The sequence below is a fragment of the Campylobacter concisus genome (assembly GCF_050447505.1).
Classification (GTDB): domain Bacteria; phylum Campylobacterota; class Campylobacteria; order Campylobacterales; family Campylobacteraceae; genus Campylobacter_A; species Campylobacter_A concisus_BP.
In genome coordinates this window covers 1,322,204-1,548,930 of record NZ_JALMFZ010000001.1, presented here as the reverse complement: position 1 = coordinate 1,548,930, position 226,727 = coordinate 1,322,204, and the positions used below count along the sequence as shown (strand labels likewise).

At 39.6% G+C, this 226,727-nt stretch carries 246 protein-coding genes, 2 tRNA genes and 1 CRISPR repeat array (2 of these 249 running past the window's edge); of the genes, 151 read left to right on the top strand and 97 right to left on the bottom strand.

Annotated features, from left to right (window positions below):
• Positions 1-81, bottom strand: partial view of an endopeptidase La gene (gene lon / locus MTT09_RS07890; protein ID WP_429803441.1) — the 5' end (the start) only. The gene continues 2,337 nt to the left of window position 1, outside the view; only the first 81 of its 2,418 coding nucleotides appear in the window; it begins with the start codon at positions 79-81; the stop codon falls past the left edge of the window.
• A gap of 8 nt (positions 82-89) precedes the next feature.
• On the bottom strand, positions 90-737 hold the full coding sequence (locus MTT09_RS07885; RefSeq protein ID WP_429803440.1) for an outer membrane protein assembly factor BamD: 648 nt from the start codon (positions 735-737) through the stop codon (positions 90-92).
• A 112-nt stretch (positions 738-849) separates the two neighbouring features.
• Between MTT09_RS07885 and fliW the strand changes: the two genes are divergently transcribed.
• From fliW to MTT09_RS07795, 18 genes are all read left to right on the top strand, one after another.
• Positions 850-1,233 (top strand): flagellar assembly protein FliW, encoded by a 384-nt coding sequence (gene fliW, locus MTT09_RS07880; RefSeq protein WP_103647732.1) that lies wholly within the window; start codon positions 850-852, stop codon positions 1,231-1,233.
• A gap of 59 nt (positions 1,234-1,292) precedes the next feature.
• Positions 1,293-5,633: a hypothetical protein gene (locus tag MTT09_RS07875; RefSeq protein ID WP_429803439.1), complete on the top strand. Its 4,341-nt coding sequence runs from the start codon at positions 1,293-1,295 to the stop codon at positions 5,631-5,633.
• Positions 5,634-5,756: 123 nt separating this feature from the next.
• Positions 5,757-10,094, top strand: coding sequence for a hypothetical protein (locus MTT09_RS07870; protein WP_429803438.1), 4,338 nt, complete (start codon positions 5,757-5,759; stop codon positions 10,092-10,094).
• Positions 10,088-10,741 (top strand): type II secretion system protein, encoded by a 654-nt coding sequence (locus MTT09_RS07865; RefSeq protein WP_149711857.1) that lies wholly within the window; start codon positions 10,088-10,090, stop codon positions 10,739-10,741. The genes MTT09_RS07870 and MTT09_RS07865 overlap by 7 nt, the downstream gene beginning before the upstream one ends.
• Entirely contained in the window at positions 10,738-11,664 is a 927-nt protein-coding gene (locus MTT09_RS07860; RefSeq protein WP_429803437.1) for a prepilin-type N-terminal cleavage/methylation domain-containing protein, read from the top strand. Before MTT09_RS07865 ends, MTT09_RS07860 begins: the two co-directional genes overlap by 4 nt.
• Positions 11,664-12,107: a hypothetical protein gene (locus tag MTT09_RS07855; protein WP_429803436.1), complete on the top strand. Its 444-nt coding sequence runs from the start codon at positions 11,664-11,666 to the stop codon at positions 12,105-12,107. The genes MTT09_RS07860 and MTT09_RS07855 overlap by 1 nt, the downstream gene beginning before the upstream one ends.
• Positions 12,108-12,187: 80 nt before the next feature.
• Positions 12,188-12,715 carry a ribosome hibernation-promoting factor, HPF/YfiA family gene (gene hpf, locus MTT09_RS07850; protein WP_004317788.1) on the top strand — a complete coding sequence of 176 codons (528 nt, stop codon included), beginning with the start codon at positions 12,188-12,190 and terminating at the stop codon, positions 12,713-12,715.
• 110 nt (positions 12,716-12,825) lie between these two features.
• A tRNA-Asn gene (locus tag MTT09_RS07845) sits at positions 12,826-12,900 on the top strand.
• Positions 12,901-13,170: 270 nt separating this feature from the next.
• The gene (locus MTT09_RS07840) at positions 13,171-13,656 is read left to right on the top strand and encodes a PepSY domain-containing protein (RefSeq protein WP_429803435.1); all 486 of its coding nucleotides are present in this window, start codon (positions 13,171-13,173) and stop codon (positions 13,654-13,656) included.
• 46 nt (positions 13,657-13,702) lie between these two features.
• On the top strand, positions 13,703-14,350 hold the full coding sequence (locus MTT09_RS07835; protein ID WP_429803434.1) for a hypothetical protein: 648 nt from the start codon (positions 13,703-13,705) through the stop codon (positions 14,348-14,350).
• A gap of 32 nt (positions 14,351-14,382) precedes the next feature.
• Entirely contained in the window at positions 14,383-15,042 is a 660-nt protein-coding gene (locus MTT09_RS07830; protein WP_429803433.1) for a response regulator transcription factor, read from the top strand.
• Positions 15,026-16,375, top strand: coding sequence for an ATP-binding protein (locus tag MTT09_RS07825; protein ID WP_429803432.1), 1,350 nt, complete (start codon positions 15,026-15,028; stop codon positions 16,373-16,375). Before MTT09_RS07830 ends, MTT09_RS07825 begins: the two co-directional genes overlap by 17 nt.
• A 649-nt stretch (positions 16,376-17,024) precedes the next feature.
• Positions 17,025-17,609, top strand: a complete 585-nt coding sequence (locus MTT09_RS07820; protein ID WP_429803431.1) for a restriction endonuclease subunit S — start codon at positions 17,025-17,027, stop codon at positions 17,607-17,609.
• Between the two features lies 1 nt (position 17,610).
• Complete coding sequence (locus MTT09_RS07815; RefSeq protein WP_429803430.1) at positions 17,611-19,101, top strand: type I restriction-modification system subunit M; 1,491 nt, start codon at positions 17,611-17,613, stop codon at positions 19,099-19,101.
• Positions 19,098-20,264 (top strand): restriction endonuclease subunit S, encoded by a 1,167-nt coding sequence (locus MTT09_RS07810; protein ID WP_429803429.1) that lies wholly within the window; start codon positions 19,098-19,100, stop codon positions 20,262-20,264. The genes MTT09_RS07815 and MTT09_RS07810 overlap by 4 nt, the downstream gene beginning before the upstream one ends.
• A 2-nt stretch (positions 20,265-20,266) precedes the next feature.
• Entirely contained in the window at positions 20,267-21,508 is a 1,242-nt protein-coding gene (locus MTT09_RS07805) for a haloacid dehalogenase-like hydrolase (protein ID WP_429803428.1), read from the top strand.
• A gap of 17 nt (positions 21,509-21,525) precedes the next feature.
• Positions 21,526-24,600 carry a type I restriction endonuclease subunit R gene (locus tag MTT09_RS07800; RefSeq protein ID WP_429803427.1) on the top strand — a complete coding sequence of 1,025 codons (3,075 nt, stop codon included), beginning with the start codon at positions 21,526-21,528 and terminating at the stop codon, positions 24,598-24,600.
• Positions 24,593-25,252 (top strand): M48 family metallopeptidase, encoded by a 660-nt coding sequence (locus MTT09_RS07795; protein ID WP_429803426.1) that lies wholly within the window; start codon positions 24,593-24,595, stop codon positions 25,250-25,252. The genes MTT09_RS07800 and MTT09_RS07795 overlap by 8 nt, the downstream gene beginning before the upstream one ends.
• A 107-nt stretch (positions 25,253-25,359) precedes the next feature.
• On the opposite strand, the gene MTT09_RS07790 is transcribed toward MTT09_RS07795, so the two are convergent.
• The 6 genes from MTT09_RS07790 to aspS all read right to left on the bottom strand — a co-directional run bounded on the left by MTT09_RS07790 (position 25,360) and on the right by aspS (position 29,703).
• Positions 25,360-25,436, bottom strand: a tRNA-Ile gene (locus tag MTT09_RS07790).
• Positions 25,437-25,560: 124 nt separating this feature from the next.
• The gene (gene ppa, locus MTT09_RS07785; protein ID WP_429803425.1) at positions 25,561-26,079 is read right to left on the bottom strand and encodes an inorganic diphosphatase; all 519 of its coding nucleotides are present in this window, start codon (positions 26,077-26,079) and stop codon (positions 25,561-25,563) included.
• A gap of 26 nt (positions 26,080-26,105) precedes the next feature.
• The gene (locus MTT09_RS07780; RefSeq protein ID WP_103638742.1) at positions 26,106-26,576 is read right to left on the bottom strand and encodes a DUF4410 domain-containing protein; all 471 of its coding nucleotides are present in this window, start codon (positions 26,574-26,576) and stop codon (positions 26,106-26,108) included.
• A gap of 189 nt (positions 26,577-26,765) precedes the next feature.
• On the bottom strand, positions 26,766-26,963 hold the full coding sequence (locus MTT09_RS07775; protein WP_429803424.1) for a NirD/YgiW/YdeI family stress tolerance protein: 198 nt from the start codon (positions 26,961-26,963) through the stop codon (positions 26,766-26,768).
• A gap of 158 nt (positions 26,964-27,121) precedes the next feature.
• Positions 27,122-27,691: an adenylate kinase gene (locus tag MTT09_RS07770; protein WP_004317610.1), complete on the bottom strand. Its 570-nt coding sequence runs from the start codon at positions 27,689-27,691 to the stop codon at positions 27,122-27,124.
• A gap of 254 nt (positions 27,692-27,945) precedes the next feature.
• Positions 27,946-29,703, bottom strand: a complete 1,758-nt coding sequence (aspS, locus tag MTT09_RS07765; protein ID WP_012140086.1) for an aspartate--tRNA ligase — start codon at positions 29,701-29,703, stop codon at positions 27,946-27,948.
• 92 nt (positions 29,704-29,795) lie between these two features.
• Between aspS and MTT09_RS07760 the strand changes: the two genes are divergently transcribed.
• From MTT09_RS07760 to mrdA, 13 genes are all read left to right on the top strand, one after another.
• A complete protein-coding gene (locus MTT09_RS07760) occupies positions 29,796-30,671 on the top strand; it encodes an NAD(+) kinase (RefSeq protein ID WP_429803423.1) in 876 nt (291 codons plus the stop codon).
• Positions 30,664-32,184 (top strand): AAA family ATPase, encoded by a 1,521-nt coding sequence (locus MTT09_RS07755; protein WP_429803422.1) that lies wholly within the window; start codon positions 30,664-30,666, stop codon positions 32,182-32,184. The genes MTT09_RS07760 and MTT09_RS07755 overlap by 8 nt, the downstream gene beginning before the upstream one ends.
• Positions 32,185-32,272: 88 nt before the next feature.
• Positions 32,273-33,529 carry a diguanylate cyclase gene (locus MTT09_RS07750; RefSeq protein WP_103568011.1) on the top strand — a complete coding sequence of 419 codons (1,257 nt, stop codon included), beginning with the start codon at positions 32,273-32,275 and terminating at the stop codon, positions 33,527-33,529.
• Positions 33,526-34,311, top strand: coding sequence for a TatD family hydrolase (locus MTT09_RS07745; protein WP_429803421.1), 786 nt, complete (start codon positions 33,526-33,528; stop codon positions 34,309-34,311). The genes MTT09_RS07750 and MTT09_RS07745 overlap by 4 nt, the downstream gene beginning before the upstream one ends.
• 65 nt (positions 34,312-34,376) lie before the next feature.
• A complete protein-coding gene (locus tag MTT09_RS07740; RefSeq protein ID WP_012140081.1) occupies positions 34,377-35,588 on the top strand; it encodes a lytic transglycosylase domain-containing protein in 1,212 nt (403 codons plus the stop codon).
• The gene (locus MTT09_RS07735; protein ID WP_009294185.1) at positions 35,575-36,435 is read left to right on the top strand and encodes a septal ring lytic transglycosylase RlpA family protein; all 861 of its coding nucleotides are present in this window, start codon (positions 35,575-35,577) and stop codon (positions 36,433-36,435) included. The genes MTT09_RS07740 and MTT09_RS07735 overlap by 14 nt, the downstream gene beginning before the upstream one ends.
• Before the next feature lie 15 nt (positions 36,436-36,450).
• A complete protein-coding gene (hisB, locus tag MTT09_RS07730) occupies positions 36,451-37,026 on the top strand; it encodes an imidazoleglycerol-phosphate dehydratase HisB (protein WP_429803727.1) in 576 nt (191 codons plus the stop codon).
• The gene (locus tag MTT09_RS07725; protein ID WP_429803420.1) at positions 37,023-37,511 is read left to right on the top strand and encodes a KdsC family phosphatase; all 489 of its coding nucleotides are present in this window, start codon (positions 37,023-37,025) and stop codon (positions 37,509-37,511) included. Before hisB ends, MTT09_RS07725 begins: the two co-directional genes overlap by 4 nt.
• Entirely contained in the window at positions 37,502-38,029 is a 528-nt protein-coding gene (gene lptC / locus MTT09_RS07720; RefSeq protein WP_021086384.1) for an LPS export ABC transporter periplasmic protein LptC, read from the top strand. Before MTT09_RS07725 ends, lptC begins: the two co-directional genes overlap by 10 nt.
• A complete protein-coding gene (lptA, locus tag MTT09_RS07715; protein WP_021086410.1) occupies positions 38,002-38,478 on the top strand; it encodes a lipopolysaccharide transport periplasmic protein LptA in 477 nt (158 codons plus the stop codon). Before lptC ends, lptA begins: the two co-directional genes overlap by 28 nt.
• The gene (gene yihA, locus MTT09_RS07710; RefSeq protein WP_004317590.1) at positions 38,475-39,086 is read left to right on the top strand and encodes a ribosome biogenesis GTP-binding protein YihA/YsxC; all 612 of its coding nucleotides are present in this window, start codon (positions 38,475-38,477) and stop codon (positions 39,084-39,086) included. The genes lptA and yihA overlap by 4 nt, the downstream gene beginning before the upstream one ends.
• A 1-nt stretch (position 39,087) precedes the next feature.
• Entirely contained in the window at positions 39,088-39,579 is a 492-nt protein-coding gene (locus MTT09_RS07705) for a hypothetical protein (protein ID WP_103616359.1), read from the top strand.
• Positions 39,576-41,399: a penicillin-binding protein 2 gene (gene mrdA, locus MTT09_RS07700; RefSeq protein ID WP_429803419.1), complete on the top strand. Its 1,824-nt coding sequence runs from the start codon at positions 39,576-39,578 to the stop codon at positions 41,397-41,399. The genes MTT09_RS07705 and mrdA overlap by 4 nt, the downstream gene beginning before the upstream one ends.
• A gap of 226 nt (positions 41,400-41,625) precedes the next feature.
• Here the strand turns inward: mrdA and rpsR are convergent, their stop codons facing one another.
• The 6 genes from rpsR to MTT09_RS07670 all read right to left on the bottom strand — a co-directional run bounded on the left by rpsR (position 41,626) and on the right by MTT09_RS07670 (position 46,666).
• Positions 41,626-41,886, bottom strand: coding sequence for a 30S ribosomal protein S18 (gene rpsR, locus MTT09_RS07695; RefSeq protein ID WP_087582546.1), 261 nt, complete (start codon positions 41,884-41,886; stop codon positions 41,626-41,628).
• Positions 41,887-41,902: 16 nt separating this feature from the next.
• Complete coding sequence (locus MTT09_RS07690) at positions 41,903-42,430, bottom strand: single-stranded DNA-binding protein (protein ID WP_429803418.1); 528 nt, start codon at positions 42,428-42,430, stop codon at positions 41,903-41,905.
• Between the two features lie 13 nt (positions 42,431-42,443).
• Positions 42,444-42,863, bottom strand: coding sequence for a 30S ribosomal protein S6 (gene rpsF, locus MTT09_RS07685; protein ID WP_429803417.1), 420 nt, complete (start codon positions 42,861-42,863; stop codon positions 42,444-42,446).
• A gap of 77 nt (positions 42,864-42,940) precedes the next feature.
• Positions 42,941-43,939 carry a DNA polymerase III subunit delta gene (gene holA / locus MTT09_RS07680; protein ID WP_429803416.1) on the bottom strand — a complete coding sequence of 333 codons (999 nt, stop codon included), beginning with the start codon at positions 43,937-43,939 and terminating at the stop codon, positions 42,941-42,943.
• The gene (locus MTT09_RS07675; protein WP_429803415.1) at positions 43,932-45,851 is read right to left on the bottom strand and encodes an RNB domain-containing ribonuclease; all 1,920 of its coding nucleotides are present in this window, start codon (positions 45,849-45,851) and stop codon (positions 43,932-43,934) included. Before MTT09_RS07675 ends, holA begins: the two co-directional genes overlap by 8 nt.
• Positions 45,848-46,666 carry an HDOD domain-containing protein gene (locus MTT09_RS07670; protein ID WP_012140069.1) on the bottom strand — a complete coding sequence of 273 codons (819 nt, stop codon included), beginning with the start codon at positions 46,664-46,666 and terminating at the stop codon, positions 45,848-45,850. Before MTT09_RS07670 ends, MTT09_RS07675 begins: the two co-directional genes overlap by 4 nt.
• Positions 46,667-46,813: 147 nt before the next feature.
• Between MTT09_RS07670 and ilvC the strand changes: the two genes are divergently transcribed.
• From ilvC to ruvX, 4 genes are read left to right on the top strand one after another with little or no spacing between them, the layout of a single operon-like run.
• Complete coding sequence (ilvC, locus tag MTT09_RS07665) at positions 46,814-47,836, top strand: ketol-acid reductoisomerase (protein WP_004317771.1); 1,023 nt, start codon at positions 46,814-46,816, stop codon at positions 47,834-47,836.
• Between the two features lie 3 nt (positions 47,837-47,839).
• Positions 47,840-49,324: a divergent polysaccharide deacetylase family protein gene (locus MTT09_RS07660; RefSeq protein WP_429803414.1), complete on the top strand. Its 1,485-nt coding sequence runs from the start codon at positions 47,840-47,842 to the stop codon at positions 49,322-49,324.
• Positions 49,321-50,091 carry a DNA-processing protein DprA gene (locus MTT09_RS07655; protein WP_429803413.1) on the top strand — a complete coding sequence of 257 codons (771 nt, stop codon included), beginning with the start codon at positions 49,321-49,323 and terminating at the stop codon, positions 50,089-50,091. Before MTT09_RS07660 ends, MTT09_RS07655 begins: the two co-directional genes overlap by 4 nt.
• Positions 50,088-50,471 (top strand): Holliday junction resolvase RuvX, encoded by a 384-nt coding sequence (gene ruvX, locus MTT09_RS07650; RefSeq protein WP_429803412.1) that lies wholly within the window; start codon positions 50,088-50,090, stop codon positions 50,469-50,471. Before MTT09_RS07655 ends, ruvX begins: the two co-directional genes overlap by 4 nt.
• Here the strand turns inward: ruvX and MTT09_RS07645 are convergent.
• The 5 genes from MTT09_RS07645 to hemW form a co-directional block, all read right to left on the bottom strand.
• Positions 50,466-51,260: a hypothetical protein gene (locus MTT09_RS07645; protein ID WP_429803411.1), complete on the bottom strand. Its 795-nt coding sequence runs from the start codon at positions 51,258-51,260 to the stop codon at positions 50,466-50,468. The genes ruvX and MTT09_RS07645 overlap by 6 nt on opposite strands.
• The gene (gene queA / locus MTT09_RS07640; protein ID WP_429803726.1) at positions 51,257-52,279 is read right to left on the bottom strand and encodes a tRNA preQ1(34) S-adenosylmethionine ribosyltransferase-isomerase QueA; all 1,023 of its coding nucleotides are present in this window, start codon (positions 52,277-52,279) and stop codon (positions 51,257-51,259) included. Before queA ends, MTT09_RS07645 begins: the two co-directional genes overlap by 4 nt.
• The gene (gene tatC / locus MTT09_RS07635; protein WP_103634270.1) at positions 52,272-53,027 is read right to left on the bottom strand and encodes a twin-arginine translocase subunit TatC; all 756 of its coding nucleotides are present in this window, start codon (positions 53,025-53,027) and stop codon (positions 52,272-52,274) included. The genes queA and tatC overlap by 8 nt, the downstream gene beginning before the upstream one ends.
• Complete coding sequence (tatB, locus tag MTT09_RS07630) at positions 53,027-53,425, bottom strand: Sec-independent protein translocase protein TatB (RefSeq protein WP_012140063.1); 399 nt, start codon at positions 53,423-53,425, stop codon at positions 53,027-53,029. The genes tatC and tatB overlap by 1 nt, the downstream gene beginning before the upstream one ends.
• A 67-nt stretch (positions 53,426-53,492) precedes the next feature.
• The gene (hemW, locus tag MTT09_RS07625) at positions 53,493-54,539 is read right to left on the bottom strand and encodes a radical SAM family heme chaperone HemW (protein ID WP_429803410.1); all 1,047 of its coding nucleotides are present in this window, start codon (positions 54,537-54,539) and stop codon (positions 53,493-53,495) included.
• A 130-nt stretch (positions 54,540-54,669) separates the two neighbouring features.
• On the opposite strand from hemW, the gene MTT09_RS07620 reads away from it, so the two are divergent.
• From MTT09_RS07620 to cmoA, 10 genes are read left to right on the top strand one after another with little or no spacing between them, the layout of a single operon-like run.
• The gene (locus tag MTT09_RS07620) at positions 54,670-55,134 is read left to right on the top strand and encodes an RNA pyrophosphohydrolase (RefSeq protein WP_021087786.1); all 465 of its coding nucleotides are present in this window, start codon (positions 54,670-54,672) and stop codon (positions 55,132-55,134) included.
• Positions 55,134-56,333: an aspartate kinase gene (locus tag MTT09_RS07615; protein WP_103559136.1), complete on the top strand. Its 1,200-nt coding sequence runs from the start codon at positions 55,134-55,136 to the stop codon at positions 56,331-56,333. Before MTT09_RS07620 ends, MTT09_RS07615 begins: the two co-directional genes overlap by 1 nt.
• A complete protein-coding gene (locus tag MTT09_RS07610; protein WP_021087775.1) occupies positions 56,333-56,872 on the top strand; it encodes a HobA family DNA replication regulator in 540 nt (179 codons plus the stop codon). The genes MTT09_RS07615 and MTT09_RS07610 overlap by 1 nt, the downstream gene beginning before the upstream one ends.
• The gene (locus MTT09_RS07605; protein WP_429803409.1) at positions 56,873-57,493 is read left to right on the top strand and encodes a DNA polymerase III subunit delta'; all 621 of its coding nucleotides are present in this window, start codon (positions 56,873-56,875) and stop codon (positions 57,491-57,493) included.
• Positions 57,490-58,629, top strand: coding sequence for a dihydropteroate synthase (gene folP, locus MTT09_RS07600; RefSeq protein ID WP_429803408.1), 1,140 nt, complete (start codon positions 57,490-57,492; stop codon positions 58,627-58,629). The genes MTT09_RS07605 and folP overlap by 4 nt, the downstream gene beginning before the upstream one ends.
• A gap of 24 nt (positions 58,630-58,653) precedes the next feature.
• Positions 58,654-59,514, top strand: coding sequence for an NADAR family protein (locus tag MTT09_RS07595; protein ID WP_429803407.1), 861 nt, complete (start codon positions 58,654-58,656; stop codon positions 59,512-59,514).
• Between the two features lie 41 nt (positions 59,515-59,555).
• Positions 59,556-61,499 carry an NAD-dependent DNA ligase LigA gene (gene ligA, locus MTT09_RS07590; RefSeq protein WP_429803406.1) on the top strand — a complete coding sequence of 648 codons (1,944 nt, stop codon included), beginning with the start codon at positions 59,556-59,558 and terminating at the stop codon, positions 61,497-61,499.
• Complete coding sequence (gene tlyA, locus MTT09_RS07585) at positions 61,489-62,202, top strand: 23S rRNA (cytidine-2'-O)-methyltransferase TlyA (protein WP_429803405.1); 714 nt, start codon at positions 61,489-61,491, stop codon at positions 62,200-62,202. Before ligA ends, tlyA begins: the two co-directional genes overlap by 11 nt.
• The gene (locus tag MTT09_RS07580; RefSeq protein ID WP_429803404.1) at positions 62,168-63,061 is read left to right on the top strand and encodes a bifunctional riboflavin kinase/FAD synthetase; all 894 of its coding nucleotides are present in this window, start codon (positions 62,168-62,170) and stop codon (positions 63,059-63,061) included. Before tlyA ends, MTT09_RS07580 begins: the two co-directional genes overlap by 35 nt.
• The gene (gene cmoA, locus MTT09_RS07575) at positions 63,058-63,762 is read left to right on the top strand and encodes a carboxy-S-adenosyl-L-methionine synthase CmoA (RefSeq protein ID WP_429803403.1); all 705 of its coding nucleotides are present in this window, start codon (positions 63,058-63,060) and stop codon (positions 63,760-63,762) included. The genes MTT09_RS07580 and cmoA overlap by 4 nt, the downstream gene beginning before the upstream one ends.
• Positions 63,763-63,906: 144 nt before the next feature.
• On the opposite strand, the gene fdhF is transcribed toward cmoA, so the two are convergent.
• Together fdhF and rpsO are read right to left on the bottom strand one after the other, a co-directional pair.
• A complete protein-coding gene (gene fdhF / locus MTT09_RS07570; protein ID WP_429803402.1) occupies positions 63,907-66,183 on the bottom strand; it encodes a formate dehydrogenase subunit alpha in 2,277 nt (758 codons plus the stop codon).
• Positions 66,184-66,541: 358 nt separating this feature from the next.
• Positions 66,542-66,814 (bottom strand): 30S ribosomal protein S15, encoded by a 273-nt coding sequence (gene rpsO, locus MTT09_RS07565; RefSeq protein WP_004317763.1) that lies wholly within the window; start codon positions 66,812-66,814, stop codon positions 66,542-66,544.
• A gap of 212 nt (positions 66,815-67,026) precedes the next feature.
• Between rpsO and MTT09_RS07560 the strand changes: the two genes are divergently transcribed.
• Genes MTT09_RS07560 through MTT09_RS07530 form a run of 7 tightly spaced genes read left to right on the top strand, consistent with a single transcriptional unit; the run spans position 67,027 to position 73,535 of the window.
• A complete protein-coding gene (locus MTT09_RS07560; protein WP_004317794.1) occupies positions 67,027-67,431 on the top strand; it encodes an Rrf2 family transcriptional regulator in 405 nt (134 codons plus the stop codon).
• Positions 67,432-67,433: 2 nt separating this feature from the next.
• Positions 67,434-69,629, top strand: coding sequence for a flagellar biosynthesis protein FlhA (flhA, locus tag MTT09_RS07555; RefSeq protein WP_021092283.1), 2,196 nt, complete (start codon positions 67,434-67,436; stop codon positions 69,627-69,629).
• A gap of 9 nt (positions 69,630-69,638) precedes the next feature.
• Complete coding sequence (locus MTT09_RS07550) at positions 69,639-70,664, top strand: DHH family phosphoesterase (protein WP_429803401.1); 1,026 nt, start codon at positions 69,639-69,641, stop codon at positions 70,662-70,664.
• On the top strand, positions 70,661-70,888 hold the full coding sequence (locus tag MTT09_RS07545; RefSeq protein WP_012140046.1) for a hypothetical protein: 228 nt from the start codon (positions 70,661-70,663) through the stop codon (positions 70,886-70,888). The genes MTT09_RS07550 and MTT09_RS07545 overlap by 4 nt, the downstream gene beginning before the upstream one ends.
• Positions 70,889-70,897: 9 nt before the next feature.
• Entirely contained in the window at positions 70,898-71,308 is a 411-nt protein-coding gene (locus MTT09_RS07540) for a tetratricopeptide repeat protein (RefSeq protein ID WP_103569328.1), read from the top strand.
• 17 nt (positions 71,309-71,325) lie between these two features.
• Positions 71,326-72,255, top strand: a complete 930-nt coding sequence (locus MTT09_RS07535) for an aspartate carbamoyltransferase catalytic subunit (protein ID WP_002942659.1) — start codon at positions 71,326-71,328, stop codon at positions 72,253-72,255.
• Positions 72,256-72,257: 2 nt separating this feature from the next.
• The gene (locus MTT09_RS07530; protein ID WP_103566983.1) at positions 72,258-73,535 is read left to right on the top strand and encodes a dihydroorotase; all 1,278 of its coding nucleotides are present in this window, start codon (positions 72,258-72,260) and stop codon (positions 73,533-73,535) included.
• Between the two features lie 88 nt (positions 73,536-73,623).
• Here the strand turns inward: MTT09_RS07530 and MTT09_RS07525 are convergent, their stop codons facing one another.
• From MTT09_RS07525 to MTT09_RS07510, 4 genes are read right to left on the bottom strand one after another with little or no spacing between them, the layout of a single operon-like run.
• The gene (locus tag MTT09_RS07525) at positions 73,624-74,913 is read right to left on the bottom strand and encodes a M28 family peptidase (protein WP_429803400.1); all 1,290 of its coding nucleotides are present in this window, start codon (positions 74,911-74,913) and stop codon (positions 73,624-73,626) included.
• A gap of 16 nt (positions 74,914-74,929) precedes the next feature.
• Positions 74,930-75,187 (bottom strand): heavy-metal-associated domain-containing protein, encoded by a 258-nt coding sequence (locus tag MTT09_RS07520; protein WP_012140020.1) that lies wholly within the window; start codon positions 75,185-75,187, stop codon positions 74,930-74,932.
• A complete protein-coding gene (locus tag MTT09_RS07515; protein WP_087580921.1) occupies positions 75,180-75,503 on the bottom strand; it encodes an aryl sulfotransferase in 324 nt (107 codons plus the stop codon). The genes MTT09_RS07520 and MTT09_RS07515 overlap by 8 nt, the downstream gene beginning before the upstream one ends.
• Positions 75,500-76,579, bottom strand: coding sequence for a transglutaminase domain-containing protein (locus tag MTT09_RS07510; RefSeq protein WP_429803399.1), 1,080 nt, complete (start codon positions 76,577-76,579; stop codon positions 75,500-75,502). The genes MTT09_RS07515 and MTT09_RS07510 overlap by 4 nt, the downstream gene beginning before the upstream one ends.
• A 91-nt stretch (positions 76,580-76,670) precedes the next feature.
• Here MTT09_RS07510 and MTT09_RS07505 point away from each other — a divergent pair, with 91 nt between their 5' ends.
• The 5 genes from MTT09_RS07505 (at position 76,671) to MTT09_RS07485 (ending at position 80,338) form a co-directional block, all read left to right on the top strand.
• Positions 76,671-76,838, top strand: a complete 168-nt coding sequence (locus MTT09_RS07505) for a hypothetical protein (protein ID WP_002942642.1) — start codon at positions 76,671-76,673, stop codon at positions 76,836-76,838.
• A gap of 1 nt (position 76,839) precedes the next feature.
• The gene (gene cmoB, locus MTT09_RS07500) at positions 76,840-77,709 is read left to right on the top strand and encodes a tRNA 5-methoxyuridine(34)/uridine 5-oxyacetic acid(34) synthase CmoB (RefSeq protein WP_429803725.1); all 870 of its coding nucleotides are present in this window, start codon (positions 76,840-76,842) and stop codon (positions 77,707-77,709) included.
• A gap of 8 nt (positions 77,710-77,717) precedes the next feature.
• Positions 77,718-78,257 carry a thioesterase gene (locus MTT09_RS07495; protein WP_087580924.1) on the top strand — a complete coding sequence of 180 codons (540 nt, stop codon included), beginning with the start codon at positions 77,718-77,720 and terminating at the stop codon, positions 78,255-78,257.
• Between the two features lie 196 nt (positions 78,258-78,453).
• Positions 78,454-79,791, top strand: coding sequence for a major outer membrane protein (locus tag MTT09_RS07490; protein ID WP_193798899.1), 1,338 nt, complete (start codon positions 78,454-78,456; stop codon positions 79,789-79,791).
• A gap of 115 nt (positions 79,792-79,906) precedes the next feature.
• Positions 79,907-80,338, top strand: a complete 432-nt coding sequence (locus tag MTT09_RS07485; protein WP_429803398.1) for a trehalose-6-phosphate synthase — start codon at positions 79,907-79,909, stop codon at positions 80,336-80,338.
• Between the two features lie 54 nt (positions 80,339-80,392).
• Here MTT09_RS07485 and ppk2 read toward each other — a convergent pair whose 3' ends face one another.
• Positions 80,393-81,202: a polyphosphate kinase 2 gene (gene ppk2 / locus MTT09_RS07480; protein ID WP_002942696.1), complete on the bottom strand. Its 810-nt coding sequence runs from the start codon at positions 81,200-81,202 to the stop codon at positions 80,393-80,395.
• 107 nt (positions 81,203-81,309) lie between these two features.
• On the opposite strand from ppk2, the gene dsbD reads away from it, so the two are divergent.
• Entirely contained in the window at positions 81,310-83,037 is a 1,728-nt protein-coding gene (gene dsbD / locus MTT09_RS07475; RefSeq protein WP_429803397.1) for a protein-disulfide reductase DsbD, read from the top strand.
• A gap of 649 nt (positions 83,038-83,686) precedes the next feature.
• Here the strand turns inward: dsbD and kdsB are convergent.
• The 6 genes from kdsB to MTT09_RS07445 are packed head-to-tail and all read right to left on the bottom strand — an operon-like array spanning position 83,687 to position 89,010.
• Complete coding sequence (gene kdsB / locus MTT09_RS07470; protein WP_429803396.1) at positions 83,687-84,397, bottom strand: 3-deoxy-manno-octulosonate cytidylyltransferase; 711 nt, start codon at positions 84,395-84,397, stop codon at positions 83,687-83,689.
• A complete protein-coding gene (gene thrC / locus MTT09_RS07465) occupies positions 84,394-85,857 on the bottom strand; it encodes a threonine synthase (RefSeq protein ID WP_429803395.1) in 1,464 nt (487 codons plus the stop codon). The genes kdsB and thrC overlap by 4 nt, the downstream gene beginning before the upstream one ends.
• A complete protein-coding gene (gene cutA / locus MTT09_RS07460; RefSeq protein WP_429803394.1) occupies positions 85,854-86,168 on the bottom strand; it encodes a divalent-cation tolerance protein CutA in 315 nt (104 codons plus the stop codon). Before cutA ends, thrC begins: the two co-directional genes overlap by 4 nt.
• Before the next feature lie 50 nt (positions 86,169-86,218).
• Complete coding sequence (locus MTT09_RS07455; protein ID WP_103650586.1) at positions 86,219-87,139, bottom strand: tetraacyldisaccharide 4'-kinase; 921 nt, start codon at positions 87,137-87,139, stop codon at positions 86,219-86,221.
• On the bottom strand, positions 87,132-88,262 hold the full coding sequence (locus MTT09_RS07450; RefSeq protein ID WP_103650585.1) for a DegT/DnrJ/EryC1/StrS family aminotransferase: 1,131 nt from the start codon (positions 88,260-88,262) through the stop codon (positions 87,132-87,134). The genes MTT09_RS07455 and MTT09_RS07450 overlap by 8 nt, the downstream gene beginning before the upstream one ends.
• A gap of 10 nt (positions 88,263-88,272) precedes the next feature.
• Positions 88,273-89,010, bottom strand: a complete 738-nt coding sequence (locus MTT09_RS07445) for an NAD+ synthase (RefSeq protein ID WP_009294132.1) — start codon at positions 89,008-89,010, stop codon at positions 88,273-88,275.
• A gap of 120 nt (positions 89,011-89,130) precedes the next feature.
• Here MTT09_RS07445 and MTT09_RS07440 point away from each other — a divergent pair, with 120 nt between their 5' ends.
• Complete coding sequence (locus MTT09_RS07440; RefSeq protein ID WP_103650584.1) at positions 89,131-89,733, top strand: MBL fold metallo-hydrolase; 603 nt, start codon at positions 89,131-89,133, stop codon at positions 89,731-89,733.
• A 150-nt stretch (positions 89,734-89,883) separates the two neighbouring features.
• Here MTT09_RS07440 and dnaK read toward each other — a convergent pair whose 3' ends face one another.
• From dnaK to MTT09_RS07425, 3 genes are read right to left on the bottom strand one after another with little or no spacing between them, the layout of a single operon-like run.
• The gene (dnaK, locus tag MTT09_RS07435; protein WP_002942660.1) at positions 89,884-91,758 is read right to left on the bottom strand and encodes a molecular chaperone DnaK; all 1,875 of its coding nucleotides are present in this window, start codon (positions 91,756-91,758) and stop codon (positions 89,884-89,886) included.
• A 31-nt stretch (positions 91,759-91,789) separates the two neighbouring features.
• A complete protein-coding gene (grpE, locus tag MTT09_RS07430; RefSeq protein ID WP_009294121.1) occupies positions 91,790-92,332 on the bottom strand; it encodes a nucleotide exchange factor GrpE in 543 nt (180 codons plus the stop codon).
• Positions 92,329-93,123, bottom strand: a complete 795-nt coding sequence (locus MTT09_RS07425) for an HrcA family transcriptional regulator (RefSeq protein WP_429803393.1) — start codon at positions 93,121-93,123, stop codon at positions 92,329-92,331. The genes grpE and MTT09_RS07425 overlap by 4 nt, the downstream gene beginning before the upstream one ends.
• A gap of 356 nt (positions 93,124-93,479) precedes the next feature.
• On the opposite strand from MTT09_RS07425, the gene MTT09_RS07420 reads away from it, so the two are divergent.
• The 4 genes from MTT09_RS07420 (at position 93,480) to MTT09_RS07405 (ending at position 94,898) form a co-directional block, all read left to right on the top strand.
• Entirely contained in the window at positions 93,480-93,650 is a 171-nt protein-coding gene (locus tag MTT09_RS07420) for a hypothetical protein (protein WP_429803392.1), read from the top strand.
• Between the two features lie 201 nt (positions 93,651-93,851).
• Complete coding sequence (locus MTT09_RS07415) at positions 93,852-94,097, top strand: DNA-binding protein (protein WP_009294123.1); 246 nt, start codon at positions 93,852-93,854, stop codon at positions 94,095-94,097.
• Positions 94,098-94,277: a hypothetical protein gene (locus tag MTT09_RS07410; RefSeq protein WP_429803391.1), complete on the top strand. Its 180-nt coding sequence runs from the start codon at positions 94,098-94,100 to the stop codon at positions 94,275-94,277.
• A gap of 270 nt (positions 94,278-94,547) precedes the next feature.
• Positions 94,548-94,898 carry a hypothetical protein gene (locus MTT09_RS07405; protein ID WP_429803390.1) on the top strand — a complete coding sequence of 117 codons (351 nt, stop codon included), beginning with the start codon at positions 94,548-94,550 and terminating at the stop codon, positions 94,896-94,898.
• A gap of 37 nt (positions 94,899-94,935) precedes the next feature.
• Here the strand turns inward: MTT09_RS07405 and nth are convergent, their stop codons facing one another.
• Entirely contained in the window at positions 94,936-95,568 is a 633-nt protein-coding gene (gene nth, locus MTT09_RS07400; protein ID WP_103594072.1) for an endonuclease III, read from the bottom strand.
• A gap of 94 nt (positions 95,569-95,662) precedes the next feature.
• Here nth and MTT09_RS07395 point away from each other — a divergent pair, with 94 nt between their 5' ends.
• From MTT09_RS07395 to MTT09_RS07365, 7 genes are all read left to right on the top strand, one after another.
• On the top strand, positions 95,663-96,481 hold the full coding sequence (locus MTT09_RS07395) for a peptidylprolyl isomerase (protein WP_009294116.1): 819 nt from the start codon (positions 95,663-95,665) through the stop codon (positions 96,479-96,481).
• A gap of 15 nt (positions 96,482-96,496) precedes the next feature.
• The gene (fbaA, locus tag MTT09_RS07390; protein ID WP_009294115.1) at positions 96,497-97,561 is read left to right on the top strand and encodes a class II fructose-bisphosphate aldolase; all 1,065 of its coding nucleotides are present in this window, start codon (positions 96,497-96,499) and stop codon (positions 97,559-97,561) included.
• 4 nt (positions 97,562-97,565) lie between these two features.
• Positions 97,566-98,879 (top strand): MotA/TolQ/ExbB proton channel family protein, encoded by a 1,314-nt coding sequence (locus tag MTT09_RS07385; RefSeq protein WP_429803389.1) that lies wholly within the window; start codon positions 97,566-97,568, stop codon positions 98,877-98,879.
• Complete coding sequence (locus MTT09_RS07380) at positions 98,876-99,967, top strand: OmpA family protein (RefSeq protein WP_103646839.1); 1,092 nt, start codon at positions 98,876-98,878, stop codon at positions 99,965-99,967. The genes MTT09_RS07385 and MTT09_RS07380 overlap by 4 nt, the downstream gene beginning before the upstream one ends.
• Positions 99,960-100,811 carry a pyridoxal-phosphate dependent enzyme gene (locus MTT09_RS07375; protein ID WP_429803388.1) on the top strand — a complete coding sequence of 284 codons (852 nt, stop codon included), beginning with the start codon at positions 99,960-99,962 and terminating at the stop codon, positions 100,809-100,811. The genes MTT09_RS07380 and MTT09_RS07375 overlap by 8 nt, the downstream gene beginning before the upstream one ends.
• Positions 100,808-102,100, top strand: coding sequence for a histidinol dehydrogenase (gene hisD / locus MTT09_RS07370; RefSeq protein WP_429803387.1), 1,293 nt, complete (start codon positions 100,808-100,810; stop codon positions 102,098-102,100). Before MTT09_RS07375 ends, hisD begins: the two co-directional genes overlap by 4 nt.
• A 138-nt stretch (positions 102,101-102,238) precedes the next feature.
• Entirely contained in the window at positions 102,239-102,994 is a 756-nt protein-coding gene (locus MTT09_RS07365) for a flagellin (protein ID WP_429803386.1), read from the top strand.
• 337 nt (positions 102,995-103,331) lie between these two features.
• On the opposite strand, the gene rpoD is transcribed toward MTT09_RS07365, so the two are convergent.
• Entirely contained in the window at positions 103,332-105,185 is a 1,854-nt protein-coding gene (rpoD, locus tag MTT09_RS07360) for an RNA polymerase sigma factor RpoD (RefSeq protein ID WP_087580910.1), read from the bottom strand.
• Between the two features lie 150 nt (positions 105,186-105,335).
• Here rpoD and MTT09_RS07355 point away from each other — a divergent pair, with 150 nt between their 5' ends.
• Both MTT09_RS07355 and flgG read left to right on the top strand, forming a co-directional pair.
• Complete coding sequence (locus MTT09_RS07355) at positions 105,336-106,145, top strand: flagellar hook-basal body protein (protein ID WP_429803385.1); 810 nt, start codon at positions 105,336-105,338, stop codon at positions 106,143-106,145.
• A gap of 15 nt (positions 106,146-106,160) precedes the next feature.
• Positions 106,161-106,949, top strand: coding sequence for a flagellar basal-body rod protein FlgG (flgG, locus tag MTT09_RS07350; protein WP_002942100.1), 789 nt, complete (start codon positions 106,161-106,163; stop codon positions 106,947-106,949).
• 121 nt (positions 106,950-107,070) lie between these two features.
• Here flgG and MTT09_RS07345 read toward each other — a convergent pair whose 3' ends face one another.
• From MTT09_RS07345 to MTT09_RS07335, 3 genes are all read right to left on the bottom strand, one after another.
• Positions 107,071-107,814: a tetratricopeptide repeat protein gene (locus MTT09_RS07345; RefSeq protein ID WP_429803384.1), complete on the bottom strand. Its 744-nt coding sequence runs from the start codon at positions 107,812-107,814 to the stop codon at positions 107,071-107,073.
• 68 nt (positions 107,815-107,882) lie between these two features.
• Positions 107,883-108,323, bottom strand: coding sequence for a hypothetical protein (locus tag MTT09_RS07340; RefSeq protein WP_429803383.1), 441 nt, complete (start codon positions 108,321-108,323; stop codon positions 107,883-107,885).
• A gap of 9 nt (positions 108,324-108,332) precedes the next feature.
• The gene (locus tag MTT09_RS07335; protein ID WP_429803382.1) at positions 108,333-109,292 is read right to left on the bottom strand and encodes an SEL1-like repeat protein; all 960 of its coding nucleotides are present in this window, start codon (positions 109,290-109,292) and stop codon (positions 108,333-108,335) included.
• Between the two features lie 149 nt (positions 109,293-109,441).
• Between MTT09_RS07335 and MTT09_RS07330 the strand changes: the two genes are divergently transcribed.
• The 16 genes from MTT09_RS07330 to glyS all read left to right on the top strand — a co-directional run bounded on the left by MTT09_RS07330 (position 109,442) and on the right by glyS (position 122,859).
• Complete coding sequence (locus MTT09_RS07330; RefSeq protein WP_429803381.1) at positions 109,442-110,104, top strand: AzlC family ABC transporter permease; 663 nt, start codon at positions 109,442-109,444, stop codon at positions 110,102-110,104.
• Positions 110,101-110,436, top strand: a complete 336-nt coding sequence (locus MTT09_RS07325; protein WP_103607644.1) for a branched-chain amino acid transporter permease — start codon at positions 110,101-110,103, stop codon at positions 110,434-110,436. The genes MTT09_RS07330 and MTT09_RS07325 overlap by 4 nt, the downstream gene beginning before the upstream one ends.
• 85 nt (positions 110,437-110,521) lie before the next feature.
• Positions 110,522-111,568: a type II asparaginase gene (locus MTT09_RS07320; protein ID WP_087582416.1), complete on the top strand. Its 1,047-nt coding sequence runs from the start codon at positions 110,522-110,524 to the stop codon at positions 111,566-111,568.
• An 83-nt stretch (positions 111,569-111,651) separates the two neighbouring features.
• On the top strand, positions 111,652-112,143 hold the full coding sequence (locus tag MTT09_RS07315) for a DUF1877 family protein (RefSeq protein WP_429803380.1): 492 nt from the start codon (positions 111,652-111,654) through the stop codon (positions 112,141-112,143).
• Positions 112,144-112,452: 309 nt separating this feature from the next.
• On the top strand, positions 112,453-113,052 hold the full coding sequence (locus MTT09_RS07310; RefSeq protein ID WP_429803379.1) for a LysE family translocator: 600 nt from the start codon (positions 112,453-112,455) through the stop codon (positions 113,050-113,052).
• Positions 113,053-113,220: 168 nt separating this feature from the next.
• Entirely contained in the window at positions 113,221-114,114 is an 894-nt protein-coding gene (locus MTT09_RS07305; RefSeq protein WP_429803378.1) for a DUF4299 family protein, read from the top strand.
• A 148-nt stretch (positions 114,115-114,262) separates the two neighbouring features.
• Positions 114,263-115,117 carry a hypothetical protein gene (locus MTT09_RS07300; protein WP_429803377.1) on the top strand — a complete coding sequence of 285 codons (855 nt, stop codon included), beginning with the start codon at positions 114,263-114,265 and terminating at the stop codon, positions 115,115-115,117.
• A 279-nt stretch (positions 115,118-115,396) separates the two neighbouring features.
• The gene (locus tag MTT09_RS07295) at positions 115,397-115,882 is read left to right on the top strand and encodes a 3-isopropylmalate dehydratase small subunit (protein WP_002941843.1); all 486 of its coding nucleotides are present in this window, start codon (positions 115,397-115,399) and stop codon (positions 115,880-115,882) included.
• A 9-nt stretch (positions 115,883-115,891) separates the two neighbouring features.
• Complete coding sequence (leuB, locus tag MTT09_RS07290) at positions 115,892-116,959, top strand: 3-isopropylmalate dehydrogenase (protein ID WP_429803376.1); 1,068 nt, start codon at positions 115,892-115,894, stop codon at positions 116,957-116,959.
• Positions 116,956-117,201 (top strand): hypothetical protein, encoded by a 246-nt coding sequence (locus MTT09_RS07285; protein ID WP_002941772.1) that lies wholly within the window; start codon positions 116,956-116,958, stop codon positions 117,199-117,201. The genes leuB and MTT09_RS07285 overlap by 4 nt, the downstream gene beginning before the upstream one ends.
• Positions 117,183-117,623: a CiaD-like domain-containing protein gene (locus tag MTT09_RS07280; RefSeq protein WP_429803375.1), complete on the top strand. Its 441-nt coding sequence runs from the start codon at positions 117,183-117,185 to the stop codon at positions 117,621-117,623. The genes MTT09_RS07285 and MTT09_RS07280 overlap by 19 nt, the downstream gene beginning before the upstream one ends.
• Complete coding sequence (locus MTT09_RS07275; RefSeq protein ID WP_429803374.1) at positions 117,583-118,755, top strand: CCA tRNA nucleotidyltransferase; 1,173 nt, start codon at positions 117,583-117,585, stop codon at positions 118,753-118,755. The genes MTT09_RS07280 and MTT09_RS07275 overlap by 41 nt, the downstream gene beginning before the upstream one ends.
• 74 nt (positions 118,756-118,829) lie before the next feature.
• Entirely contained in the window at positions 118,830-119,309 is a 480-nt protein-coding gene (locus MTT09_RS07270; protein ID WP_429803373.1) for a tRNA (cytidine(34)-2'-O)-methyltransferase, read from the top strand.
• On the top strand, positions 119,306-120,688 hold the full coding sequence (locus tag MTT09_RS07265) for an endonuclease/exonuclease/phosphatase family protein (RefSeq protein ID WP_429803372.1): 1,383 nt from the start codon (positions 119,306-119,308) through the stop codon (positions 120,686-120,688). Before MTT09_RS07270 ends, MTT09_RS07265 begins: the two co-directional genes overlap by 4 nt.
• A 3-nt stretch (positions 120,689-120,691) precedes the next feature.
• Positions 120,692-120,844 (top strand): hypothetical protein, encoded by a 153-nt coding sequence (locus MTT09_RS07260; RefSeq protein WP_162141601.1) that lies wholly within the window; start codon positions 120,692-120,694, stop codon positions 120,842-120,844.
• Positions 120,841-122,859, top strand: coding sequence for a glycine--tRNA ligase subunit beta (gene glyS / locus MTT09_RS07255; protein WP_429803371.1), 2,019 nt, complete (start codon positions 120,841-120,843; stop codon positions 122,857-122,859). The genes MTT09_RS07260 and glyS overlap by 4 nt, the downstream gene beginning before the upstream one ends.
• Positions 122,860-122,901: 42 nt before the next feature.
• Here glyS and MTT09_RS07250 read toward each other — a convergent pair whose 3' ends face one another.
• The 3 genes from MTT09_RS07250 to MTT09_RS07240 all read right to left on the bottom strand — a co-directional run bounded on the left by MTT09_RS07250 (position 122,902) and on the right by MTT09_RS07240 (position 124,200).
• Complete coding sequence (locus tag MTT09_RS07250; RefSeq protein WP_429803370.1) at positions 122,902-123,495, bottom strand: phosphoethanolamine transferase; 594 nt, start codon at positions 123,493-123,495, stop codon at positions 122,902-122,904.
• A 79-nt stretch (positions 123,496-123,574) separates the two neighbouring features.
• Positions 123,575-123,973 (bottom strand): sulfatase-like hydrolase/transferase, encoded by a 399-nt coding sequence (locus tag MTT09_RS07245; RefSeq protein WP_429803369.1) that lies wholly within the window; start codon positions 123,971-123,973, stop codon positions 123,575-123,577.
• Between the two features lie 77 nt (positions 123,974-124,050).
• Positions 124,051-124,200: a phosphoethanolamine transferase domain-containing protein gene (locus MTT09_RS07240; RefSeq protein WP_429803724.1), complete on the bottom strand. Its 150-nt coding sequence runs from the start codon at positions 124,198-124,200 to the stop codon at positions 124,051-124,053.
• On the opposite strand from MTT09_RS07240, the gene MTT09_RS07235 reads away from it, so the two are divergent.
• Complete coding sequence (locus tag MTT09_RS07235; RefSeq protein ID WP_429803737.1) at positions 124,157-124,327, top strand: hypothetical protein; 171 nt, start codon at positions 124,157-124,159, stop codon at positions 124,325-124,327. The two genes, MTT09_RS07240 and MTT09_RS07235, sit on opposite strands and share 44 nt — an antisense overlap.
• Before the next feature lie 153 nt (positions 124,328-124,480).
• Here MTT09_RS07235 and MTT09_RS07230 read toward each other — a convergent pair whose 3' ends face one another.
• The 5 genes from MTT09_RS07230 to alaS are packed head-to-tail and all read right to left on the bottom strand — an operon-like array spanning position 124,481 to position 130,323.
• Positions 124,481-124,795, bottom strand: coding sequence for a helix-hairpin-helix domain-containing protein (locus MTT09_RS07230; RefSeq protein ID WP_429803368.1), 315 nt, complete (start codon positions 124,793-124,795; stop codon positions 124,481-124,483).
• 8 nt (positions 124,796-124,803) lie between these two features.
• Positions 124,804-126,732 (bottom strand): transglycosylase domain-containing protein, encoded by a 1,929-nt coding sequence (locus tag MTT09_RS07225; RefSeq protein ID WP_429803367.1) that lies wholly within the window; start codon positions 126,730-126,732, stop codon positions 124,804-124,806.
• Complete coding sequence (gene maf, locus MTT09_RS07220; protein ID WP_429803366.1) at positions 126,729-127,271, bottom strand: septum formation inhibitor Maf; 543 nt, start codon at positions 127,269-127,271, stop codon at positions 126,729-126,731. The genes MTT09_RS07225 and maf overlap by 4 nt, the downstream gene beginning before the upstream one ends.
• Complete coding sequence (locus MTT09_RS07215) at positions 127,271-127,768, bottom strand: 3-isopropylmalate dehydratase (protein ID WP_103607660.1); 498 nt, start codon at positions 127,766-127,768, stop codon at positions 127,271-127,273. Before MTT09_RS07215 ends, maf begins: the two co-directional genes overlap by 1 nt.
• Entirely contained in the window at positions 127,765-130,323 is a 2,559-nt protein-coding gene (gene alaS / locus MTT09_RS07210) for an alanine--tRNA ligase (RefSeq protein WP_429803365.1), read from the bottom strand. The genes MTT09_RS07215 and alaS overlap by 4 nt, the downstream gene beginning before the upstream one ends.
• Positions 130,324-130,493: 170 nt before the next feature.
• Between alaS and MTT09_RS07205 the strand changes: the two genes are divergently transcribed.
• The 3 genes from MTT09_RS07205 to MTT09_RS07195 are packed head-to-tail and all read left to right on the top strand — an operon-like array spanning position 130,494 to position 132,825.
• Positions 130,494-131,363 (top strand): Gfo/Idh/MocA family protein, encoded by an 870-nt coding sequence (locus MTT09_RS07205; RefSeq protein ID WP_009294081.1) that lies wholly within the window; start codon positions 130,494-130,496, stop codon positions 131,361-131,363.
• On the top strand, positions 131,363-132,316 hold the full coding sequence (hemH, locus tag MTT09_RS07200) for a ferrochelatase (protein ID WP_429803364.1): 954 nt from the start codon (positions 131,363-131,365) through the stop codon (positions 132,314-132,316). The genes MTT09_RS07205 and hemH overlap by 1 nt, the downstream gene beginning before the upstream one ends.
• A 47-nt stretch (positions 132,317-132,363) precedes the next feature.
• Positions 132,364-132,825 (top strand): hypothetical protein, encoded by a 462-nt coding sequence (locus MTT09_RS07195; protein WP_429803363.1) that lies wholly within the window; start codon positions 132,364-132,366, stop codon positions 132,823-132,825.
• A gap of 88 nt (positions 132,826-132,913) precedes the next feature.
• Here MTT09_RS07195 and MTT09_RS07190 read toward each other — a convergent pair whose 3' ends face one another.
• The 13 genes from MTT09_RS07190 to sstT form a co-directional block, all read right to left on the bottom strand.
• Positions 132,914-134,746 (bottom strand): peptidoglycan D,D-transpeptidase FtsI family protein, encoded by a 1,833-nt coding sequence (locus tag MTT09_RS07190; protein WP_429803362.1) that lies wholly within the window; start codon positions 134,744-134,746, stop codon positions 132,914-132,916.
• A gap of 8 nt (positions 134,747-134,754) precedes the next feature.
• Positions 134,755-135,048 (bottom strand): flagellar hook-basal body complex protein FliE, encoded by a 294-nt coding sequence (gene fliE, locus MTT09_RS07185; protein WP_021085514.1) that lies wholly within the window; start codon positions 135,046-135,048, stop codon positions 134,755-134,757.
• The gene (gene flgC, locus MTT09_RS07180; protein ID WP_149708685.1) at positions 135,048-135,548 is read right to left on the bottom strand and encodes a flagellar basal body rod protein FlgC; all 501 of its coding nucleotides are present in this window, start codon (positions 135,546-135,548) and stop codon (positions 135,048-135,050) included. Before flgC ends, fliE begins: the two co-directional genes overlap by 1 nt.
• 8 nt (positions 135,549-135,556) lie before the next feature.
• Positions 135,557-135,991 carry a flagellar basal body rod protein FlgB gene (gene flgB, locus MTT09_RS07175; RefSeq protein WP_429803361.1) on the bottom strand — a complete coding sequence of 145 codons (435 nt, stop codon included), beginning with the start codon at positions 135,989-135,991 and terminating at the stop codon, positions 135,557-135,559.
• A gap of 62 nt (positions 135,992-136,053) precedes the next feature.
• A complete protein-coding gene (locus tag MTT09_RS07170) occupies positions 136,054-136,650 on the bottom strand; it encodes a TlpA disulfide reductase family protein (RefSeq protein ID WP_429803360.1) in 597 nt (198 codons plus the stop codon).
• A gap of 8 nt (positions 136,651-136,658) precedes the next feature.
• Positions 136,659-137,111, bottom strand: a complete 453-nt coding sequence (gene smpB / locus MTT09_RS07165) for an SsrA-binding protein SmpB (protein WP_035142320.1) — start codon at positions 137,109-137,111, stop codon at positions 136,659-136,661.
• A gap of 14 nt (positions 137,112-137,125) precedes the next feature.
• Positions 137,126-137,869 carry a 4-(cytidine 5'-diphospho)-2-C-methyl-D-erythritol kinase gene (locus MTT09_RS07160; protein WP_429803359.1) on the bottom strand — a complete coding sequence of 248 codons (744 nt, stop codon included), beginning with the start codon at positions 137,867-137,869 and terminating at the stop codon, positions 137,126-137,128.
• The gene (csrA, locus tag MTT09_RS07155; RefSeq protein ID WP_002941828.1) at positions 137,866-138,096 is read right to left on the bottom strand and encodes a carbon storage regulator CsrA; all 231 of its coding nucleotides are present in this window, start codon (positions 138,094-138,096) and stop codon (positions 137,866-137,868) included. Before csrA ends, MTT09_RS07160 begins: the two co-directional genes overlap by 4 nt.
• Positions 138,090-138,911, bottom strand: a complete 822-nt coding sequence (gene truB / locus MTT09_RS07150) for a tRNA pseudouridine(55) synthase TruB (protein WP_429803358.1) — start codon at positions 138,909-138,911, stop codon at positions 138,090-138,092. The genes csrA and truB overlap by 7 nt, the downstream gene beginning before the upstream one ends.
• A complete protein-coding gene (locus tag MTT09_RS07145; RefSeq protein ID WP_429803357.1) occupies positions 138,908-140,977 on the bottom strand; it encodes an ATP-dependent helicase in 2,070 nt (689 codons plus the stop codon). The genes truB and MTT09_RS07145 overlap by 4 nt, the downstream gene beginning before the upstream one ends.
• 51 nt (positions 140,978-141,028) lie before the next feature.
• Complete coding sequence (locus MTT09_RS07140) at positions 141,029-141,478, bottom strand: hypothetical protein (RefSeq protein WP_009294069.1); 450 nt, start codon at positions 141,476-141,478, stop codon at positions 141,029-141,031.
• A gap of 1 nt (position 141,479) precedes the next feature.
• On the bottom strand, positions 141,480-143,201 hold the full coding sequence (locus tag MTT09_RS07135) for a M3 family oligoendopeptidase (RefSeq protein WP_429803356.1): 1,722 nt from the start codon (positions 143,199-143,201) through the stop codon (positions 141,480-141,482).
• An 88-nt stretch (positions 143,202-143,289) separates the two neighbouring features.
• A complete protein-coding gene (gene sstT, locus MTT09_RS07130) occupies positions 143,290-144,657 on the bottom strand; it encodes a serine/threonine transporter SstT (RefSeq protein ID WP_429803355.1) in 1,368 nt (455 codons plus the stop codon).
• Between the two features lie 138 nt (positions 144,658-144,795).
• On the opposite strand from sstT, the gene metK reads away from it, so the two are divergent.
• Positions 144,796-146,001 carry a methionine adenosyltransferase gene (gene metK, locus MTT09_RS07125; RefSeq protein ID WP_107856261.1) on the top strand — a complete coding sequence of 402 codons (1,206 nt, stop codon included), beginning with the start codon at positions 144,796-144,798 and terminating at the stop codon, positions 145,999-146,001.
• Positions 146,002-146,043: 42 nt separating this feature from the next.
• Here metK and MTT09_RS07120 read toward each other — a convergent pair whose 3' ends face one another.
• The gene (locus MTT09_RS07120) at positions 146,044-147,336 is read right to left on the bottom strand and encodes an apolipoprotein N-acyltransferase (protein ID WP_429803352.1); all 1,293 of its coding nucleotides are present in this window, start codon (positions 147,334-147,336) and stop codon (positions 146,044-146,046) included.
• Between MTT09_RS07120 and yajC the strand changes: the two genes are divergently transcribed.
• The 14 genes from yajC to MTT09_RS07050 all read left to right on the top strand — a co-directional run bounded on the left by yajC (position 147,312) and on the right by MTT09_RS07050 (position 162,987).
• On the top strand, positions 147,312-147,584 hold the full coding sequence (yajC, locus tag MTT09_RS07115) for a preprotein translocase subunit YajC (protein ID WP_002941849.1): 273 nt from the start codon (positions 147,312-147,314) through the stop codon (positions 147,582-147,584). The two genes, MTT09_RS07120 and yajC, sit on opposite strands and share 25 nt — an antisense overlap.
• Complete coding sequence (gene secD, locus MTT09_RS07110; protein WP_103570025.1) at positions 147,584-149,164, top strand: protein translocase subunit SecD; 1,581 nt, start codon at positions 147,584-147,586, stop codon at positions 149,162-149,164. The genes yajC and secD overlap by 1 nt, the downstream gene beginning before the upstream one ends.
• Before the next feature lie 2 nt (positions 149,165-149,166).
• The gene (gene secF / locus MTT09_RS07105; protein ID WP_009294062.1) at positions 149,167-150,138 is read left to right on the top strand and encodes a protein translocase subunit SecF; all 972 of its coding nucleotides are present in this window, start codon (positions 149,167-149,169) and stop codon (positions 150,136-150,138) included.
• Positions 150,139-150,147: 9 nt separating this feature from the next.
• Entirely contained in the window at positions 150,148-150,486 is a 339-nt protein-coding gene (locus MTT09_RS07100; RefSeq protein ID WP_002942000.1) for a DUF6394 family protein, read from the top strand.
• An 8-nt stretch (positions 150,487-150,494) separates the two neighbouring features.
• On the top strand, positions 150,495-152,960 hold the full coding sequence (leuS, locus tag MTT09_RS07095; protein WP_429803349.1) for a leucine--tRNA ligase: 2,466 nt from the start codon (positions 150,495-150,497) through the stop codon (positions 152,958-152,960).
• Between the two features lie 3 nt (positions 152,961-152,963).
• Positions 152,964-153,503, top strand: a complete 540-nt coding sequence (gene lptE, locus MTT09_RS07090) for an LPS assembly lipoprotein LptE (RefSeq protein ID WP_103597131.1) — start codon at positions 152,964-152,966, stop codon at positions 153,501-153,503.
• Positions 153,484-155,058 (top strand): GGDEF domain-containing protein, encoded by a 1,575-nt coding sequence (locus MTT09_RS07085; protein WP_429803346.1) that lies wholly within the window; start codon positions 153,484-153,486, stop codon positions 155,056-155,058. The genes lptE and MTT09_RS07085 overlap by 20 nt, the downstream gene beginning before the upstream one ends.
• Positions 155,055-156,257 carry a Mur ligase family protein gene (locus tag MTT09_RS07080; RefSeq protein WP_429803344.1) on the top strand — a complete coding sequence of 401 codons (1,203 nt, stop codon included), beginning with the start codon at positions 155,055-155,057 and terminating at the stop codon, positions 156,255-156,257. The genes MTT09_RS07085 and MTT09_RS07080 overlap by 4 nt, the downstream gene beginning before the upstream one ends.
• The gene (gene mfd, locus MTT09_RS07075) at positions 156,238-159,183 is read left to right on the top strand and encodes a transcription-repair coupling factor (RefSeq protein ID WP_429803342.1); all 2,946 of its coding nucleotides are present in this window, start codon (positions 156,238-156,240) and stop codon (positions 159,181-159,183) included. The genes MTT09_RS07080 and mfd overlap by 20 nt, the downstream gene beginning before the upstream one ends.
• Complete coding sequence (locus tag MTT09_RS07070; RefSeq protein WP_002942073.1) at positions 159,180-159,944, top strand: ATP-binding protein; 765 nt, start codon at positions 159,180-159,182, stop codon at positions 159,942-159,944. Before mfd ends, MTT09_RS07070 begins: the two co-directional genes overlap by 4 nt.
• Positions 159,941-160,609 (top strand): endonuclease III domain-containing protein, encoded by a 669-nt coding sequence (locus MTT09_RS07065; RefSeq protein ID WP_429803339.1) that lies wholly within the window; start codon positions 159,941-159,943, stop codon positions 160,607-160,609. Before MTT09_RS07070 ends, MTT09_RS07065 begins: the two co-directional genes overlap by 4 nt.
• A 93-nt stretch (positions 160,610-160,702) precedes the next feature.
• Positions 160,703-161,608 (top strand): cysteine synthase A, encoded by a 906-nt coding sequence (gene cysK / locus MTT09_RS07060; protein ID WP_429803337.1) that lies wholly within the window; start codon positions 160,703-160,705, stop codon positions 161,606-161,608.
• Between the two features lie 4 nt (positions 161,609-161,612).
• On the top strand, positions 161,613-162,164 hold the full coding sequence (gene epsC, locus MTT09_RS07055) for a serine O-acetyltransferase EpsC (protein WP_002941946.1): 552 nt from the start codon (positions 161,613-161,615) through the stop codon (positions 162,162-162,164).
• Between the two features lie 31 nt (positions 162,165-162,195).
• Positions 162,196-162,987, top strand: coding sequence for a hypothetical protein (locus MTT09_RS07050; RefSeq protein WP_429803334.1), 792 nt, complete (start codon positions 162,196-162,198; stop codon positions 162,985-162,987).
• 24 nt (positions 162,988-163,011) lie between these two features.
• Here the strand turns inward: MTT09_RS07050 and MTT09_RS07045 are convergent, their stop codons facing one another.
• Positions 163,012-163,314: a c-type cytochrome gene (locus tag MTT09_RS07045; RefSeq protein WP_009294052.1), complete on the bottom strand. Its 303-nt coding sequence runs from the start codon at positions 163,312-163,314 to the stop codon at positions 163,012-163,014.
• A 92-nt stretch (positions 163,315-163,406) separates the two neighbouring features.
• Between MTT09_RS07045 and gmhB the strand changes: the two genes are divergently transcribed.
• The 5 genes from gmhB to MTT09_RS07020 are packed head-to-tail and all read left to right on the top strand — an operon-like array spanning position 163,407 to position 167,260.
• Positions 163,407-163,922, top strand: coding sequence for a D-glycero-beta-D-manno-heptose 1,7-bisphosphate 7-phosphatase (gmhB, locus tag MTT09_RS07040; RefSeq protein WP_429803332.1), 516 nt, complete (start codon positions 163,407-163,409; stop codon positions 163,920-163,922).
• On the top strand, positions 163,919-164,908 hold the full coding sequence (gene rfaD / locus MTT09_RS07035) for an ADP-glyceromanno-heptose 6-epimerase (RefSeq protein ID WP_429803330.1): 990 nt from the start codon (positions 163,919-163,921) through the stop codon (positions 164,906-164,908). Before gmhB ends, rfaD begins: the two co-directional genes overlap by 4 nt.
• Complete coding sequence (rfaE1, locus tag MTT09_RS07030) at positions 164,901-166,319, top strand: D-glycero-beta-D-manno-heptose-7-phosphate kinase (RefSeq protein ID WP_429803328.1); 1,419 nt, start codon at positions 164,901-164,903, stop codon at positions 166,317-166,319. The genes rfaD and rfaE1 overlap by 8 nt, the downstream gene beginning before the upstream one ends.
• Positions 166,294-166,863 (top strand): D-sedoheptulose 7-phosphate isomerase, encoded by a 570-nt coding sequence (gmhA, locus tag MTT09_RS07025; protein WP_429803326.1) that lies wholly within the window; start codon positions 166,294-166,296, stop codon positions 166,861-166,863. Before rfaE1 ends, gmhA begins: the two co-directional genes overlap by 26 nt.
• A 1-nt stretch (position 166,864) precedes the next feature.
• A complete protein-coding gene (locus tag MTT09_RS07020) occupies positions 166,865-167,260 on the top strand; it encodes an SseB family protein (RefSeq protein ID WP_149712308.1) in 396 nt (131 codons plus the stop codon).
• 567 nt (positions 167,261-167,827) lie between these two features.
• Here the strand turns inward: MTT09_RS07020 and tilS are convergent.
• Genes tilS through panC form a run of 3 tightly spaced genes read right to left on the bottom strand, consistent with a single transcriptional unit; the run spans position 167,828 to position 170,951 of the window.
• A complete protein-coding gene (gene tilS / locus MTT09_RS07015) occupies positions 167,828-168,820 on the bottom strand; it encodes a tRNA lysidine(34) synthetase TilS (RefSeq protein WP_149711792.1) in 993 nt (330 codons plus the stop codon).
• Complete coding sequence (rimO, locus tag MTT09_RS07010; RefSeq protein WP_149711791.1) at positions 168,817-170,127, bottom strand: 30S ribosomal protein S12 methylthiotransferase RimO; 1,311 nt, start codon at positions 170,125-170,127, stop codon at positions 168,817-168,819. The genes tilS and rimO overlap by 4 nt, the downstream gene beginning before the upstream one ends.
• A gap of 2 nt (positions 170,128-170,129) precedes the next feature.
• Positions 170,130-170,951, bottom strand: coding sequence for a pantoate--beta-alanine ligase (gene panC, locus MTT09_RS07005; RefSeq protein WP_429803323.1), 822 nt, complete (start codon positions 170,949-170,951; stop codon positions 170,130-170,132).
• Between the two features lie 120 nt (positions 170,952-171,071).
• Between panC and prfB the strand changes: the two genes are divergently transcribed.
• On the top strand, positions 171,072-172,172 hold the full coding sequence (gene prfB / locus MTT09_RS07000) for a peptide chain release factor 2 (protein ID WP_429803723.1): 1,101 nt from the start codon (positions 171,072-171,074) through the stop codon (positions 172,170-172,172).
• A 74-nt stretch (positions 172,173-172,246) separates the two neighbouring features.
• The gene (locus tag MTT09_RS06995) at positions 172,247-172,483 is read left to right on the top strand and encodes a hypothetical protein (protein ID WP_429803321.1); all 237 of its coding nucleotides are present in this window, start codon (positions 172,247-172,249) and stop codon (positions 172,481-172,483) included.
• A 97-nt stretch (positions 172,484-172,580) separates the two neighbouring features.
• On the opposite strand, the gene MTT09_RS06990 is transcribed toward MTT09_RS06995, so the two are convergent.
• Entirely contained in the window at positions 172,581-173,132 is a 552-nt protein-coding gene (locus tag MTT09_RS06990; protein ID WP_021087954.1) for a tetratricopeptide repeat protein, read from the bottom strand.
• Between the two features lie 77 nt (positions 173,133-173,209).
• Between MTT09_RS06990 and MTT09_RS06985 the strand changes: the two genes are divergently transcribed.
• From MTT09_RS06985 to MTT09_RS06960, 6 genes are read left to right on the top strand one after another with little or no spacing between them, the layout of a single operon-like run.
• Positions 173,210-173,527: a hypothetical protein gene (locus tag MTT09_RS06985; RefSeq protein ID WP_012139947.1), complete on the top strand. Its 318-nt coding sequence runs from the start codon at positions 173,210-173,212 to the stop codon at positions 173,525-173,527.
• The gene (locus tag MTT09_RS06980; RefSeq protein ID WP_429803318.1) at positions 173,524-174,864 is read left to right on the top strand and encodes a dihydrolipoyl dehydrogenase family protein; all 1,341 of its coding nucleotides are present in this window, start codon (positions 173,524-173,526) and stop codon (positions 174,862-174,864) included. Before MTT09_RS06985 ends, MTT09_RS06980 begins: the two co-directional genes overlap by 4 nt.
• Positions 174,865-174,874: 10 nt before the next feature.
• Entirely contained in the window at positions 174,875-175,534 is a 660-nt protein-coding gene (locus tag MTT09_RS06975) for a tetratricopeptide repeat protein (RefSeq protein ID WP_002941997.1), read from the top strand.
• Positions 175,535-175,546: 12 nt separating this feature from the next.
• Complete coding sequence (locus tag MTT09_RS06970; RefSeq protein ID WP_429803316.1) at positions 175,547-176,170, top strand: tetratricopeptide repeat protein; 624 nt, start codon at positions 175,547-175,549, stop codon at positions 176,168-176,170.
• A 12-nt stretch (positions 176,171-176,182) separates the two neighbouring features.
• Entirely contained in the window at positions 176,183-177,559 is a 1,377-nt protein-coding gene (locus MTT09_RS06965) for an MBOAT family O-acyltransferase (RefSeq protein WP_107830422.1), read from the top strand.
• On the top strand, positions 177,528-178,592 hold the full coding sequence (locus tag MTT09_RS06960) for a hypothetical protein (protein WP_429803736.1): 1,065 nt from the start codon (positions 177,528-177,530) through the stop codon (positions 178,590-178,592). The genes MTT09_RS06965 and MTT09_RS06960 overlap by 32 nt, the downstream gene beginning before the upstream one ends.
• A gap of 4 nt (positions 178,593-178,596) precedes the next feature.
• On the opposite strand, the gene MTT09_RS06955 is transcribed toward MTT09_RS06960, so the two are convergent.
• Genes MTT09_RS06955 through MTT09_RS06925 form a run of 7 tightly spaced genes read right to left on the bottom strand, consistent with a single transcriptional unit; the run spans position 178,597 to position 183,448 of the window.
• Positions 178,597-179,133: a hypothetical protein gene (locus MTT09_RS06955; RefSeq protein ID WP_002942078.1), complete on the bottom strand. Its 537-nt coding sequence runs from the start codon at positions 179,131-179,133 to the stop codon at positions 178,597-178,599.
• Positions 179,126-179,647 (bottom strand): membrane protein, encoded by a 522-nt coding sequence (locus MTT09_RS06950; RefSeq protein ID WP_002941847.1) that lies wholly within the window; start codon positions 179,645-179,647, stop codon positions 179,126-179,128. Before MTT09_RS06950 ends, MTT09_RS06955 begins: the two co-directional genes overlap by 8 nt.
• Positions 179,644-180,648 carry a hypothetical protein gene (locus MTT09_RS06945; RefSeq protein ID WP_429803314.1) on the bottom strand — a complete coding sequence of 335 codons (1,005 nt, stop codon included), beginning with the start codon at positions 180,646-180,648 and terminating at the stop codon, positions 179,644-179,646. The genes MTT09_RS06950 and MTT09_RS06945 overlap by 4 nt, the downstream gene beginning before the upstream one ends.
• A 60-nt stretch (positions 180,649-180,708) precedes the next feature.
• Positions 180,709-181,155 carry a hypothetical protein gene (locus tag MTT09_RS06940; RefSeq protein ID WP_429803312.1) on the bottom strand — a complete coding sequence of 149 codons (447 nt, stop codon included), beginning with the start codon at positions 181,153-181,155 and terminating at the stop codon, positions 180,709-180,711.
• Positions 181,145-181,924, bottom strand: coding sequence for a lysophospholipid acyltransferase family protein (locus tag MTT09_RS06935; protein ID WP_429803310.1), 780 nt, complete (start codon positions 181,922-181,924; stop codon positions 181,145-181,147). Before MTT09_RS06935 ends, MTT09_RS06940 begins: the two co-directional genes overlap by 11 nt.
• Complete coding sequence (gene miaB / locus MTT09_RS06930; RefSeq protein ID WP_429803308.1) at positions 181,905-183,206, bottom strand: tRNA (N6-isopentenyl adenosine(37)-C2)-methylthiotransferase MiaB; 1,302 nt, start codon at positions 183,204-183,206, stop codon at positions 181,905-181,907. Before miaB ends, MTT09_RS06935 begins: the two co-directional genes overlap by 20 nt.
• Positions 183,206-183,448, bottom strand: coding sequence for an HP0268 family nuclease (locus tag MTT09_RS06925; RefSeq protein ID WP_429803306.1), 243 nt, complete (start codon positions 183,446-183,448; stop codon positions 183,206-183,208). Before MTT09_RS06925 ends, miaB begins: the two co-directional genes overlap by 1 nt.
• 172 nt (positions 183,449-183,620) lie before the next feature.
• On the opposite strand from MTT09_RS06925, the gene nusA reads away from it, so the two are divergent.
• Together nusA and MTT09_RS06915 are read left to right on the top strand one after the other, a co-directional pair.
• The gene (gene nusA, locus MTT09_RS06920; RefSeq protein WP_103569997.1) at positions 183,621-184,724 is read left to right on the top strand and encodes a transcription termination factor NusA; all 1,104 of its coding nucleotides are present in this window, start codon (positions 183,621-183,623) and stop codon (positions 184,722-184,724) included.
• Complete coding sequence (locus MTT09_RS06915) at positions 184,724-185,203, top strand: GNAT family N-acetyltransferase (RefSeq protein WP_196089186.1); 480 nt, start codon at positions 184,724-184,726, stop codon at positions 185,201-185,203. The genes nusA and MTT09_RS06915 overlap by 1 nt, the downstream gene beginning before the upstream one ends.
• Before the next feature lie 48 nt (positions 185,204-185,251).
• Here MTT09_RS06915 and MTT09_RS06910 read toward each other — a convergent pair whose 3' ends face one another.
• Complete coding sequence (locus MTT09_RS06910) at positions 185,252-185,854, bottom strand: outer membrane beta-barrel protein (RefSeq protein WP_196089187.1); 603 nt, start codon at positions 185,852-185,854, stop codon at positions 185,252-185,254.
• Positions 185,855-186,015: 161 nt separating this feature from the next.
• On the opposite strand from MTT09_RS06910, the gene MTT09_RS06905 reads away from it, so the two are divergent.
• Positions 186,016-186,228, top strand: a complete 213-nt coding sequence (locus tag MTT09_RS06905) for a transcriptional regulator (RefSeq protein WP_002941953.1) — start codon at positions 186,016-186,018, stop codon at positions 186,226-186,228.
• A 141-nt stretch (positions 186,229-186,369) separates the two neighbouring features.
• Here the strand turns inward: MTT09_RS06905 and rho are convergent, their stop codons facing one another.
• Entirely contained in the window at positions 186,370-187,713 is a 1,344-nt protein-coding gene (gene rho, locus MTT09_RS06900; protein WP_429803302.1) for a transcription termination factor Rho, read from the bottom strand.
• Between the two features lie 244 nt (positions 187,714-187,957).
• On the opposite strand from rho, the gene MTT09_RS06895 reads away from it, so the two are divergent.
• Positions 187,958-188,365: a cation diffusion facilitator family transporter gene (locus MTT09_RS06895; protein ID WP_429803300.1), complete on the top strand. Its 408-nt coding sequence runs from the start codon at positions 187,958-187,960 to the stop codon at positions 188,363-188,365.
• Positions 188,366-188,403: 38 nt separating this feature from the next.
• Here the strand turns inward: MTT09_RS06895 and MTT09_RS06890 are convergent, their stop codons facing one another.
• Positions 188,404-188,628 carry a hypothetical protein gene (locus tag MTT09_RS06890; protein ID WP_429803298.1) on the bottom strand — a complete coding sequence of 75 codons (225 nt, stop codon included), beginning with the start codon at positions 188,626-188,628 and terminating at the stop codon, positions 188,404-188,406.
• Here MTT09_RS06890 and MTT09_RS06885 point away from each other — a divergent pair.
• From MTT09_RS06885 to MTT09_RS06875, 3 genes are read left to right on the top strand one after another with little or no spacing between them, the layout of a single operon-like run.
• The gene (locus tag MTT09_RS06885) at positions 188,605-188,961 is read left to right on the top strand and encodes a hypothetical protein (protein WP_429803296.1); all 357 of its coding nucleotides are present in this window, start codon (positions 188,605-188,607) and stop codon (positions 188,959-188,961) included. The genes MTT09_RS06890 and MTT09_RS06885 overlap by 24 nt on opposite strands.
• A 59-nt stretch (positions 188,962-189,020) precedes the next feature.
• Positions 189,021-189,536, top strand: a complete 516-nt coding sequence (locus MTT09_RS06880; protein ID WP_429803294.1) for a DUF1566 domain-containing protein — start codon at positions 189,021-189,023, stop codon at positions 189,534-189,536.
• 54 nt (positions 189,537-189,590) lie between these two features.
• A complete protein-coding gene (locus MTT09_RS06875; protein ID WP_429803292.1) occupies positions 189,591-190,019 on the top strand; it encodes a DUF1566 domain-containing protein in 429 nt (142 codons plus the stop codon).
• Positions 190,020-190,481: 462 nt separating this feature from the next.
• On the opposite strand, the gene MTT09_RS06870 is transcribed toward MTT09_RS06875, so the two are convergent.
• A complete protein-coding gene (locus MTT09_RS06870; RefSeq protein WP_429803290.1) occupies positions 190,482-191,567 on the bottom strand; it encodes a pyridoxal-phosphate dependent enzyme in 1,086 nt (361 codons plus the stop codon).
• A gap of 11 nt (positions 191,568-191,578) precedes the next feature.
• Positions 191,579-191,962 carry a RidA family protein gene (locus MTT09_RS06865; RefSeq protein ID WP_002941830.1) on the bottom strand — a complete coding sequence of 128 codons (384 nt, stop codon included), beginning with the start codon at positions 191,960-191,962 and terminating at the stop codon, positions 191,579-191,581.
• 146 nt (positions 191,963-192,108) lie between these two features.
• Here MTT09_RS06865 and MTT09_RS06860 point away from each other — a divergent pair, with 146 nt between their 5' ends.
• Genes MTT09_RS06860 through ccoS form a run of 3 tightly spaced genes read left to right on the top strand, consistent with a single transcriptional unit; the run spans position 192,109 to position 195,373 of the window.
• Positions 192,109-192,729, top strand: coding sequence for a helix-turn-helix transcriptional regulator (locus tag MTT09_RS06860; protein ID WP_429803288.1), 621 nt, complete (start codon positions 192,109-192,111; stop codon positions 192,727-192,729).
• The gene (locus MTT09_RS06855) at positions 192,726-195,104 is read left to right on the top strand and encodes a heavy metal translocating P-type ATPase (protein ID WP_429803286.1); all 2,379 of its coding nucleotides are present in this window, start codon (positions 192,726-192,728) and stop codon (positions 195,102-195,104) included. Before MTT09_RS06860 ends, MTT09_RS06855 begins: the two co-directional genes overlap by 4 nt.
• A complete protein-coding gene (gene ccoS / locus MTT09_RS06850; RefSeq protein WP_103568469.1) occupies positions 195,104-195,373 on the top strand; it encodes a cbb3-type cytochrome oxidase assembly protein CcoS in 270 nt (89 codons plus the stop codon). Before MTT09_RS06855 ends, ccoS begins: the two co-directional genes overlap by 1 nt.
• Here the strand turns inward: ccoS and MTT09_RS06845 are convergent.
• Positions 195,308-195,916, bottom strand: a complete 609-nt coding sequence (locus MTT09_RS06845) for a LysE/ArgO family amino acid transporter (RefSeq protein ID WP_429803284.1) — start codon at positions 195,914-195,916, stop codon at positions 195,308-195,310. The genes ccoS and MTT09_RS06845 overlap by 66 nt on opposite strands.
• Positions 195,917-196,033: 117 nt before the next feature.
• Between MTT09_RS06845 and MTT09_RS06840 the strand changes: the two genes are divergently transcribed.
• Positions 196,034-197,695 (top strand): DNA polymerase III subunit gamma/tau, encoded by a 1,662-nt coding sequence (locus MTT09_RS06840; protein WP_429803282.1) that lies wholly within the window; start codon positions 196,034-196,036, stop codon positions 197,693-197,695.
• 491 nt (positions 197,696-198,186) lie between these two features.
• On the opposite strand, the gene glnA is transcribed toward MTT09_RS06840, so the two are convergent.
• Together glnA and MTT09_RS06830 are read right to left on the bottom strand one after the other, a co-directional pair.
• Positions 198,187-199,617: a type I glutamate--ammonia ligase gene (gene glnA, locus MTT09_RS06835; protein ID WP_009294014.1), complete on the bottom strand. Its 1,431-nt coding sequence runs from the start codon at positions 199,615-199,617 to the stop codon at positions 198,187-198,189.
• Positions 199,618-199,704: 87 nt separating this feature from the next.
• Positions 199,705-200,484 (bottom strand): histidinol-phosphatase, encoded by a 780-nt coding sequence (locus MTT09_RS06830; protein ID WP_429803280.1) that lies wholly within the window; start codon positions 200,482-200,484, stop codon positions 199,705-199,707.
• A gap of 136 nt (positions 200,485-200,620) precedes the next feature.
• Between MTT09_RS06830 and MTT09_RS06825 the strand changes: the two genes are divergently transcribed.
• From MTT09_RS06825 to MTT09_RS06735, 19 genes are all read left to right on the top strand, one after another.
• Complete coding sequence (locus MTT09_RS06825; RefSeq protein ID WP_103568239.1) at positions 200,621-201,370, top strand: chemotaxis protein; 750 nt, start codon at positions 200,621-200,623, stop codon at positions 201,368-201,370.
• On the top strand, positions 201,370-202,629 hold the full coding sequence (locus MTT09_RS06820; RefSeq protein ID WP_429803278.1) for a peptidase U32 family protein: 1,260 nt from the start codon (positions 201,370-201,372) through the stop codon (positions 202,627-202,629). The genes MTT09_RS06825 and MTT09_RS06820 overlap by 1 nt, the downstream gene beginning before the upstream one ends.
• Entirely contained in the window at positions 202,626-203,120 is a 495-nt protein-coding gene (purE, locus tag MTT09_RS06815; RefSeq protein WP_021084425.1) for a 5-(carboxyamino)imidazole ribonucleotide mutase, read from the top strand. The genes MTT09_RS06820 and purE overlap by 4 nt, the downstream gene beginning before the upstream one ends.
• An 11-nt stretch (positions 203,121-203,131) precedes the next feature.
• On the top strand, positions 203,132-203,605 hold the full coding sequence (locus tag MTT09_RS06810; RefSeq protein ID WP_149711022.1) for a DUF3972 domain-containing protein: 474 nt from the start codon (positions 203,132-203,134) through the stop codon (positions 203,603-203,605).
• A gap of 3 nt (positions 203,606-203,608) precedes the next feature.
• The gene (locus MTT09_RS06805; RefSeq protein ID WP_429803275.1) at positions 203,609-204,025 is read left to right on the top strand and encodes a GyrI-like domain-containing protein; all 417 of its coding nucleotides are present in this window, start codon (positions 203,609-203,611) and stop codon (positions 204,023-204,025) included.
• A gap of 10 nt (positions 204,026-204,035) precedes the next feature.
• Complete coding sequence (gene glyQ / locus MTT09_RS06800) at positions 204,036-204,896, top strand: glycine--tRNA ligase subunit alpha (RefSeq protein ID WP_021084368.1); 861 nt, start codon at positions 204,036-204,038, stop codon at positions 204,894-204,896.
• A gap of 6 nt (positions 204,897-204,902) precedes the next feature.
• Positions 204,903-205,625, top strand: a complete 723-nt coding sequence (locus tag MTT09_RS06795) for a Nif3-like dinuclear metal center hexameric protein (RefSeq protein WP_429803273.1) — start codon at positions 204,903-204,905, stop codon at positions 205,623-205,625.
• Between the two features lie 16 nt (positions 205,626-205,641).
• A complete protein-coding gene (locus MTT09_RS06790; protein ID WP_002941798.1) occupies positions 205,642-206,349 on the top strand; it encodes a zinc ribbon domain-containing protein in 708 nt (235 codons plus the stop codon).
• An 8-nt stretch (positions 206,350-206,357) separates the two neighbouring features.
• A complete protein-coding gene (gene waaA, locus MTT09_RS06785) occupies positions 206,358-207,494 on the top strand; it encodes a lipid IV(A) 3-deoxy-D-manno-octulosonic acid transferase (protein WP_429803271.1) in 1,137 nt (378 codons plus the stop codon).
• A complete protein-coding gene (locus MTT09_RS06780) occupies positions 207,491-208,249 on the top strand; it encodes an RluA family pseudouridine synthase (protein WP_429803269.1) in 759 nt (252 codons plus the stop codon). The genes waaA and MTT09_RS06780 overlap by 4 nt, the downstream gene beginning before the upstream one ends.
• Positions 208,250-208,312: 63 nt before the next feature.
• On the top strand, positions 208,313-209,653 hold the full coding sequence (gene ffh, locus MTT09_RS06775) for a signal recognition particle protein (RefSeq protein ID WP_148789609.1): 1,341 nt from the start codon (positions 208,313-208,315) through the stop codon (positions 209,651-209,653).
• 71 nt (positions 209,654-209,724) lie between these two features.
• On the top strand, positions 209,725-209,952 hold the full coding sequence (rpsP, locus tag MTT09_RS06770) for a 30S ribosomal protein S16 (protein WP_009293992.1): 228 nt from the start codon (positions 209,725-209,727) through the stop codon (positions 209,950-209,952).
• On the top strand, positions 209,952-210,194 hold the full coding sequence (locus tag MTT09_RS06765; RefSeq protein ID WP_009293991.1) for a KH domain-containing protein: 243 nt from the start codon (positions 209,952-209,954) through the stop codon (positions 210,192-210,194). Before rpsP ends, MTT09_RS06765 begins: the two co-directional genes overlap by 1 nt.
• A complete protein-coding gene (rimM, locus tag MTT09_RS06760) occupies positions 210,187-210,717 on the top strand; it encodes a ribosome maturation factor RimM (protein ID WP_429803267.1) in 531 nt (176 codons plus the stop codon). Before MTT09_RS06765 ends, rimM begins: the two co-directional genes overlap by 8 nt.
• Positions 210,714-211,406, top strand: a complete 693-nt coding sequence (gene trmD, locus MTT09_RS06755; RefSeq protein WP_429803265.1) for a tRNA (guanosine(37)-N1)-methyltransferase TrmD — start codon at positions 210,714-210,716, stop codon at positions 211,404-211,406. The genes rimM and trmD overlap by 4 nt, the downstream gene beginning before the upstream one ends.
• Before the next feature lie 8 nt (positions 211,407-211,414).
• On the top strand, positions 211,415-211,771 hold the full coding sequence (rplS, locus tag MTT09_RS06750; protein ID WP_103589699.1) for a 50S ribosomal protein L19: 357 nt from the start codon (positions 211,415-211,417) through the stop codon (positions 211,769-211,771).
• A gap of 136 nt (positions 211,772-211,907) precedes the next feature.
• On the top strand, positions 211,908-212,429 hold the full coding sequence (locus MTT09_RS06745) for a ComEA family DNA-binding protein (protein WP_103645140.1): 522 nt from the start codon (positions 211,908-211,910) through the stop codon (positions 212,427-212,429).
• Positions 212,430-212,819: 390 nt separating this feature from the next.
• Positions 212,820-213,113, top strand: coding sequence for a type II toxin-antitoxin system RelE/ParE family toxin (locus tag MTT09_RS06740; protein WP_429803262.1), 294 nt, complete (start codon positions 212,820-212,822; stop codon positions 213,111-213,113).
• Positions 213,110-213,388 carry an addiction module antidote protein gene (locus MTT09_RS06735; protein ID WP_009293986.1) on the top strand — a complete coding sequence of 93 codons (279 nt, stop codon included), beginning with the start codon at positions 213,110-213,112 and terminating at the stop codon, positions 213,386-213,388. The genes MTT09_RS06740 and MTT09_RS06735 overlap by 4 nt, the downstream gene beginning before the upstream one ends.
• A 194-nt stretch (positions 213,389-213,582) precedes the next feature.
• Positions 213,583-216,241: direct repeats of the CRISPR family, unit length 30 nt; unit sequence GTTTCAAACTCCAACGGAGTAAATTCTAAT.
• Between the two features lie 153 nt (positions 216,242-216,394).
• On the opposite strand, the gene cas1 is transcribed toward MTT09_RS06735, so the two are convergent.
• The 8 genes from cas1 to MTT09_RS06695 all read right to left on the bottom strand — a co-directional run bounded on the left by cas1 (position 216,395) and on the right by MTT09_RS06695 (position 223,163).
• On the bottom strand, positions 216,395-217,393 hold the full coding sequence (cas1, locus tag MTT09_RS06730) for a CRISPR-associated endonuclease Cas1 (protein WP_429803260.1): 999 nt from the start codon (positions 217,391-217,393) through the stop codon (positions 216,395-216,397).
• A gap of 9 nt (positions 217,394-217,402) precedes the next feature.
• Positions 217,403-217,681, bottom strand: a complete 279-nt coding sequence (gene cas2 / locus MTT09_RS06725; protein WP_107715125.1) for a CRISPR-associated endonuclease Cas2 — start codon at positions 217,679-217,681, stop codon at positions 217,403-217,405.
• Between the two features lie 8 nt (positions 217,682-217,689).
• Positions 217,690-218,190 carry a CRISPR-associated protein Cas4 gene (locus MTT09_RS06720; protein WP_429803258.1) on the bottom strand — a complete coding sequence of 167 codons (501 nt, stop codon included), beginning with the start codon at positions 218,188-218,190 and terminating at the stop codon, positions 217,690-217,692.
• The gene (locus MTT09_RS06715; protein WP_429803256.1) at positions 218,190-219,203 is read right to left on the bottom strand and encodes a helicase-related protein; all 1,014 of its coding nucleotides are present in this window, start codon (positions 219,201-219,203) and stop codon (positions 218,190-218,192) included. The genes MTT09_RS06720 and MTT09_RS06715 overlap by 1 nt, the downstream gene beginning before the upstream one ends.
• Positions 219,204-219,409: 206 nt before the next feature.
• Entirely contained in the window at positions 219,410-220,381 is a 972-nt protein-coding gene (locus MTT09_RS06710; protein ID WP_107805399.1) for a phage late control D family protein, read from the bottom strand.
• Complete coding sequence (locus MTT09_RS06705) at positions 220,375-220,566, bottom strand: tail protein X (RefSeq protein WP_429802952.1); 192 nt, start codon at positions 220,564-220,566, stop codon at positions 220,375-220,377. Before MTT09_RS06705 ends, MTT09_RS06710 begins: the two co-directional genes overlap by 7 nt.
• The gene (locus MTT09_RS06700) at positions 220,559-220,933 is read right to left on the bottom strand and encodes a phage tail protein (RefSeq protein ID WP_054196736.1); all 375 of its coding nucleotides are present in this window, start codon (positions 220,931-220,933) and stop codon (positions 220,559-220,561) included. The genes MTT09_RS06705 and MTT09_RS06700 overlap by 8 nt, the downstream gene beginning before the upstream one ends.
• Before the next feature lies 1 nt (position 220,934).
• On the bottom strand, positions 220,935-223,163 hold the full coding sequence (locus MTT09_RS06695; protein ID WP_429802950.1) for a phage tail tape measure protein: 2,229 nt from the start codon (positions 223,161-223,163) through the stop codon (positions 220,935-220,937).
• 47 nt (positions 223,164-223,210) lie between these two features.
• Here MTT09_RS06695 and MTT09_RS06690 point away from each other — a divergent pair, with 47 nt between their 5' ends.
• Positions 223,211-223,378, top strand: coding sequence for a hypothetical protein (locus MTT09_RS06690; protein ID WP_159070788.1), 168 nt, complete (start codon positions 223,211-223,213; stop codon positions 223,376-223,378).
• A 117-nt stretch (positions 223,379-223,495) separates the two neighbouring features.
• On the opposite strand, the gene MTT09_RS06685 is transcribed toward MTT09_RS06690, so the two are convergent.
• The 7 genes from MTT09_RS06685 to MTT09_RS06655 all read right to left on the bottom strand — a co-directional run.
• Positions 223,496-223,720: a phage tail assembly protein gene (locus MTT09_RS06685; protein WP_081370933.1), complete on the bottom strand. Its 225-nt coding sequence runs from the start codon at positions 223,718-223,720 to the stop codon at positions 223,496-223,498.
• Between the two features lie 73 nt (positions 223,721-223,793).
• The gene (locus MTT09_RS06680; protein WP_021090342.1) at positions 223,794-224,306 is read right to left on the bottom strand and encodes a phage major tail tube protein; all 513 of its coding nucleotides are present in this window, start codon (positions 224,304-224,306) and stop codon (positions 223,794-223,796) included.
• A 12-nt stretch (positions 224,307-224,318) separates the two neighbouring features.
• Entirely contained in the window at positions 224,319-225,482 is a 1,164-nt protein-coding gene (locus MTT09_RS06675) for a phage tail sheath family protein (RefSeq protein WP_429802947.1), read from the bottom strand.
• A gap of 2 nt (positions 225,483-225,484) precedes the next feature.
• The gene (locus MTT09_RS06670; protein ID WP_429802945.1) at positions 225,485-226,120 is read right to left on the bottom strand and encodes a DUF7338 family protein; all 636 of its coding nucleotides are present in this window, start codon (positions 226,118-226,120) and stop codon (positions 225,485-225,487) included.
• A complete protein-coding gene (locus MTT09_RS06665; RefSeq protein ID WP_429802943.1) occupies positions 226,107-226,274 on the bottom strand; it encodes a hypothetical protein in 168 nt (55 codons plus the stop codon). Before MTT09_RS06665 ends, MTT09_RS06670 begins: the two co-directional genes overlap by 14 nt.
• A complete protein-coding gene (locus MTT09_RS06660; RefSeq protein WP_429802941.1) occupies positions 226,271-226,531 on the bottom strand; it encodes a hypothetical protein in 261 nt (86 codons plus the stop codon). The genes MTT09_RS06665 and MTT09_RS06660 overlap by 4 nt, the downstream gene beginning before the upstream one ends.
• Positions 226,528-226,727, bottom strand: partial view of a hypothetical protein gene (locus MTT09_RS06655; RefSeq protein WP_429802939.1) — the 3' portion only. The gene runs 91 nt beyond the window's last position; the window shows 200 of its 291 coding nt (coding positions 92-291); the start codon falls outside the window, past its right edge — the gene reads right to left on this strand; its stop codon occupies positions 226,528-226,530. The genes MTT09_RS06660 and MTT09_RS06655 overlap by 4 nt, the downstream gene beginning before the upstream one ends.

Below are 226,727 nucleotides of genomic sequence, written 5' to 3'. Positions count from 1 at the left end.
CATAAATGGATATAAAAATAGCTCGTCCTCAACGATAATAGGAATTTCGGTTGGCAAGCTTTTGTTTTCGTTTATTTGCAAAATTTCTCCTATTCAAACAGTTTTCTATACCATGCCACGTCAGGTTTGATAAGATCAGAGCTTCTAAATGGCGACTCTTCTAGCTTTTGCTCGTAAATTTTAGCCGAAACGTCACGGCCAGTTCTCTTGTAAAGATCTGCTATTTGCATATCTAGGAAGTAAAGCGCTAGTTTAAATTTGATAAGCATAGTCTCGATAAGTGGCTTATACTCGGTGTTTGGATACATATAAAGAAATTTCTCGATCTCAGTTACGCTATCTTCCATTAGCTTTTGGTTGCGGTTTGGCTGGGTAAATGAGTCAAAATTTGCTTTTATCTTTAGATACTGGGCAAATTCTGTTTTTGGGCCGTTATCGCCGTATCTTTTGATGTATTCATCAAGATAGTGATTTGCCATTAGATACTCTTCGTCATTTGCGTGAGCTTGGGCAAGGATGAGTAAAATTTGCTCCAAAAGCGGGCTTGCTACGTGCTCGCTAGCCATTGAAACGTAGTGTTTATCAGCTGACTCCAGATCGCCATCTTTTATGTCAGCGATGACCTGAGAGTACCACTCGTCTGGGCTTAGGTTGTAAAGCTCGGTGTATTTTTCAGCACAACCGCTAAAAAGCCCTAAAAGAGCCACAACTGCTAGAAATTTAGAAAATCTTTTCATGCTTTTCCTTAAAAAGTTTAAATTCACGTATTCTACATTTTTTGCCATTATTTTTGTATAAATTTTTTAAAACTATGCTAAAATAAGGCAATTTTACAAAACAGGAGTTAGTATGATTTTTAGTGTTAAAAGCCCTATTTTAGGCTTCGAGCATATCAAGACGATGGAACTGATTGAGCTCGACAAATTTTTTGTTAAGCTGGCAAGCAAAGATGACGAAACATCTTTTACTATGATAAATCCTTTTGCATTAAGAAGCTACGAATTTGACATACCAAGTTATTATGAAGAGCTTATGGAGATCAAAGAGAGCTCACAACTTAGAATTTATAACATCATCGTGGTTGCGCTTCCGCTTGAGAAATCAACCGTGAATTTCGTAGCTCCTATCGTTTGTAATATGGACAATATGACCTTGTCTCAAGTGGTTTTAGACGTTACAAAATATCCACAATACGGACAAGCTGAGATGATAGAAAATTTTATACAAAAATAATTTATAACTAAATATTTTTGAAAATCAAGGATTGATTTTTTCCTGCTAAGGAGGTAGCGTTGAAGATCGTATATCTACTTTGCTTTATAGCTATATCTAGCTGGTGTGTACCAAGAGATTGCACGCCAGCTGAGGCAGCTTCTATAAGCTGCAACGTCGGTGCTGACCAGTTTTGCTTGATAGATGCCGAAGAGTATCAGGGCGGAGCTTCAAAAAATATCCCACACTGCATAAAAACCTTTCCTAGAACTTGGACGATAGATAGTGAAGAATTTGCCTCAAATTTAGCACAAGATCACTATCATCTATATGTCACAGGAAACCCAGGAGTAGAACACGACTTATTTGTTGCATTGGATGATAAAGCACTAGGAGTAAAACAAAGAGCGATAAATGGCAATCTAAATACAAGAGTAAATGGCGATATGGTCACCATTGGCGCCACTGTGATGATCCCACAAAATGGCGGATATGATTTTAACCAAGACGCAACAAAAACATCGTCAATCACTGCTAATAAAGGATATGTAAATGATGGCGGTTTTGGCGCTAGCAACTATACGCAGTGTCAAGATGATTTTGTTTATAATCCAAACAAATTTAGCTATTGCAAAAACTCAGCCTCATCTAAATTTGATTTTAGTGATAAAGGTACTTTTGTAGATGGCAACCTTACTGGTGCAAATGTCATCTATGCTAGACTCTACTGGGGCGGCTCAGCCTATCAAAACTGGATGGTCTCAAATGGGCCAAATTTCATCCCAAGTGCTCTAAAGTACATAAAAGGATATAGCAGGATAGACTTTAAAGCACCAAATATGCCAGTAGTCACCATAGACGCCAAGCCAGAAGATATATTTTGGATTGGCTCATTTAGTGAGTACCAACCAAAGTCAATGACAGATCAAGTATTTAAATATATAAGAGGAGATGGTGATGAGAGTTATAAATACGCAGTAAAATCTAGTATAAACTACATATACTCAGCAAGTGCAGATGTGACGGATATAGTAAAAAAGAGCTTGGGTTTAGGCGATGCAAATAGGACATTCTCTGCTGGAAATATAAGATCTACTACAATGCCTATTAAAAAAGATTATTTAGATCCAAACAACGATAGAGAATTTTATAATGCAAATAGCAAGCTTTTGCACTTAGACGACAGGCAAACAATAGGTTCGCTACTTTTTGCACCTGTAGAGAATAAAAAAAATAAGCATATAGGATGCGAAGAAAAGTGTAAAGATGGCTATTGGGGGTTATTTATAGCTCCGCAGTTTGCAGCTTGGGGTTTAGTTATCGTCTATAACTATGACGATAAGACCGCTATAAAAAATAATATAGAGCCAAAGGCAGTTAGTATATATGACGGTCTTGCAAAGTTAGCTCCAGATCTATCTAAAAAAAATGACCCAAAAGGTACAACTATACTAACTAGCGTAGAAACTAATTTTGACAATCTTTACACACCAAAAGCAGGAAATATAGATGCGGCTCTTACGATGTTCTCTTTTGGTGGCAAAATAGAAGTGGGTAGCGAAGATATAAAGATAAAAAAAGATAATAAATATGAAAGCATAACAAATGAAAGAAACAAAAAAGGTGAACAGTTTAACTCCACTATGACAAAATTTGGCCAGCCCATAAATCCAGGTAGAGCCTACAATAACTTGGTTGATCTAGATATATTTGACATATCAGATAAAATTAAACCTGGGCAAAATAAAGTTGATATAAATTTTACGGTCGCAACAAAAAGAACATCGGTGGTAAGTATAGAACGTATATATTTAGCGCTTGCTGGCTTCTCTACTCGTATATATAGGCCAGAAGTTTGCTATGTAGAGGATTTGTATTATCAAGAGCCAGGTAAGGTCGAGTTTAAAAAAGCAAAAAAAACTGAGATAAAGCAGAAAGGAAAAGTGGTAAACGAGATAATAGAGGCAAAAGATATAAAAAAGGGCACTATACTAAAATTTGTCGTAAAAGTAATGAATGAGTCAAAAAATGAAGATGCTAAAAACTTTGTGTTAAAAACCATTATTGATCCAAGCCAAAAATATGAACCAAACTCAACAACTATAGTTAAGACAACGGAAGTACCTGGCTATTCTGATAGTATGCCAGGACGTGAGCACTACAACGACAACACTGGTTTGCAACGTTTTATTGGCAATAGCCTGACCTTTTTTTTAGGAAAAGATGCTATACCAAATAAAGGTGGAACAATAAAAAGAAACGGAGGCGACTATACATACGTTGTATATAAAACTAAAGTTGGGAATAAATTTAATGAAAATAGCTATAAAGCAACAGTTACAGATCCTATTACAAATTTGGAGCAATATGACACATATATCAAAAAATGCCATCCATATGACATAAACATAACAGTGAAGAAAGAAGACAAACCAAACGACTTTATACCAAGTAGCAAGCCAGATGACGGCACAGGGGCTTTTAAAAATAGACTTTTAACTCAGATAGTCTCAAAGCCATTTGATATCTATATCACAAACTACGGAGAAGATGGTAAAAAAAGAGCACCAGACTCCCCAGTGGAAGTAAAGGTTGAGTTGGTTACGTCATGCGACGCCACATCAAATTTATATGAAAAAAATATAAATTTTAGCGATAAAGAGAGTGAGGTTTTATTAAAAGATATTAAAGTAGATAGGGCTTATAGCACTCTTAAATTTAGAATTTCTCATCCTAACCCTAAGAAAAAAACAGATCCTACAGCACCAGATAAAATCACAGCATGTGAAAATTTAGATGATTTTGCCGTTAGACCAAGCCACTTTAGACTCTGGGACAATGAGGCAGGTACTATTATGAGTACTTCAACAAAGTCTTTTACTGGCGGCGAGACATATAATGACGCCATTTCGCTTGCTGCTATGAAGCCAAACGATAGCGATCTAGCAAGAGGCTATGCAAATAGTCTACTTGCAAGCCTTGTAGCTAAAAATGGTAATATCTGTAATGCCATTTTAGATAGCAAAAACAGGCTAAATGTAAAATTTACAGAGGCAAGCGGAGGACTTGGCAAGATCACACGTAGTGCAAATAGCAACGATGGCTTTTCATACTCAGATATAGGTGATACAACTTTTTATGTAGTAGATAGCAGTTATACTTCAACAGATCAGCACGCTTCCCCAAGAGGCGATGACTGTGTAAAAAAATATAGAAAACCAGTGCTTGATCCAAACAACCCAGCAGATGATCCAGATGGTATCGGTAGAGTTAGCTGTGATATCGAGCTTAAAAAAGAAGGCAATGTCACATTTCAGTTTATCCCAGAAGATATGCAAATAAGCAATTTAAAAATCATAAAAGACGACGACGTGACTTATCTTGACAATGACGGCATGCAAAAAGTAAAACTTAGTTTTGATGTGACTGCAAAACTATCTGATACATTAAAAAATCTGCATCCAGAGCTTTATGGCGACTATAGATACTCAGATGAAAAATATCTACCTGCAAAGTTTTATGTCGATGCTTGCTATGCAAATGAGGCTAATTTTGAGCTAAAACTGCATAAAGTCCCTTTAAATTTCACAGATAACAACGGCAATGTTGGCACACTTGAAAAGGCAAATGAAGAAATTTTGTTTTTTGAAGTTCTTGGATCAAATACTAAAAAATTAACTGATCCTAACGCTAAAAAAGGTATGTTTTATATTAAAAAAAGTGCTTTTGAAGAAGGCAAGGCTAGCGCTGAGGTATTTTTTAACTTCTCTAGAAAAGTAGATCACGCTAAAAACCCTTTTACGGTATCTAGCGATGATTTTAATCTTGATAATTTAGATAGGATTATAAATTCTAAGTCTTATAAATATGAATCTCCAGCCAAAAAAACATCGGCAAATTTCTACTATGGCAGGGTCTATGCGCCTTACTACGAGGGTCCTGCAGATGGATTTTTTGCCAAAATTTATTATGGTGCATATTGTGATGATTGCGACAAAGCTACATACTTAACAAGCGGTACTGGTATATGGCAAGCTTTTCCAGCGGCTACTTCATGGTATGTAAATCCTTCACATAAAGTAGGAGTGCTTAAATTTGATGATTTTAGCTTTTCTAATAATACAGTTTTAGGAAATAATGTAAGTGCTGTAAATAATGGCGAACAACTAATTTTCGTAAGCAACCAAAAGCCAGTTAAAGACATAGCAAAGATGCATGCAAATATGTGTCTAATATATAATGAATTTAATAAAGATGCTACAACAAATGATTTTACATTAAAATTTCTAGTGCCAGATGGCAACTGGGCTGGTAAGACGCTAAAAGAAGGCTCAGAAAAGGGCGATGTCGGAAATGTAGTGGGCGCTGATGGAAATTTTAAAGACCTAAGCAAGAAGACAAATAGGAGAATTTCTTGGTAGATTCTAATCATCTTTTTATAGATTTTAAATTTCAAAAAATAAGCATACATTTAGAACCAAAAAGATATACTTGCCCGCTAAGGCAAGATGCCACTATGTTAGTTACATTACGGAGATTGTAATTTGAAAATTCTTTTTTTATTCCTATTTTCTTTTATCTATGTTTTTGGCGATGTTGATCCTGATGCTCTTGTATTGCCAGCTAGTGTCGGTGAGTGCTCCACAGAGCAAGCGGCAAGCTGTAACGGAAAAGTTTGTAAGATCGACTTTGATGGTATGAAACACTGTGTTACGCCTGCTCAAGATACATGGGTGGTATATCCTAAAGATCCAACTTCAAATGATAGCCAATCAGTAACACTAGACGGATATCTTGATAATAACAATCCAGACAATACACTTAGTAAGCAAGATAAATTTACAAGAATTTTTGGTGATATGGACGTTATCGGAGCCAGTGTTATCATGCCAAGGGTACTTGGCTATAACTTTGATCCAAAGGCAAGTGCTGCTGGAGGCGATCCTTTGGTTGAAACCTCTCAGATTATAGAAAAGGCATATGTCAATGAAGAGTCGAGCCTAGCTGGTAGGAGATTTAAAAACTCATCTCGCGCGACTTTTAAATTTGAAAATAAAAGTGAATTTGAACGAAATAATATAGATGGTAAAAAGATAAAATACGCAAGACTCTACTGGGGCGGTGCCATATATGGTGAACGAACTGCAGAATACCAGCTACTAAAGAATTTATTTGAAGATATTTTTGGCTACTCAAGCGTTAAATTTAAAACACCAAAAGGAATATACACTGTAAAAGCTGATTATGATGATATCAAGTGGGAGAGTTCATTTACTTCTTATAATAAAAACTCAGTGCCAAGAGATACTTACTATCCATACTGCTATCACAAAGATCACCCAAATGATACTGCCTATGCAAATTGGTGCGGTGATCCAAGTGGCAATTACAAAGATGCAGTTCACTATAATACAGCTGACCCAAACAAAACAGCCCAAAGATCAAATTTAGGTGCAAGAAGTGGTGCATCGTACTTTGTCTATCAAGCAAGTGCTGATGTAACTAAACTAGTACAAGATAGCCTTGGTACAACTGAGGCTGGCAGGACATTTGCAGTTGGTAATATCGCATCAACCATCTTTAAATTATCTAGGAACTACAACTATAATGTAACGATAAGTAATGAAACAAGGACTTTAACCTTATCTTATGGTGCGGTTTTATATGGTGATGGAGGCTGGATATATAGCTATGTGCCATCTCAGTTTGGTGGTTGGAGCTTAGTCATAGTTTATGACTTTGGCGAGAAGGTTGGAGAGACAGAGCACATAAAACCAAGGGATGTTAATATCTATAGTGGTATGGCAAATATCTCGCCTAATGTCGAAAGAAACAAAGTATTGAAAAGTGCACAAAAAACAGAGATAAATTTAAAATTTGAAGACTTTTTTACTCCATCTGCTGGAACTATAGATTCTAGTTTGGCATTTATGGGTTTTGGTGGACGCAAAGAGATCACAGGCGAAGATATAATGATAAAAAAGAAAGATGGTCCATTCGAGAGTCTTTTTACTGCCGCATCTCCGTCAGGATTAAATTTACAACACAATCAGTTTGACTCATCTATAACGAGATTTGGCAAACTTGCCAATGTAAATAAAAAATATAATGCAATGATGGATCTAGATATATTTGATATATCAAATTTCATGTCACATAGGCAAAGTGAGGTTGATATTAAGTTTAATGTAAAGGCTGAAAAGATAGGTGACAATATCCAAGGTGATAGGATAAATCTTGGAATGGCTGGTTTTTCAACGATACTTTATGACCCTGAAGTTTGTTATGAAGAAACAATCTCTACTACTAAACAAAGTATAAATGCAGAAGGCAGAACTATATATACTGATGATATAGAAGTAAAAAAGGGAGGGGAGGGTACTACTTCGGTAAAACCTGGAACCTTGATAAAAGTTTTAACTACTATAAAAAATAAAGGCAATGAAGATGCACAAAAGGTTCAAGTAAAAGTCAATATTGATCCTAAATTTATGAGCTATGTGGATAAATCTGGTTGTACGGAAATTTTTAAACCTGGTGGATCAACCGTAGCATGCCCTATGGATGATAATGGAGCGCATTATTTTAAGAAATTAAGTGATTATAATCTAAGGTATTACGTCGGCCAAGACGCTAGTAGCTCTCAAGGTGGCAAAATAGAAAAATCATTTCGATATCCAACGGATATTAGATTTGTAGGGACTGTAAGTGCAAATTCTGAATATCGCAAGATAGAGTATGAAGCTGAATATGAAAGTATTATCGCTGGCAAGACCATAAAATATAAAGGCAAGATAAATGAATGTGTACCCAAAAACTACAACTTAACGGTAACTAATGAAGGGGAAAATAACTTCTATCCGCGAAGTAAAGCAGATGACGCAGGTCCAAATTTTAAAAATAGGCTTTTTACAAAGATAGCAAACAAGCCTTTTGATATCACGATATCAAACTATGATAAGACTAACGGGGCTTTAAAAGCACCTGACTCAAATACCGACGTGACGTTAAAGCTAGTGACTGATTGTAGTTCAAATAATTCGGTCATACATGAAGAAACTTATAATTTTACTACCGCAACGCATACCCTTACAAAAAGCGTAACAGTGCCGATACCATATCCATCTCTGCACGTAAAGCTTAGTTATCTTAATAAGCTTACAAATTTAACTGATGAAAAATGCGAAGACTTTGATACTTTTGCTGTTAGACCAGCCAAATTTGATATTTATGATTCGCCTAATGGCCCTATGATAGGCGGTAAAAGCCATACTGATTTTATAATCGGTGCTTATGATGCTAAAGGGGACCTTACAAAAGGATTTATAAGTACAGCAAGTAGTGATATAAAGGCTGGTGATGGGGCGCAACTACTACCTAAGGTATTTGCTGGCTGCACTCTACCAGCAGATCTATCAGATAAGGATAGCAGAGAAAATAAATTTGAGATAAGCTTTAACAACCCAAATAAGGCTATCGGAGTTATTACAAATATTAGCACTAACAAGGTAGGACTTTCTTTCTCAGACATCGGAGATACAAATTTTTATGCTATGGACTCAGTTTATACAAGCGTAGATCAAGATACAGATCATGGAGATGACTGCGTAAAATCGTATAGTAGAGACTCTAGGAAAAACCGAAATAATCCACTGGATTTATACAACAATGATTTATCAATAGATCCAAATAATCCAAGTCATGATCCAGATGGCATGGGTAGGATAGGTTGTAATATAGTGTTTGAAGAACAACACAATCAACTAAATTTTATCCCAGAATACCTTGATGTGAGTGATTTTGAGATCATATCAAGTGACTTTTCATATATATCAAATGAAGAAACTTTGTGGTCTCCGACATTAAAATTTAAAGTAAAAGCAATGTTGTCTAATGAAAATCCAAGAGCTTCTGGCGACAACACAGCACGTCTTTATAAAAGCGGCTGCTATGCAAGTAATGCTGTCTTTAATATAAAGGTAGGGGATATCATACCTAACTATATAGACAACAATGGGTCAAAATTAAGCAGTGGTGAAGATGGTGTTAAAAAGCTAAATAGTGAGATACTATTTTTCGGTACTACTGATCAAAATGCGATTGTTCAAAAGCTAAAAGCATCGCCTCATGATGGTGGTTATATGGTAAAAAAAGAGGCTTTTAGAAGTGATGGCACAGCTGAAATAGGTCTCAAATTTAACTTCAAGCGTGAAAAAAATGTAGCCAAAAATCCTTTTGAGGCAACAAGTGATATATTTACTTTTACAAAATTAGCCGAAGATGAAAATAGCATAAACAAAACAAAAGGTAGTCAATACTTAAAACCAACTAGGAAAACATCTGCGAAATTTTACTACGCTAGGACATACGCGCCTTACTATGAGGGACCAAACACTGGCTTTAAGGCAAAAATTTACTACGGAGTGTATTGTAATGGTTGCGATGAGAGTAAATTTATGTTGCAAAAGCCAGGATCAAGCGCTCGCTGGGAGGAGTTTGCAGGTACGCACTCATGGTATGTAAATCCTCTTCACGATGCTAGTTATGGCAATGTCGATAGTTACACCTTTTCAAATCACACTACGCGAGATACAGCAAAAGAGACGGCACTTAGTGACGGCATCAGCTACATTTACGTAAAAAATGACCGAGCTGTTACAGATATAGCCAAGATGCATACAAAAAACTGGCTTATATATAATGAATTTGACAAAGATGCAGCGACAAATGATTTCACAGTGAGATTTCTCGTGCCAAATGGCGACTGGGCTGGCAAGACGCTAAAAAGTGGCTCTGGCAAAGGTGATGTGGGAAATGTCATAGGTGGCGAAAACAACTTTAACGATCTAAGCGATAAGACAAATAGGAGAATTTCTTGGTAAAAAGAGGCTTTTCTCTTATAGAGCTTATCCTCTCGATAGTCGTTGTGGCGATCATCAGCACGTCGATACCGCTTGTACTAAAGACCACATCTGAGCTAAATCAAAAGGCGGTTACGCAAGAGAGCTTGATGAATGCTAAGACCTACATGGGGCTTATCTTAAAAGCTCCTTTTAGCGACAAGGTCATAAAGGTCTCAACAAACATTGGCGGCAGTAGCGCTGAGACAGCCTACTTTTTTCCTATCATCTTAAAGCCAGGTGATCATAGAAACGAATTTTATAAGATAAATAAAATAACAGGCGATGGGCATAGAGTTTTTGCCTATGAAAATTCACCAGATCTAGCACCTGATGCGGCAGTGAGGTCTGTGGATTACTATGGCAGAATATTGGATAAAAATTTAAACACAACAAATCAAAGCAGAGACTATATAGTTGGCTCAGACTATAATGTAATTGTGAATGAGAGCAATGGCTGGTTTAAGCCAAAATTACCATTAAAAATAAAAAGCAGTGACGTAAAAGAGATAATTGTAACTGCTACTTCATATAAAAATGACACAAAACAAGAGACGACATCGGTGTTAAGAGCCTACGCTTTTAACCTAGGTGAGGGTGGCTCGCTAAATACGAAAGCGTGGAAATGAAAAGAGCCTTTACGCTTCTTGAGCTTGTAGTCGTCATCGTCGTACTTGGTATCATCGCTATGATGAGCTTTAACGCCATAATGAACATCTACTCAAACTACTTTCAGACAAAGACAGTAAATGAGCTCGAGACGCAAACAGAGATCGCATTGGAGCAAATTTCAAAGAGGCTAGAGCACCGTATAAAGCCAAGCGTGATCGCTAGAAAAACTGATGGAGCTTTTTTGGCGCTAAATGATAGCGGGGTAAATTTAAATGCCGAGTATGAAATTTTAGAATTTATCCCCTATGCGTATGAAATTTTTAACGATGTGCCTTCTGGTAATAAAGCAGGCAGATATAGTGGCTATGCGGATCTTGCTAAGAGCTCACCAGCAACTGGTCTGATAAGTCCTGGAAGTAATTTTTCTACCGAAGTTGTTGAAACCATAAAAGATCTAACTTGCAGGGAAGATACAAATGTCACTTGTGTTGATTTTAAAGATAAAGATGGTGGCGTTGTAGCGATATTTTCTGATGTTTATTACAATGTGCAAGATTCTTTTGGGTATAAAGGTATTTCAAATTTAGACATAGCAAAAGTTGGCGTAAAAAGCACTGATGGCGATACTTTAGAAATTTCAGGTTTTGCTAACAAGCAAATTTCAGAGCAGTATCATCTAGCCTACACAGCAAATGCCATAGTGCCAGAGCAAAGCGCTGATCCAAAAGATACAGCAAACGGCGTCTTTGATCTAAATTTATACTACGACTATCGTCCATGGATGGGAGAAAAATATAAACAAAATGGCGAAAAAGCAACCCTTGCCAAAAACGTTACGAGGTTTGTTTTTACTGAAAAAAATGGCGTCATCGTGCTAAAACTTTGCATGAGGGCAAAAAACTCAGAGGTAACCATCTGCAAGTCAAAGGCGGTCTATTGATGAGGAGAGGTTTTACACTCATTGCGGCGATATTTTTTGTGGTTATCGCAAGCTCTATTTGTATGCTGGCTCTTTCGATCGCTAGCACTTCAGTTAAGCAAAATAGTGAAATTTATCTAAGAGAGCAAAGTGAGCTAGTAGCTCGCGCAGCAACTGAGTACGCCATGCTAGCTATCATAAGCAATGACTTTAGCACCACTTGCCTAGGGAAGCAAAGCAAAAATGCAAGTGAAGACAATCCGATAAGTGGTGAATTTGGCGACCTCTTTACCTTTAAAGTATATGTAAAATATTTTGGCGATATGGGCATTTGCTCTGGTGACGCAGTGGCTGCTACCGGAGTAAATCAAGGCACAATAATGCTAGATGTCTTTGTCAGCTCAAAACCGGGGAAAGCCTCAAATCCTATAAATTTTCACAAACGAACTCTTCAAAAACTTTAAAATTTTATAAAGATTTTACTTTAATTTGCTTTTAGTTTCGTCGTGTTATAATCATCTTACTTTCTATAAAGGAGATTGCGATGAACATAAGCATTGTAGGAAAACAATTTGAACTAACAGAGCCCATCAAAAACTACATCCAAGACGCTTTTGATACCCTTGGCAAGTACAACCTTGACATCATCTCAGCAAGATGCGTAGTAGGAGCAGATGAAAAGCAAGGCAAAAAGGGCTTTAATGCAGAATTTTCTCTAAATATGGCACATAAAGACACGATAGTCGTTCGCCAAAAAGATAAAGATCTTTATGCGGCGATAGATCTTGCTATCGAAAAGGCTTCAAAAGTTTTAAGAAGAGAGCACGATAAGAAATTTACCGTAAAAGGCAAGGCTGATGATAAAGAATTTCGCTCAAGAATAGGCGAAGAAAAGATCGAAGGTGTCGAGGAGATCGTGCCTATGGAGCTTGAAATTTACAAACCTCTTGAGGTAGAAGAAGCACTTGATAAACTAAAATCAAGTGATAAACAATTTTATGTATTTAACGACGTCGATGCCAAAATGCGCGTCATTTATAAAAGAACAGACGGAACTTTTGGTCTATACTAAAACTAGGGGCACTTTGCCCCTAAATTATTTTTAATATAATTTCTCTAATCTTTAGTTATTTAAGCTATTTTTAAATGATTGCTAACTATAATACGACTTCTTTTAAGTGTTCCGGATTAGCTCAGCGGTAGAGTAGGTGACTGTTAATCACTTGGTCGCTGGTTCGAACCCAGCATCCGGAGCCATTTATATTTAAAAATCCTTTTAAAATCCAGATTTTAACGATGTTTCAAAATCTTTAAGATTTCTTGTTTTTATATTTCCCCCTTTTATTTCCCCTTGGCTTTATTTGTTGTTTGAAATTATATCGTTCTGATTTGCGGTCAAAATGCTATTAGATATTCATCTTTGGCAAAGTTAAAATAATTTTTTTTCATTCATCCTAGCTTCATTTTAGGTTTTTATAATGCGCTCATCCAAACGAAAGTTGGAAATCAAAAATAAAAGGATCAAAAATGAAAAAGGTATTAAGCGCGGCAGTTTTAGCAGCAGTTTTGGGAGCGACAGGTTTGCAAGCAGCCATCACATCAAAAGATGCTTTAAATATAGCTGAGAAAAACTTCCCAGGCTCAAGCGTCAAAGATATCGAGATGAACGTCAAAAAGGGCGTGACTTTTTACAAGATAGAGTCATTTAAAGATGGTGTCAAACAAGAGATCAAGATAGATGCTAACAGCGGTCAGATCGTTAAAGTAGAGAATAAAAATAAAAAACATATCTTGCCGATCGAAGCGGTAGATTTTTCAAAATTTGCTCTTAGCATTGACGAGGCTGTGGCTAAAGCTCAAGCGCTCGAGGCTGGCTGGAGTCTTGATGAGGCAGAGCTTGATAATAAAAATGGTGCTTGGATATACAAAGTAGAGCTTAAGCGTGATAGGAGCGAGAAAAAAGTGATCATAAACGCTCAAACTGGCGAGATAATTGGTAACTTCACAAAGTGATCTAACGCCCTTTTTGGGCGTTAAATTTTTTATAAAGGTGAAAAAGATGAGTGAAAATTTAGAGCAAAATTTAAACGATAACGTTGACGAACAGGTTTTAGAGAGAAATTTGAATAAAAATTTAGACGAAAACAAGGTTGCTGATCTTAGTGAAATCGCGAGAGAAAATTTAAGTGAAAATACCAAGTCTGGCGTTTATAAAAATAGCTACAAAAATTTAGGAGCGGGCGAACAAAGCCCTGAAAATTTAGATAAAAATTCAAGCCAAGCAGCTCCGAAATACAAAGCTCAAAATTTCTTTAAAAAAACGCTTGAGCTTTCGCTTCAAGGTGCAGCGGATGCACTCATCTGCGCTGGCAAGGCTGGAGTGTGGCTATCAAACGCTTCAAACTGCCTAAAAGACGAGGCGCAAAGGGCTGAGCTATCAAAGATAAATGAAGAGCAGGCAAAATTTGAAAGAGTGGCTTGCATCTTGCCAGAAAAAGTTAAAGAGATCGTTACAGAGCGCCTAAAAGTAGAGCCAGAAGAGGTGGAGTTTTCTCCGATCTATCTAGCTAAAAAACAAAGTTTTGGCGCGTTTTGCACGGAGTATTTTTATGACGCAAGGGCTAAATTTAACGGCTTTTTATATGATTTTAAGATAGGCGCAGCAAATGGCGAAATTTTAAATCTAAAAATAAAAAGCCAAATTTGATAAAATAGCTGACAAAACTACGTGAGGCAAAGATGAAAATTTTAGTCGTCGAGGATGAAATAGACCTAAATAGCGTCATCACAAGGCACCTAAAGAAAAATGGATATAGCGTCGATAGCGCATTTAACGGCGAGGAGGCGATGGACTTTACCGCCGTCGCGCACTACGATCTTATCGTGCTTGATCTTATGATGCCAGTGATGGACGGACTTACATTTTTGCAAAGATCGCGTGCCGCAAAGCTAGCGACCCCTGTGTTGATACTAACGGCAAAGGACGATGTAGACGACGTTGTAAAGGGGCTTGACGCGGGCGCGGATGACTACTTGGTCAAGCCATTTGACTTTAAGGAGCTGCTAGCTAGGGTACGCACGCTCATTCGCCGAAACAGCGGCAACGTGGCTAGTGAAATTTGCGCAGGCAAGCTAAAGATCAACCTTTCTAAAAAGTCAGTCGAATTTAGCGGCGAGCAGGTCGAGCTAACTGGCAAAGAGTATGAAATTTTAGAGTTTTTGATGCTAAATAAGGGCAGAATTTTAACTCGCGACCAGATCAAAGAGCACGTCTGGGACTTTGACTACACAGGTGGCTCAAATGTCATCGACGTGCTTATAAAAAACATAAGAAAAAAGCTTGGCGAGTGCGAGGCGATCCAGACTAAAAGAGGGCTTGGCTATGTTGTTAAGGATTAAGCAAGCGCTTGCAAATATCCCGATAACGGCGCGCGTAACGCTTTGGTACTCGTTTTTTATCATTGTTATCGTGGTGACTCTCATTGCTGTCTCGGCGGTCGTGGCGGATGAGGTTTTTGAGGACGTTAGCCAAAAAAAGCTAGCCAAATCAGTCACCAAAATAGCCAACGATATGGATGAATTTGAGCCATATGATGATGGGATATTTTTTATAAAATATAACGCAAAAGGCGATGTGATAGGTGGTTTAGCACCAAAACACTTTCAAATTTCACTTAAAATGAATAGCGGTGCAGTGCGGCTTTTTGAAAACGGCGAAAACCGCTTTTACTACTACGATATCGCAGCTAGAGGCAAAGAAGTCTGGGTCAGAGGCGTGATAAATGCGGAGAAATTTTTCAAAAAAGAGGGACTATTTTTACTGGCTCTTGGCGTTTTTGTGCCGGTTTTGTTTTTCTTTGTGCTTTACGGCGGCTATAAAACGATAAAAAATGCGATGAAGCCAGTCGCCACGATGTCAAAAACTGCGCTTGAGATAGGCAGTAGCCGGGACTTTTCAAAGCGCATAGACCTGCCTGCTGGCAAAGACGAGCTGCACGCGCTTGCAAGCGTTTTTAACCAGATGCTCGACTCCCTTGAAAAGGTCTATCAAAGCGAAAAACAGCTCTCCTCAGACGTCTCGCACGAGCTGCGAACGCCGCTATCTGTCATCATGGCTGAGAGCGACTACGCTGCGAACTATGCGCAAAATTTGGACGAGGCCAAGGAGTCGCTGGAGGTCATCTCTAGGCAGTCAAGAAAGATAACCTCGCTGATAGATCAAATTTTGGAGCTCTCAAGGCTCGAAGCCGGCAGAAATTTGGAGCTAAAAGGTATAAATTTAAGCGCTATCTTGCAAAATTTAGCCAGCGACTATGAGAAGCTAGCAAGCGCTAGGGGGCTGAATTTTAGCTACTTGATAGCGCCAGATGTCCAAATTTTAGGCAATGAGCTGATGATATCAAGGCTGGTGGATAACTTTTTAAGTAACGCACTAAAATTTGCAGAAGCTAAGATCGAGCTAAATTTAACCCTCACAAAAACACACGCACTTTTGTCTGTAAAAGACGATGGCTTAGGCATCTCTAAAAAAGATATCGAGCTAATCTGGAATAAATTTTATCAAGTTGAAAGCTCAAGAAACAAAAGCCAAAACAGAGGCAGCGGACTGGGGCTGGCCATCGCTGCAAATATAGCTAAAATTCACGGTGCAAAGCTTGGCGTAAAAAGCGAAGCAGGAGCTGGAAGCGAATTTTGGGCTGAATTTGATCTTGTAAATTTAAAACAAATGTAAATTTAGGTGGTTTGCTAAGACAAAATTTACACAAGAGTAAAACAAATATAAGAGCGAATTTAAATTTCACACAAACAGCATCTATTTTTTAGAGCAAAGCTAAATTTATAAACTTTTGCAGAAATTTCATGGTTAGGTTGCTCTAAAAAAGCCCTGAGGGCGCACTCATATCAAAAGCACCAACAAAGACTATAAAAGCTACTAGATAGATGAAAGTTGAGCTAAAATATTAAGATTTGTGTTTAAAAGCCCATTTAAAGGGCTTTTAAAAGAATTTGTAAAAGATGTTTTGTAAAGTAATGTAAAAGAAATTTTTTGTACGCAAAACTTGTGAAATTTAACTTTTGAAATTTGCAAAAATGGTAGTTGAAGGTAAATTTATGCAAATGTAAATTGCGACCGCAATCTAAATTTGAGTGATTATAGCCAAATGCTAGCTTAAAAATCGAGATAAATTTAAAAATGCAGGGGTAAATTTGCTAAAGTAAATTTATAGTTTAAAAAATAATTAAGATTTTAGTCGTCAATTTAATGTATTATTTTAGAAATAATATAAAAATGTATTGTCAGTTTTTATCTTTTTTGATATACTTCGCTCATAAAAGTATTAGTATTATTTTTAAAATAATACAGAAAGGGACATCTTGAAATGATAAAAATAAGCGACATATCTGAGATAAAAACTGGTCTAGTTTTAATCCGCAAAAAGGCAGATAAAAACGTAGATGAGAAATTTAGCTATAAAGTAGTCTCGCTAAAGTCCTTTAATGAAAATGCGCTTTTTGATGACTCATTTGCAGACGAATTTATATCAAACGAGCAAATAAGCGATGAGTATAAAGTGAGCTGTGGCGATGTTTTGTTGCGCCTTAGAGAGCCAAATTTCGCCGTTTATATAGATAAGGAGTATGACGATCTTATCTACTCATCTTTGATGGTTCGCATAAGGGTTAAAAGCGATAAATTTGATCCGCGTTTTGTGGCGTATTATCTAAACAGTAGCGCCGTTAGAAGAGCCCTTGCTCCAGATGTTTCAGGCACTACAATAGCGATGATAGGCGTTGCAAGCTTAAATAACATAAAAATACCAGCCATAAATTTGCAAACTCAAAACAAGATAGTAAAATACCTAAATTTAGCTCGCCAAGAGAGCGAAATTTTACAAAATTTAGCAGCCCAAAAGAAAAAATACCACAAAAGCATATTTGAAAATTTAATAAAAGAGGAGAACTAAGATGCAAAAGACCACACAAGATACCATAAATAACGTAGTTTGGAAGGCTTGCGACACATTTCGCGGCACGATGGACGGAAGCGATTACAAAGACTATGTTTTAACGATGCTTTTTGTTAAGTATCTATCTGATTTTTATAAAGAAAAGCTCGAATTGCTTAAAGCCGAATACGGCGACAAGAGCGAGAGGATCGAAGCAAAGCTAAAGAAAGAGAAATTTAAGCTTGATGAGAGTTGCACATTTGAGTATCTTTTAGCGTACAAAGAGGCTGCAAATTTAGGCGAGATAATGAACAAAACGCTAGAAAAGATCGAAGAAGACAACAAAGACAAGCTTGAGGGCATCTTTAGAAGCATCGACTTTAACAACAAAAACAAGCTTGGCGATACAAAAGAGAGAAACGCCATCTTGAAAAATTTGCTTGAAGACTTTAGCGACGCTAGGCTAGATCTTCGCCCATCTATGCTTGAGGGCAACGACATAATAGGCGACGCATACGAGTATCTTATAGCTCACTTTGCAAGCGACGCGGGCAAAAAAGGCGGAGAGTTTTACACGCCAAGCGAGGTTTCGACGCTTCTTGCAAAGCTGGTTGAGCCAAAAGAGGGCGATATGATCTATGATCCTACTTGCGGCTCTGGCTCGCTTCTTATCAAGGCTTCAAAAGAGGTCGGCAGTAAAAATTTCCGCCTTTACGGACAAGAGAAAAATGGACAAACTCACGCGCTTTGCAAGATGAATATGTTTTTGCACGAGATAAACGACGCCGTGATCGAGTGGGGCGACACGATCAGAAACCCGCTTCATCTACAAGACAATTTTATAAAGACATTTGATATAGTCGTGGCAAATCCACCATTTAGCCTCGACAAATGGGGTGCTGACTTTGCCGTGAACGATCCTTTTATGAGATTTGCTAGCTATGCTTTGCCGCCAAAGAGTAAGGGCGACTACGCATTTGTAGTGCACATGATAAAAAGTCTAAACAACAACGGCAAAATGGGCGTCGTGCTTCCGCATGGAGTGCTATTTCGCGGGGCAAATGAGGGCAAGATCCGCCAAAAGCTGATCGAAGAAAATTTACTCGACGCCGTCATCGGACTACCGGCAAATTTATTTTACGGCACGACCATCCCTGCTTGCATACTCGTTTTTAAGAAAAACCGCGCAAACGAAGACGTGCTATTTATCGACGCTAGCAAAGAATTTGAAAAAGGCAAAAACCAAAACTCACTAACCGAGCAAAATATCAAAAAGATAGTTGCTACCTACAAAAACAGAAGCGAGATAGAAAAATACTCCCATGTAGCAAGCCTTAGCGAGATAAAAGAAAACGACTACAACCTAAACATCCCTCGCTACGTCGATACTTTTGAAGAAGAAGAGGCTGTAGATATCGAGACGACCAAGAAAGAAATTTCACGCCTAGAAGCCGAGCTAAAAAGCGTTCAAAGCAAGATGAGCGAGTATCTTGCGGAGCTTGGGCTATGAGCGAATTTAAAAATTTACCAAGCGGTTGGAAGGTCGTGAGGCTTGGGGATATTGCAGAAAAATCTATTCTTAAAAATAGAAACAATTTAATTAAATTGGTTTTGTCAAATTCAGCTATTGATGGTTTGGTTGCACAGAATGAATATTTTGATAAAGATATAGCAAATAAAGAAAATATACAAGATTATTACATTGTTGATTTGGGGGATTTTGTTTATAATCCAAGAATTTCACAGAGTGCCCCTACTGGACCGATTAATAGAAATATGTTATCTAAAGGCATAGTATCTCCATTGTATACGGTTTTTACTGTTCAAGACGAGATATTGGCAAAATTTTTAGCATATTTTTTTAAGACTATTGTGTGGCAAAATCAAGTCAAAAGTGTAGCAAACTATGGCGCTAGGTATGATAGGATAAATATAACAGATAATGCCTTTTTTTCTTTGAAAATTTTGCTTCCGCCGTTAGACGAGCAAGAAAAGATAGCGGAAATTTTATCTACTTGGGATGAGGCTATAAATTTGACTATAAATTTGATAGAAAGCAAAAAGCAGTTTAAAAAAGCTCTTATGCAAAATTTACTCACAGCCAAGATCTGTTTTCCCCAGTTCAAAGATGAGTGGAAAGAAACAAAGCTTGGTGAAATTTGTGAAATACAAACTGGAAAGTTAAATGCAAATGCTATGATACAAGGCGGAAGGTATAAATTTTTTACTTGCGCAAAAGAGGTTTTTGAAATAGATGATTACGCATTTGATACAGAGGCTATTCTTATTTCAGGCAATGGAGAAAATGTAGGGTATATACATTATTTTAATGGTAAATTTAATGCGTATCAAAGAACGTATGTGTTGGATAAATTTACAGAGAATATTTTATTTATAAAACATTTTTTAGAATTTGCTCTTAAAAGAAAAATAGAAATAGAGAAAAAGGATGGAAATACGCCATATATAGTCTTATCAACGATATTTGATTTTATTGTAAAGCTTCCAAATTTAAAAGAGCAACAAAAAATCGCAGAGGTTTTAACGGCTTGCGATGATGAGATAAATTTACTAAATTTAAAGCTTGAAAATTTGAAAAAACAAAAACAAGGCTTGATGCAAAAACTACTAAAAGGAGAAATGAGAACATGTTATGTGAAAAAAGCAATGTAATAATGGCAATCGCATATGATTTTGACGGAACACTAGCAAGAGGCAATATACAAGAAAATTCTTTTATACCAACAACACTATGTATAAAAAAAGAAGATTTTTGGAACAACGTAAAGGAACTATCTGAAGAAAACAATATGGATGAGATATTGTCATACATGTATTTGATTGTGAAGAAAGCAGATGGTGCTGGTGCAAAAATTACAAGAGAGGAGCTTAGCAAACACGGTAAAACTGTTAAATACTTTAACGGTGTGGAAGAGTTTTTTGAAAGGATTAATGATTATGCTGCACAAAAGGGGATATCGATTGAGCATTATATAGTATCATCAGGCACCAAAGAAATGATCGATGGAACGACTATAGCGAATAAATTTAAAAATATTTATGCGTCATCATTTATGTATGATGAATACGGTAAACCGACTTGGCCAGCTTTGGCAATTAACTATACGACAAAAACTCAATATTTATACAGGATAAGCAAAGGAATTCTTAACGCTTGGGACAATAAACTAATTAATAAATATATACCAGAGAATGAAAGACGTATTTTATTTGAGAATATGATATACATAGGTGATGGAGAAACCGATGTTCCAGCTATGAAGTTACTAAAAACTAATGGTGGAACTTCAATTGCTGTTTATGATGAAAATAAAGAGACTGCCAAAACTCTTTTGGAGCAAAATAGAGTTAATTATATTGCTAAAGCTGACTATACTGACGGATCGGAGATAGATGCTATTATAAAATCTACGATAGATAGAATTAGTTTAAATTTAACAAATGGAAAATTGCAAATATATAATAAGCAAAATACTGCAGAAATAAACATACAAAAATCCAATAATCAAGTAAGAGATAAACAATATTATTTAGGTGTTCTTAAAACGGAAGGATTTAAATTAGAAGATACTAACAAGGCGAATAAAATATATTTAAAAAAATATTCATGGGATGACCACGGATATCAAACCTCGTTTTATATATGGAATAATGGAAATTATATTGGGACAGCTAAGATAGCGAAACTAAGTCAAAATAAAAAAGAGCATACTGCAGATTTACTGGAGAAGAATTTTGATAAGTTAGATGATGATTTTTTCTCTGTTATACGCTTTAAAAAAGATGAGATAGATGAAGAGACTAAAGAGGCATTGAGGTTTTTATTGAATGATATTAGTAATACTAATAAATACGATAATAATGAAATTGTAAAAAAATCTTTAAAGAGAAGTTAGCCAAATAAGGATACCAAATGACCCCAGATACTTCAGAAAATAAGATCCAGCAAAATAGCATAAATTTACTTCAAAGCTTGGGCTATAAATTTATAAGCAGGGAGGAAAATTTAAGGCTTCGTGGCGTTAAATCAAGCGAGGTTTTGTTTAGGGAAATTTTAACCAAAAAGCTTGGCGAGATAAACGGCTATGAGTATAAGGGCAAGAGGTATAAATTTAGTCAAAGTAATGTCTTAAAAGCGGTCGATGAGCTAGCTGGGGTATCTTTAAACGAAGGGCTAATGTTCGCAAACGAAAGGATCACGAATTTACTCTTGCTTGGCACCAGTTTAGAAGAAAATTTAGAAGATGGGACGAGGAGGAGCTTCTCTTTTAAATTTATAGACTTTGAAAATTTGCAAAATAACGACTTTTACGTGACTGAAGAATTTGAAGTAAGCAGAGTAAGCCAGAGCGACGCACAAAAGCACAGAAGGCCTGATCTTGTGCTTTTTATAAACGGCATACCAATAGTCGTGATCGAGCTTAAAAAATCAAGCGTGAGCTTTGAAAACGGCATAAAGCAGCTAGAAAAAGAGCAGGGCAAAGATGAGATAGCGCACCTTTTTAAATACATCCAGCTAACTATCGCAGCAAATGGCAGTGGGGCAAGATATGGCACTACTGGAACGCCGTTTAAATTTTATAGTGTGTGGAAAGAGCAGGACGAAGCCAAGGCAAAAGAAAGCTTAAAGAGTTTGATAAATGGTAGAGAGGTGAGTGCGCTTGATATGACGCTCTTCGCGCTACTATCTAAAGATAGACTGCTAAGGCTAGTTAGGCACTATATAGTCTTTGATAAGAAAATGAAAAAGGTTTGCCGCTATCAGCAGTTTTTCGCTATCGAAGAGACGCTAAAGAGGGTATCGGCGAAAAAAGACGGCGCAAGAGCGGGCGGACTCATCTGGCACACGCAAGGAAGCGGTAAATCGCTAACGATGGTAATGCTAACAAAGCTTTTAAAGCAAATTTATATAAATTCAAAGATCATCGTAGTAACCGATAGGATAGATCTAGACGGGCAGATACACGAGACCTTTGAAAACACGGATGTAAAAGCAGGGCGAGCAAGCAGCGGAAGCGATCTGATAGAAAAGCTGCAAAGCGGCGTTAGCGTGATAACTACACTCGTGCATAAATTTGAAAAGGTGAAGAACCAAAAGGTGGCGATAAGAGATGGCGATATATTTGTGCTAGTGGATGAGAGTCACCGCACGCAAGGAGGCGATCTGCATAAGGCTATGAAAAAGGCGTTGCCGCTTGCTTGTTATATAGGATTTACAGGCACGCCGCTTTTAAAGCGCGAGAAAAACAGCTTTGCTAAATTTGGCGGAGAAATTCATAGATACACGATAGATGACGCGGTAAAAGACGGAGCCGTGTTGCCGCTACTTTACGAGGGGCGATACGTGGGTCAAGAGGTGCTTGACGCTGAGGGGCTAACTAGGAAATTTGATCTCATATCAAGAGAGCTTGGCGATGAGGCTAAAAGGGACTTGCAAAAAAAGTGGGCGAGGTTTGAGCGTGTGGCATCGAGCGAGCAAAGGCTGGAGCTAATAGCTGTGGATATAAATGAGCACATTAAAAAGACTTTGAAAAAAAGTGGCTTTAAAGCGATGCTGGCAACGCAAAGAAAATACGACGCCATAAAATATCATGAGATATTTGAAGAATTTGGAGAGATAAAAACCGCCTATGCGATATCAAGCAACGAGCACGAGGAGCTTGAGGGTGGGCATAAAGAGTATGTCGCAAAGGCGTGGCAAGAGACGATAAAAGACTACGGCAGCGAGGAGGCGTATCTAAAGTATGTAAAAGACGAATTTATTTACGGCGACGAGATAGATCTGCTTATCGTCGTGGATAAGCTTTTGACGGGATTTGACGCGCCAAGAGCAAGCACGCTTTATATAGATAAGCAGCTAAAAGAGCATAATCTGCTTCAAGCAATAGCTAGAGTAAATAGGCTTTATGACGGAAAAGATTATGGCTACATTATTGATTATAGAGGGCTTTTAGGCGAGCTTGATGAGGCGCTTACTAGCTATGCTTCGCTAAGCGGCTTTGACCCAGAGGATATAACTGGAGCCGTGATAGACGCAAGAAGCGAGATAGTAAAGGCAAAGACCTACTATACTCATTTAGACGATCTTTTTAGTGGCGTCAAATTTAAAGACGATTTGGAGAGTTACGTGGCGGTTTTAGAGGACATGCAAAAAAGAGACGACTTTAAAGAGTGGCTATCACAGTTTGCTAGGGCGTTTAAACTAGCGCTTTCTAGCGAGAAAATTTATGACATATTAAGCGAAGAGGAGATCAAAACTTATAAGCAAAGGGTTAAATTCTATAACGAGCTAAGAAAGGCGCTGCAACTAAGGTATCACGAGGCTTGCGACTTTGGCAAATACGAAGCGCAGATGCAAAAGCTGCTCGATACTTACGTAAATGCACAAGGGGTCAATGAGCTTACGAAGCTTGTAAATATCTTTGAGACGGAATTTGACGATGAGGTGCAAAGGGTTGAAGGCAAAAACGCAAAGGCTGATACTATCATCAGTGCCGTAAGCGCAGTGGTAAAAGAGAAAATGGACTCAAACCCAGCGTTTTATAAATCAATAGCCAAACAGATACAAGATATCATCGACGAATACAAGGCAAAAAGGCTAAGCGAAGAGGAAAAACTTGCCAAAGCAAAACTACTAAAAGGCCTAATAACTGGTGCTTTAAAGCCAAATGAAGACAGGTATCCAAAAGAATTTAATGGTAAGAAAATTTTGTTTGCCATTTATGATAATTTGCTTGATATTTTGGGCGATGTGGAGCTTATAGATGTTGAGACGGTCGCTAAAAATTTGAGCTTGAAATTTTATGAAATTTACGAAAAAGCCTCAAAAAAACCGGAATGGCACAAAAATAAAGACGTAGAAAACGAGATAACAAGCCAGATGGAGGATGCTCTTTGGGAGATAGAGGACGAATACGGCGTTTCTATCAATGAAAATGAGAAAATTTACCAAACTATCCGAGGCATAGGGATAAGTTTTTATGCTTGAAGGCGTAAAAATCGTCCGAAAAGACGTAAAAAATATCACTTTAAAAGTTAGACCAAACGGCGAAGCGATCCTAACCGCACCAAAAGCCGCAAGCGATGAGCATATAAAATTTATCATAGAAAAAAGAGCCAAGTGGATAGCGCAAAAGCGCGCGTTTTTTACCTCGTTTAAGACGCCCGAAAAAGAGTACGTAAGTGGCGAGGACTTTAAGCATCTTGGGCGAAGCTACCGGCTTAAAGTCGTGCAGTCTAAAGAGGAGTGCGTAAAGCTACAAAGGGGTTATCTTGAGCTCTTTGTAAAAGACAAAAGCGACCTAGAGCGAAAAAGAAATTTGGTCTATGAGTGGTATCACGAAAAGGCGATGCTGTATTTTTTTAATATCTTGCAAGAGTTTAACAATATAGTAAAACAAGATATCAAAAGTGTAAAAATAAGACAGATGAAGACGAGATGGGGAAGCTGCAATCCTTATAAATCATATATAAATTTAAACATAGAGCTTATCAAAAAGCCAAAAGCGTGTATCGAGTATGTTGTATTCCACGAGCTAGTGCATCTTCTCTATCCTGACCACTCAAAGAAATTTTATGACTATCTAACGCTTTATATGCCTGACTGGCAAAAACGAAAGGAAATTTTAGAGAGAACTTAGAAATTTTGGGATATTTAAATTTATCTATTTTTAAATTTTAAAAATATTTTAAAATTTAAATAAAAAAAGATGAAAATTTTTTGATCTTGTAATGTTAGTGAAATAGGTGGTGGGTTCACCAGGACTCGAACCTGGGACCATCCGGTTATGAGCCGGATGCTCTAACCAACTGAGCTATGAACCCACAGTTGAAAGAAAATCGTATTATACAAGAAAAAGCTTATCTAAATATAAAAATAGCCTTTTTAATATGGCGTATAAAAACGAATAAATTTAAAAAGAAAAAGCCCTAAAATAGGGCTTTTAAATTATTTATAATTTTTTATCGCAGCGTCTAAAATCTCTTTTGCAGCGTTTGCATCTTTAAATTCTTTCACCTTTACCCATTTGTTTGGCTCGAGAATTTTATAAGTTTCAAAGAAATTTTTGATCTTATTTAGTGTCGCAGTTGGCAAATCTTCGTAGCTTTTTATCGCCTCATATCTTGGATCGATTTTTGTAACTGGCACAGCCAAAAGCTTCTCATCCATGCCTGCTTCATCCTCCATCACCAAAACGCCTATCAAACGGCAAGGGATGACGCTACCAGCTTGGAGCGGATACTCGTTTAGAACCAAAATGTCAGCTGGGTCGCCGTCGGCTGCAAGTGTGTTTGGCACAAAGCCGTAGTTTGCTGGGTAGAACATCGCTGAGTAAAGCACGCGATCAACTACGACCGCACCGCTATCTTTGTCGATCTCATATTTGATATTTGAGCCATAAGGTATTTCGATTACGGCATTGATTTTGTCTGGGTTTGAGCCAAATTTGATCTTTAAAACATCCATATATTCGTCCTTTATGTTAAAAATTTTTATTTAAGAAAATTATCTTTTACTTGTTTAAAGATGGTTTCACCAGTTTCATTAAGCATGCCTTGTGAATCTCCACCAAATGCACCCATTGTCAAACCTCCTTCAACTTTAAAGTCGGCTACTTGTTGTTTTGTATTTGTGTCTACTAGTTTTACTAATGTCATACTTTTACCACGACCTGCTCCAAAACCTACAAAGTATCTCAAAGCACGATTGCCTTCCACGTACTCTGTAACCTCACAATAAATTTCAAGATCGTTGCCTTTTTTCATATTTTTTTCAAGCAACGCATTTATCTTGGCTTCTATTGTTTTATCATTTTGACCATTTTTACACAAAGCATACGCATTATCGTATTTTACACCACTTGTGTTGTGTAAAGGTGTATTTAGCCCAGCTCTAGCACAACCGCTAAAACATAGCACAGCAAGTCCTCCAATCAGTAAAGATAAATATGCTGTTTTTGCCATTTAAGCCTCCTTGTCTAAGCAAATTTATGATGTGATTTTAATTCTTTTTCTATTAAACACGGATAAAACTTGGATGCAAAAAATGACATAACTTACTTTATAACCTCTACGCTATCTACGTCGATCTTCGTTTTGTAAGGTCTTTATCTACCTCGCCTCTTATTCTTAAAAGCGTGTCTTCGTTAGCTGTTACATTGCCCCATTTTTGTCGCCTATCTCAATAACGATAGTGTCGCCATTTTTATCAACAAATTCATATTTGTCTGATTTGATGTGTGACTTTATCTTGCCCTCAAGTACGACCTTTGTGTCGTCATTTAGTTTTAAAGCCTCTTTTACACTTATAGCATTTTCGCTTGAGTGTTTTGAGACAAAGCCTCCAGCCATTGCGATGCTAGCAGCCAGTGAAGCGATAATGATTTTTTCATTTTTATCCTTTTAAGATGGGTTGTGAAATTTCAAAAGGATATTACATTTTTGATGTTAATGAAAGGTAATTTCGTAAGACTTAAAGACCTTGCACCTTTTGATGCAAGGTCTGTGAGTTATATAAGTTTAGCTAGTAAATTTTTGATGTCAGCTACGATCTCGTCGATGCCGCGTTCGCCATTTACTACGTGAAGTAGCTCTTTTTCGCTGTAAAACTTGCGGATAGGCTTGATCGGATCAAGATAGACTTTCATGCGGTTGTTAAATACTTCGTTGTTATCATCAGCGCCTCTTGCACGGCCAAGCACTCTAGCTCTTGCGACATCTTCGCTAACATCCACTTCGATGACGCCTTTTAGAGAAATTTCATCTTGTTCGCTTAATACCTTGTCAAGCTCAGTCATTTGCTCAACGCTTCTTGGGTAGCCGTCGATTATGATATTTGATTTATTTGAGCTTTTGATGGCTGATACGATCGCATTTACGACAACGTCAAGTGGGACTAAATTTCCTTTTGAGATAAAGCCGTCTATCAGTTTGCCAAGCTCGCTACCACTTGCGACTTCAGCTCTTAAAAGATCGCCAGTTGAAAAGTGTGCAAATTTCTCATCATGCTGTGCGATGATCGATGCGTCTGTTGTTTTGCCGCTACCTGGAGCGCCTATGATTAAAAATAAATTCTTCATTTTTTCCCTTTTATTGCCTTTGTCTTTTGAGTGCTTTTTGCGGAGCTAGTAAAATTTAGCTTGATGAACTAAGTGTTCTATCTGCGCAAAATTTTACGTCGCAACCACAAAAATCATATCAAACTACTTAGGCAAGTTTTGATTTAATTAGCCGCCAAGTCGGAGGCATCTTTTTATAAATTTAAATTTAGGATGGAATTTTGTCTAATAAAAATATCTAAAGACAAAATTCCATCTCTTTTTAAAGGCAAATTTTAAGCCTTTTGCTCTTTTTCTCTTATCCTTAGTCCTAGCTCTCTAAGCTGTTCGTTGCTAGCGTAGCTTGGTGCCTTTGTGAGTGGGCACTGAGCGCGCTGTGTTTTAGGGAAGGCTATGACGTCGCGGATCGAGCTTGCTTTATTTACAAGCATATTTAGCCTATCAAAGCCGATCGCGATACCACCATGTGGAGGCGCACCAAATGTCAAGGCATCAAGCAAGAAGCCAAATTTCTCACGCTGCTCGGCTTCATCTATGCCAAGAAGCTTAAAGACCTTTTGTTGGATGTCGTTTTTGTGAATTCTTATGCTTCCGCCGCCAAGCTCAAAGCCGTTTAGCACGACGTCGTGAGCGATAGAGAGGATATCTTCAAGATCAGGCTCGTCTATATTTTTTGGCATTGTAAATGGGTGGTGCATCGCAGAGTAGCTGCCGTCGTCATTTTGCTCAAACATTGGGAAGTCAAGCACCCATAAAAACTCAAGTCTGTCTTGATCGATGATACCCATTTGCTCAGCTAGGAAAATTCTAAATCTTCCCATATAATCAAGCACGATCTTTTTCTTGCCAGCGCCAAAGAATACGACATCGCCAACTTTTAGCTCACATCTTGAGACGATCTCGTCAAGATCGCTTTGCTCGAAAAATTTGCAAAGCGGGCCTTTTAAGCCATCTTCTTTCATCTGGAAGTATCCAAGGCCTTGTGCACCAAATTTACGTACAAATTCCTCAAATCTATTCATCTCGCGCTTACTAAAGATGTTGTCGCCATTTGGCACTTTTAGCGCTTTTATGCGGTTTTTCTTCTTATCTTTTGCGATAGAGCTAAAAATTTCATTGCTTGAGCGCTCGAAAATATCGATCACATCGATCATTTTTAGATCATATCTAAGATCAGGCTTGTCTGAGCCGTAAGTCTCGGTCGCCTCTTTGTAGCTCATGCGTCTAAATGGCGTTTTGATGTCGTGTCCGCAGGCTTTAAAGATATCTTTTAGCATCGTTTCAGCCATATTTATGATATCTTCTTGCTCGACAAAGCTCATTTCGATATCTATTTGAGTAAATTCTGGTTGGCGATCAGCCCTTAAGTCCTCGTCGCGGAAGCATTTTGCTATCTGAAAATACTTATCAAAGCCAGAACACATTAAAAGTTGTTTAAATAGCTGTGGACTTTGTGGGAGCGCGTAAAATTGGCCTGGATACACGCGGCTTGGCACTAGATAGTCTCTTGCGCCTTCTGGAGTTGCGCGTGTTAAAACTGGAGTTTCAAACTCGATAAAGCCCATTTTATCTAGGCTGTTTCTAGCTGCGATCGCTGCGCGAGAACGCATTTTAAATATATTTTGCAAGCGCTCGCTTCTAAGGTCTAAAAAGCGGTATTTTAGCCTGATGTCCTCATTTACGCTCTCATCGCCTATCATAAATGGTAGTGGCTCGCTTGGATTTTCGATGATTAGCTCGCTTACTATCACCTCTATCTCGCCAGTTTTTAGCTTTGGATTGGTTAGTCCTTCGCCTCTAGCTCTTACTTTTCCTTTTGCTTTTAAGACATATTCATCTCTTACTTTTGCAGCCACGTCGTGTGCTTCTTTGCTGTCAGCAGGGTCACAAACTAATTGTATAAGCCCGCTAACGTCTCTTAAGTCGATGAAAACAACGCCACCGTGGTCTCTATATGTGTTTGCCCAGCCACAAAGTATTACTTCTTTGCCGATGTCAGCTTTGCTAAGATCGGTGCAATAATGACTTCGCATAAAATGCTCCTTTGCAATGTTTTTTAGGCAATTATAATCGCTTTTTTCTTTTGAAAAGCTTTGTTAAAATAAAATATGTTACAATCATTTCTATGAAAAATGAACAAAAATTTAATACCACAAACGCCAAAAAAGTGGGACTTGTCGCGAAAGATTACCCATTATTTAAGCAGGATTTAGCAAAGCTAGAAAAAATTTTAAAAAAGTATAACGCAGAAATTTTGCTTGAAAAAAGCTGTGCAAAACAGGTAGAAAAAAGTGGCTTTGAGCTAATAAAACTAGCTAAAGAGTGCGAATTTCTTATCACTCTTGGCGGAGATGGCACGATCATTTCAACTTGCAGAAAACTAGCTCACATCTCGCCACTAATCCTAGGCATACACGCTGGCAGGCTAGGCTTTTTGACAGATATCACGATAAATGAGAGTGAGAAGTTTTTTAAAGACTTTTTTGATGATAAATTTGAGGTAGAAACGCCTTTTATGCTTGATGTGACACTTCATAAAAATGATGGCAAATGTGATCAAAAGATAGCATTTAACGACGCGGTCATCGTTAGTAAAAATGGCGGCTCGATGACGCATATCGAGGCACTTTTAAATGAAAAGTATTTTAATTCATATTTTGGAGACGGCGTCATAGTGGCAACTCCAGCTGGAACCACGGCATATAACATGAGTGCAAATGGCCCTATCATATATCCGTTGAGCGAAGTTTTTACAGTAACTCCCATTTGCTCGCACTCGCTCACGCAGCGTCCAGTCGTGCTTACCAAAAATCACACGGTTAAATTTAGAACAAATAGCGATGCCATTTTGGTTCTAGACGGCCAAGACCGCTTTGATATGAGTAAAATTTCAGCCGTTAGCATGAGTCTAAGCGACAAAAAAGCGAGGCTGATACGCCATATTGGTAGGGATTATTTTCAAATTTTAAAAGAGAAACTTCACTGGGGTTATAATGATTGATCGAATTTTGATTAAGGATTATCTAAATTTTAAAAATGTTGAGCTAAATTTCAAAGAGGGTCTTAGCGTATTTACGGGCGTTAGTGGCGCTGGTAAGTCGGTGCTGATGAGCGCTATAATGGCTGTTTTTGGGCTAAAAGATAGCGAGGCAAGGCTCATAGAAGCTGATGTGGAGCATAAATTTGAGCTTGACGAGTTTGGCATAGAAAACGAAGAGGTCAATATTTTCAAGCTTTTAAAAGATAAGAGCACGAGGTATTTTATAAATCAACAAGCCATTTCAAAGAAAAATTTAGCCCAAGTGGCGCGCGAGCACATCAAATATCTCTCGGCAAAAGAGGCAAACGAGTTTGAAAATGAGAAATTTCTAAATTTGCTTGACAGGCTTGAAATTTCAAAAAATGAGAAATTTAAAGAGATAAAGCAGGAATTTGAAGAGGCGTTTTTGGAATTTTCTAAAATTTCAAAAGAGCTAGCCACTATAAAAGAAGAAGAGAAAAAGGTCGAGGAGCTAAAGGAGCTTGCTAGCTTTGAGATCGAGAAGATAAGAAGTGTCGGGCCTAAAAAAGGCGAGTTTGAAGAGCTTATGGAGACTAAAAAAAGGCTTAGTAAAAAAGATAAGATAAATGAGGCGTGGGCTAGGGCTGAGCGGATATTTGAGCTAGAGCACAGCGTAAATGAGGCGCTAAGCATAAGCGACCTTGACAACGGCTTTTTTGAAGATGCGATGAACGAGCTAAGGGTCGCAAGAGATAGCCTAAATATGGAGGAGCTTGACGATATCGACGTGGAGAGCGTGCTTGATAGGATAGAAGCTCTTAATGCCATCATCAGGCGCTATGGCAGCGAGGAGGAGGCGCTAGAAGCGCTTGCTAAAAAGGAAAAAGAGCTTGCTAGATATGAAAATTTAAGCTTTGAAAAGAGCGAGCTTGAGAAGAAATTTGAAATTTTAAGCAAAAAGGCAAATGAGCTAGCAAGCACTTTAAGCAAGGCAAGGGGCGTGAATTTAAAAGAGCTTGAGGCTATGATAAATTTATACCTAAAAGAGCTTTATATGCCAGATATTACGCTGAGTATTGAGGCTAAAAAGCTTGATATCTTGGGTGTTGATGAAATATGTTTAAATTTAAACGAGACCTCGCTTAAAAATTTAAGCTCAGGCGAGCTAAACCGCTTAAGGCTGGCCTTCATAGCTGCCTCTAGTGAGATCACAAAAACTGGCGGAGATGTCATCATTTTAGATGAAATAGATGCAAATTTAAGCGGAAAAGAGGCGATGAGTATCGCAAATGTCTTGCTTAAGCTTGCAAATTTTTATCAAATTTTTGCCATTTCGCACCAGCCGCAGCTTAGTTCAAAGGCAAATTCGCACTTTTTAGTAGAGCGTCACGGCGAGAGCTCAGTCGTAAGAGAGCTTGACAAAGAGGAGCGTGTAAATGAGCTTGCGCGTATGATAAGCGGCGAGCACATCAGCGAAGAGGCGATAAATTTCGCCAAAGGACTTTTAAAATAGCTTGAAATTTAAGTTTTAAATTTAAGCTTTGTGATTAGGTTTATTTGTTAAAATCCGAGCTAGTTTAATAAAAAATCACAGGAATAATATGGAAAGAATTCTAGTAGTTGATGATAATAAGGCACTTGCGAAGCTAATCGTCATGCAGATGGAAAAGAGCATTGAGGATATGGCGATCGACGTTGCGTACGATTTTGCCGAAGCCCAGATGCTAATTAGCGAGCACGGCAAAGATTATTTTATGACTATCTTGGATCTAAATTTACCTGACGCACCAAATGGTGAGATCGTTGATTATGTCCTTGCTCAAGGGCTCTGTGCTATCGTTTTAACTGGTAGCATCGATGATAAGACGAAAGAATTTTTTATAAACAAAGACATAGTTGATTACGTTTATAAGGGCAACATGGATGATATCAACTACATCTTTCAAATGATAAACAGACTAAGCAAAAATAGACAATACAAAGTTCTAGTCGTCGAGGACTCACTGCCTTTTAGAAATATGATAAAAAAAATCTTAACTAGCCTTCAGTTCAAGGTTTTAGCAGCGGCTCACGGCGAAGAGGCGATGAGCTATTTTGCCGATAATCCTGATATAAATTTAATCATAACTGACTATAGAATGCCTGTCAAAGATGGTTTAGAAGTCTTAAAAGAGGTGAGAAAAGAGAAAGATAAAAACCACCTTGGCGTGATCGTGATGACCTCGCCTAGCGAAAAGACTGATGCTTCGATATTTTTAAAAAATGGAGCTAGCGACTTTATAGCAAAGCCATTTTCAAAAGAAGAGCTCATTTGCCGTGTAAATAACACCATTGAGGCTATGGAGAATATAAATAAGATAGCAAATTTTGCTAACCGTGACTTTTTAACTGGCGCTTACAATAGAAGATTTTTCTATCAAGATATAGAAGAGTATGTCCAAGCAGCTGAAGAGCTTGATGAGCCTTATGCGTTTGCTATGCTTGATATAGATCACTTTAAAAAGATAAATGACACATACGGACATGATGGTGGCGACAAGATACTAAAATCACTCGCAAAGATACTAACTGACAACACAAAAGGAAGAGATGTGGTTGCTAGGTTTGGTGGCGAGGAGTTTTGTGTTGTTCTTAAAAAGATAGCAAAAGAGGAGGCGATTAAATTTTTTGTAAATTTAAGAGCAAAAGTGGCTGAAAATGAGGTAATCATAAAAGATAAGATCGTAAGAGTGACCGTCTCTATCGGCATATCTTTTGGAAAAGGTCACTGCGAGATAGATGATATGCTCGAAGCTTGCGACTCAGCGCTTTATGTCGCAAAAGAAAATGGTAGAAATAGGGTAGAAATAGCTTTATGATTATAGATACGCATTGCCATTTGGATAGTAAAGTTTATGATTTTGACCTAGAGCAAATTTTATCTGAAGCCAGAAATTTAGGGCTAAAAGGCTTTATTATCCCTGGAGCTGATATTAATGATTTACCAAAAGCGGCTAAAATAGCGCACGAAAAAAATGATATTTTCTTTGCCGTTGGAGTTCATCCATATGATAAAGAAAATTTTGATATTGAAACTTTAAGAGAATTTGCCAAAGACAAAAAGTGCGTGGCTATCGGCGAATGTGGGCTTGACTACTACCGCTTGCCAAAAGATGAAGAAGAAAAGATAAGAGAAAAAGAGGATCAAAAACGTGTTTTTCTAGCTCAACTTGATTTGGCAGCTGAGTTAAAAAAACCCGTTATCCTCCACATCAGAGAGGCTAATGAGGACTCTTTTAACATCTTAAAAGAGTATGCGCCAAAGCTTGAAGCTGGAGCGGTTTTGCATTGTTATAATGCCTCGCCACTTCTTTTGGAGCTTTGCAAATTTGGGAATTTTTACTTTGGCATAGGTGGCGTTTTGACATTTAAAAACGCTAAGAATTTAGTTGAAATTCTGCCAAAAATTCCTTTTGATAGGGTATTGATAGAGACTGACGCCCCTTATCTCACGCCAGAACCAAATCGTGGTAAGAGAAATGAGCCGGCGTTTACGACATTTGTTGCTAAAAAGATAGCTGAAATTTTAAACCTTGAATTTGAATTAGTTTGTAAAAAGACTTCAGATAATGCCAAAAGGTTATTTAAGTGCTTTGCCTAAATTTTGGGCATTGTACTTGCTTAAGATGCTAGCATCATTAAGCTTTGACACGAAAAAGGATAGAAATGAAAGCAATGCTTAAGATATTTTTATTATTTGCATGTAGCACCTTGCTACTAGCAAACGCCCCTGAGAAGAGCTCTTACGACACTCAGGTTAAAATTTTAAAGGAGCTAGACATCGATGCTAGCTTTATGAAAACTTCTCACTATGCAAAGATGAGACAAGGCATACAAAACTCACAGGTAAGAACATTTACAGATGCCTTGAAAAACGGCTATATGTATATACCAATGATAAAAGAGCAGATCAAAAAATCAGGCGTGCCTGAGTCGTTTTTCTATCTAGCTATGATAGAGTCAGGCTTTTCTAATCACACTGTCTCAAACGCTAAAGCTACTGGTATGTGGCAGTTTATGGAGCAAACGGCAAAAATTCATGGCCTAAAAGTAGGGCAATACACTGACGAGAGAAAAGATCCAGTTGAATCAACTGTCGCAGCTACAAACTATCTAAGATCACTTAAAAATCAATTTGGCAAGTGGTACTTGGCGGCAATGGCATATAACTGCGGCGATGGTGCATTAAAAAAAGCTATACAAAAAGCTGGCACAGACGATCTTGTAACACTTCTTGATGCTGAGAAAAAATATCTCCCAGCTGAGACTAGAAATTTCATCATTAAAATTTTAAGAGCGGCATATATAGCAAAAGATGCGGACTTTTTGATATCTAAAGAGTCATCTTTGCTAAACATAAATGGCGGATTAAGACTTACGAAAGTAAAAGTGCCAGGCGGTACAAATTTAGCCCAGATAGGCGACAGCATCGGTCTTAGCACAAAAAAGATGAAAAGCAATAACCCGCATTTAAAATTTGTATTTACTCCTCCAACTTTGAAAGATTATTACGTTTATATCCCTGAAAATAAAAAGCAACTTTTCTCAGATAATTTCAAACCATTTAATGGCAAAAATAACTTCTACGCATACACTGTAAAAAAAGGCGAGACCTTGCTCTCTATCTCTAAAAAGACAGGCGTTAGCCACAGAGCGATCAAGGACTACAACGAGCTTAGCACAAACGCAGTAAGTTATAATCAAAAACTAATAATCCCTTTTTCTACTCAAAACAAATCTCACAACTACGTAGTTCAAACAGGCGATACGATCGCATCTTTATCAAAGAAATTTAATGTAAGCGAAAAAGATATAAAAGATGCAAATTCTTTGGCTAGTTCAAATTTAAATGTCGGAGCAAATATTGTCATACCGTAAGAGCCTAAATTTCTACTTAGGACTAAGTTTTACACTTCTAATCACTGGCTGTTCTTGGAGCGGGGCTCCATTTACTCCAAGTGGCCCAACTAATGTAAGAGGCAACAACTCCGCCTCAGTTCAAAAAGCAACAATGAGACCATACACAATAAATGGCAAAACATACTATCCGACCGTCGTAAGTGTCGGCGATAAAGCCAGCGGAACGGCAAGTTGGTATGGTCCAAATTTTCACGGCAAAACAACCTCAAATGGCGAAGTTTATAATATGTACAATATGACTGCGGCGCATAAGACTTTGCCGATGAATACAATACTTAAAGTAACAAATTTAAGAAATCAAAAAAGTGTCATCGTGCGTGTAAATGACAGAGGACCTTTTGTGGCTGACAGGGTGCTTGACCTTTCAAAAGCAGCTGCGATGAAGCTTGATGTCATCGGCACTGGTACAGCTCCAGTTAGTATGGAGGTTATCGGCTTTAATGAAGACATTAACGCTGTTACAACCGCTAGCGCGCAACCAACAAAACCAACAAGTACTGGCATAAAAGTGCCAAATCCAGTCTCTCCAACGGCTCCAGTTGGCGGCATCGTGATCTCATCAGAGCAACGCGTTGTGGGTGGAGATTTTATGGTACAAATTGGCTCATTTAAGAACCTTGAAGGCGCAAACAGATACCAAAGAGAGCATAAAAGCATAGATGGCTATAGATCAGTCGTTAAGACATTTACGATAGATGGCTCAACTATTTATAGGGTATTTTTAAATGGCTTTAGAAGCGAGGACGAGGCTAGGGATTACGCAAGAAGCGGCAAATTCCAAGGCGCATTTATAGTAAGAGGTTAGGGCGTGAGAGAGGAAATTTTAGAACTAACTAGAAACACAAAAGAGACGCAAATCTCAATGAAGCTCAAAATTTATGGCTCTGGGGTTGCAAAGATAAACACAGGCATTGGCTTTTTTGACCATATGCTTGAGGCTTTTGCAAAGCACTCTTTGCTCGATCTTGAAATTTCATGCAAGGGCGACACGCATGTGGATTTTCATCACAGCGTCGAGGATGTAGGCATAGTTTTAGGACAGCTTTTAAAAGAGGCTTTATATCCATTAAGTGGTGTTGAGAGGTTTGGCGAGGCGAGCGTTGTTATGGATGAGGCGGCTGTTTTTTGCGCGCTAGATCTTAGCAACAGAGCTTACCTTGTATATGAAAATTTTAATGAAAATGCCAAAGTTGGCGAGTTTGACACTGAGCTTGTGGAGGAGTTTTTTAGAGCAGTTGCCATAAATTCAGCCATAACTCTTCATCTAAATCAAATTCGTGGCAAAAACACTCATCACATCATCGAAGCAACATTTAAATCATTTGCCGTAGCACTGCGCAGAGCGCTTGCCAAAAACGCAAGGATCGGCACTCCAAGCACAAAAGGCGTTTTATGATAGAGATTATATTTTTAGACGTTGATGGGTGCCTCACTGATGGCAAGATCATCTACAATCCAAACGGCGAAGAGCTTAAATTTTTTGATGTAAAAGATGGCTACGCGATAGAGAGCTGGCTAAAGCTTGGCAAGAAAGTGGCTATCATCACTGGTAGAAAGTCGGCTATTGTTGAGCGAAGGGCTGAGGATCTAAAGATAAACCACGTCTATCAAGGCGTTGGCGATAAATTTGAAGTAGCAAGCGAGATATTAAAATTTGAAGGGCTTAGCTTTAAAAATGCAGCGGCTATCGGCGATGACTACAACGACTATAAAATTTTAGACGCAGTTGCATGGAGCTTTAAGCCAAAAGATGCCATTAAAGAGCTTGATGTAAAGACAAAGCTAAAGCACAAAGGTGGCAATGGCGCTGTTAGAGAGATGATCGAGATGATCATAAAATCAGAAAATTTATATGACGAGTGGTCTAAGCGTTGGTTGTAAAAATTTTCTACTTCGTCGTGGCCATTTTTAGTGCTGTGATGATATTTTTAGCGGCTCAAGACCCATACTTAGCAAACGTGCTAAAGGTTGATACAAAGATATCAAATATGCAGGTAAATGATGTGGTTGATTATGAGATAAACTCGACCAAGATAAGCGGAGTTTATGAGAGCGACGAGCTAAACAGATATAGCGACAGGGATGAATTTTTAGACTTTAAAGCAAGAATTTTAAGGGGAAATTTAAGACATTTTCTAAGCTCAGACAAGGCTATCTCGCAAAACGATGAGATAATCTTTCAAAAAAATGCAAACTACGAAAATAATGATAGCTTGAAATTTAAAAGCGATGAAGTTATATATAACACAAAGACAAAAATAGTAAGATCAGAAGCAAATTTCACCATCACTAGAAATGGCGATAAAGCACTAGGCGATAGTGGCAGCTACGATCTTGGTAAAAAACAAACGCAGATAAAAGGGTTAAGGGCATGGGTAGAAGAAAAGCAGCGATTTTAGCGATGATTTTGGGCTTTACATTTTTAAATGCAGAGCAAGTTGAGATCACATCAAATGATTTTTTTGCTGATGAAAACAAGCAGATCAGTGAATTTGTAGGCAATGTAAATATCAAAAAAGGCTCATACGATGAACTAAAGGCAAACAAAGTCGTTGTGCATTTTGATAAAAAGCGCCAGCCAGTAAAATATGTAGCCACAGGCAACGCTAGAGCTAAAATTTTCATGAAAGATAAGCACTATGACGGCAAGGGCGATACGCTCACATACGAGCCAGCAAAGCAAACATACACAGTAACTGGCAACGGCTACTTGCACGAGGTAGAGACCGATAAAAATGTCTATGGCGAAAAGATCGTGGTCAATCAAAAAGATGGCACATATAGCGTAAATAGCGACGAGAAAAAGCCGGTTAAATTTATCTTTCAGATCGAGGACAAAACCAAGTGATAAGAGCCTTGAGCGCTAAATTTATCACTTCAAGCCCAAGCATAAAGGAGGCTCCAAGCTTTGTGACAAGCGAGGTGGTCTTTTTGGGCAGGTCAAATGTTGGTAAAAGCAGCCTCATAAATGCACTTGTAAATCAAAAAAATTTAGCCAAAAGCTCATCAACTCCTGGTAAAACGCAGCTTATAAATTTCTTTGAGGCTGAGTTTTGTGAGGAAAAAGAAGAGAGTGAAAAAGAGAAATTTAAACTCATCTTGGTTGATCTACCAGGCTTTGGCTACGCAAAAGTTGCAAAGTCAAAACACGATGAGTGGCGTAAAAATTTAGATGAGTTTTTGAAATTTAGAAGCGACATCAGACTTTTTATACATCTAATTGACGCTAGACATTTTGACCTAGACATCGACGTAAACGTGGATTCTTACCTAAAAAGCTTTTTAAGAGCTGATCAGAAAATCTTAAATTTATACACAAAAAGCGACAAGCTAAATCAAAGCCAAAAGAGTGCGATAATGAAATTTGACCCAAGTGGTATTTTGGTCTCGACACTCAGCAAAAGTGGCATCGACAAGGCACGGGAAGCTATCATAAACCACGCTCTTGGTAGGTAAAATGCAAACCATAAGCAGCTTAGATATTAAAATTTTTAAAGGTTTTTGGTGGGTCATTTTTTTGCTCTCTTATGAGATCGCAACTACGCAGTTTGGCTTCTTGCCGCCACTTATTGGCATCTTTTTTACATATATGATTTTGGAGTATTCAAGAAAGCAAAAGCAGTATGATGAGTTTAAGCCCTCGTGGTATTTTTCGCTCGTTTTCTTAGTCTTTGCCGAGCAAATTCATGGCTTTTATCTCTTTTCAACGATCATTGCATTTTTGCTATTTTACAACTTCGTGCTAGACTGGCTCTATACGACGATGAAGTGGCGAAACTGCCTGCTTGTCATCTTTGTCGCCTCTGGCTATGTGCTAACCTTTCTTGTAAATAACCTTTTTGCCTACGTCTTAAACGAGCCAAATTTGACTTTTAGCGCAGAGTATCTATTTTTCATAGCGCTTGAAAGTGTGCTTGCTATCGTGCTTTTTAGGGACAAAGTGCTATGAGGATGCGTATCGTTTTTGGCGTGATCGCTCTTTTTTGGATCATGCTTTTGGGGCGAATTTACCACCTAAGTGTAAATTCAAACACCTACTACAACGAGATCGCCGAGCAAAATGCGATAAAAACTATCTACATCCCGCCAGTTAGAGGCATCATCTTTGATGCGCATGACAAGCCTATGGCGGTCAATCGCTTAGGTTTTTCTATCTATGTAAAGCCACATCTAAGTGCTAGCAAAAAGGTAAAAATTTTAGATGATGAGCTAGCCTATATCGGCTCGCTATTTGGCGATCTAAACGTTACCAAGCTTAAAAACGAATATATCAAAAACGACTCAGCCTACAACCAAGACTTTATCAACGTGGTCGAATTTGTTGATTATGATAAATTTTTGCCATTTTTTGCACCCCTTTCTCTGCGTGAAAATTTAGAGATAAGACCCGCATCAAAACGCCACTATCCATACAATGACCTAGCTTCTCACATCATCGGCTATGTCGGCAGGGCAAACCAAAAAGATATGGAAAATGACCCCTTGACAAAGCTTACAAACTATATTGGCAGAAGCGGAGTAGAGCGCTTTTATAACCCGATCTTGCAAGGAATTCAAGGCTTTAAAAAGATCAAGGTAAATGCGCTAAATGAGGAGATCGAGCAGGTGAGCTATCAAGCGCCACAAAGTCAAAACATAAAGCTTGCTGTTGATCTTGAGCTGCAGCAGTTCGTCGCTGATGTCTTTGGCAAAGATGCAGGAAGCGTCATAGTTATGAGCTTAAAAGATGGCGCTATAATCGCAGCAGGAAGCTTTCCTGAGTATGATCTAAATCCTTTTGTGCTTGGAATTTCTCAGGCTGAGTGGGAAGAACTTGTAAAAAACGTCGATCACCCATTTACAAATAAGCTGATAAATGGCCTCTATCCGCCAGGATCCGTCGTAAAAATGGGTATGGCTCTTGCCTTTTTGGATAATGGCATGAGCAAATATGATAGCTTTTTTTGTAGTGGCTCGTATGAGCTTGGAGGGCGTAAATTTCGCTGCTGGAACTCGCATGGTCATGGCACGGTTAATATGAACACAGCCATTAGAGAGAGCTGCGATGACTATTTTTACAAGGGTAGTCAAAAGATCGGCATAGACGCCATTGTGCCGATACTTGAGCGCATGGGCTTTGGTAGAAAAACAGAGGTTGATTTGCCAAATGAATTTGTGGGGACCTTGCCAAGCAGGGAGTGGAAGATGAGGAAGTATGGCAAGGCGTGGTTTCAAGGCGAGACGCTCATCACCTCTATCGGACAGGGAAATTTTCTAGTCACGCCTATGCAGGTGGCTAAATACACAGCAGGCCTTGCAACTGGGCTAAATGTGACGCCGCATTTTTTAAAGAGCATCGATGGTAAGGATGTTGATTTTACGCCAACAGATGATGCTTTTACGCCGTTTGAGAAGTCGCAGCTACCTGCTATTAGGCATGCGATGTATGAGGTGGCAAATCACCCAAGAGGCACGGCAAATAGGCACTTTGTGGGGAGTCTTGTAAAGGTTGCGGCAAAGACTGGAACAGCTCAGGTTGTTGGCATCTCTCAAACTGAAAAGAAACGTATGAAAGAAGAAGATATGGCGTATCTGCAAAGATCTCACGCATGGATGACGACCTATGCGCCATATGAAGACCCGCAATATGTCATAACGATGGTTGTCGAACACGGCGGTCACGGCGGTAGCGCTGCTGGACCAAAAATCTCTCAAATTTATAACAAGCTAGTTGAAATGGGATATATGAAGCTAGATAAAGTTCAGACTGAGAAAGAGAAAAAACAATAAATTCTATCTCTAAAAAAAATTACTAAATATGTCTGTATGTATTTGTTTGCTCGCAAAACGTAAAATAGTTCTTGAAATATAAAAAATATAATTAATGATTAGCTACCTTATGAGTGACATGTATTCTTAATTTTGATATTAATTAAAATGAATATTTAAATTTGTAATGAAGTGATTAAAAATAGTTTTTGAAATTTTAGCCCAAGAAAGGGCTAAAATTTATGGATTATAGACCTTCAAAAGGATTTGAAGCTACGTCTTTGCGATCAACTATGTAAGGTATGATAGCTGCGTGGCGAGCTCTCTTGATCGCTTTTTCTACCATCTCTTGGTATCTTTTTGATGTGCCAGTTAGGCGTCTTGGCATGATTTTAAATCTCTCTGACAAGCAATACTTCAAAAGTGAAGTGTCTTTGTAGTCTATAAAATCAATCTTTGCTTCTGTAAATTTGCAATATTTGCGTGAATATTTTCTTTTTTCTGCCATTTTTTATCCTTTAAAATTAAAACGGTATTTCTTCATTGTTGAAACTATCAGCATCAACGTCTATATCAGGAACTTCTGAATAACTCTCTTGCTTTCTTTGTGGCGCAGCTTGTGGTCTAGACTCTTGCTGGCGGCTATATTGGTTATTTTGATATCCGCCTTGTTGTCCGTAGCCACCGCTGTTTTGGCTATTCATAGAGTATCCGCCTTGTTGCGTTTGGTTATTTGAGCCAAGCATTTCCATGCTCTCAACGGCGATAGAGTGTTTTGAGCGATTTTGTCCGTTATTGTCGGTCCACTGATCAAATTTAAGTCTTCCTTCGATAAGCAGCTTCGATCCCTTGTTGAGATATTGGTTTGCTATCTCTGCACTCTTGCCAAAAAATGATATATCAATAAAGCAAGTCTCATCTCTTCTTTCCCCATTTGAGGTGATTTTGCGTGTCACAGCTATACTAGAATTTCCTATGGCAACGCCGCTAGTAGTATATCTAAGCTCTATATCTCTGGTTAAATTTCCAACTAATACTACTTTATTGAACATTTTTTATCCTTGATTATTCTTCTGTAAATGTTTGCTCGTCTACTTTTTCAGCTCTTGGTTCGCGTGATGCTCTTGGCTCGCGAGGTTCTTTTTTTATAGTTTGCTTGATACCTTTGCAAAGTCTTTCCCAAGCTGCGATTTCGCGTTTGTTTTCATATTTAACGCTTAAAAATCTTATGATATCTTCTGTGATCCTTACGTTTCTTGTAAGCTCTGCAAGAAGTGCTGGTGGAGCTTTGTAGTAGATAACAAAATATGTTCCACGCTCATATTTTTTGATGGTATAAGCTAGCTTTCTAGTTCCCATCTCAACGACAGTAGCGATCTCGCCGCCGTTTTTTGTTATGACTTCTTTTACGAAATCAACCTTGGCTTTAACTTCCTCTTCCGTCAATGTCGGCTTAAGAATAAATAAAAGCTCGTAATGTTTCATTTTTTCTCCTTATGGATATTTAGCTCACTTTGTGAGCAAGGATTTTGCATTAAGCAAGGGTGGATTTTAGCTTAAATTTACTTAATATTTGCTGTTGATATGAGGTGTTGCAGATTTAAAATGGTCGATAAAACGAAAATTTCTTTATCCATTTTTGTATTTGTTTTTAGCTCTAGCTCGGCTAAATTTAGCGTTTTAAATATCTCTAAATAGGCATTTAAACTTAGCTTTAAGCTATTTGCTTTTAGTAAATTTGTCACATTTACAGGCGGCTGATAGCCGATCGCTTCGTCTAAATTTAAGCGGCCATTTATCTTTATGTAAGAGTAAATTTTAAATAGCCTAAAAAATGCTTTATAAAGTGAGTTTAGAAGTAAAATTTCATTAAAATTTGGATCTTCTAAATAGGTAAAAAAGTCGTTTTTTATATCTTTTAGAGCCATAAATTTATTGAAAAAGTCATCAAAATTTATCCCTCCAAGTCCAAAAACCAGCCTTTTTACATCGTCTTGTTCGATGTGGGTGTTTAGGCTCTTTAGTTTTGTTAGCTCGCTTGCTGCAAGGTATAAGTTTTCATTATGCGTAAAATAAAGCTCATAAAGTGCATTTTTGGTTATGTTTAGGCCTATTTTAGCTGAGCTTTTAGCTAGTAAATTTATCGCTTCATCTGGGTTTGAGGGCTTGAAAAATCTCGCAAAATTTGCCCCAAAAGCCTTTTGCGTATCAAAAACTAGCTTCATATCGGCCTCATAAAGCTCAAATAAAAAGTAGTTGTCCTGGCTCTTTGAACAAAGCGAAATGAGCTCTTTTAGCTCTTTTGCTGGGATCTTTTTGTCGCTTTTTACATAGAGGATATTTTTGCCGCCAAAAAGCGACTGCTCGCTTAGGTGAGAGCTTGCCTGAGTGTAGTTGTATTCGTCAAAATAAAGGCTTAATAAATTTGCATCTTCGCTTGAATAAAAGCTTAAAATTTCCTTGCCAAAAAGCTCTATCTGAAACTCATCCGCCCCAAAAAGCAAGAAGTAGTTGCTTAAATTTGCATTTGCTAAATTTAGCTCCAAATCTTTTCTATACATCGATCTTTCTCACCACTTTTGCAAAAATTTTAGCGCTCGCGATATCAGCCTCTGTGATCTTTACGACAAGCTTTTGAAGTAAATTTGCGCTGTATCCAGTGATGAAAATCCTAGCTCCAACAAAGTAATCATCAAGCTTAGCGACCAAGACATTTTGGTTTTCGCTCACGTAGCAGCGCACCTCTTTGCCGATGTTTGCAGCTGCCCAGCGTGCAAATTTCCTATCCATAAAGTCGTAGGCCACCTTGTCGGCCTCTCTTTCAAGCTCGCTTAAGGTTGCGCAGGTGCTTTGGATGTTTAAAAGCAAGAAGTTGTAAAGCTTATCATCTTTTGAAATTTTAGCCTTTAAAAGTCTGTGTAAGATAAGGTCAGAATAGCGTCTAATAGGGCTTGTAAAGTGCGTGTATCTATCAAATCCAAGCCCAAAGTGGCCTAAATTTTCACTTGAGTACTCAGCCTTTTTTTGAGACTTGATGATGAGCTTATCTATCTCTTCGCGGTTGCCTAGTTCATCGGCCTTTGCTTGGATCTTTCTTATCAAATTTGCAAGGTCGCTCTCGTAGGTAAAGTCAAGCCCCAAAAGCTGCAAGTCCTCAAGTAAGGTATCTATCTTTTTAAAATCAGGCGAAGCGTGGTTTCTAAAAACGCCCTTTGTGATGAGCTTTGCAGCAGCCTTGTTTGCTAAAAGCATGCAGTCCTCAACAAGTCTGTGCGAGTCAGAGTCGCTTTCAAACCTAGTTTGCGAAATTTGACCCTCTTCATCAAGGCTCATTCTAAGCTCTTTTGTCCTGAAATCAAACGCGTGCAAAAGCCTTTTTTTGCGAAGCTTTGTGGTGAGTTTAAAAAGTGGCTTGATCCATGAAATTTCACACTCTCTTTTGCCTTCTAAAATTTCATCGATCTCATCGTAGTTAAAGCGCCTTTTTGAAAGGATTATCGCCTCAAAAAGCTCCTCTTTTTTTACCTCGTTGTTTACATCGAGTGAAATTTTAAAACAAAATGCAAGGCGCGGCACGTCTGGCTTTAGCGAGCAGATATTTTCACTAAGTGCGCGCGGCAACATCGGCACTGAGATGTGTGGAAAGTAGATAGAAAATCCTCTTTTTTTAGCCTCGCTATCAATGGCACTATACGCGGTCACATACTCGCTTACATCGGCGATTGCGACGTAAATTTCGCGCTTTTTCTCATCAAAATATATGGCATCGTCAAAGTCTTTAGCATCGACTGGATCGATCGTGCAAAACTCTAAATTTCTTAGATCGACCCTGTTTGGATACATGCTAGCATCGACTTCATCGCCAAATGCCTTTGCTTCAAGCTCGCAAGCCTCGCTAAATTTATCATTTTTATTATAAATAGCAAGCGAAATTTTCTCATCGCTTAGCGGGTCTTCTAAATTTCCTAAAACCTCGACTATTTCGTTGTTTAGATTGTTTATCTTTAGTAGCGTCCCAAGCGGGAGCATCTTTAGACTTTTTTGAGTTGCTTTTAGGGTTGTGCTTAGCCCAGTTTTTAAATTTACCCCTAAAATGGCCGCTCCAAAGCGTTTTGTATAGACCACGCTTGTCTCATTTGCAAGCTTTAGGCTCATCACTATCTTAGCACTTTGGCGTTTTTTCTTAAGTGGCAAAAGCTTTGCTAGCACGATATCGCCAAGGTGAGAGTTGTTTAAATTTTTATTTTCGACGATAATGTCTTGCTTGAAGCGCTTGTCAAATGGCATGATAAAGCCAGTTGCGTTTTGGCTGATGTCTAGCTTGCCGCAGATATAGCCGTTGTTTAGGTAAAATTTATCTTTATGTAAGCTTACGGCACCAAGGTTTATGAGATTACGTAAGACCTCTTTATCTTCGTTTGATATCTCTTTTTCTTTGATGCCAACGAGAAGTGATGTTAAAAATTCTTTCACAAATTATCTTTGACTTTGCTAACAGCCATTAAAAATGTATCTCTCTCAAAGCCATATTCGTTTATAAGAAGTGTTGCGTTATTTACGCTCACATCATCAAGCTGGTTAAAGATATTAACCGCTGTTTTTACTACTTTTAACGCTCTTGCGTACTCTTTTATATGATCAGGTGCCTCTTCTGGAGTGTTTGAGTAGAGGATAGAATTTCCAAGCTCGATCTCTAAATTCCACTGCTCAAAAATTTTAGCCGTGACCTCTTCGTTTGTGATGTCTAAAATTTCAGACTCTAAAAGCGCAAGATCATAGGTAGATGAAATTTGTTTTAACTTTGTTTTAAACTCAGCAACTTGGTTATTTTCTGTGAGCTCATGTGCTAAAACGATCTTGCCAACTTCAAGCATAAATGAAGCAGGAGAGAGAATTTCTAGATTTTTAGGTTTTATCTTTGAGTACCAGTGATACATCAAAGCATTTTGCATGATTGAGATATTTAAAAAATCTTGTGCGGTAATGTCATATGGCTCTAAATTTATAGAAAAGGTCTTTTTAATGGCACTTGATAGCGCAAAACCGCGGATAGTAGCCATGCCAAAAAGCGAAATGGCTCTTGCGATAGTTGTGATCTCTTGAGAAAATCCGTAAAGTGGTGAGTTTGCTGAACGCAAGATATTTGCTGTTAGCATAGGGTCTTTTTCGACCACTTTTGTGAGGTCATTTATCGAGCTATTTTCGTCAGCATGTAGGCGCTGGATCTGTATGACAGTGTCGTCTAGTGGCGGAAGCGCTTTGATTTTTTTAAAAATTGATTCATTCATGTAAAGTGACTCTTTAGGTTAAAAATTTTGTCACATTATAGCAAAAAGCTGCAGCATAAAACTTAAAGATACTTTTTTGCTCTTTTTCAGCAACGTTTTTGTTGCTAAAATGTATAATTTCGCCAAATTTTAACAATAGGAGAAACAATGGCTATAAATGTTTATTATGATAAAGACTGCGATTTAAGCCTTATTCAGAGTAGAAAAGTAGCAATCATTGGCTTTGGCTCACAAGGTCACGCACACGCTGAAAATTTAAGAGACAATGGCGTAAGTGTCGTAATCGGTCTTGCAAAAGGTGGCAAAAGCTGGGCAAAAGCTGAAGCAAAAGGCTTTGAAGTAAAAACTGTAAGCGAAGCTACAAAAGGTGCTGATGTAGTTATGATCCTAACACCAGATGAGCTTCAAGCTGAAATTTATAAAAATGAGATCGAGCCAAATTTAAAAGATCATGCTGCTATCGCATTTGGACATGGTTTTAATGTTCATTTTGGACAGATCAAAGCTCCAGCAAACATAGACGTCATCATGATCGCTCCAAAAGCTCCAGGACACACAGTTAGAAGCGAATTTTTAAGAGGTGGTGGCATACCTGATCTTATCGCTGTTGAGCAAAATGCAAGTGGAAAGGCGAAAGAGATCGCTCTAAGCTATGCTTGCGGTATAGGTGGCGGTAGAACTGGCATCATTGAGACAACATTTAAAGATGAAACTGAAACAGATTTATTTGGCGAGCAAGCTGTGCTTTGTGGTGGTCTTTGCGCACTTGTAAATGCTGGATTTGATACGCTTGTAGAGGCTGGATATGAGCCTGAGATGGCGTATTTTGAGTGCTTGCACGAGCTAAAACTAATCGTTGATCTAATGTATCAAGGCGGCATGGCTGATATGCGCTACTCTATCTCAAACACAGCTGAATATGGCGATTATGTAAGCGGCGTAAGAGTAGTTGGCGAAGAGAGCAGAAAAGCTATGAAAGAAGTTTTAAGAGAAATTCAAAATGGTAAATTTGCAAAAGACTTCATCCTAGAGAGAAAAGCAGGATATGTTAGAATGAACGCTGAGCGCGGCATAGCTGAGAGAAGCTTGCTAAATAAAACTGGCAAAAAACTTCGCGCAATGATGCCTTGGATAACTAACGGCAAACTTATAGATCAAAGTAAAAACTAAGCCTTGAGCGAAAAAAAGACTACAAAGAAGCGTCCTGCAAAAAAGAGTGCAGGTCGCTCTCATAATAAAATTTTCCTTGGTATCGGCGTTATTGCTGCTATTTTGATAGTGGCACTTATCGCAGCTCTTAGCATCAAAAATAAAGATGTTGAGCAGATAAGTAAAGCAAATGAGCCAAAGAGCGAGAAGCAAATTTCAAAAAAAGCTGAGCAAAAAGTTGCTAGCAAAGATAAAAAACAAGAGTATGAGAAGAGAAAATACCCTCTAAAATTTGATGAAGATGAAAATTTAAGTAAAATTTTTACCGATCCTAAACACAAAAGCGAGCTTGCTCTAAAGCCAAAAACTGAGCCAAAAGAGCAAAAAAAGATAACTCCTGAAGTAAAACCTGAAGTAAAAGTAGAAACTAAAAAAGAAGAGCCAAAAAAAGAGCAAAACGATACGAAAAATCTACTTGCAAATTTATATAAAAATATGCAAAGTAGCGTAGATGTAAGCCATGAAGCAAAGAGCGAAGAAAAGCCTGAGCAAAAGCCTGAGCAAAAGCCTGAGCAAAAGGTCGAGCAAAAGGTTGAGCAGGTTATCGAGCCATTTTATGCAGGCAAAAATGAGACAAATACAGAGACAAAAATAGAGCAAAACAAAAGCGCTGAAGCAAATTTAAGCATAAAAGAAAATTTAAAGCATAGTGAAATTTTAAAACCTGAGCCTACTAAAAAAAGTGAGGTTGAGCCTAGCAATAAAGCCAAGAAGCAAATTTACAGCGAAAAACCGCAAAAAGAGAGCACGAAAAAAGATGACTTTGCGGTTGTGCCATTTACTCCAAATAGCAGCGTAAAAGGGCGTGCTAAGCTGGTGCTAATAATCGATGATGTGGCGACATTTGAGCACGCTAGCATGGTAAAATCAATCGGCCTAAAGATAACGCCGTCCATTTTTCCAGCGACAAAAACCCATCCAGATACGCCAAATATCGCTAGAACGTTTGAGTTTTATATGATACATCTACCGATGCAAGCAAAGCACTTTGATAGCCCAGAGATAGGCACTCTAACGATAAATGAGAGCTTTGAGAGTATGCATGAAAAGATAAAAAAGATACGAAGAGACTTCCCGCGTGCAAAATATACAAACAACCACACGGGATCACGATTTACTAGTGATTATGACGCGATGGACAAGGCATATAGAGCGCTGATAGAGCAGGGCTTTATCTTTGTTGATAGTAAGACGATCGCTCAAACAGCCGTGGCAAGGGCTGCTAAAAAGTATAATCAGCCTTACATTTCAAGAGATATATTTTTAGATGATGATCCATCGGCTAGTGCGGTTAGGCGAGAGCTTGTAGCTGCTGTAAATTTAGCCAAAAAAAGGGGCTACGCGATCGCCATCGGACATCCAAAGAAAAACACGATCGCAGTGATAAAAGCTAGCAAAAACAACATCTTAAAAGATGTAGAAGTTGTTTATCTAAAAGATATTTTATGAAGCTTAAAATCATCCCAGAGGCGCTAAATAGGCTAAAAAATCCCCCAAAAGAGCTAAATTTCATAGGTGATACCTCGCTTCTTAGCATGCCAAAAGTCGCAGTCGTCGGCTCAAGAAAGGCAAGTGTCTATACAAAAGAGTGTGTCACGGCACTTTGCGCAGCGCTAAAAAGTGCAAATGTCTGCGTGGTTAGCGGTGGAGCTATCGGTGTGGATATCACGGCGCACAAGGCTGCCATGCCACGAACTATCGGTGTTTTTGCAAATGGACTTGATATCATCTATCCAGCTCAAAATAAGGCGTCGATAAAAGAAATTTACGCCAAAGGTCTTGCCTTGAGCGAGTATGACGAGGGCGAGCCGCCGATCGCATATAGGTTTTTAGAGCGAAACCGCATAGTTGTGGGGCTTGCGCAAGCTCTTGTAGTCGCTCAGGCTGATCTAAGAAGTGGCTCGATGCAAAGCGCAAGGCTTGCAAATGAGCTTAAAATCCCTCTCTTTGTCTTGCCACAGCGCATAAATGAGAGCAATGGGACAAATGCCTTGCTAGCTAGCAAAAGGGCCGAGCTTATCGATGATTACGTTAAATTTGCCTCACTTTTTGGCGAGGTAAAAGAGCAAGAAAAAACAAGCGATGAGATCTTGAAATTTTGCAAAAACGGCGTGAGTCTTGATGAGGCATTGGCTAAATTTGGCGAGATCATCTACGAGTACGAGCTTGATGGGCTAGTTGAAATTTCAAATTTAAGAGTAAAAAGCGCGCTATGAGAGAGAAATTTATGGCGATCGATGTTGGACTAAAGCGCATAGGGCTTGCTTTTGGCTTTGGCGAGGTCGTGACGCCCCTTGAGCCAGTTCTTAGAAAAAATAGAAACCAAGCCGCAAGAGATGTGAGCCAAAAAGTAAATGAATACGCTCCAAGCACGCTAGTGGTGGGCGTTCCGATCGGTGGTAGCAGCGAAGATGAGATGAGAAGACGCATAGAGCATTTTGTCTCGCTTCTTGACGTGCAGGCTAATATCGTCTATCAAGATGAGGCATTTAGCAGCAGTGAGGCAAGTGAAATTTATACAAACACAAAGCGAGATGGCAGGCTTGATAGCGTCTCAGCCACTATCATCTTAAAGAGATACCTAAAAATTTTATAAATTTCTAGCCACCACCCCTAAAGTCTCGTGCAAGCTATCGCTAGTAAATGGCTGTCTAAGTGTAGTCATCTTCTCGCTTTTGATGCTTTTGGCTTCATCCTTGCTGATGATGACGATGTAGAAATTCTTAAGCTTTTGATAAGTTAGCATCTCATCAAGCCTTGCTTTGTCGCTTAGATACTCCTTTTGCACGAAGATGATGTCTGGCTTAAAAATGGCATCTTTTATGTGTAAATTTAAACTCTCGAAGCTCTTTTGTTTGCTAAGCTTTAGCCCTGTAAAGCTTAGCTCATGACTTAGCGTTAAAAATAAATTTTCATCATCACAAGCTATTATCGCATTTTTGCCTAAGAGGCTTGCTATCTCTACGCTTTGCCTTTTAAATGTCCCACTTTTTGGCAGTGGCACGCTGATGCTTATGCTAAAGCCGTCCTCTGTTTTACTCATCTTGGCATTTAGCTCTTTTAGTAGCTCGCCAGCTTCTTTAACTAGCCTCTCATTTGGCTTTTGCGGGCATGAAGTGCATCTTATATGTATGTCAAAATGCACTAAACTTAGGCTATAGCTTACTAGAGTAAAGGATATGAGCAATTTTGAGTTGCTAACGCTATTTAGGTAAAATTTGCTTAAATTTTTGATCGCGCCTATTAGCTTATGCGCTTCAAAGCTTAGATAGCGTGGGTAGTTTGGGTTGTAGTTAAAGACGATGGCGTTGTTTCTAGCTGTTGCATCCTTAAAGAGTGCCTCTAAAAAAAGCTCCATTTGTGCGACAAAATCGACGTTTTTCATATCACAAGCATCCCATCGCCATATGAGTAAAATCTATACTTTTCGCTAACTGCCGTTTCGTAAATCCTCATCGTCTCTTCAAGCCCTATGAAGCTAGTAACTAGCATGATCAGCGTTGATTTTGGCAGATGAAAATTTGTTAAAAGGTAGTTTTGCCTGATCGGTCTATTATTTAAATTTAAAAAGAGCTTGCAAAAGCCGCTTGGCTGCTTGCTTCTAGCAAACTCTTCAACGCATCTAGTAACCGTCGTGCCAACGCCAAGGATAGGTTTATTTGAGTTTATGATCTCTTGAGCTTTTTGGCTTAGCTCATAAAACTCAGAGTGCATTTTGTGGTCATTTATGTTTTGGCACTCCACGCCCTTAAATGTCCCAGCACCCACGTGAAGCGTGATGTAGGCGACCTCGTGTTTTGCCTTTATCTGCTCTAGCATCTGCTCACTAAAGTGCAGGCTAGCCGTCGGAGCTGCGACAGCGCCACTATTTTTGGCAAATATGCTTTGATACCAGCTCTCGTCGTCCTTTGTATCAGCCCTTTTGATATATGGCGGGAGTGGGACGTGGCCGATCTTTTCAAGCTCGCTAAAAAGTCGCACCGTATCTAAAATAACGCCATCTTTGGTGAAATTTACCACCCTTGAGCCATCATCATTTAGCTCAAGCACATTTACCTTTATGCTATCAGCAAAATTTAAAACGCTACCGACACTTACTTTGCCCCTTATATAGACGCTAAATTTATTATCATTAAGCGGTTGATTTAGCATAACTTCGCAAGCTCCGCCACTTTGCTTATGCCCTAAAATGCGGGCTTTTATAACCTTTGTATTATTAAAAATGACCACCGCGTCATCTGGGATGAGACTGGCTAGATCTTTAAATTTATAGTGTTTTATCTCTTTTGTTTTTTTAAAATAAACAAGCAGTCTTGCCTCTTCTTTGGGCAAAACTGGCTCTTTTGCGATGAGCTCGTTAGGCAGAAAATAATCGTAGCTTGAGATATCGTTTATATCACTCATCGCCCGCGTCGCTGTTTGTGTCGCTATCTTGTTCATCGTCGTCGCTTTTACCAGCTCTTTTGGCTACGATGATAGAAATTCCATAAAGTCCGATGAGTGGTAGTGCCATTAAAATTTGACTTATAACATCTGGTGGTGTGACGATAGCTGCAAAGATGAAAATGACGACTACTGCGTATCTGAAATAATCTTTTAACATCTTGTCATCGACAAGGCCTATCTTTGCTAAGAAAAATGTAATGACTGGCAGCTCAAATGAAATTCCAAAGCCGATCAGCAGTTTTGTAAAAAAGCCAACGTATTCGCCGATGCTTGGCAGTGCCGTAAAGAGCTGGCCGCCAAAATTTACCAAAAATGTAAAGCCAAGTGGGATGACCACGTAGTAGCAAAACGCCGCCCCACACGCAAACATAAATGAGGCTGAAAGCACAAATGGGATCACATATTTTTTTTCATTATCATAAAGTCCAGGTGCGACAAATAGCCAAAACTGCCAAAAAATGATAGGCAAAGCAAGCACCAAGCCAGCAAAAAAGGCGACTTTCATCGCAGTGAAAAATGGCTCTTGAATTTGCGTAAAGATGATGTTTGAGCCAGCTGGCAAGACCTGTTTTAGTGGCTCACTCATCCATGCGAGCAGTGGATTCCAAAATGTAAAACAGATGCCAAAACAGACAAAAACGCTTACTATGCTTATAAAAAGCCTCTTTCTAAGTTCGATCAAATGGGGTCTTAGCTCTTCAAACATCACGCCTCTTTTTTATCGTTTAAGATCGCATCTTTAACTAAATTTGTTGGATTTTGTATATTTTCTACCGTTTTTTTGGTGTCGCTTACGACGTTTTGTATGCTCTCAGTGACGTCGCTTGCGCTTTTTTTGATCTCGTCAAGCTCTTCAAAAGTAAGCTTTTTACGCACGCTTTGCGCACTTTGAGTTATGCTCTCTTTGTATTTTTGAGCGTCTTCCTTGAGCTCGGCTATCTTCATCTCTTGATCAAAAGTTGATTTTGCGTCGTTTATACCTTTTTTAAACATCTTTAGAAATTTAGCGATCTGCACCATAGCGCTTGGCAGCTTGTCAGGGCCCAAAACTAGCACAGCGATCACGGCGATGACCAAGATCTCAGAAAAACTCATTCCAAACATTTTTGCCTCTGTTAAATTTTATTTAAGCTTTGTATTTTATCTTGACTTTGCTCAAATTTTTATAAATTTAGCCCTCGATAAAGAGTGCGATCTCGTCGCTTAGTAAGAAATTTGGGTTGTAAAATTTGCCATTTTTAAAGAGCAGTTTTTCATTTTCTACAAGTAAATTTGCCCTTTTTTTCTGAGCTTCGTTTAAGCGCCCAGCCTCCACACCCACGATGCTTCTAAGCCCTAAAAATATATGCTCTCTTGCTAGCTCGCTTTGGCTTAAAATTTCTCTTTCTCTATGCGTTGGCTGAGCGATGTAGGCGTCTATGCTACTTTTGGCGTAGTATCTAGTGCCACCCACAAAGCCCACGCTAAAAGCCCCCACGCTAAGGTAGTTTTTGCCCTGCCAGTAGCCAAGATTGTGCTTGCAAATTTCTCCGAAATTTGAAATTTCATACTGCTTAAAGCCAGTCCTCTGGATCTGCTCTATCATAAATTTAGCCAAAGTGTAGCTATCCTTTTTATAGCTTTTTTTGCCAGCAAATGGGGTGTTTTCTTCAAGCGTGAGCGAGTAGGCGCTTAGATGCGTGATAGCAAGGCTTTTTAGATTTTCAACCTCAGCCAAAAGGCGCTTTTTGGTATCAAATTTAGTGTCATAGATAAGGTCTAAATTTATGCTCTTAAAGCCAGCTGCATGGGCATTTTCAACTGCTTTAAAAATTTGCTCCCTGCTGTGAATGCGCCCTAGAAATTTAAGCTTATCTTCAAAAAAGCTTTGAGCGCCAAAGCTGATGCGGTTTGCTCCTAAATTTTTTACATGCTTTAGCCAGGATAAATTTGCTGAATTTGGATTTGCTTCAAGTGTGATCTCAGTTTTGGGCGTGCAAAGTGGAGCTAAAATGCTAAAAATTTTATCATAAAGCCTAGCATTTACCGCACTTGGTGTGCCGCCACCAAAAAAAATGGTTGAAATTTCTTTTACATTTTGGCTTTTTAGCTGGAAATTTAGATCAAAGCAAAGCGCTTTAAAATAGGCGCCAACCTTGCTAAATTCGTCATCGCTTGAGCCAAAGGCGCAGTAAGGACACTTGCTCTCGCAAAATGGCACGTGGATATAAACTTGCAAATTTCTCTCTTTTTTAAATTTTGGCGATTATAAGAAATTTGGCATTTAGAGCAGTTTAAAACTAACTCTTATTTATCTATCTCTTAACTCTTTTTCGTTATCATCTCAAATAAATTTTTTTGGAAAAAACATGCAAAAAAAATATAGACCAAATGTAGCAGCTGTCATTTTGTCTAGCTCTTACCCTTTTAAATGCGAAATTTTAGTCGCAAAAAGGGTTGATATGGACGATATCTGGCAGTTTCCTCAAGGTGGCATAGATGAAGGCGAAAGTCCAAAACAAGCGCTAAAAAGGGAGCTTAAAGAGGAGATCGGAACTGATAAATTTGACTTCTTAGAAGAGTATCCTGATTGGCTTAGCTACGACTTTCCGGCAAATGCGTCAAAGAGATTTTATCCATTTGATGGGCAGACGCAAAAGTACTTTTTGGTTAGGCTTAAAAATGGTGCGAGCATAAATTTAAAGACTGAGCATCCAGAGTTTAGCGAGTATAAATTTGTAGATATCAACAAGGCTTTAGAGGGGATAAATCACTTCAAAAAGCCTATTTATGACAAAGTTTTGAGTTATTTTAAAGAGAAAGGATATTTTTGATGTTAATCGTTCAAAAATTTGGCGGAACTAGCGTAGGCACGCTTGAGCGCATCGAAGCTGTGGCAAACAGGGTCATAGAGACTAAAAACAGCGGCGCTGACGTGGTTGTGGTAGTTTCTGCGATGAGTGGAGTTACAAATCAATTGGTTGAATATAGTGAGTATTTCTCAAAGCACCCAGACGGCGTTGCTACTGATATGCTTTTAAGCTCTGGGGAGCAAGTAACCACCGCGCTTTTGACGATTGCACTTAATGCAAAAGGCTATGCGTGCGTAGGACTAACTGGCGCAATGGCTGGGATAATGACTGATGATGTGCATACAAAAGCTAGGATAGAAACGATAGACACCACTAGGCTAAAAGCTGAGCTAAAAGCTGGCAGGATCGTCGTCGTAGCAGGCTTTCAAGGCATAGACGACAAAGGCGATATCACCACTCTTGGCAGAGGTGGAAGCGACCTTAGCGCGGTTGCATTAGCTGGTGCGCTTGAAGCTGATCTGTGTGAAATTTTTACCGACGTTGATGGCGTTTATACGACTGATCCAAGGATAGAAAAAAAGGCAAAAAAGTTAGAAAAGATAAGCTATGACGAGATGCTTGAGCTTGCCTCTGCTGGGGCAAAAGTGCTTCAAAATCGCTCAGTCGAGCTAGCAAAAAAACTAAATGTCAAACTAATCACAAGAAGCAGTTTTAACCACAACGAAGGTACATTAATAGCAAAGGAAGATAATATGGAAGCGGTTTTAGTAAGCGGTATAGCACTAGATAAAAATCAAGCAAGAGTAACTTTAAGAGGCGTAGTCGATAAGCCTGGCATCGCAGCTGAAATTTTCACAGCTCTAGCTCATCAAAATATAAATGTAGATATGATCATCCAAAACGTAGGACACGACGGCACGACAAATTTAGGCTTTACAGTGCCACAAAACGAGCTTGACCTAGCAAAAGAGACTATGCAAAAGCTCTCAGCTGCAAAACATGTCGAGTATGACGATGCGATCGTGAAAGTCTCGGTTATCGGCGTAGGCATGAAGAGCCACAGCGGCGTAGCATGTCTAGCATTTGAGACGCTTGCAAAAGAGGGGATAAATATCCAGATGATCTCAACAAGTGAGATAAAAATTTCAATGATCGTCGATCAAAAATATGGCGAGCTCGCAGTTCGCGTACTTCACGATGCGTATAAGTTAGATAAATAATGCAAGATTTTATCCAATGGACGCTTGAGACTATAAGAAGCGAAAGATATATGAGCTGGATGGAGGAGAAGCGCGTCGAATGGACGCCTTTGCTTGCATCTAGGCTTAAATTTTTGCTTGATAGCAAGGCTTTTATAGTCATCTGCGACGATGAGCGAGAGTGGTTTGAAAACTATCTTTTAAGAAATATCAACCGCACAAAAAGCGAGCGTCCATTTTTGCCATTTTTTAGCCTAAGATCGCTCTATCCAGCCTTTGACAGCGTCGAGACAAACGAGCAAAAGCAGCTTTTAAAAGATATGCTAAGCCTTGCCTTTCCAAATGGCTACATCTTTTTTTACATCGGCAAGAGCATAGACAAGCGTGCAAATTTAGCCAAGACTGATGAAAATAGCTATATGTGGCTCTTTGACGAGCAGGCGCAAAATAGCTTCACGCTAAGCTCGAGCGATGAAAACTTAGACATCAAACTTCTAAATTTATACAAACTTTTTGACAAAAGCATAGACGCCGTGCTATTTGCAAAGGTGATACTCTAAATGCTAAATAAAATCGTCATAACAAGCGATTTTGAAAATTTAAAAGCCAAGCTTGAAGCCGAGTTTGGAGTAAATAACTTAAGATTTTTTATAAGCGATGATTTTTTACTAGAAAATGCAAAAGAGGTCATCGCCGAAGCCTATATCGCCGAAAAAGATGAGAAAATTTTAGTCATAGAGGCAAAGTCTTTTCGCACCGAGGCTCAAAACGCACTTTTAAAGATCATCGAAGAGCCCCCAAGAAACATCAAATTTATAATAGTAACGCAGAGTAAAAATTTACTTCTACCAACGATAAGATCGAGGATGCTCATAGAAAACAAGCTCACCAAAAAGCCAAAAATGAGTGTGGAGCTAAATTTAAAATCGCTTGGCCTAAAAGAGCTAACAAGCTTTATCGATCAAAAGATAGCAGAGGAGCAGGCGCAAAAATTTGGCAAAAACGAGCTAAAAGAGCTTGTCGGAGCCATCGTGACAAAGGCGGTTGATAGTGGGTATAAATTTAGCGGCGATGAGATGGAGTATTTTTTCTCACTCATCAAGCTTGCTGATCTAAACGCGAAGTCTCACGCCGTTTTGACGCCACTTTTGCTTACTATCTTTGAGAAAGGACGACGTTGAAATTTTATAAGATAAATAACAAAAGCGACTTTGATCAAATTTGTAAGGCCGTCTCGCCAAGTCCGGCTGGTGCGAAGCTTATGTATGAAAAGAGCGAGATAAATTTTATCTTTATCGACGAGATAAAGACCCCAGCGGCAAATATCCTAAAGCAAGACGCCCTAAGTGTCGGCGCCGAGCTGGTGACGCATAATGATACGATTTTAGGTCGCGAGAGCCTAAACAAAGCCTTGCTAATGGCGACAAACGCGCAGCTAAGGCAGTTAGCTAAAAAAGAGAAGCTACAAGACTTTGGGCTTAAAAAGCTTGCAGTTTTTTTGGAAACTAAATTTACAAAACCTGCAAAGCCCATTATAATGGGTGTTGCAAATATCAACACAGACAGCTTTAACGAGCAAAGCCGTATAAATACTCTAAATGGCATAACTAAAATCGAAGCCATGATAGAAGCAGGAGCCCACTACATCGACCTTGGCGGCGTTAGCTCAAGACCAGGGAGCGAGTATTGCGGACGTGAGGAGGAATTTAGTCGTATAAAAGATATCGTGGAGGAAATTTACAAGCTAAATTTACACGAAAAGGCGAAATTTAGCCTTGATAGCTTTGATCCTTATTGCTTAGAATTTGCGTTAAACCACGGCTTTAAGATGATAAACGACATCACGGCAAATGCCTCTCTTGCCACGCTTGCTGCAAGATATGACGTTCAGTTTTGCATGATGCACATGCAAGGCGATCCAGCCACCATGCAGATCGCGCCAAAGTATAACGATCTAATCGGCGAAATTTCGGATTTTTTCGAGCAAAAGATAGCCCTTGCAAGGGAGCTTGGCGCTAAAAAGATAGTGCTTGACGTTGGCATTGGCTTTGGCAAGACGGCTGAGCAAAATTTGCTGCTTATTAAGCATTTGGAGCATTTTTTGAAATTTGACTGCCCGCTACTTGTTGGTGCTAGTCGCAAATCAGTCATAAATCACTACTATCAAAGCGAGGTCAAGGACCGCTTGCCAGGCTCGCTTTATTTACATCTAAAAGCCTTCGAAAACGGCGCGCAGATCATAAGAACGCACGATGTGGCCGAGCACAAGCAGCTTTTTGATATGCACGAGGCGATGAGCCAAGCCACGCTTTGGTAGGGCGCTTGGCTAAAAAGAGGCTAGATGAGAAATTTATTGCCGCCACCTTGGATCAATTGTCCTCATATTAGCCCATTTTCTATCGGCTGGAGGATGGGTTACGGCGAGGATTATAAGTTTAAATTTAAAGAGTGGCTTAAAACGCTAAGCCAAGATGAACAGCATCAATACAAACAACTCTTTGCCGAGCCTGCGATGTGGCGTGGATACTGGGATGAGAGGCTAGGCTTTGATGAAAGCACACTTTTTATAAATGGTGACTTTGTTACCGACCTTTGGGAGCGTGAGCCTAGATATGATCTAAAGTGGCTTAAAAAGCGCTACAACGCTGGCAAGTCGGATAAATTTCTCTTATTTTGGGGTCATCAAAAGAGTGCAAATTTAAGTGCAAGCTGCCTTAGTCAGTGGTATGCCGCTAGCTTTTGGCAAGATGAAACTAGATACATTTGCGCTGAGCAATATATGATGGCTAAAAAGGCTCAGTGTTTTGGCGATGAAGATGCCTTGGGGCAAATTTTATCCGCCAAAGATCCAGCGCAGATGAAGGCGCTTGGCAGGCAGGTGCGAGGCTTTGATGCTAAGATCTGGGACGAGGTCAAATTTGGCGTCGTGCTAAATGCGAGCTATCTAAAATTTAGCCAAAATGCCCCTTTGCGTGACTTTTTACTCCAAACTGGGAGTAAAATTTTAGTCGAGGCAAGCCCAGTTGATAAAATTTGGGGCATAGGTTTAGCCGCAAGCGATGAAAATGCGCAAAATCCTATGAAGTGGCGAGGGCAAAATTTGCTTGGCTTTGCGCTGATGAGGGCGAGGGACGAGATAGCAAAGGTCTATAAAAATGTCCATTTATGTGACGCCAGAGAGCTAAATTTGGATCATCTATAAAGTATATTTAAGATAAAATGCGGTGTAAATTTGGAGCAAAAATGACAAAACAAGAGTATGAAAAAGCGGTAGATACGCTAAATGCGTGGGCTAAGGCCTACTACGACGAGGACGAGCCACTTGCAAGCGACGAGGAGTATGACGCGCTATATCACGCGGTTTTAGCCTTCGAGCAGGCAAATCCAAGTGAAATTTCGCTATTTTCGCCGACTAAGCGAGTGGGCGGAGGCGTAAAAGAGGGCTTTAGCAAGGCAAGCCACATAAAGCGCATGTGGAGCATGGAGGATATCTTTAGTCTTGGCGAGCTTGATGCGTGGCTAAAGCGTGGCGATAAAGAGAATTTGACCTTTGTTGCTGAGCCAAAATTTGACGGAGCGAGCCTAAATTTACTCTATGAAAATGGTGTTTTAGTTAGGGCAATAACCAGAGGCGACGGCGTTACAGGCGAGGACGTGACGCAAAATGCAAGGACCATTAGCTCGGTGCCAAAGAGCATTAGCTACAAAGGGCTTATTGAAATCAGGGGCGAAGTCGTCATAAAAAAAGATGACTTTGAACTATTAAACGCAGAGCGCGCAAAAAATGGTGAGGCGCCACTTTCAAACCCTAGAAATGCAGCCGCAGGCAGCCTAAGACAGCTTGATAGTGCAGTAACTGCAAAAAGAAAGCTACTTTTCATACCTTGGGGCGTGGGCGAGCAGAGCCTTGGGCTAAAAGATCACAGCGAGGTGATGAAATTTGTGCGAGATCTTGGCTTTGAGAGGGATGAATTTTTTAAAATTTTAAAAAAAGATGAGCTTGAGGCTGCGTATAACGAGCTACTAGCCAGCCGTGAGGCAAAGAGCGTGATGATGGATGGCATGGTGATACGAGTAAATGACCTTGCGCGCTGTGAGCAGCTAGGATATACGGTCAAATTTCCAAAATTTATGGTGGCGTTTAAATTTCCAGCCATTGAAAAGGTGACTAGACTAAGAGATGTCGCACTTCAAGTTGGCAGAAGCGGCGTAGTAACGCCTGTTGGCGTGCTTGATGAGGTAAATATAGATGGTGCTAATGTAAAATCCGCCACCCTTCATAACTTTGACGAGATCGAGCGCCTTGGCGTCATGAAAAACGACTACATCGGCATCATCCGCTCAGGAGATGTGATACCAAAGATCACAAAGGTTTTTAAAGATAGGCGAGATGGCAGTGAGCAAGCGATAGAGAGGCCTAAATTTTGCCCAGTTTGCGGCTCGCACCTGCTTGATGAAGGCGTCTTTGTAAAGTGTCAAAATTTAAGCTGTAGGGCAAGAGTGGTGGGCTCAATAATCCACTACGCATCGAAAAAATGCCTAAATATCGACGGCCTTGGCGATGCGATCGTAAATTTGCTATTTGATAAGGGGCTGATCGCTTGCATAAAAGACATTTACGGCCTTAAATTTGATGATCTTATGTCGCTTGAGGGCTTTAAAGAGAAAAAGGTAAATAACCTTTTAAATGCCATTGAGGCTAGCAAAGGTGCGGAGCTATCGCGCTTTATCACGGGCCTTGGCTGCGAGCATATCGGCGAGGTGGCGGCAAAGAAGCTAGCAAGTAGCTTTGGACTGGACTGGCTTGATGCTAGCTTTGAGGAGCTAACCGCACTTGAGGGCTTTGGCGTGGAGATGGCAAATAGTTTAATCGACTTTGCTGAGGTAAATAGGGACGAAATTTTAGCTTTAAGCCAGATCGTGCAGCCAAGCGTGACGCAGGTGCAAAGCATCTCAAATGCGCTAAGTGGCAAGACGGTCGTTATAACTGGCACGCTAAGTCGCCCAAGAGATGAGATAAAAGCCGAGCTTGAGAGTTTTGGCGCAAAGGTTTCTGGCTCAGTTTCTAAAAAAACGGACTTCGTCTTAGCTGGCGAGGAGGCTGGCAGTAAGCTAGAAAAAGCAAATGAACTAGGCGTGCTGGTGATCGATGAGAGCGAATATGAGAGGCTAAAACTTGAGGTTTGATAACTATGTCGCAAGTGTTTTAAACATAAGTAGAAATAAGGCGAGCGAGCTAATAAAATCAGGCAAGGTGCTAGCAAATGGCGAAATTTGCACCAAGGTTTCAAGCGAAGTTAGCGAGGCTAAAATTTCACTACTTGATGAAATTTACGTTGGGCGAGGCGCTTTGAAACTAAAGAGCTTTTTGGAGGCGATGAAATTTGACCTAGCTGGCAAAAACGCACTTGATATCGGCAGCTCAACTGGCGGTTTTATGCAAATTTTACTTGAGCGTGGCGTAAAGAGCGTGACTGGCGTCGATGTGGGCACTGATCAGCTAGATGCTAGTCTAAGAAGCGACGAGCGAGTGAAAATTTATGAGAAAACTGACGTCAGGGAGTTTGCTAAAACGCACAAAAATGAATTTAACCTCATAACCTGCGACGTGAGCTTTATCTCTTTGTCTGAAATTTTACCAGCCATTTGTGAGCTTGCAAGCGAGAGTTCGCTCATCATCACACTTTTTAAACCGCAGTTTGAAGTGGGCGTTGGCGTAAAACGCAACAAAAAAGGCGTTGTCACCGACGCTAAGGCTGTAAATTTAGCTATGAAGCGCTTTGAAGTGCTAGCAAGTAGCTTGAAATTTGAACTGATAGCTTGCAAAGAGTGCGAAGTCAAGGGAAAGGAAGGAAATGCCGAATTTTTCTACGCTTTTAACAAAAGATAACATCACTGCCGTTGCGATCGGGCACTTTGACGGCGTGCACAGGGGGCACAAGCAGCTTCTAAAACAGCTTGGCGAGTTTGGCGGACTTGTCGTCATCGACAAAAATAAGGCAAACATAACGCCAAAGCTAAAGCGAGCCGAGTACTCAAACTATCCTTGCTTCTTGTATGATTTTGAGAGTATAAAAGGGCTTAGTGGCGAGGAATTTATCGCACTTTTAAAGAGGGATTTTAAAAATTTAAAAAAGATCGTTGTTGGGTTTGATTTTAGATTTGGCAGAAACAGAGCGTGGGACAAGCACGATTTGAAGAGGATTTTTGATGGCGAGGTAGTCGTCGTTGATGAGGTTTGCTATGACGGCATGGGTGTGCATAGCTCCTCCATCAGAGAGCTGATACGCCAAGGCAACATCGATGAGGCAAACAGGCTAATAGGAAGGGAGTACTCTATCGAGGGCAACGTGATAAAAGGGCAGGGCATCGGCGCAAAAGAGCTGGTTGCTACGCTAAATTTAGATATAAAAAGCTATCTTTTGCCGCGCGAGGGCGTCTATGCGACAAGAACGAGAATGGGCTCATACACCTATGGCTCGGTCACTTTTATAGGCAACAGACTTAGCACGGATGGAAATTTTAGCGTTGAGACGCACATCTTAGACGAGGTCGCGCCAAAAGTGACAAAGCACGTTGCCGTTTGCTTCATAAAACGTTTGCGCGATAATAAGAAATTTAACTCTCTTAGCGAGCTAAAAGAGCAGATAAAGCGCGATATAAACGAGGCTAGGCAGTGCGTGGGCGTGTGCGATCTCTTTTTTGAGGAGACGATGAGATACTTTGACGGATATGGAGCTGGTATATGAGAGATGAAATTTTTAAGGAGCCTATAAGCAAGCAGTTTGAATTTGATGACTTTGTGGCGAGCGTTTTTGACGATATGATCTCGCGCTCGGTGCCATTTTATGACGTTAGCTCAAATTTAAATGCAAAGTTGCTTGCTAAAATTTTGCCAAAAGAGGCAAGTGTGTGCGACCTTGGCTGCTCTACGGCAAATAGCCTGCTTTTGCTAAATAACCTTAGAAACGACCTAGCGCTAAGTGGCGTGGATAACTCTGAGGCGATGCTAGCAAACGCTAAAAACAAGGCAAAGGCGTATGGCGCTAGTATAAATTTCATCCTAGCTGACATCACAGAGTACGAGCTAGAGGGCTTTGACGCGGTTTTAGCAAACTATACTTTGCAGTTTATCAGACCGCCAAAAAGAGCAAATTTGGTGCAAAAAATTTATAACGGACTAAATGAAAATGGAGTTTTTTTGTTTAGTGAAAAGATCATCTTTGATGATAAGAAGCTTACTAAAAGCGTCATAGAAATTTACGAGGACTACAAGCAGGCGCAAGGCTACTCACGCTATGAGATCGCCCAAAAAAGGGAGGCTCTTGAAAATGTGCTGGTGCCATACACAGAAGAAGAAAATAGAAGCTTAGCCCTAAATGCTGGCTTTAAACGAGTTGAAAGCACGTTTAAATGGGGAAATTTCATGAGCTTTTTGGCGTTTAAGTAAATTTAAAATATCTGCTTTTGTATTTAAATATAAAATTTAATCATAAACAGTGAATTTAAAATTTAGATTTTGCTTTGCAATGTCAGCATTTTTGAATAATGAAATTTAATAATAAAGAAATTTAGCGGGAGTTACCCGCTAAATTTACTCATTTATCGCTGCATTTCCGTGGTGGTGGAAGTCATCGTAGATGATCTTTGAAGTTTGGAATTTCTCGCGTTTTAGCTCGCGAACTCGTAAAAATTCCTCTTCATCGATCTTTTTGATCTGGATAGCTGCTTTAAATGTCGGAGTCTTGCTGATGTAGTCCCAACCGCTGCTTGTTAGCTCGTTGCAAGAGCTCTCCCAGTAGTGGAAAGTCATCTGTATGATGCCATCAGGCACGATGTCAGTCACTTCAGCTTTTACGACGATGTAGCCGTATCTACTCCAAGCTTTGATGAAGTCGCCTTGTTTTAGTCCGTATCTCTCTGCTAGCGCTGGGCTCATCTCAGCGATAGGTCCGATGCTATCTCCGCCTTCTTCGATGGCACGTGAGCGTCTTGTCATGGTGCCAACGGTGTATTGATAAACTTTTCTTGTAGTTAAAAGCTGTATCGGATACTCAGCGTCAGTCTTCTCATCGACTGAACCAGCCATGATAGGATACTCTGGTGACATATTCATCTTCTTAGCAAACTCAAGTTTTGCGCTCTCGATCTCATCAGCCTTATCCACAAATAGGCATGGCACGAAGCGGCCTTTACCATCAGGTGTAAAGAATTTCTTATCAAGATAGAGGCTTTGACCACCCATATCATCTTCAGTTGGGCATGGCCAGTGAAGTCCGTGATATTTTTTAAGTCTATAGTAGCTCATACCGCCGTAGCGTCTAGGGTCGCATTTTCTAACTTCTTCCCAAATTTCTTCTGGTGAGCTAAAGTTAAAGCCCTCAGTTGCGCCCAAACGACGTGCGATCTCGCAAACGATCCACCAGTCTTGTCTAGCATCACCTGGAGGTGTGATGACTGCTTCGTTGTGCTGGACACGGCGCTCTGCATTTGTGTAAAGACCCTCTTTTTCACTACTTGCAACGCCAGGGAGAACGACGTCAGCTTTTAGCGATGTTTCAGTTAAAAATAGGTCTTGAACCACGTAGAAATCGACATTTGCGATGCCTTTTAAGAAGTGGTTTGTATTTGGCTCAGAGATGACCGGGTTTTCACCGATAGTCCAGAAGAAATGCACTCTGCCATCAAGGATCGCATCAGGTACTTCAGTTTTATGGATACCTATCTTTGAGTTTAAAAATCCAGGCTCAAGGTGCCACATTTTCTCAAACCAAGCTCTTTGCTCTGGGTCAGTTACTGAACCAAGATTTGGGAAGATATTTGGTAAAACGCCCATGTCGCAGCAGCCTTGAACATTCTCTTGACCTCTAAGCGGCAAGTCGCCTGTGCCAAGCTCGCAGATATTGCCAGTGATCAAGAATAAATTTGATACATCGCAAACTCCGCCAACGCCGTGGTTGAAGTGAGTTACGCCCATGCCGTGAGTGATGACGGCTGGTTTTGTGGTGGCATACATTCTAGCAGCTGCTCTGATATCCTCTGGATTTAGCCTTGTGTATTTTGCTACAACCTCTGGAGCATAGTCTTTGACAGCTTCTTTGACGTACTCGATGCCTATTGTGTGGTCTCTTACAAATTCCTCATTTACAAGGCCTTCTTCGATGATAGTGTAAAGAAGTGCGTTGATAACTGGGATGTTGTGCTCAGGCTCTAGCTGCAAGTGGATGTCTGCTCTACTTGCAAACTCAGTCTTTATAGGGTCGATAACGATCAGTTTTGCACCGCGGTTTAGCGCTCTTTGGATGTGCATAGCTGCGATTGGGTGGCCATTTTCTGGGTTTGAGCCTATCATTAATATACAGTTACTATAAGTGCCAATCTCTGTAAAGCTATTTGTGGCAGCTCCGTTTCCGATTGTTTTAGCAAGTCCTGCTACTGTCGGAGCGTGTCAAATTCTAGCGCAGTGGTCGACGTTGTTTGTGCCTATGACTGCACGCATTAGCTTTTGAGCGACGTAGTTGTCCTCTAATGTACAGCGTGCTGAGAAGTTACCAGCAAGTGCATCTGGGCCGTATTTCTCTTTTGCCTCTTTCATCTTTTCTACGACAAGATCAAGTGCCTCGTCCCAGCTAGCCTCTTCAAATTCACCATCCTTTGAAAAAACGCCGTTTTTCTTTCTAATAAGCGGCTTTGTAAGTCTATCTGGACTTGCAACGTAGTCCCAGCCATAAAAGCCTTTTAAACATAAATTTCCTTGATTGACTGGATTGTCTTCGACGCCAGTAGCGGCACGAACGACGTTGTTTTCCACGTGCAAGGTTACTTGACAGCCTGTCCCGCAATAAGGACAGATGACTTTGCCTTCTTTCATCACTTTCTCCTTCTAATTATGCATTTTCTGCATATTTATTTTGAGTAATATTACTAGTGCGAAACTTAATCTTTTATGAAAAATTCTTTATTTAAAAAATAAATTTTAATTTTAAGTTATATTTTATATAAAATTTAAAAAGCCGAATATATAGGAATTTAAAAAATATGCTAAATTTGCATGAATTTCTAAAATTTATCAAATAAGAAATAAATTGTGTAAATTTGACACAAAAGCTGAAAGATGAAAAATTAAATTTAAATTTAGTTTGAGACAAGCTATTTAAACTATAAAAATAAAGAGAAATTTTGAAAGTAAAAGTGAAATTTAAAAGGAGAGCAGGTCGCTCTCCGTGGGATTATTTATCTCTTAAGCCAAGCTCAGAGATTAGTTTTGAATATGTAGTGTAGTCTTTGTTTTTAAGATACTTTAAAAGTCTTTTTCTTTGACCAACTAGTTTCAAAAGACCTAAACGTGATGAGAAGTCTTTTTTGAAAATTTTAAGGTGTTCTGTAAGTTCAGTTATTCTAGCTGTTAAAAGAGCTATTTGAACTTCTGGAGAGCCTGTATCTCCCTCTTTTCTAGCGAATTTCGCAACTATCTGAGCTTTTTTAGCCGAATCCAAAGCCATGATGACCTCCTGATTGGTGAATTTTGGAAGTTAAACAATTTTTTGCTTTTATACTTTTAGCACCATGATGACCTCCTGATTGGTGAATTTTGGAAGAGCGATTATAGCATTTAAAACATAAAGTTAGATAAAATTACGCTTTTTAAAAATTAATGAAAAATGCAGTAAAAATTTAATAAAATTAGGGCTATTTAAAGAGTTAAGGAAGATAAATGCTTTTTACAAAGGCAAGCGAATACGCTCTACTTTCGCTTATTTTAATATCTCAAAAATCATCGCCAGTTGATGTTGATACGATCTCAAATGAGCTTAAAATTTCAAAAAGTTTTCTGGCAAAAATTTTACAAAATTTGGCAAAAGATGGGGTTTTGAAGTCATTTAAAGGAGCAAATGGCGGTTTTGCACTAAACGGCGAACCTGAAAATTTAAGCATAAAAAAGATAATCGAATGCGCTGAAAAGCGCGAACTAAGCGTCTTTGAGTGCTCATCTTCAGCGCTTGGCTGCCCGTCAAACAAAGCCTCAAGCTGTCAAATTTGGTCGATGTTTAGCGGCCTTCAAGGCAAGATCGACGAGATGCTTGACGCGATCAAACTAAGTGACATTGTTAAGAAGTAAAGTTGGCAAAGCAAAAAAATAATATCTTGACTCTTGTCGCACCGTTTCTTGCGCCAATTGTCAAATTTAAAAGTCTTAGCATCGTTGGCATCATCGTTGCCATCCTTGCTATCATCATCGTGCCGCTTCCAAGTGCGGTGCTTGACTTTTTCTTAGCACTTTCGATCTCGATTTCAGTGCTTATTATTTTGATATCTATTTACGTGCCAAAGCCAACTGACCTTAGCACGTTTCCGACGCTCATTCTCATCATCACGCTTTTTCGCCTTTCGCTAAACATCGCAACTACGCGTATGATCTTAAGCGAGGGTCACAACGGCCCAGAAGCGGTAAGTGAGATCATCTCAAGCTTTGGAAATTTCGTCGTTGGTGGCAACTTTGTCATCGGCACCATCGTTTTTTGTATCTTGGTGCTCATAAATTTCATGGTCGTAACAAAGGGTTCAACCCGCGTGAGCGAGGTGCAAGCTCGTTTTACACTTGATGCGATGCCAGGTAAGCAAATGGCGATAGATGCGGATCTAAACGCAGGTCTAATAGACGAAAAAACGGCTCGTGAAAGACGTCAAGCCATCATCGGAGAGGCAAATTTCTACGGCGCGATGGATGGTTCGTCTAAATTTATAAAAGGTGACGCCGTAGCCGGTATCATCATCACTATCATAAACATCATCGGCGGCTTTGCTATCGGCTCATTTCAACACGGCCTTGATATGGCGACATCGGCTCAGTACTATACGATCCTAACTATCGGTGATGGCCTAGTTAGCCAGATCCCAGGACTTATCACTTCAACAGCGACCGCCATCATCATCACAAGGGCTAGCAAGGATGACGAGGACTTTGCAGAGGGCACGCTAAATCAGCTATTAGGAGACTATAAAACCTTGCTAATAGTAGGCTTCATACTATTTATGTTTGCCCTTGTCCCGGGACTTCCGACGCTTTCGCTTGGCTTTATAGCACTGCTATTTTTAGGGCTTGGCTACATCATCAAGCAGACCAAAGATGGTGGGCTAAATTTAAACCTTGCGCCAAAAGAAAAAGCAGCTGGTAAAAAAGCTGGCGGCGCTGCGCCAAGTGGGGCAGGGGCAGCAGCTGCGAGTGGTGGGGCTGCTAAGGCACCAAAGAAGAGCGACGAAGAGATCGCAAGAGAAGAAGAGACGAAGATAAATGACATCTTAAAGCTTGAAATTTTAGAGCTTGATCTAGGATATGGCCTACTAAAGCTAGCTGACGTGGATCTGATAGAAAGAATTCGTGCTATGAGGCGAAATATCGCTTCAAGTCTTGGCTTTTTGATGCCAAAGATAAGGATACGCGACAACCTTCAGCTACCACCAAACGAGTACCGCTTCAAGCTAAAGGGCATCATAATCGGTCAGGGTGAAATTTATGCGGATAAATTTCTAGCGATGGATAGCGGACTAGTGAGCGAGGATATCGAGGGAATTCCGACAAAAGAGCCAGCTTTTGGGCTAGACGCTCTTTGGATAGATGCTAGCGTCAAAGAGGACGCCATACTTAGTGGCTACACGATAGTTGATCCTGCAAGCGTCATCTCAACGCACATGAGTGAGCTTATCAAGCAAAACGCAGCCGAGCTTCTAACTCGCCAAGAGACGCAAAATTTACTAGACAAACTAAAGATCGACTACCCAGTCGTGGTTGAGGATACGCTAAGGATCGCACCTATAAATTTGATCCAAAAGGTCTTAAAAACGTTGCTTAAAGACAATATCCCGATCAAAGACCTACTTAGCATACTTGAAGCCATCAGTGACATCGCCGAGGTTAGTAAAAATTTAGATATGATCATCGAGCACGTGCGTGCAGCGCTTTCGCGTGTCATCACCTCGCTTTATGTAGATGAAAAGGGACAGCTAAATTTTTATATCCTAGACACCGCCGCACAGCAAAAGCTGATGGACGCGGTGCAGTATAAAGACGGAGCCTATCACCTGATGATAAATGTAGCGCAGACATCATCGATCGTGCAGGCGCTAAGGCGTGAAAAAGAGAAGCGGCCGATGAGCCAGCATGGAGAAATGGTGCTTTGCGTGGAGCCAAGCTTGCGCAAATTTATAGCAAATATCTGCGCAAATTTCGCCATCGACATAGTGGTGCTAAGCTTTGCTGAGATCTCAGCAAATACGCCATTTGAAACAGTTGGCGTCATAGAAATAGAAAATTTATAAAGGAAAACGATGAAAATTTATCACCTCTCACACACCGATCTTGACGGATACGGCGCACAATACATAACAAATTTTTACTTCAAAGATGTGAAATTTTTAAACTCAAACTACGGCAGAGAGATAGATGATAAATTTGCTCAAATTTTATCTGAGATAGATGCCTCAAATGATGATAAAAACGTCATTTTGATCACTGATTTAAATTTAAGCCTAGCTCAGTGTGAGAGCTTTGAGGAGATGATAGATGGTAAAAACATAAAGCTATTTTTGCTAGATCATCACCAAAGTGGTGCCGAGTGTGCGAGCGCTTACTCATGGTACTTTTTGGATAGCTCAAGGTGCGCTACAAAGATCACTTACGACTTTTTTGCGGGCATTTTTGGTCAAAACAAAGAGCTTGAAATTTTTAGTGACGTCGTAAATGCCGTGGATATCTGGCTAAAAGATGATAAAAATTTCGAGATGGGTAAGGTTTGCTTGGGGCTTGTGGCAAATGCTAAAGAGATAAACAAGGTGATGTTTGAAGCTGAAAACAACCTTTATATGGATCATCTCTTAAAAGAAGCTAGCAAATTTTTTAACGAGAAAAACGACTACATAGGCCTTGACATGCAGGTGCATGCTATTAAGAAGTCATTTTTCAAAGAGGATAAAGACGATACACTAAGCAACCTGATCTCAAACTACGTCGTAAAAAAACTTAGTGAAAACAAAGAGAAATTTAGCATCACCTATAAAGATCATAAAGGAATTTTAACTTACAATATCGGCAATGTTTCGGTCATCGGCAACGACTTTTTAGTGGCAAATCCTGAATTTGACTTCTTTATCGACGTGACAAATAAAAAAACGCTAAGCTTTCGTGCAAATGGCAAGCTTGACGTTAGCGCCATGGCAAAACACCTAGTTGGCGGAGGCGGACACGTCAATGCAAGCGGCGGGCTATTTGCAAATTTCAAAGATGGCTTTAGCTATGAACCGATCAAGGCGCAGATAGTTGATCTAATAACTAAAAAAACACAGGAGGAGATATGAAAGAAGAAGAGGTAAGCGTAGAGGAGCTTAGCTACGAGCTTAGCATGGTGCTTGAGGCGATGTTTTACTATGCTGGAGTGAAAAAAGAGAAGCTTGAAGAGGCGGCAAATCTCTATGTTGAGTGCATCGACGATGCGCTAGAGAACTCTGATGCTAGCGGTAGCGACGAAGTCATAGAGATAGTTGAATATATGAAAAAACACCATCCAAAGTTATTTAAATAAGGAGAAAATATGAAGAAAATTTTAGTTTTAGCGGCGGCACTTTTTGCGCTAAATGCTATGGCAAATGAAAATTTAGACAAGGCAAATGAGCTTTATGCAAAGAAAAATTTTAACGAGGCCTATCTTGCTTTTAATAAAGCTTGCGGTGAGGGCGAGAAAAAAGCCTGCACGATGAATGCAATCATGCTATTTAACGGCGATGGCGTGGCAAAAGATAGAGCTCAGGCTGAGAAAATTTTTACAAAAATGTGTGACGAAAATGAGGGCATGGCTTGCGAAAAACTAGGCGAAATGATCGCTTATGGCCTTGTAAAAGATAAAGACGCAAACGAAGCAAAGAACGAAGAAAAAGCAAAGGCTTTGTTTAAAAAAGCTTGTGATAACGGCTACAAACCAGCTTGCGACTTTGTAACAAAATAGATCAAAAAGGGCTTAAAATGGGCTACAAACATAAAGATTTGATAGGAACTAGAGAGCTTAGCAAGGAAGAAATTTTATATTTTCTAGAGGCGGCGAAAGAGTTTAAGGAGCTAAATTTAAGCCAAGTGAAAAAAAATGACTACCTTCGTGGAAAGACCACGATCAACGCATTTTATGAAAACTCGACAAGAACTAGAACATCCTTTGAGATCGCAGCAAAGAGGCTTGGGGCTGATACGATAAATTTTAGCTCGTCAAGCTCTAGTGTGACAAAGGGCGAGAGCCTAAATGACACGATGAATAACATGGCTGCTATGAGAACCGACATCATCGTGCTTCGTCACCCAAGCTCTGGAGCGGCGAAATTTGCAGCTGATAGGACAGAGGCTAGCGTCGTAAATGCAGGGGATGGCACAAATGAGCACCCAAGCCAAGCTCTGCTTGATCTTTTCACACTAAGAGAGCATGGTAAAATTTTGGATAAAAACCTAAACGTGGCGATCATCGGTGACATCGCTAGAAGCCGCGTGGCAAGGTCTGACATCTGGGCGATGAAGAAATTTGGCATAAATTTAAAGCTCTTTGCGCCAAGGATGATGATGCCAAAAGACGCTGAGGTATTTGAATCTCAAATTTGCAAAAATATGGAGGAGGCTTGCGAGGGCAGCGACGTCATCATCATGCTTCGCATCCAGCTAGAGCGTGGCGGTGCGGACGTAGCGTTTCCAAGCTCGAGGGAGTACTCGAAATTCTTTGGACTAAATAAAAATAGGATAAAGCTAGCAAAGCCTGACGCGATCGTACTGCACCCAGGACCAATAAATAGGGGCGTGGAGTTAAACTCAGACGTGGCTGATGGCACGCACTCAGTCATACTAAATCAAGTTGAAAACGGCGTTGCTATAAGAATGGCGATACTAAATACGCTTGCAAAAAATAGGGGCTAACGATGAAAATAGCAATAATTAACGGCACTATCGTAAATAGCGACGAGAAATTTAAGGCAAATATCCTAATAGAAAACGGCAAAATAGCCAAAATCGGAAGTGAGAAATTTGAGGCTGATAAGGTCATAGACGCTACAAATAAGCTCGTCATGCCAGGACTTATCGACATGCACGTGCATTTTCGCGATCCTGGTCAAGAGTACAAAGATGACATCATCTCAGGCTCGCAAGCGGCCGTAGCTGGAGGAGTGACCACCTGCCTTTGCATGGCTAACACAAACCCAGTAAATGACAACGCCTCGATCACAAGGGCGATGATAGAAAAGGCTAAAAACTGCGGACTGATAGATCTTTTACCGATCGCAGCCATTAGCAAAGGGCTTGGTGGCAATGAGATCGTTGAAATGGGCGACCTTATAGAGGCTGGAGCAGTTGCATTTAGTGATGACGGCCTACCAGTGACTAGCTCAAGCGTGATGAGAGCGGCACTTGAGTACTCAAGCATGTTTGGTAGCTTTTGCATAAGCCACTCAGAGGACTGCTCGCTTTGCAGGCAGGGTGTCATGCACGAGGGTAAGGTCTCAGCCATACTAGGGCTTCGCGGCATGGCGAGAGAAAAAGAGGAGATCGCAGTGAGCCGTGATATGCTGCTCGCAAAGCTCACCAAAGCGCACATCCACATCGCTCACGTAAGCTCAGAGTACTCGCTAAAGATCATTGAGATGGGTAAAAAAGAGGGCATAAACATCACTTGCGAGGCGACACCTCACCACTTTAGCTTTAGCGACGATGAAATTTTGAAAAATGCCTACGATACAAATTTCAAAATGTCACCGCCACTTCGCGAGATAAGCGACGTAAAAGCGGTAAGAGAGGCGCTAAAAAGCGGCCTTATAGACGTTATCGCCACCGATCACGCCCCACACCACACGGACGAAAAGATAGTGGAATTTGACAAGGCGCCATTTGGTATCATCGGACTTCAAACCCTTGTGCCGCTCACTCTTAAGCTCGTAAATGAGGGCGTTATAAGCTTAGAGCGCATGGTCGAGCTAACTTCTACAAACGCAGCTAAGATGCTAAATTTAAAAGATAAAGGCAGACTAGCTGAGGGCATGCTAGCTGATATCGCAGTGATAGACCCTGAGATTGAGTATGTTTATGATGAGAAGATAAACCGCTCAAAATCAATAAACTCTCCACTCTTTGGCAAAAAGCTAAAAGGCGCAGCGACTACCACGATAAAAAGTGGCAAGATCGTTTATGAGTTTGGAAAATAGTATAAATTTGCTCGCACTTGCGGGCAAATTTGGCTTAGATGCTTTGAAATATAAAATTTGCTAGAAATTTCTAGCAAATTTTGGTTTTTTATGAATTATATTTTTTAACGATACCGCGAACAACTTTTTCGATAAAAAGCGCAGAAGCTACTTCGCAGTGCTCTCTTGTAGAGTGAGGTGAGTAGATGTTTGGTCCAATAGAACATGCACTAAGATCTGCTTTTTTCTCTAAAAGCACACCACACTCAAGGCCCGCGTGCACAGCTGTTATCCTTGCATTTGGCTTATAAATTTTAAGCTCTTCTAAGATATCGTTTGCAAATTTATCATTAACTGGTTTCCAAGCTGGGTTTCTATCTTTTGAAATGACGCTAAAACCAACCGCTTTTGCAAGCTCTGAAATTTCAAATTCCATTCTATTTAGCCCATCTTTACTCATTGATCTTGCAAAAAACTCCACTTCAAGTGTGCCATCATCTTTGATCTTTGCAAGTGAGAGATTGACGCTATCTTGTGGGATGCCTAGCTCGCAGTTGTAGGCTCTTACGCCTTGTGAAAATGAGTTGATAAGTGCTAAAATTTTCTCGCCATTTTCTAAAATTTCATCTCCCTTGCCAAGCTTTTTCACACTTAAATTCTCACACTCGCTCTTTAGCTCCTTATCACTTAAAACCAGTGCAGTTGCGCCGCTTGGGATAGAGTTGCTTCGCTCGCCACCTTCAAATTTAACAAGCTTACAACCATTTTTAGTCACAAATGCCGCCAAAACCTTGATCGCATTTGGGATATTTTTATGTATCTCGTTGCCAGAGTGTCCACCAGGTAGGCCGCTCACTTTTACTTCGTAAAGCGTGCTCTCTTTTGTTTTTTTGCTATTAAGCGAGATAGTGGCAAATAAATTTACACCGCCAGCGCAGCCGATAGTGACGCGGTCGTCCTCTTCGCTGTCTAAATTTAAAAGTTTGTCAGCCTTTAGATTGCCACTAAAACCAGCAGCTCCGACCATGCCGACCTCTTCGTTGTTTGTAAAGAGGCACTCTATGTCGTCAAATTCGCTTATCATCTGCATCATGATAGCCACGCCTATGCCGTTATCGGCACCTAAAGATGAGTTTTTAGCCCTCATATAGCCATCATCGCCATAAACTATCTCGATCTTTGGCGCATCGCCCATACAGACCATATCGTAGTGACTTTGCAAGCAAATTTTTGGTTTGCCTTTAAATGCATGAACGTTGCCAAAACTATCGACCACGACTTCACAGCCCTTATCTTTTGCATAGCTAGCCAGAAAATCACGCATCTTATCAGTCTCGTAACTGCAGTGTGGTATCGCTGCAAGTGTCTCAAATTTCGCTAAAACTTCGCTCTTTGACATATTTGCCTCCATAAATTTATTTTATCTCGCCCTTATAGCCAGTCGCATCGACCGCCTTTAAAAGCTCTTTTTCATCGACCTTGTCATCTGCTATAACGACAGCTTTTCGCTCTTTTAGCGATACATCTGCCTTTTTTACGCCCTCAACGCTAAGTGCGGCCTTTCGAACTATCGCTGTGCAAAGCGGACAGTGCATGCTAGGCACTGAAATTTCTATAGTTTTCTCAGCGTAGCAACTAAGTGCAAGAAGGGCTAAAACTAAAATTTTACGCATAAATTTCTCCTAAAAGCTCCGGATATGTAAGGAGCAAAAGTAGTATCACTCCAAAAAGTATATATATAAGTATCCATTTTTTCTTTTTGTAGGCTAGGTTGCAGCTTTTTGGCTTGTAAAATAAAGCCACACCTGAGATCACAAAGCAAATGACCGCCACGACGCTTAAAGGGACGCGGTACTCGTATAAATTTTGTGTCCATGATAAAAATGAAAAAGATGTGCCAAAAAGCAAGAAAAGAAGTGCCGGTAAGCAGCACAAGGTAGCGCCGATAGCACTACCTATGGATGTTAGTATCAGCCAAAAGGCTCTCATTTTAGCTCTGTTGATACGTAGTCGTAGCTAAATTCTTTTGGCGAATAGTAGTTTTGCGTGTTGCCATCAACTTCAGCGTATGGATAGCCAAAGTTGTTTAGCGGAGTTTGCTCTGGAGTTGGCTTTAAGATAAAGTCACGTCCGTAGTTAAAGCCTATCCAGCACATCTCCCAGTTACCAAAGCAATAGTCCCTAACAGCTACGATTTTAGCGTCGTCGTTTGTAAGCTTTTCACCAAGTCTTACCTTTGTAACATCAGCTGGATCAACCGGTATCCAACCATAGCCTTTTAGGTAAAACTCAGCCCTGCAGTGCTGTCCGCCTGAAATTTTAGCCACGCCGTCTTTTGCACTACCCATCTGGTCTGAAAATCTAGACTGACCAACTCTAATGCCAAAAATTTCTCTTGCAGGGATGCCGACTGATCTGCAAAGTCCCACAAAAACTGAGTTTATGTCGGTGCATTTACCAACTAGCTTGCCGCTTTCTAGGATCGCTCTAACGTCGCCCGTGCCACATCCAAGGATGCTGTTATCGCGCTGCATAGTGTTTGCAACCCACGTATATATCGCTTTTGCGCGCTCCAAATCGCCCTTTAAATTTCCAACGATCTCAAGCGCTTTTGCCCTTACGACGCCATCTGTTGGGATGTGTGAAGTTGGTTTTAAAAACTCCAAAACAGCAGGATCGACCTTCTCATTTGGATCGAAATTTACCTTGCTAAAGTCGGTATTGCGCTCTGTTGTTTGGATCTTAAACTGGATATTTAAAATAGGTCTTTGCTCATTTTCTTCAAATTCGCCATACATTGTTGGTATTAGCGTGTCTGAGATATAGACGTTTTTAGCGGTTGTGTTTATGACGTAGTCTTGGGTTAGTTGCTGATAAGTGGTGCTTAGTGGGAGCGGTAGCCAAATTCTTGAGCTTTTGCCATTTTCAAGCAGCTGGTGTTTGAAATTTACGTCAAAATTTCTAACTACTGGGTTAGCTGGCTCGTCGCTAGCTAGAGTGACACTTGGAAGCAGACTTGCTGCACCTAAAAAACTACTGAATTTAAAAAAATCTCTTCTTTGCATAAAATGCCTTTTGCTTAATCTTAGCCAAACTTGGCTCTAAAACTGCCTGCTATTCTAGCATAAAATTTTTATTTATGATAAAATCCGCCACATGAAAAAGATTATATTTTTAGGCTTTATAGCGCTATTTTGCAACGGTTGTCTTTATATGAATGAGCGTGGAGTTTCGACTCAGTATTATAATGATTGTAAAGAGTATTATGACGCAACTGGCACCTACCAAAAAGAGTGTCCGCACAACATCGTCGACTGGAAATAGCGTGGATCTTAGCAAATTTAACGAGCAGCAAAAGCAAATTTTTAATAAGATAGAAAATTTAGCAAATTTTGATTGTGAATTTAGCCTCTCTGATAGCGTAAATGTCAAATTTAAAAATTTAGACCAAGCTAAAAAAGATGAAATTTACAACCTCGCCCTTAGCCTAAAGCCTTGGCGAAAAGGGCCATTTGAGCTTGATGATATATATATAGATAGCGAGTGGCAAAGTTTTATTAAATTTAACATCCTAGCCCCACATCTAAATTTAGCTGGCAAGTGCGTGGCTGACGTGGGTTGCAACAATGGATATTATATGTTTAAGATGCTTAGTTATGGCCCAAAAAGCATAACTGGCTTTGATCCTAGCGTGCATACATATTTGCAGTTTGCTTTTTTAAATAAATTTATCCGCTCAAAGATCAATTATGAGCTTCTTGGGGTAGAGAGCTTGCCTGAATACGCAGCTAAATTTGACACCATTTTTTGCCTTGGTGTCATATATCACAGAAGCGATCCTATAAAGATGCTAAAAGAGCTAAAAACCGCGCTAAATCCTGGCGGTGAGCTATTTTTAGATACGATGTATATAGATATGGATGGCGACTTTGCACTTACACCAAAGGATAGGTACTCTAAAATTCCAAATATCTACTTTGTGCCAACGCTTAGCGCGCTTTGCAACTGGTGCGAGAGGGCTAAATTTAAGGATTTTACCCTGCTTGATACAAAGGCGACTGATCTAAATGAGCAGCGCAAAACGCAGTGGATAGATGGAGAAAGTCTTGGGAATTTCTTAGACCCAGACGATAATACAAAGACCATAGAGGGCTACCCAGCTCCAAAAAGAGCCTACGTGAGAGTTAAAATTTAAGGATAAATATGGCAGATGAAAATATTTTTGAAGCAAAAGACGAATCACAAATAATCCTCCCAGAGGACGAAAACCCGCTAAGAAACGAGATAAAAACAGCACCTCTAACAAAGCTAAATTTTAGTGGAACGGCATTTTTGCTTGAGAAAAATCACGCAAAAACTAGATTTTTTACCACAGCTGATATGGTAAGCGACGCAGAAGGGCTCATACATAGCGGTTTTGTATTCATGGGGGCAAACTACGCAGCGCTTTTAGCTATAAATGAAGAATTTTGCGTTAGCATCGGTGCTAGGATAAATTTCTTTGGACCGCTCAAGCTTGGCGATGTGGTCGAATTTGACGCACAAGCAAGGTTTGAAGAGAGCAGAAAAAGAGAGGTAAAAGTGATAGGCTACGTAAAAGAGATCAAGATCTTTGAGGGTGTCTTTCAGCTAGTCACACTTGAAGAGCATATCTTTGTCACTCAGCAAAAAAATATCCAAAAAGAAGCCGCTATAAGACAAAAGAAAGAGCGCGAAGAGGCACAGGCTAAAAACAACGGCTAAATTTAACTGATGAGATATAAATTCTCATCTTTTAACTTCAAATAAACTCAAATTTTTAAAGACAAATCTTATCTTATTATCTTATTTTGGTAAACAATCGGTAATAATTTTTGAAATTTTTAACGAAATTTAAGCTATAAAATTAATTTTCTATGATAATATCCTTTCAAAACATTTTTATCAAAAGGAGATTTAGATGAAACTTACAAAAGTTAGCTTAGCTGCTTTGGTTGCTTTAGGTGCATTTTCAAGCGTTGCAAGTGCAACTCCACTTGAAGAAGCTATAAAAAACGTTGATCTTTCAGGATTTGCAAGATATCGTTATACAAATGATCATTACAAATCAAACCCTGATACAAAAGCAAAAACAAACGACACAGCATCTCATGCTTTTAGAATGGAAACAGCATTTAAGGCTGCTATCGATGATAACTTCTTTGGTGTTTTGAGACTAAGATACTCTACTTCAGATGGTTCTGGCGATAATGCAGGAGCTGGCACAGATAAAACAAATACAACTGGAACATTCGGTGTTTATGAGATGTATCTAGGCTATAAAGTGGCTAATACTACCATCACAGCTGGTAAACAACTTGTCAAAGGTTTCTTTATCGATAGTGATATAGCTGGCACTGGTCTAAAAGTAGTAAGCACTGATGTGCCTGGTCTTACTTTAACAGCTGCTGCTTATGATGCTATTGATAACGATGCTGAAGTAGACCTAAATGCTCCAGTTGCTCCAGCAGTAGTCGGTACACCAAAAAAAGATGCTTTTGGACACATAAAATATAAAGCTAAAAGCCCAGATATAGATGGCCCATTATTGTCAAGACTAGGCAGTGATGAATTTAGTGATGCTGCTGGCAATATCTATAACTTAGGTGCTATGGGTAACTATGATCCAGTATCATTTAAAGTAGCAATTACAAATATCCAAGAGGTTGCTACACTTTACGGCACTGAAGCTGGTGTAAGCTTTAATGTAACAGATGATGTAAATCTAAACTTAAAAGGCCAGTATGCTTATAGTGACTCAGATCATAAAAAAGTAGCTGATGCAACTTTCTGGGCAGTACAAGCTGGCACAAAACTATTTGGTGCTAAACTTAACGCTGGTTATTTAGACTTTGACGCTAAAAACAAAGAAAATGATGCTAAAAACAAAGATAAAATTGCATTTACATCAATTGATGGAAATGGCGAGCTAATCAACCCAACTAAAATACTAAATGGTGTAATGTCTGGTGGATCACAATACTATAACAACATCAAGGGCAACAACGATTACTGGTTTGTTAATGCAGGATATGATATAGATAAATTTGGCTTTGGTGCTGGATATACTCAAGGTAAAGGTACAAGCTATGCGCTTGGTAAAGAGAGAGCAAAAAGAAACGAATGGTCTCTTGATGCTAGCTATAAATACAGCAAAAAACTCACATTCCTTTCTTGGTATGCAGCTGCTAAAGACAAAAAAGATGGCGAAAGCTACAAACAAGATCGTATCAGATTTGAAGCAAAATATAGCTTCTAAAAACATTTATCCGAGCGAGCTTTCGCTCGGATCTTCTAGACTTCTCAATACTTAATCAAAATCAGCAAATATAACCAATAAAATCTATATAATGCCAAACAAAAAAAGGCAAAAAATGTATCTTTTCTCTCTCATTACGCATTTAGTTTGCGCCATTATCTTTATAGGTTATGTATTTTTTGATGTTTGCATATATCCATTTGCCAAAAAAGCGATAAATCCACAAACTCTTGAAGCTGTCAAAAAAGCCTATACAAAAGGCAGTGCAAAGGTTTTTGGCACAGCGTTTTTACTACTTTTGATAAGTGGGGCATATATGGCAAAGGACTATCTTGGAGGCGAGCATGGTTGGTGGCAGAGCAACTTTCAAAAGCTTTTGCTAGCAAAGATCGCAGTTTTGCTTCTGATGTGCCTTATCACTTTCATCTCTGTTTTTAATGTCACTATCTTAAAAAAAACAGATCCATTTGGTAAATTTTCACATCTTATAGCTCTTGTGCTTTGTCTAGTAATGGTCATTTTAGCAAAACTTATGTGGTGGCTTTAGCAAAACTTGGCCATAAATTTAAAGCACAAAATTTATAGCCAAGCCCAAACAAATTTAGTCTATGCTCTTTAGCTTATCTTTATTTAGCCCCTCTTCTATGCGCTTGATCTCCTCACTGCCATCTCTTACGACGCTTTTATCGTATTTTAGATATTCATCTATCTTTTTTGGATACTCGACGTGAGTTAGGATAAATTTAAAGACATTTAGCCTAGCCTCCTTTTTATTGTCGCTTGAGACGATAACCCACGGCGAGATGCTGTTGTGAGAGGCAAGTAGCATCGAGTATTTGGCGATGGAGTACTGATCCCAAAGCTCTTGTGCTTTTTGATCTACTGGAGAGATCTTAAACTGCTTTAGCGGGTCGTTTAGGCGCTCTTTGAAGCGCTTTTTTTGCTCCTCTTTTGTGATCGAGAGGTAAATTTTAAAGAAAATGATGCCTGAGTTTATGATCATCTCTTCAAATTTTGGCACCTCACGCAAGAACTCTTTATGCTCAGCCTGCGTGCAAAAGCCCATCACTGGCTCGACACCAGCTCTGTTATACCAGCTCCTATCAAAGATCACGATCTCGCCAGCGCTTGGCAGATGTGTCACATATCTTTGAAAGTACCACTGCGTCTTCTCGACGTCACTTGGCTTTGTAAGCGCCACGATACGGCAACCGCGCGGATTTAGATGCTCGGTTAGGCGCTTTATCGTGCCACCCTTGCCAGCTGCATCTCGCCCCTCCATTAGCATGAGCACCCTAAGCCCCTTGTCTTTGACATGATTTTGGAATTTTAAAAGTTCTATCTGAAGCAGCCTTAGCTCTTCTTCGTAGCCAAGTTTATCGCTCTTTTGGTGCTTTTTATCTTTTGACATCATCGCTCCTTTTAAAAATTTCACGCTTTTTCACGATTTTACTATAAAATAGAATAAATTTAAGAATTTAGACTAAAATCATCTCTTTTAATTTAGCAAGGATTAGCATGTTTTTTAAATTTATTTTTTCTCTCATTTTATTTGCAGGCTCGCTTTTTGCCGAGGTTTTAGACGTTAGTAAGGCATTTGTTTTAAGCCCCAGCATCGATGAACAAGGCGCGGAGATCAAGTTTAAATTTGGCGAAAATATCTATCTTTACAAAGATAGCTTTGAGGTTAAGCTTGGCGAAGAGAAGATAAACAGCCTCTTAAATATGCCAAAGAGCGAAAACACCGGCGAATACGAAATTTATCCAAAAGATTTTTCACTATTTATCCCACTAAATTTAGTAAAAGAGCATCTTAAAAACGGCAATGTTAGGCTAAATTTAAGCTATCAGGGTTGTGCTAAAAATGGCATCTGTTACCGCCCACAAACTAAAATTTATGACATATTTGAGAAATTTGGCAAATTTAGCATCATAGCTTTTGAAAAAGAGCAAAAAGACGAGGCAAATCCTGAATTTAGCGAGCTTTCAGAAGATCAAAGCATCGCAAACGAGCTAAGTAGTAAAAACTTTTTTATCTCGCTTGCGACATTTTTTGGCTACGGCCTCTTGCTCTCGCTCACACCTTGCGTCTTTCCGATGATACCGATCTTATCAAGCATCATCGTCTCAAAGGGTGGCAGCCTAAATGCCAAAAAAGGCTTCTTGCTCTCGCTAGTCTATGTCGTTGCGATGAGCATTGCCTACGCACTTGCTGGCGTTGGGGCAAGCCTGCTTGGCTTTGGCATCGCAGGAGCACTCCAAAACATCTATGTACTCGGCGCATTTGCGGCCATTTTTGTCATCTTAAGCTTTAGTATGTTTGGCTTTTACGACATCAAACTGCCGTCAAAATTTGAAAACTTAATCAGCAAAAAGTCACAAAACAGCTCAGGCCTCATCGGCGTTTTCATCATGGGCTTTGCCTCAGCGCTCATCGTCTCGCCTTGCGTGGCAGCACCGCTAGCAGGCGCACTTCTTTACATCGCGCAAAGCGGAGATGCCATTTATGGGGGCATCATGCTCTTTGTCATGGGGCTAGGCATGGGCGCACCGCTTCTTTTGATAGGGCTAAGCTCAGGCAAGCTCCTGCCAAGACCTGGTGGCTGGATGGATGAGGTCAAAAAACTCTTTGGCTTTTTGATGCTCATCATGTCCATTTGGATCCTCGCACGCGTGCTTGGAGCGTTTTTTGAGCTGCTTGGTTATGGCGTCATAGGCGTCTTTGCAGCCATTTATCTTGGCGCTTTTGAGGCAGCAAATAGCGGCTGGGCTAAATTTAAAAAAGCACTTTGCGTACTAGCTTTTATCTACTCTCTGATGCTGATAATCGGCGCATTTTTGGGCTCAAAAGATGCATTTTCGCCACTTTCTGGGCTAAATTTAGCCAAAAACGATAGCGAGCTAAATTTCAAAGAAGCTAGGAATTTAAACGAGCTAAATGAGATGATAAAAAGCTCAAACAAGCCAGTACTTGTGGATTTTTATGCCGACTGGTGCGCGAGCTGCAAAGAGATAGAGCATATCACTTTTAAGGACGCTGGCGTGAAAAATGCTTTGGCAAAATTTACGCTTATTCGCATCGACGTGACAAGTGGCGGGGCGCAAAATGATGAGATGTTAAGAAATTTTGGACTCATCGATCCGCCTGCACTTCTACTTTTTAAAGACGGCGAGGAGCAAAAAGCACTTAGAACGATCGGCTTTATAAATGTTAAAAATTTCATAGCAAAGCTTGAGAAAATTTAGATTACAAAGGCAAATTTGGCTGGAATTTTAAATTTATCAGCCAAATTTCTCTAGGTTTTGCAGAGCTTGCGACTAGCTAGAAGCGTAGCGAATAAGTAAATTTATATCGTGCAGCAACGTGAGTAAAATCGCAAAGTCAAAAACTATCAAAATTTTTAAAATATCTTAGTGATTTTGGTTTGACTCTAGGACGGCAAAGCAACTAAAATGCAATCAAATTTTACTCATCTCACGTCTAAACAAGACCGAAAGCCAAAGATAAAAAACCTCGCTTGAGCGGATCACCTTAAATTTACAAAAATTAAGATATGCCACTAAATAAAAATATAAACCAAATTTAGCTTAACACCAAGGCAACCAACGCAACTAAAAATTTAATCATTTTTTTGCCAAACCACGCACAAACAAGACCACGAGATCAAAAAACTTCAGTCAAGTTTGCAATTTAGAACATCTCAGCAAATAGGCAAAATTATTCAAATAAATTTAAAATATGAAGTTCGCAGTAAATTTAACCAATAACACGGCTAAATTGAGCAAGAGCACAAAATCAAAGGTAAAAAAAATCAGCCAAACCATTACCCAAATTTATAAAAATTTAGATTTTGCTCTGACTAAGCAAAAACGCCAAAGCAGAGCAAATTTAGGCTCATTTACCAAATTTAGCTAGTGCTCTTTGGTAGTCCTCTTCGCTATCGATGCCGATACTTTGACTTTCAACCTCTAGCATCGCTATCTTTTTGCCATTTTCTAAGGCGCGCAGCTGCTCGAGCTTCTCAGTATTTTCAAGGCTTGAAGGCAAGAGGCCGCAAAACTCTTTTAGGCTTTTTACGCTGTATCCATAGATGCCAAGGTGCGCCTTGTAGCTTTTGCACTCGCTTCTGTTAAATGGTATCCTCGATCTTGAAAAATAAAGCGCGTAGCCCTCAAAATCAGTCACCACTTTGACTAAATTTTTATCATCTGCAAACTCATCGTCCATCTTTTTGTAACAAGAAAACATAAAGGCTTTCTCCTTATTTTGCTCGCAAAATGCCCTAAATTTAGCGATATTTTCAGGCTCGATAAATGGCTCATCAGCCTGAACATTTATGATGATCTCACTCTCATTTAGCCCCAAAATTTGCGCCGCTTCGTTTATCCTATCAGTGCCACTTTGATGATCTTTGCTAGTTAGCACAGCTTTTATGCCGTGAGCCTTGGCGATATCAAGCACGCTTGGCTCGTCCACCGCAACCGCCACATCGTCCACGCCGCTTACTCTAAGAGTCGTCGCCACAAACATCGGCACGCCATTTATCTCTTTTAAAATTTTATTACTAAACCTTGTTGAAGCAAGGCGGGCAGGGATGATTATCATCGCTCGATCCATTCTAGGACGCACTTTTCGATCTCGTCCTCTTTTATGATATTTTTATGCAAAATTTTTGCGCTAAATAGCGAGTTTATCGAGCTTGGCACGCTGTCATTTAAGATTTTAGCGGTCTTTGCCAGCGCATCTTTTTCATCTTTTGTATCTTTGATCTGGCACGCTTTGATCATGCTTGGCGTAAATTTCACCCAGTGCGCGGTCGATGTGATGACGTTTATGCGGCTAGCATCCACCATTTTAAAGCAAGTAGCCGTATGCGGATCGATCGCGTAGCCGTCCTTTGCGAGCTTTGCGATATATGCCTCGCACTCTTTGTCGTCGCACCAGCTAGCCTCAAAGTCCTCTTTTAGCGCTTCAAGCTCTTGTTTGCTAAGCTTATAAAATTTGTTTTTTGCGAGGCTTTGCATGAGCTCATTAGTTCGCTCGCTACCAAATTTATCAAACAGCAAGCGCTCGACGTTTGAGCTTATCAAAATGTCCATGGCTGGGCTTATCGTCTTAACCAGCTTTTTGTCTCTTAGGTCATAAACGCCGGTGGTAAAAAACTGCGTCAAGATGTTGTTTGCGTTTGAGGCGATCTTGATCTTGCCGATCTTTGCGCCCATTTTTTTAGCGTAATACGCCCCAAGAGCGTTGCCAAAATTTCCACTTGGCACGATGATGTCAAAGCTCTCGTTTGCCTTAAGCGCTTTTTGTTTTAGCAAATTTGCGTAGGCGTAAGCGTGATAGATGATCTGAAAGAGGATTCTTCCAAAATTTACCGAGTTTGCCGCGCTTAGTTTAAGGCGTTTTTTCTTAAGCTCAGATTTAAATTTATCATTTGCAAGCAGCGTTTTTAGCGCTCTTTGAGCGTCATCAAAGTCGCCTTTTATGCCAAAAACCTTTAAATTTTCACCCTGCATGGTCTGCATCTGAAGCTTTTGCACCTCGCTCGTGCCGCCGTCTGGATAGAGGCAGACGACCTTTATATTTTCATCATTTGCAAAAGTCTGAAGTGTCGCAGGGCCCGTGTCACCGCTAGTTGCGCACATGATAAGGTATCTTTCGCCCCTCTCTTTTGCTAGCTGGCTAAGCAGCGAGCCAAAAGGCTGAAGCGCCATATCCTTAAATGCCCTAGTTGGGCCGTGATAGAGCTCATTTACGTATAAATTTTTATCTATTTTTTTAAAAATGACTGGGTGCTTTGGGTCATCAAAGCTTGCGTATCTCTTGAGCGCTTTTTTGAAAAACGCCTCTGGCACGTCAAATTTAAATAGCGAGATGATGTGAAGTGCGAGCTTTTCGTAGCTTAGGCTTGAGAGCTCTTGCCACTTTGCCTTTGTGATCTTTGGTAGCTTCTTTGGCGCGTAAAGTCCGCCGTGAGTGGAGCTTGGGCTAAGCATAGCTGTGCTTAAATTTACATTTTTTACCTTTTCATCTTTTACACTTCTAGTTGGTGTTAGTCTCATTTTTTGCCTTTTTTGGTTGATTTTTTTATCCAATTTTCATATTTTTTAAAAACATCTTTTGGCTTAAGTGCCAAAATTTCTGGGGTTTCGTAGCTGTGGTGCTTTCTTATAAATTTAGCTACTTTTTTAAATTTCACGTCCGTTTTTATGAGTAAAATTTGCTCTTTTTCAACGCAAAGCTTCTCTTGCCAAAGATAAATGCTCTTTGCACTAAAGCTACTCACGCAAGCTGCAAGTCCCTTTTTTACGAGCTTTTTGCTTAGTTTTTTTGCCTCTTTTTTCTTTGCGACTGAGGTGATTAAAATTCTCATTTTGATCTAAATTTTCCTTTTAAAAAGTGGCTCATTATAACAAAATGGGCTTAAATTTGCTGTGCCAAAACCTTTTTAAACTCCTCGCTTAGCGTAACTTCAAGCGTGATAAGCGATACCCTTAGCCCAAAATCCTTTACCTTTACATAGTCCTTTTGTGTCATCAAAAGCGAGGTAGCGCCGTAGGTTTGCAAAATTTCACTTAGCTCTTCTTTTGAAAAGTCGTAGTGGTCAGGGAAAAATACCTGCCCTACGCACTCGCTAAAAAATGCCTCAAGGCGGGCTGGATTTGCTATGGCGGTAACTAGCACCATTTTTTCAGTTTTATTTAAAATTTCGCTCTTTCTAAAGTGAGTTTGCCCCTCACGTGCGATGAAGTCACCAAATTTATAAAAGCTAAATGGATATCTATAAGCCCCGCTTGGTAGGCAAAGCTTTAGCTTTGGCTCTGGGTTTGGACGCACCAATATGTCAAATTTAGCTATGTCAAATTTAGAAAATCCATCGTCTAGCAAGATATACTTTGCGCCCTGAGTTTTGGAGTAGTTTATAGCTACTTTTCTATCTTCACTAACGATCACATTTGCGTTTTTAAGGCTTGTAGCATATATCATCGCCTCATCGCCACTTGCCGCCACGTCAAGTAAAATTTCGCCATCTCTTGCGACAACTTGCATGCCTTTGCTCTTTCTTTTATAGCCTCTAAGGATGATAAAAGCGCCTTCGAAATTCTTAGCGATAGCGACGCAAAGTGGGGTCTTGCCGCTTCCTCCAAGGGTTAAGTTTCCAACGCTTATTATTTTTATACCAAACTCTTTTTTTTGCGCGCTAAATTTCTTGCAAACTATGACTAGAGCGTAGATAAGACTTAGTGGCAAAAGTAAAAATGCTAGTAAGATTTGAAAGAAATTTGGGCGAAAGAAGTAGTCATTCGCCCAAGAGTGTAAAAGGATGTTAAATTTCTTAAACACGTGATTTAGAAATTTCTTTTACCGTGTTGCAGATATATTGCACCTCTTCGTCACTCAAACTATGATATATAGGTAGCGACAAGACTTGTTGATACGCTTTTAGAGCATTTGGAAAGTCATTTACTTTAAGCGAATATTTATTTTTATAATAACTTAGCAAATGTATCGGTATGTAGTGCAGCGAAGTGTGAATTCCGTGCTCCAAAAGCTCTCTAGCAAAGCTGTCGCGGTTTTTATTTATCTTGATGATGTATTGAGTGTAGATGTGCTCGCGTTTTTTGACTGGAGTTGTGATGTTGTGACACTCTTTAAGCTCTTTATCGTAAATTTCAGCGATCTTTTTTCTGCGTTTTATAAGCTCGTCTGTCTTTTCAAGCTGAGCGATAGAAAATGCCGCATTTATCGAGTTTATGTCGTATTTTAAACCGATATCAACGACGTCGTAGATGTAGCTTAAACTACCAAATTTATCTATACCATTTACAAGGGCGTAGTTACGAAGTAGTTTTGCTTTTTTATAGACCTCTTCGTCATTTGTAGTGAAAAATCCAACTGTTGATATAGGGTTTTGCACGCGTGAGTTTGTCTGAAAGCATGATAAAAACGAGTCTGAACCAACCTTTTTGCCATTGTATGTTAGTCCTATGCCTCGGTTTGCGTCATCTAAAACGACGATGCCATATTTTTCGCAGATAGCCTTTATCTCATCAAGCCTAGCGCTTTGTCCAGCGATGTGTGAGATGAAAGCACATTTTAGTTTTTTGTGATTTTGCTCTTTTAGCACCTTTTCAAGGGCTTCTGGACTGATGTTAAAGTCCTCTTCATCGATATCAACAAAGATAGGCTCGGCATCAAAATGTCTAACAGCCTGAGCCACGCTAGGGAAGGCATTTACTGAGCAGATGACCTTATCGCCACGCTTTGTATCCATCGCACTTAGCGCTAAATGGTGCGCTGCTGCGATGTTATTTGTAGTGACAACAAATTTAGCACCAAAGTACTCTTTTAGCTTTTCTTCAAATTTAGCAACCGTATCAGTAGCATTTTCAGAATGCAAAGCCTCTTCGATAAGCTCACTCTCACGCTCAGTGATAGTTGGTTTGTAAAACGGAATTTCTCTCATCTTTAATCCTTTAAATTTTCACTATCAACGGCATTTGTCGTTTAAACCTGTTTGACACAACTCTATTTTCTATATCCAAGACCGCTTTTAATCCAAACTTTTTGATGGCTTGCTCCTTGTTATTTTCTAAATTTTGTAAAATCTCGTCGATAACAGCGTAGCTGTAACCTATGTCGCCCTCGTCACTTTGCCCATCCCAAAGATCGGCCGAAGGTGCTTTTTTGATAAAATTTTCATCAACACCAAGATGTTTTGCAAATTCAAAAATTTCACTCTTATAAAGCTCTCCGATAGGATTTATCGCGCACGCCAAATCCCCAAATATCGTGCCATAACCAAGCATAAGCTCACTTTTGTTGCTTGTGCCGATGACTAGAGCGTTTATACTAGATGAATAATCATAAAGCAAGCTCATTCTAACTCTAGCTGCTAAATTCCCTTTTCTTAAATTGCTTAAATTTACATCTATCGTTTCGTAAAAGGCATTTAAAATACCCTCTATGGATAAAACCTTATATTTTATGTTTAGTTTTTCACATAAATTTAAAGCGTCGTCCATATTTTCTTTGTTTGATGATGCTGTTGGCATGATGAGTGCGTGAGTTTCATCTGGCTTTGCTCTCGCACAAAGTGTCGCAACCACAGCAGAATCAATACCGCCGCTTACACCTAATAGTAGTTTTTTACCTTTAGTTTTATCTTTTAAGCTAAAAACTAAAGTTTCTTCTATTTTTTGATACCCCTTCATTGTCCCTTTGCCTAAATTTGCTTCCTTTTGCAAAAATTATACTAATTAAATTTAAAATTTTTCTTTAAGTTTAAGTAAAAAGATGTAAATATTTAAGAAATAATAAATTTAAGGTAAGAAATGAGAGTAATGCATAAAAGTTTTGGCGATTTTGGGACAAATTGCTACATCGTTACCAAAAATGGCTCAAGTTTAGTGATAGATCCAGGCGATGGGGCAAAAGAGTGGGTTTTGCAAAATGCACAAAATTTAAAGGCGATACTTTGCACTCATGGGCATTTTGACCATATTTACGACGTGAGCGAGCTAAAAAATGAGCTAAAAATCCCAGTTTATATCAATAAATTTGATGCTTTTATGTGTGAGAGTGACATTTTTGGCTATATGAAAAACACCTTTGTGCCAGACATTTTGGCTCAAGGCGATGAGAGCTTTGTAGTGGGTGACTTTTCTTTTAAATTTCACCATTTTCCAGGGCACACGCCAGGCTGCTCGATGATAGAGATAGAAGATGTGATGTTTAGTGGAGATTTTTTATTTAAAGGTAGCATCGGACGCTGGGACTTTCCATATTCGGATAAAAATGAGATGCTAAAAAGCCTAGAAAAATGTAAAAATCTAAAGGGCGACTTCACTCTTTATCCAGGACACGGCGAAAGCAGCACGCTAAAAGCCGAGCAACAAGAGCTTGATAGGTGGGTAGAGATCGTTAAAAGGTCTTGATTTTTGGAGTGCGGCTAAATTTTTGCGTTTTAGAAATTTATACTTTTTATCTTACAAGATGATGTTGCCAGTGTGTGTTAAGAATTTTTAGAAGTTTAAATTTATAGGTTAAATTTAAAAGAGCAAGGCAAATGCCCTGCTCTAGGAGTTTTACTCGACTTCAGCGTCTATGACGTCGTCGTCTTTTTTGTTATTTCCGCCGTTTGCGCCAGCGTTTTCATCTTTTTTATACATAGCTTCTGCTAGTTTGTGGCTAGCTTTGCTTAGAGCTTCTACTTTTGCATCGATTTGCTCTTTTGAAGAGTTTTCATCTTTTAAGACCTCTTTTAGATCATTTAGCGCAGCTTCGATGTTGCTTCTATCCTCAGCTGGGACTTTCTCGCCAAGCTCGCTCATGCTCTTTTCAGTTTGATGAACTAGTGCATCGGCTTGGTTTCTAGCTTCGACTGCGTCTTTGCGCTTTTTATCCTCTTCTTTGTGAAGCTCAGCATCTTTTACCATGCTATTTATCTCATCTTCGCTAAGACCGCTTGATCCTGAGATAGTGATGTTTTGGGCTTTGCCAGTCGCTTTATCTTTTGCTGAAACGGTTAAAATTCCGTTTGCGTCGATGTCAAATTCGACTTCGATTTGAGGCACGCCTCTTGGAGCTGCTGGGATGCCCTCTAAGTTGAAGTTACCAAGTGATTTATTATCCCTTGCAAACTCACGCTCACCTTGTAAAACCATGATAGTAACGGCACTTTGGTTATCTTCAGCGGTTGAGAAGACTTGACTTTTCTTAGTTGGTATAGTTGTGCCTTTTTCGATGATCTTTGTCATCACGCCGCCAAGTGTCTCGATACCAAGGCTAAGTGGAGTAACGTCAAGAAGTAGCACGTCTTTAACGTCACCTTTTATAACCGCACCTTGGATCGCAGCACCGATAGCCACGACTTCATCTGGATTTACGCTCTTATTTAGCTCTTTGCCAAATGCCTTTTTAACCTCTTCTTGAACAAGTGGCACACGAGTTGAACCACCGACCATTACGACCTCTTTGATGTCGCTCTTGCTTAGACCTGCATCTTTGATGACTTCATTTATCTTAGTGATAGTCTCGCCCACAAGTGAGTCGATCATGCCTTCAAATTTAGCACGAGTTAGCTTTTTGACAAGGTGTTTTGGACCAGTCGCATCAGCTGTGATAAATGGTAAATTTATCTCAGTCTCTTGAGCTGAGCTTAGCTCTTTTTTAGCATTTTCAGCTGCTTCTTTTAAGCGTTGAAGCGCCATGATATCGCCTTTTAGATCGATACCGGTTTCATTTTTAAACTCACTTACTAGCCAGTCGATGATCTTGTTATCAAAGTCATCACCGCCTAAGAATGCGTTACCGCCAGTTGCCAAAACTTCAACGATGTTATCGCCAGTTTCAAGCACTGTAACGTCAAATGTACCACCACCTAGGTCATAAACTAAAATTTTCTCAGCCTCTTTTTTATCAAGACCATAAGCAAGCGCCGCAGCTGTTGGCTCATTGATGATACGAAGCACGTTTAGACCAGCGATCGTTCCAGCCTCTTTTGTAGCCTTTCTTTGGCTATCGTTAAAGTATGCAGGCACAGTGATGACCGCGTCTGTTACCTTTTCACCAAGGTATGCTTCAGCGTCTTCTTTTAGTTTGATAAGAATTTTTGCTGAAATTTCTTGCGGAGTATAGACCTTACCAGCGATCTCAACCGCGCAAGCGCCATTTCTATCTACAACATGATATGGCAAGCGAGCCTTTGCCTCTTCAGCATTTTTTTCATTGCTCATCAAACCCATGATACGTTTGATAGAATATATCGTTTTTTCAGGGTTTGTAACTGCTTGACGTTTTGCAACGTCGCCTACTAGAATTTCACCTTTGTCTGTAAAAGCAACGACAGATGGAGTTGTGTTTTTGCCCTCTTTGTTTGGGATAACCTTACTCTCGCCGCGCTCAAAAACGCTCACACAAGAGTTTGTTGTACCTAAGTCTATACCTATAACTTTTGACATATTTTTCCTTTATTAGATTTATTTTTTAAATTTAGTTTGCCACACTGACCATAGCTGGGCGCAAAACCCTACCATTTATCATATAGCCCTTTTGTAAAGCTTGCACGATCTGACCGCTCTGCTTCTCCTCGCTATCGACCCTTAAAACGGCATTATGCACATTTGGATCAAACTCGGCATCAGTTGCAATCTCGCTCACGCCATGCTTTTCAAAACATTTCTTAAACTGATTTATCGTTATCAAAATGCCCTCTTTGATCTTTTTAGCAAATTCATCATCCTCTGGGTCAAAATTTGCAGCGATCTCGAGCGCATCGATGACTGGTAGCAAGTCCCTTGCAAATTTCTCATTTGCATAGCTTGCAACGTCTGCTTTCTCTTTTTCATAACGCTTTTTGATATTTTCAAACTCAGCATTTGCTCTGTAATATTTATCAGTGATCTCGCCAAGCTCCTTTTCGAGCTTCTCCACTTTTGAGATATCACCAAGTGCATCTAAATTTACGCTATCGCTAGCTGCCTCTTGCACAGGCTCGACCTCAGGCAGATTTTGCTCTTTTACCTCTTCGCTCACGCGGCCTCCTTTATTAGATTTATAAATTTCACATAATCAGTATAAACACTGCCAGCACAGATCATCTGCGCCTCGCTACCAAGGTAGTTTGCTTTAAATTTAAGCCCCATGTAATTTTCATCAAACATAGGAGAAAATGTAAGCTTTTCGTCCATCTGCAAGCTAAAACTTGGGTCAAAAACCATCTTAAAGTGTCTATCCTTAAACATATCAAAGGCTAAAATTTCATTTTCTTGGAAGTAAATTTTAGTCCTTTTAAGCTCTCTTATCTTGTTTTTTAGTTCGCTTAAGCCAACTTGAGAACAGATAAGCTCAAGCTTGTCTAAGCTAACTCCGATAAGGTTGTTTAAAAATTTATACATCCTAGCGTCAAATTTAATGGCGATCTCATCGCCACTAAAATTTAAAACCAGATATCTATCATTTAAATTTAAAATTTCTAGCAACTCCTTATCGATCGTGCCAAAAATCATACAATAAAGCTCAAACTCATCACAGAGCATCTTTAAGCTTCTTGGGTCATTTATCTCTAAATTTATGTCGTTTTCGCCAAAAATTTCACTCCAATATCTTCTCATCGCAGCGATAGTTGGGATCCTGCCGCCACTGATGTGAAGCTTTGTGATCTCGCCCTCATCTGAAAGCTTTTTGAAATAAACACGTATCGTAGATGCCGGTATCGCCACGCTCATACGAGAGCCAAGCTCGTTTGAGCCAATAGGCGCATTGTCCTGCAAATAGGCTTCAATGATAGAATTTAGTATCAAATCGCGTTTATTTGTTTTACTCACTTTTAGCACTCTTTCTTTTTAATTGCTAAGCGGATTATACAACTTTAGTTTATCAATGTCAAGTATATAAGTTAAAAAAATTTATTTATATATATTTAGCCTATATAACTAAAGTTTTATAAGGCTTTTGATGTAGGGTTTGGCTGAGAAATTTATATTAAAATGTTTTGATGTAACGCTGGTTTTAGCTACTAGAAAGACTATGTGGCTATTTAGTTTTATGTTCTGATTTTGTAGTGAGCTTGCATTTTTAGCAAGCTGTTTCTGCGCTAGGTTATTTGTTAAATCAAGCCGTTTTATCTGTTCTTAGTTATTTTACAGCAAGCTATTTTATATAAGTTGCGACTAAATTTGAAATGAATCGCCACTACAGCAACCTATTTCAAGGCAACCTATATCTTGATACAAGTTTTTTAAATAAAGTATTTTTAAAACAAGTTACATCAAGATCAAGCTCTTTTATGCCAAAACATCTAAACAAATTTAAACAAAAACCACTTATCCCAAAAGCAAGAAATTTAAACTAGAAATTAATCTTAAGTTTAAACAACTCTTATCTCAAATTTTCGATCATTTTTCAAATTTTTAATAGATTTTTATACGTTTTAACGTATATTATAAATAATTTTTAGTATGTTTAATACTTTATATTGATATTTATATACTATTTTACATTATTTATATAATATTTTAGGTATATTTAATGAAAAAAAACGTATAATTCTTCAATGATTGAAACAAGTGATATATTTAATTTGCTTCACAATGCAGTTGAAGCAAAAAATATCGGTAAGAAAATTTCACAAGCAAAAATGGCAGAGGATCTTGGCGTGCCGATGAGGACATATCAGGACTGGAGGCTTGGCAACTCAAAGCCGCAGGCTGCTGCTGCTGTTTGCAAACTGCTATGTGAGCTTGACGATGATGAAATATTATTTGTTGTCAATAAGATGAGAAAATTGCTAGGAAAATAGATGGAAAATTTAACACAAAAAGAGAGAATCGACCTTGAGAGCGTTTTTGCAGTTATTTGCACTAAAAAAGAGTCAAAATTTTTGGTTACTTACAAGGATCTATACTCGGCTGCAGCTTCAAAATTTCATGTAGTTAAAAACAAGATCAAAAAAGCAAGAGAAAAAAGAGCCAAAATTTAATATTTTTGGCTTGAAGTTTAGTTATTTTATAAATTTAGTAGCCAAAAAGACCGTCAAATAAATTTCATCCTACCTATTTATATAGGGTTTTGCTCCGCTTATCTTAATAAGCATCTATCTTGGCTACCAAAAATCTATAAATGGTAGCTCTAGTAGCCAAACGCAAATTTATCAAATTCTATGTCGCTACCCTATTTTCTCAGCTTCTTTATTGCGTATTCTTTTTACATTTCTTATCTATAAAATTTTTGGAAGTTTTTCACAAGATCTATGAGCAAAGACGGCCTAAATAGGATGGAGTTTGAAATTTCTGAGCTTGCAAAGGCGGTTGGTTTTAATGTCATTAGCAAAGACAGAAATCCAGCTTGGAAGCCTATAAATGATAAATTTGCAAACGATATTTTAGAAGAGCTTAAAATTTATAAGCCAAATGCAAGGATAACAGCTGTGCACGCGGGCCTTGAGTGTGGTGTGCTTTTAGAGAAAAAAGCAGATCTTAGTGCATGTTCTATTGGACCAAACATCTACTCACCTCACTCTACAAGAGAGCACTGCGAAGTAGCTTCTGCGCTTTTTATAGAAAAAGTAGTTAGCGGTATCGTTAAAAAATATAACTCATAAAAAGTAAAATTTGCTAGAGATTTCTAGCAAATTTTATCTATATCACCTTGTCCTTGCTCTTGCAAAGATCGCTTAATATGCACTCAAAACAAAGCGGCTTTTTAGCCTTGCAGGTGTAGCGTCCAAAAAGCACCATCGCTTGATGAAGCTTGCCAAGATCAGTTTTAAAGGCAAGAGTTAGATCCTCTTCAGTTGCTTCTGGCGTCTTTGCGCTGCTTAAGCCAAGTCTATGTGATACCCTAAAAACATGCGTATCAACGGCCATTACGTTTGCATTTGTCGCCTCTAAAAGCACGACGTGAGCGGTCTTTTGCCCAACTCCAGCAAGGGCTTTTAGCTTCTCTTCATCAAGCGGAATTTCTCCGTTATAAAGCTCAACCACGCTGTTTGCCATCTTGATCAAATTTACGGCCTTATTATTAAAAAAGCTGCATGAGTTTATCATGAGCTTTAGACTGGCTAAATTTGCACTAGCTAGCTCAAAAACATCTTTATACGCCTCAAATAGGGCAGGTGTGATCAAATTTACCCTTTTGTCGGTGCACTGAGCTGAGAGCATGACGCAGACAAGAAGTTCATATAAATTTCTAAATTTAAGCTCGCTTTTGGCGTCTTTAAACTCTTCTAAAAGCCTCTTTTTTATCTCTAAAATATCTTTTTTTGTTCTCATTTGGCTATTTTACCTAAAATTGCAAGTTAAACGAAAAGTTACCGCATTATTTGATATAATCCTGCCCATAAAATCAATTTTTTAAAGGATTTATATGAAAAAATTTTTGTTTCCAGCAGTTTTAAGTTTAGCTGCAGCTGTCACTCTAAACGCAGCAGTAGTTGCAACAGTTGATGGCGATGCTATAAACGATAGCGATATCTCAGCACTTTTATCAGCGGCTATGCCAGGTTTTGACGCTAGCAAGCTTCAACCAAATGAGAAAAAACGTATAATCGACGATCTAATCAATAGAAAACTTCTTTTAAAAGACGCAAAAGCAACAGGCATTGAAAAAGATGTTGATTACATCAAGGCTGTAAAAGCTGCACAAGAAGGCATCGCAGTTGAGCTTTATATGAGAAAATTATTTGACGGTATAAAAGTAAGTGATAGCGATTTAAGAGATTTTTACAACAAAAACAAAGCTAGCATGAATCAACCAGCTCAAGCAAGAGCAAGACATATCTTAGTTGAAGATGAAAAAACAGCAAACGATATCATCGCTCAACTTAAAAATTTAAAAGGCGAGGCGCTAACTAAGAAATTTGCAGAATTAGCAAGCCAAAAATCAATCGATAAAGGCTCAGCAGCACACGGTGGCGAGCTTGGCTGGTTTGGTCAAAGCCAAATGGTAAAACCTTTTGCAGACGCAGCATTTTCAATGGCTAATGGCACAGTTTCAACTAAGCCAGTTAAAACTCAGTTTGGCTACCACGTTATCTTAAAAGAAGATGGCAAAGCTGCTGGCACTGTAAGCTTTGAACAAGCAAAACCAGAGATCGAGCAAGCTGTAAAAATGGAGAAATTCCAAGCTGCTGTTAGACAAAAGAGTGAAGCTCTACGCCAAAAAGCAAAGATAGAATACAAATAAAATTTGGAGGATAAAATGGGCGTTTTAGATATCGTAAAACCTGGTGTTTTAAGCGGAGATGATGTAACAAAACTTTATGCTTATGCCAAAGAGCAAGGTTTTGCAATACCTGCTGTAAATGTCGTAGGCAGCGACTCAGTAAATGCTGTTTTAGAAGCGGCAAAGGTTGCTAACTCGCCTGTTATCGTTCAGTTTAGTAATGGCGGTGCAGGTTTTTACGCTGGTAAAGCCTGCGAAAACGCAGCCGTTCTTGGTGCGATCGCTGGAGCAAAGCATGTTCATTTGCTTGCTAAGGCTTACGGCGTGCCAGTCATTTTACACACTGACCACGCTGCTAGAAAGCTTTTGCCTTGGATAGATGAGCTAGTAAAAGCAAGCCATGAGTATAAAAAAACTCACGGCGTGCCACTTTTTAGCTCTCACATGCTTGATCTTAGCGAAGAGAATATCAACGAAAATTTAAGCACGTGCGAGAAGTATCTAAAAGAGCTTAGCGAGCTTGGCATCAGCCTAGAGATCGAGCTTGGCGTCACTGGTGGCGAAGAAGATGGCGTAGATAACACAAGCGTTGATAACGCACTTCTTTACACCCAGCCAGAGGATGTCGCGCTTGCTTATGAAAGACTAAGCAAGATAAGCGATAAATTTAGCATTGCAGCTAGTTTTGGTAACGTCCATGGTGTCTATAAACCAGGCAATGTCGTGCTAAGACCAGAAATTCTTAAAAACTCACAAGCCTATGTGGCTAAGAAATTTAATACAAAAAGCGACAAGCCAGTAAATTTTGTATTTCACGGCGGTAGCGGCAGTGAGCTAAAAGATATCAAAAATGCTGTAAGCTACGGCGTTATCAAGATGAACATTGACACCGATACGCAGTGGGCTTTCTGGGACGGCGTGCGCGAGTATGAGGCCAAAAATAGAGCATACTTGCAAGGTCAGATCGGCAACCCAGAGGGCGATGATAAGCCAAATAAAAAATACTACGATCCAAGGAAATGGCTAAGAAGTGGCGAGGAGAGCATGGTTAAGCGTCTTCAGACTGCTTTTAGCGACTTAAACTGCCTAAATAGGAACTAATCCTATGCAAAATCAAAATGATTTTAGTGAGCTAAGCGTGCCAAAAGAGCGCCAAGCTCACTCTTTCTTTGTCTTTTTTAAAGTTATCTTTATCCCTTTAGCTATCTACATCTTGGCGATACTAGCGTATCTTGGCATTATAAATTTTCAGATGAAGCTTCACACCATCGTGATGATGGGAGTTATACTCTTTGTTGCTTTTATATTTTCACGCCACAGCGCTTTGGTCGCTTACTCAAATTTCTTAGCAAATGCCAAAGACTACAAGATAAGGCTAAAAGAATTTATCATCGCTCACCTTTTTGAAATTTCAAATGTCAAAAAGGCAAACGCTAAATTTGAAGATTTTTTTGAGAGCTATACAAGAAATTTTAGAAATGACAACCTAGCAAACATCGGCCAAGCAGTCTTTCCTATGCTTGGAATTTTGGGCACATTTATCAGTATCGCTATCTCTATGCCAAGCTTTAGCTCAAGCACAGCAAATGGACTTGAAAAAGAGATCGCTATACTGCTAAACGGCGTGGCTACGGCATTTTATGTATCGATATATGGCATATTTTTAGCACTTTGGTGGATGTTTTTTGAAAAGATCGGCATTAGTAAATTTGAGAGATTTTACAGCGAGCAAAAAGAGTTAAGCCGTGAGTTTTTTTGGCAGGAAAATGAGCTAAATGCAAATTTCATGAAGGCAAGTGTAGGCTACTTTAAAGATAGTCATGACGCTTTTAAAATGGTACTTGACGATAAATTTTTAAGAAATTTAAACGATCAGGTAAATGAGAAATTTAACAGCCTAAAAGAGCTTTGCGAGGTTGAAAAAAATATCATCAATCAAAGCAAGGCAGAGCTTAGTGCAAGTTTAAAAATGCTAAATGAATCTGGGCTAAAACAAGATGAATTTGTAAAAATCCACTCCGATATATTAAAGGCGGTTGGCGCGTTTTCTAATGCCTTTAAAGATATGGAGGTTAAAATTTTAACCGAGCATGCAAAGCTTGGCGAAATTTTTAGTAGAAATTTAAACGCTACAAAAGAGAGCCAGCTTAAATTTGAGCAGACTATCAAGAGTTTTGACGCCATTTTAAAAGAATTTTCTCTCTCTTTGATGAAAGAGCAAAACGAGGCATTAAAGGCATTTAGAACCTCGCTCGTGGAGAGTGCTACGATATTTAAGGCAGCGTATGAGCAAGAAGGCAGGAGCTTGGAGCGTGAAAAAGAGCGCGAGAGCCTCATCGCTGAGCTTAAGAAGAACATAGACGAGATCGATAAAGAAGCAAATTCTGTAATAGAAAAAATCGAAAATCTAGTGCAATGAAAATAGACAAAAATAACGAAGATCAATCGAGCTTTTGGGTTTCGTACGCGGACTTGATGGCGGGTCTGCTCTTTGTTTTTATGCTGCTAATCGGCGCTGTCGTCGTAAAATACGTCCTAACTCAAAACACTCTTGAAAATAAAGAGCAAGCCATCATCGCAGCACTAGCAAATTTAAAAGACGCTCAGGGCAGAAATTTTACCCTTGAAGAGCTAAATGACGCCCTAAAAAGCGAGCTTTCAAAGATAAGCGACGAAAACATAAATTTAAAAAAATCAAATGAAATTTTCGTCATCCAAATAGACGCCCTAAAAGAAAAGCTAGCCCAGCTCATAGATGAAAACAAGGACGCAAATGCGAGCATAAAAGAGCTAAATGCCAGCATTTTTGATCTAAACCAAAAGATGATCGTGCTAAATGATGAAATTTCATCAAAAGATAGAGCGCTTAGCGACGCAAATGCAAGCAGCGAGAAAAATTTAGCCAAGATCGCCTTTTTGCTCGAGCAAGTGAGCAAAAAAGAGGCAAGATATGACGAGCTCTTAAGGGATCTAAACGTCACTCGTGACAGGGTCAAAAACCTAACTGGCATAAGGGTTAAAGTGATCTCAGCCCTAAAAGATAGGCTAGGATCAAGCATCGAGATCGACCCAAACTCAGGCGCGCTAAAGCTTAGCTCATCAGTGCTTTTTGACAAGGGCAGCGCGGTCTTAAAAGAAGAGGTTAAAGAGGAACTAAAGGCCACGCTTAGTAAGTATTTTGACGTGCTTTTAAATGATAAAGAGATCGCCTCAAACATCGATCAGATCGTCATAGAGGGCTTTACGGATAGCGATGGAAGCTACATTTACAACCTAGAGCTTTCGCAAAAAAGAGCCTACGCGGTGATGGAATTTATAAATTCATTTAGTGACGACGCACGCCTTAGAAAGCTGCTTGTCGCAAGTGGCAGAAGCTACAATGAGCTAGTTTTTAAAGACGGAGCCGAGGATAAGGACGCTTCAAGGCGTATAGAGATCAAATTTTCACTCTCAAACAAAGAGGCTATCAACGAGATAGAGAAATTTTTGGAGTTTAAGGGTGATTGATAAAATTCGCTTAAGAGAGCGAGAATTTTGGCTTTTAAGAGACGATCTGCTAGGCGAGTTTAACGGCAACAAAGCAAGAAAACTGGAGTATTTTTTAAAGGCTGATCTTAGTGGCGTCAAAGCCATTGTATCTCACGGCTCAAGCCAGTCAAATGCGATGTATAGCCTAAGTCTTTTTGCCAAGCTAAAAGGGCTTAAATTTTACTACGTCGTCTCTCATCTTAGCTCAAATTTGGAGCAAGATCCAGTTGGAAATTTCAAATTTGCACTTGAAAATGGCATGGAAATTTTTGTAAAAGAGGAGCGTGAGAAATTTGCTAAAGAGCTAGCAAAGAGTAAAAATGTGCTCTTTATAAACGAGGGCGTAGCGCAGAGTGAGGCTGAACTTGGCTTTATCACGCAAGCAAATGAGATAAATGAGTGGAGCAAAAAAAGTGGCATAAGGCCTGATATCTTTTTGCCCTCAGGCACTGGCACAAGCGCATGCTACCTAGCAAAGCACACCGATCTTAGAGTCTTTACCACCCCTTGCGTAGGGGATAGCGACTATCTAAAAAAGCAAATTTACGAGCTAGATAAAGATAGCAAAGTGCAAATTTTAAATCCCCCAAAGAAGTATCATTTTGGAAATTTATACAAAGAGCTTTATGAAATTTGGCTTGAAGTGTGCAAAAGTGGCGTGGAATTTGAGCTTATTTACGACCCAGTGGGCTTTATGACGCTTTTTGCAAATTTAGACAAGCTTGGGAGCGAAATTTTATATATCCACCAGGGCGGAATTTTAGGTAACATTACACAAAAGCAAAGATATGAGAGAAAACTAAAAATAAAGGATCATAAATGAAGTTTTTACACAGCAGCGACGCTGACTTTGAGAGTAAATTTTCGCAGCTTGTTAGGCGAAGTGACAACGACATGAGTGCCGTAATGCCAGTAGTTGCAGGTATCATAGACGAGATAAGAAAAGATGGTGATAGCGCGCTTTTTGCACAGATAAGCAAATTTGATAAATTTAATGTCACAAGCAAAAATGACATAATAATCGACGTAAAAGAGATGGAAGCGGCCTACAATTCGCTAGATAACGCCCTAAGAGTGGCTCTAAATTTAGCCCACGACAGGATAAAAAGCTATCATGAGCGCACAAAACCAAGTGACTGGACCTATAAGGACGAGCACGACATCTTGCTTGGCGCAAAATACACCCCAGTTGATCGTGCTGGCCTTTATATCCCAGGCGGTAAGGCTGCATATCCTAGCTCGCTTCTCATGAATGCTATCCCAGCGATCGTGGCTGGCGTAAAAGAGATTGTTGTCTGCACTCCAGCACCAAATGGCAAGGTAAATCCTCTGCTTCTTGCTGCGATGCATCTATGTGGCATCAAAACAGCCTTTAAAATAGGCGGTGCAAGCGCGATCGCAGCGATGGCTTACGGCACAGCGACCGTGCCAAAGGTCGATGTCATCACAGGACCTGGCAATATCTACGTAGCGACTGCTAAAAAGCTAGTTTATGGCGACGTAAATATCGATATGATCGCAGGTCCAAGCGAGATAGGCGTGATAGCTGATGATAGTGCGGACCCTCGACATATAGCGATCGATCTACTCTCACAAGCCGAGCACGACGAGATCGCAAGTGCCTTTTTGATAACGCCAGTGGAGGCCTTTGCAAGGGCAGTGCAAAGACATATAGAGGACGAGCTAAAAACTCTAAAACGCGAGCCTATCGCTAGTGCTAGCATGAGAAACAAAGCTGCTATCATCGTCGCAAAAGACTTGCAAGAGTGCTTTAAACTGATGAACGAGCTTGCTGTGGAGCACCTAGAGATCGCTACAAACGATGCTTTGAGCTATATGGACGAGGTAAAACACGCTGGAGCGATATTTTTTGGACACTTCACGCCTGAAGCGATGGGCGACTACATCGCTGGACCAAACCACACCTTGCCAACTGGCGGAAGTGCGAGATTTTACTCGCCGCTTGGAGTTGAAAATTTCATGAAGCGAAGCTCTATCATCTCAGTTAGCAGAAAAGGAATCATGCACCTTGGCAAACCATGCATGCAGCTAGCCGAAGCCGAAGGACTAACAGCCCATAAAAGATCAATCGCCGTTAGGTTAGAAGATTAAAAATGAAATTTGATTTTAGAAAATTTAAAATTTTCTAAAATCTTTTTAAAAATATTTTTTGCTTTAAGAAATATTTTTGCAACTTTTTATGAAATTTATAGTAAAATCCATCACGAAACTACTAAAAAAGGAGTTGATATGAAGTTAGGAACTTATACTGCAAACCAGGCTTCAGGAAACTATTATTTAGATCAAGCTAAAAATAGCGAGAAAAAGGCGCTAAACGCCATCTCTGCAAATAGCGAGATCAAAGCATCAGGTGCAAATTTGCAAATCGCAGAGAGCTTACTTTCGCAAACAAATGTCCTAAATGAGGGCATGGCAAATGCAAACGACATGATCGGTATGCTTCAGATCGCCGACTCAACGCTTTTAAATTTAAGCGAGAGTGCGGACAAGATCGGCGAGCTATCAAGCAAGCTTTCAAACCCAGCTCTTTCAGCGAACGAGCAAAAGGGCATAAAAGGCGAGATAAATGCGCTTAAAAATGCGATGAGTGACAGCGTAAAAGAGGCTAAATTTAATGGAAAAAACGTTTTTGACGCCGAGCTTGGCTTTTTTACAGGTGAGGGCACAAAAAATATAAATTTAAGCACAAATGCTCTTTTAAATGTTAAAGAAGACGGCTCAAATTCTGGCGATATCTTGAAAAACATAAATTCACTTCGCTCAGAGATCGGCTCGACACAAAATGCTGTATTTAAGGGCATGAACGTTCTAGCTGCTAGAAGCGTAGCAAATGTTAATAGCGTAGAAAACCTTGATAGTAGCGACATTGCAAAGAGCTTGGAAGAAAATTTACAAGCAAATTTAAAGCTACATGCTGCATCTTTGGCTAAAGCTCACGACACTACGAGCTTGGCTGCAAAACTAGATAAACTTCTAGGTGAATAAATTTTTACCGGTCTTGTGCCGGTAAAACTCTCTTTTTTTTATTTCTACTTTTTTACCTTATAAAACATATTTATAAATTGGAATTTTATACTTTTTGGGCGTAGATGCTATAAATTTTTCAAAGAGAAAGTCCTTTAAATGGTATAGACGCTAATAATTTACCAAAAGAAAAGCTGTCTAAACAAGAGTATATACACCAAAATAGGGCAAAACGCTATACAAAAACATTAAATTTTACTTGTATCTTTTGGTGCTTTGGTTGCGAAAATAACTTAATTATAGACTAGAATATAAATTTAAAGAGTTTAGATGTAGATGCCCAAAAGGGCAGGGCTTGTTAGCCCTCGATGTAGTTTTTAAGTTTCCTACCAACTTTTGGGTGTTTTAGTTTCTTGATAGCTGAGCTTTCTATCTGGCGGACGCGTTCACGAGTGACGTTTAGCGCCTTGCCGATCTCTTCAAGTGTTCGGTCACTCTCATCTTCAAGCAAGCCAAATCTCATCGAAATAACCGCTTTTTCGCGCTCATTTAGCTGTGAAAGCACATCGTCGATCTGCTCTCTGAGGTCACTTTTTAAAATTTGATCTATCGGTGATAGTGAAGTTTTGTCTTCAACAAAATCTCCAAATTTACCGTCTTCTTCGTTTGCGATCGGAGCTTCAAGGCTGATAGGCTCTTTTGTGATCTTGATCACCTGTTTTACCTTATCAACACTTAGTCCGACCTCTTTTGCGATGACGCTTACGTCAGGCTCTTTTCCCTCTTCTTGGAGGTATTTGCGGTTGATTTTGTTGATACGATTGATCGTCTCTATCATGTGGATAGGTATCCTAATCGTCCTTGCCTGATCAGCGATCGCGCGCGAGATAGCCTGGCGGATCCACCATGTGGCGTAGGTTGAAAATTTATAGCCTTTTCTATATTCAAATTTATCAACCGCCTTCATAAGACCGATGTTGCCCTCTTGGATGAGATCAAGAAATGGCAAGCCCCTGTTTGTATAGCGTTTTGCGATACTTACGACTAGACGGAGATTTGACTTAGCCATTCTAGCTTTTGCTTCGTCTGAAATTTTCTTTCCGCGTTTGATCTGCTCTAAAATTTCTTTTAGTCTTGCTGGCTCAAGGTCAAAACCTTGTTTGCTCGCCTCTTTTGTCGTAAAAAGCTTTTTGATCTCGACGTAGGTTGAGACCATCGTAGCCTCTGGCACGCGGGCTGCGATCTCTTCTTTGCTAAGCTTGATGATATCTTTTAAGATGCTTTTGTGATTTTTCTTTAGTTCGTCGCTAAACATCGGCAAGCGATACTCCAAGCGCTTTAGCTCTCTATCAAATTCATCGTCGCTTTTTAGCGCTGTCTCCATTGATTTTACGATCTCGCTGATTAGCTTACTTGTTGGACCAAGATCCATCAACTTCTCTTTTAAAATTTTCTTTTTAAACGCAAGCGTCATCTTTGAAGCTGTGTCGTCGCTTTCAACCTTATCTTGTTTATTTGCTGTCTTTAGCCACTCTTTTTTAGCCTTTTCAAGGGCTTTAAAGCTCTCTATGACTTTTTCTGCACGCTTGTCATTTTTGGCTGATTTTTTAGGAGTTTCGTTCTCTTCGTTCTCCTCGTCCTCTTCGTCTATATCCTCTTCGCCATCTTCATTTTCATTTTCGCTCTCGTCTTCAAAGCTTTTAAAAAGCTCTTTTACACGGCGCTCTCTGTTGATAAGTGGTTCTTTGTAATCAAGTATGAAATCGATCAAAAATGGCACAGAGCAAAATGCGTCGATGATGATATCTTCACCAAGCTCGATCCTCTTGCTGATCTCGACCTCTTCTTCTTTTGTAAGAAGTGCGATCTGACCCATCTCTCTTAGATACATCCTTACTGGACTATCTGATCTTGACCACTCTAAAAGATCGCTTTCACCTGAAAGATCGAGGTCCTCGTCGATATCTTGGTCACTTTTTTGAGCATTTTCTTGACGTTTTTTAGCATCGGCTAAATTTCTAAGCTTTGCAGCTTCAGCAGATGTGATGAGCTGGACTTTGTTTGTTTTTGCTAGTTGTTCTATCTTTTTTACTACCGTAGCCGTCGGAGCTTTGTCTAATAATTTTACTAATTTTTCGTATGTCAAAAAGCCTTTTGCATTTTCAACAAAAAGCTCTTCTATCTGAGAAAAAGAGTCTTTTGCGGCGCTCATAAATTTCCTTTCAAATCGTGTGATTGTGATTTAAGTGTTGGTTAAAAGAAAGTGGATTATACCCAAAATTTTTTAAAAGTGTATAAAAAGAAAGTTGGAACGATGATTGCTTAGTAATTTTAAAAAATCAAATTTTGATTAGGAAAATTTATGCAAAATGGTTATTATCAAGCCACTGCTGGCATGGTAACGCAGTTTAACAGACTAAATGTCATCTCAAACAATCTTGCAAATGTAAATACGATCGGCTACAAGCGAAACGACGTAGTTATCGGCGACTTTGCGAGAATTTTTAAAGAGACGCAAGATGAGCTTCCGCTTAAAAATCACACAAAAGACGGAGCTAAATTTCTAAATAGAACGCTTGATCGTGTGCCACAAGTGAGCGAAGAATACACCGACTTTAGCGCTGGTGGCTTTAAATACAGCTCAAACACGCTTGACTTTGCGATAAAAAGAGACGATGCTTTTTTCTTAGTCGATACTCCAAATGGCGTAAAACTAAGCAAAAATGGCTCTTTTAGCCTTGACGCGGACGGCTACATCGTCACAAAAGAGGGTTACAGGGTGCTGCCAAGTGGCTATGAAGTGCAAAATCCAGGTCAAAGAGGCATCCAAGTGCCACAAGGCGAGGTTTTGACGGTTGATAAAAATGGAAATTTATACTCAAATAACAATCAATTTTCTAAATTTTACATCGCTCAGCCAAGAGAGATAAGGGATCTAAAAAAGGTCGGCGACAATCTCTTTGAGAGTAGAAATTTTGACGATATAACCGAGCTTGACGAGGCTGACAGCGTGATGCAAGGCTACGCTCAAATGTCAAATGTAAATCCAGTCTTAGAAATGGTGGGTCTAATAGAAACCCAGCGCTTAGTTGATATGTATCAAAAGGTTATGACAAGCCACATGACTGACCTTAACCAAGATGCTGTTCAAAAACTAGCCCTAAAAGCTTAATAAAAGGATAAAGCTATGATGAGATCACTTTACACTGCGGCTACTGGCATGATCGCCGAGCAGACGCAGATAGACGTAACCTCACACAACATCGCAAACGTAAATACCTATGGATATAAGAAAAATAGAGCTGAATTTGCTGACCTTATGTATCAAGTCATGGAGTACGCAGGCACGGCTACTAGCCAAACTACTACAAGCCCGACAGGCATCGAAGTAGGCCTTGGCGTGCGTCCAACAGCGATAAATAAAATTTTCTCTCAGGGCTATTTTAAAGAGACTAGCAACAACCTAGATATGGTCATAGCTGGCAACGGCTTTTTTCAAATTCAACTCCCAGATGGCACGACTGCATACACCAGAAACGGCGCATTTAAGCTTGATGCAAACGGCACGATCGTAAATAGCGACGGCTACCAGCTCATCCCGCAGATCACTGTCCCTGCAAACGCGACGCAAATTTCAATAGGCACAGATGGCACCGTCTCAGTTTTGCAGGCTGGCGAAACCGACATGGCTCAGATAGGTCAGATCGAGCTAGCAAATTTCATAAATCCAGCCGGTCTTCACTCGATGGGCGATAACAACTACCTTCAAACAAGCGCTAGCGGCGATGTGGTGGTAGGTGTAGCAGGCCTTGACGGACTTGGCACCATTAGACAAGGCTTTGTCGAGATGAGTAACGTGCAGCTAGTTGAAGAGATGACTGATCTTATCACCGGTCAGCGTGCATACGAGGCAAACTCAAAGGCGATAACTACGAGTGATTCGATGTTAGAGATAGTAAATGGACTTAAAAGGTAGGTGATATGGACGCGACTTTGGCTATTGTTGGACTTATACTCGTTGCTTTTACGCTTGATGTTTTTTACTTTTCACATAAGACCCCAAAGGGCAAGGGTCCCAAAAGTCAGGTACATTAAATTTATAGAGCATTGTAAATTTGGCAGTCTTCGTCGTTGCCTAGCTCGCAGGACTTGCCAAAGTACTTTTTGGCTAAATTTTTATCGCCTTTTGCTTCAAAATAAATAACTCCAAGGTTGTGGCAACCATCGCCAAAGTCCATTTCGCAAGCTTTTGTGAAGAGTTTGCTAGCTCTTTTTTGATCTTTTTCTACGTATTTTCCGCTATGAAGCATCATGCCAAGGCTATTGCAGCCAGCGGCATGACCCAGATCGCAGCTCTTTTCAAAGAGCTCTTTTGCCTTTTTGGCGTCTTGTGCTACGCCATTTCCGTCATAGTATAAAAGCCCAAGTCCGTAGTATCCGTCGCCATCTTTTAGCTCGCAAGCTCTTAAAAATAGCTCTTTTGACTTTTGATAGTTTTTATCTAGCGTATAGACAAAGCCAAGTCTAGCGCAGCCAAAGCCGTCGTTTAGCTCGCAGCCCTTTTGGTAAAATTTGGCTGCATTTTTGTTATTTACATCTTTTATGTAGTCCATGTCGTATAGCACGCCTACGCTACTGCAAGCGCCTGCGTGTTTTAGCTCGCAAGCTTTTTTGTAAAACTCGCCCGCTTTTTGGTAGTTTTTGCTCTCCTCAAATTTATTACCAAGCTCAAAGCAGCTTTTGGCATCTTTGTTTTCGCACCGAGACTCAAGCTCTTTATGTTCTAAATTTGCGCCCCACAAAAGCACCGCAGAGGTTAAAAATAAAACGACCTTTTTCATTGCCAGCCCTTTTAAAAAATTTAAATAAGTTTAGATAAAAACCTTTAAATTTATAGTAAATATCAAATTTAATACCCAAGCTTATCTAATAAATTTCTCATATCACAGCCCTTTTTAAAGCCTAGCCCGCATGATCTTTGAAAGTAGCTTTTAGCAGTCGTTTTGTCCTCTTTTTTGCCGTTATCTAAAAGCGCGTAGTTTAAAAATCTTGCATATCTATTTAATATGATAGTTTGATTAAGCTCGCTACTCACGTCGTTGTAACCATTTATATAGATGAGCGCAGTGCTGTAGCAACCCTCTTTCATATCATTTTCGCAAGCTAGTAAAAATATCTTTTGTAGCTTTTTAAAATCTTTATCATCGCTTGAAGAGTTATAAATTTTTACAGCGGCCTTGTAACAGTTCGTTAAATTTGCTCTTATATCGCCCTCGCTTTGGCATATCTCGTCTAAATTTTTTGCATTTAAAAGCATAATGAAGGATAAAAACAAAATCAAATTTTTCATAAATGCTCTTTAGTGAAAATCTCTAACTATCTCGCAAGCCTCTTTAAGGCCTAGTTTGCAAGCTTTTTTAAGCTCTTTTTTTGCCAACTTTTTATCCTTTTTTGTGCCTATGCCATGATAGTAAAAGTATGCAAGATGTTTGCACCCACTTGCGCTATCTAGCCTGCACGCTTTGTTGTAGTATCTAAACGCCACTTCATCGTCTTTTTCTATGCCAAGTGCGTCGTCGTAAAGGCTGGCTAGGTTATTACAAGCATCGGCAAAGTCAAGCTTGCAAGCTTTAAAATAGAGCTTGTTAGCCTTTTCATATTCTTTTTGCTCTTGATATAAGCTCGCTAGGTTGTAGCAAGAGATGCTAAAGTCGCTATCGCAAGCCTTTTTGTAAAGCTTTATCGCTTCTTTGTAGTCGCGCTTTACGCCAGGGGTGTTGTGGTATAAAACGGCTAGGTTGTAGCACCCTTCATAGAAATTTTGCTCGCAAACTTCTTTGTAAATTTTAGCAGCCTTTTTGTAGTCTCTTTTTACGCCGCCGCCGTTATTGTATAAAACTGCGATGTTAAAACAGCTTTGAACAAGCGTGAGATCGCAACCCTTTTTAAAAGCATCTAAAGCCATTTTGTATTCTTTTAACTCTTTATACTCAACGCCAAGGTTGTGACAGGCAAATTTATTGCTCTCATCGCAAGCTTTGTTAAGAATTTCTAGTGATTTTGTCGCGTCTTTTTTTACGCCAAGTCCGCTTTTGTAAAACTCAGCCAGATATATGCATGCGTCTAAATTTTTAACCTCGCACTCACTTTTGTAAATTCCAAATAGCCTTTTATACTCATCATCGCTGTATCTGCGGCTAAAATCAATGCAGTTATCCTCGATATTACAGCTATTTGCTTGAGGGATTTTTATCTTTGGATTTGTTGTTAGAGCTATTAAATTTAGTGTTAAAAATATTAGTAAAACTATCTTTTTCATAGGAATTTTCTTTATAAATTTTGTTGTTATTTTATAAAATTTAGTTTTAAAATGCGAGCAAGCAGTTAAATTTATAAAAGCAAAAACGCCTCTTTAAATTTAAATTTTTAAATTTTTGCTAATATTTTGGCTTTTTATGAAGGTAAAATTTGACATTTAACTACGTTTTTAAACTATCCATTCCTATCTTTATGGGCTTTTTTCCGCTTGGTGTCGCCTTTGGCATTTTGGCTAAAAGCATGGGCATTAGCGCATTTATCGCTGTGGCGCTTAGCATGCTTGGATATGGCGGAGCAGCGCAGTTTATGATGCTCTCGCTCTTTAGTGTTGGCACGAGCTACGTTGAGGTCTTTATCGTGAGCTATCTTGTAAATTTGCGCCACACTTTTTATGGGATTTCACTTTTAAAAGAGTATAGCGAGATCAAATTTAGGCTTTTAAACATCGCTTTGCTAACAGATGAGACCTTTGCGATATTTAAAAATTTAGGGCTAAAAGATGCAAGTGATCGAAGTTTTGTCTTTACCTGGCTAAATCTTTTATCTTGGTCATACTGGGCGGCTGGAACGCTACTTGGTGCGATACTTGGCGATTTTATAAAGACCGATACAAGGGGACTTGAGTTTAGTTTGACCTCGCTTTTTATAGTAGTCGTCATCGAGATGTTTAAAAATGATAAAAACTACCGCGTGCTCTTTGCGGCAGTCTTTTTTGGCGTGCTTGGAGTGAGCCTCTTTCCAGCTAAATTTGTGCTTGTTGGCTCGATGGCGCTTTGTTTTGTATTTTTGCTTTTGTTTAAGGATAAAATTTGATAAGTGTAAGTTCAAGCGAGATGGTGCTTTTTGTGGCGGTGCTTTTAAGCGCCTTGGCTACTTTTATAACGAGGGCAACGCCGTTTTATGCGTTAAGAAACTATAAGCCAAACCCTTATTTAGACGCCATTGAAAAGCACATGGGTATGATGATAATGGTCGTTTTGGTCTGCTACGGGCTAAAAGATACGAAATTTAGCGAGTTTCCATACGGCTTAAGCGAGATAGCGGCGGTTTTTACGGCTATTTTGGTGCATTTGAAATTTAAAAACGCCCTTCTTAGCATAGTCGTTTCGACTGGAATTTATATGCTTTTGATAAGAATTTTTTAAATAAATATAAATTTTAAAAATTAATAAATTTTTTAAATATATGACGTTATAATGCTCTAGCAAATTTTAATGCAAAGGAGCTAAAATGCGTTTAATCTTTAAGGCGGTGTTACTCATGATTTTAGGTGCTACTTTAGCGGTTGCTAAGCCAACCATCTACATCCTAGCCACTGGTGGAACGATAGCAGGAAGCGGCTCAGGTTCGCTTGATTCAAGCTATACTTCTGGAACTGTTACGGTCGATAAACTAATAGCAGCCGTGCCAGATATCAACAAGATCGCTACCATAAAAGGCGAGCAAATTTCAAATATCGGCTCACAAGATATGAACAATGAAGTTTGGCTTAAGCTTGCAAATAGAATAAATGAGCTTCTAAACAGCGGCAAAGCTGATGGTATCGTCGTTACTCACGGCACAGACACTATGGAGGAGACAGCTTACTTTCTAAATTTAGTCGTTAAAAGCGACAAGCCAGTTGTGCTTGTAGGTGCGATGAGAAATAGCGGCTCACTAAGCGCTGATGGCCCGCTAAATTTATTTAACGCTGTAAATGTAGCTATCAGCAAAGATAGCGTAGGCAAGGGCGTTGTAGTTGTTATGAATGATGAAATTCACGCGGCTCGTGAGGTGACAAAAACTAACACTACAGGCGTTGATACATTTAAATCACCAAACAGCGGCAAAATAGGCACAGTCTTTTATGGCAACGTAAAATACTATATGAACCCGATCAGAAAACACACAGCAAGCTCAGCATTTGACCTAACTGGCGTAAAAGAGCTTCCAAGGGTTGATATCATCTACTCTCACGCAAATGACAATCCTGACTTTGTAAATGTAGCTGTAAAAAACGGCGCAAAAGGTATCGTTAGCGCTGGTCTTGGCAACGGCAACCCTTACTTTAGCGTGCTGGAGGCTCTTGGCGAGGCTTCAAAAGCTGGCGTAGTGGTAGTTCGTGACTCACGCGTGGGAAGCGGCGAGACAACTATGAACGGCGAAGTCGATGACGCAAAATACGGCTTTTTAACATGCGACAACCTAAACGCTCAAAAAGCTAGAGTGCTTTTGATGCTTGCTCTTACAAAAACAAGCGACAAAGCTAAAATTCAAGAGTTTTTCTTAACTCACTAAGCTTAAATTCTCGTGGCGGAACTATTAAATTTATAGCTCCGCCCTCTCTTTTTTCAAATTCAAATTAAATTTAAGGCTCTAAAATGGGGATCAGCGCGCACTACTACGCCTACTCGCAAGATGATATAGAAAAGATCAAAAATGGCGGTGGCGGCGAGCTTTTGGACGAATACGACATGGATAATTTGTGGGACGCGATGTGTAAAATGCTAACTGGTAGAAATTTCAAGCAGAGGCTTAAGACTGGCGATATTTTTAACTCAAATGAGCCTTTTAGCTGGGCTATTTTTGGGCGTAGTGTGCTAAACGAAGAGCTAAGTGAGATGATTTCTTATGCTAACGCTTCGGATGTAAAAGAGGTGGCTGAGACGTTGAAAAATGTTGATATTAGTGCACTTTTAGCAAAGATAAATTTAAAAGAATTTGCTAGTTCAAACACTTATCCTGACATTTTTGGGCGGCAGAGCGAATTTGAAGATATAAGGGCGAGTTTAAAAGAGCACTTTACTGGGCTTTTAAATTTTTACCAAAATGCCGCTAGCAATGGGCTTGGTGTGATAATAGTAATAGGCTAAATTTATAAATGAAGCGTGAGTTATTTTGCTCTAAATTTAGCCAGTTTTTGTGGTAATTAAATTTATGGAGTGCCTTTATAGCAAAAGCAAAATTTATGTAAAAACATACTTGATAAATTTGCCATCTAGCCTACGAAACACATATAAAATCGCCCTTGTTTTAGCACTAAATTTATTAAATTTATATCCCTAGCGCCAAAAGCCAAATTTCTCACAACTAAAAGCAAGCTAAATTTGCTAATAAAGCGCTCTTTTATCATAAATTTATAGATTTTGATTTAGCATTTGACTAAAATTTCAAGGCCTCTCATGAATTTCTTGCTATTTTTTATCACCCTTGCGCCCATCTCGATGATGCCAGGTATCAACATGACTTATGCGATGAGCGTTGGCATGAGCTTTGGCTACAAACACTCGTTTTTCGTGATGGCTGGACAGCTTTTAGCGATCGCTTTTGTCTCGTTTAGCTGTATGCTTGGCGTGGGAGCGGTGCTGCATCATTTTGAGTACGCATTTAAGGCGCTAAATATCATTGCAGGCCTTTATATGCTCTATCTTGGCGTGATGCTCTTTTTTGGCAAGGGCGAGCTTAGCATCACAAACGTCTCAAATTTGCCAAGCAAAAAGCAGATGTTTATAAATGGCCTCATCGTTAGCGTCTCAAACCCAAAGGCGTGGATATTTTTCTCAGCCTTGCTACCTACATTTTTGGACAAAGACGATCCTTTTAGCCTCGCTCGCATGTGCGTTATCACCGTAACGCTTGTTTTTATCGAGTTTTTAGCGCTAAATATCTACGCACTTGGCGGAGCTATGCTAAAGAAATTTTTACAAACGCACCTAAGGCTACTTGAAATTTGCACCGCCATCATCGTCTGCACGATCGGTGTGCTTTTACTTTTTAGATAAATTTATCCCATTTTTTACCTGATTTGGCTAAAATTTGCCCAGTTTGCACTACCAAATGCGCAGTTTATCTTGCGCGAAATAGCACCAAAAAGGCAGCATGGATATCTTGTCCGAGTGGGTAAGAGAGTGCGATCAGGTGATGACATTTTAGAGCAAAAAGGAGAATTTATGAGTTTGACATTTAGTGTAAAAAATAAAAAGAAGCTACTTGGCGGATACGCAAAGGCGCTAAGCGAGCGTGAAATTTCAGCTCTTGTTGAGGGGCTTTTCTTTTTTAACAGCGAGCAAGAGGAGCCAAGCGCAAATGAGCTGGGTGCTGACGTGATGATAGCAGGTGTGTGGCAAAAGAGCGTTCGTGGCTTTGAGCTAAACTACGAAGATGGCGAGTATATCGTGCGCGTTTATACTCCAAGTGGCGTTGGCGACTGGCAGATCGCACTTGAGCTACTCTCAAAGCTCTCAGCCCAAACTGGCTCAAAAATAGAGTGCGACAACGAAAAAATTTATGATAGTGAGCAAATTTTAAAATTTGACTACGAAACTGACATTATGTGGGGGCTTGAAGCGTTAAAAGATATAAAAGAGAAAAATCAAACGCTTTATATCTCTGGCGTGGAGCGAGACGTGGCGTTTGACGCGGTTATGGTAGATGAAATCTTTGCAAGTGCCAGCCCTGCGGCTAAATTTGATGAGATGATGAGGCAGGTGCAGTATCTTGACGCATACAGCGCAAGAGAGCACCTCTATCAAGACAAAGACGGCAAAGAAATTTTTGGCACATATACGCTTAGCGAAAATTTGCCGACCATCTTGCCTTATGCTCCATCTCCGTCGTGGCAGGCGCAAGAGGCGCTTGGAGATCGCAAGGTCTCGCGCTGGGTGCTTACGCTAGTTGTGGGCGTGGATGATAGTGACGCTCACGTGCTTGATGAGTGCGAATATGGAGCTTTCATGGCAAATTTACCAAAAGAGAAATACCATTTCATCGACGCTGCAAACGTGCTTGTTGAGCCACTTAGTGAAGATGAGATGAAAGAAATTTTGCAAAAGGCAAAGGCTTAAATTTATTAAACCCTAAAAATGTAAATTCACCTCAGGCTTGCTTAAAATTTAAGCCAGTTTAAGCGCATTTTTAAGCTCATAAAAGCCAGAATTTTACTGACTATGCCGCTTTTTTGAGTATGATACGCATGGTTTAAAAAGGATAAAAATGAAAATTTTAAAGGCTATCTTAGCGGCGGCATCGGCGATTTGCTTTCTAAACTCGGCCGTTTTACCGCAAAGCGACTGGAGTAAAAAGGATCTAAAAGGCGAGGTCAAAAGCATGACGGCTACGGAGCACGAATACTCTACGGACGGCTCTGGCACGCTAGAAAACACACGCGTAAAACGAACGGAGTTTAACGAAAACGGCTATATACTGCAAGAAACCGAGCATATAAACGGTGTGCCAAACAGCTCGGTTTTGTTTGAGTACGGCAAAGACGGGCTAATACGCAAAAAATATCAAGATAGCGCCGTTTATCTCTACGAATACGAATTTGACGGCGAAAATTTAGTCGCAACAGCCAAAGAAAAGTATGTCGAGGATAGATTTTACCCCCGAACGGAGAAAACCACCTACGGCAAGGACGGCAAAATGATCGCTCGGGCTGTGTATTCGGGCAGGGAACTAGTGATAGACGATAGCTACGTCTACGACGAAAAGGGCGTTTTAACGCGGATAGAAGATAATATGGAGCCGCGGCACGGCATAGAGATAAGCTTCGAGCGCAAGCCAAACGGCGAATACGAAAAAATCACGCAAACTCCGAACTCAAAATGGGTCTATTACTACGCAGCAAACGGCGATGAAATGGAGTATATGTCGGTAAATTACTTCGGCTCCGAGGCAAAAATCTGGCAAATTTTGCAGTTTAAAGACATAATGAGGGACGAACGGGGAAATTTGACGCATAAAACTTCAGTCAAATTTAAGCCCGCGGACAAATACTACGAAAATGGCGATATAACGGAAATCGGACTATATAAAAAGCTAGAAATTAGTTATGAATACTACGAATAAAATAACCGCTCTTAAATTTACAATCCTGCTGGCGGAGGCTAGCTGGCTTGATAAAACTGAGCATCGACATTAAACAGCTAAACTAGGCGGTGCATATTTTTATTTTTGCTTTTTAGACATTTTGCCGCCAAATTTAGTAAGACTTAAATTCTTAGCTCATGCACATCGTTTAAAAGACCTTAAATTTACCCACATTAACCGATAGCTGCCGAGTTTTGATTATTTATTTAGCTTCTTTTGGTTAAAATCAGCCCAAATTTACAAAACTAAAGGTTAAAAATGAAACAAGGCAAAGTTTGGAAATTTGGCGATAATATCGACACTGACATCATCATCGCCGCAAGATATTTAAACACTTCAGACGAAAAAGAGCTAGCAAAACACATCATGGAAGACGCTGACCCTAAATTTAGCTCAAAAATAGCAAAAGGCGACATCATCGTAGCTGGCGAAAATTTTGGCTGCGGTAGCTCAAGAGAGCACGCCCCGTTAGCGCTAAAAGAGGCTGGCATAGCAGCTGTTGTGGCTAAGAGCTTTGCGAGGATTTTTTACAGAAATAGCTTTAACACAGGGCTTTTGATACTTGAGATAAAAGAGACTGATGAAATAAACGAGGGCGACACGCTAAAGATCGACGTAGATAACGGCGTCATCGTAAATGAAAGCACAAAAAAAGAGTATAAATTTAACGCTATTCCGCCATTTATGCAAGAGCTTTTAAACGCTGGCGGCCTTATTGAGTACGCAAAAGCGAAGATGAACTAAGGAGCGGCGATGAAAAAATATAAAATTTGCGTTATAAAAGGCGATGGCATCGGCCCTGAGATCATCGACGAGGCGATAAAGGTTTTAGACGTTGTAAGCGCTGAGTTTGGTATCAAATTTGAGTATGACTACAAGCTTATGGGCGGCGCAGCCTACGACGTTTTTGGCGAGCCACTGCCAGATGAGACGCTAAGCTCAGCACTTAGTAGCGACGCTGTGCTTTTTGGAGCGATCGGCGGCGAGAAATGGGACAGCCTGCCAAGACACCTAAGGCCAGAGAGCGGGCTTTTAAAGATCAGAAAAGAGTTAGAAGCTTATGCAAATTTACGCCCAGCCATCATCTTTGACGAGCTAGTGGATGCTAGCACGCTAAAGCCAGAGGTTTTAAAGGGCGTTGATTTTGTCGTGGTTCGCGAGCTAACTGGCGGGCTTTATTTTGGCCAGCCTAGAGAAAAAGGCGAAGATAGAGCGTTTAATACGATGGTTTATACTAAATTTGAGATCGAGCGCATCGCAAAGATCGCCTTTGAGACGGCTATGCTTCGCAAGAAAAAGGTCTGCATGGTCGATAAGGCAAATGTCCTTGAGACAAGCCAGCTTTGGCGCGAGGTGACTAGCGAGGTGGCAAAGGGCTATCCTGAAGTAGAGCTTAGCTTTATGTATGTAGATAACGCAGCGATGCAGCTAGTAAGGGCGCCAGCAAATTTTGACGTCATACTGACTGAAAATTTATTTGGCGACATTTTAAGCGACGAAGCGAGCATGGTTTGTGGCTCGATAGGACTTTTACCAAGTGCTAGCATGGGCGGCAAAGTGGGAATTTATGAGCCTATCCACGGCTCAGCTCCAGACATCACAGGGCAGGGCATAGCAAATCCGATCGCGACCATTTTAAGTGCGGCGATGATGCTAAGATACGCTTTTGGCGAGAGTGAGGCGGCAAATGCGATAGAAAATGCCGTAAAAACAGCGCTTGCAAAGGGATATAGAACAAAAGATATCGCCGCTTTTAACGCAGTTGAAATTTGCTCAACAAGCGAGATAGGCGACGTGATAGCAGGATTTATCAAAAAATGAAAAACACGATCACTGAAGCACTGATCTACGAGGCGCAAGGGCTAAAAGATGATGCGCTTGAAATTTACAAGAACATCTTAAAACAAGACCCATCAAACAAGGACGCCCTTAGCGCGATAAACCGTCTGAGCGGACTTCGCAAGGAGCGCGTGATAAAAAACGAGCAGATGAAAGAGTTTTTTATCAGGATGAAAAGTGACGAAGAGATAAATGAATTTAAAAGGTGGTTGATAAGATTATGAAGCTTGATGATATCGCTAGGATGGCCATTAGTGAGGTTAGCGCCGAGCTTGAGAAGATAGAGGCACTGCAAAACAAAAAGCAAGAAGAGCTTGAAAGGGAGAATTTAAAAAAAGAGCTTTTAGCGATGGAAACTGCTGATGAACAAGTGTTTGAAGAGCCAAAAGTAGAGGCAAGTGTGCTAAGCGTGTCAAGTGCGCAAATCGAGCCAGAGCCAAAGGTAACGCAAATTTTGCCAAAGAGCAGAGAGATAAGTGATGAAGAAATTTTCTTAGCAAACCTTGCTGAGCGCATCGAGGTGCTTTTTGAGGGGCTTAAACAAACTAGCGAGCAAGACCTTAGCCAAAGGCTCGAGCTAACGACTAAATTTTTAGAATTTACCCTTGCAAACATCGAAAATAGACTACAAAATCTCTCAAAATAATAAATTTGAGGCAAAAACTGGTACAAGCATTTATAAAAATAGCGAGCTAGACTTTTTTAGATCGCTATTTGCCCCTTTTAGCAAGCGCGTCTATCTAGTAGGTGGCTGCGTGAGGGACGCGCTTTTGGGGCGAGAAATTTATGACTATGACATCGAAGTTTATGATATAAAGCCAGCTAAATTTGACGAGCTAATGGCTGGTATAAGAGCTAGTGGTGTTGGCAAAAGCTACTTCATCTATAAATACAAAAACTACGATCTTGGCTTGCCTAGAAGTGAGAGCAAGACTGGAAATTCGCACAAAGACTTTGCCGTAAGCTACATAAATGATCCAAGCCTTGCAAGCCTTAGGCGTGATTTTACAGTAAATGCCATGATGATGAACATCTTTAACGGCGAAATTTTAGACTTTCATGGCGGTAAAAAGGACCTTGAGAGCAAAACGCTAAGGCACATCGATAGTGAGAAATTTAAAGAAGATCCACTAAGGGTGCTTAGGGGCGTGCAGTTTAGCGCTAGGCTTGGTTTTAGCATAGCTGACGATACGATCGCACTCATGAAAACGCTTGATCTAGCGCATCTAAGCAAGGATAGGATAAATACCGAGCTTATTAAATTTTTTCGCTCAGAGCATCTTGAAAAAGGGGCGTTTTATCTTTTTAAGCTCTCTCTTTTTGAGCAAATTTTTGGCGTGCAAATTTGTGAGAACGATGAGTTTTTGAGCGAACTTAAGAGTGCTAGGAAATTTGTAGATGATGAGCGGCTATTTTTGTATATGCTTTTTGGTAAATTTGAGCTTGACGCAAAGGATATTTTAGAAAAAATGCGCCTACCAAAGAGCTACTTTTCTATCTTAAAAGAGCCATTTTTTAAAGCTATGCCAAGTGATAGCGAGCTACTAAAAATCGCTCTAAATATGCCCATAAAATCATGGCTGGGAGCTTATAACAAAGAGCGCATAGAGCGTGCAAAAGAGCTTGGAGTTTATGAAGCTAAATTTGACGCAAAGGTCGATGTGAGCGAGATCTTATCGGCTGGCTTTAAAAATGAGATGATCGCCTTTGAGATAAAACGAAGACAAGAGCTTGAAATTTCAAGCTATCTAGCCAAGCGCAAATTTAGAAAATCTTAATCTTTAAAACTCTTAAAAGCCCATTTTGGCTAAAATGAGCCAGTTTATAACACTTTTTAAGGCAAGAAAAACTTATGTTCAACATAGTCCTAGTCCATCCTCAGATACCGCAAAACACCGGAGCTATCGGCAGAATGTGCGTCAATGCAAATTTAAAGCTGCACATCGTTAAGCCAACCGTGTTTGACTTGAGCGAAAAGGCTGTTAGACGTGCTGGGCTTGATTATTGGAAAATTTTAGATCCACAAATTTGGGAGAGTTTGGATGAATTTTTGGAGACAAATTTAAGCCACAAAGAGCGATTTTTCTTTGCTACGACTAAGACAAACAGACTTTACTATGACGCTAAATTTGAGCCAGGAGATTTTATATTTTTTGGCGGAGAGAGCACAGGGCTTCCAAGAGAATTTATGGATATAAATTTTAAAAATGCCATAACGATCCCGATGGGAAAAGAGGGCAGGAGCTTAAATTTAGCCATGAGTGCTGGCATCATCGCGTATGAGGCGATCAGGCAAAACATCTCTAAATTTGACTTTAGGAGCGAGGTTTGAGAGCGCTCTTTGCATTAGTTTTTGCCGTTTTTATGGCGTTTGCTAGCGAGATAAGCATCGCAACTTATAACGTGCAAAATTTATTTGACTGCAAGGACGATGGCAGCGAATATCCTGACTTTAAATCTAGCACTTCAAAGTGGGACTGCGAGGCGGCTAGCTCGAAACTAAAAAGAACAAGGCAGGTCATAGACGCTATAAATACCGACATCATCGCACTTGAAGAGGTTGAAAACGAGCAGGTTTTAAGGGCTTTGGTTAGTGGCAGTGAGTATAAATTTATAGCCTTTAGCAAGGCAAAAAACTCTCCAGTCGGGCTAGCTCTTGTGTCAAAGATAAAGCCAAGTGGTAGTGAAATTTTTGAAGTGCCAAATGTAAAAACTAGAAACATTTTAAAGGTCGTTTTCGAGGTGGAGGGTAAGAAATTTAGCGTTTTTGTTAATCACTTCCCAGCTTATAAAAACGGCATAAATATGCAAAAAAAGGCCGAAAGAACGCTAAGAGCAGCTCTTGGCAATGAGCAAAATGCCATAGTTTTGGGCGATTTTAACTCACCTTATGGGCAAAAATCCATCTTAAATGATATCATCGCAACTCGTGGATTTTACGATCTTTATAGCTTTTTAGCCCCAAAAGATAGATACTCTCATGCAGTCCATGGCAAAAAGCGAGCTATTGATCACGTTTTGCTCTCGCCTAGCTTTATGGCAAATGGCGACCTAAGCTACGTTGATGGCAGTTTTGAAGTCTTTAAGCCAAACTTTGTGCTTGATGAGCATGGCTTTGCAAAGAGCGATCTTTATTCAGATCATTTTGCACTTAAATTTAAAATCTCAACTAAACCAAGTCCTGCTAAATCAAATGAAAATTTAAAAAAAGAAGCTAAAAAAGTAGAAGAACAAAACTATAAAAAAGCTGATATAGAGACGCTTTTTGAGCATCCTGAGGCCATGCCAGCACTTGTGGAGCGAGCCGTTGTCATCTTAAAAGATAAGCATGGCTTTATCATCTCAAAAAATCACCGTGGAATTTACGTTTTTGATCCTAAAAATAGCGTCGGCGTGGGCGATGAGCTTGACATTTTGATTAGGCGAGTGAAATTTTACAAAGAGACGCTTGAAGTGAGCTCTTATGAGATCATAAATGAGTATGGCACAAAAGAAGTGAGCGAAAATTTACTTGATAGCTCAAAGCTAAGCATTGCAAGAAGTGGCGATGTGATCGCTAAAATTTCAGGCAAGCTAGAGGGCGGCTACTTGCATACGCCACATGGCAAGATCAGAGTTTATAGCAAAAAAAGACTAAAAGATGGCGAGTATAGCTTTGAGCGGGCGAGGGTAAAAATTTATAAAAACGAAAAAGAGATCGTTGTGGAGTAGATGGTGCAAATTTTAGATATTTTTATGATCGCAGCGTTTGTTTTGTTTGTGATATTTATGATAAGAGGCGTCATTTTGCAGGCGCAAGAGAAGGAGAGAGCAAGAGAGATGATAAGAGAAAAAAGAGAAAATTTTAATAAAAAGAGTGAGATATGAAAGAGTTGTTACTAGAGATCGGAGTCGAGGAGCTCCCAGCGATACCATTTTTAAGGGAGTTGCCAAACATCAACGCTAAATGGCAGGCTGTGCTTGAAAAATATAACATCAAAAGCGAGTTTAAATTTTACTACACGCCGCGCCGTTTGGTCTTTTTCCATGAGAAATTTCCGCAGGCTCAGCCAGATAGCGTGGCTAGCTTCGTTGGCGCGCCAAAGCAAGTAGCGCTAAAAGACGGAGCTTTTACAAAGGCTGCGCTTAGCTTTGCAAATAAATGTGGCATAAGCGAGAGTGAGCTTAAATTTAAAGAGATAGACGGCAAAGAGGTGCTTTACTACGAAAAAGAGGTAAAAGGTGAGCTGGTTGCTAAGATAATGGGCGACATGGTCGAGGAGTTTTTAAAGAGCCTTAGCTTTGGCAAGTCTATGCGCTGGGGCAACGGTGAGTTTGAATTTATCCGCCCGATAAGATCGTTTTTGTGCTTGCTTGGAGATGAGGTCATTAAATTTAACAAATTTGGTATAGAGAGCAGTAACTCTACATATCCACACAGAAGCATTAGCTACGACATGATAAAAATTTCAAATATAAAAGAGTATTTTGATGGCTCAAAGAGCCGTGGCGTAGTGCTTGAAGCGAACGAGAGAGAGAAGATAATCCTTGATGAGTTTGAAAAGATCAGCCAAAAAAGTGGGCTAAAGATCGAGATAGATAAAGATTTGCTAGCTGAAGTAGTGGCGATCACTGAGTATCCAACAGCGCTTCTTGGCTCCTTTGAAGAGGAGTTTTTGGAGGTGCCAAGCGAGGTCATCATCACATCGATGAAAGAAAATCAGCGCTACTTCCCAGTCTTTAAAGATGACAAGCTAGCAAATGGCTTCGTTGTCGTAAGCAACGCCATCACAAAAGACTACTCACTCATCATCAAAGGCAACGAAAAGGTGCTAAGAGCAAGGCTAAGTGATGCGATGTTCTTTTGGCAAAGCGACCTTAAGGCCGAATTTAGCCCAGAAAAACTAAAAAATATAACCTACCTAAAAGAGCTTGGAAGTATCTATGAAAAGGAGCTCAGAGAGCTAAAAGTGGCTAAAAAACTTGCTAGCAACTATGGTGAGCTACTTAAAAAAGAAGCTGGCGAGTACGGAGCTAAGCTGGAGCGAGCTGTGATGCTAAGTAAGGCTGATCTTACAACGCAGATGGTTTATGAATTTACCGAGCTTCAAGGCATCATGGGTGCTTACTATGCAAAGGCTAAAAATGAAGATGAAAACGTCGTTTTAGCCATAAAAGAGCAGTATCTGCCAGACGGCGAGGAGGCGCAGTGCCCAAGCAAGGTCTTTAGCTCGGTTGTGGCGCTTTCAAATAAGCTTGATACGCTAATGGGACTTTTTAGTATCGGTAAAATCCCAAGTGGCACCAAGGACCCATACGCTCTAAGACGCGCGGCAAATGGCATGATAAAGATCGTTTTGGCGCATAATCTGAAATTTAACGTAAAAGAAATTTTAGAAGACATCGCAAAAGATTATAAGAAATTTGACGTCGAAGTGCTTATAAATTTCATCCTTGATAGGCTCTACACCTTCTTTGACGTAAACGCTTCTATCGTAAAAGCGTGCATAAAAAGCGGTGAAAAGGATATCTTGGAGCTAACTAAGATGATAGAGGCGCTTGCTAAAATTTCAAGCGAGCCAAATTTTAGGGAGAATTTCTCGACATTTAAGCGCCTTGCAAACATCATAAAAGATGATAAATTTAGCAAGGTCGATGAAAGCCTCTTTGAGATAGATGCTGAAAAGGCCTTAAATGACGCATTTAAAGCCGTCGATAAGAGCCTAGCATACGAGCCAAGGCTAAAAGCACTATTTGCACTAAAACCGCAGATAGATGAGTTTTTTGATAAAGTTATGATAAACGTTGAAAACGAAAAAGTGCGAAATAACCGCATCGCGATCATCGGTCAAATTTATAGCGAGATATTAAAAGTAGCTGATATAAAAGAGATCAGCTTTTAAATTTGTGCCAGCTTCGGGCTTTGCCTAGGCTGGCTTTTAAATTTACTTCTTAAAAATATCAAATTCTGGCTCGTAAGCCTTAGTTTTTACCCCAAAATATCCAAGAACTGAGCTAAAGATAAAATCATGCGAAAGACTTTCGTCTTTTCTAGTTTTTAGTCTTTTTAAAAGCTCACTATCGCTTGAAAAGATGATAGCTGGGATATGTTTTTGCTCATCTGGAGCGATAGAGTAAGGCAGTCCGTGTAAATATATGCCATTTTCGCCTAGGCTCTCTCCGTGATCTGAGAAAAAGAACATGGCAACTTCAAATTTATCTTTTCTTGCTTCAAGGGCGCTTATCAGCTCGCTTTGTAGATAGTCCTCATATAAAATGGTGTTGTCATAGGTGTTTGCTATCTCATCTGGCGTGCATTTGTTTAGCTCGGCAGTGTCGCATGTTGGGGTAAATTCTTTAAATTTGCTTGGGTAGCCTTTGTAGTAGATAGGGCCATGTGAGCCTTGCAAATGTAGCACGATAAATGTAGTGGAATTTGCATCTTTTATGACCTTTTTTGCCTCATCAAATATCACTTCATCAAAGCCAGCTGCTCTGTGCTCTGAGGTGTGGTTTTGATCAAGATTGTCGCAAACCACTACTTCTATTTTTTTTCGCAGCCACCGCTATTGTTGCCAAAAAAGTATGTTTTTATGCCAAGTTTATTGATGATATCAACTAAATTTTCACGAGCCTTAGCCTCGCGGTTGCTAAATTTTCTCGCTTTAAGTCTGAAAATAGACAAGGCACGCTAGTCTCTGTGGCAGTTCCGCATGAGTAGAAATTTGTAAAACTTACTACATCTTTTTGCTTGGTAAATTTGTTTGTATCGTTTTTAGCGTAGCCATTTAGCGAGTAGTTTTTGCTTCTTTGTGTCTCGCCAACTATCAAAACTAAAATTTTCTTTTTATCGTTTGTGAGCGTTGCGTCATCTGCCACGTAGGTAAAAGGGAGCGGTTTTTGCGCCAAAGACTTTGCTAATCTTATGCCAGAGTAGATAGGATAGTATGGGAGTAAAACGCTTGAGGCGTTGTAGCTCTTTAAAAAATGGTATAAAAATTTTAGACATGAGCGCAAAGATTATAGCTGCACTTGCCAAAGTGCTAAGGGCTATTTTTACCCTTGATCTAAGCGCACTTTTAAAACCTCCATAGCTAATCTTTACAAGCGCTACATATACGCAAGACATTTAATAGCATGCCTTTATCTATAATGACGCCGTAAGTTTGCATAAAGTAAGCAGATATGCTGCTAATTGCGATGAGAAAGATAGCAAGAGGTTTTAGTAAAAATGGTACAAGCAAAATGCAAAAAACTCCAGCAAAGAGCAAAAGAAAAAATATGCTAAGTAGAGCAAAAAGCAGTATAGAAAAAGACAAAGTGTCGCCCGATAAAAATCCTAAAAATACGCCCTTAAATAAAAATATGTAGTTTATGAAAAACATATAAGCTACAAATAAAATTAAAAATTACAAAAAGCTTATATGTCTTATTTTGTCGATGTTTAGCATTTCTAGCCACCTTCTTTCAGGGGCGTAATGATAGAGCTAAAATGTAAATGGCTAGAAATTTATAAAAGAAGAATTATTTTTTCTTTTTCTTGCTTTTTAGTTTCTTGCTTTTTGACTTCTTTTCAGGCTCAGTCTTTTTCGCCTTTTGGCTATCTTTTACACTAAGCTTTTCTTTGACCTTTTGCATGTCGTTAAAGCCGATGCCTTGAACCTTCTCAAGCTCCTCAACACTTGTAAATTTATGAGCTTTTCTATACTTTATGACGTTTAGTGCCTGGCTTTTGTTTAGCCCAAGGCTCATTAGCTCACTCTTGCTAGCTGTGTTTAGATCAGCGCCATACGCAAGGCTTGCAAGCGCTAGGCAAAGTAAAATTTTTAATCTTTTCATCTTATCTCCTAAAATAATAATCCATCGTTTTCTTGATCTTGAATGATGTCATTTGTTGGCGTATTTTGCGGCAACGGCGAGTCGTTTGTGTAGTACTCATCAGCGCCGTTGTAGTATCCTTTATAGACGCCATCAGGCTGTTCAAACGCACGCCTTAGAGTAGGGTAGAGCTTGATATAGCCCTCCATAAATTTCTTAAAGACAGGCGCCGCTGTCCTGCTGCCACCCTCGACCTTTTTCATAGGGCTGTTATCGTCGTTTCCGTACCAGATGATGGCCTCGATATCAGGCGAATAGCCGCAAAACCAAGCATCGATGCTGTTGTTTGATGTGCCAGTTTTGCCAGCGATCTGGATGCCATTTACCTTTGCGTTGCGTCCGGTGCCGTTATTTACGACATTTTGAAGCAAGGTTGTCATCAAAAATGCCTGCTCAGGTTTTAGCACCTGCTTCTTTTGTGGCTCATAGTCCATAGACGCGCCAAAGCTATTTTCTATGTGCTTAATGAGTGTAGGCTCGACCACTTCGCCATCGTTTGGAAACATCGAGTAAAATTTTGCAAAGTCAAGTGGTGAAATTCCAAAGCTTCCAAGTGCGATTGATAAATTTTCAGGGATATCGTTAAAGCCCATATCCGTAAGCTGTTTGCGAACTGAGCTAAGACCAAGATCGTTTAGTAAATTTATGGTTGCGAGGTTGCGAGACTGGGTTAAGGCTGATTTTATCGTGATGTAGCCCTGAAAGCCGCCGCTATAGTTTTTTGGCGTCCATTCTTTGCCATTACCCATGTCAAATGTCCTAGCGATGTCAGCTACTTGAGAGACGACTGAGTAGCCACTATCAAGGGCTATTTGATAGATAAATGGCTTAATGCTTGATCCTGGCTGACGCTTACTCTGGGTGGCGCGGTTGTAGCTACTTTTTGCGTAGTCGATGCCGCCAATTAGAGCTAAAATTTGTCCGCTTTGTGGATGAGTGACGACGATAGCACCATTTAGCATCTCTGGATTTGCCTTTTTATCTCTTTTTAAAATTTCATTGTAGCCATAGACTAGAGCGTCCTGAGCGATCTTTTGCACGTTTAGATCAACTGTGCTTTGTATCTTGTAACCGCCAGTTTTTATATCATCAAATTTCTTTGAAGCCTCTTTTATGATCTCATCGACCACGTAAGGAGCTTTGTTGCGTGTGAGCGTATCGTCAAAGACTGCTGGCTCTTCAAGCACGCCCTTGCGGTACTCATCCTCATTTATCCAGCCGATGCTATACATCCTCTCAAGCACCCTGTTTGCGCGGCCAAGCGAGAGGTCAAGGTGCTTTGTGGGGTCATAGGTACTTGGCGCTTTTGGCATGCCAACTAGCATCGCTATCTCTTTTATGCTTAGCTCATTTAACTCTTTTCTAAAGTACCCCTCTGCAGCCGTTTTTATGCCGTAGTAGCCGTGCCCAAAATATACGTGATTTAGGTATCTTTCGATGATGTCCTCTTTGCTAAGCTCGCTTTCAAGCTTCATGGCAAGCACGACCTCTTTTATCTTTCTTGTAAATTTCTTCTCGCGGCTTAGGGCTAGGTTTTTTATGAGTTGCTGAGTTAGCGTAGATGCGCCTTCTACTAGCTTTCTAGCCTTGATATCCTTTATCGCCGCCCTTGCCATGGCTTCTACGTTGATACCGCCATGCTCAAAGTAGCTCGTATCCTCGATAGCCACGAGCGCTTCGATGACACGTGGAGGGATGTCGTTATACTTTACGTAAATTCTGTTTTCTTCAAAGATATTTGCGATGAGTTCGTTGTTTCTATCAAAAATTTGTGTCGCAAGCTTTGGCTTGTAGTCGATGATGGTATAAGCGTCAAATCTCACCTGCGAATAAAAGTATAAAAACGCTCCACCAAGTGCGACGGCAACTACAAAGATAAATGCCAAGATATATTTCATAAAAATGCCTTTAATATTTTTAAATTTAGCCCCATTGCCGTGCTTGTCTCGCCGTGCTGGGAGATGATGTATTTTTTATTAAAATTTTCTATCGTCATGGCTCCAGCTTTGCCTCGCCACTCGCCACTTTCTAGGTAGCTTTTTAGATCTTGCTCGCTAAATTTAGCAAATTTATATGTGGTCTTGCTCACATTTATAAGCTCAAATTCGCCTAAAAATATCATCGCCGTATAGACGCTACACTCATTGTCACTTTGTAAATTTAGCATAGCAAGTGCTTCGTTTTCATCCTTTGCCTTGCCTAAAATTTTATCCCCACAAGCCACGCAGCTATCTGCAAAGAGTAAATTTGTAAGCTTTCCATTTGCCTTTAAAAACTGCTCTTTTTTAGTTTTTACGACGTTTTGGACGTAAATTTCTGGTTTTAGGCTCTTTGCTATCATACTCTCATCAAAGCTGCAAGAAATTTGTTTAAATTCTATCCCAGCATTTTTTAATAAATTTGCCCTTGTTGGCGAGCTAGAAGCAAGAGTGATCATCAAAAGCCCCTATAGCTCACGCCAAGATAGACAGCCGCAAGCGAGGCTAGTAAATTTAGCGGCGTGAAGTAGTAGATGATGACGATTAGGCTATCGTTTAGCTCGATCATCTCGTGTGATCTTAGAGTTTTTAAAGCCTTTTTGTATCTATAAAAGATGTAGCTTAAATTTAAGAGTAAAAATAGCTCTATCGCCCATTTGGTCGCTACTATCGCACTTGCCATCGGATTTTGCATTTTGCCATCATCAAAGTAAAAGATCATTATCAGGCTAGTTAGTGCGATGCCAAGAACTAGCGCAAAGATAGCTAGTCCAAAGCGTCTTATGATGTGAAGCAAGATGTGATAGCGCTCTTTATCTTCAAATTTATTTTTTATAAAATAGCTTCCAGCAAGCACCAAACCAGCTTGTAGCCCTATAAAAAGAGCTACGAAGCTAATGTGCAAGAAGATGATTAGTTGATCAAATTTAAAAAAAGCGATCTCTTGATGAATCATTTTTCTAAAGCTTGCCTTGCATACTCAAGTGAGCTTTTTATGGCATCTTCGATGGCTAGAGCGTTTTTGCCGCCAGCTGTTGCAAAGTCGTCTTTGCCACCGCCATTGCCGCCAAGGATTTGCGCTGCAAATTTAACCCAAGCACCAGCTTTTAGTGGAGCATTTTTCACGCCAGCTGCAAGAGAAATTTTACCCTCTTCATCAACTTGAATTAGCAAGATCGCAGCCTTTTCATGCTCATTTTTAAACTCATCTATCAAAGTTTTTATGTCACCACTATCGATACTAGCTACGCAAAGCTTAGTATCATTTACGTTTAAAAAGGCTAGGGCGTGAGAGTTTTTAGCATTTTTTAGCTTATCTTTTAACGTTTTTAGCTCGCCTTTTAGCTTTTTGACGGCATTTAGTGGCTCGGCGCTCTTTAGCTCTTCTTTTAACTCTTCAAGCTCAGCTCTAAATGACCTTGCTAAATTTAGCGCAGCTCTTGAGCAAACAGCCTCTATACGCCTAACGCCAGCACTTACGCCGCTCTCTTTTGTGATGAAAAACGATCCGATCTCATTGATATTTTTCACGTGTGTTCCGCCGCAAAGCTCTTTGCTCACATCGCCAAAGCTTACAACTCTTACTTTGTCGGCATATTTTTCGTTAAATAGCGCGATCGCCCCGCTTTTTTTGGCCTCTTCAAGCTCCATAACCTGCGTTTTTGCATTTGCGCCATTTACGATCCACTCATTTACTAAATTTTCAACCTTAGAAATTTCCTCGCCGCTTAGCGCTTTTGGATGCGAGAAGTCAAATCTTAGCCTGTCTGCCTCGACGTTTGAGCCAGCTTGAGCGATATGAGTGCCCACAACTGCTCTAAGCGCTGCGTGAAGCAAGTGTGTAGCGCTGTGGTGACGTGTGATCTCCGCTCTATCGCTGCTAACTTCAAGCTCAACTTCGTCGCCAACTTTTAGTGCCGCGCTAGTTTTTACTAAAGATAAATTTAGTCCGTGGAATTTCTCAGTATCAAGCACATTTGCCTTGCCTGCTATCTTGCCGCTATCGCCGCACTGGCCGCCACTTTGAGCGTAAAACGGAGTGGTATCAAACATCACCCAGCCCTCTTTGCCAGCATCTAGACTATCAACGTTTTTAAACTCTTCATCAAGCAGGGCTAAAATTTTACCTTTTGATTTAAATGTCTCGTAGCCTACAAATTTGTTTTCGCCAAATTTCTCTAAAAGCTCTTTAAAATCGCCCTTCGCGCTCTTATCTCCACTGCCTTTCCAAGCAGCTTTTGCACGTGCTTTTTGCTCGCTCATAAGCTCATCAAACTTTGCCTCATCGACCTTTAAGCCCTTTTCTCTAAGCATATCAGCCGTTAGGTCAAGTGGGAAGCCAAATGTATCATAGAGCTTAAACGCAGCCTCTCCGCTAAAAATCTCTTTTGTATTTTTTAGCTCACTCTCAAATAGTTCAAGGCCGCTTGCGATAGTCGCTAAAAATCTCTCTTCTTCAAGCTTGATCTGCTCTTTTACAGCCGCTTTTTTCTCATTTAGATAGGTGTAGTGCTCTCCCATGAGCTCGCAGACTTTATCGACAAGTTTATACATAAATGGCTCTTTTATGCCTAGCAGGTATCCATGGCGGATCGCACGGCGTAAGATGCGACGAAGGACGTAGCCACGGCCTTCTTTGTCAAATGTCGTGCCTTGAGCTAGTAAAAATGTGACAGAGCGGATGTGGTCGCTTATGACGCGGTAGCTTGCTCCACTTTCATAGACGTATGGTTTGCCACAAAGATTTGCTACTTCGCTAATTAGCGGCATAAAAAGTGAGCTGTCGTAGTTGCTAAATTTACCCTGTAAAATAGCCGTAACACGCTCAAGCCCCATGCCAGTATCGATACTTGGCTTTGGTAGCGGGCTTAGTTTGCCATCACTACTTCTTTCATACTGCATGAAAACGAGGTTCCAAATTTCTAAAAATCTGTCGCCATCGCCGCCCATGTAGTCTTCTGGTGTGTTAAAGTGCTCAGCGCCTTGATCGTAAAAAATTTCACTGCAAGGGCCACATGGTCCAGTATCGCCCATCTGCCAGAAGTTATCATGGTCGCCAAAGCGGTAAATTCTCTCTTTTGCGATGTGAGTGCTCCAAATTTCAAACGCCTCATCATCAGTCTCATGCACTGTGACGTAGAGCTTATCTTTTGGTAGTTTTAGCACCTCTGTGACAAATTCCCAAGCGTAGGCGATCGCCTCTTTTTTGAAGTATTCGCCAAAGCTAAAATTTCCAAGCATCTCAAAAAATGTGTGGTGGCGCGCTGTATAGCCGACGTTATCAAGGTCGTTGTGCTTTCCGCCAGCTCTTATGCAGGTCTGACAGCTGGTGCGGATAGGTGGCGTTGGGCGTGGCACTTCGCCAGTAAAAATGCTCTTAAATGGTACCATGCCAGCATTTGTAAAAAGTAGTGTTGCATCGTTTGGCACGAGTGGTGCAGAAGCTACTACTTCGTGACCTTTTGATTTAAAAAAATCAAGATATGCCTTTCTTATATCTAAATTTTGCATTTTTATCCTCGTTAGTTTTAAAATTTTGCTTGATTTTAGCCAAAATTCGTTTGCGAAATTCTAAAAAGAGAAAAAATAGTGATATTTTGAAAACTATCTCTTGTTTTATCTATTTAAAAGCGATTTGTAAATAAAATAATTAAAAATTTCTAAAGTTTTAAAGGGTGAATGTGAAGCTAAAAATCGGCATTATCGGCTATTGCAGCACAGGTAAAAAACATTATTTAGAGCTTAGACGCTCAAACGAGTTTGAAATTTGTGGCATTTTTGACAAAGACAATGTTGATGAGTTTTGCAGAGCTGATTTTTATACTGATTTTAAAGAATTTATAGAGGTTGCCCAGCCTCAAGCAGTCGTGCTTTGCTCGCCAAGAGAGGAGATGGTGGAGGCATTTTGCCAGTGTGCAAAATATTGTCAAAATATCCTCATCTCACGCCCAGTTTTTAAAAGTATCGCAGATCTTAAAGAGATAAAATATGCCGCTAAAACAAACAAAACTAGGGTTTGCACGGGAATTTCTGAGCGTTTTAATCCAACTATCTTGTCACTTAAAAAAGCACTTTTAAAAGAAGAAGAAATTTATAGCATTTCTATCGCACATTTTAAGCCACTTTGCGACGGAAATATCATAAATGAGCTCTCAGTTTCTGACATCGACCTAGCAAAAAATATCATAAATTCAGAAGTTAGCGACTTTTACTACACTCAAACAAACAAGACGAATGCCAAAAGTGCCGATAACGTGGCGATAAGCTTTAAAAGTAAAAATCAAATTCTAGTGCATATCACTGACTCATTTTGTGGCTCACTGGAGCGCTTTAAGATAGAGGTAAATGCGAAAAATGGCGTCTATTTTGGCGATCTCATCGATCACAAGCTTCATCAAGTGAGTGAAAATGGACAGATGAATTTAAAGATAGATACAAATAATAGCGAGCTAAAAGCGCAATACGAGGCCTTTTACGATCTTTGCCAAAGTGGCGAAAGCAGCGAGCTTTCAAACATTGATGATGCGATAAAGATAAGAGAACTATTTTGATGAAAAAAGCTCTTTTGCTTTTAAATATGGGCGGTGCAAACAGCCTAGATGATGTCGAAATTTTTTTAACAAATATGTTTAATGACCCGTATATTTTGGGTATAAAAAATAAATTTTTAAGAAAATTTGTAGCTTTCATGATCACAAAAGGCAGGCTAAAAACTGCGAAGCACAACTACGAGCAAATAGGCGGAAAGTCGCCACTTTGCGAGCTTACAGCTAAGCTTTGTGAGAAAATTTCAAGCCTTAAAAGCGAATTTGACGCGGTTGATTTTGCGATGAACTACACTTCGCCATTTGTAAAAGATGTGCTTAAAAAGTATGAAGATTTTGATGAGATAGTTCTTTTGCCGCTCTATCCTCATCACTCACAAACTACGATAACTTCGAGCTTGGCTGATTTTAAAAAGGCAAAAGAGGAGCTTAAACTAAAAGCTAAAATTTCACTTTGCGAGCCATTTTATGATGATGACGCTTACAATAAGATCATTATCTCTCACATCCGTGAAGCGATAAATGATACCGATATAAGCGATATTAGCCTCATCTTTTCAGCTCACTCTTTGCCTCGCAAGATCATAGAAAAGGGCGATATCTACGAAAAACACATAAACGAACATGTTCAAATTTTAAGCAAAATGCTAAAAGAGCAGGGGCTAAATTTTAAAGATGTGAGCCTTGCTTATCAGTCGCGTCTTGGCCCAGTTAAATGGCTAGAGCCATCTCTAAATGAGGCTTTAGCAAAGTGCGAAAATAAAAAAGCGCTTATCTATCCGCTCTCTTTTTGTATAGACAACTCTGAGACCATTTTTGAGCTAGTTATCGAGTATGCCAAGCTTGCAAAAGAGCTAAGCTTTAGTTTTTACAAAGTGGTAGAGTGTCCAAATTTTAGTGATGAATTTGCTAGTTTTATCCTAGAAAAGTCAAAAAGTGCTAGAGAATTTAGCCTTTAGGAATAAATCTTGCTTATAAAAAGCATCTCAAATTTAAAAGGAGATGTATGAAGGTTCAAAATAACGATATTATCGATTATTTGTTGCAGTCAGGTTCAGGCAAAGCTAAAGATAAAAAAAATAGTTTTGATGAAATTTTAAGTCTAACGCTTGATAAGATCACAAGCGAGGCAAAGGTTTCAGACAAGCTTGAACAGTTTAAGAAAAGGCTTACAGAGATCGGTGCTGCTGGCTTTATGAATGAGCTAAATTCAAACAAGATAGAAGAGAAGATAGCTCAGAAAAAAGAGGAGCTAACTGAGCTTTTAAGCATAAATGATCCGACCAAAACGCAGGATCAAAAAAATGAGCTACTTAAAATCATGGATAAAATTTTAAGTGACTACCGCAAAGAGCTAAACATGGCACTTACGAGCCAAACACTACTTGAGAAGCAAAATAGCCTTGGCAAAAATACAAATAATTCTGTAAATTTAAGCTCTGTCTTAAATGAACTTGGACTTGCATAAATTTTGGATTTAGGCCACTTGCCTAGATCCAAATTTCTACTTTAAACTCTAAATTTGAAATTTAATATTTATATCTTAGAAGTTAAATTTAATCTAAAGCTGGTTTTTGCTTTGCTTTATCGTTTTTGAGCTTGTCTTTTTTAGCTTCAAACTCAGCTATGACATTAGGATCTGGGAATAAATAGCCATCTTCAACCATTAGATCAACGGCCTTTTTAAATGTCGGCAACGCACTTTGCGCACCAAAGTAGTAGTAAGGCTTTTTAGGGTCTCTTGCCAAAACGCCTATTGTGTAGCTGTTGCCTCTTGTGTCGTTTACAAAGCCAAAAAACGAGCCGTTATAGGTGTTGCTATATCCGCCTTTGCCAGAAGCGATGTGCGCGGTGCCAGTTTTACCGCCTATCTCAAGACCTGGCGTAAATGCTTTTAAGCCAGTACCTTTTTCAACTGTTTTTATCAAAATTCTCTTCATTATCTTTGCGGTCTCTTGCGAGATGACCTGTGCTGGCTCTGCTTTTGGTAGATCGTAGCGCTTACCGTTTCGCTCCAGATATGCCACCATGTGTGGCGTCACCTCGATGCCTTTGTTGTTAAAGGTGTTATAAGCTTTTAAAAGCTGCATAAATGTCGCTTGCAGGCCGTATCCGTAGCTAACAGTCGCCTTATAGGTTGATGAGTTTAGTTTAGTAACCGTTGGCATCATACCTACTTGCTCGTATGGCAGATCGATGCCAGTCTTTCTTGAAAAGCCAAAATTTAAAAGCCCTTGATAAATTTGCGGACCATTTAGGCGTTCTACTAGCTGGATCATACCGATGTTTGAGCTGTGTACGATGACGTCTTCAGCGCTCATAAATGGCTCTGGGTGAGTGTCCTTGATGATCCTTTTGCCAAGCTGATATCGGCCGTTGTATGTGTTTACGAGCTCAAAAGGATTGACCTTTTTTTCTTGAAGCAGTATGGCAAAGATAAATGGCTTAAAAACTGAGCCAACCTCATACGCGTACTCGCTCGCAGTCGAATTTAGTGCACCATAGTCTTGTTTTCTTATATTTGAAGGATCATATCTTGAGCTAGAAGCTAGGGCTAGAATTTCGCCATTTTTGCTGTTCATTATGCAGATGACAAGCTCTTTTGCGTCTAGAAATTCGCGCTTTTCATCTAAGATTTGCTCTAGTTTGGTCTGAAATTTAAGCGGTATAGAGAGCACTGCGTTGTAGCCATCGACCCTTGTTGCTAAATTTGAGTCGCTGGTTAAGATTATATTGTTGCCGATATCGCGCGGGCCAAGGATTTTGGCGTTTTGTATCGGAGCTAGATAGTCCTCGTAGTATCTCTCAAGCCCTTTTACGCCTTTACTTTTGGTAAGTGCGTCGCTCTCTGTTTTACTCACGTAACCAATGGCAGGCGTAAGAGCGTCTTTTGACATAAATTTGCGGTTTTGACCGCTTTCCATCACGCGCATGCCCTGAAAAGAGGCAAGTCCAGTTTTTGGGTCAAGATAAGAGATTAAGATGCCCTTGCGGTTTAGCTTTCTTGAAAGCTCCTGAAGATAGGTAGCGCCCTTTGCGTCGATGCTGTAAGAGAGCGTGACAAGGCCTTTTGTGCCGTTTATGATCTTTCTTACTTTGTTTGGATCGTCGCCGCTATAAAGTGAGTAGAGCTTGATAAACATCTCTTTTTTGTTTGGGTCGATATTTCTAGTATCAAGCATCACTTTGTAGAGCTTTTGGCTTGATGAGATGCTAAAGCCATCTTTTGTGACGATGTTGCCACGGATCGCGGTGTTGATATCGCTTGTTTGAAGCTTAGGAAGCTTTCTTTCGATACTCGCTCTGTAAAAGATCACGAGCACGAAGATTGAAATTCCAAAAGAGATTAATAAAAAAAGTATGGTTATTTTTGATTTTCTGGAATTCATTCAATGGCTTAAATTTGCGTTCTTGAAATTTCTTTGTATGCGCTTAGCGCTTTGTTGCGAATTTCTAGCATGAGCTTCATGCTAGTCTCTGCTTTGCCTATCGCGATAGCTGCTTGGTGCAGGTCTTTTACCTCGCCAGTTGCGAGGTCTGCGATGGCTTTATCAGCGTTTATTTGAACCTTGTTTAGCTCTTTTAAAGAGTCGTTTAATGCGTTTTCAAAGCCGCCTTCTTCGCCAGCTTTTGCTATTTTGCTTGAATTTTCGCTTTTATTTAACTTATCTAAATTTATACTATTTATCATTATGCTTGTCCTGAAATAAGTGATATCGCACTTTGTGCTATTGTTTTTGCGTTTTGAAATGACGCTACATTTGCTTGATAAGCCCTTGTCGCCTCAAGCAAGTCAGCCATCTCGATGACTGGGTTTATATTTGGAAATGCGACGTAGCCATTTGCATTTGCATCTGGGTGGCTAGGGTCGTATTTTAGTTGAAAATCCTTATCATCGCGCACCACTTTATCCACGATCACGCTAGTTAGGGCAGGGTGAGCGTTTTTAGGTGAGCTTGGATCATCGAGTGGATTTTCATACTCGAGCAGACTTTGTGAGTTTTTAAGTTGATCGTTTAAAATTTTATCAAAGTTCATCTCTTTAAAGATCACCTCTTGTCTTCTGTAAGGGCCGCCTTCAGCTGTTCTTGTGGTTTGAGCGTTTGCGATGTTTGAGCTGATGACGTTCATCCTGAAGCGTTGTGCGCTTAGTCCATATCCGCTAATATCAAAATCATTTAAATATGGCATCATCTCTCCTAGTTCTTAGCACTTGCGTCTATTACGCTTTTAAAGATATTGCCCTGAGCCTTGTATGCGCCATCAAGAGCGTTTATCATAACTGTGTTTTTGCCCATTTCTGTTGTCTCAACATCAAGATCAACCGTGTTTGCGTCATTTCTAGCCATGTGACCATCACGCAAGAAAATTTGAGCTGTATCGCTTTTTGGAAAATCAACCGCAGCCATGTGCGCTTCGTTTGTTTTAGCTAAATTTAGTTTCTTGCTCTTTGAAACGTTGTAAATTTCATTTGCTTTTTCTCTTAAAACATCTTCAAATCTTACATCTCTAGCCTTGTAAAATGGTGTATCAACATTTGCAAGGTTGCCAGAGATGAGCTTTTGGCGTAGCTCTCTGCCTGCAAGAGCGGACTCAACAAGGGGGCTAGATTTTGATTTTTCTAAAACAAACATATAAAATCCTTATAAATTTTCACATTTTTATAAGCAAATGATGTTCCAAATATAAGGCAAATTTACTTTGTTTCATAAATTTTTGCCAGATCTTCTTTCATTTTTGTGACTTTTATGCCGCCTAGATAGTATTTAACGCCGTATTTTCCGCTATCAACGTCTGTTAAAATTTGGTATTCGCCATTTTTTAGCACGACTTTAAAAGGGAGTGATATCTCATGCTTATACTCTATGTCACGCACGATCTGCTCGACTAATCTATCATTTATCTTTTGGTTATTTGTGATGAAGTAGTAAGCGTGAAATTTTTGCAGAAATTCATTTAAAACATACTCATCTGTGACATTTTCAAAATGAGTAAGACCTATAAGCGTAAATTTATCTTTGTTTTCAACTTGATATTTTGTAAGCTCAGGGGCTTCTTTTTGGCAAGGTGGGCAAAATGTACCAAAAATGTCTATCATCAATACCTTGTTTTCGTCATTTTTGATAGTAAAACCGCCATTTTTACGCACTAAAGTAAGCTCTTTGCCGCTTACATCTTTTAAAACAACTTCTTCGTTTGGACTAAATTCTTTAAATGCAGCCCTGCTGCTTTCCTCTTCCCCGCAACCAAAAAATGCAAAAAGTGCAATGATAACTACAACTAAATTTTTCATTTTATTCCTTAAACATATCTTTTTATGGCAGCTCTTGCCTCTTTGTCTGCCTCGCGCCTCTTTAAAGTTTCGCGCTTGTCGTGTAAATTTTTACCTTTTGCAAGAGCTAGCCTTGCTTTTACGATATTTTTATCGCTTAGATAGAGCGCTAAAACAACCAAAGTAAGCCCATCTTGTGAGACTTGACCGAAAATTTTATCGATCTGCTTTCTGTGCATCAAAAGTTTTCTGGCTGCTCGCTCATTTGGACGAAATGCGCTGTGTGTAGTCTCAAGATAGCTGATATGGGCATTTAGTAAAAAAAGCTCACCCTTTATGACGCGCACAAAGCTATCTTTTAAATTTGCTCTGCCAGCCCTTAGAGCCTTGACCTCGCTGCCTTTTAAAACGATGCCAGCCTCAAAGGTCTCAAGTATGCTAAAGTCATGCAAAGCTTTCTTGTTTTTTGCTAGATCTTTTATCAAAATTTTACCTTTTATTTTACGCTAAATACGCTACTGCCGCTGCCGCTTAGAAATTTATCCCTAAACTCGTTCATCTGTGGATAGAGCTTAAAGCATGGGACAAAAAGATCGTTTAGCTCCTCGTTTTTATAAATTTCAAGTAGCTCTTTGCTCTTTAAATTTTGCATCTTTTTTGCAGCATTAACGTCTATGTATTGTAAGAAATTGCTTCTAAATTCTTGATAAACCATCGGTGTGGAGCAAAAAACATTTGGCGTGAAAATATTTAAATTTGGCACTTCATCGTCAAATTCTTCTATGATCTCGCCTATGCCGCTCACATTTGCTGCCCTATATCCGCTTACAAAAAAGGCCACATCCGCGCCGATTTTAGAGGCCATTTGCATCAAATTTTCGCGTTTTATATTTAAATTTAGCTCGTCATTTACCATAAGTAAAAAGGTGGCAGCGTTTGAACTGCCTCCTCCTAGACCAGCACCTATTGGGATTTGTTTGTTGATGATGATTTTATGAGAGCTAAAAAACTCATCTAGCTCGTTTGAAAAGCCAGCTCTTTTTAGCTCGTCTATCGCTTTTTGGATGATGTTTTCTTTTATCTCTTTGTTGTCGCATTCGATAGAAAAGGAATTTGACCTCTCAAAATAAATTTCATCAAAAAGCTGCTCGCAAAGAACAAAACGTGACAAAATTTCGTGGTAGTTGCCTCTGGTGCCAACTACCTTCAAAAAGACGTTGATCTTTGCAAAGCTTTTCATTTCTCGATTTTTTTCGCAAGCTCGTGGATATCGGCTTCGCTTGCTTTTTTGGTGGCGTGGATATTTTCGTTTTTGATATCGTTTGCCAGCTCGCTTCTTAGTATCATTGTGTTGCGCGGGGCCTCGATACCAAGCTTAACGGTGCTTTTTGAGATACTTACTACGACGACTTTTATGTCGTTGCCTAGTAAAATTTCTTCGTTTTCTTTTCTTGCTAAGATTAACATTTTTCTACCTTGTTTAAAGTGTAATTTATAGTATCATCCATGATTTGGATTACGCTCATAAATTTATCATAATTTAGCAAATAAATTCCTTGTGTTTGTGTTTCAAAATCGTTAATTTTTAATTTCTTGCCGTCAAGTATGTTGTTAATATCCCCAAAATACGTGTTTTGCTCAATATTTAAAAAATTGCAAATATTTAAAAATTTTTCATTTTCATAGCGAAATTTACCCTCGCTTACCCTCTTTAATGAGCTTAAAGTTACATTATAACCAACTTTTTGCCCAAAAATTTCTGCATAAGAGCGGATGTAACTCCCCTCGCTTACACTTAAACGAATTGTTAAAAAAGGGTGCGAATAATTTAAAATTTGGCTCTCATAAATTTCCATTATCTCTGGTTTTAGCTCAAATTCTTCGCCGCTTCTAGCTAGCTTGTAGGCTCTTGTGCCATTTACATGTTTGGCGCTAAATTTAGGCGGTATGTAGCTTATCTTGCCTGTTAGCTCGGCTCTAATGGTTTCAAGTTTTTCTAAATTTAGCTCTTTTACATTTGAAATTTCAGTGATATTTTCATTATCCATGCTTGGACTGCTCGCCCCAAGCCAGATCGTCGCCTCATATACTTTTGGGCTTTTGTCTAAAAATCTAAAAAATTTCGTATACGAGCCAAAAGCGACTATCAGACAGCCACTCGCAAATGGATCAAGCGTGCCTGAAAATCCAGCCTTTTTAACGCCATATTTTCTCTTTAGTCGCCCTAAAAAGTGGTTTGAGCTCATGCCAGCAGGCTTGTTTGCTACGAAAATGGCGTTCATACGGCCTTTTCCACGAAGCTTGACATTATCTCTCTTACATTGCCACCAAAATTTATAGTCAGTTTAAACTCTTTTTTAATCTTGCTAACCGCGCTCACCCTGCCGATACCAAAAATTTTATGTTTAACAAGGTCGCCTTTTTTAAATTCATTGCTCTGTTCGATGACTAGCGAGCCATGTGTGATACCGCTCTCGCTTAAAAATCTACTCTTATTTAACCTTGTGCGCTGACCTTTGTAAAAGCGCGAATTTGCAAAGCTTAGACTAAGTGTCCTTTTGGCTCTTGTTATCGCCACATAAGCGAGCCTGCGTTCCTCTTCGATGTCGCTGCCGTCGCCAATGAGCGGGAAAAATCCCTCTTCAAGGCCGATCACAAAAAGGTGCTCAAACTCAAGCCCCTTGCTCGCATGCACGCTCATGATACTAATAGCCTCGTCACTGATGCCGTCTTGCTCGCTTGTTAGCGTGATCTCGTTTAAAAACTCCTCCAGATCAAAGCTTGGATTTTGCTTGATCTGATCTTTTAAAACAGCGTAAAACTCGTCGATGTTTGCCGCTCTTTCAGCTCCATCTGGCAGGCTCTCGTAGTATTTTTTCACGCCAAATTTAGCTTCAAATTTATCTATGAGGTCAAAAACCGAGCTGCTTTCTTGAAGCTCTTTTAGGTTGTTTGCAAACTCAAGAAGGGCTGATTTTATCTTTTTGCTAAAGGCTTCGTCATTATCAGATATATTTGAGATCGCTTCAAAAATAGAAATTTTACCCTCAAAGGCCATCTTTTCAAGCTTATCAAGGCTCACTTTGCCTAGTCCTCGCTTTGGGCGATTAATGATGCGTCTTATTGAAAAATCATCATTTGGATTGTTTATCAGTCTTAAGTAGCTTATGATATCTTTGATCTCGGCTCTTTCGTAAAATTTAACTCCGCCAACCATTTTATAGGCGATCTGCTCTTTGTTTAGCCCATCTTCGAGCGAGCGAGAGAGTGCGTTTATGCGGTATAAGATGGCGATATCTTTTGCCTGCACGCCTTTGCTTAAAAGCTCTTTTATATTTTTTGCGATCTTGCCAGCCTCGACGCTCTCATCAAAACTCTCTATCAAATTTACAGCTTCGCCTTCGCCTTTTGTGCCCACAAGCTTCTTGCCAAGGCGGTTGCGGTTATGATCTATCAGCTCGTTTGCAGCCTTTAGTATCGCCTCGCTCGAGCGGTAGTTTTTCTCAAGTCTGATGATCTTTACGTTGTTAAATTGATCTTTGAAATTTAAGATATTATCTATCTTTGCACCACGCCAGCCGTAGATACTCTGGTCATCATCGCCCACCACGCAGATGTTTTCGTGGCATAGACAGAGTTTTTTTAGGAGCTTATACTGAAGATCGTTTGTGTCTTGATACTCATCGACCATTATGTATTTGTAGCGGTTTGAAATTTCTCTAGCAAGATCTTCGTTTTCGTCTAAAATTTTATATGTAAGCCCTAGCAAATCGTCAAAATCAACAAGGTTGTTTGCCTTTAAATAGTCCTCATATTTTTCATAAATTTGCGCTGCTTGCTTATAAAAGTTATCTTTGCTTTTATCAAAAGATGAAAAATTTGCGTTTTTATAGACCTCTTCAACGCTTAAAAGCGAGTTTTTGTAGTTTGAAATTTCACTTGACAAAATCGCCGTGGCGACTGGACTTTCAAAGCTTTTGATGATGCGTTTTTTATCGTCTGTGTCGATTATGACGAAGTTGTTTTTTCTACCAAGCTTTTCTATGTAGAGCTTTAAAAACAAAAGTCCAAATTTGTGAAATGTGCAAAGAAGCGGCGAGTAGTTTTTGCCGCTTTGGCTTAGCATCGCCATGGCTCTGCTACGCATCTCGTTGGCGGCTTTGTTTGTAAATGTAAGAGTTAGTGTGTTTGCCGCGTCTATGCCGACCTCGCCGATGAGATAGGCAAGCCTAGTCGTGATAGTCTTTGTCTTGCCACTGCCAGCTCCTGCTAATATGAGCATCGCACCATCTATGTGGGTGGCTGCTTCGCGCTGGGCTTCGTTTAAATTTGATAGTAAATTTTCCATTTTTCGCTTTTTAAATTTTCTTTTGATTTTAGCCAAAAATGCTTAAAATTACTATCTTTTCTTAAATATATCTTTATTTTTTGGGTTTTGCAAAAAGACTGAGGCTGATTTTTTAGCGTGATCGACTTGCTTCTCTTTTGGCTTATAAATGGAGAAATTTACAAGGATCGGGCTATTTTCAACCAAAATTTGAACTACCGCGCCAAGTGGAAATGATACCACTGAGGCGAAATTTTCACTGCCAAAGCCAGCCTCAAAGCTAAGCTCATCTTGCGTTAGCCTAGCACTTTCAAGCGTGTAGCCACCAAGTGAGAACATAATGACTGGCATGCTAAAGCTGCCACTTATCTCATCTGGTAAGCTAGGCTCAAAGCTAACTAGCGGTAAATTTGCCATAACTGAGAAATTTAGCCCCTTTTCAAGTAAAAAATCAATGCACTCATAGACGTGCATCTTCATCAAAAGCGCAAATTTCTCATCGTCTAAAATTTCGTCTAACATCTTAATCCTTTGAAATTTCTAAAAACTCATCTACTAGTTTTTTGACCTCGTTTATGCCTATCTGCCAGAAATTTTTATCATCTATATCAAAGCCAAATTTACCAACAAGCTCCCTTGGGCTAAGGCTCCCACCAAGGCTCAAAAACTCGGTGTAAATTTCAACAAAATTTTCGCATTTGCCGCTTTTGTAAAGCCCAAAAAGTGCAAGCACAAGAAGCTGCGCGTAAGAGTAAGCGTAGCAGTAAAATGGCGTGTGGATGAAGTGCGGGATGTAGCTCCACCAAATTTTATAGTAGTCATTTAGTGTGACACTTTTGCCAAACATCTTTTTGCTCTCTCTTAGCCAAATTTTATTTAGCTCATCTAGGCTGATCTCGCCCTCATGTGCGTGCACGGCGCGCTCAAAGGTGGTGAAATTTATCTGGCGGTAAAGCGTGGCAAATATATCCTCGATCTTGCCAGCAAGCAGTGAAATTTTCTCTTTTTTGCTAAGGCCGTCTTTTACGTGGTCAAAAACTAGCATCTCGCAAAAGACTGAAGCCGTCTCAGCCGTGGTTAGCGGAGTGTCTGAGTTTAGGTAGCTTACGTTATATGAGAGCTTTTGATGAACAGCGTGGCCAAGCTCGTGGCCAAGCGTGAAAAGGTCTCTTCGCTGGTTTGTGTGATTTAGCAAAACATAAGGGTGCGTGTCGCTTGATCCAGAGTGTGAAAATGCCCCACCTCGCTTGTTTGGTGCTGGATAAACGTCGATCCAGCCGTCACTAAATGCACTTTTTGCGATCTTGCCAAATTCGCTTGAGAAATTTGAAAATGCCTTTAAAACTATCTTTTTGCATTCATCAAATTTATACTCGCCTTCGCTACTAAGAGGTGCGTATCTATCGTAGTCATAAAGCTTTTTAAGGCCTAAAATTTCTCTTTTGCGCTCGTAAAATTTAGAGACCAAGTCAAAATTTTTCTCAGTTACAGCGATGAGTGAATCGACGCTTTTTTTACTGATTTGATTTTCAAGGTGTCTTGGCTCTTCAGGAAGCTTGAAATTTCGCAGCTCGCAGCTCGTTTTTAGATCAGTTTTTATCATATTATATATATAGCCTAGCAGGTGCTTGTGTTTGCTAAGCTCATTTGAGAGGCTTTTTGCTGCTAGTTTTCGCACGCTTTGGTCGCTCTCATGAAGCTTGGCTAAAATTTCCTCTTCATTTAAAAGCTCGCCTTTAAATTTAAACCTCATCTTGCTCATGCTCTCATCAAAAAGCCTTGAAAAGCCCTCGGCTCCGGTGCTTGCCGTGCGAAGTAGCACTCTCTCTTCGGCAACGCTAAGTTGGTGCGGCTTTGCTTTGGCGAGATTGCTTAGATAGTAGCCATATTTTTTAGAGCTTTTGATGATCTCTTCTTGTTTTTTAGGGCTAAATTCATTAAATTTGATCTCAAAAAATATTAAATTTTCATTTGCTTTTGTCGCGATCTCATCGATCTTTGCGTAAAATGCGCCCTTGCTTGTATCTTTGGCAAAATTTAAAAAAGCGTAGGTCATTACCTTTGAAATTTTAGCTATCAAGCTTTCATATTCAGAAAATGCTTTTAAAAACTCGTCTGTTTTTAAATTTTCATAAATTTCAAGGTATTTATCTTTAAATTTCTCGCACTCTTTTTGTAAATTTAGTGCATTTTGCTCGCACTCTTTTTCGTTTGCAAAAAGTGCTTTTAGATCCCAAATTTGCATTATCGTCCTTTAAATTTTTGGGATATTTTACAAAAAAATGGATAAAAGTAAAATTTCAGCCAAAATTTAGCTGAAATTTTACTGAGGATTATTCTGAAGTCTCTGAGGCTACCGCTGTGAAAAGCACGTCAGATGCGCTATTTAGGGCAGTTTCAACTGAGTCTTGGATGACGCCTATAGTAAAGCCAACTGTGACAAACTGCATAGCGATGTCATTGCCGATGCCAAAAAGTCCGCACGCTAATGGCACTAGAAGTAGTGAGCCGCCAGCCACGCCTGAAGCGCCGCATGCGCCAAGGGCTGAGATGAAGCATAGAAGTAGTGCATCGCCAAATGTAACCGTGATAGATGGGATAGAATTTACCGCAGTAAGCGCTAGGATACTGATAGTAACTGCTGCACCACCCATGTTTATGGTAGCGCCTAGCGGTATAGAGATCGAGTAGAGCTCCTCTTTTAGGTTTAGTTTTTTGCAAAGCGCCATATTTACAGGGATGTTTGCAGCCGAGCTTCTTGTAAAAAACGCTGAGATCGCGCTCTCTTTTAAGCAGATCATCACAAGTGGATAAGGATTTTTCCTAGTTAGTGCAAAAACCATCGCTGGATAGACGATAAATGCCACTACAAGCATCGCTCCAACAAGAACCAAGATCAGTTTGAGATATCCTGCAAGTGTCTCAAATCCAGTGTCATGAATGCTGATAGCAACCATACCAAAGATACCAAACGGAGCAAGTCTAATGATAAATTTAACGATATGAGTTACGCCGTCGCTTATATCTTTAAATACTTTTTTGGTCTCAGGTGTAGCATATCTCATAGCGATGCCGCCACCTATAGCCCATGTGATAATGCCTATGTAGTTACCATTTGCTAGGGCGGTTATCGGATTTTCAACCATTTTATAGATAAGATCTTTTAATACGTTTGTGATGCCTTGTGGGGCAGACATATCAGCGCTTTGCAGACCTTTTAGCGGTATCTCGATAGGAAATAAAAAGCTAGCAATGACTGCCACAACAGCTGCTAAAAAAGTGCCAACGAGGTAGAGTGTGATGATCTTTTGCATGCCTTTTGTATGACCAAAATCTTTTAAAATGATAGAGGTTGCAACTAAAACAAATACAAGAATAGGTGCGATCGCTTTTAGAGCGCCTTTAAACAAATCTCCTAAAACTGAGGCTGAAGCAGCGATAGAATCAGCCGAACTAGCCTTTTCTTTAGCCTCATCAAGTTGTTTTGCTTCATCTTGGCTAAGACGAGTTTTTATGACTTCATCTACGCTTAAGCCACTCTCTTTTTGAATGGTTTGAATTTTAGCTGAGATTTGGTTGTAAGGGGCTGCCTGATAGTGTGTGTAAAAGCCAACTAGGGCACCTAGGACGATACCAACTAAAATTTGAACGATCAAATTTCCGTCAGCGTATCTTCTTGCAATGTTTTTAAACATATTCATTTGACACCTTAATAAATTAGTTTTTTGTTGATTTTAGCTAAATGATTTTTAAATATAAAGAAATTTAAAAAGATTAATTAGCTTTTTATATAGATTTGTTACAATTGCACGAAAATTTAACCAAGGAAAAGGACTAAAATGTATCTATTTACTTCTGAAGTTGTAAGTCCAGGTCACCCAGATAAATGCGCTGATATTATCGCTGATAGCATTGTTGATACTATCTTAACGCAAGATCCAAATGGACGCGTCGCAAGCGAAGTTTTCGTAGCTGGAAAAAATATAGTAATAGGTGGAGAGATAAACTCAAAGGTAAAACTCTCTTATAAAGACTACGAAAAGATCGTAAAAGACGCTCTTGCGCATATTGGATATGACGGAAAGAGCAACTTTACAAAAGAGCAGTGCTTGCACCCAGATGATATCGAGGTCAAAGTCTGCTTAAATCAACAAAGCCCAGATATAAATCAAGGCGTTGATCAAAGTGATGGCGAGATCGGAGCAGGTGATCAAGGCATCATGTTTGGCTTTGCGAGCTGCGAAGCGAAAGAATTTATGCCAGCAGCTATAACTTATGCAAGAATGCTTTGTGAAAAAGTATATAAATTTGCCAAAGCAAACCCTGATAAGCTTGGTGTTGATATAAAAACGCAAGTTACGATTGATTACGGCAGCAAAGACAACTTTGAAAACTGCAAACCTCAAAGCATCCACACTATCGTCGTCTCTGCTCCTTGCGTGGAGAGTATGAAGATAGAAGAGCTTCGTGCACTAATACAAAATTTAATAGACGAAACTGGCCTTCCAAAAGAGCTATATAATAAAGAAAAAACGATCATTTACATAAATCCAACAGGCAGATATGTAAATCATAGCTCACTTCACGATAGCGGCCTAACAGGCAGAAAACTAATCGTCGATAGCTTTGGTGGATATAGCCCAATAGGTGGCGGCGCTCAGTCAAGTAAGGACTATACAAAGGTTGATCGCAGCGGACTTTACGCAGCGCGCTGGATAGCTAAAAATATCGTTGCAGCTGGCCTTGCTAAAAAATGTATCGTCCAGATAAGCTACGCGATCGGTGTTGCAAAGCCAACTTCAGTTAGTGTTGATACTATGGGAACTCACGCAAACAGCGTAAATGACGATATGCTTTCAAATTTTGTAAGCGAGCATTTTTCTCTAACTCCTCGCTGGATAACAAATAAATTTGGTCTTGATAAACCAAGCAAAGAGACATTTTTATATGCAAAAGTAGCTGCAAAAGGTCAAGTGGGAAATGCAAAATATCCTTGGGAAAAGCTTGATGCGGTTGATACTTTCAAGGCTTTACTAAAAAAATAATCAAAAAAGTGGCTTTATTTAAAAAGCCACTTTAAATTTCTTTTATAACTCATCCCAAAATGCTTTTTTAGGCTTTATAATCTCGCTTTTTGAGGCATTTACGCTGTGATAGACCGCTTTATTATATTTTGTGGCAAGGTGTTTTATTAATAGTCTTTGAAGCACAGGTTCGCTACTTGGCACAAACCAGCCGTTGTTTGTGATGGCCACGACCACGTCAAATTCGCCCCTATAAAGCTCCTCTCTTGTTGCCTCGTAGCAGATAGCGTTTCTGATTTTAACTTCATCTATCTCATAGTCGCTAAAATTTTCAGCCTTTTTAAAGTCGCTAGCCCCACCAAAAAATAGCTTATTTACCGCATCTTGCATAAATTTTGGCAAAGGAATTTCTTCTCCAAATGGCACTAAAAATTTCTTATCCATTCGCCTAAGAGTGCCGTCTTGAAACAAAAATGCAGAGTTATAAATTTGTTTATTTTCATAGGCAAGTGCGCCAGCTACGATGGTTATCTTTTTTGAAAGCTCTTTTAGCTCATCAACAAGCAGTGGCTCATTTGTCATAAATAGTGGAAACGCACTCTCTGGAAGTACGATGAGGCGTTTTTGCTCGGCTATGGCGCTGCTTATCAAGTCTAAATTTTCATTTGTAAATTTCATGCGCAAGCTTTTATCCCAGCGCACCCTTTGAGCGACATCGGTGTTTATTAGCTCCACGTCAAATGGCAGAGTCTTTGCCTCGCTACTTTTAAACTGCAAAGCGGCGATCAGGCAGATAAAAGCTAGGATAAATTTAAAAATTTTGCCTTTTAAACTCAAAAAAATAGCTGCTAAAAAAACAAATATAAGCCCTCTAGTATTTGGCTCAAAAGCGCCTAAAACAAGCGTTGCTTCAAGGTTAAACCAGTTAAAGCCAAATGGATGCACATAACTTATTAAAAATAGTAAAACGGCTCTTAGTGCCACAAAGCTTGGGAAAGAGGCTATCCAAAATAAAAGCCCATAAACAAGGGCAACAAAGAGGATGACAAATGGGATAAGCCAGACTAATTCGTAGTAGATGAAGCTAAAGCCAATCCAGTAAAACCACAAAATCCCAGTGAAAAATCCAGCCGCAAAAAAGCCAGCTCTGCTTAAATTTATGATGACGAAAATTCCAGCTAGCGTGAGAAAAGGTGAGATGAAATTTAAAATTTGATTTTCAGCCATAGCTAAAAAAATGAAATTAGAAAGCAAAAAAGCACCGACAAAGGCTTTTATTATAATTTTAGTGCTAAAATGTCCGTTTAAAAATCTTACAAATAAGGAAATCCATGCAAAACGCTGATTTTTTAACATCATTACTACCTCTTGTTGTGCTTTTCGCCATATTTTACTTTTTGGTTATCAGACCTCAACAAAAACAACAAAAAGCCCACGCAGCAATGCTTGCAGCTCTTGACAAAGGCGATAAGATAGTAACTAATGGCGGACTTATATGCGAAGTGATTAAAGCCGAAAATGATTTTATCAAAGTTAAACTTAACGATGATGTAATCGTTCGTATAGCACGCGAGTTTGTAGCTAAAAAGATCGAAGATAAGTAATGCGTAACGCAAGAGTTACATATAGGCTGATTATATTAATATTAGCCTTGGTTTTTGGTTTTGGCTTTTCGGTGCCATCTTTTTTTCAGACTCAAAGCGGAGCTAAAATTTCGCTAGGACTTGACCTTCAAGGCGGTCTTCATATGCTTCTTGGTGTTGAAACTAACGAAGCCATCCACTCTAAGATCAAGTCAATCGCTGGAAGCATAAATTATTATGCCAAAAAAGAAGATGTGCTCATTGACAAATTTAAAATAAAAGAAGATAGTGTTGATTTTGCGCTACTTGATAGTGACGAGGCTCCAAAGGTTGATAAGGCTTTGGCTGAGATAAAAGGGCTTGATATCAAAAAAGATGGTCTAAACTATCACATCACTCTTACAGAGCAAGAGAGGCTTGATACGATCGAGTACGCTATCTCACAAGCTGTTGAGACCATTAGAAACAGACTTGATCAGTTTGGTCTAGCTGAGCCAACAGTCGCTAGACAGGGTAAAGATAATATCCTAGTCGAGCTTCCTGGCATAAAAACCGAAGAAGACGAGCAAAGAGCGAGAGATCTTATCGCAAAGGCTGCTCACTTGCAGCTTATGGCAGTTGATGATAAGAGGCAAGATCAGGCTAATACTATGAGCGAGGCCGAGGCTGAAAGCTATGGTGACGTGATCTTTAAAGATGCTAAAAATGACCGTGTAAAATATGTCGTTAAAAATATCCCTGTGCTTGATGGCTCGATGCTAACTGACGCAAAGGTTGCATTTTCTCAGCAAAACAACCTACCGATCATAAATTTCACACTAAATTCAGAAGGCGCTAGAATTTTTGGTGATTTTACTGGTGCAAATGTCGGTAAAAGGCTTGCTATCGTGCTTGATGGCAAGGTCTATTCAGCTCCAGTTATAAATGAAAGAATAGGTGGCGGCAGCGGCCAGATCAGCGGTGGCTTTACACTTGACGAGGCTCACGACGTAGCGATCGCGCTTAGAAGTGGCGCACTTTTGGCACCTGTTAAGATGCTAGAAAAAAGAAGCGTTGGCCCATCTTTAGGTCAAGAGAGCATCAATCAAAGCATGGTAGCGCTTGCTGCCGGATCTATTTTAGTCGTGCTATTTATGCTAGTTTATTATGGAATTTCTGGCGTTTTTGCAAATATCGCGCTAGTTGCAGACGTCGTTATATTAGTCGCTGTCATGGCGCTTTTTGGAGCGACGCTTACCTTACCTGGTATGGCTGGTATTGTGCTAACTATCGGTATGGCGGTTGATGCAAACGTCATCATAAATGAGCGTATACGTGAGCTTTTGCGTGAAGGCGTGGCGATAAGGACAGCCGTTCAAAAGGGCTATGAGCACGCTATGAGTGCGATCATCGACTCAAACTTAACTACTATCATCACAGTTGCTGTGCTTTATGCTTATGGTACTGGCCCAGTTAAAGGCTTTGCTGTGACAATGGCGATAGGTATCATGGCTTCGATGCTAACGGCCATTTTAGGCACACATGGCATGTTTGATGCAGTCATGGACAAGATAGAAAAAAGCGGAAATACCAGACTTTGGTTTGGTTATAAAAGGAGCTAGGGATGCAAATTTTCACTAAGGCAAAAGTTTATGATTTTATGCGGTTTAGATTTGTGTCACTCGCACTTTCTATATTTTTATTTGTTGGTTCGATCTTTTTACTTGCAACAAAGGGCCTAAACTACGGCATCGACTTCTCTGGCGGTACGCTTATCCAGTTAAAATACGACACCAAAGCGCCACTTGATAAAATTCGCGACGCTTTTGGCACAAATGAAGTGCTTAAAAACGCCTCTGTTACTGAGTTTGGAAGCGAAGATGAGGCTGTTATTAGATTTTCAGGATCAAGTTCAAATTTAACTGGTGACATCGGCACTGAGATAAAGCAAATTTTAAAAGATACTGGAAATTTTGAAGTAAGACGTGTTGATATCGTTGGTCCAAAGGTTGGTGACGAGCTTAGGCAAAAGGGCTTGATGGCTCTTGGAATTTCACTAATTGGCGTGCTTCTTTATATCACATTTAGATTTGAGTGGAGATTTGCGCTTGCTGCGATCGCAACTGAAATTCACGATATTGTTATAACTGTTGGTGCTATTTCACTATTTGATATCGATGTAAATTTAGACACTCTAGCGGCTGTATTAACGGTGCTTGGCTACTCGCTAAACGATACGATCATCATTTTTGACAGGATAAGAGAAGGCATAAAAGAGAGCAAGAGAACTGATATCGAGGGCGTTATCAACGAGTCAGTTTCAGCCACACTTTCAAGAACTATCCTAACTTCAGCCACTACGATGATGACTGTTGTTGTGTTATTTTTATTTGGTGGAGATATGATACATGGATTTTCATTTATCCTTATCGTTGGTATCGTTATAGGAACGATTAGCTCGATCTACATCTCATCACCATTTCTTATCTGGTTTAAATTTAGCATCGAGCATTTTAGAGCTAGAGAGGCTGAGAAGCAAAGGATCAAAAAAGAGCGTGATAAAGAGCGTGCTATGTTTGAAAAAGGCGTTGTGTAAGGAGGGATAATGAACTGGGGAAAAGTTATCTACATATTTTTTGCGCTGATGAGTCTTACGACTACGGCGGAGTTTTTATATGATAAAAATGAGATTGCCCTTTTTGTGGCAGCTAGTATAAATTTGGTTTCTACGCTACTTAAGATCGGTGTTAAAAATTTACTATCAGCTGAGCTTTTTGCTAGCTCACTGGTTGCTGATTTGCACCTTATACCAGCTTTTGTTATTTTGCAAGTCTCTGAAAATGCAACGCTTAGCTATTCACTAGCTATTGGAGCGGTCATTGCAAATATATTTTCACTAGCCTTGGTACTAATAGAATCAAGCAAATCACAAGAAGAATTTTAGGAGAAAAAATGGCTGAGAAGAGAAAATATGAGCCTTTAAAGATAGAAAAAAAGTGGCAAGAAATTTGGGATAAAAATGAAGAATTTGAACCAAAAGATGATCTTAGCTTGCCAAAAAAATATATCCTAAGTATGTTTCCATATCCAAGCGGACGCATACATATGGGGCATGTGAGAAACTACTCTATCGGCGATGCGCTGGCTAGATCATATAGAAAAAGCGGCTACAACGTGCTTCATCCTATCGGCTTTGATAGCTTTGGTATGCCAGCTGAAAACGCAGCCATAAAACATAAAATCCACCCTAAAATTTGGACTTACGAAAACATCGACTATATGAAAAAAGAGCTTGCAAGCCTTGGCTTTTCGTTTTCTAAAAAGAGAATTTTAGCTACATCTGATCCGCTTTATACAAAGTGGGAGCAAAGCTTTTTTATAAAGATGTTTGAAAAAGGACTTGTTTATAGAAAAAATGCCATCGTAAACTGGTGTGAATACGATCAAACTGTGCTTGCAAACGAGCAGGTTGAAGACGGTAAATGCTGGAGATGCGGTAATGATGTTGTGCAAAAAGAGCTTCCAGGATACTACTTCAACATCACAAAATACGCTAGCGAGCTACTTGAAGATCTAAAACTTCTTGAGGGCAAATGGCCAAATCAAGTCATCACAATGCAAGAAAACTGGATCGGCAGAAGCTACGGCTTGGAGTTTAAATTTAGCCTTGATGAGGCTTCAAAAGAGACTTTGGGCGGTAAATTTGACGGCTTTGAGGTATTTACGACAAGACCTGATACGATTTATGGCGTTAGTTACACAGCCCTTGCACCAGAGCATCCTATCGTAAAAGCGCTTCTTGAAAGTGATAAATTTGATGAAAGCAAGAAGGCAAAGATAAAAGCAATACTTAATCAAAGCCCAAGAGAGCGTCAGGCAAGCGATAAAGACGGAGAATTTTTAGGAATTTACGTCGTTCATCCACTTACAAATGAAAAGATCCCAGTTTGGGTTGCAAATTTCATCCTAGCTGACTACGGCAGTGGCGCTATCATGGCTGTCCCTGCGCATGATCAAAGAGACTTCGAGTTTGCAAGTAAATTTAATCTACCTATAAAACCAGTTGTAAAGCCGCTTGAGGGTGAGAGTGACGACTCTAAAGCGTACTCAGAATACGGAGTTGCTATAAATTCTGAGCTTATAAATGGCCTTAGCTCAGAGGATGCCAAAAGCTTTATAATAGAGAAATTTGAAAAAGATGGTCTTGGTAAAAGGATTACAAACTACAAACTAAGAGACTGGGGAATCTCTCGCCAAAGATACTGGGGTGCACCGATACCAGTCGTGCACTGCAAATGCTGCGGCGTAGTGCCAGAAAAAGAGGAAAATTTGCCTATAGCACTGCCTGAAGATGTTAAGATCACAGGCGAGGGCAACCCACTTGATAAACATCCAACTTGGAAATTTACAAAGTGTCCAAAATGCGGCAAAGACGCGATCAGAGAGACTGATACGATGGATACATTTGTGGAGAGTAGCTGGTATTTTGCTAGATTTGCAAGCGATGAGAAGAGTTGGGAGCAAAAAGCACTTGATGAAAAGAGTGTGAATTATTGGATGAATGTAGATCAGTACATCGGCGGTATCGAGCATGCGATCTTGCACCTTTTATACGCTAGATTTTTCCAAAAGGTCTTAAGAGATCTTGGTTATCTAAGAGATGATGAGCCGTTTGAAAATTTACTAACTCAAGGCATGGTCTTAAAAGATGGCAAAAAGATGAGCAAAAGCAAGGGCAACGTCGTAGATCCTGATGATATCATCAATAAATATGGCGCTGATACGGCAAGGCTTTTTATCCTTTTTGCTGCTCCTCCTCAAAAAGAGCTTGAGTGGAACGACAGCGCAGTTGAGGGTGCATTTAGGTTTTTAAATAGGCTTTGGGAGAAGGCGCAAACTATCAAAAAGATAGATAAGCTGCCTGAGATAGATCATGAAAGTCTAAATAAAGATGAGAAATTTGCAAGGCTTAAAATTTATGAAGCGCTTAAAAAATCAACAGAGGTTTTTGGCGATACATTTGCTTTTAACACTTTAATCGCTGCTTGTATGGAGGCGCTAAACGCTATAAATGCGCAGGATAATGACGATGTAAATGCTGAGGGCTTTTTCATCATCTTAAATTTACTAGAGCCTATCGTGCCACATATCGCAAATGAGCTTAGCGAAGAGCTTTTTGGCAGAAAAAATTTCACAAAGATAGCTGTAAAAGAAGAGGTCTTTGTAAAAGATAGTATCGCTCTTGCAGTTACAGTTAATGGCAAAAAAAGGGCTGAGTTTGAAGTAGCAGCAAGCGAGAATGAGAGTGAAATTTTAAAACAAGCTAAGCAAAACGTGGCTAAATGGCTTGAAGGAAAAGAAATTTTAAAAGAGATTTATATAAAAGGCAAATTAGTAAATTTTGTCATTAAAGGATAAATTTTGAGATATTTTTTAGCGTTTTTTATTGCTATATTTATCTGCGGATGTGGCTATAAACCAGTTTCAAAGATCTCGCAGGATTTGGTTGGAGATAGAGTTTATGTTGATGTTATCATCAGCAAAGAAGAGCCAAAAAATAGTGTCTGGATAAAAGACGCCGTAAAAGAGGGTATGGTCGCAAGGCTGCATAAATCACTATCAAGCAAAGATAGCGCTGATACTTCGATAATAGTTTCGGTAAAAAGTTTAAATTACGAGGCAATCATCTATGATGAATATGGCTATATCACATCTTACAAAGCTCTTTTAACTCTAAACTATAAAACCAAATTTAAAGATGGTCGTGTCGTAGATATACCTGCTACTGGCGAGTATGATTTTAGTGTGGCAAGACGTCAAAAGAGCGTAAGATACGCAGATAGTGTTATTAGTGATACTCAAAAGTATGAAGCTATAAAAGAGGCTTCAAAAGAGGCGTTTGATGAGTACATCGCAAATTTAGCTGTAAAAGGATATAAGAATGGCAGCAGTAACCGTTAGTCAAATAGTCAAGGAAGCCTTGAGTGAGATAAAAGATCGCCATTTGATGCTAACGCCAGAAAATTACACCGAAGTTTATAATGAAATTTCTAAAAAATATGGCTTTACTACCGAAGAGAGCAAAAAGATAGAAAAATATATCTCAAGGCTTGGTGATGACTACAAGGCGCAAGCTATAAGCCTTCATATAAAAACGGTTGATGAGTTTGTAGCTTTTATGACCGCTAGGCTCTCTCATGGTGCTAAAAATGGCACAGCACAAGTGGTTGATGATAAAAAGTTAAAGTCACTAAATGCCTTTGCAAGAAGAATCCTCCAAGCCATCTCTATGCTTCACAACAAAGATGCAAAAGCCCTAGCAGAGCAGGGCATGCAGCTACTTGCTAGAAGATATGATGAGAAAAATCTTGAAGAGATGTGCCTTAAATGGTTTGACTTTGTAAGCTCTTACGATACTGAATTTTTGGACTTTTTGAAATATTATGGCGTGAGAGACTTTGACGATCTAAGGACTATGAGCGCTGAGCTTGAGAAGTTTCTTTCTCAAAAAAATGAGGGCGGCGAAGAAAACGCTTTAGTTGAGCTTTTAAATTTTGCGCTTGAGCCTTCTATCACAAAAGAGCTTGGCGAAGAGCTTAGCACCATTAGAAGCGTTTTAAAACAAAATCCACAAAGCCTAAATAGCAAAGAATTTCAAGATAAGATAAAGGGTTTTGTCGATCGTAGGATCGAAGAAGATAGAACCGAGATCATCGAAAAGGTTGGCTCATTAAACAACATCTTACAAAGCATAGGCGAGAGGATCTCAGACATCGCTGCTAGTTCTCAAAGTAGCTCTGCTAAGGTGAAAAGCATCAAAAACGACCTTAAAAGTGTAAATTTAAATGCAAATAGCATTGATCATGTAAAGAGCATGCTTATCGAGATCGCGGGTGCGCTTGAGATCGAGAGTAAGGAGCTTGGCCTTGAGATGAACAGCAAACAAGCGACCATTTCTGAGCTTCAAAACAGGGTCACAAGTCTAGAAAAAGAGCTTGAAGCTGCTAAGCTTGAGAGTAAAGAGGACTTTTTAACAAAAGTGGCTACAAAAAGAGCTTTGATGAGTGAAATTCAGCGTATCGAAGAGGCTTATAAACGTTATGGCACGGACTATTCGATCTGCTTTGTTGATATTGATTTCTTTAAAAAGATAAATGACACTTATGGACACGAAGCTGGCGACGTGATCCTTTCTGCCGTGGCTCAGGTGCTTAAGAAAAATGCTAGAAAGGTTGATTTTGTCGGTAGATATGGCGGCGAGGAATTTGTCATTTTGCTACCAAGTACGAGCCTAAAAGATGGAGTTAGATTTGGCGAGAAGCTAAGAAGTATGATAGAAAATTTTAAATTTATCTATAAAAATGAGCGCATTAAAGTTACCATTAGCTCTGGTGTGGCGACAAGAAGTGCAAATTTAAGCGACACGATGACACTTGAGGGTGCTGATAAGATGCTCTATCTTTCAAAAGAGGGCGGCAGAAACCAAGTCATGCCAAAGATAATCGAGGAAAAATGAGCCTAGCAAAATTTCTTGACGGCAAGCCACTTTATTACAAAGAGATCGACTATGGTAGGATCATAAGGGCTTATGATACGATCAAAGGTCATTTAAAACCTTTTAAGATAATCCACATCATCGGCACAAACGGCAAAGGTAGCACGGGCCGCTTTTTAGCACAAATTTTAAGCCAAAATGGTGCAAAAGTAGGGCACTACACGAGCCCACATATATTTAAATTTAATGAGCGATTTTGGCTAAATGGCGAGGTTGCTAGCGATGAAATTTTAGAGGTAGCTCACGAGCGCTTGCAAGCTCTTTTGAGTGACGAATACAAGATAAAAACGAGCTATTTTGAGTATATGACGCTGCTTTCTGCGGTGCTTTTTGAGGGTTGCGACTACTTTGTCTGCGAGGCTGGCATGGGCGGCGTGCTGGATGCGACAAATGTCTTTGAAAAAGAGCTAAGCATCTTTACTCCGATCGGCTTTGACCACACGGCTATACTGGGAAATAGCTTAGAAGAAATTTCACGCACCAAATTTGAAGCTATGGGCAAAAGAGCTATTTTAAATGATGAGATGAACGAGATAAGTGTAGCTATCGCAAAAGAGATCGCAAGCGAAAAAGGCGCAACTCTGAGCTTTCCAAGAGAAATTTTAACTAAAGAAAATTTAGACGAGATCGCAAACTACGCAGATAGACACAATCTACCAGAGTTTTTGTGCTCAAATTTAACTCTAGCCTACGCCGCGGCTAAAATTTTAGATAGCGGCATAGATATCAAAAAGCTTGGTGCCTTATCGCTTCGTGGCAGATGTGAAAAGATCGCTTCAAATTTATACGTTGATGTCGGTCACAACGAGCTTGGCGCAAAGGCTGTGGCTAAGAAATTTAGCCAAGAAGAGTTTGGCGGCAAAAAGCTAACGCTAGTTTATAACTCGTTTTTAGATAAAGATTTCAAGGCAGTTTTAGCAGCTCTAAAGCCAGTTGTCGAGGACGTGCTGCTTTATCACTACCACTGCGAGGGTAGGGAGCTTGGCGGAGAGCTCATAAACAAAGCGCTAAATGAGCTTGAAATTTCACATAGAGAGTTTGAGCCAAGCGATATGAACGATATAAAAGAGGCAAAAAACGGCAAAATTTACCTAGCATTTGGCTCGTTTCACCTGGCTGAAGCCTTTTTAAAAGAGTACTATGCAAGCAAAGGTCTATGAGTATCTTTTAACACACGCCCCACAAATTCTCATCTGCGAAGATGACAAAGAGGCGGCACTCTGCGCTGATGCGGCTAGTTTTGCTGGCTTTAGCGCATTTAAACTACCTGATTTTAGAGCTAAAAAGGGCGATGATCTAAGAAGCTTTAACGAAGAGCTCTTTGAAATTTCATCCGTTCTTAGCAAATACTATAAATTTGATGGCAAAAAGATCATCATAAGCCCATTTAGCACGCTTTTAAACCCACTTCCAACGCAAAAAAACCTAGAAAGCTCAACGATCAAGCTAAAAGATAATCTAAATTTAAGCGAATTTGCCGACTTGCTCATACGATTTGGCTACGAGTGCGTCGATATCGTTGAGAGCGTTGGCGAGTTTAGCATACGCGGCGAAGTGATCGACATTTACGGCGTAAATATGGACGATCCTGTTAGAATTTTACTCTTTGGCGATGAGGTGGAGAGCATCAGAAACTACAACACCGCCACGCAAATTAGCAACAAAAATGAGCTAAGCGAAGCCGAGATCGTGCCATTTATCGCAAATTTGAGCAAAGATGAGTTTGAAAAAGTTAGCCAAAAGATCGAGGATATGCAAAGTGACGCCCTGGTGAGCGATCTAAATTCGCTTGGATTTTGGGCGATAGATAGCTTTAGCGACTACTTAAAAGAATTTGACTCAAAGCTTGTTAAAAAGATCGATTTTGAAATTTATGATGTGCCCAAGGAGAAATTTAAGGGCATTGAAATTTTGCCTGAGCCAAAGGTCTATAAAGACCTAGAAGTCACTTTAAATTTTGACTTTTTTGAGCTAAATAAGAGCAAAAGCATAACCGTTCTTTCAAGAAACGAGGGGCTTTTTAAGGGCTATGAGCTTGATGGCTTTGCCAACGTAAAGCTTGAAATTTCGCCCCTTGTGGTAAATTTAACCTCAAGCGACAAGATCGTAGTATCACTAAATAAATTTGAGAAAAAAAGGCGAGTTAAGCGCTCAAGTCTCGTGGTAGATGAGCTAAAAGTAAATGACTATGTCGTGCATGAAGATTATGGTATAGGCAGATTTTTGGGGCTTGAAAAGATCAAGGTTTTGGGTGCGACGAAGGAATTTGTGGTTATCGCCTATCAAAATGACGACAAGCTTCTTTTGCCGGTTGAGCATCTAAATTTGATAGATCGCTATATCGCGCAAAATGGCTCTATGGCGGTGCTTGATCGCTTAGGCAAGGCAAATTTTGCCAAGATAAAAGAGAAGGTTAGAGAAAAACTCTTTGCGATCGCCTCAAAGATCGTGGCGATGGCGGCAAAAAGGGAGCTAATCGCTGGTAAAATTTTACAAAAAGAGGATATCTCTTATCTAAATTTCGTCCAAGACGCTGGCTTTTCATACACGAGCGATCAGCAAAAGGCGGTAAATGATATAAAAGATGAGCTAAAAAGCGGCAAGGTGATGGATAGGCTGCTTAGCGGAGATGTTGGCTTTGGCAAGACTGAAGTTGCGATGAATGCCATATTTACCTGCATAAAATCAGGTTTTAGCGCACTTTTCTTCGTGCCAACGACGCTTCTTAGCTCGCAGCACTACAAGACGCTAAGCCAGAGATTTAGCAAATTTGGCATAAAGGTCTTTAGGCTGGATCGCTTCTCAAGCGCCAAAGAAAAATCAAGCCTGCAAAAAGCGCTAAAAGAAAATGAGCCCATAGTTTGCGTGGGCACGCATGCGCTTCTTGGCGTAAAGGCTGAAAATTTAGGGCTTATCGTCGTTGATGAAGAGCATAAATTTGGCGTTAAACAAAAAGAGCAGCTAAAAGAAATTTCTCAGCACTCGCACATCTTAAGTATGAGCGCCACGCCGATACCAAGAAGCCTAAATATGGCGCTTAGCAAGATAAAAACATATAGCATTTTAGCTACTCCGCCAAGCTCGAGGCTAGATGTGAGAACAAGCGTGAGAGAGTGGGACGAAAAGGTCGTCAAAGAGGCGATCATGCGTGAGCTAAGACGCGGTGGGCAGACCTTTTACATCCACAACCACATCGCAGACATCGAGCAGACGGCAAATGAGCTAAGAAAAATTTTGCCAAAGCTTAGAATTTTGATACTTCACTCAAAGATAAATGCAAAAGTCGCTGAAGATGAGATGATGAAATTTGAGCGGGGCGAATACGACTTGCTGCTTTGCACCAGCATCGTTGAAAGTGGCATCCACTTGCCAAATGCAAACACCATAATCGTAGAAAATGCCAATAAATTTGGCATGGCTGACCTGCATCAGCTGCGCGGACGCGTGGGCAGAAGCGACAAGCAGGCTTATTGCTACTTTTTGGTTGAGGATAAAGATGCCATTAGCAAAGACGCTCTAAAACGCCTCGTGGCACTTGAGGGCAACTCATTTTTGGGCGCTGGCTCAGTGCTAGCTTATCACGATCTTGAGATACGGGGCGGTGGCAACATCATCGGCGAGGCGCAAAGCGGCCACATCGAGGCTATCGGCTACTCGCTATATCTAAAAATGCTAGAAGATGAGATCAACAAGCTTCTTAATCAAGACTCTGCAAAGCTTGACAAGATCGATCTAAAGCTTAGTGTGAGCGCCTTTTTAAATCAAGAATTTATAAGAGAAGATAGGCTAAGGCTTGAAATTTACAGGCGCCTTAGCAAGTGTAAAGAGGTAGCCGAGGTCTATGAGATACAAAGCGAGCTTGAGGATAGATTTGGCAAGATAGATACATTTACAAAGCAGTTTTTAGACCTTATCATCATCAAAATTTTAGCTCTAAAAGCCGGCATAAAGACGATCTCAAACAGCGAACAAAATATACTAATAACAAAAAATGATGACGAGAAGATCAGGCTAAAGTCACGTAGCAAGGACGACGACGATGTTTTGGCTGAAATTTTGGTCTATCTAAGAAAGGATAAGAGATGATAGATTGGGGAGTAAAGTACGCAGCGATTTATAAGAGCACAAAAGGGATGTTAAAGCCGGTTGAGGATATCGATTTTGTCGATATCGACTCACTTTATGGGCTGGAGAAACAAAAAGAAATTTTGCTAAAAAATACTAGAAATTTTATAGCTGGCGACGAGGCAAATCACGTGCTTCTTTGGGGCGAGAGAGGATGCGGCAAGTCAAGCCTTGTAAGGGCTGTTTTTACGAAATTTTATAAAGAGGGACTTCGCATCATTGAGATCGGCTGCGAAGATCTAAAATACCTTGGCGACATCATCGACGAGATCAGAAAAAGTGAGTTTAAATTTATCATTTTCTGCGACGATCTAAGCTTTGAAAATGGTAGCAATGAGTATAAATTTCTAAAGCCTATCATGGATGGCTCTATCCAAAAGCCGCCAAAAAACGTCCTTTTATATGCTACATCAAACCGCAGACATCTAATAAGCGAGTTTAAAAGTGAAAATGAAAACTCAGAGCTAATAGACGGAGAAATCCACTATAGCGACGCAGCTCAGGAGAAAATTTCTCTCTCAGACCGCTTTGGTCTTTGGATCAGCTTTTATCAAGGCAACTACGATGAGTATCTAAAAATGGTTGATTTTTACTTTAAAGACTATACTGGCGACAAAGATGAGCTTCACACGCTTGCTAAAAATTTCGCCACACTAAGAGCCAGCAGAAGCGGCAGGACGGCAAAGCAGTTTTATCTAACTTTTAAAGAAAATTTAAAATGAGATCAACTGATCTGTTTTTAGCCCTGCTAAATCACAAAAAGAGAAATTTAGACGAGCTAAAATGGCCAGGCGAGGACACTTTTGAGGTTATTTTGGGCGCTATTTTGGTGCAAAATACCAACTGGAAAAACGTAGAAAAAGCTCTAGTTAATCTAAAAAAAGCAGGCAAAGATAGCCTGCAAGGCATTTGCGAGCTTGAAAACAGCGAACTTGCCACGCTCATAAAGCCAAGTGGCTTTTATAACACAAAGGCAAAACGGCTAAAGACGCTTTGCCTAGCTATAAAAAACGAATTTGAGAGCTTTGATAATTTTAAAGAAAATGCAAGCCGCGAGTGGCTCATAAGCGTAAGAGGCGTTGGCGCAGAGACTTGCGACGCGATACTTGCTTATGCTTGCGGCAAGCCTTATATGGTAGTTGATGCTTATGCGCTTAGGATAATGGCGTATTTTGACTACACTTTTGAGAGCTACGACGAGGCGGCTGAGTGGTTTAGCTCGCTTGATTATGATGAAATTTATAAATTTCTTGATAGCGAAAAATTTGATGAGGTTGAAATTTTAAAGCTCTATCACGCGCTTATTTTGGAGTTTTGCAAAGAGAATTTCAAAGGCAAAATTTTAAGCCAAAACGGACAAGAGGTGCTTGATAGCATTAAAAATTAAAATTTTATTTTAAATTTAGCGCAAATTAGGACTTTTTATGTTTTATTTTAAATTCTATGCTAAATTTACCTCAAATTTATTTTAGGAGGAGTGATGATCTACGATAACATCGTAAAAACGATCGGTAATACACCTATCGTAAAGGTTAAAACAGGTGCCGATGAGGCTGAAATTTACGTAAAATTAGAGTTTTTTAACCCAGGCGGCTCTGTAAAAGATAGGATCGCATTTAATATGATCACAAAAATGCTAGCTGATGGCACGCTAAAACATGGCGACACTATCGTTGAGCCAACAAGCGGAAATACAGGTATCGGCGTAGCTATGTGTGGGGCTGCGCTTGGCTTTAAAGTGATCCTTTGCATGCCTGAGAGCATGAGTATCGAAAGACGCAAGATCGTTGCAGCTTATGGCGCTCATCTTGAGCTAACTCCTGCAGCTGGCGGTATGAAAGCAGCGATCGCAAGAGCTACTGAGCTAGCTTCTCAGCCAAATCACGTAATGCTAAGCCAGTTTGAAAACAAGTATAATCCACAAGCTCACGAGCTAACAACAGCTGCTGAGATCGTGGCTGATTTTAGCAAGCTTGATGCCTTTGTAGCAGGCGTTGGCACAGGCGGCACGATAAGCGGCGTGGCAAAGGTTCTAAAAGAAAAAGGCTATGACACTAAGATCATCGCAGTAGAGCCTGAAGCATCACCAGTTTTAAGTGGCGGCAACCCAGGACCACATAAAATTCAAGGCATCGGAGCTGGATTTTTACCAAATACAATGGATATGAGCCTAGTTAGCGAAGTAGAAAAAGTAAGCAACGATGACGCACTAAACGCAGCTAGAGCGGTCGCAAAGAGCGATGGCTTGATGATAGGCATAAGTGGTGGCGCTTCTTATGTGGCTGCAAAAAGAGTGGCTAAAAGACTTGGCGCTGGCAAAAAAGTGCTTTTCATAGCGCCAGATAACGGCGAGAGATACCTAAGTACAGAGCTTTACGGAGCATAAAAATATGTGGGAGAGTCTAAAAGAGCTAGTTCAAACCGTCCGTGAAAAAGACCCATCGGTGCATAGTTGTTGCTTTTTGGCGATACTTATAAACACTCCTGGCATCCATGCGGTTTTATTTCACAAAATTTCTCATTTTTTATATGAGAAAAAGTGGTTTTTTCTAGCTAGACTCATCTCGCAAATAGCAAGATTTCTAACAGGCATCGAGATCCACCCAGGAGCAAAGATTGGTAGGAGATTTTTCATAGATCACGGCATGGGCGTGGTTATCGGCGAGACGGCTGAGGTCGGTGATGATGTGATGATGTATCATCAAGTGACACTTGGCGGCACTGGCAAAGAGTGTGGCAAGCGCCATCCGACCGTTAAAAATGGCGTGACTATCGCCGCTGGCTCAAAGATACTTGGGGCTATAACGATCGGCGAAAATGCCAAGATCGGCGCAAACTCAGTCGTGCTAAAAAACGTCCCAGCAAATGCAACTGTTGTTGGCATACCAGCAAGAGTTGTCAGGGTAAATGGGACGAAATTTGAGCCAGAATTTATCATTTAAAATTTAAATTTACTCACACTACACCATAAAAATGCAAATTTTTGACACGGCAAATTTACTATCCATAATGTTGCCAGCGTTTTTTAGCTTTGTGCTGCCTATTATAATATTTGTCATTTTAGTAAATTTGATAACAAAATTTATCAGGCGAAAGCTGCGCCAAAAATCTTACGTAAAATTTAACCAAAGAAATATAGCTGATACGTTTAGTGCAAAAGAGATAGCAAAGAAATTTGACAAAAACGCAAAAGATGTAAATGAGGTCTTGCTAAATTTAGGCTTCATAAAAAAATGTGACAACGGCTACAACGTGACAGATGTTGGCAGATACTATGGTGGCATGCAAAATTTCTACATGGGCAAAGCAAGTGTTAGATGGGACGAGAGGCTACTTTGTAATGAAAATTTCATAGACGAGATTACAAAAGCTGGCAAAAAATCTAGCAAAAAAGAGCAAAAAGAAGACTTTAGAGAGAAATTTAAGGCTGAATACCGAACTAACGACGGTCACTACGTAAGAAGTAGGGCAGAGCTAGCTATAGCAAACTGGCTTTTTGCTGAGGGCATAGCCTACGCTTATGAAAAAAGAGTGCCGATAAAAGAAGATGTCTATTGTGATTTTTATATACCAAAAGGCAAGATCTATATAGAGTTTTGGGGCTTAGAAGATGATGAGGCGTATATAAAAAGAAAAGAGAAAAAGATAGAGCTTTATAAAAAATATGGTCTAAATTTAATAGAGATAGATAATGACAAGATCGGCAATTTAGACGATTATCTACCAAAAGAGCTTTTGAAATTTGGTGTGAGTTTAAATTTGTAAAAAAAGGGGCGAGCGCCCCTGTGATTATTTTAAAGTTTGGATGTATTCAGCTACTGCTTTTGCATCTTCATCGCTCATTGGAGTAGCGATAGGTTTCATCATAGCACCAAGACCAAATTTATTTGCTCCTGTTTTGTAGCCTTTTAGAGCTGCTTCGATAGCTGCTGCATCAAGTGATGTTAAAGCTGGAACTTTGTTATTGAAAACTTTTTCAGCTTTAGCGCCATGACAGGCAACGCATTTTTTATAGATAGTAGCGCCATCTGCAGCGAAAGCAGCAGTTGAAAGTAGTGCTGCAACACTTGAAACGATTAGTAATTTTTTCATTTGTCATCCTTTTTAAAAAACGTGCCGGCATTATAATACAAAAATGTAAATTTGCAAGGGGCGGGTTAAAATATTTTGGCTATAATCACCAAATGATAAAAGAAACAGCCAACAAAGCACTTTTTTTAGACCGAGACGGCGTCATAAATGAAGACGCTGGATACGTTTGCGAGATCAAAGATTTCAAATTTATTGATGGCATTTTTGATGCGTTAAGAGAATTTGCTAAGGCCGGCTACAAGCTCTTTGTCGTGACAAATCAATCAGGCATCGGCAGGGGCTACTACACGCAGGAGCAGTTTGACGCTCTAAATAAATTTATGCTTGAAAGCTTTAAAAAAGAGCAGATTTTTATCACCAAGGTCTATTTTTGCCCGCACGCTCCAGAGCAAAAATGCACCTGCAGAAAACCAAATCCAAAAATGATACTTGATGCTTGCAAAGAGTTTGACATAGACCTTGAGAACTCGCTAATGATAGGCGATAAGCCAAGCGACGTCGAGGCTGGCAAAAGGGCTGGTGTGGGCAAAAATTTCTTGCTTGATGGCATAAATTTTAAAGATGTAAGAGATGTTTTAAATAAGCTAAAAAAGGAAAGATCACTATGAATTTAAACGGAAAAAAGATAGTTATAACTGGTGGCGCTGGCTTTATCGGCTCGGCGCTGGCGCACCATTTTGATGAAAACTATAAAGATGCTCACGTGCTTGTCGTGGATAAATTTAGAAACGACGAGACATTTAGTAACGGCAACCTAAAAAGCTTTGGACATTTTAAAAATTTACTTGGCTTTAAAGGTGAAATTTACGCTGGCGACATCAACGACCCTAGCACGCTTGAAAAAATAAAGAGCTTTCGCCCAGATGTCATCTACCACGAAGCAGCGATCTCAGACACGACCGTAAAAGAGCAAGACGAGCTAATAAAAACAAATGTAAATGCCTTTGTAAATTTGCTTGACATCTGCGAGAGTTTGGGCGCAAAGATGATCTACGCTAGCTCAGGGGCGACTTATGGAAACGCAAAGAGCCCACAAACCGTTGGCGAGTGCGAAGCACCAAATAACGTTTACGGCTTTAGCAAACTAAGTATGGATAATATCAATAAAATTTACGCAAAGCGCGGTGTGAGCGTGGTTGGACTAAGATATTTTAACGTCTTTGGCAAGGGTGAGTTTTTCAAAAACAAAACCGCCTCGATGGTGCTTCAGTTTGGTCTGCAAATTTTAGCTGGCAAGACCCCAAGGCTCTTTGAGGGCAGCGACCAGATAAAACGCGACTTTGTCTATATAAAAGATATCATTGAGGCAAATATAAAAGCACTTGACGCGCCAAGTAGCGTCTATAACGCAGCTACTGGCAAGGCTAGAAGCTTTCAAGATATCGCTGACATCTTGCAGCGTGAGATCGGCGTAAATTTAGGCAACGAATACATAAAAAACCCATTTATTGGCTCATATCAGTTTCACACAGAAGCCGACGTAGCTCCAGCTCGCGAGGCATTTGGCTTTAGCGCTACTTGGAGCTTAGAAGAGGCGATAAAAGACTACTTGCCAGAGATAAAGAGAATTTATAAGGAAGAGATAAATGGCTAAGAGAGTTAAAATTTTAGTCGTCGGTGATCTCATGCTGGACCACTATATCTGGGGCAGCTGCGAGCGCATCTCGCCTGAAGCGCCGGTGCAGGTCGTAAAGATAAATAACGAAACCTACACGCTTGGTGGCGCTGGTAATGTGGTGAGAAATTTACTCTCTCTTGGCGCAAATGTGAGTGTGGCTAGCGTTTTAGGGGATGATGAGGCTGGCAAAAAGATAAAAGAGAAGCTTGCTGAGCTAAATGTAAAAGATGAGCTGATCCTTACTGAAAAAGGGCGTGAAAGCTCGATAAAAAGCCGTATCATGGCGTCTCACCAGCAAGTTGTCAGGATCGATAAAGAGAGCGTTGTCAAGATAAATTTAGAAGATGAACTTGTATCAAAAGTCAAAGAAAATCTTGCAAATTTTAAGGCCGTCTTGCTAAGCGACTACGGCAAAGGCGTGCTTAGCGAAAAGGTCTGCCAAGAGATCATAAACGAGTGCGTAAGGCTAAAAATACCAGTTCTCATAGACCCAAAAGGCAGCGACTACTCAAAATACAAAAACGCAACCCTTCTAACGCCAAATAAAAAAGAGGCGAGCGAGGCTACAAATTTAAAGATAAAAGACAAGGCCGAGCTTGAAAAGGCGATAAAACAGCTAAAAGACGAGCTAAATTTAACCTATTCGATCATCACGATCTCTGAAGAGGGCATCGCGCTATATGACGACAGGCTGCACATCTTTGCGGCAAAAGCAAAAGAGGTCTTTGACGTCACTGGCGCTGGAGATACGGTGCTTGCGACACTTGGCTACATGCTAGCAACTGGAGCTGATATAAAAGAGGCGATAAAGATAGCAAACCTCGCTGCAGCCGTCGTCGTGGCAAAGATAGGCAGCGCAACGGCTAGTTTTAGCGAGATCGAGCAGCTGCTAAATAGCTCGTTTGGGGCAAATTTCGAGCACAAGCTTAAAAGCGTTGAGGAGTTAGAAGAAATTTTGAGCCAAAAGGGTAAGAAAAAGGTCGTTTTCACAAATGGCTGCTTTGATATCTTGCACGCTGGACACGTAAAATACCTAGCCCGTGCAAGAGAGCTTGGCGATCTTTTGGTCGTTGGGCTAAACTCGGACGCTTCAGTTAAGAGGCTAAAAGGCGTTGAGCGTCCTATAAACTCACAAGATGATAGAGCCTGCGTGCTAAGCGGACTAGGATTTGTCGATTATGTCGTTATTTTTGATGAGGATACGCCTTTAAATTTGATAACAAAGATAAAGCCAGATGTGCTTGTAAAAGGGGCTGATTATAAAGGCAAAGAGGTCGTTGGCAGCGAGATTGTAAAAGAGGTCAGGCTGATTGACTTTGTCGAGGGTAAAAGCACAACAGGGATAATAAAAAGGATAAAAGATGCTAAAAACGATGATAAAAAATGAGCTTGAGGCTCACCAAAAGACCTTTAGTGAGCATGTAAATTTGCTGGGTAACTTGGAGCGTGCTTGCCAGATGGTAGCTGATACGCTAAAAAATGGCAAAAAGGTTCTGATATGTGGTAACGGCGGCTCTGCAGCGGACGCTCAGCACTTTGCAGCCGAGCTAACTGGCAGATATAAAAGCGAGCGCCAGCCACTACCTGGCATCGCGCTAACCACCGATACTTCGGCACTTACAGCCATTGGCAACGACTACGGCTTTGACTATGTTTTTTCACGCCAGTTTGAGGCTTTGGCTCAGCCAGGCGACTTGCTCGTGGCGATCTCAACAAGTGGCAACAGCAAAAATGTCCTTGAAGCTATAAAAAGTGCCAAGAAAATGGGCGTATCGGTGCTTGGACTTAGCGGCAAAGGAGGTGGTGCGATGAATGAAGGGTGTGATCTAAATTTAGTCGTTAGCTCAAGCGATACAGCAAGAATTCAAGAGTCGCACATCTTTTTTATACACACGATCTGCCAAGCTGTAGATGAGGCTTTTAGGGGCTAAAATGCAAGAGGCGATGGATAAATTTTTAAGTGATCCTAGCCAGCAAAATGAGATAAATTTGATATCGACTTTAAAAAAGGCTACTTTTTTTGCTCCGGTGCTTTTAAACCAAGCGCTCGCAAAGCCTGATGGTGGCGTCGTTTATGAGGAGGAGGGCTCAAATATCAAATTTATCCTGCTTGAAGATGAGGGCGAGAAGCTTAGCTATTTTCCAGCATTTACAAGCAAAGAGGCGATGAAGCTTTGGCGAAACGACAGCGAGCAAGAGAGCATTGAGATAGGGCTAAAGGAGTATCTTGCGATGCTAAAAGAGAGCAGTTATGCCGGTGTCGTGGTGGATGCTTTTAGCTATGACTTTGTGCTAAAAAGAGAGCTGATAGAGAAAATCCTCGCTTAGTGCGTAATAAAATTTTACGCATTATTTTATGCAAATGGCTTTGATGAGGTAAATTTAGACTGCTGGCTTGTCTAAATTTGTTTTATGGGCTGGATTTTTGCTGCGATCGGCGCTTTTTTATAAATTTGACTTTTGGTGGATCAAATTTGCAGGTATAAATTCTAAATTTGACTTTAGTATGGGAAATTTGCAGATTTAATGCCGTAATTGCCAAGGTAGAAGCAAGAATTTACATAAAGGTCTTAGCAGAATTTATTGGCTGATGCTTTAAATTTGACCTTTGCAGTTTAAATTTACCGATAGAAATTTTAAATTTTGCAGCTTAATACTTTAGTGTGAGGATCGTAATGGTAAAATTTAGCGCTAGAAACTTTAAATTTGCTCTTTTGTGGATCAAATTTGTTGCCTTTATGCTCTAAATTTAATTGCAAAAGCAGTTTATGTTAGAGAAAAATAGCCAAAATCAAATTCGCAGTTTTTTCTCTAAATGCCAATGTTAGCGGGTGCTCTAGCTTAAGGGTTGAAGTAATTAGCCTTTGGTAGATCAAATTTACAGCCCAAAACGCTCTATTTGCTAAAAAATTTAGAAAGGTTTTCTATTTGAATGCCCTTTGCAAACAAATAACCCCTATTTATCGCTGGGAGCTTTAAAATTCTAGCTTTTTCTTTAAAAATTTTTGGCATTACGGCTTTGCAAAATGGTGTCACCAAGATGTATTCATTAGCGTAGCCAACGGAGATCTTGCCACTTAGCACTACGCTTGTTTGCTTTGCTAAATTTGCACTTAGCTCATCTTTTTGAGCCTTGCTTAAAAGCACATTTAGCTCTTTTGCAGCCATATCGACACCTCGCACCACGTTACTATCATTTTTTATAATGAAAATTTCATCATCTATCTTTGTGATATTTGGCAGCAAAATTTGCCTATCAGCCTCCAAAAACTCAAAGCTTTTTTTCACGCCACTAAAATACTCGTCCAAAAACGGTTCGCTAAAATTTAGTCTCACAAAGCTTCTTTTAAGCTTGCCATCTAAATTTGTCTCATCGACAAAGTAGCGCAAACCTCGCTCGTCAAGGTAGTTTTGAAGCTCTTTTTTGCGTAAATTTAAAAGCGGTCTAACCAGCCAAAAGTGCTCTCTTCTCTCAAGCTCACTCATGCCAAAGAGCTCTTTTAGCCCAGCGCCCTTGCCAAGCTGCATCAAAAACCACTCAAATTTATCATCAAACTGGTGAGCCAAGATCAAATTTTCATAGCCATATTTTTGGCAAATTCCACCAAAAAACTCATACCTTGCCTCGCGCGCATTTTTTTCAAAATTTGACTTACCTAAATTTACGCTTTTTATGTAGATTTTTTTACCAAATTTACTGGCAAGCTCTTTGGCGCTTTCAACCTCAAATTTACTCTGCTCTCTAACGTTGTGATCGACTATGACTAGATCAAATTTGACCCCAGCCTCTTCTAAAATGTAAAAAAGTGCAGTGCTATCGATGCCGTGCGAGAAGGCAAGCAGGTTTGCGCCCGAGCTTAGCCTACCAAGCACATTTTGGCTTATCATTTTGCTTTTTTAATGATGGTGGCGACTAGTTTTTGATCAACCACGTCGCTGACCTTGCAAAGATAAAGAGAGCCGATCTCAAGCTCTTTTACGTCGCTTTCATTTATCAAAATTTCGCCGTCTATATCTTTGTCCCAGATATCTTTTTTGGCTGCGTAAAACATCTCGCCCTCGCTGCTAATGCCCTCAAGAGAAGCATAAATTTGCTTGCCAAGCTCTTTTTGCAAGCTCTCATTTATCGCTTTTTTGGTGATCTTTTCTATCTTGCTTAGCCTTTTTGAGATGATTTTTGCTGGGATTTGCTCCATTTCAAAAGAGGCTGTGTCCTCTTCTTTTGAGTAGGCAAAGGCGGAAATTCTATCAAATTTAAACCCTTCTAAAAACTCGCAAAGCTCTTCATAATCCTCATCGCTCTCTCCTGGGTGTCCCACGATGACGCCAGTTCGCAAGAACGAATTTTTGGCATTTCTCATCAAATTTAAAAGCTCTTTTATCTTTTTAGCGCCACTTCCACGCTTCATTATCTTTAGCATATTTTCGCTGATGTGCTGGATCGGCATGTCAAAGTAGTTGTGAAATACTGGCGAGGCGATGATACGTTCAATAAGCTCCTTGCTGGTCGTGCTTGGGTAGAGGTAAAGTATCCTAGCACTCCTTACGCCTTTTATCTTTTCTATCTCGTCTATTAAATTTATTAGTCCGTCGCTAACGCCCTGATCGCGCATATACGAGCTTGAGTCTTGGGATAAAAAGCTAAAGTCGTAGTAGCCTTTTTTGACTAGATTTTTGACCTCATTTACGATGTTTTCAAGCGAGCGTGATTTTAGTTTGCCCTTAAATGTCGGTATCGCGCAAAAGCTGCATTTTTGGTTACAGCCCTCTGAAATTTTGATGTAGGCGTGGTAGTTTGAGCCAGTTATCACGCGCTCTTCGTTTGCCTGCAAGTAGGTTTCTGGGCTAAATAAATTTTGCTTTTTCAAGATGATCTCATCGATCTTGTCGTAGTCCGCCACGCCGGTAAAGAGATCGACCTCAGGCAGTTCTTTCATCAGCTCATCTTTGTAGCGCTGCATAAGACAGCCAGTAACTACTAGTAAAGAGCCATTTTTACGAGCTTCGTGCATCTCAAGTATGGTTTGGATGCTCTCTTCTTTGGCGGATTTGATAAAGCCGCAGGTATTTACGATGATGACATCGGCGTCGCTGATATCGTCCGTGATATCGTAGTTTTGCAAGCGTCCTAACATGATCTCTGAGTCAACTAAATTTTTATTACAACCAAGCGAGATTAGATGAAGTTTTGGCATTTTTAGATCCAGATGTTGTCTATTAGCCTAGTTTTGCCAACACATGCGGCTACTAAGATGATGGTGTTGCCTTTTTCTACCTTTGAAATTTCGTTTAAATTTCTATCTGTAACCGCGACGTAATCAACTTTTAGTGGCTCTAGCACCTCAAGCATGCTTGCTTTGATCTCACTTGCGTCTTCTTCGCCGTTTTGGATCAAATTTTGCGCTTTATTTAGCGACCTTGAAAGCCTTAGTGCGTTACATTTATCTTCGTCGCATATATAGACATTTCTGCTTGAAAGCGCAAGTCCGTCTGGCTCTCTAACGATATCGCAAGCTACTAGCTCGATGTTTAAGAAAAATGTCTTTATCATATTTTGCACGATGATTAGTTGTTGCGTGTCTTTTTTGCCCATATAGACGCTATTCGCACGAGTTAGGCGAAATAGCTTGTTTAGCACTCTTAAGACGCCGTCAAAGTGACCAGGTCTAGTTTTGCCCTCTAAAATGGTCGAAAGCTTCTTTGGAGCGACTATGAGCGGCTCATCTTCAAAGTAAAGCTCTTTTTCGTCTGGTATAAAGATAGCGCTAACGCCGTTTTGCTCGCAAATTTGGATGTCGCTTTGCTCTTTTCTTGGGTATTTTTCTAGGTCTTCGCCTGGTAAAAATTGAGTTGGATTTACAAATGTTGAGACGATGCTTATCTCATTTTCGCTCACGCATTTTTTTATAAGGCTAACGTGTCCGTTATGAAGTGCGCCCATTGTCGGCACAAAACCGATCTTGCCGCTTGCGTTTTGGACAAAATTTTCAAGCTCTTTTATAGTTCTTATGATCTGCATATTTGACTCTTTTTATCTAAATTTTAACTTGGCATTGTAACAAAAAAGGATTAAAAGGGCGTAAATTTAAAAATGTAAGCAACTTTTGGCTAAAATCGGCAAAAATTTATGGAGAAAAACTTGGATAGTTACGAATACAACGAGCTTTTAAAGAAGCTACAAACAAAAGTTGAAAACATAGGCTCTATCGTAAAGCCTGACGAGATAAAGGCTAGGCTAAAAGAGATCGAGGACACTGAGCAAGACCCTGACTTTTGGCAAGATATAGCTAAAGCTGGGGCGCTAAATAAAGAAAAGACAAAAATTTCAAACATGCTTGCTAAATTTAGTGACGCCAACCAAGCAGTTAGCGATGCAAAGGAGCTTTTTGAGTTAGCAAATTCTGAAAATGACGAGGAGACTATAAATTCTTTATTTGAAGATGCTAAAAATTTAGATGAAAAGATAGTAAATTTAGAAATTTCTATGCTTTTAAGTGGCGAGGATGACGGCAAAAACGCGATCGTATCGATCCACCCTGGAGCTGGCGGCACTGAGAGCAATGACTGGGCGAGCATGCTTTATAGGATGTATCTTAGATTTTGCGAGCGTGAGGGCTTCAAGGTCGAGACCCTGGACTTTCAAGAGGGCGAAGAGGCGGGGCTAAAGGATGTGAGCTTTATTGTAAAAGGCGAAAACGCTTATGGTTACTTCAAGGCAGAAAATGGCATCCATAGGCTCGTTCGCACAAGCCCATTTGATAGCGCAGGACGCCGCCACACAAGCTTTTCTAGCGTCATGGTAAGCCCTGAAGTAGATGATGATATAGAGATCGAGATCGAAGAGAAAGATCTGAAGATAGACACTTATAGAGCCAGTGGCGCAGGCGGTCAGCACGTAAATAAGACTGAATCTGCCATCCGTATCACGCACATTCCAACTGGTATCGTCGTGCAGTGTCAAAACGACCGCAGCCAGCATAAAAACAGAGCCACAGCGATGAAGATGCTAAAGTCACGCCTTTACGAGCTTGAGCTGATGAAGCAGCAAGAGGCGAGCAATAGCGTCGAAAAGAGCGAGATCGGCTGGGGACATCAGATAAGATCATACGTGCTTTTCCCATACCAGCAGGTAAAAGACAACCGCAGTGGCGAGGCATTTTCGCAAACTGATGCGATACTTGATGGGGATATCAAAAAGATGATAGAGGGCGTCTTGATCGCTCAGAAGGCGGATGCGTAGGAGCTAAAATATAGCTAGCTGTTAAATTTATACGTTAAAATGCTATAATTACAAAAACAAAAAAAAGGAAGAGAATGCCAAAATTGGACGAAGCCAAAGAGCGCTTGGGCATGCTAAAATTTTGGCTCGGAATTTTTGTTACAATATTGGTTGGTCTTATAAGCTGGATTTTTACTCACTATAAGGACTATACCGACAAGCTAGAATTTTATAGTGTTTGTATGTGCGCAGCTCTTTTATTGATTTTAATATTACTTGGCAATGCAAAGTCTAAAAAGATATTAAAAGAGATAAAAGAGTTAAAGAAATAAAGGATAAAAAATGGGAATTTTTGTATCTGTTCTTATGATAGCAAGTGTGATTTTGATCGGATATTCGGCTCTAAATTCTGTTGAAACTAATTAAGAGCTAAAATTTCATCTCTTTTAGCTTCGTGCAAGCCTCTTCTTTGCCATGATAGCAAGCCTCATCAAGATAAATTCTAGCTTTTTTATAGTCGTTTTTGCCAAGATATATAAGCCCTAGATCGTAGCTGGCCTCGCTTGAGCCAAGGCTTGTGGCTTTTTCGTAAAAATATATCGCTTTTTCTAAATTTTTATTGACCCCAAGGCCGTACTCATAGATGTATCCGGCACTTCTTAGCCCGTCTATATTGCCGTATCTGCCAGCTGTCTCAAACCAAAAAAGCGCCCTTAAGATATCCTTGCTAAAACCTTTGCCGTCACGAAAACAAACGCCAGTTTGCTGCATGGCTAGGACATTGCCATCTTTTGCGTAGTCGTAAAATCTCTTGCAAGCTTTTGGGTAGTTGCCCTCGTTATATAGATAGATGGCGTCTGCTATTTGCTCGACTTCAGGATCAAGTGGTGGCTCGCTAAGACCTAAATTTTGTGAAATTTGCTCTGCTGAACAGCCCCAAAATAGCAAAATGCTAAATAGAAAAATGATAAATTTTTTCATATTTGTCCTTGAAAATTTAGGCGATTTTATCGAATTTTATCTTATAATGATCGCAAATTTAAGCAAAAAGGAACGATATGGATCATAACGCACTTTTGACACAGCTTGGCTACAACATAGATGAAACGACCACTGAGCATATGCGTAGAATTTTAAACAACACTGACGGCCTTTTGCCAAAGAGTGTAATCGAGCTAAACGATCATCTAAAGCCACACCTTTGCTTTGTAGCGATGAGCGGGAGCGAGGATAGGTTAAAGATAAAAAACGTTGCGACCGTCAAAGAGATAAAAGAGCGGGTTGATGAGATCATCAAAAGTTGGGCAAATAAATACAAAATGGATATCAAAAAGATAAACGAAACTACGTACTACATAATAGGAAAAATTAAATGAAATATGACATTGTTATTATTGGATTTGGTAAGGCTGGCAAGACGCTAGCTGTAAAGGCTGCTGTGCTTGGCAAAAAGGTCGCGCTAATCGAGAGATCGCCAAAGATGTATGGAGGCACTTGCATAAACGTGGGCTGCATACCGACAAAACGCCTAATTACAGCTGCAAAAGAGGCGATATATGCAGACAATAGCGTTGAAAACGAGTATTACACGCTTAGCATCGAAAACAAAAATAAGCTAATCTCAGCTTTAAATTCTAAAAACTACGCGATGCTAAATGATAAAGAAAATATCGATGTGATCGATGGCGTTGGCTCGTTTAAAGATAAAAATAGCGTCTTAGTCACAACCTCAAACGGCGAGCAAAAAGTCGTTGAAGGCGAATTTATCATTATAAATACTGGCTCAAAAGAGGCGTATGCGCCATTTGAGATAACAAACTCAAACGTCTTTTCAAGCAAAACTTTGCTCGATCTAAAAACTATGCCAAAGCATCTTGTCATCGTTGGAAGTGGATTTATCGGCATCGAGTTTGCGTCGATGTTTGCAAATTTTGGCTCAAAAGTAACCATTATCGGACGCTCACCACTTCTAAAAAATGAAGATGAAGACATAGCTAAAAGTGTAAAAGATGCGCTAAACGTGCAAGGCATCGAAATTTTAGAGGGCTGCGAGATAGAGAGCCTAAAAGACAATGCGCTAAATTTCAAACAAGATAATGAAGATAGGCTCATCAAGGCTGATGCGTTTTTAGTAGCTCTTGGCAGAGTGGCAAATTTAGATGATCTAAATTTAAAAGAAGCTGGTGTCGAGCTAAATGAAAAAGGCTTTATAAAGACAAATGAGCGCCTTCAAACAAATGTGTCAAACATCTACGCAGTGGGCGACGTGCGCGGCGGAGAGCTTTTTACTTACACTAGCTTGGATGATTTTAGGATAGTTTTTTCGCAAATTTTTGGCGATAAAAAGCGCACCACACAAAATAGAAGCATCCATGCAAACGTGCTATTTACCGACACTCCGCTAGCAAGAGTTGGCGTAAATGCAAAAGAAGCTAGCAAGCTTGGGCTAAATTTCAAGGAGCTAAAGCTTAGCATGGCAGCAGTGCCAGGAGCAAAGGTGCTAAATCACGATGTGGGCATGCTAAAAGCTATCGTTGAAGCAAGTAGCGGCGAAATTTTGGGGGCTAGCTTTCACTGCATCTACGCAAATGAGATCATAAACGAGATCGCGATCGCGATGAATTTAAAAGCAGATGCAAATTTCTTTAAAAACCAAATTTTCACTCACCCAAGCATCAGCGAAGCCTTAAATGACTTGTTTGGACAATACTAAAAGGACAAAAATGAAAAAATATCTACTACTTTTAACTGCTCTATTTTTCACAGGCTGCTTAAACGTGATTGGCATCGGAGAGACGCCAAAGCAAGATGACTCATGGCAGCAGCCAAAGGACGAAAAGGTGGTGCAAAACAAAGAGCAAATTTCAAAAAATGCGATCGATCTTTTAACACCAAAGTGCGAGAGCGGCGATGCTGAAGCGTGCAATGATTTGGGCGTAAATTTTGAGCTTATGAAAGAGTATGACAATGCCTATGCAAACTACAAAAAGGCTTGCGATGCGAAGGTACAGCTTGCTTGCTCAAACCTTGGCACGCTCTATGAAAACGGCCTTGGCGTGAAAAAAGATCCAAAAAAAGCGGTCGAAATTTACAAAGATAGCTGCAACAGTGGCGGTGTGCAAGCTTGCTATCATCTAGGCAACGCCTACCGCAAGGGCGAGATCGTAAAACAAGACTACTATCTAGCGATGGAAGCCTACACAAACGCTTGCAACGCTGGGGATCTGCCAAGCTGCGCAAATATCGGCGCGATGTATGAGTTAGGTCTTGGCATGAACAAGGACGAAAAGAGAGCTTATGGGATTTACAAAGTCGCTTGCTTTCGTGGTCTAAACAAGGCGTGCCCACAGATGAAAAGACTAGGCGCAAAGCTTGGCATGTAAGCAGGAAAATAAGTGAAAAAAGTTTTAAATTTTGGGCTTATCGTAGTTGCTAGCTTTATGCTAAGTGGCTGCTGGTCGTGGCAAAAGATGGTTAGCTTTGGCTTTTGGCAAAGTGATGAGGAGGCTAGGGCGGAGCGCCTTGAGCTTGAAAAAGAGAAGATGGTGCAAAACTGCGAGAGCGGAAATAGCATCGACTGCAACAACCTAGCTGTAAATTTTAGCAACGAAAAGGACTTCGTAAAGGCAAAAGGCTACTACGAAAAGGCTTGCAACGCTGGGCTTGCGACTGCTTGTTCAAATTTAGGTCAAATTTATGAGCAAGGGCTAGTTGATGAGCAAAAAGATATCGAAAAGGCTCTAAAGCTTTATAAACTAGCTTGCGATAGTGGCGACGGTGTTGGCTGCTACAACGAAGCAATGGGGCTAAAATCCTACATCGAAAGCGAAAATTTAAAAACTCATAAGTTAGATAGAACCAAGGCCGAGGCTAGAGTGCTAAAGCTTTTGGCAAAGAGCTGCGAGCTTGAGTATGCGCAGTCATGCTTTTTGCTTGCAAAGCTAAGTGGCAATGAAACAAAGGCGGACGCACTTTATAAAAGAGCCTGCCAACTTGGCAAATGCGTGGATAAAAAGTAAGGGGGTATAATTTTGCTTTTTAACTCGTATGCCTTTATATTTGTTTTTTTACCGCTTGTATTTTTTGTATATTTTTTTCTGAACAAAAAGAGACTAAGCACTCTTGCAAAAGCTTTTTTGGTGAGTGCTAGTTTATTTTTTTATGCTTATTGGAGTATTTATTATCTGCCGATTTTGTTGGGAAGTATTGTTTTTAACTTCCTTATTTCAAAATTTCTTGCAAAACATCAAAGTAAAGCTATTTTAATTTTTGGTATAGTTTGCAACCTCACTTTACTTGGATATTTTAAATATGCTGATTTTTTAATTTCAAATTTAAACGCTATAGCAAATACAAATTTGGGTCTACTTCATATCGCTTTGCCGCTTGCGCTTAGTTTTGTCACATTTCAGCAAATAGCATATCTAGTCGATAGCTACAATAAGCAAACAAAAGAGAATAGTTTTTTAAACTACTGCCTTTTTATAACATTTTTCCCACAGCTTATTGCTGGTCCGATAGTGCATCACAAAGAGATGATGCCACAGTTTGCAAATAAATTTAATCTTATAAAAAACTATAAATTTATAGCTCTTGGACTTTTTGTTTTTAGTATAGGACTATTTAAGAAGAGTGTGGTTGCCGATACTTTTTCAATCTTTGCAAATGCTGGATTTGATGTGGAGAGAAATTTGACTTTCTTACAAGCGTGGACGACATCGCTTTCGTATACTTTTCAGCTTTATTTTGATTTTAGTGGTTATTGCGATATGGCGATAGGTCTTGCATTGCTTTTTAATATAAGACTTCCTATAAATTTTAACTCCCCGTATAAGGCTTTAAATATTCAGGATTTTTGGCACAGGTGGCACATTACATTGTCGCGTTTTCTAAGAGACTATATCTATATTCCGCTTGGAGGAAATAGAAAAGGTCAATATCGTACCTATATAAATTTGTTTTTAGTGTTTTTGATAGGCGGTCTTTGGCATGGAGCTGCTTGGACATTTGTTGTTTGGGGTGCTTTGCATGGCTTTGCTATTGTTATTCACAGATGTTGGCAAAAGTTAAATTTTAAACTAAATAAAATCATTGCTTGGATTATTACCTTTAACTTTGTAAATTTTACATGGATATTTTTTAGAGCAAAAAGCTTTGAAGATGCTATGAAAGTGATCCGAGGGATGTTTTTTGGTGAGTTTAAAATAGACGTTAATTATCTCGAGATGTTTTTTATCGTTTTGGCTTTTTTGGTTGTTTTGCTTTTTAAAAACTCTATGCAAATAGCATTTGATAAGAAATTTAAATTTACTATCTGGCAAATTTTTGCAACATCTTTCTTTTTGTTTATATCGATCTTAGCAATTAGGCTTAATAATGCGAGTGAATTTTTATACTTTAGATTTTAAGAAAAAAATATTTCTGTGCCTGTTTTTAGTGGCTTTTGCTATGGTTGGGCTTGATGTTGTGCTTTATGTTTTTGCGGGAAATAGCACAAGTAAGACAAATTTTGTTGATAATAAAATTTCAAAAGCGGAGCACTTTAAACTAAATAGTGAAAAGCAAAAGGATATTGTTTTTGTTGGAAGTAGTAGAACGCTTCATCATATATCAACAAATGTTTTTAGCGAAAATAATATCAGTATTTATAACTTCGGTGTATCTGGAAATTTCATTAGAGACTATCCATATATTTCAAATGCTATCAAAAAAGTTGGTGCAAAAGAGGTTGTTATTAGTCTAAGAGTTAGTTTTCTTTTTGATAACTATGCAGAGTATGGATTTAAAATTTATACTACTGATGAACTTGTTGCAAATTTTGGTACAGATAAAATGACCTTTCTGAAAACACTACCTGATTTTTTTGCAAGACCACATCTATTTTTGAGATATTCTGAAGGTATATATAATAGAATAGTTGGATTTTATGGGAAATTTACTCCAGATAACAAAACTAAAGCAAGTAGTTTTGAAGCTAAAAATACTTTTGATGTAAAAGCATATAGTGATTGTGATTTAATCAATATAAATGAGATAAATTCAAATGCTACAAAAAATAAAAAAATCATTGTTGCAAAGTGTAGCAATGGAGATATTATTCTTTTTTCAGATGCACTGCCAAGAGAAAATTATGGTAAGACGATCGAATTAAAGGGGTTAAATCAAAACACTATAAAATATTTTCAAAATTATGTAATTGATCCACTTGTAAAAAGTGGCATAAAGGTTGTTATTATATTAGAGCCTATGTTTGATGGCGCCACTATAAAATATGATATAAGTGAGATAATGCCAGCTATTAAAAATGCTAAAGTCATTGATCTAACAAATTTTAAATTTAATGATGATGAGTTATCAGATATGGGGCATCATTTAAACTATCTTGGAAGAAAAAGATATAGCGAGTTTTTGGTTAAACTCTATCTTGATGGTAAACTTTGAGTTCTTACTTCAACCCAAAAACTTTTATGTTAAAGGTTGTGTGGATCTTGTCGTTTTCGCCTTTCATGACGATAGGAAATTCGGCTTTTATGATGCTATCGTAGCTGCTAAGTGCGTCTAAAAAGTCATAAAATTTCTGCGGGGTTTTAAGTGAGCTGGTGACATTTAGGCGGTATCTAAAGAACTTCTCGGTTGCGTTATTCTCGCCTTCTTCTATCTTACTAAGGCTTACCTCGCTAAAAAATTGCGATGCGAAATTTATAAATTTATCCTTATCAAAAGCTGTATCATAGGCCAAGATGATAGCGCCGTCTTTTTGTCTTGTCGCTTCAAGTGCTTTAAATTTAGCTTCAAATTCGTTTTTTACCTTCGTGTATGATGAGGTTTGCGAGTAGTTTTGTCTTGAGAGGCTTTTAAATTCTTTTATATTTGGCACGATAAAGCCAAATATCATAATGAAGCAAACTATGATAAAAGCAAATATAAAAAGTAAAAGCTTTACAGGGTCGATTTTTTCTAAGCTCGTATCTTTTTTACTCATTATATCCCTCAGAATTATCAATCTTATTTGTGCTTATAAAGCCGTACCAGCCGTTTTTGCTCTGATAAAAGCTAGTGTTTGACGTGGTGAAAATCGACCTTAGCGGTGATGCTAAGAGCTGGTTAAAGACATCTTTTGTTGGCGTTATGCCGCGGATGATGAGCGAGTTTTTATCCATAAAGACCTCTTCAAGCGTGATGCTATCAGGCACAAGGTCAAAAAGATTGTGCAAGCTTTGCTTTAGGATAGAATTTGACGTAAAGATGTCGTTTGCAGAGTCTATCTGCACGGCAAGTTTGGCTGAAATTTCATCCGTGGTGACTATCTTTTGGCTAAGCTCTTTTTGCTCATTTGCTAGAAATTCTATATTTTTTTTGGTTGAGTAGTTTTTATAAACGATGAAGAAATTTGCCACCAAAAGCACCACAAAAACAAAGCCGATGAGGCTTAGCCAGAGCTTACTAAAGATAGAAAGAAGCGGTCTTGGTTCTGGAGTGATGAAGCTAAATTTCATAGTGTTATCTCTTCTTGCATGATCTCATTCATGATGTGATTTGTGTTGATTGGATAGCTTGATGTCTCCACAAATAGCTCTGATTGCAGGTATTGTAAAAATGTCGCGCTTGTTTTTGTGTTTTCAAAAACGATGATCTGCTCGATAAAATCGCCGCCGTAGATCGGATTTTCATAAAATTCTTTCATAGCCTTTGCGATGTAGTCAAACATCTTCATATCACGCCCAAAGATCGCTACTGACTTCTCGACATTGGTCGAAGCTGGCATGTTTAGCTCGTAGTTTAGATCTTCAAATTCTTTTGGTTTATCATCGCTTAAGAAATCATCCAAACTTTTAAAATCATCAAGCGCCGTTGTGCCATCTTCTTCTTTGACGATGAGGTTGTCTATGTCTGTTATATCCTCTTCTTTTAGGCTTTCGATCTCTTCGTTGCCCTCTTCAGCGTCACTCATATTTAAAAACGTCGAGAGCTTCATCTGCTTATCTTTAAATATCGCAAGCGCAAAAGAGTGCGAGTGGATGTAGAGATATAGCGTGGTTTTTGGCGAAATTCCACGCTTTAAAAGCTCGTGAAAGAGCAGGGCGATAGGCGAGTAGATAAGATCGACGCTACCTTGTCCAAAGAGGTTTTTATATCTTCTTATAGCATTTAAATTTGCATATATGCTCCAGCTATCTTGCATCACAAGGCTGGTTAGATTTTGCGTGTTAATGTTAAATTTCTTGTATTCGTCAAAGTTAGCAGTAGGCAGCGCACCTTGCGAGTCGTCGTTAAAAAAGAGCGAAACATAGACGCCAAAATAGGCCTTTTCTTGCTCTTCTATGTATTTTAAAACTTTTTCATCGACATTTTCGATGCTTATGTCTGTAAATTTAGCATTTGTAGTTTTTATAAGCTTGCCATTTCTAAAGACCTGACCGTAAAAAACGCACTCATTACCCTCGATCACGGCGCTTAAGAAAAGGTTTGAAAAAAGCTTTTTGATGCTAAAAGACATAACTCTCCTAAAATTAGTGCATTATTTTTGATATGTTAGCCAAAAAGGGATTAAATAAGTTTAAAACAGCTCGTTTTTTAGTTTTGCAAACGCCTCTTTCATCTTCAGAGCTTCGTTTTTTAGCTCATCATCAAGCAGCGCAGAATTTCTTAAGCTTTCAAAATCTTCTATCATCACATCACACATCATTTTGATGCGCTCATTATCAGCCTTACTGACGCCGTTTTGGCTCATTTTTTTGATGCGCTCAAGATACTCTTTGCCATTTTTTATGTATGAGCTAAATTTTATCGCTGCCTTGCTTTGATTAAGCGTGGTGGCGGCCATTTTGTTGTAGGCGTCAAGATCAAGGGATTTTTGGCTTAAATTTAGAGCCTTTTCGTACTCTTTACTCTCGTAGTAAAATTTCGCTTCAAGAGCGAGCTTGTAGGAGTTGTCGCTATAAAAAAATAGCCCAAACAAAGCTATTATGAAAATGGCTATAAAGATAGAAATTTTATTTTTCATAAATTTCGTCCAAAATTTCTCTTATCTCGTCGCTTATTTGCGGATTTTTGTGAGCATATTTTTTCCACCAAATTTTTAAATTTGACCTAAATTCCTCTTTATTTTGTAGCACGCTCTTGCCGCCGTCATTTTGTGAGGCCTGCCAAAGCTCGTTTTGTATCTTCTCTTTTGCCTCTTTTTGCTCTAAATTTGCCACACTAAAAGGTGCTGAGAGGCTAAATTTTATAGTTGAAAATGGCTTTGGAAGTATCATCTTATCCCAGCTTTTAAATTCCCAAAACGAGTTTGCTTCGAAATTTAGAGCGTAAATTTCACAAGATGACTTTTGCGCGATCACTGCAGCTCCGTCTGCTACGCTATGTCTTGGTCCGCGTGGGCCATCTGGTGTGATGATGACGTCGTGGCCTTGTTTTATCTCTCTTAGAGCTTCTATAAGCGCTCTTGCGCCGCCTTTTGAGCTGCTGCCTCTAATGGTACCGATGCCAAAAAATTTGATTATTCTGGTGATGAGCTCACCATCTTTGTGGTCGCTTATTATCACCTTGCCTTGTTTTCTGTTTTGGCTGCTCCACCAGCGTCTGTAAGCAAAGCTCATAAAGCTAAGTCTGCCGTGCCAAAAGACGACGACGCAGCCATTTTGTGGTAAGAAATTTGGAGTGTAGCTCTTTTTGCAGGTTAGAAAAATGAGCCACATCAAAATGTAGATGAAAAAGACGCCAACACTTAGGGCGACCTTTTCAATGGTGTTTTTAAATTTGCAGCTCGCCATACAAAACCATTCGTTTTGGGTTTGTGATCTTTACTTTTTGCGTAGTGCCAAGAAGCTCTTCGCTGCCATCAACTTGAACTAAAAAGTTGTTAAAACTTCGCCCAGCAACGCCGCCATTTGCCCTTAGCTCTTCAAAATATACATCAAAAATTTTATCTTTTTGCGCCGCCACGATCTCGTCTAAAATTTCACTATGGCGATTTTGCAGGCGTGTTAGCCTTTCTGAAGCGGTTTTATCATCTATTTGATTTGTAAAAGTAGCTGCCTTTGTAAGCGGTCGAGGCGAATACTTAAAGCTAAAAATTTGCTCAAATCTAACTTGCTCAAGCACGTCCATCGTATCTTCAAATTCGATATCACTCTCACCTGGAAATGCGACGATGATATCAGTTGAGATGCTAACATCAGGGCACATCTTTCTAAGTCTTAGCGCGCGATCTAAAAACCACTCTTTTGTGTATCCGCGCTTCATCTCGCGTAAAACTTTGGTGTTTCCGCTTTGAAGTGGCATGTGCATAGACTTGCAAATTTTTGAGTTATTTGTGAAAATTTCAAGAAATTTATCATCCATATGAAGTGGGTGCGGACTTGTAAATCTTATCCTCTCAACGCCTTCTATCTCGCTTATCTTTACTAGCAGATCGCTAAAATCGATATTTTCTTGCACACCTGAAAATCTTTTGCCGTAGTTATTGACATTTTGCCCTAGTAAAAATATCTCTTTTGCGCCGGTGTTTGCGGCCTTTTCTACCTCTTTTAAGATGAGGCTTGAAGGGATGGAAATTTCATCGCCTCTGGTGTGTGGGACGATGCAGTAGGTGCACTTTTTGTCGCAGCCGATTGAGATGTTGATGTGGCTTTTGTATGGCGAGCCTCTAAACTCGCCAAATGCGTATTCGCTCTCGTCGTGGTTGATATCGGTTGAGATAAATTTAGGCGTATTTACCGCCTTTGTGATCTTGCTAACATTTCTTGCGCCAAGGACAAAATCAACATAAGGCGCGCGCTTAAAAATTTCACTACCCAAATGGCTTGCAGTGCAGCCGCAAACGCCTATCTTTGCACCTCTTTTTTTGGCTTTTTCAAAAGCTCCGACCTCGCTAAAGAGCTTGTGAACTGGCTTTTCACGAACCGAGCAAGTATTTATAAGGATTAAATCAGCTTCTTCGATGTTTTGTGTTAAGGAGTAGTCTTCTTTTTGTGAGAGCTCGGCTATGATATGCTCGCTGTCACGAACATTCATAGCACAACCTAAAGTTTGGATAAAGAGTTTTTTACTCATTAAAGTATATGCACTTCATACATATAATCGCTCTCATCAAGCCCGTATTTCACGGTTCTGTGATAAACGCTTAGCCCTTTTTCTTCAAAGTGCTCGACTAAGGCGATTAGTTGTTTATGTGTGTTTTCTTTATCAAAATAGAAAATTTTCTGACCTTCTTTATCAACGGCAGCTTCGATCTTTTCTAGTGAAATCGTTTTTGGTTTTGCGTCTAATTCGGCTCTTGCAAGTTTAAGCTCCATTTTTAATCCTTTCAAAATCTTAAATTTTAATCGGTCAATATACCCAAATCATCATAAAAAAAGGATTAAATAAAAGTTAATAACAAGCTTAAAGTTATTAAAAGTATGGCTTATGTATAATTTCAAAACTTCACGAAAAATCCCCGAAATTTATCGTCACAATGGAGAAAAAATGGAAAGAATATCAGACATTATAGAGTCAATTGCAAATGAGAAAAATTTAGATATCGAAGATGTAAAAGAGCGCGTCATAAGAGCCTTGATAAACACTGCAAAAAGGGTTTATGGAGAGAATTATGAGTATGACGTGAGCATCGATGCTAATAAAAATTTAAAGCTTTATCAAAAAATTTCAATCGTAGCAAACGACGATGAGAGGCTTGCTGAAGACAATGAGCATTTTTTAAGCTTAAAAGAGGCTAAAAAGATAGATAGTGGCGTAGAGATCGGTGATGAGCTCACTTACGAACTAAGCCTTGATAATCTTGGCAGAACCGCCGCCCAAACGCTTCACAAAGAGCTAGAATACCACATCCAACGCCTAGTTGAAGAGAAAATTTTACAAAAATATAATGAGATGAGCGGTCACATGGTCTTTGGTCCGGTTGTCAGGGTAGATAACGACGAAAACACATTTATCGAGATAGACGAGCTTCGTGCTATCTTGCCACGTAAAAACCGCATAAAAGGTGAGAAATTTAAAGTGGGTGACGTGGTAAAAGCGGTCATTAGAAAAGTTTTTACAGATAAAAATTTAGGCATAAAGGTCGAGCTTTCAAGGACTTCACCTAAATTTCTTGAGGCGCTGCTAACTTCAGAGGTGCCAGAGATAAAAGACGGCGGCATCATCATTCAAGGAAGTGCGAGGATCCCTGGTGAAAGGGCTAAAGTAGCACTCATCTCAACCACTCCAAATATCGATCCAGTCGGCGCAACGGTCGGCACAAAGGGCGTTAGGATAAATGCCGTAAGCAAAGAGCTTCACGGTGAGAGCATCGATGCGATCGAATACACCACCGAGCCAGCTATTTTGGTAGCTCGCGCTATGGCTCCTGCGATCATCACATCTGTAAAGATCGAAGAAAACAAGGCGATCGTGACACTTGCGAGCGAGCAAAAGAGCAAAGCTATCGGCAAAAATGGTATAAATATCCGCCTTGCAAGCATGCTAACTGGCTATGAGATCGAGTTAAACGAGCTTGGCTCAAAAACTAGCAGTAGCGGCGAAAATGGCGAAATGGTTAAAGATCTAAAAGCACTCTTTGGTGACAACTAATGAAATTTCAAATAAGAAAAGCGACTGAGGGCGATATAGACGTGATCTGCGAGCTTGTAAGAGAGCTTGCGAGCTATGAAAAGATGAGCGATCAAGTCACTTTTACAAATGAAATTTTTGCAGACTCCATATTTAATAAAAATCACGCAAAAGCCCTTATCTGCGAAAGCGAGGGCAGGGCTATTGGCTATGCTATCTATTTTTACACGTTTTCTACATTTTTAGGGCTTGGCGGGATGTACCTTGAGGACATCTACGTCAAAAAAGAGTTTAGAAATCAAGGTGTGGGCAAGGCATTTTTTAAATTTCTAGCTCAAATTTGCAAGGATGAAAATTTAAAAAGGCTTGAGTGGTGCTGTCTAAACTGGAATGAACCGAGCATCAAATTTTATGAAAGCATGGGCGCTAATAATCAATCTATTGAGTGGAGAACCTACCGCTTAGACGGCGAAAATTTAGAAAAGCTGGTAAATTTATAGTTTCTAATAAAAGCTCAAATTTGCTTTGAAATTTGAGCTTGCTGGTGATTAAAATTTATATGTATATCCCATATAAAGACCGACGTTTGTCTCTTTGGCATCAATCATATCAAATTTACTGATCTTGCCATAGTCAGTTCTATCAGCTTTTAGACCAAACTCAACTGCATTATTTTCATTTATAGAGTATTCGGCACCAACTTTTGCACCAAGTATCCAGCCGTTTGTGCTAGCACTTTCCATTGGATTTTCAGCATCGCCACCCCTTAGCTTAAGTTTTGAAAAACCAGTATAGCCACCAAGAACTAGTTTAAGATCTTTTGCTACACTTGGAGTATAGTCAGCTCCAACTATAAATTTATGAGTTTTCCACTCAGCCACGCTTTTGTCCTCATCATTTGCTGTTTTCTTAACTTTAAAATCATATATGTAAGCTCCATAAACTCTAGCTACGTCAAAGTCATAACCAGCTTTTAGACCAAGACCTGGTTGTGCTTTTTTAAATTTGATCTTTGAGCCATCATCGCCTTTTACGGTAAGCTTTGATCCAAAAGAGTAGTCTCCTTCAACTCCCACAAAGGCTCCTTGCGCTAAAGCAGCGGCACTAGCTAGGCTTAAACCTAAAGCAACTTTTAAAACTACATTTTTCATTTTTACTCCTTATTTAAAAAATGTTACGTGACTATTTTAAATTTTCTTATATTAAATAAAGTTTAAATATTCAATGAAATTAATAAAAAACATAAAATAATTCAATTGTTTTCTTATCAGAATAAAATTTATAAAATCACTCGAAAAAAAAGGAGTGTAAAGTGGCTAAGATGACAAAACGTGATATGGCTTATCATTTAGACGTTGATGTCGCAACGCTTTACAACTGGCGAAAACACAAACCAAACCTTTATCGTATCGTGATGCTTGGATTTAAATTTGATGAGCTTATCGAGCAGAGCAAGAAAACTTGCAACGAGCTTTGTGAATATGAAAATTTAATCAATCAAGATATAGAAAAATTTAGTAAATAATCGTTTAGAAATCGTAATCTCTTTTATAATTGAAAGTGCTAAAAATTTAAAATTTCTAAGATATTTTTGGCTAGAAAAGCTAGAGTTTATATTTTAAGTGAAAATTTGAGCTCAAAGCAAGCGCTTCAAGCTCGGTTAAATTTACTCGTTTAGGATAGAGAGAAGCTCTTTGTTGTCTTTTGTTTTTAGCATTTTTGCGTATAAGAATTTAAGCGCTTCGACGTCGTCCATTGTCGCGATCGCAGAGCGAATAGCCCAAATTTTTTGAAGCTCATCAGGTTTTTGAAGTAGTTCTTCTTTTCTGGTGCCTGATTTTAGTACGTTGATAGCTGGGTAAATTCTGCGGTCTGAGATGTTGCGATCAAGCACGATCTCGCTGTTTCCAGTGCCTTTAAACTCTTCAAATATAACTTCGTCCATGCGTGAGCCAGTGTCGATTAATGCGGTTGCGATGATGGTTAGTGAGCCGCCATGCTCGATGTTTCTAGCTGCGCCAAAGAAGCGTTTTGGTTTGTGAAGTGCGTTTGCGTCCACGCCGCCTGTTAGCACCTTGCCGCTTGGCGGGGTCACTGTGTTGTAGGCGCGTGCTAGACGGGTTATACTATCAAGCAAGATGATGACGTCTTTGCCCATCTCAACTAGACGTTTTGCCTTTTCGATGACTAGCTCTGCTACGCGGACGTGGTTAAGCGCTGGCAGGTCAAATGTCGAGCTAAATACCTCGCCTTTTACGCAGCGCTGCATGTCTGTAACTTCTTCTGGTCTCTCATCTACTAGAAGAACCATTAGCTGGGCTTCTGGGTGGTTTTTGGAGATGCCGTGAGCTAGCTCTTTCATAAGCTCTGTTTTACCACTTCTTGGAGGTGCGACGATGAGACCACGCTGACCCTTGCCAATAGGCGTGAAAAGGTCAAGCACACGGCCAGTTAGTTTCATCGGATCATACTCTAAATTTAGCTTTTCAGTTGGGAAAAGTGGGGTTAGGTTGTCAAAGAGTGGCCTCTCTTTTGCGTCTGCTAGAGGCATATAATTTACCGCCTCTATCTTTAAAAGGGCGTAGTATTTTTCTTGATCTTTTGGCTCTCTTACTTGGCCGGTGATGATGTCGCCCACACGAAGTGCAAATTTGCGGATCTGTGAGTTTGAAACATAAGCGTCGTTTGAGCTGTCGCTTAAATTTGCATCAACAGCCCTTAAAAAGCCGTAGCCCTCGTTTGTGATCTCTAAAATTCCAGTAAATAGTATAAAGCCGCCTTGTTTTGTCTGGGTTTTTAGTATCTCAAATATCAAATCCTGCCTGCGAAATTCGCGTGGATTTTCGACGCCAACGCCATTTGCGATCTGCACTAGCTCGTCTAAGCTAAGCGTTCTTAGCTCCTCGATCTTGTGTCCATCGACTGGTACGTGTGTTCTTGATGCTTGATGTTTTTTTGTAGTTTTTGTGTTTTGAGCAGCACTTTGCTCGGTTTGGTTATTGTTTTCCATTTTTCCTCTTTAAATGCGGGGATAAGATTGCAGAATTCTGGGCTTCAAAAGTTTTTTGAAAGTTTTGGCATTTTATAAAAATAAAACTTTGTTGTCAAGAAATGATATAATCTTGCGAAAATGAAAAGGGATCTCAAAATAATGGATTTTAAAGACGGTAAACGCGAAAAGAAGATAATAAAAACGGCGTTTATCGGTATAATTACTAACTTTTTTCTTAGCTGGAGCGAAAATTTTTATAGCTATGGTTTCAAACTCAGTTGCTTTGATATCAGATGCTATAAATAACATTAGCGATATAGGCTCAAGTATCATCACGATATTTGGCTCAAAGCTAGCTAGCAAGATGCCTGACGAGGATCATACGTATGGCTATGGCAGGACCGAGTATATCGGTGGTCTCATCGTCTCGGTTATCGTGCTGATGCTTGGCTTTCAGTTTCTAAAAACATCGGTAGAAAATATCTTTGCGCCAGAGCCTACTACTTTTACGATGCCGTTTTTGGTATTTTTATTTTGTGCTATATTTGTTAAATTTGCACTTGGATTTTACTACAAAAAGATCGGCAAAGAGACCAAGTCTATCTCGCTTAGGGCCGTGGGACAAGAGGCTTTAGGCGATGCTATCATCTCGTGCGTGATCTTAGTTTGAGCAGCACTCTCATACTTTGCTAACATTCAGATAGATGGCTATGCGGGCGCTTTGGCATCATTTTTTATCATCATAAACGGCGTGCTTTTGATAAAAAAACCTTTGATAAGATCATCGGACAGCGCGTCGAAAAAGAGATCAGCGATGAAATTTACGCCGCTGTAAATCGCTGAGAGATCGTGCGTGGGACATACGACCTGATACTGCATAACTACGGCGCGCAGCGATACGTAGGCTCTGTGAATGTCGAGATAGACGAGCATTTGCCACTTAGTGAGGTTTCGCAAAGGCTAAATGAGCTTCAGATCGAGATATATAAAATTTATAGAATATATCTGGTTTTTGGCGTTTATAGCGTAAATTTAGGTCAAGAAGGGAGTCGCGCCTGTGTGGCAAATTTACTCTCACGCTTTAGCAGTGTGCGCGGTTTTCACGCATTTTTTATAGATACCAAGAAAAAGAGCGTTAGGTTTGATGTGGTGGTTGATTTTGCTGAGAGAAATTTAGGCGAGCTAGGTGCTGCGATCGAGCGAGAGGTATCGTTAAATTATCTAGGATATAAAATTTTCATCGTGATAGATAGGGAGTTTGCGTGAAAATATTTATTGCCATGGTATAATTTTATCGTTTAATAAATATTTTAAAGGAAGATATATTGAGAAAAATAATAGCCGCTTCGCTTGCTTGTGCGCTCTGCTACGGTGCAGCGTTTGGCTTTGATTTAATGGGGTTTGTTAAAGATACTATAGGTATTGAAAGCGGGGTTACGGCGGGCTTTAGCAGAGATAACCGTCTGGATGTCGTCAAAGACGACATTTATAAGCTAATGTGGCAAGACGGTGAGGAGATGTTTAAAGGCGATTACGCCGAGGCGGTTCGCTACTGCGATGATTTAAATTTTGTAGGCTATGACGACTGGAGACTGCCTACGATAAACGAGCTTTTAAGCATCACGGACGATAGCAGGTATAACCCCGCTATAAACAAAGCCTTTAAAAACGTCGCATACGAGACGAACGATAAAGGCGAAAAAAGCTATAGCTGGTACTGGAGCTCTACTAAGAGCGCCAGCGTCTCGTCTGGCGCGTGGATCGTGTATTTCAGGGGCGGCAACGATAACTGGGGCGGCGTTTCTAGTCGCAGCTTCGTGCGGTGCGTCCGGGACTATTGATTTTTGAAAATTTAGACTAAAGGAAAAAGTATGAAAAGATATATAGCCGCTTCTTTGCTACTTTGTGGACTGCTAAACGCAGAAGCGCTAAGCCCTACGTGCTACCGAGATAACGATAAAAACGTAGTGGTATGTAGCGACAAAAAGATGGGAAGACTAATGTGGCAGGACGAGAAGCAAAATTTTCAAGGAACGTGGGATCAGGCGCAGGAGTACTGCAATCTAGTAAACCTAGCCGGATACAAGGACTGGCGGCTGCCTACGAGAGTGGAGCTACTAAGCATAATAGATAAGAGTAGGTATAAACCCGCTCTAAATACCGCTTTTAAATACATAGCAGACTCCGACTATCCATGGTACTGGAGCCAGACTACATACGCCGGCGGCTCGTCTGGCGCGTGGGTCGTGGATTTTGTGTTCGGCAGCGGTTACTGGAACGATCTTTCTATTCGTCACTTCGTTCGGTGCGTGAGAAACGATTGATTTGGCGGATTATGCGCCTTAAATTTGTTTTTTATAGTTAAATTTGAGGCTGAAATTTGACGAGCCGAATTTTATTTAAACTCGCGACTCGTAAATTTTGCGATGTTCAAATTTGCAAGCATTTAAAATTCGCTCGTAAATTTGCCAGCGTTTTCAAAATGTGAGTTTTGTCAAAAAATTGCTGCAAAATTTGACGGCTTTTGCAAAACGTCCGCCAAATTTAGTCCGCTCGGTGCAAAAAACTCGTCTATAAAATTTACATGTAAATTTAAGCATCGTAAGTTTGGCTTCATCAAATTTAACTCCGCTAAACACTCGAAAACGAGGCAAAAATCGGCTATCAAATTTGATAGCCGATTTAAATTCGTCAAATTTACCGCCAAATCGACGCATCCGTCAAAAAAGACTGCACTCGCTTACATGCGCAAAAAGCAAAAAACTAAAGCGATAAAATTTAAAAAATCAGTGTTCGCTCTTTAGCCCAGCGCCACACATCGAGATGATGCTTCTGCCCTCTATCTTGTGCGATTTTACGTAGCTTGTGTATGCCGCGTAGATCGCTGCTGTGGTGTGCTCGACGTAAAAACCACGGCTTGCTAGGAAATTTCTAGCTGGCTCAATATCCTCTTCTTTTATCGTGATCACCTCGCGCTCGCCTGCGTACCTGCTAGCTAATATCTCAGCGCCACGAGCAGGTTTTGCGATCGCTATGCCCTCAGCCAAAGTTGGCTCTGGCTTGATCTTAGCAGGCTCGCTTGTTGCCCCTAAAAATGGCGCACACTTTTCACTTTGAACGATGAAAATTTTAGGTAGTTTTTTGATCACTCCAGCCTCATATAGCTCATTTAGCGCGATCTCGCAGCCAATTAGCAAGGTGCCGTTGCCAACTGGCAAAAAGAGATTTTCAGGGACAAAGCCAAGCTGCTCGTAAATTTCATATATATATGTTTTAGTGCCTTGGTAAAAAAGCGGGTTAAATACGTGGTTTGCGTAAAAAATTCCCTCATCTTTTGCTCTTTTTCTGCAAGCATCTGCCGTCTCGTCTCGCGTGCCGTCAAAGACAACTGCCTTTGCGCCGTAGTACTCAAGCATCTTTATCTTTTTCTCGCTCGTGCCTTTTGGGACGTAAATTTCACACTCTATGCCAGCTCTAGCAGCGTATGCAGCGACCGAGTTTCCAGCGTTTCCACTGCTATCTTGCAGGATCTTTTTGATGCTATGAGTTTTGCAAAACCAAATAAGCATAACAGCACCTCTATCTTTAAAAGAGAGCGTTGGCATCGCGTAGTCCATTTTGAGGTAGAGCGAGTCATCAAATTTCACGCTCTTTGTTAGCCCCTCGCCAAGGCTGATATCGCGCCAAAGCTCGTTTTTAATAGGGAAAAATTCGCGGTATCTAAAGAGACTAAACTCGCGCTGGTCGATCAAATTTAGATCAAATTTGGCCGCTTTAAACTCCAGATCATATAGCCCACCGCACTCGCACGCAAATATAGGCGTCTCAAAATCTGTGCTCTTGCCGCATTTTGAGCAGATAAATTTAGGCATTTTCGCTCCTTTTAAATTTTTCTATCAAGTATCGCTGTGGCCTCGATCTCTAGCAGGCAGCCAAAGTGAAGTTTGTTTGTCGGTACTACGACGCGAGCTGGCTTGTGATCGCCAAAAAATAGCGCATACTCGTCGTCTATCTCGTCCCAAAAGTCGATATCTGGTGTATAGATGCGGCACATCAAGATATCGTTTCTTGTCGCATTTGCCAGCTTTAGCACGTTATCAAGGTTTTTTAAAGCCTGCCTTGTTTGCGCCTTTAGCCCCTCTGGTATCTGCCTAGTCTCTGGGTCCATACTAAGCTGTCCTGAGATGTAGAGGATGCCGTTGTGCTCGGTTGCCAAAGAGTAGTGAGCCTTTTTCTTTTTTGAAATTTCGGTTTCGTAAATTTTCATATTTTCTCCTTAAAAATTTAAAAAATTATAGATAAAAAATTATTATTTTCACTTAAATTTCACAAATTTTCATAAAAAATTATATTTTTATTATCGAAATTTTAAAAATATTTTGGCTAAACTTAAACAAAAACAAAAGGCGCCTTATGCATCCTATATTAAAGGCATTTATCCCAACGGCAAATCTCATACAAAAAAGCTCACCATTTGCCTGCGAAGTCGTGTTGCACGACCTTTCACACCCGCAGCGCTCAGTCGTCTATGTAGCTGGCGACGTCACTGGCAGAAAGGTCGGACAAAGCTTTGACCACCTTGTAAGCGAGGTCTTAAACAGCAAAAATTTCAAAGACGACTACGTGGCAAACTACTTTTTTACAAAGGATGAAAAGCTAGTGAAGTCTTCAACTGCATTTATCAGAGACGAGCACGGAGGGATCATAGGGGCGATATGCGTAAATGTCGATGCTAGCGTGGCAAAGAGCCTTTTTGAAGTGACTGGGAATTTCTTAAAGACGAGTGAAAATGAGCCAAAGAGCGAGCAAAACGACGATGTGATGCAGATCGTCTTAAATTTGATCGACAAGATCATCGCCAAAAACGAGGGCAAAAAGCTCAAAAAGGAGCAAAAGCTAGAGCTCGTGGGCTTTATGAACGAAAAGGGCATTTTTAACATAAAGGGTGCTATCGAGGTCGTGGCAAGTAAGCTAAATGTCTCAAAGATCACGATATATGGCTATTTAGACCAGCTTAAAAAGAAGCGCCCGTGAAGTGTAGGTGCTCTCACTGCAAGCAAAGCTTTGATGAAAGCGCGATGATAGAGGCTAAAGGCGGGCTTAAGTTTTGCTGCGCTGGCTGCAAAGGCGTCTATGAAATTTTAAATGAAAGTGGCCTTGGTGAGTTTTATGAGCGCCTTGGCAAAAACACTCTAAATCCTGCTAGTAGCGGTGCAAATGTCAAAAATTTAGTGGCAAATTTTAGCGAGCTAGTGACAAAAGAGGGCGAGTTTTCTAAAATTTCATTTCTCATTGACGGCATAACCTGCTCGGCGTGCATCTGGCTACTTGAAAAGGCGCTTTTTAGCCTGCCTGGCATCTTGGAGGTAAATATCAACTCGCTTAGCCAAAAGGCGGTCATTGTTTACGACGAGCAAGAGCTTTTGGTGGAGCAAATAATTGAGAAAATTTACGCCGTTGGCTACACTCCAAAGGCCTACGCGGCGAGCCAAAAAGAGGATGAGCTAGTCAAAAAAAGGCGAAATTTTTACGCAAAAGCGCTTGTTGGCGTCTTTGCCACGATGAATATCATGTGGCTGGCGATCGCGCAGTATGGCGGCTACTTTAGCGGCATCAGAAGCGACGTGAAGGATTTGCTAAGTTTCGCGCAGTTTGTGCTGGCAACGCCTGTGCTTTTCTACACTGGTAGCGAGTTTTTTAAAGGGGCAAAAATCGCCATTAAAAACGCCTCGCCAAATATGGACCTGCTCGTTATCACGGGGGCTAGCATAACATATATCTACTCGATCTTTGCGATGCTTACAAGAAGTGGCGAGAGCTATTTTGACTCAGTCGCGATGATCATAACCTTTGTTTTTATCGGTAAATTTTTAGAAATTTTAGGCAAGAAAAAGGCACTTGAGACTTCAAATTTCTTAAGCGATATGCTGCTTGCAAAAGTGTGTGTTTTAGAGGATGGCAAGGACATTTTAAAAGAGCCAAAGGATGTAAATTTAGGCGAAAAGATCGTGCTTAGATCAGGCGAGAGGGCACTGCTTGATGGGGTGGTGCTTAGTGGTGAAGCAAGCGTAGATAGCTCAAGTCTGACAGGCGAAAGCTTGCCACTTTTACTAAGCTCTGGGGACGAAGTAAAAAGCGGCGTTGTCTGTCTAAACGGGCAGATCGTCTATGAGGCAGGGCAAATTTTTAAAAACTCATACATTAATAAGCTTATAAATTTACTCCAAAACGCAGAGCTAAAAAAGCCAAATATCGAGCTAGCAGTCAATAAAATCGCCTCGAAATTCTCTCTTGGCGTGCTTGCTCTAGCGTTTTTTACATTTTGGTTTTGGTACTTTAAATTTAGCTTTTCAGAAGCGGTAGTGACAGCCGTGAGCGTCATCGTGATCGCTTGCCCTTGTGCGCTTGCCCTTGCCACGCCAGTTAGTAGCGTTTGCGCCCTTGGGGTTGCCTTTAAAAACAAGGTGCTTTTTAAGGAGGCTAAATTTTTTGAAAGCCTTGCAAAGTGCGACGTGGCGGTGTTTGACAAGACTGGGACGCTCACAAAGGCTAAATTTGAAGTGAGCGAGTTTTTTGTAAAAGAGGGCGTTAGTATTGATAAAATTTACTCGCTTTGCCTTATCTCAAACCACCAAATAAGCGTGGCGGTGGCTGAGTTTTTAAAGCAAAAAGGCGCAAAAAAAGTTGAGCTTGAAAATGCAAATTTAAGCGTGGCAAAGGGAGTTAGCGCCGATATTTTGGGTGAGAGTTTTGTGGCTGGAAGTAGGCGCTTTTTGGCCGAAAATGGTGTGAAATTTGATGAGTGCGAAGAAAATGTGAGCTTTTTTGTGGGCAAGCAGGGCGAGCTGGTGGCTAAATTTTACCTAAAAGATAGCGTAAAGCCCGAGGTAAAGGCTTTGATAGACGAGCTAAAGAGTGCTGGCATGAAGGTTTGCATCCTAAGTGGCGACGTGCAAAATGTGGTAAAAAACGTAGCAGATGAACTTGATGTGAGCGAGTTTAGAGCAGGGATGTTGCCTGATGAAAAGGCTAAATTTATAGCTGATCTTAAGCAGCAGGGCAAAAAGGTGCTGATGGTGGGGGATGGCATAAACGACGCAGCCGCGCTTAGCCTTGCTCATGTGGCCATTTGCATGGGAAGTGGCGCTGCGGTGAGCTTAGAAAAAAGCGACGTGGTGCTACTTGATGATAGCTTGCAAAGCCTTGCAAAAGCGGTGAAAATTTCAAAATTTACCTATAAAACGATAAAGCAAAATTTACTCTTTTGCCTGCTTTATAACGCTCTTAGCCTGCCATTTGCCGTGTGTGGCTACGTCATGCCGCTATTTGCCGCGCTTTTTATGTCGGCAAGCTCGCTTAGCGTCATACTAAACTCGCTTTTTATAGTTAGAAAATTTAAGGACAAATAGTGGATACAACGACTCTTGCGATGCTTGTTTTTATCTCGGTTTTGATGGGGGCGGCCCTGCTTTTTGGCGTGCTTTGGGGGATAAAAAATAGGCAGTTTGAAGACTACCGCAAATTTTTAGACGGAGCAAATTTGGACGATGAAGACGCGCTAAATGAAGCTTATGCGCTTGAACTTCGCAAAAAAGAGGCACTAAAAAAGAGGCTAGAAGCTAGCAAAAAGGAGCATGAAGGCAAGGGCGAGCATGATGAGGCCGACAAAAAACTCTAAAATTTTCCATGAGATGGGCCTTGCAAAGATGGGCGCTAAAAACCTAGCCAGATAGCCAAGTGCAAAGAAAAAGCAAAATGAGGCAAGGCTAGCCCCCACGCCAAATATCAAATTTTCATCTTTAAATTTAGTCGAAACCGAGCCTATTAGTATCATCGTGTCAAGATAGACGTGAGGATTTAGCCAAGTAAATGCTAGCGTTAAAAGGATGTTTTTCTTTAAATTTGATCTGGCATAATCGCTGCTGGTATCCATGCTAAGGTCCTTAAAAAAGCACGAGTGAAAGCTCTTTAGCGCGTAAAAAAGTAAAAATAAAAAGCCGCCATATAGGGCGATTTGCTTGATGATGGGGAAGTTTTGCACGAGGCTACCAAGCCCAAAAACTCCTGCAAAGATCAAGACAGCGTCGCTAATAGCGCAAATAAGACAGATGATAAAGATATTTTCTCTTTTGATGCCCTGTTTTAGCACAAATGCGTTTTGTGCGCCGATAGCTAAAATGAGCGATAAAGAGGTGAAAAATCCAGATATAAATGCTTGCAAATTTGTCCTTCTCGCTAAAGTTTGGCTTAAATTTAGCAAAATTTAACTTTATCATAACCATAAATTTATGCCTTTTTTTATAAAATCAGCAAATTAAAATTGCAAAAAGGAAAGCAGTTGCAAGCACTAGCCCTAAAATATCGACCAAAAAATTTTGACGAGCTCATCGGACAAGAAGCCGTAAGCAAGAGCCTAACCCACGCACTTGATGAGAACAGAGTGAGCCATGCCTATTTGTTTTCAGGCCTTAGGGGAAGCGGCAAGACATCGAGCGCTAGGATATTTGCAAAGGCTTTGGTCTGCGAGAAAGGACCAACTTCTAGGCCTTGCGAGGTCTGCGCGCAGTGCGTGATGGCAAACGAGTCGCGCCATATGGACATCATCGAGATGGACGCAGCCAGCCACAGAAAGATCGACGACATAAGGGAGCTTATCGAGCAGACAAAATACGCTCCGACGGCTGCTAGATATAAAATTTTTATCATCGACGAAGTGCATATGCTAACAAAAGAGGCATTTAATGCCCTTCTTAAAACGCTTGAAGAGCCGCCAAGTTATGTTAAATTTATCTTAGCAACCACCGACCCTTTGAAGCTGCCAACAACGGTGCTTTCAAGGACGCAGCATTTTAGATTTAAGCAAATAAGCAGATATGAGATCGTAAAACACCTTGAATTTATCCTTAGTAAAGAGGGCGTGAGCTACGAGAGGGAGGCGCTTGAGATACTTGCAAGAAGTGGCGGTGGCTCGCTAAGAGATACGCTAACGCTGCTTGATCAAGCTATCATTTATAGCGCTGGCAATATCACAAAATCAAGCGTGGCAGCGATGCTAGGACTTCTTGATCCAAGTAGGATCGAGCAGATCATCGAGCACGTCGCAAATGCCGATAAAAACGCAATAAGAGTGCTTGTAACCGAGCTTGAGACCTATGAGCCAGAGATGATCATAGATGAAATTTTGGCAAATTTAAAGCAGAGATTTTTAGACAATGACCCGAAATTTTCACTTCTTATATATGAGAGATTTTTTAGGATTTTGGCGCAGGCAAAGTCGATGCTAAGCGTATCAAGCGACAATGGCTTTGTGCTGATGCTTATGCTTTTTATGATGATAGAGGCGCTAAATTTACAAGATATCGATGAAGCCATAAAGCTTGCTAAGAATGAGCCTAGCGTGGTTATAGAGCCAAAAACTGGCGTGAGTGAGCAAATTTTAGCCCTAAAAGAAGCGCCAAAGTCACCATACGAGCAGTTTGTGGCAAAAATTTATGATAGAAGCTTTGAGCTAGGAGAAATTTTTAAAAATCACATAAGTTTTAGCTTTTTAAATGAAAATGAGCTTGGCTTAGTCGTCAATGCAACTGGCGACGAGCTGGCATTTTTTAAAAAAAGCTGGGGCGTAATGCATGAAATTTTACATACAATTTTTGGTAAAAAGATCAAGATCGTAAATGCCAAAACTCAAATTCCTGCCGCAAAGCCTGAGCCTCAAACTAAGCCACAAGAGCCACAGGATAAATATAGCTACCTTGACGAGGAGATCGCTAAGATAAAGGCTAGACAGCAAGACGAGCAAAAAGATGAGCCAGTAAAAGAGCCTGTTACGGCACGACAGATCGAGGCAAATGCGCTATCTCAGCCACAAAATGACTTTGCAAAAGAGCTGATGTCGCTAAGTCAGAGTAAGAGCCCAGAGGAGCTTAAAAAGCAAAGAGAAGAGGGCGTGATAAAAGAGGCAAATAGGCTTTTTGGACAGCCTGAAGTGCAAAATAGCTAGGGATTTGGCTTTTTTGTAATTTCTAAATAAAAGTGGTCAAATTTAGCTTTTAATAAATTTATCCGCTGCTATCCTAACTAAATAAAATCTCAAAATTTATATTGCAAATTTAAAAGAGCTAGAGCTTATTAAATTTGAACTTTTAATAAGGCAGGCAAATTTAAAACTCTGGCAAATTTACCCCTTGTTTGCAAAATCAAATTTAGTTCAAATTTATCTGCTATGACTATTTTTATGTATAAGCTTAAATTTCTAAATTTTCATGAGTCGGGCTTATGAAATTTAAAATTTATTCTTGTGCGTAAAGCAAATTTAGCCCAAAATTTAACTATATAGATTTTATATTTTTAAAAAATTATCTGTTGTGGTTAAAAAATTTCTAAACGATAGAGCTTATTGGATTTAGCTCTAAATTTAATAATCGCAGGATTTTATATTTTAAATTTGATTAAAGAAGTCTCCAAGCCCAAAATGAGCTTAGAGACTTCTTTTTAGCAAGAGAAGCAGGTTTTAAACTCATAAGCAGTTGGGCGCGCTTCGTAAGGCCAAACCTGAGTTTCAAATTTCATGTGCTGATAAGTGTCGATGAAAAGATCGCTCATTATCGGTTTTAGGTATTCGTTATCGCGGATAAGCGCTTCAAGGCTACCACGAAGTGTGTGCGGGAGCTGCTCGATGCCACGCTCTCTGATCTCATCTAGGTGAAGTTTAAATAAATTTTCATCCATCGGACCAACTGGCTCGTATTTGTTTTTAACGCCGTCAAGTCCTGCCATTAACATTGCTGAGAAGGCTAGATAAGGGTTTGCTGTGCTATCTGGAAATCTCATCTCAGCTCTAACTGACTTCTCGCCAGCTCCGTAAGGTATGCGGATGCTCGCTGAGCGGTTTTGGCTCGAGTAGGTTAGGATAGATGGCGCTTCAAAGCCTGGGATTAGGCGTTTGTAGCTGTTTGTGCTTGGGTTTGTGAAAGCTGCAACGCTTCTTGCGTGTTTTAAAACGCCGCCGATGTAGTGCCTTGCAAAGTCACTTAAATTTGCGTAGTTGCCCTCTTTGTAGAATAAATTTTTACCATCTTTCCAAACTGATTGATGCACGTGCATACCGCTGCCGTTGTCGCCATAAAGCGGTTTTGGCATAAATGTAACTGTCTTGCCGTTTAGGTGAGCGACCATGCGAACGACGTATTTGTAAATTTGAACGTTGTCAGCGGCCTCGACTAGGTTGCCAAATTTCACGCCGATCTCGCCTTGACCTTGTGCGACCTCGTGATGTCCTAAAAATACTTCAAGGCCAACTTGCTCTAAAACTTGCATCATTTCGGCTCTTAGATCGACCATGCTGTCGATTGGCTGAGTCATCAAGTAGCCGCCTTTTCTGCGTGGGCGGTGACCTGTGTTGTAGCTATCTTTGAAGTCCGCAGCGTCGTTCCACTCGCCTTCTTCGCTATCTACTTGATACATCGCGCAGTTTGGGCTGTCGATGATTTTGACGTTGTCAAATACAAAAAATTCATTCTCAGGGCCAAAATATGCCTCGTCGCCAAGTCCGCTATCTTTTACATATTGCATAGCTCTTTTTGCGATCGAGCGAGGGCATTTTTCATAAATTTGACCTTTGTAGATGTCGTAGATATCGCAGAAAACAACGACTGTGATGTCAGAGGTAAATGGGTCCAAAAACGCTGATGTCGCTTCTGGCTTCATTATCATATCGCTCTTGTCGATAGGCTGCCAGCCGTTCATCGAGCTAGCGTCCATTGGGATGCCGTTTGTGAAATTCTCTTTTGTAACAGCTTTTATGTTGTAGCTTATGCTGTGCCAAGCGCCGTTTAGATCAGTAAATCTAAAATCTACAAATTTAACTTCATTTTCTTTGCAAAAATCAAAAAAATGATCGATGTTTTGGACAAATTTTCCCATTTTTTATCTCCTTTTGGTTTTTAATTTTCGTATTGTATCACAAAATTTTATATTTAAGATTATTTTTATATTTTATTTGACCCCAAACTAAAATTTTACTAATTCTCTATCTCTATTTTTAAATATCGCACACTTTGAATATCCCAAATTTCTAGCTATCTGCTCGCAAATTTCGCCGTTTTTACCGATATCTTCTTTGGCATGAGCGTCTGAGCTAAAGGTGATAGTGATGTCATTTTCGGCGATTAGCTCAAGTAAATTTACGCTTGGATATTGCTCTCCGATAGGCTTTCTAAAGCCAGCCGCGTTTATCTCAACTACCAAATTTGCCTCTTTTATCGCTTTTATCGCGTTTTTGGCGAGGATCCTGACATCTTTTTTGGGTAAAAATTTAAAGAGTTTTAAAAGATCGATGTGTCCCATGATGTCAAATTTGCCAAGCTTAGCTGATCTTTCTATGTGATCAAAATATTCCTGCCAAATTTGATCCAAGTCTTTGCCCTCGTAGCCACCGATAAATTCAGGGTTGTCAAACGCCCAGCCGTTAAAAAAATGCACAGAACCTATTAGATAATCAACCTTTCTAGCAAAAACTCGCTCATCCATAAATCCATCTAAAAAGTCCATCTCATAACCAAGTAAAATTTCTATCTCGCCGCTAAATTCATCTCTTAAACGTAAAATTTCGTCTTCGTAGCTTTGCATCTCCTCAAATTTCATCCTATAAGCTTCATCGTAGTTCATCGGCGCGTGATCGCTAAAGCCAAAGTATTTTGTGCCAGCTTTTATGGCGCATCTCACAAATTCTAGCGGTTCGCCAACTGCGTGGTTGCAAAGAGGTGTGTGGTTGTGAAGATCGACGGTCATTTTTAGCCTTTTAAAGTCGTTTATTTTTCAAAAATGCTACCTAAAATTTGATAAATTTAAAGATAAACGCATTTTTTTTAAACTTTCTTTTTATTTAAATCCTATATAATCAAGGCAAATTTTATTAGGAGCTTTTATGACCCAAGAGGAACTTGACGCGCTTATGGCGGGCGGATTAGAGGATGATTTAGGTGATACTAAAGATGCCAGCCAAGAGGTCGCGGACGTCAAAGAGGAAACAGACGAGGTAGCAGAAGTTGCAGAGGCAATGAGTGCTAAAGCAGATGAGCCACAAGCAAATAGTTCAAAACATGGCGAAAACTATAGAGTGAGTGCAGACGGCGTTTGGCCACCGCCACCACCGACTGAAGACCATAAAATGGTGCATCAGCTTGATGATGTGACAAGAGATAGCGAAGAGAAAGCTACTCAGATGTTTGACAAGCTTGAGACGATAAATAACTTTTTTATGGACGCTGAGAGCGACTCAAATAGCCTAAAAGACGCTATAAACTCAAACGTTGAGCTATTTACGACACTAAGTGAGAAATTTCCAAATATTGCCGCATTTAGCGAAGCTTTAGAGAAAAACAACGCACTTCTTGGCACGATCGATAATATCATCGGAAATTTACAAATGGGACAAGATGAGATCATGATGGCTATGGATATGATGCAGTATCAAGACATCCACAGGCAAAAGATCGAGCGTGTTATCAACGTTATGAGGGCGCTTAGCAAATATATGAATACATTGTTTGAAGGTCGTATCGATGACGATAAGCGTGTTGGTTCAGCTGTTCATATCGCTGGTGATACAACGACCGAAAACCTTGTCAGCAACGACGACATCGAAGCCTTGATAGAAAGTCTAGGTAAAAAATAGTGCTAAAAAGGCCTGAGCTTTTATCTCCAGCTGGAAATTTAACAAAACTTAAAATCGCCCTTGAGTACGGAGCCGACGCTGTTTATGGCTCGGTGGCTAGCTTTTCGCTAAGGACTAGATCGGCAAGGGAGTTTAACCTTGAAACATTTAAAGAGGCGATAGACTACACGCACGAAAAGGGAAAGAAATTTTATGCGACCATAAATGCCTTCCCTTTTAACTCTCAGATAGAACCGCTAAAAAGGCACCTGCAAACCATCTCAGCGATGAAGCCAGATGCCTTTATCATCGCAACGCCAGGCGTCATGAGCCTAGCAAAAGAGATCGCTCCAGATATCGAGATACATCTCTCAACTCAGGCAAACGTTATGAACGTTTTGGATGCTAAAATTTATCACGACATGGGCGCAAAACGCATCGTCGTGGCGCGTGAGATGAATTTAAAGGATGTTATAAAGATAAAAGAGGAAATTCCAACCCTTGATATTGAAATTTTCGTCCATGGCTCGATGTGCTTTGCCTACTCTGGCAGGTGCCTAGTAAGCTCAGTGCAAAGCGGACGTATGTCAAACCGCGGCAGCTGCGCAAATGACTGCAGATTTAAATATGAACTCTACGCCAAAAACGAAGAGAGCGGCGTGCTTTTCCGCCTAGAAGAGGACGAAAACGGCACTCACATTATGAACTCAAAGGATCTTTGCCTCATCTCGCACATCAAAGAGATCGTTGATAGCGGTGTCATTGATAGCTTTAAGATAGAGGGTCGCACAAAGAGCGAATACTACGCAGCCTGCACGGCAAGAGCCTATAAAATGGCGATAGATGATGCCATGGATGATAAATTTGACGCGAAAATTTATGAAAATGAGATAAATACACTAAAAAATCGCGGCTTTACGGACGGCTACTTGGTGCATAGACCTTATGAGAGAACCGATACGCAAAACCACGTTAGCAGCCTAGAAGAGGGCACTCATCAGGTAAATGCCATAAGCGAAGATGGCGAGTTTTTTAAGTGCAAATATAAAATTTTCCCAGATAAGGGCTACGAGATCGTGGCACCAACTGGCTCACACATAGATGATAGTGAAAATGAAATTTCAAAGGTCTATTCGCAAGATGGCAAAAAATTTATCAAATTTAAGCAGCTCATCACCAAAAAAGGCAAGGTCATGAGCGAAATTCACAGCGGCAATGAAAATGAGATAAACCTCGGCGTTAAGCTGCCAAAATTTAGTTTTTTAAGGGAGAAAATATGAAATTTGTTTCTATTATAATGGGAAGTAAAAGTGACTATGAGATCGTTAGCGAGGCGGCAAAGACTCTGGAGAAATTTGGCGTAAAATATGAATTGATAATCAGCTCAGCCCACAGAAGCCCAAAAAGAACTAGCGAATACGTCGCAAATGCCGAGAAAAAGGGCGCAAAAGTCTTCATTGCAGCTGCTGGCATGGCAGCTCACCTAGCTGGAGCAATCGCTGCAAACACAACAAAACCAGTGATCGGCATACCAATGGCAGGATCGGCTCTTAGCGGCGTTGATGCACTTTACTCAACTGTGCAAATGCCAAGTGGCATGCCAGTGGCGACCCTAGCTATCGGCAAGGCTGGTGCGATAAATGCAGCCTATCTTGCGGTGCAAATTTTAGCCCTTGAAGATGAGGGTCTAGCAAGCGCGCTAAAGGCCGACAGAGAGGCAAAGATAAAGGCTTTAGAGGAAGACTCTTCAAAGGTTGAAGTGATACTATAAAAGGAGAAGCGGTGCAAACCTATCTTGGAGTTGATGAATTTTGCAAACTTGTGCACTTGGAGCGCGAAGTTATCGAGGATATGATAAATCGTGGCGTTTTGAAAACCAAAGAGGAAAATGGAGAAATTTTGATAGAAGCGAGCGAGGGAACGATGAGCGTGGTGCCTAGTGTCTCGCAAAATTTATCCTTGCAGCCGCAAACCCAAGATGGTTTTAGCTTTGTCGAAAAGACGATTGGCACGATACTAAATTTACACGAAAAGGTGCTTGACGCAAAAGATGAGACGCTTGAGACCTTAAGAAATGAGAATAAATTTTTAAAAGAGGCGCTCATTTCGATGCAAGAGCTCTATGACGAGGATAGAAAAACGGTTGAGACGCTTACAAAACAGCTTAAAATTTCACAAGATGAAGTTGAATTTCTAAAACGAAAATACAAGCTCATGTGGAACCAAGCGGTTGAAAATTTTAACGGACAAAAGTAGCTTATGAAGATTATAAATTTAGAAGATAGCTTTGAAATTTACGGAGTAAAAACTCGAACTAAAAATGAAGATGAGATAGACGGAAAGGGTAAAATTCCAGCTTTATGGTCTAAATTTATGAGTGAATACTATGATGGCGAGAGTGAAATTTATAGCGTTTACTGCAACTACGAAAGTGATCTTAATGGACATTACGATAACTTCATCGGCACAAGATCATGCCAAAAAGATGATGAAAATTTAAAGATACAAAGCGGAAAATACGCTCTTTTTAGTTTTGCAAATGAGCCACAAAATGTTGCAAAATTTTGGGGTGAAATTTGGAGATATTTTGAAAGTAGTGAGCTAAAAAGAACCTATAAAACGGACTTTGAAAAATACTTAAAAGACAAAATAGAAATTTATATATCAATAAAATAAAAGGCAAAAAATGACATTTTCACAAATAATACTAACGCTTCAAAACTATTGGCAAGAGCAAGGCTGCGTCATACTTCAGCCATACGACATGCCAGCGGGTGCGGGCACATATCACCAAGCGACATTTTTAAGAAGCCTTGGACCAAAGCCGTGGGCGACCGCATACGTAGCTCCAAGCCGCCGTCCTACTGATGGCAGATACGGCGAAAACCCAAATCGCCTCGGCGCTTACTATCAGTTTCAAGTGCTCATAAAACCAAGCCCAGAAAATATCCAAGAGCTTTATCTAAAAAGCCTCGAAAGACTTGGTCTAAATTTGAAAAATCACGACATCCGCTTTGTCGAAGACAACTGGGAGAGCCCTACACTTGGTGCTTGGGGACTTGGCTGGGAGGTCTGGCTAGACGGCATGGAAGTGACACAATTTACCTATTTTCAACAAGTTGGTGGCATCGCATGCGAGCTCATATCTGGCGAGATAACATACGGTCTTGAGCGCTTAGCTATGTACCTACAAGACGTAAATAGCGTCTATGACATCGTTTGGGACGACTCTAATGGCAACATCGTAACCTACGCTGATGTGCATAAACAAGGCGAGTATGAGTGGAGTAAATATAACTTTGAAGTGGCAAATGTTGATATGCTTTTTAACCAGTTTGAAAACGCATTTAACGAGTGCAAACGTTGCTTGGAGGCAAAAATTTCACTGCCAGCTTACGACTACTGCATGCTTGCAGCTCATACATTTAACGTCCTTGACGCGCGCGGAGCGATCAGTGTTACGCAAAGGCAAGACTACATCTTAAAAATTCGCGAGCTTGCAAAAGAGTGCGCGCTAACATATAAAGAGAGCTTAGAGCAAAAGTAAAATTTGATGAAAATAGCTGAAATTTATAAAATCTTAGATGAAATTTGCCCCTTTGCGAGCCAAGAGTCTTGGGATAATAGTGGCCTGCAAGTTGGCTCATTTGATAGCGAATTTGAGCGAATTTATCTAAGCCTTGATATTGATAGCGAGCTTTTGCAAAATGTCTTACCAAACTCGCTCATCATCACTCACCATCCGCTCATTTTTAAGGGGTTAAAGTGCCTAGACTACAGCCTCTATCCAAGCTCGCTCATAAGAGAGATGATGATAAAAAATATTTCGCTCATCTCGCTTCACACAAATGCCGACCTTGCATTTTTAAATGAAAAATTTGTAACGCAGGTTTTGGGGCTTGAAATTTCAAGCAAAGAGGGCTTTTTGATCTATGCTGATGTGAAGATGAAATTTGCTGAGCTTTGCAAATTTGTAAAAGAAAAACTTGGGCTAGAAAATTTAAGAGCAGTTTGTGCAAAAGATGAAATTTCTAAAATTTGCATCTGCACTGGAAGCGGCGCAGACCTCATGCAAGATGTCAAAGCAGACGCCTTTTTAACGGGCGATCTAAAGTATCACCAAGCCCTTTATGCAAAGGAAAATGGACTAAATTTGATCGACATAAATCACTATGAAAGCGAGCGTTATTTTAGTGATTTTTTAGCAAAATATTTGCAAAATCTAAAAATTGAAGTTATAATAAGCAATTCTAAAAACCCATTTACATATTGCTAACAAAAAAGGAAACATTATGAATAAATATTTGCAACAATTAGTTGAATTATCTGATCTTGACAAACAAATAGATGGTTTCACTCCACGCATACAAGAAGTAGAAAAAGCCTATAAAAGCATAGAAGAAGAGTGTGAAACTATAGCGGTTAATGTAGAAAGACTTGACGAAGAGGTAAATGATCTAAAATCACAAAAATCAGGAACAAACGCTCACATCGCAGAATTTAGCGCAAAGATCAAAGATGTAGCTAAAAAAAGCTCAAGCGCAAAAAGCGAAAAAGAGATAAAAGCACTAGGTCTTGAAGAAGATATCGCAAAAGAACAGCTTGAAGCAGCAAACGAAGAGATCGCTAGACTTGAAAAACTAATAGACAATAAAAACGCTCAAAAAGATGAGCTAAACGCTAAAAAAACAGAGCTTGAAGGAAATTTAGAAAAGATAAAAAGTGAGGTTTCATCTGAGCTTGAAAAGATCGAAAAAGAGCGCAAAGAGGTTTATGCTAAAAAAGATAAACTTGTCGCTGCGATGAATCAAAAAATCCTAGCATTTTATGAAAAGATCAGAAAATGGGCTCACAACACAGCTGTTGTGCCTGTTAAAAAACAAGCTTGTTATGGCTGCTTTATGCAGATAAATGATAAAACTTTCTCTGCGGTTGTAAAAGGCGAAGACATCGTTACTTGCCCGCATTGTGGCAGAATTTTGTATAAACAAGAGCAATAACACGTTTCGTGATAATAATATATTATTTTTTAGCCTCAATACTCTATTTTTTTGGGGCTATTTTTCTACTTTTATTAAGTTTCAAAAAAAAATACCATAGATCGATCCCGGCACGTTTTTTTCTCTTTAATAATCCTAAATTTAAAGATGCAGATGTACATTTTCATGCTTGCTCATTTGGCGAGGTGCAAGCGCTTAAACCATTGATGCAAAAAATTGATAGCAAAGCCATAAGCGTGGTGACAAATACGGGCTTTGAAGCGGCAAGTAAAATTTGCTCTAACACGAGATTTTTACCATTTGAAATTTTCTTGCCATTTTGGTTAAAAAAGAGCAAAATTTTAGTCATTTTTGAGGCTGAGCTTTGGCTTATGCTAGTTTTTATAGCAAAGCTAAAAGGTAGCCGCGTGATACTCATAAACGCTAGAATTTCAGATAGAAGCTATAAAAGTTACTTAAAATTTGGCTTTTTTTATAGATATCTTTTTAAATTTATAGATAAAATTTACGCCCAAAGTGAGCTTGATAAAGAGCGGCTAAAGTCACTTGGAGCAGGTGAAATAGAAGTAGTTGGCAACATAAAAGCTGTATTTTTGCCAAGTGTAAGCAAAATTTATGAAAAGCCAAAAGCTAGAGTGATCGTGCTTGCAAGTACGCATACTGGCGAAGAAGAGATGATTTTAGATAATTTAAATTTAAAAGAAAACGATCTATTAATCATTGCACCACGCCACCCTGAGAGATTTGCAGAGGTTGAAAAGCTAGCGAGCGATTACGCTAAAAAGCATGATTTTAGCTTTGCTAAATTTAGCCAAACGCATAAATTTGATGCTAAAGTAAATTTACTTGACACTTTAGGGGAGCTTGTAAATGTCTATGCTATTAGCGATGTAGTCGTACTTGGCGGCAGTTTTGTGCCAAATATCGGCGGGCATAATCCAATCGAGTGCGCACAATTTAACCCAGTGATAATTAGCGGTGAGTTTATATTTAACCAAAAGGCGTTATTTAGCCTAGTTGAAAACATCTATGTCGCAAAGGCTAGCGAGATCGGCGACATAATAGATAGTGACACCAAAAAGAGCATGATCGCCGTGCAAGCAAGCGCTGATGCGATCATAGAAGATATAAGGAGCACTTTATGAGTGAAGAAAAAGCGTATAAAATTTTAGCCAAGCAAAAAAATATCTCAAACAACGAGGCAAAGGAGCTAATCGACAGCGGACTAGTCTATGCCAAGGGGCAAAAGGTAATGATCGCTCGTGCGCTAATGAGTGAAAATACTAAATTTAACGTCGAAGAGATGCCAAAGCCAAGCGTTATCTTTGAAGATGAAAATTTAATAGCCATTAATAAACCAGCTGCCATAACTAGCGAAAAAATCAGTCAAATTTATAAATTTCCACTCCTTCACAGGCTCGATAAAGACACAAGCGGCGTGCTGCTTCTTGTGAAAAATGACGAATTTGCAAGTCTTGCTATAAATGAGTTTAAAAAGATGAAGGTTGAGAAAATTTACGTGGCCGCAGTTAGGGGTATCATGAGCGAGGAGGTGGTCGTAAATGAGCCGATCTTAACGATAAAAAATAAAAATGGCGCCTTTTCAAAGATCTCAAAAGATGGCAAAGAGGCGATCAGTGAAATTTCACCGCTCATGGTTGTGGGTAAAAAAACGCTTGTAAAAGTTGTCATAAAAACAGGCAGAACGCACCAGATAAGAGTGCATTTGGCTAGCTTAAATTTACCTATCGTTGGCGATGAGAAATACGGCAAAAATAGAGCAAATAGAATGTTCTTGCATGCCTATTCTATCGCTCTTTTAAACTATAAATTTAAAGTGCCGATCCCGAAAGAATTTAACTCTCTTGGATTTGAGCTATCTAATAAATTTGAAATTTAAAGAGCAATAAAGAAATTATTTAGTAATATACGCCCTTTAATAACAACTTACGAAAGGTGATTAGTGTTCGAACAAATTAGCGAGTCTTTTAGATTAGCCGTTAGCAAGATACGTTTTGTAGATGACGAAAAAGCTCTAAAAAACGCACTTGACGTGTTAAAAAAAGCTCTTTTAAAAGCTGATGTTCACCATAAAGTCACCAAAGATCTACTTGCATCTATCGAAAGCGAACTAAAGCAAACTGGCGTAGGCCAAAAGAATTTTCTAGATGCGATCAAGTCAAATTTAACTACTATCTTAACAGCTCCTGGCAATCAAGGCTTTGTCTATGCGCCAGTTGCGCCAACCATTGTTTTGATGGCTGGCTTGCAAGGTAGTGGTAAAACAACGACAACTATCAAGCTTGCAAACTATCTAAAGCTAAGAAAGAAAAAAGTTTTAGTTGCAGCTTGTGATTTGCAAAGATTAGCGGCGGTTGAGCAGCTAAGACAGCTCTGCGTTGCAAACGAGATTGATCTTTTCTATATAGAAAACGAAAACAACCCTATAAAAGTAGCAAAAGAGGCACTAGAAAAAGCAAAAAGCGGTCTTTATGACGTGCTTTTGGTGGATACCGCTGGTCGTCTTGCGATCGATGAAAAGTTGATGCAAGAGATAAAAGATGTAAAAAATGCGATAAATCCACATGAAATTTTCTATGTAGCTGACGCTATGAGCGGACAAGATGCTGTAAAAACAGCTACAAGTTTTAATGAAATTTTAGGAATTTCTGGAGTTATCCTTTCTAAATTCGACTCTGACTCAAAGGGCGGCGTAGCTATTAGCATCGCAAAACAGCTAAATATCCCACTTAGATTTGTCGGTACTGGCGAGAAAGTAGCTGATATCGAGAGCTTTATACCAGATCGTATCGTAAGCCGTATAATGGGCGAGGGTGACCTAGCTACTTTGGTTGAGAAAACATCGACTATTATAGATGAAAAAGAGGCAAAACGCCTAAATCAAAAGATAAAGAAAGGTCAGTTTAACTTTAACGACTTTTTAGATCAAATGGAAAGCGTTAAAAAGCTTGGTAGCATGAAGTCTTTGATGGGGATGATACCTGGACTTTCAGGTCTTGCAAATCAGATAAAAGATATAGACCTTGATAATTCAAAAGAAATTTTGCATATTAAGGCTATGATAAACTCTATGACGCAAAAAGAGCGTGAAAATCCAGATCTTTTAAACAATAGCAGAAAAAGGCGTTTGGCAGCTGGCTCTGGACTATCTCAAGTGGAGGTAAATCGCTTTTTGAAGCAGTTTGAAAACGCTTCAAAGCTTGCTAAGAAATTTTCAGGAAAGGGCGGAGCAAAAGGACTTGCAAATATGCTTTCACAAGCAAATTTAAAAAGACCTATTTGATAAAAGGGTTTAAATTTGGATATTTGTTATCTAAATTTAAGCTTTATTTAAAAACAAGAGGAGAATATAATATGGCAACAGTAGTAAGACTAACAAGAATGGGACGTAAAAAAAGACCTTTTTATCGTATAGTTGTTACAGATAGCAGAAAAAGACGCGACAGCGGTTGGATAGAGAGCATTGGTTATTACAACCCTATGGTTGAGCCAAATGTTATAAATTTCAACAAAGAGAGATTGGACTACTGGAAAAGCGTCGGTGCTAAACTTAGCGATAGAGTTGCGCAAATTACAAAATAATGGTTGAAAATTTTTTATACGAATACGCCAAACTGATAGCTGATTTTCCTGAAAAGGTGACTATCGAGCGCCAAGAACTTGGTGAAAATTTTGTCGAGATCATTATAAGTGCTGATAAGGTTGATACTGGAAAGCTTATTGGTAAAGACGGCAAAATGATAAATGCTATAAAGACTGTTATTATTGGCTGTAAAGCAAAAGACAATACAAGTTATAGAGTAACGGTAAAAGCTATTGAATAGTGATATTGTTGAAGTCGCTACCATCGGGAGATGTGTTGGTTTAAAAGGCTATTTAAAGCTTCACAACAAGAGCGACTTCCCAGAGCAATTTAAAAAAGGCGCAACCTTTTTTGATAAAAACAATGATCAGCTCGTCATAAAAGATTATAACAGACAAAAAGAGCTGGTTTTGTTTGAAAATTTTGATGACTTAGATCTTGCTAAAACACTTGTAAATAGAACTATCTACACTACAAAAGAGCTCACTAGAAAAAACTGCAAACTAAAAAAAGATGAATTTTTCCAGTTTGATATTATTGGATTAAAAGTTATAGAAAATGGCGAAATTTTGGGTATTGTAGAAGATATCCAAGATAATTTTGCAAACTCACTTTTATACATAAAAACAGACGAAGAGCTTATTGCAGGTGGCAAACCAAAGAATTTCTACATTCCATATTTGGAGCATTTTATCGAAAGCGTAAATTTGGATAGTGGAGAGATTTTGGTAAAAGGTGCTAGAGATATCTTAGAAAATTCATGAAATTTACATTTATTACACTTTTTGAAAATTTAGTCAAACCTTACTTTTGTGATTCTATTTTAAAACGCGCGATTAGCAATAAATTTATTGAAATTGATTTCATAAATCCAAGAAATTTTACCAACGATAAACATAATAAAGTTGATGACTATATGATCGGAGGTGGAGCAGGGCTTTTGATGTTTCCACGGCCTTTAGATGAGTCGATCAAATTTCTAAAAGAAAAAGATAAAAACACCCATGTGATTTTTTTGACGCCAGCTGGTAAAAAATTTAGTCAAAATGATGCAAAGAGGCTTTCTAAAAAAGATCATGTTTGCTTTGTTTGCAGCAGATATGAAGGTCTTGATGAGAGAGTTGTTGAGCTTTGGGCGGACGAAGTTTTTTGCATAGGTGATTTTATTTTAACTGGCGGAGAGCTGCCCGCACTTTGTATGAGTGACGCGATATCAAGAAACGTGCCTGGGGTTTTAGGAAACGACATGAGCCTTGAAGTGGAGAGCTTTGAGGATAATCTGCTTGAAGCCCCATCTTTTACAAAACCCGATAATTTTAAATCCCTCTTTGTGGTTTCAGAGTTTTTAAAGGGTAATCATGCTAAAATCCACAACTTAAAAAACAAGATGGCTCACTGCAAAACAAGGTACTTTCGCCCTGATTTATATCAAAAGCTAAAGCCACATAATTAAGGAAAAACATGAGAAATAAATACATTGAAGCATTTGAAAATGCTCAAATTACTGGTAAGAATATCCCTGACTTCCGTGCAGGAGATACATTGCGTGTGGCTACTCGTATTCACGAGGGAGACAAAACAAGAATTCAAAATTTTGAAGGCATTTGTATAGCTAGACGTGGTAGCGGTACCGGCGAAACATTTATAATCAGAAAAATAGGTGCTAACAGTGTTGGTGTTGAGAGAATTTTCCCAATCTTTAGTGACTCTATCGAAGAGATAAAGGTTCTTAGAAAAGGTCGTGTTAGAAGAGCTAAGCTATTCTATTTACGTGAACTACGTGGTAAAGCAGCTAAGATCCGCGAACTTAGAAAATAAAACTTTTTCCCTGAAATTTTCAGGGATTCTCTCCTATAAACTATATTTAAAATCATTTTTATATTACTTCATATTTATACTTCATTAATCACTCTTTGCTAGAATTTTACCTCAAATTTACTTTTAAGGAATGGAAATGAAAAAAATTTTGATTTCACTTGCAGCTATTGCGTCTTTGGCTATGGCAGCAATCAATCTAAACACAGCTACAAAAGAGGAGCTTATGAGTCTTGATGGTATCGGCAGTGCAAAAGCAGATGCTATCATCGAGTATAGAAAAGCAAATAAATTTAACTCAATCGACGATCTTAAAAATGTAAATGGTATCGGCGATAAAACTTTTGATAACCTAAAAGGTGAAATTTCTACTACTGGCAAGAGCGAAATAAGCGAAAAAGCAAAAGCTGGTAAGAAGAAAATGGATGAGGCAAAAGACGAGATGAAAGAAAAAATCTCTGATAAAAAAGATAAATTTAAAAAGAAAGCTTCTAAAACTAAAGAAGAGCTAACTTCTAGTAAAGAAGATGAAACTAGTATGAGTGAAAAAGCAAAAGACGAAAAAGACAAAGTTGTTGACAAAGTAAAAGAAAAGAAAGAAAAAGCTGCCTCAAAAGCTAAATCTAAAAAAGAAAAACTTAAAGAAAAACTAGAGAAATAAAACATTTTAAAACCTGCTTGTTTTTACAAGTAGGTTTTATAAATCCATATATTTTTTGTTTTAATTATAATTGACAAAAAATTTCATAACCTTCTTCAAATTTCATTGATCCGATAATTTGCTTTATTTTAATCTTTGGTCAAGGCTTTTTTCTAAATTGTGTCAAAATAGCTGCCATCTAACTTTGCCAACTAAAAATTTGTATGAATTGCCCCAAAAAAACGATAATCAAAAGAGCGATTACAGCGATTACGGTTGTCGCTAATCATGTTTGGTGGTTTTCAAACTCCAACGGAGTAAATTCTAATGAACCGCCGACCTTCGGGTTATGAGTGTTATGCGCTATTTTTTATAAGTAGCCATTAAGCTACATTTGTTAAAATTTGCCCTATGAAAGTATTAAAAAGTTCGACATTTGATAAGTGGTTACATAAGTTAAATAATCCTATTGTCAAGGTTTCTATATTAAGAAGATTAGAACAGATAGAAGCAAAAGATCATTTAGGGGATTATAAATTTGTTGATACAGACTTATACGAACTTAGATTTTTTAATCGTGGTGGGTTAAGGATATTTTTTACTTTTGATGGCGATGAAATAATTATATTGTTAAATGCTGGCGATAAAGATAGCCAAAGCGATGATATTAAAAAAGCAAAAGAGATATTAAAGGATTATAGATGAAAGAAGAATTTACAAAATTTAATTTAGAAGACTATTTAACAACTGATGAATTAAGAAAAGAGTATTTAAATCAAGTCTTAGCTGATGGCGATATTGAAGAATTTAAAAGAGCATTATTTTATATAGCAAAGTCAAAAGGCATTGAAAACGTTGCAAAGAAAGCAAATTTAAATAGAGAAAGCTTTTATAAGATGTTTAAAGAGAATTCAAAACCTAGATTTGAAAGTATATTTAAGGTTGTGAATGCTCTTGATATTAAGCTTGTTTATGCTTAGTCTATTTCATTATTATTTCTAGCTTCTTTTTTTGCTGTGTTTATTGGGGTTTTGGTTTTTCGAAGTATCTGCATAAAACTATATTATCATCAGTTTGATATATCTTTGCAAGATAGCAATTATTATTTATCTGATCTATTATTTAAATCTCTTCTCTGAAAATCTTTGGCTTTTAAATTTGTCGCTTCTGTGTTTTTTCAAACTCTAACGGAGTAAATTCTAATCTTGTTTTTAGCATACCGACCAAGCGGAGAGAGGTTTCAAACTCCAACGGAGTAAATTCTAATAAAGAAAATTTTGATATAGCTGGTCAGAAATTTGAGTTTCAAACTCCAACGGAGTAAATTCTAATGTAGAAAAATCACGATAGAGCAGAGTAAAACGCCATTTCAAACTCCAACGGAGTAAATTCTAATTTTCCATCCGACGTAGATACGGCAATAAAAGCCACTGTTTCAAACTCCAACGGAGTAAATTCTAATCTTGTTTTTAGCATACCGACCAAGCGGAGAGAGGTTTCAAACTCCAATGGAGTAAATTCTAATATGGTGCAACAAGGCAAGAAATAGCACGCTGGTAGTTTCAAACTCCAACGGAGTAAATTCTAATGCGTCGAGGGCATAAGCAAAGCAAATGTATATCAGCGTTTCAAACTCCAACGGAGTAAATTCTAATGGCGGTGGGACTGGTGTAGAAACTAAGCCAAATCCTAAGTTTCAAACTCCAACGGAGTAAATTCTAATGGTATAGCTCTTGCCAGCTCCAGTGTTTGCAACTAGTTTCAAACTCCAACGGAGTAAATTCTAATCCTGAAAAAAAGGCGAATATATAGCTAGCTTAGGTTTCAAACTCCAACGGAGTAAATTCTAATCTTTTGTAGGGGATATCCCCTACACCCCTTAAACTTAGTTTCAAACTCCAACGGAGTAAATTCTAATACTGGCTTAAAATTTTATTGACATCTTCGACAACGGTTTCAAACTCCAACGGAGTAAATTCTAATTGTTTCAGGGGTGCTTTAAATGGCGATTACTCTAAATTGTTTCAAACTCCAACGGAGTAAATTCTAATGAGGGCTAGGCGATACAATAAACCATCTATCTAAGTTTCAAACTCCAACGGAGTAAATTCTAATACTGGCTTAAAATTTTATTGACATCTTCGACAACGGTTTCAAACTCCAACGGAGTAAATTCTAATTGTTTCAGGGGTGCTTTAAATGGCGATTACTCTAAATTGTTTCAAACTCCAACGGAGTAAATTCTAATGAGGGCTAGGCGATACAATAAACCATCTATCTAAGTTTCAAACTCCAACGGAGTAAATTCTAATGATAGTGGTAGGCTTCGGCGCAGCTAGTCATCTGCTTAGTTTCAAACTCCAACGAAGTAAATTCTAATGACTAAATTTAAAAGAAAACAAAGAAAGTATATATGGTTTCAAACTCCAACGGAGTAAATTCTAATACTGACGAAAAAGGTCAAGAAAGTTTTATGAAAGCGTTTCAAACTCCAACGGAGTAAATTCTAATCTGGCTTTACTGATGAAGTAGAGCAAAAGGTTGTTTTGTTTCAAACTCCAACGGAGTAAATTCTAATCAAACAACTCTGGGGGAGAGAGTGGCAACCCTTCAAAGTTTCAAACTCCAACGGAGTAAATTCTAATTCCTTCTATCATCAATGATGAGCATGATGATCATTGTTTCAAACTCCAACGGAGTAAATTCTAATTTGACCAGGTAAAAGACGCTATCGCTAAGATCGAGTTTCAAACTCCAACGGAGTAAATTCTAATTTAAATTTTGATATATATTTTCTCTAGCAAGCTTACGTTTCAAACTCCAACGGAGTAAATTCTAATGTATAGATGAGATCAAAGAGCTACTAGGTTATGAAGTGTTTCAAACTCCAACGGAGTAAATTCTAATCGGATCAAAACGGACAAAATCGCTCAAAGCACACCAGTTTCAAACTCCAACGGAGTAAATTCTAATGAGAAGTATGACGATCAAAATTTACCACAAAATAGTTTCAAACTCCAACGGAGTAAATTCTAATGCGTTTGGTGTATGCGTCTATCTTGTCGGTCTTTTTCAGTTTCAAACTCCAACGGAGTAAATTCTAATGCTATTCTCATCAGTCAAATCATAAACATAAGCCTGTTTCAAACTCCAACGGAGTAAATTCTAATTTGGATTATATATCAACAAAACGCTATCTTGTATCAAAGTTTCAAACTCCAACGGAGTAAATTCTAATTTCTTTCGTAGTTATATAGCACCTTTGATTTTGTGAGTTTCAAACTCCAACGGAGTAAATTCTAATTTTCTTCGCTTGGCTTTTTAGATATGCTTAGTATCTTATTAGTTTCAAACTCCAACGGAGTAAATTCTAATCGTCAAAAAGTTTATTGTTGTAGTCCTCTTGCGCGTTTCAAACTCCAACGGAGTAAATTCTAATTTGATAGTCTTAGTGTTTTTGTCTTTTTGGTTTTGTTTCAAACTCCAACGGAGTAAATTCTAATCGACGAATTCACGGATATTGTAAAAACTAGACCAAAGTTTCAAACTCCAACGGAGTAAATTCTAATTTTAGTCTATGAGTTTTATAAACGAGAGTTTTGGGAGTTTCAAACTCCAACGGAGTAAATTCTAATGCAGTGCCTATCAAAGACGCCGACTGCGAGGAAAAGCGTTTCAAACTCCAACGGAGTAAATTCTAATCCAAGCGCCTAAAGACCTTAAAACAGCCATTGCAGTGTTTCAAACTCCAACGGAGTAAATTCTAATTCTGGGCGGAGAGCAAAGGGTAGCGCGCGAAAACAGTTTCAAACTCCAACGGAGTAAATTCTAATAGCACTAAAAAGCCTATTTTATAGGCGTTCTAGTGTAAGAAGTCTATATTTTTTCGCCTTAAATTTGACTAAAATTTAGCCATGTGCAAATACGCAAAGCCCTAAATTTCAAGCTTTTTAAAATCTTAAAAAACGCTTTATTAAAATGCGATTTCACTCCCACCTAAAGCCTTCATAAGGCGCATCCTCGCAGATGCACTTTTTGAGCTTATTCGCTTCGCGGCGGATCACCTGCCTCCACGTTAGCTCCCTACCACCCACCGTGAGCGTCTCGCAAAGGCGCGAGATCATCTTTAGCTCGATCTTTTGCACGGCGTCATTGCTAAATTTTATCCTGCCAGCGTCCGTTTGGAAGTCCTTTGCGGTGATCTCTTTTTTATTTAGCATGTTAAAAATCAGCGTGTCGCCCAAGATCGGCTTAAAAACCTCCGCAAGGTCGAGGTGAAGGCTTAGCGCGCGGTAGTTTGGCTCATGCAAAAAGCCGATGCGAGGATCAAGCTCGGTCTTGTAAATTTCGCTTAAGCAGATGTTGTAGATACGCGTATTTATGTAGCTTATAAAGCTATTTATCTTATCGGCCGGCGGGCGCTTTGAGCGGACGGTAAATTTAAAGCTTCTCTGATCTGCGATGATCTCGTTCCACTTCTCGTAGTAGAGCTTTTGAAATGCACCCTCTACCGCCATGATAGCAGGCACGCTAGTGGCGGCATCTAGTGCCTTTAGGTGTGGCTGCACGTCAAATTTCACGCCGTGTCTTTTGCAGTTTGCAGCGTCATTTATGATGTGGGCTCTAGTGATCTCACGCGCGATATATGCACGTTTGATCGGATCATTAAAAGAGCGGAGCTGGCACAGTAACACAAAGCCGCTTTTATTTACGGAGTTTGGCGTGTTTGGGTAGAAATTCCCGCGAAAACTCTGATACGGACTAAAGATGTGTAAAAGGATGTTATTATCCGCTAAAAATGCGATGGTGTAGGTATCGATCTGCACCTTTGCCAGCACGTAAATTTCATCGATCGCGTTTATCGGCAGGATCTTGCACGAAGCTCGCTCGCCCGTCTCGTCAAATTTTTCAAAATAGATATTATTATCTTGCCTATAAAGCCTGCCTGGACTAAGTATAAAGTGCGTCCTGTCGCTCTTTTGCATATTTGCTCCTTAGCTAAATATCGGGCTATTTTTGTCTACGCCGATGACGATGCGCTCGGAGTATTTTAGTGAGTTAAATGTGTAGATCACGATGGAGTCTAGCTCGTCTACGCACTCTTTTTGTAGCGTCTTGCTTAGCTTTTTAAAGTCGCTCTCGCGGATCTCGCCCTCATAGACCGAAAACTGCACGCGAGGCAGAAATTTCTCGACCGCTTTTCTGATGCGATTTGCGTTATTTCGCTCTTTTTGCTCGCGCCCTGCGATGTCGTAAAAAAGTATCACATACATCTTGTCCCCTAAGCAGTGCAATAGTCGCGATATGCGCAGTTTTGGCAAAAATTGCCCTGCGTAAATTTGGGCGGCTTTTCTAAATTTGCAAGCGCGCTTATCTCGCCTAAAATTTGTTCGATCAGAGCGAAATTTTCACTGCTATCTTCCACTAATATCACCTTTTTACCGCTTATTAGTTTGCCTTTTACCTCTTTTAAATTTAAGCCCGTTTTTAAAAGATAGATGTAAAAAAGTAGCTGCATCTTGCCTGCAAGTTCGTTTTTTAGGCTTTTCTTATACTCAGTGATGAGGTAGTGGCCGCGCTGTTTTGAGAGTTTGTCAAATTTAAGGTTGCCAAAGGCAAATTCTTGCAGATCTTGCTCTTTGATATCAGCCAAAGCCTTGCCCATTAGCACGTTTTCATCCTCTTGGTCGGCATGGATATGGTGCGCGTAAAGCCACGCCTCACGCTTACAGGTGACGTAATAATTCACAAGCGTGCCAGTGATCTGATCTTTTGAGAACATTAGTCAAATACCTCGTCTGCTACCGTTAGCTCAGGCAAAAATCCGTCAAATTTATTATAAAAATCGCTAGGTGCTAAAACATATCTGCCAAAAAACTCTCTAGTATAAGACTTAATATCGCCAAGCATATTTTTGCCAACCGCAATGGTATATAGCGCTAGCTCTTTTTCAAGCTCTTTTATATTTGCTAATATGATAAATTTATCTTTGCCTGAGGTCAAAAGAGCCTCTCGTTTTTCTAAAAATTCATTGAAATGACCATTGTATTGCTCTATAAAAAGCGATACTTTGTAGTCTTGCTTTGGCATGAAGTTGTCATTAAATTTATCAAATAACGTTTGAAATTTTAACTCTTTAGCAAGACTTAGCAGATCTATGCTTGTCGTTTCGTCTTTGGTACTCTGAAAATAACTCTCTAAAATTTGATAAATTTCACTCTCTTTTATGGAGCAAGATAAAATTTCTTTTACCTTCTCTTCTTGTAGGTCTATATCGTGGTATGGAAATGTTTCGCTGTCTATGTAGTCAAAAACCACGACTTTTGCCGGTTTGCTAGATGTAGCGTTGCGATTTACCCTACCAGCGGCCTGGATGATGGCGCCAATGGGTGCAAATTCGCGAAATCCCACGTCAAAGCTAAGATCAACCCCGGCTTCTATGAGCTGAGTGGCGACTATGGTGATTTTATCGCCGCCTTCAAGTTTTTCTTTTATCTCGTCTATTATTTGTACTCTGTGAAGCGGAATCTGATGCGTCGTCAAAAGATAGACGCTTCTTTTGCCGCTATTTTTTAGGGCTTCGTATAGTTTTTTAGCTTTTGAAATGGTATTTACAACGCAAAGTGCGCTCTCGTCTTGATGTTTTAAAATTTCATTTACCAAATCATCAAGCCCTTTTATATCCGGTTCATAGATGATCTCATATCTATCTTTTTCGCGTTTATATAAAACTGGCCCAGAAAGCTCGGTAAAGCTCTCTAGCTCAGCTGCGATATGAGGCATAGTTGCCGACATGATTATAAAATGGATATTGTATCTTTTTGAAAATTCGTTAAAAGCGGCTGCGATGGTGTAAAACGACTTTTCAAATCAAAGTGATTTTACGCTTAAAATCAAAGTGAGCTAAAAACCGCAGTTTTTCACTTTGATTTCTAACGTAAATTTTTATATTTTTAAATAGCTTTTTATAACCTTTTAAAACATATTAAATAACTAAAATTTTACCCCTCAAACTCTATATCTATTTCATACCCACTCGTGCTAAGCTTATGGCTTACTTCTTTTATGCTAAACTCATTTGCTTCTAGCCCAGGAACTCCACCAAATTTAAGCTTGCCGCCTGCTATGATGTTTTTCCCTTCGCAGCTACATCTACCATTTATTCCGCCACGCTGCAGTTCATTTAGTTTAGCTTCTGCTTGTTTAAAGGCCTCATTATCACTCTTTGGCTGAGCTATCTGCATCTTATATACTTGTTCCCCACTTCCCACCTTAATGCTTTTTACCTTACCAGCTTCGATGTCTTGCCACTCTACTATTACGGCTGTATAAGAGTTTCTATTAGCTTCAGTGATCTCTAGCGAGTAAAGATCAGTTAAATTTAGTGTAAAAGTGGGCAAATTCTCGTTTTTTGAAGTATTTGAGGTTTGGCTAGCATCACCCTTAGCATCTTTGGCTGTTATGATGATGTTATCATTTTTAACAGCCATTAAAAAGCCAAATTTGACGCATAGATCATATAAAAACTCTATGTCGCTTACATTATCCTGGATAACAGAAGCTATGTTTTGGTCGCTACCGCTTGTTTTTAAAGATAGTGCATTGGCACTAGCTATCTTTTTAGCTATCCCAAAAAGCGTTGTATTTTCCCAGCTCACACGTCTTTTCTCTTTTGCAGGACTTGCAAAATTTACAGCAGTTGCTCTAACCTCTGTTGTATTTGCTTTGTAGTCTCTGCTAGCCGTTTGCACGCTAAAAGAGCCACAAAGATAAAGATCATCTCCATATCCGAGCCATAGTTTTAAGCTATCTCCGAATACTGGCTTTGCATATATGCCAAATAGGGTAAAGCTGATTTCATCACTTTCATTGCCCTCTTTATCGGTAAAGCTTAGACTTATTAGGTTTTGTCTGATGATGTTTGTTATGTCTTTGCCGCTAGCTTCTAGCTTGAAAGCCGGTTTTCTCACCATAGTTTTGCCTGCTCTTTCGCTGTTTCTTTTATATCAGGCAAAAACACGCTATCGCCTGCATGAAGTGTTGTGTTAAGCTTTGGGTTTATAGTTAGAATTTGCTCAAAAAACCTTAGATGTCCGTAGTGGTTGTAGGTGATAGTATCAAGCCTATCACCGTCTTTAGCTATGTAAATTTTATCCATCATAATCCCTTTTTAGCTCCAAACTAAAACTTTGTGTAAAAAATGCTCCATTTGGAGTAAAAATCGCTTGTTTTTCACTGATTTTTACTATAACAAAGCGACCAAAATATTTACCATTTCCATTTGTAAGCGGCAAGCTTTGACGTAAGGCAGCTAAGGCATAAAGTGGCTTTAGTGCGCCTTGTTTGTCGCCGTGATATGGCAGTGTTTGACCCTCTATATTAAGTGTGCTGCTCCCTAAATTTGCACTAAATAAGGCTGGATAGTTTTGTATACGCTCTTGTTCGCTTATCCCAAAATCTGTTTGAGTATCGATACTATTAGTTTGCTCCCATCTAAATTTAAACCCACCAAGATTTAGCACCATATTATCCCCTTACATCAGTATTTTTACGATTAAACTCATCACGTCTTAGTGCGTCTTTAACGCCTTTTACTATTTGAGCCTTAAAGCTCTCTAGGTCAAATTTACCATTGTCTGAGTTAAGTAAAAAATCACCATTAAAGCTAATGTTGATGGCGCCACCACCTGTGCTGGCTGCCACTAAAGCTGGAGCCTCTTTTACGTGAGTATCACTCCCTGAGCCAAATGTAGAGCTAAAAAAGCCACCGCCATCATCTTTTGGTTTTAGCTCACTACTTGCTTGCTCATCGTCTCCAAAGCCAAAGAATTCTTTTGTCTTGCTCCAAGCACTACTTAGCCCCTTAATGGCCTCACCGACCATGTCGTTTATCCAGCCAAATTTCTCAGCTATCCAGTCAAAAAAACCGCCAAAGAGCTCATCCCATATCTTGATAACTGGCTCAAAAATAGCACTTAGAAAGTCGCTCACTCCTTGCCAAAGATCACTAAAAAACTTTGTCGTGCTCTGCCAATATGGCTTGACGCTCTCCCATATCTCAAGAAAAAAGGCCTTTACTTCGTCCCAATTTTCTATAAGATAAGCTGCTGCCATACCAAGAGCTACTACTATAGCACCAATGCCTGTGCTAATAAGAGCAAATTTCATAGCCTTTGTAGCTAGAGTTACCACCATTAATCCGCTACGCATAACACCACACGCTACACCAAAGGCTTTTGAAGTAGCGCTATAAGCAGTAGTGATAGCTAGAGTTGCTCTTAGTCTTGCACCAACTAGCCAAATGCTAAAAGCATGAGCTTTGGCAGCTATCGTGGCGCTTGATATACTTACAGCATGAGCCAACCATCTGAGCTTTGCTATTAAGAGCATAGGATTTAAAAATTTCACTACCCTTATAACGCCCAAAAATCCATCTGCTACACTTAAAAGTGCTATCTTGCTAAGAAGCAACACCGGTTTAAAGATCATAAAGCCAGCTGCAGCGCTAACAACTATGGCACTTAGTCTTGGAAATTTTTCATTTAGCGAGCTTAACAATCCAGCTACCTTACTTAAGATAGAAGCTAATAAATTTGTAAGTGGCAAAAAGGTTTCTCCAAGGCTTGAACCTAAATTTCTCCATGCTTGTGTAACCCTTTCGATACCACTTTTTGTAGTGTTTAGCTTTGTTTGTAGCTCACGCTGCATAGATCCTGTGGCTTCGTCCGAGTGTGCCATTTTGATATTTGCTTTAAGAGCATCGATATTTGTTACAAGCCCTGCTATCTCATCGTTAAAATTTCCACCAACTAGATCATAAAGTAGCCCTGCTTGTTTATCTTTATCAGCTCTTGAGATCGCTTCTAAAAACGTAGTTATGGCTCCAGCAGCATCTTTTTGTAGGGCTGTTTTTAGATATGTTGCATCCATACCTATGCTTGCTAGCGCTTCTTGAAAATTTTTACCCTTTTTGTCGGCCATTGAGAGTGTGGAGTAAAGAGCATTTAAGCTAGTGCCTACGACCGAGCTAGCTTTGCCAGTGCTTAGCATTGTAGCACTTATGGCACTAGCGCTTTTACTATCTAGGCCTATTAAGCTGGCATTTGCAGCTGTTAGCGAAGTAGCCTCAAATATATCAGAAGCATTTGCATTAGTAACCTTATTGTCGAGCAAGTTTACACTATCAAAAAAGCTATTAAGCTCCTTTATATCGTTCATCTTAAAGCCAACTTTCATATTATTGGCCGCCTTTGATAAGGCTTCAGAGCTCATTTCAAATGCAACTGAGCCGGTTGCAAGCATCTTTGTATAAGTTACTAGCTCCTCACCAGCTAAATTTATCTTACCACCGCCAGCTGCAATGTCAGCTATATTACTAAAGCTCTCTCCAAGCTGTGAGCTTAACCCTCTCATCTCATTTTTTAGCTTAGCTAGGTTCTCATCGCTATCATCAACATACTTTTTTACATTCGCAAAAGCAGCCTCATCATCAATGGCAAGTTTTATTGGCACTCCTATGGCTACTGAGTTTGTAAGATTGCTAAAATTTGTCGTAAGTTCACCTAAAAGTGCTTTTTGGCTCTCTCTTATTTGGCTAGATAGATTTGATAACCTAGTGTTATCTAAAGATGTTATGGCTTTTTTTGCTTCTGCTATCTTACCTTTTAAACCATCAAACCCTTTTTTTAGCTCTGATATTTTACTTAGCCCTTTTACTGCTAGACCAATACTAATACCAACTTGTGCGTTATCCATATCTTTCCTTTAAAATACGATATAATCCCTTTTAAAAAGGATTTAAAATGGCTTTAATCATTCCTATTTTTATCGTTTTATTCTTCTTCGTTTCACCAAGTGGCTTTTTTGAAACGTTTATTGCCTTAGTTTTTGGCTTAGGGATACTTGGTAGCCTTATTGGCACCGCTGGCTTAGCATTAGGTAAAACCAAAGAAGTTATAACTCGCTCTTAGCCTTTAAGATTTTTACTGAAATTTCTAAAAACTCACTAAAATCACTCAAACTAAGATTTATTATCTCGCTATATCCATAGCCTAAAACATGAGCTATAAGGGCGATATTTTCGTTATTTACTCCGCCCTTACATCTAAAAAATCATTTAACGCCTTTTGTAAAGACATAAATTCTTTAAACTCCAAATTTTCAACTTCATCTTGTGTCTTATTACAAAGTGCAGCTATCATATAGATAGTCTTTGCCATATCGCTACCACCATTTTCATCCGCCATCTTAATGGTTCTTACTTTTGGTGCGTGCATTTGCCAAATTTCATCTTTTATCTTTATCTCTTTCATTTTTGTATCCTTTTGTTGTTTTTGCCTGCTTGGCTACATATCAAAGTAAAACAAGCAGGCTTAGTATAAAAAATCACTCTCCTAAATTTGAGCGAACCCCTGCCATATAATCAACTCCGCCTATAACGCATATCATATTTTCACTATCTTTTAACACCATCGGCACACCATCCACGTTGATGTCCACAAAATGAGCTGATAGCTTAATAGTAACTTCTAGCTCTTTTCCGCTTTCAAACTCAGATACTTCATAACTGATAATATCTCCGGTAAAAGCTGCACTAAAAGGCACGGTTTTACTTTTGCCACTTTGGAAAATGCTAGCTTTAAAAAGCCATGGAATGCGGTTGGTAAAGCTGTTTAGTCCTAAATTTACCCACATGTTTTTATCTAGCACGCTAACCGTAAATTCAACCTCTGTTGCCTTTAGCATGCCAGTTGTGTAATTTGTGCTAAGAGCTCCTTTGCTCTCTATCATTTCAAACTCTATTGTGGGAAGCTTCAGCTTTTTTGTTACACCAAGATAGCCGATGCCATCTATATAAACGTTACCTTCTTGGATTACTTGAGGAATTTGTCTTTTCATTGTTTATCTCCTTTATTTGTTTAACTCATCCATCAAAACGCTACCGTATTTATCCACATAGATAAAATCAAGTGTAAGCTGCTTAACGATTGGATTGTTTTGCATTCTGACATCAAGGTAAAATTTACCAGCCGTGATAGTTGCGTCTGTGTTTTTTGCACTCCAGCTAAGCTCATATCCAAGAAGTACCTTTGCTCCAACTAGCTGACGAAGGAGCTCACTAACCGATCTTTTTGCATGATAAAGCTCACTAGCTTTTCTATCGATCGCAAACAGCACTCCCTTTTGGCAAGCTTGCGAAATACGATCAAATATCCTAACACGTGCTAGATCTTGCCAAATAGTATCTTGATCGCTCGTTTCGCCACCCCAAGCCCTAAAGCCACTCTCTCTAATGATGGTAGAAATTTTAGCCGCCCTTAGCTCATCGGCCGTGCAAGTTTCCCCAAGCTCAAAATCCACGTCTATTTGCGTGCCTGAAACCCCTATCATAACCCTGTTTGAATAGCTATCTGAATATCCAAACTCGCTTGCGCCGTCTGTGTGAGCTATCATGCCGGCTATTCTCGCACTTTGTCCCTCATAGACATAAGCGTTCGTTTCATCATCCCAAACCTTGACATTTGGATAAGCGGCAACTAGCCTATTTGTACCAAAATCGCCCATTTTAACAATGGCTGCTGCTGCGTCATCTGCTTTTAGATCTACAATGCCGGTTGCTTTTAGCCTGGTTGCCATCTTTTCTATCTCGCCTTTTATCGCATCTTCATGGCTAAAGCCAGGTGCGATTATTAAATTTGGGCTATAACCAAAGCGTGATTTAGCTTTAGCAAACGCTGTAACGGCACTTTTACACTCCGTGATCTCATCGTTCGTATCGCTATCGTCGTCTTTGGTGAATACGCTTACAATAATCTGCGTATTAACCGCCTGATCTTCGATGGCCTTTAAAGCCCTATAAATAGAGCCTTTTTTAAAAGCTTGGCTCGCATCCTTTTTTGCTTTGTATTTTGCTTCAAGAGCTTCAAGTGCCTTTGCTGTTGTCATATAAAAATGTAGGCCATTTTCTAACACCTCTTCATACCCTGCTATACCAATAGGCGTAGTACTTTCTACTGCTATTGGTCTTGCCGCCTCAGCTGATACGGTTACGTTTACACCAAATTTTGCTGCCATTTTTATTCTCCTTTTTGATTTACTTTTTTTAATGGATTTATACACCACACTGTTTTTAGATGTTTCTTATCATCTTTCTGGGTGAACTCTTTAAAATTTAAGGCATTTGCCCCTGCTATATCCATAAGCTTCCATCCGACATAAATGCGACAATAAAAGCCGCTTAAAAAGCCTTTGTATCGGACTACTTTATAAAGTCCAAAACGCTCCCTGCCATCTTTTAAAGTGCAAGTAACTTTACAAAAACCACTCTTTTTACCACCATTGCTGGTGATATAGGGATCGCCTAAAGTTTCTATGCTATATGGATTTACATCATCTACTTTGACGCCGTTAATCTCACTCGAAAAGCGTCCTATCTTATTGCGTAAGAGCCAAAGAAGTCTTGCTTTATATGTTCTATTGGTTGGTTCAGGATAGTGCTTCTCTCTCCAGCCACTATCGCCATTGATAGCAGCACACTTGCCATCGTAATAGTCGTTTGCATCCTCAAACCACCTAAATATCTTTGGCAAATGCTCATCATCCTTTTTGCAAAATAGTAATGCAACTGGCACAACTACAAATGAGAGGATCTCAAGCATAAGCTCTACTAAAATGATCGCTATAAGACGCAATATCTCTTTACTCTTTAGCATCATTTTCCTTTTTTGACTTCTTGCTCGGCTTCTCATTCTCTTTTGTTTCGCCCTGTTTGTATTCTGGGCACTTAGGACACTCGCTCCAAGTGCAGTTGCCATCTTTGTCTAACTTGCTGGCACACACTTCACATCTTTTTATTCTTACTCTCATTTATTCTCCTTTGGTCTAGTTTTTACAACATCAGTAAATTCATCACCGCTCAAGTACCAAAACGGCTTTTGTCCGTCTTCGTATTGCATTTTTGCAAAGTCGTCAGGATGTGTTGCCAAGTGACTAAACACTCGTAAAATATTTGTCATATTGCTATTGTCCCAGCCCTCGCACTTGCGTGCTCTTAAAAAGATTACGATAGGGCAAAGTAACACGCCCAAGATTAGCGATAAAACGCAGATTAAAAAATAGCTCATTTTAATTCCTCTCTTTGTGTTATTAGTTCTTTTAACTCCGCCCTTAAGCTTTCAAGCACGGCATTGTTGCCTATGATTAGTGCATGGCGGATGTGATTTTCACACTCGGCGATCTCTGCTTCAAGTTCTGCCAGCTGTTTAGTTCTTTCGTCTATGGTGCTGCTTAAAATATCGTTTATTTCAGTTTCTAAAATGG

What these genes read in the sequence shown, in the direction of transcription:
- MTT09_RS07885 (WP_429803440.1), bottom strand. Translation starts at nt 737, where the DNA reads ATGAAAAGATTTTCTAAATTTCTAGCAGTTGTGGCTCTTTTAGGGCTT.
- fliW (WP_103647732.1), top strand. Translation starts at nt 850, where the DNA reads ATGATTTTTAGTGTTAAAAGCCCTATTTTAGGCTTCGAGCATATCAAG.
- MTT09_RS07860 (WP_429803437.1), top strand. Translation starts at nt 10,738, where the DNA reads ATGAAAAGAGCCTTTACGCTTCTTGAGCTTGTAGTCGTCATCGTCGTA.
- MTT09_RS07855 (WP_429803436.1), top strand. Translation starts at nt 11,664, where the DNA reads ATGAGGAGAGGTTTTACACTCATTGCGGCGATATTTTTTGTGGTTATC.
- hpf (WP_004317788.1), top strand. Translation starts at nt 12,188, where the DNA reads ATGAACATAAGCATTGTAGGAAAACAATTTGAACTAACAGAGCCCATC.
- MTT09_RS07840 (WP_429803435.1), top strand. Translation starts at nt 13,171, where the DNA reads ATGAAAAAGGTATTAAGCGCGGCAGTTTTAGCAGCAGTTTTGGGAGCG.
- MTT09_RS07835 (WP_429803434.1), top strand. Translation starts at nt 13,703, where the DNA reads ATGAGTGAAAATTTAGAGCAAAATTTAAACGATAACGTTGACGAACAG.
- MTT09_RS07830 (WP_429803433.1), top strand. Translation starts at nt 14,383, where the DNA reads ATGAAAATTTTAGTCGTCGAGGATGAAATAGACCTAAATAGCGTCATC.
- MTT09_RS07825 (WP_429803432.1), top strand. Translation starts at nt 15,026, where the DNA reads ATGTTGTTAAGGATTAAGCAAGCGCTTGCAAATATCCCGATAACGGCG.
- MTT09_RS07820 (WP_429803431.1), top strand. Translation starts at nt 17,025, where the DNA reads ATGATAAAAATAAGCGACATATCTGAGATAAAAACTGGTCTAGTTTTA.
- MTT09_RS07815 (WP_429803430.1), top strand. Translation starts at nt 17,611, where the DNA reads ATGCAAAAGACCACACAAGATACCATAAATAACGTAGTTTGGAAGGCT.
- MTT09_RS07810 (WP_429803429.1), top strand. Translation starts at nt 19,098, where the DNA reads ATGAGCGAATTTAAAAATTTACCAAGCGGTTGGAAGGTCGTGAGGCTT.
- MTT09_RS07805 (WP_429803428.1), top strand. Translation starts at nt 20,267, where the DNA reads ATGGCAATCGCATATGATTTTGACGGAACACTAGCAAGAGGCAATATA.
- MTT09_RS07800 (WP_429803427.1), top strand. Translation starts at nt 21,526, where the DNA reads ATGACCCCAGATACTTCAGAAAATAAGATCCAGCAAAATAGCATAAAT.
- MTT09_RS07795 (WP_429803426.1), top strand. Translation starts at nt 24,593, where the DNA reads ATGCTTGAAGGCGTAAAAATCGTCCGAAAAGACGTAAAAAATATCACT.
- ppa (WP_429803425.1), bottom strand. Translation starts at nt 26,079, where the DNA reads ATGGATGTTTTAAAGATCAAATTTGGCTCAAACCCAGACAAAATCAAT.
- MTT09_RS07780 (WP_103638742.1), bottom strand. Translation starts at nt 26,576, where the DNA reads ATGGCAAAAACAGCATATTTATCTTTACTGATTGGAGGACTTGCTGTG.
- MTT09_RS07775 (WP_429803424.1), bottom strand. Translation starts at nt 26,963, where the DNA reads ATGGCTGGAGGCTTTGTCTCAAAACACTCAAGCGAAAATGCTATAAGT.
- MTT09_RS07770 (WP_004317610.1), bottom strand. Translation starts at nt 27,691, where the DNA reads ATGAAGAATTTATTTTTAATCATAGGCGCTCCAGGTAGCGGCAAAACA.
- aspS (WP_012140086.1), bottom strand. Translation starts at nt 29,703, where the DNA reads ATGCGAAGTCATTATTGCACCGATCTTAGCAAAGCTGACATCGGCAAA.
- MTT09_RS07760 (WP_429803423.1), top strand. Translation starts at nt 29,796, where the DNA reads ATGAAAAATGAACAAAAATTTAATACCACAAACGCCAAAAAAGTGGGA.
- MTT09_RS07755 (WP_429803422.1), top strand. Translation starts at nt 30,664, where the DNA reads ATGATTGATCGAATTTTGATTAAGGATTATCTAAATTTTAAAAATGTT.
- MTT09_RS07750 (WP_103568011.1), top strand. Translation starts at nt 32,273, where the DNA reads ATGGAAAGAATTCTAGTAGTTGATGATAATAAGGCACTTGCGAAGCTA.
- MTT09_RS07745 (WP_429803421.1), top strand. Translation starts at nt 33,526, where the DNA reads ATGATTATAGATACGCATTGCCATTTGGATAGTAAAGTTTATGATTTT.
- MTT09_RS07740 (WP_012140081.1), top strand. Translation starts at nt 34,377, where the DNA reads ATGAAAGCAATGCTTAAGATATTTTTATTATTTGCATGTAGCACCTTG.
- MTT09_RS07725 (WP_429803420.1), top strand. Translation starts at nt 37,023, where the DNA reads ATGATAGAGATTATATTTTTAGACGTTGATGGGTGCCTCACTGATGGC.
- lptA (WP_021086410.1), top strand. Translation starts at nt 38,002, where the DNA reads ATGGGTAGAAGAAAAGCAGCGATTTTAGCGATGATTTTGGGCTTTACA.
- MTT09_RS07705 (WP_103616359.1), top strand. Translation starts at nt 39,088, where the DNA reads ATGCAAACCATAAGCAGCTTAGATATTAAAATTTTTAAAGGTTTTTGG.
- mrdA (WP_429803419.1), top strand. Translation starts at nt 39,576, where the DNA reads ATGAGGATGCGTATCGTTTTTGGCGTGATCGCTCTTTTTTGGATCATG.
- rpsR (WP_087582546.1), bottom strand. Translation starts at nt 41,886, where the DNA reads ATGGCAGAAAAAAGAAAATATTCACGCAAATATTGCAAATTTACAGAA.
- MTT09_RS07690 (WP_429803418.1), bottom strand. Translation starts at nt 42,430, where the DNA reads ATGTTCAATAAAGTAGTATTAGTTGGAAATTTAACCAGAGATATAGAG.
- rpsF (WP_429803417.1), bottom strand. Translation starts at nt 42,863, where the DNA reads ATGAAACATTACGAGCTTTTATTTATTCTTAAGCCGACATTGACGGAA.
- holA (WP_429803416.1), bottom strand. Translation starts at nt 43,939, where the DNA reads ATGTATAGAAAAGATTTGGAGCTAAATTTAGCAAATGCAAATTTAAGC.
- MTT09_RS07670 (WP_012140069.1), bottom strand. Translation starts at nt 46,666, where the DNA reads ATGAATGAATCAATTTTTAAAAAAATCAAAGCGCTTCCGCCACTAGAC.
- ilvC (WP_004317771.1), top strand. Translation starts at nt 46,814, where the DNA reads ATGGCTATAAATGTTTATTATGATAAAGACTGCGATTTAAGCCTTATT.
- MTT09_RS07655 (WP_429803413.1), top strand. Translation starts at nt 49,321, where the DNA reads ATGAAGCTTAAAATCATCCCAGAGGCGCTAAATAGGCTAAAAAATCCC.
- ruvX (WP_429803412.1), top strand. Translation starts at nt 50,088, where the DNA reads ATGAGAGAGAAATTTATGGCGATCGATGTTGGACTAAAGCGCATAGGG.
- MTT09_RS07645 (WP_429803411.1), bottom strand. Translation starts at nt 51,260, where the DNA reads ATGAAAAACGTCGATTTTGTCGCACAAATGGAGCTTTTTTTAGAGGCA.
- queA (WP_429803726.1), bottom strand. Translation starts at nt 52,279, where the DNA reads ATGAGTGATATAAACGATATCTCAAGCTACGATTATTTTCTGCCTAAC.
- tatC (WP_103634270.1), bottom strand. Translation starts at nt 53,027, where the DNA reads ATGTTTGAAGAGCTAAGACCCCATTTGATCGAACTTAGAAAGAGGCTT.
- tatB (WP_012140063.1), bottom strand. Translation starts at nt 53,425, where the DNA reads ATGTTTGGAATGAGTTTTTCTGAGATCTTGGTCATCGCCGTGATCGCT.
- MTT09_RS07620 (WP_021087786.1), top strand. Translation starts at nt 54,670, where the DNA reads ATGCAAAAAAAATATAGACCAAATGTAGCAGCTGTCATTTTGTCTAGC.
- MTT09_RS07615 (WP_103559136.1), top strand. Translation starts at nt 55,134, where the DNA reads ATGTTAATCGTTCAAAAATTTGGCGGAACTAGCGTAGGCACGCTTGAG.
- MTT09_RS07610 (WP_021087775.1), top strand. Translation starts at nt 56,333, where the DNA reads ATGCAAGATTTTATCCAATGGACGCTTGAGACTATAAGAAGCGAAAGA.
- MTT09_RS07605 (WP_429803409.1), top strand. Translation starts at nt 56,873, where the DNA reads ATGCTAAATAAAATCGTCATAACAAGCGATTTTGAAAATTTAAAAGCC.
- MTT09_RS07595 (WP_429803407.1), top strand. Translation starts at nt 58,654, where the DNA reads ATGAGAAATTTATTGCCGCCACCTTGGATCAATTGTCCTCATATTAGC.
- ligA (WP_429803406.1), top strand. Translation starts at nt 59,556, where the DNA reads ATGACAAAACAAGAGTATGAAAAAGCGGTAGATACGCTAAATGCGTGG.
- MTT09_RS07580 (WP_429803404.1), top strand. Translation starts at nt 62,168, where the DNA reads ATGCCGAATTTTTCTACGCTTTTAACAAAAGATAACATCACTGCCGTT.
- cmoA (WP_429803403.1), top strand. Translation starts at nt 63,058, where the DNA reads ATGAGAGATGAAATTTTTAAGGAGCCTATAAGCAAGCAGTTTGAATTT.
- rpsO (WP_004317763.1), bottom strand. Translation starts at nt 66,814, where the DNA reads ATGGCTTTGGATTCGGCTAAAAAAGCTCAGATAGTTGCGAAATTCGCT.
- MTT09_RS07560 (WP_004317794.1), top strand. Translation starts at nt 67,027, where the DNA reads ATGCTTTTTACAAAGGCAAGCGAATACGCTCTACTTTCGCTTATTTTA.
- MTT09_RS07550 (WP_429803401.1), top strand. Translation starts at nt 69,639, where the DNA reads ATGAAAATTTATCACCTCTCACACACCGATCTTGACGGATACGGCGCA.
- MTT09_RS07545 (WP_012140046.1), top strand. Translation starts at nt 70,661, where the DNA reads ATGAAAGAAGAAGAGGTAAGCGTAGAGGAGCTTAGCTACGAGCTTAGC.
- MTT09_RS07540 (WP_103569328.1), top strand. Translation starts at nt 70,898, where the DNA reads ATGAAGAAAATTTTAGTTTTAGCGGCGGCACTTTTTGCGCTAAATGCT.
- MTT09_RS07535 (WP_002942659.1), top strand. Translation starts at nt 71,326, where the DNA reads ATGGGCTACAAACATAAAGATTTGATAGGAACTAGAGAGCTTAGCAAG.
- MTT09_RS07530 (WP_103566983.1), top strand. Translation starts at nt 72,258, where the DNA reads ATGAAAATAGCAATAATTAACGGCACTATCGTAAATAGCGACGAGAAA.
- MTT09_RS07525 (WP_429803400.1), bottom strand. Translation starts at nt 74,913, where the DNA reads ATGTCAAAGAGCGAAGTTTTAGCGAAATTTGAGACACTTGCAGCGATA.
- MTT09_RS07520 (WP_012140020.1), bottom strand. Translation starts at nt 75,187, where the DNA reads ATGCGTAAAATTTTAGTTTTAGCCCTTCTTGCACTTAGTTGCTACGCT.
- MTT09_RS07515 (WP_087580921.1), bottom strand. Translation starts at nt 75,503, where the DNA reads ATGAGAGCCTTTTGGCTGATACTAACATCCATAGGTAGTGCTATCGGC.
- MTT09_RS07510 (WP_429803399.1), bottom strand. Translation starts at nt 76,579, where the DNA reads ATGCAAAGAAGAGATTTTTTTAAATTCAGTAGTTTTTTAGGTGCAGCA.
- MTT09_RS07505 (WP_002942642.1), top strand. Translation starts at nt 76,671, where the DNA reads ATGAAAAAGATTATATTTTTAGGCTTTATAGCGCTATTTTGCAACGGT.
- MTT09_RS07495 (WP_087580924.1), top strand. Translation starts at nt 77,718, where the DNA reads ATGGCAGATGAAAATATTTTTGAAGCAAAAGACGAATCACAAATAATC.
- MTT09_RS07490 (WP_193798899.1), top strand. Translation starts at nt 78,454, where the DNA reads ATGAAACTTACAAAAGTTAGCTTAGCTGCTTTGGTTGCTTTAGGTGCA.
- MTT09_RS07485 (WP_429803398.1), top strand. Translation starts at nt 79,907, where the DNA reads ATGTATCTTTTCTCTCTCATTACGCATTTAGTTTGCGCCATTATCTTT.
- ppk2 (WP_002942696.1), bottom strand. Translation starts at nt 81,202, where the DNA reads ATGTCAAAAGATAAAAAGCACCAAAAGAGCGATAAACTTGGCTACGAA.
- dsbD (WP_429803397.1), top strand. Translation starts at nt 81,310, where the DNA reads ATGTTTTTTAAATTTATTTTTTCTCTCATTTTATTTGCAGGCTCGCTT.
- kdsB (WP_429803396.1), bottom strand. Translation starts at nt 84,397, where the DNA reads ATGATAATCATCCCTGCCCGCCTTGCTTCAACAAGGTTTAGTAATAAA.
- thrC (WP_429803395.1), bottom strand. Translation starts at nt 85,857, where the DNA reads ATGAGACTAACACCAACTAGAAGTGTAAAAGATGAAAAGGTAAAAAAT.
- cutA (WP_429803394.1), bottom strand. Translation starts at nt 86,168, where the DNA reads ATGAGAATTTTAATCACCTCAGTCGCAAAGAAAAAAGAGGCAAAAAAA.
- MTT09_RS07450 (WP_103650585.1), bottom strand. Translation starts at nt 88,262, where the DNA reads ATGAGAGAAATTCCGTTTTACAAACCAACTATCACTGAGCGTGAGAGT.
- MTT09_RS07445 (WP_009294132.1), bottom strand. Translation starts at nt 89,010, where the DNA reads ATGAAGGGGTATCAAAAAATAGAAGAAACTTTAGTTTTTAGCTTAAAA.
- MTT09_RS07440 (WP_103650584.1), top strand. Translation starts at nt 89,131, where the DNA reads ATGAGAGTAATGCATAAAAGTTTTGGCGATTTTGGGACAAATTGCTAC.
- dnaK (WP_002942660.1), bottom strand. Translation starts at nt 91,758, where the DNA reads ATGTCAAAAGTTATAGGTATAGACTTAGGTACAACAAACTCTTGTGTG.
- MTT09_RS07420 (WP_429803392.1), top strand. Translation starts at nt 93,480, where the DNA reads ATGAATCGCCACTACAGCAACCTATTTCAAGGCAACCTATATCTTGAT.
- MTT09_RS07415 (WP_009294123.1), top strand. Translation starts at nt 93,852, where the DNA reads ATGATTGAAACAAGTGATATATTTAATTTGCTTCACAATGCAGTTGAA.
- MTT09_RS07410 (WP_429803391.1), top strand. Translation starts at nt 94,098, where the DNA reads ATGGAAAATTTAACACAAAAAGAGAGAATCGACCTTGAGAGCGTTTTT.
- MTT09_RS07405 (WP_429803390.1), top strand. Translation starts at nt 94,548, where the DNA reads ATGAGCAAAGACGGCCTAAATAGGATGGAGTTTGAAATTTCTGAGCTT.
- nth (WP_103594072.1), bottom strand. Translation starts at nt 95,568, where the DNA reads ATGAGAACAAAAAAAGATATTTTAGAGATAAAAAAGAGGCTTTTAGAA.
- MTT09_RS07395 (WP_009294116.1), top strand. Translation starts at nt 95,663, where the DNA reads ATGAAAAAATTTTTGTTTCCAGCAGTTTTAAGTTTAGCTGCAGCTGTC.
- fbaA (WP_009294115.1), top strand. Translation starts at nt 96,497, where the DNA reads ATGGGCGTTTTAGATATCGTAAAACCTGGTGTTTTAAGCGGAGATGAT.
- MTT09_RS07385 (WP_429803389.1), top strand. Translation starts at nt 97,566, where the DNA reads ATGCAAAATCAAAATGATTTTAGTGAGCTAAGCGTGCCAAAAGAGCGC.
- MTT09_RS07380 (WP_103646839.1), top strand. Translation starts at nt 98,876, where the DNA reads ATGAAAATAGACAAAAATAACGAAGATCAATCGAGCTTTTGGGTTTCG.
- hisD (WP_429803387.1), top strand. Translation starts at nt 100,808, where the DNA reads ATGAAGTTTTTACACAGCAGCGACGCTGACTTTGAGAGTAAATTTTCG.
- MTT09_RS07365 (WP_429803386.1), top strand. Translation starts at nt 102,239, where the DNA reads ATGAAGTTAGGAACTTATACTGCAAACCAGGCTTCAGGAAACTATTAT.
- rpoD (WP_087580910.1), bottom strand. Translation starts at nt 105,185, where the DNA reads ATGAGCGCCGCAAAAGACTCTTTTTCTCAGATAGAAGAGCTTTTTGTT.
- MTT09_RS07355 (WP_429803385.1), top strand. Translation starts at nt 105,336, where the DNA reads ATGCAAAATGGTTATTATCAAGCCACTGCTGGCATGGTAACGCAGTTT.
- flgG (WP_002942100.1), top strand. Translation starts at nt 106,161, where the DNA reads ATGATGAGATCACTTTACACTGCGGCTACTGGCATGATCGCCGAGCAG.
- MTT09_RS07345 (WP_429803384.1), bottom strand. Translation starts at nt 107,814, where the DNA reads ATGAAAAAGGTCGTTTTATTTTTAACCTCTGCGGTGCTTTTGTGGGGC.
- MTT09_RS07340 (WP_429803383.1), bottom strand. Translation starts at nt 108,323, where the DNA reads ATGAAAAATTTGATTTTGTTTTTATCCTTCATTATGCTTTTAAATGCA.
- MTT09_RS07335 (WP_429803382.1), bottom strand. Translation starts at nt 109,292, where the DNA reads ATGAAAAAGATAGTTTTACTAATATTTTTAACACTAAATTTAATAGCT.
- MTT09_RS07320 (WP_087582416.1), top strand. Translation starts at nt 110,522, where the DNA reads ATGCGTTTAATCTTTAAGGCGGTGTTACTCATGATTTTAGGTGCTACT.
- MTT09_RS07315 (WP_429803380.1), top strand. Translation starts at nt 111,652, where the DNA reads ATGGGGATCAGCGCGCACTACTACGCCTACTCGCAAGATGATATAGAA.
- MTT09_RS07310 (WP_429803379.1), top strand. Translation starts at nt 112,453, where the DNA reads ATGAATTTCTTGCTATTTTTTATCACCCTTGCGCCCATCTCGATGATG.
- MTT09_RS07305 (WP_429803378.1), top strand. Translation starts at nt 113,221, where the DNA reads ATGAGTTTGACATTTAGTGTAAAAAATAAAAAGAAGCTACTTGGCGGA.
- MTT09_RS07300 (WP_429803377.1), top strand. Translation starts at nt 114,263, where the DNA reads ATGAAAATTTTAAAGGCTATCTTAGCGGCGGCATCGGCGATTTGCTTT.
- MTT09_RS07295 (WP_002941843.1), top strand. Translation starts at nt 115,397, where the DNA reads ATGAAACAAGGCAAAGTTTGGAAATTTGGCGATAATATCGACACTGAC.
- leuB (WP_429803376.1), top strand. Translation starts at nt 115,892, where the DNA reads ATGAAAAAATATAAAATTTGCGTTATAAAAGGCGATGGCATCGGCCCT.
- MTT09_RS07285 (WP_002941772.1), top strand. Translation starts at nt 116,956, where the DNA reads ATGAAAAACACGATCACTGAAGCACTGATCTACGAGGCGCAAGGGCTA.
- MTT09_RS07270 (WP_429803373.1), top strand. Translation starts at nt 118,830, where the DNA reads ATGTTCAACATAGTCCTAGTCCATCCTCAGATACCGCAAAACACCGGA.
- glyS (WP_429803371.1), top strand. Translation starts at nt 120,841, where the DNA reads ATGAAAGAGTTGTTACTAGAGATCGGAGTCGAGGAGCTCCCAGCGATA.
- MTT09_RS07235 (WP_429803737.1), top strand. Translation starts at nt 124,157, where the DNA reads ATGAGAAAGATAGCAAGAGGTTTTAGTAAAAATGGTACAAGCAAAATG.
- MTT09_RS07230 (WP_429803368.1), bottom strand. Translation starts at nt 124,795, where the DNA reads ATGAAAAGATTAAAAATTTTACTTTGCCTAGCGCTTGCAAGCCTTGCG.
- MTT09_RS07225 (WP_429803367.1), bottom strand. Translation starts at nt 126,732, where the DNA reads ATGAAATATATCTTGGCATTTATCTTTGTAGTTGCCGTCGCACTTGGT.
- maf (WP_429803366.1), bottom strand. Translation starts at nt 127,271, where the DNA reads ATGATCACTCTTGCTTCTAGCTCGCCAACAAGGGCAAATTTATTAAAA.
- MTT09_RS07215 (WP_103607660.1), bottom strand. Translation starts at nt 127,768, where the DNA reads ATGATTCATCAAGAGATCGCTTTTTTTAAATTTGATCAACTAATCATC.
- alaS (WP_429803365.1), bottom strand. Translation starts at nt 130,323, where the DNA reads ATGCAAAATTTAGATATAAGAAAGGCATATCTTGATTTTTTTAAATCA.
- hemH (WP_429803364.1), top strand. Translation starts at nt 131,363, where the DNA reads ATGAAAAAAGCTCTTTTGCTTTTAAATATGGGCGGTGCAAACAGCCTA.
- MTT09_RS07195 (WP_429803363.1), top strand. Translation starts at nt 132,364, where the DNA reads ATGAAGGTTCAAAATAACGATATTATCGATTATTTGTTGCAGTCAGGT.
- MTT09_RS07190 (WP_429803362.1), bottom strand. Translation starts at nt 134,746, where the DNA reads ATGAATTCCAGAAAATCAAAAATAACCATACTTTTTTTATTAATCTCT.
- fliE (WP_021085514.1), bottom strand. Translation starts at nt 135,048, where the DNA reads ATGATAAATAGTATAAATTTAGATAAGTTAAATAAAAGCGAAAATTCA.
- flgC (WP_149708685.1), bottom strand. Translation starts at nt 135,548, where the DNA reads ATGCCATATTTAAATGATTTTGATATTAGCGGATATGGACTAAGCGCA.
- flgB (WP_429803361.1), bottom strand. Translation starts at nt 135,991, where the DNA reads ATGTTTGTTTTAGAAAAATCAAAATCTAGCCCCCTTGTTGAGTCCGCT.
- MTT09_RS07170 (WP_429803360.1), bottom strand. Translation starts at nt 136,650, where the DNA reads ATGAAAAATTTAGTTGTAGTTATCATTGCACTTTTTGCATTTTTTGGT.
- MTT09_RS07160 (WP_429803359.1), bottom strand. Translation starts at nt 137,869, where the DNA reads ATGAAAAGCTTTGCAAAGATCAACGTCTTTTTGAAGGTAGTTGGCACC.
- csrA (WP_002941828.1), bottom strand. Translation starts at nt 138,096, where the DNA reads ATGTTAATCTTAGCAAGAAAAGAAAACGAAGAAATTTTACTAGGCAAC.
- truB (WP_429803358.1), bottom strand. Translation starts at nt 138,911, where the DNA reads ATGAACGCCATTTTCGTAGCAAACAAGCCTGCTGGCATGAGCTCAAAC.
- MTT09_RS07145 (WP_429803357.1), bottom strand. Translation starts at nt 140,977, where the DNA reads ATGGAAAATTTACTATCAAATTTAAACGAAGCCCAGCGCGAAGCAGCC.
- MTT09_RS07140 (WP_009294069.1), bottom strand. Translation starts at nt 141,478, where the DNA reads ATGTTAGACGAAATTTTAGACGATGAGAAATTTGCGCTTTTGATGAAG.
- MTT09_RS07135 (WP_429803356.1), bottom strand. Translation starts at nt 143,201, where the DNA reads ATGCAAATTTGGGATCTAAAAGCACTTTTTGCAAACGAAAAAGAGTGC.
- sstT (WP_429803355.1), bottom strand. Translation starts at nt 144,657, where the DNA reads ATGAATATGTTTAAAAACATTGCAAGAAGATACGCTGACGGAAATTTG.
- metK (WP_107856261.1), top strand. Translation starts at nt 144,796, where the DNA reads ATGTATCTATTTACTTCTGAAGTTGTAAGTCCAGGTCACCCAGATAAA.
- yajC (WP_002941849.1), top strand. Translation starts at nt 147,312, where the DNA reads ATGCAAAACGCTGATTTTTTAACATCATTACTACCTCTTGTTGTGCTT.
- MTT09_RS07120 (WP_429803352.1), bottom strand. Translation starts at nt 147,336, where the DNA reads ATGTTAAAAAATCAGCGTTTTGCATGGATTTCCTTATTTGTAAGATTT.
- secD (WP_103570025.1), top strand. Translation starts at nt 147,584, where the DNA reads ATGCGTAACGCAAGAGTTACATATAGGCTGATTATATTAATATTAGCC.
- secF (WP_009294062.1), top strand. Translation starts at nt 149,167, where the DNA reads ATGCAAATTTTCACTAAGGCAAAAGTTTATGATTTTATGCGGTTTAGA.
- MTT09_RS07100 (WP_002942000.1), top strand. Translation starts at nt 150,148, where the DNA reads ATGAACTGGGGAAAAGTTATCTACATATTTTTTGCGCTGATGAGTCTT.
- leuS (WP_429803349.1), top strand. Translation starts at nt 150,495, where the DNA reads ATGGCTGAGAAGAGAAAATATGAGCCTTTAAAGATAGAAAAAAAGTGG.
- MTT09_RS07085 (WP_429803346.1), top strand. Translation starts at nt 153,484, where the DNA reads ATGGCAGCAGTAACCGTTAGTCAAATAGTCAAGGAAGCCTTGAGTGAG.
- MTT09_RS07080 (WP_429803344.1), top strand. Translation starts at nt 155,055, where the DNA reads ATGAGCCTAGCAAAATTTCTTGACGGCAAGCCACTTTATTACAAAGAG.
- mfd (WP_429803342.1), top strand. Translation starts at nt 156,238, where the DNA reads ATGCAAGCAAAGGTCTATGAGTATCTTTTAACACACGCCCCACAAATT.
- MTT09_RS07070 (WP_002942073.1), top strand. Translation starts at nt 159,180, where the DNA reads ATGATAGATTGGGGAGTAAAGTACGCAGCGATTTATAAGAGCACAAAA.
- MTT09_RS07065 (WP_429803339.1), top strand. Translation starts at nt 159,941, where the DNA reads ATGAGATCAACTGATCTGTTTTTAGCCCTGCTAAATCACAAAAAGAGA.
- cysK (WP_429803337.1), top strand. Translation starts at nt 160,703, where the DNA reads ATGATCTACGATAACATCGTAAAAACGATCGGTAATACACCTATCGTA.
- epsC (WP_002941946.1), top strand. Translation starts at nt 161,613, where the DNA reads ATGTGGGAGAGTCTAAAAGAGCTAGTTCAAACCGTCCGTGAAAAAGAC.
- MTT09_RS07050 (WP_429803334.1), top strand. Translation starts at nt 162,196, where the DNA reads ATGCAAATTTTTGACACGGCAAATTTACTATCCATAATGTTGCCAGCG.
- MTT09_RS07045 (WP_009294052.1), bottom strand. Translation starts at nt 163,314, where the DNA reads ATGAAAAAATTACTAATCGTTTCAAGTGTTGCAGCACTACTTTCAACT.
- gmhB (WP_429803332.1), top strand. Translation starts at nt 163,407, where the DNA reads ATGATAAAAGAAACAGCCAACAAAGCACTTTTTTTAGACCGAGACGGC.
- rfaD (WP_429803330.1), top strand. Translation starts at nt 163,919, where the DNA reads ATGAATTTAAACGGAAAAAAGATAGTTATAACTGGTGGCGCTGGCTTT.
- rfaE1 (WP_429803328.1), top strand. Translation starts at nt 164,901, where the DNA reads ATGGCTAAGAGAGTTAAAATTTTAGTCGTCGGTGATCTCATGCTGGAC.
- gmhA (WP_429803326.1), top strand. Translation starts at nt 166,294, where the DNA reads ATGCTAAAAACGATGATAAAAAATGAGCTTGAGGCTCACCAAAAGACC.
- MTT09_RS07020 (WP_149712308.1), top strand. Translation starts at nt 166,865, where the DNA reads ATGCAAGAGGCGATGGATAAATTTTTAAGTGATCCTAGCCAGCAAAAT.
- tilS (WP_149711792.1), bottom strand. Translation starts at nt 168,820, where the DNA reads ATGATAAGCCAAAATGTGCTTGGTAGGCTAAGCTCGGGCGCAAACCTG.
- rimO (WP_149711791.1), bottom strand. Translation starts at nt 170,127, where the DNA reads ATGCCAAAACTTCATCTAATCTCGCTTGGTTGTAATAAAAATTTAGTT.
- panC (WP_429803323.1), bottom strand. Translation starts at nt 170,951, where the DNA reads ATGCAGATCATAAGAACTATAAAAGAGCTTGAAAATTTTGTCCAAAAC.
- MTT09_RS06995 (WP_429803321.1), top strand. Translation starts at nt 172,247, where the DNA reads ATGCCAAAATTGGACGAAGCCAAAGAGCGCTTGGGCATGCTAAAATTT.
- MTT09_RS06990 (WP_021087954.1), bottom strand. Translation starts at nt 173,132, where the DNA reads ATGAAAAAATTTATCATTTTTCTATTTAGCATTTTGCTATTTTGGGGC.
- MTT09_RS06985 (WP_012139947.1), top strand. Translation starts at nt 173,210, where the DNA reads ATGGATCATAACGCACTTTTGACACAGCTTGGCTACAACATAGATGAA.
- MTT09_RS06980 (WP_429803318.1), top strand. Translation starts at nt 173,524, where the DNA reads ATGAAATATGACATTGTTATTATTGGATTTGGTAAGGCTGGCAAGACG.
- MTT09_RS06975 (WP_002941997.1), top strand. Translation starts at nt 174,875, where the DNA reads ATGAAAAAATATCTACTACTTTTAACTGCTCTATTTTTCACAGGCTGC.
- MTT09_RS06960 (WP_429803736.1), top strand. Translation starts at nt 177,528, where the DNA reads ATGCGAGTGAATTTTTATACTTTAGATTTTAAGAAAAAAATATTTCTG.
- MTT09_RS06955 (WP_002942078.1), bottom strand. Translation starts at nt 179,133, where the DNA reads ATGAGTAAAAAAGATACGAGCTTAGAAAAAATCGACCCTGTAAAGCTT.
- MTT09_RS06950 (WP_002941847.1), bottom strand. Translation starts at nt 179,647, where the DNA reads ATGAAATTTAGCTTCATCACTCCAGAACCAAGACCGCTTCTTTCTATC.
- MTT09_RS06945 (WP_429803314.1), bottom strand. Translation starts at nt 180,648, where the DNA reads ATGTCTTTTAGCATCAAAAAGCTTTTTTCAAACCTTTTCTTAAGCGCC.
- MTT09_RS06940 (WP_429803312.1), bottom strand. Translation starts at nt 181,155, where the DNA reads ATGAAAAATAAAATTTCTATCTTTATAGCCATTTTCATAATAGCTTTG.
- MTT09_RS06935 (WP_429803310.1), bottom strand. Translation starts at nt 181,924, where the DNA reads ATGGCGAGCTGCAAATTTAAAAACACCATTGAAAAGGTCGCCCTAAGT.
- miaB (WP_429803308.1), bottom strand. Translation starts at nt 183,206, where the DNA reads ATGAGTAAAAAACTCTTTATCCAAACTTTAGGTTGTGCTATGAATGTT.
- MTT09_RS06925 (WP_429803306.1), bottom strand. Translation starts at nt 183,448, where the DNA reads ATGGAGCTTAAACTTGCAAGAGCCGAATTAGACGCAAAACCAAAAACG.
- nusA (WP_103569997.1), top strand. Translation starts at nt 183,621, where the DNA reads ATGGAAAGAATATCAGACATTATAGAGTCAATTGCAAATGAGAAAAAT.
- MTT09_RS06915 (WP_196089186.1), top strand. Translation starts at nt 184,724, where the DNA reads ATGAAATTTCAAATAAGAAAAGCGACTGAGGGCGATATAGACGTGATC.
- MTT09_RS06910 (WP_196089187.1), bottom strand. Translation starts at nt 185,854, where the DNA reads ATGAAAAATGTAGTTTTAAAAGTTGCTTTAGGTTTAAGCCTAGCTAGT.
- rho (WP_429803302.1), bottom strand. Translation starts at nt 187,713, where the DNA reads ATGGAAAACAATAACCAAACCGAGCAAAGTGCTGCTCAAAACACAAAA.
- MTT09_RS06895 (WP_429803300.1), top strand. Translation starts at nt 187,958, where the DNA reads ATGGTTTCAAACTCAGTTGCTTTGATATCAGATGCTATAAATAACATT.
- MTT09_RS06890 (WP_429803298.1), bottom strand. Translation starts at nt 188,628, where the DNA reads ATGCTCGTCTATCTCGACATTCACAGAGCCTACGTATCGCTGCGCGCC.
- MTT09_RS06870 (WP_429803290.1), bottom strand. Translation starts at nt 191,567, where the DNA reads ATGCCTAAATTTATCTGCTCAAAATGCGGCAAGAGCACAGATTTTGAG.
- MTT09_RS06865 (WP_002941830.1), bottom strand. Translation starts at nt 191,962, where the DNA reads ATGAAAATTTACGAAACCGAAATTTCAAAAAAGAAAAAGGCTCACTAC.
- MTT09_RS06860 (WP_429803288.1), top strand. Translation starts at nt 192,109, where the DNA reads ATGCATCCTATATTAAAGGCATTTATCCCAACGGCAAATCTCATACAA.
- glnA (WP_009294014.1), bottom strand. Translation starts at nt 199,617, where the DNA reads ATGGGAAAATTTGTCCAAAACATCGATCATTTTTTTGATTTTTGCAAA.
- MTT09_RS06830 (WP_429803280.1), bottom strand. Translation starts at nt 200,484, where the DNA reads ATGACCGTCGATCTTCACAACCACACACCTCTTTGCAACCACGCAGTT.
- MTT09_RS06825 (WP_103568239.1), top strand. Translation starts at nt 200,621, where the DNA reads ATGACCCAAGAGGAACTTGACGCGCTTATGGCGGGCGGATTAGAGGAT.
- purE (WP_021084425.1), top strand. Translation starts at nt 202,626, where the DNA reads ATGAAATTTGTTTCTATTATAATGGGAAGTAAAAGTGACTATGAGATC.
- MTT09_RS06805 (WP_429803275.1), top strand. Translation starts at nt 203,609, where the DNA reads ATGAAGATTATAAATTTAGAAGATAGCTTTGAAATTTACGGAGTAAAA.
- glyQ (WP_021084368.1), top strand. Translation starts at nt 204,036, where the DNA reads ATGACATTTTCACAAATAATACTAACGCTTCAAAACTATTGGCAAGAG.
- MTT09_RS06795 (WP_429803273.1), top strand. Translation starts at nt 204,903, where the DNA reads ATGAAAATAGCTGAAATTTATAAAATCTTAGATGAAATTTGCCCCTTT.
- MTT09_RS06790 (WP_002941798.1), top strand. Translation starts at nt 205,642, where the DNA reads ATGAATAAATATTTGCAACAATTAGTTGAATTATCTGATCTTGACAAA.
- MTT09_RS06780 (WP_429803269.1), top strand. Translation starts at nt 207,491, where the DNA reads ATGAGTGAAGAAAAAGCGTATAAAATTTTAGCCAAGCAAAAAAATATC.
- rpsP (WP_009293992.1), top strand. Translation starts at nt 209,725, where the DNA reads ATGGCAACAGTAGTAAGACTAACAAGAATGGGACGTAAAAAAAGACCT.
- MTT09_RS06765 (WP_009293991.1), top strand. Translation starts at nt 209,952, where the DNA reads ATGGTTGAAAATTTTTTATACGAATACGCCAAACTGATAGCTGATTTT.
- trmD (WP_429803265.1), top strand. Translation starts at nt 210,714, where the DNA reads ATGAAATTTACATTTATTACACTTTTTGAAAATTTAGTCAAACCTTAC.
- rplS (WP_103589699.1), top strand. Translation starts at nt 211,415, where the DNA reads ATGAGAAATAAATACATTGAAGCATTTGAAAATGCTCAAATTACTGGT.
- MTT09_RS06745 (WP_103645140.1), top strand. Translation starts at nt 211,908, where the DNA reads ATGAAAAAAATTTTGATTTCACTTGCAGCTATTGCGTCTTTGGCTATG.
- MTT09_RS06740 (WP_429803262.1), top strand. Translation starts at nt 212,820, where the DNA reads ATGAAAGTATTAAAAAGTTCGACATTTGATAAGTGGTTACATAAGTTA.
- MTT09_RS06735 (WP_009293986.1), top strand. Translation starts at nt 213,110, where the DNA reads ATGAAAGAAGAATTTACAAAATTTAATTTAGAAGACTATTTAACAACT.
- cas1 (WP_429803260.1), bottom strand. Translation starts at nt 217,393, where the DNA reads ATGCAAAAGAGCGACAGGACGCACTTTATACTTAGTCCAGGCAGGCTT.
- cas2 (WP_107715125.1), bottom strand. Translation starts at nt 217,681, where the DNA reads ATGTATGTGATACTTTTTTACGACATCGCAGGGCGCGAGCAAAAAGAG.
- MTT09_RS06720 (WP_429803258.1), bottom strand. Translation starts at nt 218,190, where the DNA reads ATGTTCTCAAAAGATCAGATCACTGGCACGCTTGTGAATTATTACGTC.
- MTT09_RS06715 (WP_429803256.1), bottom strand. Translation starts at nt 219,203, where the DNA reads ATGTCGGCAACTATGCCTCATATCGCAGCTGAGCTAGAGAGCTTTACC.
- MTT09_RS06710 (WP_107805399.1), bottom strand. Translation starts at nt 220,381, where the DNA reads ATGGTGAGAAAACCGGCTTTCAAGCTAGAAGCTAGCGGCAAAGACATA.
- MTT09_RS06705 (WP_429802952.1), bottom strand. Translation starts at nt 220,566, where the DNA reads ATGGATAAAATTTACATAGCTAAAGACGGTGATAGGCTTGATACTATC.
- MTT09_RS06700 (WP_054196736.1), bottom strand. Translation starts at nt 220,933, where the DNA reads ATGGTGCTAAATCTTGGTGGGTTTAAATTTAGATGGGAGCAAACTAAT.
- MTT09_RS06695 (WP_429802950.1), bottom strand. Translation starts at nt 223,163, where the DNA reads ATGGATAACGCACAAGTTGGTATTAGTATTGGTCTAGCAGTAAAAGGG.
- MTT09_RS06690 (WP_159070788.1), top strand. Translation starts at nt 223,211, where the DNA reads ATGGCTTTAATCATTCCTATTTTTATCGTTTTATTCTTCTTCGTTTCA.
- MTT09_RS06685 (WP_081370933.1), bottom strand. Translation starts at nt 223,720, where the DNA reads ATGAAAGAGATAAAGATAAAAGATGAAATTTGGCAAATGCACGCACCA.
- MTT09_RS06680 (WP_021090342.1), bottom strand. Translation starts at nt 224,306, where the DNA reads ATGAAAAGACAAATTCCTCAAGTAATCCAAGAAGGTAACGTTTATATA.
- MTT09_RS06675 (WP_429802947.1), bottom strand. Translation starts at nt 225,482, where the DNA reads ATGGCAGCAAAATTTGGTGTAAACGTAACCGTATCAGCTGAGGCGGCA.
- MTT09_RS06670 (WP_429802945.1), bottom strand. Translation starts at nt 226,120, where the DNA reads ATGCTAAAGAGTAAAGAGATATTGCGTCTTATAGCGATCATTTTAGTA.
- MTT09_RS06665 (WP_429802943.1), bottom strand. Translation starts at nt 226,274, where the DNA reads ATGAGAGTAAGAATAAAAAGATGTGAAGTGTGTGCCAGCAAGTTAGAC.
- MTT09_RS06660 (WP_429802941.1), bottom strand. Translation starts at nt 226,531, where the DNA reads ATGAGCTATTTTTTAATCTGCGTTTTATCGCTAATCTTGGGCGTGTTA.